Annotated in this window: 212 protein-coding genes, 2 pseudogenes, 3 riboswitches and 1 other annotated feature (1 of these 218 cut by a window edge); of the genes and pseudogenes, 33 read left to right on the forward strand and 181 right to left on the reverse strand. The window is 54.8% G+C overall.

Going from position 1 to position 230686, the window contains the following annotated elements:
• Window positions 1-170: 170 nt before the first annotated feature.
• Both NI000_RS00005 and NI000_RS00010 read right to left on the reverse strand, forming a co-directional pair.
• Window positions 171-1178 carry an AraC family transcriptional regulator gene (locus tag NI000_RS00005; RefSeq protein WP_253406692.1) on the reverse strand — a complete coding sequence of 336 codons (1008 nt, stop codon included), beginning with the start codon at window positions 1176-1178 and terminating at the stop codon, window positions 171-173.
• Window positions 1179-1258: 80 nt separating this feature from the next.
• Window positions 1259-1603 (reverse strand): winged helix-turn-helix transcriptional regulator, encoded by a 345-nt coding sequence (locus NI000_RS00010; RefSeq protein ID WP_253406693.1) that lies wholly within the window; start codon window positions 1601-1603, stop codon window positions 1259-1261.
• A 171-nt stretch (window positions 1604-1774) separates the two neighbouring features.
• Between NI000_RS00010 and NI000_RS00015 the strand changes: the two genes are divergently transcribed.
• Window positions 1775-2443, forward strand: coding sequence for a flavin reductase family protein (locus NI000_RS00015; protein WP_253406694.1), 669 nt, complete (start codon window positions 1775-1777; stop codon window positions 2441-2443).
• Here NI000_RS00015 and NI000_RS00020 read toward each other — a convergent pair.
• From NI000_RS00020 to NI000_RS00035, 4 genes are all read right to left on the reverse strand, one after another.
• Entirely contained in the window at window positions 2434-3081 is a 648-nt protein-coding gene (locus tag NI000_RS00020; RefSeq protein ID WP_253406695.1) for an SIMPL domain-containing protein, read from the reverse strand. The genes NI000_RS00015 and NI000_RS00020 overlap by 10 nt on opposite strands.
• Before the next feature lie 305 nt (window positions 3082-3386).
• The gene (locus tag NI000_RS00025) at window positions 3387-3785 is read right to left on the reverse strand and encodes a cupredoxin domain-containing protein (RefSeq protein ID WP_253406696.1); all 399 of its coding nucleotides are present in this window, start codon (window positions 3783-3785) and stop codon (window positions 3387-3389) included.
• A 628-nt stretch (window positions 3786-4413) separates the two neighbouring features.
• Window positions 4414-5574, reverse strand: a complete 1161-nt coding sequence (locus NI000_RS00030) for an MFS transporter (RefSeq protein WP_253407389.1) — start codon at window positions 5572-5574, stop codon at window positions 4414-4416.
• A 695-nt stretch (window positions 5575-6269) separates the two neighbouring features.
• Complete coding sequence (locus NI000_RS00035) at window positions 6270-7127, reverse strand: AraC family transcriptional regulator (protein ID WP_253406697.1); 858 nt, start codon at window positions 7125-7127, stop codon at window positions 6270-6272.
• Between the two features lie 187 nt (window positions 7128-7314).
• Here NI000_RS00035 and NI000_RS00040 point away from each other — a divergent pair, with 187 nt between their 5' ends.
• From NI000_RS00040 to NI000_RS00050, 3 genes are all read left to right on the forward strand, one after another.
• Window positions 7315-7665 (forward strand): phasin family protein, encoded by a 351-nt coding sequence (locus tag NI000_RS00040; protein WP_253406698.1) that lies wholly within the window; start codon window positions 7315-7317, stop codon window positions 7663-7665.
• The gene (locus tag NI000_RS00045; RefSeq protein WP_253406699.1) at window positions 7662-9341 is read left to right on the forward strand and encodes an ABC1 kinase family protein; all 1680 of its coding nucleotides are present in this window, start codon (window positions 7662-7664) and stop codon (window positions 9339-9341) included. Before NI000_RS00040 ends, NI000_RS00045 begins: the two co-directional genes overlap by 4 nt.
• A gap of 128 nt (window positions 9342-9469) precedes the next feature.
• Window positions 9470-10627, forward strand: a complete 1158-nt coding sequence (locus NI000_RS00050; RefSeq protein WP_253406700.1) for a winged helix DNA-binding domain-containing protein — start codon at window positions 9470-9472, stop codon at window positions 10625-10627.
• A 231-nt stretch (window positions 10628-10858) separates the two neighbouring features.
• Here NI000_RS00050 and NI000_RS00055 read toward each other — a convergent pair whose 3' ends face one another.
• The 4 genes from NI000_RS00055 to NI000_RS00070 all read right to left on the reverse strand — a co-directional run bounded on the left by NI000_RS00055 (window position 10859) and on the right by NI000_RS00070 (window position 15210).
• Window positions 10859-11461, reverse strand: coding sequence for a TetR/AcrR family transcriptional regulator (locus NI000_RS00055; RefSeq protein WP_253406701.1), 603 nt, complete (start codon window positions 11459-11461; stop codon window positions 10859-10861).
• 179 nt (window positions 11462-11640) lie between these two features.
• Window positions 11641-13023: an MFS transporter gene (locus NI000_RS00060; RefSeq protein ID WP_253406702.1), complete on the reverse strand. Its 1383-nt coding sequence runs from the start codon at window positions 13021-13023 to the stop codon at window positions 11641-11643.
• Between the two features lie 246 nt (window positions 13024-13269).
• Window positions 13270-14637 (reverse strand): peptidoglycan DD-metalloendopeptidase family protein, encoded by a 1368-nt coding sequence (locus tag NI000_RS36645; protein ID WP_301292171.1) that lies wholly within the window; start codon window positions 14635-14637, stop codon window positions 13270-13272.
• 132 nt (window positions 14638-14769) lie between these two features.
• Complete coding sequence (locus tag NI000_RS00070; protein WP_253406703.1) at window positions 14770-15210, reverse strand: Dps family protein; 441 nt, start codon at window positions 15208-15210, stop codon at window positions 14770-14772.
• Window positions 15211-15568: 358 nt separating this feature from the next.
• Between NI000_RS00070 and NI000_RS00075 the strand changes: the two genes are divergently transcribed.
• The gene (locus NI000_RS00075) at window positions 15569-16540 is read left to right on the forward strand and encodes an acyltransferase family protein (RefSeq protein WP_253406704.1); all 972 of its coding nucleotides are present in this window, start codon (window positions 15569-15571) and stop codon (window positions 16538-16540) included.
• A gap of 16 nt (window positions 16541-16556) precedes the next feature.
• On the opposite strand, the gene NI000_RS00080 is transcribed toward NI000_RS00075, so the two are convergent.
• From NI000_RS00080 to NI000_RS00150, 15 genes are all read right to left on the reverse strand, one after another.
• Complete coding sequence (locus tag NI000_RS00080; protein ID WP_253406705.1) at window positions 16557-17339, reverse strand: ABC transporter ATP-binding protein; 783 nt, start codon at window positions 17337-17339, stop codon at window positions 16557-16559.
• A gap of 20 nt (window positions 17340-17359) precedes the next feature.
• A complete protein-coding gene (locus NI000_RS00085) occupies window positions 17360-18283 on the reverse strand; it encodes an ABC transporter ATP-binding protein (RefSeq protein WP_253406706.1) in 924 nt (307 codons plus the stop codon).
• Window positions 18284-18306: 23 nt separating this feature from the next.
• On the reverse strand, window positions 18307-19179 hold the full coding sequence (gene nikC / locus NI000_RS00090; RefSeq protein WP_253406707.1) for a nickel transporter permease: 873 nt from the start codon (window positions 19177-19179) through the stop codon (window positions 18307-18309).
• Window positions 19176-20126 (reverse strand): nickel ABC transporter permease, encoded by a 951-nt coding sequence (gene nikB, locus NI000_RS00095; protein WP_253406708.1) that lies wholly within the window; start codon window positions 20124-20126, stop codon window positions 19176-19178. Before nikB ends, nikC begins: the two co-directional genes overlap by 4 nt.
• Window positions 20127-20128: 2 nt before the next feature.
• On the reverse strand, window positions 20129-21748 hold the full coding sequence (gene nikA / locus NI000_RS00100; RefSeq protein ID WP_253406709.1) for a nickel ABC transporter substrate-binding protein: 1620 nt from the start codon (window positions 21746-21748) through the stop codon (window positions 20129-20131).
• Window positions 21749-21845: 97 nt separating this feature from the next.
• Window positions 21846-22688 carry a DMT family transporter gene (locus tag NI000_RS00105; protein ID WP_253406710.1) on the reverse strand — a complete coding sequence of 281 codons (843 nt, stop codon included), beginning with the start codon at window positions 22686-22688 and terminating at the stop codon, window positions 21846-21848.
• A complete protein-coding gene (locus tag NI000_RS00110) occupies window positions 22685-24004 on the reverse strand; it encodes an opine metallophore biosynthesis dehydrogenase (protein ID WP_253406711.1) in 1320 nt (439 codons plus the stop codon). The genes NI000_RS00105 and NI000_RS00110 overlap by 4 nt, the downstream gene beginning before the upstream one ends.
• Window positions 23998-24804 (reverse strand): SAM-dependent methyltransferase, encoded by an 807-nt coding sequence (locus tag NI000_RS00115; protein ID WP_253406712.1) that lies wholly within the window; start codon window positions 24802-24804, stop codon window positions 23998-24000. Before NI000_RS00115 ends, NI000_RS00110 begins: the two co-directional genes overlap by 7 nt.
• A gap of 635 nt (window positions 24805-25439) precedes the next feature.
• The gene (locus NI000_RS00120; protein ID WP_253406713.1) at window positions 25440-26393 is read right to left on the reverse strand and encodes an ABC transporter substrate-binding protein; all 954 of its coding nucleotides are present in this window, start codon (window positions 26391-26393) and stop codon (window positions 25440-25442) included.
• Window positions 26394-26618: 225 nt separating this feature from the next.
• A complete protein-coding gene (locus NI000_RS00125; RefSeq protein WP_253406714.1) occupies window positions 26619-27593 on the reverse strand; it encodes a helix-turn-helix transcriptional regulator in 975 nt (324 codons plus the stop codon).
• Window positions 27594-27667: 74 nt separating this feature from the next.
• Window positions 27668-28852 (reverse strand): MFS transporter, encoded by a 1185-nt coding sequence (locus tag NI000_RS00130; protein WP_253406715.1) that lies wholly within the window; start codon window positions 28850-28852, stop codon window positions 27668-27670.
• A gap of 218 nt (window positions 28853-29070) precedes the next feature.
• Window positions 29071-30033: a class 1b ribonucleoside-diphosphate reductase subunit beta gene (gene nrdF / locus NI000_RS00135; RefSeq protein WP_253406716.1), complete on the reverse strand. Its 963-nt coding sequence runs from the start codon at window positions 30031-30033 to the stop codon at window positions 29071-29073.
• 43 nt (window positions 30034-30076) lie between these two features.
• A complete protein-coding gene (gene nrdE / locus NI000_RS00140; protein WP_253406717.1) occupies window positions 30077-32161 on the reverse strand; it encodes a class 1b ribonucleoside-diphosphate reductase subunit alpha in 2085 nt (694 codons plus the stop codon).
• Complete coding sequence (gene nrdI / locus NI000_RS00145; protein ID WP_253406718.1) at window positions 32148-32507, reverse strand: class Ib ribonucleoside-diphosphate reductase assembly flavoprotein NrdI; 360 nt, start codon at window positions 32505-32507, stop codon at window positions 32148-32150. The genes nrdE and nrdI overlap by 14 nt, the downstream gene beginning before the upstream one ends.
• Window positions 32501-32707 carry a hypothetical protein gene (locus tag NI000_RS00150; protein WP_253406719.1) on the reverse strand — a complete coding sequence of 69 codons (207 nt, stop codon included), beginning with the start codon at window positions 32705-32707 and terminating at the stop codon, window positions 32501-32503. The genes nrdI and NI000_RS00150 overlap by 7 nt, the downstream gene beginning before the upstream one ends.
• Window positions 32666-32870: riboswitch (cobalamin riboswitch) on the reverse strand. Its footprint overlaps the gene before it by 42 nt.
• A 251-nt stretch (window positions 32871-33121) precedes the next feature.
• On the opposite strand from NI000_RS00150, the gene NI000_RS00155 reads away from it, so the two are divergent.
• Together NI000_RS00155 and NI000_RS00160 are read left to right on the forward strand one after the other, a co-directional pair.
• The gene (locus NI000_RS00155; protein ID WP_253406720.1) at window positions 33122-34291 is read left to right on the forward strand and encodes an SCP2 sterol-binding domain-containing protein; all 1170 of its coding nucleotides are present in this window, start codon (window positions 33122-33124) and stop codon (window positions 34289-34291) included.
• A gap of 49 nt (window positions 34292-34340) precedes the next feature.
• Complete coding sequence (locus NI000_RS00160; protein ID WP_253406721.1) at window positions 34341-34916, forward strand: TetR/AcrR family transcriptional regulator; 576 nt, start codon at window positions 34341-34343, stop codon at window positions 34914-34916.
• A 119-nt stretch (window positions 34917-35035) separates the two neighbouring features.
• Here NI000_RS00160 and NI000_RS00165 read toward each other — a convergent pair whose 3' ends face one another.
• The 6 genes from NI000_RS00165 to NI000_RS00190 all read right to left on the reverse strand — a co-directional run bounded on the left by NI000_RS00165 (window position 35036) and on the right by NI000_RS00190 (window position 41718).
• Complete coding sequence (locus NI000_RS00165; RefSeq protein ID WP_253406722.1) at window positions 35036-35839, reverse strand: arylamine N-acetyltransferase family protein; 804 nt, start codon at window positions 35837-35839, stop codon at window positions 35036-35038.
• Window positions 35840-35955: 116 nt separating this feature from the next.
• Window positions 35956-36897 carry a formylglycine-generating enzyme family protein gene (locus NI000_RS00170; RefSeq protein ID WP_375540930.1) on the reverse strand — a complete coding sequence of 314 codons (942 nt, stop codon included), beginning with the start codon at window positions 36895-36897 and terminating at the stop codon, window positions 35956-35958.
• A 16-nt stretch (window positions 36898-36913) separates the two neighbouring features.
• Window positions 36914-38416, reverse strand: a complete 1503-nt coding sequence (locus NI000_RS00175; protein ID WP_253406724.1) for a sulfatase — start codon at window positions 38414-38416, stop codon at window positions 36914-36916.
• A 78-nt stretch (window positions 38417-38494) separates the two neighbouring features.
• A complete protein-coding gene (locus NI000_RS00180; RefSeq protein WP_253406725.1) occupies window positions 38495-39949 on the reverse strand; it encodes an ABC transporter substrate-binding protein in 1455 nt (484 codons plus the stop codon).
• Window positions 39950-39985: 36 nt separating this feature from the next.
• Entirely contained in the window at window positions 39986-40804 is an 819-nt protein-coding gene (locus NI000_RS00185; protein ID WP_088830731.1) for a carbohydrate ABC transporter permease, read from the reverse strand.
• 14 nt (window positions 40805-40818) lie between these two features.
• On the reverse strand, window positions 40819-41718 hold the full coding sequence (locus tag NI000_RS00190) for a carbohydrate ABC transporter permease (protein WP_051775053.1): 900 nt from the start codon (window positions 41716-41718) through the stop codon (window positions 40819-40821).
• 241 nt (window positions 41719-41959) lie between these two features.
• On the opposite strand from NI000_RS00190, the gene NI000_RS00195 reads away from it, so the two are divergent.
• The 3 genes from NI000_RS00195 (at window position 41960) to NI000_RS00205 (ending at window position 46933) form a co-directional block, all read left to right on the forward strand.
• The gene (locus NI000_RS00195; protein WP_253406726.1) at window positions 41960-43489 is read left to right on the forward strand and encodes a response regulator; all 1530 of its coding nucleotides are present in this window, start codon (window positions 41960-41962) and stop codon (window positions 43487-43489) included.
• Window positions 43479-45248, forward strand: coding sequence for a cache domain-containing sensor histidine kinase (locus NI000_RS00200; protein WP_253406727.1), 1770 nt, complete (start codon window positions 43479-43481; stop codon window positions 45246-45248). The genes NI000_RS00195 and NI000_RS00200 overlap by 11 nt, the downstream gene beginning before the upstream one ends.
• A gap of 464 nt (window positions 45249-45712) precedes the next feature.
• The gene (locus NI000_RS00205; protein ID WP_253406728.1) at window positions 45713-46933 is read left to right on the forward strand and encodes an IS110 family transposase; all 1221 of its coding nucleotides are present in this window, start codon (window positions 45713-45715) and stop codon (window positions 46931-46933) included.
• A 159-nt stretch (window positions 46934-47092) separates the two neighbouring features.
• Here NI000_RS00205 and NI000_RS00210 read toward each other — a convergent pair whose 3' ends face one another.
• The 34 genes and pseudogenes from NI000_RS00210 to NI000_RS00375 all read right to left on the reverse strand — a co-directional run bounded on the left by NI000_RS00210 (window position 47093) and on the right by NI000_RS00375 (window position 92848).
• Window positions 47093-47536, reverse strand: a complete 444-nt coding sequence (locus NI000_RS00210; RefSeq protein WP_253406729.1) for a GNAT family N-acetyltransferase — start codon at window positions 47534-47536, stop codon at window positions 47093-47095.
• Window positions 47537-47720: 184 nt separating this feature from the next.
• Window positions 47721-48632, reverse strand: coding sequence for an SDR family oxidoreductase (locus NI000_RS00215; RefSeq protein ID WP_253406730.1), 912 nt, complete (start codon window positions 48630-48632; stop codon window positions 47721-47723).
• Between the two features lie 170 nt (window positions 48633-48802).
• Window positions 48803-51883 (reverse strand): isoleucine--tRNA ligase, encoded by a 3081-nt coding sequence (ileS, locus tag NI000_RS00220; RefSeq protein WP_253406731.1) that lies wholly within the window; start codon window positions 51881-51883, stop codon window positions 48803-48805.
• A gap of 43 nt (window positions 51884-51926) precedes the next feature.
• Window positions 51927-52181, reverse strand: a binding site (T-box leader).
• Between the two features lie 89 nt (window positions 52182-52270).
• Complete coding sequence (locus NI000_RS00225) at window positions 52271-53578, reverse strand: SMI1/KNR4 family protein (protein ID WP_253406732.1); 1308 nt, start codon at window positions 53576-53578, stop codon at window positions 52271-52273.
• A gap of 16 nt (window positions 53579-53594) precedes the next feature.
• On the reverse strand, window positions 53595-54290 hold the full coding sequence (locus NI000_RS00230) for a DUF4274 domain-containing protein (protein WP_253406733.1): 696 nt from the start codon (window positions 54288-54290) through the stop codon (window positions 53595-53597).
• Window positions 54291-54320: 30 nt separating this feature from the next.
• Window positions 54321-55304, reverse strand: a complete 984-nt coding sequence (locus NI000_RS00235; protein WP_253406734.1) for a phosphotransferase enzyme family protein — start codon at window positions 55302-55304, stop codon at window positions 54321-54323.
• A 100-nt stretch (window positions 55305-55404) separates the two neighbouring features.
• On the reverse strand, window positions 55405-55959 hold the full coding sequence (locus tag NI000_RS00240) for a hypothetical protein (RefSeq protein ID WP_253406735.1): 555 nt from the start codon (window positions 55957-55959) through the stop codon (window positions 55405-55407).
• Between the two features lie 171 nt (window positions 55960-56130).
• Window positions 56131-56466: an antibiotic biosynthesis monooxygenase family protein gene (locus NI000_RS00245; RefSeq protein WP_253406736.1), complete on the reverse strand. Its 336-nt coding sequence runs from the start codon at window positions 56464-56466 to the stop codon at window positions 56131-56133.
• A 62-nt stretch (window positions 56467-56528) separates the two neighbouring features.
• On the reverse strand, window positions 56529-57626 hold the full coding sequence (locus NI000_RS00250) for a GerAB/ArcD/ProY family transporter (protein WP_253406737.1): 1098 nt from the start codon (window positions 57624-57626) through the stop codon (window positions 56529-56531).
• 215 nt (window positions 57627-57841) lie between these two features.
• Complete coding sequence (locus tag NI000_RS00255) at window positions 57842-58957, reverse strand: GerAB/ArcD/ProY family transporter (protein ID WP_253406738.1); 1116 nt, start codon at window positions 58955-58957, stop codon at window positions 57842-57844.
• Window positions 58958-58966: 9 nt separating this feature from the next.
• A complete protein-coding gene (locus tag NI000_RS00260; RefSeq protein WP_253406739.1) occupies window positions 58967-60061 on the reverse strand; it encodes a GerAB/ArcD/ProY family transporter in 1095 nt (364 codons plus the stop codon).
• A 39-nt stretch (window positions 60062-60100) separates the two neighbouring features.
• On the reverse strand, window positions 60101-60331 hold the full coding sequence (locus NI000_RS00265) for a hypothetical protein (protein WP_216789813.1): 231 nt from the start codon (window positions 60329-60331) through the stop codon (window positions 60101-60103).
• Between the two features lie 15 nt (window positions 60332-60346).
• Window positions 60347-61552 (reverse strand): Ger(x)C family spore germination protein, encoded by a 1206-nt coding sequence (locus NI000_RS00270; RefSeq protein WP_253406740.1) that lies wholly within the window; start codon window positions 61550-61552, stop codon window positions 60347-60349.
• The gene (locus tag NI000_RS00275; protein WP_253406741.1) at window positions 61549-63186 is read right to left on the reverse strand and encodes a spore germination protein; all 1638 of its coding nucleotides are present in this window, start codon (window positions 63184-63186) and stop codon (window positions 61549-61551) included. Before NI000_RS00275 ends, NI000_RS00270 begins: the two co-directional genes overlap by 4 nt.
• 236 nt (window positions 63187-63422) lie before the next feature.
• A complete protein-coding gene (locus tag NI000_RS00280) occupies window positions 63423-63797 on the reverse strand; it encodes a hypothetical protein (protein ID WP_253406742.1) in 375 nt (124 codons plus the stop codon).
• A gap of 53 nt (window positions 63798-63850) precedes the next feature.
• A complete protein-coding gene (gene bioC / locus NI000_RS00285; RefSeq protein ID WP_253406743.1) occupies window positions 63851-64711 on the reverse strand; it encodes a malonyl-ACP O-methyltransferase BioC in 861 nt (286 codons plus the stop codon).
• Entirely contained in the window at window positions 64674-65537 is an 864-nt protein-coding gene (locus NI000_RS00290; RefSeq protein WP_253406744.1) for an alpha/beta hydrolase, read from the reverse strand. Before NI000_RS00290 ends, bioC begins: the two co-directional genes overlap by 38 nt.
• The gene (bioF, locus tag NI000_RS00295) at window positions 65534-66712 is read right to left on the reverse strand and encodes an 8-amino-7-oxononanoate synthase (RefSeq protein WP_253406745.1); all 1179 of its coding nucleotides are present in this window, start codon (window positions 66710-66712) and stop codon (window positions 65534-65536) included. The genes NI000_RS00290 and bioF overlap by 4 nt, the downstream gene beginning before the upstream one ends.
• A gap of 12 nt (window positions 66713-66724) precedes the next feature.
• On the reverse strand, window positions 66725-67750 hold the full coding sequence (bioB, locus tag NI000_RS00300) for a biotin synthase BioB (protein WP_375540931.1): 1026 nt from the start codon (window positions 67748-67750) through the stop codon (window positions 66725-66727).
• 18 nt (window positions 67751-67768) lie between these two features.
• Window positions 67769-68548 (reverse strand): dethiobiotin synthase, encoded by a 780-nt coding sequence (bioD, locus tag NI000_RS00305; protein ID WP_253406746.1) that lies wholly within the window; start codon window positions 68546-68548, stop codon window positions 67769-67771.
• A complete protein-coding gene (gene bioA / locus NI000_RS00310) occupies window positions 68545-69912 on the reverse strand; it encodes an adenosylmethionine--8-amino-7-oxononanoate transaminase (protein WP_253406747.1) in 1368 nt (455 codons plus the stop codon). Before bioA ends, bioD begins: the two co-directional genes overlap by 4 nt.
• Window positions 69913-70104: 192 nt before the next feature.
• Window positions 70105-71520 carry an amino acid permease gene (locus NI000_RS00315; RefSeq protein ID WP_253406748.1) on the reverse strand — a complete coding sequence of 472 codons (1416 nt, stop codon included), beginning with the start codon at window positions 71518-71520 and terminating at the stop codon, window positions 70105-70107.
• A 438-nt stretch (window positions 71521-71958) separates the two neighbouring features.
• Window positions 71959-72780: a GNAT family N-acetyltransferase gene (locus NI000_RS00320; RefSeq protein WP_253406749.1), complete on the reverse strand. Its 822-nt coding sequence runs from the start codon at window positions 72778-72780 to the stop codon at window positions 71959-71961.
• A gap of 102 nt (window positions 72781-72882) precedes the next feature.
• Window positions 72883-73242, reverse strand: a complete 360-nt coding sequence (locus tag NI000_RS00325) for a VOC family protein (protein ID WP_253406750.1) — start codon at window positions 73240-73242, stop codon at window positions 72883-72885.
• A gap of 119 nt (window positions 73243-73361) precedes the next feature.
• The gene (locus NI000_RS00330; RefSeq protein ID WP_253406751.1) at window positions 73362-74351 is read right to left on the reverse strand and encodes an ABC transporter substrate-binding protein; all 990 of its coding nucleotides are present in this window, start codon (window positions 74349-74351) and stop codon (window positions 73362-73364) included.
• 159 nt (window positions 74352-74510) lie between these two features.
• Window positions 74511-75497 (reverse strand): AraC family transcriptional regulator, encoded by a 987-nt coding sequence (locus tag NI000_RS00335; protein ID WP_253406752.1) that lies wholly within the window; start codon window positions 75495-75497, stop codon window positions 74511-74513.
• 186 nt (window positions 75498-75683) lie between these two features.
• Window positions 75684-81203, reverse strand: a complete 5520-nt coding sequence (locus NI000_RS00340) for a glycerophosphodiester phosphodiesterase family protein (protein WP_253406753.1) — start codon at window positions 81201-81203, stop codon at window positions 75684-75686.
• A 304-nt stretch (window positions 81204-81507) separates the two neighbouring features.
• On the reverse strand, window positions 81508-82500 hold the full coding sequence (locus NI000_RS00345; protein WP_253406754.1) for an iron-hydroxamate ABC transporter substrate-binding protein: 993 nt from the start codon (window positions 82498-82500) through the stop codon (window positions 81508-81510).
• 113 nt (window positions 82501-82613) lie between these two features.
• A complete protein-coding gene (locus NI000_RS00350) occupies window positions 82614-84209 on the reverse strand; it encodes an AraC family transcriptional regulator (RefSeq protein WP_253406755.1) in 1596 nt (531 codons plus the stop codon).
• 215 nt (window positions 84210-84424) lie between these two features.
• Window positions 84425-87871 carry an S-layer homology domain-containing protein gene (locus NI000_RS00355; RefSeq protein WP_253406756.1) on the reverse strand — a complete coding sequence of 1149 codons (3447 nt, stop codon included), beginning with the start codon at window positions 87869-87871 and terminating at the stop codon, window positions 84425-84427.
• Window positions 87872-88234: 363 nt separating this feature from the next.
• Complete coding sequence (locus NI000_RS37050) at window positions 88235-88636, reverse strand: discoidin domain-containing protein (protein WP_375540934.1); 402 nt, start codon at window positions 88634-88636, stop codon at window positions 88235-88237.
• Window positions 88637-88693: 57 nt separating this feature from the next.
• Window positions 88694-90232, reverse strand: a pseudogene (locus tag NI000_RS00365) (glycosyl hydrolase family 8); the annotation flags it as partial.
• A gap of 289 nt (window positions 90233-90521) precedes the next feature.
• Window positions 90522-91739, reverse strand: a complete 1218-nt coding sequence (locus NI000_RS00370) for a Ger(x)C family spore germination protein (protein WP_253406757.1) — start codon at window positions 91737-91739, stop codon at window positions 90522-90524.
• A 14-nt stretch (window positions 91740-91753) separates the two neighbouring features.
• Window positions 91754-92848, reverse strand: a complete 1095-nt coding sequence (locus NI000_RS00375) for a spore germination protein (RefSeq protein ID WP_253406758.1) — start codon at window positions 92846-92848, stop codon at window positions 91754-91756.
• 264 nt (window positions 92849-93112) lie between these two features.
• Between NI000_RS00375 and NI000_RS00380 the strand changes: the two genes are divergently transcribed.
• Window positions 93113-93637, forward strand: a complete 525-nt coding sequence (locus NI000_RS00380; protein ID WP_253406759.1) for a DUF420 domain-containing protein — start codon at window positions 93113-93115, stop codon at window positions 93635-93637.
• A gap of 57 nt (window positions 93638-93694) precedes the next feature.
• On the opposite strand, the gene NI000_RS00385 is transcribed toward NI000_RS00380, so the two are convergent.
• The 6 genes from NI000_RS00385 to NI000_RS00410 form a co-directional block, all read right to left on the reverse strand.
• Window positions 93695-95290, reverse strand: a complete 1596-nt coding sequence (locus NI000_RS00385) for a SagB family peptide dehydrogenase (protein ID WP_253406760.1) — start codon at window positions 95288-95290, stop codon at window positions 93695-93697.
• 24 nt (window positions 95291-95314) lie between these two features.
• Window positions 95315-97258 carry a TOMM precursor leader peptide-binding protein gene (locus NI000_RS00390; RefSeq protein ID WP_253406761.1) on the reverse strand — a complete coding sequence of 648 codons (1944 nt, stop codon included), beginning with the start codon at window positions 97256-97258 and terminating at the stop codon, window positions 95315-95317.
• Window positions 97255-99228, reverse strand: a complete 1974-nt coding sequence (locus NI000_RS00395; protein WP_253406762.1) for a putative thiazole-containing bacteriocin maturation protein — start codon at window positions 99226-99228, stop codon at window positions 97255-97257. The genes NI000_RS00390 and NI000_RS00395 overlap by 4 nt, the downstream gene beginning before the upstream one ends.
• A gap of 151 nt (window positions 99229-99379) precedes the next feature.
• Window positions 99380-99583: a hypothetical protein gene (locus NI000_RS00400; RefSeq protein WP_253406763.1), complete on the reverse strand. Its 204-nt coding sequence runs from the start codon at window positions 99581-99583 to the stop codon at window positions 99380-99382.
• Between the two features lie 409 nt (window positions 99584-99992).
• Entirely contained in the window at window positions 99993-101612 is a 1620-nt protein-coding gene (locus tag NI000_RS00405; RefSeq protein WP_253406764.1) for a spore germination protein, read from the reverse strand.
• Window positions 101613-101735: 123 nt separating this feature from the next.
• The gene (locus NI000_RS00410) at window positions 101736-102920 is read right to left on the reverse strand and encodes a Glu/Leu/Phe/Val family dehydrogenase (RefSeq protein WP_253407397.1); all 1185 of its coding nucleotides are present in this window, start codon (window positions 102918-102920) and stop codon (window positions 101736-101738) included.
• A 562-nt stretch (window positions 102921-103482) separates the two neighbouring features.
• Between NI000_RS00410 and maa the strand changes: the two genes are divergently transcribed.
• Window positions 103483-104037 carry a maltose O-acetyltransferase gene (gene maa / locus NI000_RS00415; protein ID WP_253406765.1) on the forward strand — a complete coding sequence of 185 codons (555 nt, stop codon included), beginning with the start codon at window positions 103483-103485 and terminating at the stop codon, window positions 104035-104037.
• A 127-nt stretch (window positions 104038-104164) separates the two neighbouring features.
• Here maa and NI000_RS00420 read toward each other — a convergent pair whose 3' ends face one another.
• From NI000_RS00420 to NI000_RS00455, 8 genes are all read right to left on the reverse strand, one after another.
• Window positions 104165-104875 carry an alpha/beta hydrolase gene (locus NI000_RS00420; protein ID WP_253406766.1) on the reverse strand — a complete coding sequence of 237 codons (711 nt, stop codon included), beginning with the start codon at window positions 104873-104875 and terminating at the stop codon, window positions 104165-104167.
• A gap of 395 nt (window positions 104876-105270) precedes the next feature.
• Window positions 105271-105801, reverse strand: a complete 531-nt coding sequence (locus tag NI000_RS00425) for a GNAT family N-acetyltransferase (protein WP_253406767.1) — start codon at window positions 105799-105801, stop codon at window positions 105271-105273.
• Window positions 105802-105974: 173 nt separating this feature from the next.
• Window positions 105975-106625, reverse strand: a complete 651-nt coding sequence (gene bluB, locus NI000_RS00430; protein ID WP_253406768.1) for a 5,6-dimethylbenzimidazole synthase — start codon at window positions 106623-106625, stop codon at window positions 105975-105977.
• A gap of 19 nt (window positions 106626-106644) precedes the next feature.
• Entirely contained in the window at window positions 106645-108432 is a 1788-nt protein-coding gene (gene thiC, locus NI000_RS00435) for a phosphomethylpyrimidine synthase ThiC (RefSeq protein WP_253406769.1), read from the reverse strand.
• Between the two features lie 88 nt (window positions 108433-108520).
• A riboswitch (TPP riboswitch) is annotated at window positions 108521-108631 on the reverse strand.
• A gap of 52 nt (window positions 108632-108683) precedes the next feature.
• Window positions 108684-109553, reverse strand: a complete 870-nt coding sequence (locus tag NI000_RS00440; protein WP_253406770.1) for a MetQ/NlpA family ABC transporter substrate-binding protein — start codon at window positions 109551-109553, stop codon at window positions 108684-108686.
• Between the two features lie 53 nt (window positions 109554-109606).
• On the reverse strand, window positions 109607-110275 hold the full coding sequence (locus NI000_RS00445) for a methionine ABC transporter permease (RefSeq protein WP_253406771.1): 669 nt from the start codon (window positions 110273-110275) through the stop codon (window positions 109607-109609).
• Window positions 110272-111057, reverse strand: a complete 786-nt coding sequence (locus NI000_RS00450; protein ID WP_253406772.1) for a methionine ABC transporter ATP-binding protein — start codon at window positions 111055-111057, stop codon at window positions 110272-110274. The genes NI000_RS00445 and NI000_RS00450 overlap by 4 nt, the downstream gene beginning before the upstream one ends.
• A gap of 307 nt (window positions 111058-111364) precedes the next feature.
• A complete protein-coding gene (locus tag NI000_RS00455) occupies window positions 111365-113374 on the reverse strand; it encodes a serine hydrolase (protein WP_253406773.1) in 2010 nt (669 codons plus the stop codon).
• Between the two features lie 192 nt (window positions 113375-113566).
• Here NI000_RS00455 and NI000_RS00460 point away from each other — a divergent pair, with 192 nt between their 5' ends.
• The gene (locus tag NI000_RS00460; protein ID WP_253406774.1) at window positions 113567-114919 is read left to right on the forward strand and encodes an LLM class flavin-dependent oxidoreductase; all 1353 of its coding nucleotides are present in this window, start codon (window positions 113567-113569) and stop codon (window positions 114917-114919) included.
• 105 nt (window positions 114920-115024) lie between these two features.
• Here the strand turns inward: NI000_RS00460 and NI000_RS00465 are convergent, their stop codons facing one another.
• Both NI000_RS00465 and NI000_RS00470 read right to left on the reverse strand, forming a co-directional pair.
• Window positions 115025-115678: a deoxynucleoside kinase gene (locus NI000_RS00465; protein WP_253406775.1), complete on the reverse strand. Its 654-nt coding sequence runs from the start codon at window positions 115676-115678 to the stop codon at window positions 115025-115027.
• Window positions 115679-115854: 176 nt separating this feature from the next.
• Complete coding sequence (locus NI000_RS00470) at window positions 115855-117651, reverse strand: M3 family oligoendopeptidase (protein WP_253406776.1); 1797 nt, start codon at window positions 117649-117651, stop codon at window positions 115855-115857.
• Window positions 117652-117865: 214 nt separating this feature from the next.
• On the opposite strand from NI000_RS00470, the gene NI000_RS00475 reads away from it, so the two are divergent.
• On the forward strand, window positions 117866-118039 hold the full coding sequence (locus NI000_RS00475) for a hypothetical protein (RefSeq protein WP_253406777.1): 174 nt from the start codon (window positions 117866-117868) through the stop codon (window positions 118037-118039).
• On the opposite strand, the gene cysC is transcribed toward NI000_RS00475, so the two are convergent.
• The 6 genes from cysC to NI000_RS00505 are packed head-to-tail and all read right to left on the reverse strand — an operon-like array spanning window position 118033 to window position 123653.
• Entirely contained in the window at window positions 118033-118572 is a 540-nt protein-coding gene (cysC, locus tag NI000_RS00480; protein ID WP_253406778.1) for an adenylyl-sulfate kinase, read from the reverse strand. The genes NI000_RS00475 and cysC overlap by 7 nt on opposite strands.
• Complete coding sequence (locus tag NI000_RS00485; RefSeq protein WP_253406779.1) at window positions 118560-119462, reverse strand: STM4011 family radical SAM protein; 903 nt, start codon at window positions 119460-119462, stop codon at window positions 118560-118562. The genes cysC and NI000_RS00485 overlap by 13 nt, the downstream gene beginning before the upstream one ends.
• Window positions 119453-120799: an STM4012 family radical SAM protein gene (locus NI000_RS00490; RefSeq protein ID WP_253406780.1), complete on the reverse strand. Its 1347-nt coding sequence runs from the start codon at window positions 120797-120799 to the stop codon at window positions 119453-119455. The genes NI000_RS00485 and NI000_RS00490 overlap by 10 nt, the downstream gene beginning before the upstream one ends.
• A 31-nt stretch (window positions 120800-120830) precedes the next feature.
• Window positions 120831-121616, reverse strand: coding sequence for an STM4013/SEN3800 family hydrolase (locus tag NI000_RS00495; RefSeq protein WP_253406781.1), 786 nt, complete (start codon window positions 121614-121616; stop codon window positions 120831-120833).
• A 3-nt stretch (window positions 121617-121619) separates the two neighbouring features.
• Window positions 121620-122807, reverse strand: coding sequence for an STM4014 family protein (locus NI000_RS00500; RefSeq protein ID WP_301292176.1), 1188 nt, complete (start codon window positions 122805-122807; stop codon window positions 121620-121622).
• On the reverse strand, window positions 122808-123653 hold the full coding sequence (locus tag NI000_RS00505; RefSeq protein ID WP_253406783.1) for an STM4015 family protein: 846 nt from the start codon (window positions 123651-123653) through the stop codon (window positions 122808-122810). It abuts the gene before it with no gap.
• 222 nt (window positions 123654-123875) lie between these two features.
• Between NI000_RS00505 and NI000_RS00510 the strand changes: the two genes are divergently transcribed.
• A complete protein-coding gene (locus NI000_RS00510; protein WP_216794110.1) occupies window positions 123876-124172 on the forward strand; it encodes a hypothetical protein in 297 nt (98 codons plus the stop codon).
• A gap of 105 nt (window positions 124173-124277) precedes the next feature.
• Here NI000_RS00510 and fabF read toward each other — a convergent pair whose 3' ends face one another.
• A complete protein-coding gene (gene fabF, locus NI000_RS00515) occupies window positions 124278-125516 on the reverse strand; it encodes a beta-ketoacyl-ACP synthase II (protein ID WP_253406784.1) in 1239 nt (412 codons plus the stop codon).
• A 123-nt stretch (window positions 125517-125639) separates the two neighbouring features.
• On the opposite strand from fabF, the gene NI000_RS00520 reads away from it, so the two are divergent.
• The gene (locus NI000_RS00520) at window positions 125640-126503 is read left to right on the forward strand and encodes a helix-turn-helix transcriptional regulator (protein ID WP_253406785.1); all 864 of its coding nucleotides are present in this window, start codon (window positions 125640-125642) and stop codon (window positions 126501-126503) included.
• Window positions 126504-126557: 54 nt separating this feature from the next.
• On the opposite strand, the gene NI000_RS00525 is transcribed toward NI000_RS00520, so the two are convergent.
• Together NI000_RS00525 and NI000_RS00530 are read right to left on the reverse strand one after the other, a co-directional pair.
• The gene (locus NI000_RS00525; RefSeq protein WP_253406786.1) at window positions 126558-127337 is read right to left on the reverse strand and encodes an FkbM family methyltransferase; all 780 of its coding nucleotides are present in this window, start codon (window positions 127335-127337) and stop codon (window positions 126558-126560) included.
• A 141-nt stretch (window positions 127338-127478) separates the two neighbouring features.
• Complete coding sequence (locus tag NI000_RS00530) at window positions 127479-127994, reverse strand: DUF6385 domain-containing protein (protein WP_253406787.1); 516 nt, start codon at window positions 127992-127994, stop codon at window positions 127479-127481.
• A 162-nt stretch (window positions 127995-128156) separates the two neighbouring features.
• Here NI000_RS00530 and NI000_RS00535 point away from each other — a divergent pair, with 162 nt between their 5' ends.
• The 4 genes from NI000_RS00535 to NI000_RS00550 all read left to right on the forward strand — a co-directional run bounded on the left by NI000_RS00535 (window position 128157) and on the right by NI000_RS00550 (window position 138889).
• The gene (locus NI000_RS00535) at window positions 128157-133223 is read left to right on the forward strand and encodes a beta strand repeat-containing protein (protein WP_253406788.1); all 5067 of its coding nucleotides are present in this window, start codon (window positions 128157-128159) and stop codon (window positions 133221-133223) included.
• A 66-nt stretch (window positions 133224-133289) separates the two neighbouring features.
• The gene (locus NI000_RS00540) at window positions 133290-135353 is read left to right on the forward strand and encodes a TPR domain-containing glycosyltransferase (RefSeq protein ID WP_253406789.1); all 2064 of its coding nucleotides are present in this window, start codon (window positions 133290-133292) and stop codon (window positions 135351-135353) included.
• Window positions 135310-137010 (forward strand): glycosyltransferase, encoded by a 1701-nt coding sequence (locus tag NI000_RS00545; RefSeq protein WP_253406790.1) that lies wholly within the window; start codon window positions 135310-135312, stop codon window positions 137008-137010. The genes NI000_RS00540 and NI000_RS00545 overlap by 44 nt, the downstream gene beginning before the upstream one ends.
• Window positions 137011-137029: 19 nt before the next feature.
• A complete protein-coding gene (locus NI000_RS00550; protein ID WP_253406791.1) occupies window positions 137030-138889 on the forward strand; it encodes a tetratricopeptide repeat-containing glycosyltransferase family 2 protein in 1860 nt (619 codons plus the stop codon).
• A 68-nt stretch (window positions 138890-138957) separates the two neighbouring features.
• Here NI000_RS00550 and NI000_RS00555 read toward each other — a convergent pair whose 3' ends face one another.
• The 4 genes from NI000_RS00555 to NI000_RS00570 are packed head-to-tail and all read right to left on the reverse strand — an operon-like array spanning window position 138958 to window position 142879.
• The gene (locus tag NI000_RS00555; RefSeq protein ID WP_253406792.1) at window positions 138958-140106 is read right to left on the reverse strand and encodes a glycosyltransferase family 4 protein; all 1149 of its coding nucleotides are present in this window, start codon (window positions 140104-140106) and stop codon (window positions 138958-138960) included.
• Complete coding sequence (locus NI000_RS00560) at window positions 140103-140789, reverse strand: glycosyltransferase (RefSeq protein ID WP_253406793.1); 687 nt, start codon at window positions 140787-140789, stop codon at window positions 140103-140105. Before NI000_RS00560 ends, NI000_RS00555 begins: the two co-directional genes overlap by 4 nt.
• A 57-nt stretch (window positions 140790-140846) precedes the next feature.
• Window positions 140847-142046, reverse strand: a complete 1200-nt coding sequence (locus NI000_RS00565) for a tetratricopeptide repeat protein (protein ID WP_253406794.1) — start codon at window positions 142044-142046, stop codon at window positions 140847-140849.
• The gene (locus tag NI000_RS00570) at window positions 142043-142879 is read right to left on the reverse strand and encodes a hypothetical protein (protein ID WP_253406795.1); all 837 of its coding nucleotides are present in this window, start codon (window positions 142877-142879) and stop codon (window positions 142043-142045) included. The genes NI000_RS00565 and NI000_RS00570 overlap by 4 nt, the downstream gene beginning before the upstream one ends.
• 186 nt (window positions 142880-143065) lie before the next feature.
• On the opposite strand from NI000_RS00570, the gene NI000_RS00575 reads away from it, so the two are divergent.
• Window positions 143066-143281 (forward strand): hypothetical protein, encoded by a 216-nt coding sequence (locus NI000_RS00575; protein WP_253406796.1) that lies wholly within the window; start codon window positions 143066-143068, stop codon window positions 143279-143281.
• A gap of 66 nt (window positions 143282-143347) precedes the next feature.
• On the opposite strand, the gene def is transcribed toward NI000_RS00575, so the two are convergent.
• From def to NI000_RS00595, 4 genes are all read right to left on the reverse strand, one after another.
• Window positions 143348-143866: a peptide deformylase gene (gene def / locus NI000_RS00580; RefSeq protein WP_253406797.1), complete on the reverse strand. Its 519-nt coding sequence runs from the start codon at window positions 143864-143866 to the stop codon at window positions 143348-143350.
• Window positions 143867-143888: 22 nt separating this feature from the next.
• Window positions 143889-144134 carry a helix-turn-helix domain-containing protein gene (locus tag NI000_RS00585; RefSeq protein ID WP_253406798.1) on the reverse strand — a complete coding sequence of 82 codons (246 nt, stop codon included), beginning with the start codon at window positions 144132-144134 and terminating at the stop codon, window positions 143889-143891.
• Window positions 144135-144307: 173 nt separating this feature from the next.
• On the reverse strand, window positions 144308-144658 hold the full coding sequence (locus tag NI000_RS00590) for a GIY-YIG nuclease family protein (protein WP_253406799.1): 351 nt from the start codon (window positions 144656-144658) through the stop codon (window positions 144308-144310).
• Window positions 144659-144685: 27 nt separating this feature from the next.
• The gene (locus tag NI000_RS00595; protein ID WP_253406800.1) at window positions 144686-145438 is read right to left on the reverse strand and encodes a DUF2087 domain-containing protein; all 753 of its coding nucleotides are present in this window, start codon (window positions 145436-145438) and stop codon (window positions 144686-144688) included.
• Between the two features lie 209 nt (window positions 145439-145647).
• On the opposite strand from NI000_RS00595, the gene NI000_RS00600 reads away from it, so the two are divergent.
• Window positions 145648-146436: a copper amine oxidase N-terminal domain-containing protein gene (locus NI000_RS00600; protein WP_253406801.1), complete on the forward strand. Its 789-nt coding sequence runs from the start codon at window positions 145648-145650 to the stop codon at window positions 146434-146436.
• Window positions 146437-146497: 61 nt separating this feature from the next.
• Here the strand turns inward: NI000_RS00600 and NI000_RS00605 are convergent, their stop codons facing one another.
• From NI000_RS00605 to NI000_RS00670, 14 genes are all read right to left on the reverse strand, one after another.
• Complete coding sequence (locus tag NI000_RS00605; RefSeq protein ID WP_253406802.1) at window positions 146498-147073, reverse strand: putative glycolipid-binding domain-containing protein; 576 nt, start codon at window positions 147071-147073, stop codon at window positions 146498-146500.
• A gap of 71 nt (window positions 147074-147144) precedes the next feature.
• Window positions 147145-148101: an NAD-dependent epimerase/dehydratase family protein gene (locus tag NI000_RS00610; RefSeq protein WP_253406803.1), complete on the reverse strand. Its 957-nt coding sequence runs from the start codon at window positions 148099-148101 to the stop codon at window positions 147145-147147.
• A gap of 59 nt (window positions 148102-148160) precedes the next feature.
• On the reverse strand, window positions 148161-148487 hold the full coding sequence (locus tag NI000_RS00615) for an ArsR/SmtB family transcription factor (RefSeq protein ID WP_253407404.1): 327 nt from the start codon (window positions 148485-148487) through the stop codon (window positions 148161-148163).
• Between the two features lie 94 nt (window positions 148488-148581).
• The gene (locus tag NI000_RS00620) at window positions 148582-148869 is read right to left on the reverse strand and encodes a hypothetical protein (protein ID WP_253406804.1); all 288 of its coding nucleotides are present in this window, start codon (window positions 148867-148869) and stop codon (window positions 148582-148584) included.
• Between the two features lie 48 nt (window positions 148870-148917).
• Window positions 148918-149463 (reverse strand): GNAT family N-acetyltransferase, encoded by a 546-nt coding sequence (locus NI000_RS00625; protein ID WP_253406805.1) that lies wholly within the window; start codon window positions 149461-149463, stop codon window positions 148918-148920.
• A 124-nt stretch (window positions 149464-149587) separates the two neighbouring features.
• On the reverse strand, window positions 149588-149803 hold the full coding sequence (locus NI000_RS00630; protein WP_253406806.1) for a hypothetical protein: 216 nt from the start codon (window positions 149801-149803) through the stop codon (window positions 149588-149590).
• Window positions 149804-149917: 114 nt separating this feature from the next.
• Complete coding sequence (locus tag NI000_RS00635; RefSeq protein ID WP_253406807.1) at window positions 149918-150382, reverse strand: hypothetical protein; 465 nt, start codon at window positions 150380-150382, stop codon at window positions 149918-149920.
• A 109-nt stretch (window positions 150383-150491) separates the two neighbouring features.
• Window positions 150492-151085, reverse strand: a complete 594-nt coding sequence (locus tag NI000_RS00640) for an NAD(P)H-dependent oxidoreductase (protein WP_253406808.1) — start codon at window positions 151083-151085, stop codon at window positions 150492-150494.
• A gap of 24 nt (window positions 151086-151109) precedes the next feature.
• Window positions 151110-151526, reverse strand: a complete 417-nt coding sequence (locus tag NI000_RS00645; RefSeq protein WP_253406809.1) for an SRPBCC family protein — start codon at window positions 151524-151526, stop codon at window positions 151110-151112.
• Between the two features lie 71 nt (window positions 151527-151597).
• Entirely contained in the window at window positions 151598-152251 is a 654-nt protein-coding gene (locus tag NI000_RS00650) for a TetR/AcrR family transcriptional regulator (RefSeq protein WP_253406810.1), read from the reverse strand.
• A gap of 138 nt (window positions 152252-152389) precedes the next feature.
• Complete coding sequence (locus NI000_RS00655; protein ID WP_253406811.1) at window positions 152390-152779, reverse strand: MmcQ/YjbR family DNA-binding protein; 390 nt, start codon at window positions 152777-152779, stop codon at window positions 152390-152392.
• Window positions 152780-152822: 43 nt separating this feature from the next.
• Window positions 152823-153938, reverse strand: a complete 1116-nt coding sequence (locus NI000_RS00660) for an NADH-dependent flavin oxidoreductase (RefSeq protein WP_253406812.1) — start codon at window positions 153936-153938, stop codon at window positions 152823-152825.
• Window positions 153939-154224: 286 nt separating this feature from the next.
• Entirely contained in the window at window positions 154225-154662 is a 438-nt protein-coding gene (locus NI000_RS00665; protein ID WP_253406813.1) for a GNAT family N-acetyltransferase, read from the reverse strand.
• A gap of 100 nt (window positions 154663-154762) precedes the next feature.
• The gene (locus tag NI000_RS00670) at window positions 154763-155539 is read right to left on the reverse strand and encodes a DUF1836 domain-containing protein (RefSeq protein WP_253406814.1); all 777 of its coding nucleotides are present in this window, start codon (window positions 155537-155539) and stop codon (window positions 154763-154765) included.
• A gap of 319 nt (window positions 155540-155858) precedes the next feature.
• Here NI000_RS00670 and NI000_RS00675 point away from each other — a divergent pair, with 319 nt between their 5' ends.
• Window positions 155859-156824, forward strand: coding sequence for a cation diffusion facilitator family transporter (locus NI000_RS00675; RefSeq protein WP_253406815.1), 966 nt, complete (start codon window positions 155859-155861; stop codon window positions 156822-156824).
• Here NI000_RS00675 and clpP read toward each other — a convergent pair.
• From clpP to NI000_RS00690, 3 genes are read right to left on the reverse strand one after another with little or no spacing between them, the layout of a single operon-like run.
• Window positions 156821-157405 (reverse strand): ATP-dependent Clp endopeptidase proteolytic subunit ClpP, encoded by a 585-nt coding sequence (clpP, locus tag NI000_RS00680; protein WP_253406816.1) that lies wholly within the window; start codon window positions 157403-157405, stop codon window positions 156821-156823. The two genes, NI000_RS00675 and clpP, sit on opposite strands and share 4 nt — an antisense overlap.
• A gap of 18 nt (window positions 157406-157423) precedes the next feature.
• Window positions 157424-157966, reverse strand: coding sequence for a hypothetical protein (locus NI000_RS00685; protein WP_253406817.1), 543 nt, complete (start codon window positions 157964-157966; stop codon window positions 157424-157426).
• Window positions 157963-158382: a MerR family transcriptional regulator gene (locus NI000_RS00690; protein WP_253406818.1), complete on the reverse strand. Its 420-nt coding sequence runs from the start codon at window positions 158380-158382 to the stop codon at window positions 157963-157965. The genes NI000_RS00685 and NI000_RS00690 overlap by 4 nt, the downstream gene beginning before the upstream one ends.
• Before the next feature lie 275 nt (window positions 158383-158657).
• Here NI000_RS00690 and NI000_RS00695 point away from each other — a divergent pair, with 275 nt between their 5' ends.
• Window positions 158658-159806, forward strand: a complete 1149-nt coding sequence (locus NI000_RS00695) for an MFS transporter (protein WP_253406819.1) — start codon at window positions 158658-158660, stop codon at window positions 159804-159806.
• A gap of 4 nt (window positions 159807-159810) precedes the next feature.
• On the opposite strand, the gene NI000_RS00700 is transcribed toward NI000_RS00695, so the two are convergent.
• The 9 genes from NI000_RS00700 to infC form a co-directional block, all read right to left on the reverse strand.
• A complete protein-coding gene (locus tag NI000_RS00700) occupies window positions 159811-160710 on the reverse strand; it encodes an aldo/keto reductase (protein ID WP_253406820.1) in 900 nt (299 codons plus the stop codon).
• Between the two features lie 125 nt (window positions 160711-160835).
• Window positions 160836-161735: an EamA family transporter RarD gene (rarD, locus tag NI000_RS00705; RefSeq protein WP_253406821.1), complete on the reverse strand. Its 900-nt coding sequence runs from the start codon at window positions 161733-161735 to the stop codon at window positions 160836-160838.
• Between the two features lie 105 nt (window positions 161736-161840).
• On the reverse strand, window positions 161841-161984 hold the full coding sequence (locus tag NI000_RS00710) for a hypothetical protein (RefSeq protein WP_253406822.1): 144 nt from the start codon (window positions 161982-161984) through the stop codon (window positions 161841-161843).
• A 232-nt stretch (window positions 161985-162216) separates the two neighbouring features.
• A complete protein-coding gene (locus NI000_RS00715) occupies window positions 162217-162783 on the reverse strand; it encodes a metal-dependent hydrolase (protein ID WP_253406823.1) in 567 nt (188 codons plus the stop codon).
• Between the two features lie 121 nt (window positions 162784-162904).
• Window positions 162905-163501 carry a TetR/AcrR family transcriptional regulator gene (locus NI000_RS00720; protein WP_253406824.1) on the reverse strand — a complete coding sequence of 199 codons (597 nt, stop codon included), beginning with the start codon at window positions 163499-163501 and terminating at the stop codon, window positions 162905-162907.
• A gap of 3 nt (window positions 163502-163504) precedes the next feature.
• A complete protein-coding gene (locus NI000_RS00725; protein WP_253406825.1) occupies window positions 163505-164233 on the reverse strand; it encodes an MBL fold metallo-hydrolase in 729 nt (242 codons plus the stop codon).
• 180 nt (window positions 164234-164413) lie between these two features.
• Window positions 164414-165295, reverse strand: a complete 882-nt coding sequence (locus NI000_RS00730; protein WP_253406826.1) for a phosphotransferase family protein — start codon at window positions 165293-165295, stop codon at window positions 164414-164416.
• A 37-nt stretch (window positions 165296-165332) separates the two neighbouring features.
• Window positions 165333-166133: a class I SAM-dependent methyltransferase gene (locus NI000_RS00735; protein ID WP_253406827.1), complete on the reverse strand. Its 801-nt coding sequence runs from the start codon at window positions 166131-166133 to the stop codon at window positions 165333-165335.
• A gap of 133 nt (window positions 166134-166266) precedes the next feature.
• A complete protein-coding gene (infC, locus tag NI000_RS00740; protein ID WP_253406828.1) occupies window positions 166267-166746 on the reverse strand; it encodes a translation initiation factor IF-3 in 480 nt (159 codons plus the stop codon).
• A 63-nt stretch (window positions 166747-166809) separates the two neighbouring features.
• Between infC and NI000_RS00745 the strand changes: the two genes are divergently transcribed.
• Window positions 166810-167118, forward strand: coding sequence for a hypothetical protein (locus NI000_RS00745; RefSeq protein WP_253406829.1), 309 nt, complete (start codon window positions 166810-166812; stop codon window positions 167116-167118).
• A gap of 132 nt (window positions 167119-167250) precedes the next feature.
• Here the strand turns inward: NI000_RS00745 and NI000_RS00750 are convergent, their stop codons facing one another.
• The 8 genes from NI000_RS00750 to NI000_RS00785 all read right to left on the reverse strand — a co-directional run bounded on the left by NI000_RS00750 (window position 167251) and on the right by NI000_RS00785 (window position 175158).
• Window positions 167251-169209, reverse strand: coding sequence for an electron transport protein (locus NI000_RS00750; protein WP_253406830.1), 1959 nt, complete (start codon window positions 169207-169209; stop codon window positions 167251-167253).
• Window positions 169210-169312: 103 nt separating this feature from the next.
• Window positions 169313-170128 carry a DUF2935 domain-containing protein gene (locus tag NI000_RS00755; RefSeq protein ID WP_253406831.1) on the reverse strand — a complete coding sequence of 272 codons (816 nt, stop codon included), beginning with the start codon at window positions 170126-170128 and terminating at the stop codon, window positions 169313-169315.
• Window positions 170125-171261, reverse strand: a complete 1137-nt coding sequence (locus tag NI000_RS00760) for an alpha-hydroxy-acid oxidizing protein (RefSeq protein ID WP_253406832.1) — start codon at window positions 171259-171261, stop codon at window positions 170125-170127. Before NI000_RS00760 ends, NI000_RS00755 begins: the two co-directional genes overlap by 4 nt.
• A 182-nt stretch (window positions 171262-171443) precedes the next feature.
• Window positions 171444-171683 (reverse strand): YkuS family protein, encoded by a 240-nt coding sequence (locus NI000_RS00765; protein ID WP_253406833.1) that lies wholly within the window; start codon window positions 171681-171683, stop codon window positions 171444-171446.
• Window positions 171684-171731: 48 nt separating this feature from the next.
• Window positions 171732-172289 (reverse strand): hypothetical protein, encoded by a 558-nt coding sequence (locus NI000_RS00770; protein WP_253406834.1) that lies wholly within the window; start codon window positions 172287-172289, stop codon window positions 171732-171734.
• A gap of 27 nt (window positions 172290-172316) precedes the next feature.
• Window positions 172317-173096, reverse strand: a complete 780-nt coding sequence (locus tag NI000_RS00775; RefSeq protein WP_253406835.1) for an SDR family NAD(P)-dependent oxidoreductase — start codon at window positions 173094-173096, stop codon at window positions 172317-172319.
• A gap of 123 nt (window positions 173097-173219) precedes the next feature.
• A complete protein-coding gene (locus NI000_RS00780; RefSeq protein WP_253406836.1) occupies window positions 173220-174449 on the reverse strand; it encodes an NAD(P)/FAD-dependent oxidoreductase in 1230 nt (409 codons plus the stop codon).
• A gap of 184 nt (window positions 174450-174633) precedes the next feature.
• Complete coding sequence (locus NI000_RS00785) at window positions 174634-175158, reverse strand: ADP-heptose synthase (protein WP_253406837.1); 525 nt, start codon at window positions 175156-175158, stop codon at window positions 174634-174636.
• 208 nt (window positions 175159-175366) lie between these two features.
• Here NI000_RS00785 and NI000_RS00790 point away from each other — a divergent pair, with 208 nt between their 5' ends.
• Window positions 175367-176284 (forward strand): DMT family transporter, encoded by a 918-nt coding sequence (locus NI000_RS00790; protein ID WP_253406838.1) that lies wholly within the window; start codon window positions 175367-175369, stop codon window positions 176282-176284.
• Window positions 176285-176351: 67 nt separating this feature from the next.
• Here the strand turns inward: NI000_RS00790 and NI000_RS00795 are convergent, their stop codons facing one another.
• The 3 genes from NI000_RS00795 to NI000_RS00805 all read right to left on the reverse strand — a co-directional run bounded on the left by NI000_RS00795 (window position 176352) and on the right by NI000_RS00805 (window position 179050).
• Window positions 176352-176834, reverse strand: a complete 483-nt coding sequence (locus NI000_RS00795) for a C40 family peptidase (protein WP_375540927.1) — start codon at window positions 176832-176834, stop codon at window positions 176352-176354.
• A 162-nt stretch (window positions 176835-176996) separates the two neighbouring features.
• Window positions 176997-178364 (reverse strand): sensor histidine kinase, encoded by a 1368-nt coding sequence (locus NI000_RS00800; protein ID WP_253406839.1) that lies wholly within the window; start codon window positions 178362-178364, stop codon window positions 176997-176999.
• Window positions 178361-179050 carry a response regulator transcription factor gene (locus NI000_RS00805; RefSeq protein ID WP_253406840.1) on the reverse strand — a complete coding sequence of 230 codons (690 nt, stop codon included), beginning with the start codon at window positions 179048-179050 and terminating at the stop codon, window positions 178361-178363. Before NI000_RS00805 ends, NI000_RS00800 begins: the two co-directional genes overlap by 4 nt.
• 160 nt (window positions 179051-179210) lie before the next feature.
• Here NI000_RS00805 and NI000_RS00810 point away from each other — a divergent pair, with 160 nt between their 5' ends.
• The gene (locus NI000_RS00810; RefSeq protein ID WP_127486465.1) at window positions 179211-179690 is read left to right on the forward strand and encodes a GAF domain-containing protein; all 480 of its coding nucleotides are present in this window, start codon (window positions 179211-179213) and stop codon (window positions 179688-179690) included.
• A gap of 96 nt (window positions 179691-179786) precedes the next feature.
• Here NI000_RS00810 and NI000_RS00815 read toward each other — a convergent pair whose 3' ends face one another.
• The 4 genes from NI000_RS00815 to NI000_RS00830 all read right to left on the reverse strand — a co-directional run bounded on the left by NI000_RS00815 (window position 179787) and on the right by NI000_RS00830 (window position 184064).
• Complete coding sequence (locus tag NI000_RS00815) at window positions 179787-180308, reverse strand: hypothetical protein (RefSeq protein WP_253407409.1); 522 nt, start codon at window positions 180306-180308, stop codon at window positions 179787-179789.
• Window positions 180309-180328: 20 nt separating this feature from the next.
• On the reverse strand, window positions 180329-180628 hold the full coding sequence (locus tag NI000_RS00820; RefSeq protein WP_253406841.1) for a hypothetical protein: 300 nt from the start codon (window positions 180626-180628) through the stop codon (window positions 180329-180331).
• An 89-nt stretch (window positions 180629-180717) separates the two neighbouring features.
• The gene (locus NI000_RS00825; RefSeq protein WP_253406842.1) at window positions 180718-183021 is read right to left on the reverse strand and encodes a thiamine pyrophosphate-dependent enzyme; all 2304 of its coding nucleotides are present in this window, start codon (window positions 183019-183021) and stop codon (window positions 180718-180720) included.
• Between the two features lie 38 nt (window positions 183022-183059).
• On the reverse strand, window positions 183060-184064 hold the full coding sequence (locus NI000_RS00830; protein ID WP_253406843.1) for a 2-oxoacid:acceptor oxidoreductase family protein: 1005 nt from the start codon (window positions 184062-184064) through the stop codon (window positions 183060-183062).
• 277 nt (window positions 184065-184341) lie between these two features.
• Here NI000_RS00830 and NI000_RS00835 point away from each other — a divergent pair, with 277 nt between their 5' ends.
• Window positions 184342-185151, forward strand: a complete 810-nt coding sequence (locus NI000_RS00835) for an inositol monophosphatase family protein (RefSeq protein ID WP_253406844.1) — start codon at window positions 184342-184344, stop codon at window positions 185149-185151.
• A 72-nt stretch (window positions 185152-185223) separates the two neighbouring features.
• Here NI000_RS00835 and NI000_RS00840 read toward each other — a convergent pair whose 3' ends face one another.
• The 7 genes from NI000_RS00840 to NI000_RS00870 all read right to left on the reverse strand — a co-directional run bounded on the left by NI000_RS00840 (window position 185224) and on the right by NI000_RS00870 (window position 191269).
• Window positions 185224-186108, reverse strand: coding sequence for a transporter substrate-binding domain-containing protein (locus NI000_RS00840; protein ID WP_253406845.1), 885 nt, complete (start codon window positions 186106-186108; stop codon window positions 185224-185226).
• Window positions 186105-186872, reverse strand: a complete 768-nt coding sequence (locus NI000_RS00845; protein ID WP_309247862.1) for an amino acid ABC transporter ATP-binding protein — start codon at window positions 186870-186872, stop codon at window positions 186105-186107. The genes NI000_RS00840 and NI000_RS00845 overlap by 4 nt, the downstream gene beginning before the upstream one ends.
• The gene (locus NI000_RS00850) at window positions 186853-187539 is read right to left on the reverse strand and encodes an amino acid ABC transporter permease (RefSeq protein WP_253406846.1); all 687 of its coding nucleotides are present in this window, start codon (window positions 187537-187539) and stop codon (window positions 186853-186855) included. The genes NI000_RS00845 and NI000_RS00850 overlap by 20 nt, the downstream gene beginning before the upstream one ends.
• On the reverse strand, window positions 187520-188185 hold the full coding sequence (locus NI000_RS00855) for an amino acid ABC transporter permease (protein ID WP_253406848.1): 666 nt from the start codon (window positions 188183-188185) through the stop codon (window positions 187520-187522). The genes NI000_RS00850 and NI000_RS00855 overlap by 20 nt, the downstream gene beginning before the upstream one ends.
• The gene (locus NI000_RS00860) at window positions 188182-189438 is read right to left on the reverse strand and encodes a threonine synthase (RefSeq protein WP_253406849.1); all 1257 of its coding nucleotides are present in this window, start codon (window positions 189436-189438) and stop codon (window positions 188182-188184) included. The genes NI000_RS00855 and NI000_RS00860 overlap by 4 nt, the downstream gene beginning before the upstream one ends.
• 236 nt (window positions 189439-189674) lie before the next feature.
• Complete coding sequence (locus NI000_RS00865) at window positions 189675-190538, reverse strand: GNAT family N-acetyltransferase (RefSeq protein ID WP_253406851.1); 864 nt, start codon at window positions 190536-190538, stop codon at window positions 189675-189677.
• Window positions 190535-191269 carry a metallophosphoesterase family protein gene (locus tag NI000_RS00870; RefSeq protein WP_253406853.1) on the reverse strand — a complete coding sequence of 245 codons (735 nt, stop codon included), beginning with the start codon at window positions 191267-191269 and terminating at the stop codon, window positions 190535-190537. The genes NI000_RS00865 and NI000_RS00870 overlap by 4 nt, the downstream gene beginning before the upstream one ends.
• A gap of 139 nt (window positions 191270-191408) precedes the next feature.
• Between NI000_RS00870 and NI000_RS36650 the strand changes: the two are divergent.
• Together NI000_RS36650 and NI000_RS00875 are read left to right on the forward strand one after the other, a co-directional pair.
• Window positions 191409-191513, forward strand: a pseudogene (locus tag NI000_RS36650) (TetR/AcrR family transcriptional regulator); the annotation flags it as partial.
• Window positions 191514-191522: 9 nt separating this feature from the next.
• Window positions 191523-191945: a TetR/AcrR family transcriptional regulator gene (locus NI000_RS00875; RefSeq protein ID WP_253406856.1), complete on the forward strand. Its 423-nt coding sequence runs from the start codon at window positions 191523-191525 to the stop codon at window positions 191943-191945.
• A gap of 97 nt (window positions 191946-192042) precedes the next feature.
• Here the strand turns inward: NI000_RS00875 and NI000_RS00880 are convergent, their stop codons facing one another.
• Entirely contained in the window at window positions 192043-193134 is a 1092-nt protein-coding gene (locus tag NI000_RS00880; protein ID WP_253406858.1) for a saccharopine dehydrogenase family protein, read from the reverse strand.
• 23 nt (window positions 193135-193157) lie between these two features.
• Complete coding sequence (locus tag NI000_RS00885; RefSeq protein ID WP_253406860.1) at window positions 193158-193889, reverse strand: class I SAM-dependent methyltransferase; 732 nt, start codon at window positions 193887-193889, stop codon at window positions 193158-193160.
• Window positions 193890-194276: 387 nt separating this feature from the next.
• Here NI000_RS00885 and NI000_RS00890 point away from each other — a divergent pair, with 387 nt between their 5' ends.
• Window positions 194277-195353 carry a response regulator transcription factor gene (locus tag NI000_RS00890; RefSeq protein ID WP_253406862.1) on the forward strand — a complete coding sequence of 359 codons (1077 nt, stop codon included), beginning with the start codon at window positions 194277-194279 and terminating at the stop codon, window positions 195351-195353.
• A 146-nt stretch (window positions 195354-195499) separates the two neighbouring features.
• On the opposite strand, the gene NI000_RS00895 is transcribed toward NI000_RS00890, so the two are convergent.
• The 9 genes from NI000_RS00895 to NI000_RS00935 all read right to left on the reverse strand — a co-directional run bounded on the left by NI000_RS00895 (window position 195500) and on the right by NI000_RS00935 (window position 205014).
• On the reverse strand, window positions 195500-196174 hold the full coding sequence (locus tag NI000_RS00895; protein WP_253406864.1) for a response regulator transcription factor: 675 nt from the start codon (window positions 196172-196174) through the stop codon (window positions 195500-195502).
• 133 nt (window positions 196175-196307) lie between these two features.
• The gene (locus NI000_RS00900) at window positions 196308-196775 is read right to left on the reverse strand and encodes an MEKHLA domain-containing protein (RefSeq protein ID WP_253406866.1); all 468 of its coding nucleotides are present in this window, start codon (window positions 196773-196775) and stop codon (window positions 196308-196310) included.
• Window positions 196772-197038 (reverse strand): HPr family phosphocarrier protein, encoded by a 267-nt coding sequence (locus NI000_RS00905; protein WP_253406868.1) that lies wholly within the window; start codon window positions 197036-197038, stop codon window positions 196772-196774. The genes NI000_RS00900 and NI000_RS00905 overlap by 4 nt, the downstream gene beginning before the upstream one ends.
• 203 nt (window positions 197039-197241) lie before the next feature.
• A riboswitch (cyclic di-GMP riboswitch) is annotated at window positions 197242-197329 on the reverse strand.
• Between the two features lie 204 nt (window positions 197330-197533).
• Window positions 197534-199120 carry a PucR family transcriptional regulator gene (locus NI000_RS00910; protein WP_253406870.1) on the reverse strand — a complete coding sequence of 529 codons (1587 nt, stop codon included), beginning with the start codon at window positions 199118-199120 and terminating at the stop codon, window positions 197534-197536.
• A 299-nt stretch (window positions 199121-199419) separates the two neighbouring features.
• On the reverse strand, window positions 199420-200841 hold the full coding sequence (locus NI000_RS00915; RefSeq protein ID WP_253406872.1) for a hypothetical protein: 1422 nt from the start codon (window positions 200839-200841) through the stop codon (window positions 199420-199422).
• Window positions 200842-201022: 181 nt separating this feature from the next.
• A complete protein-coding gene (locus NI000_RS00920; protein ID WP_253406874.1) occupies window positions 201023-202465 on the reverse strand; it encodes a nicotinate phosphoribosyltransferase in 1443 nt (480 codons plus the stop codon).
• 22 nt (window positions 202466-202487) lie between these two features.
• The gene (locus tag NI000_RS00925) at window positions 202488-203042 is read right to left on the reverse strand and encodes a cysteine hydrolase family protein (RefSeq protein WP_253406876.1); all 555 of its coding nucleotides are present in this window, start codon (window positions 203040-203042) and stop codon (window positions 202488-202490) included.
• A gap of 92 nt (window positions 203043-203134) precedes the next feature.
• Window positions 203135-203851 carry a hypothetical protein gene (locus tag NI000_RS00930; RefSeq protein ID WP_253406878.1) on the reverse strand — a complete coding sequence of 239 codons (717 nt, stop codon included), beginning with the start codon at window positions 203849-203851 and terminating at the stop codon, window positions 203135-203137.
• An 11-nt stretch (window positions 203852-203862) separates the two neighbouring features.
• Window positions 203863-205014 (reverse strand): nitric oxide synthase oxygenase, encoded by a 1152-nt coding sequence (locus NI000_RS00935; protein ID WP_253406880.1) that lies wholly within the window; start codon window positions 205012-205014, stop codon window positions 203863-203865.
• A gap of 262 nt (window positions 205015-205276) precedes the next feature.
• Here NI000_RS00935 and NI000_RS00940 point away from each other — a divergent pair, with 262 nt between their 5' ends.
• Window positions 205277-205603, forward strand: a complete 327-nt coding sequence (locus NI000_RS00940) for a hypothetical protein (RefSeq protein WP_253406882.1) — start codon at window positions 205277-205279, stop codon at window positions 205601-205603.
• Between the two features lie 106 nt (window positions 205604-205709).
• On the opposite strand, the gene hrpB is transcribed toward NI000_RS00940, so the two are convergent.
• The 7 genes from hrpB to NI000_RS00975 all read right to left on the reverse strand — a co-directional run bounded on the left by hrpB (window position 205710) and on the right by NI000_RS00975 (window position 211416).
• Entirely contained in the window at window positions 205710-208196 is a 2487-nt protein-coding gene (gene hrpB, locus NI000_RS00945; protein WP_253406884.1) for an ATP-dependent helicase HrpB, read from the reverse strand.
• Window positions 208197-208527: 331 nt separating this feature from the next.
• Complete coding sequence (locus tag NI000_RS00950) at window positions 208528-209064, reverse strand: chromate transporter (protein ID WP_253406886.1); 537 nt, start codon at window positions 209062-209064, stop codon at window positions 208528-208530.
• 15 nt (window positions 209065-209079) lie between these two features.
• Entirely contained in the window at window positions 209080-209730 is a 651-nt protein-coding gene (locus NI000_RS00955; protein WP_253406889.1) for a chromate transporter, read from the reverse strand.
• Between the two features lie 264 nt (window positions 209731-209994).
• Window positions 209995-210393, reverse strand: coding sequence for a YmaF family protein (locus tag NI000_RS00960; protein WP_253406891.1), 399 nt, complete (start codon window positions 210391-210393; stop codon window positions 209995-209997).
• A gap of 63 nt (window positions 210394-210456) precedes the next feature.
• Window positions 210457-210681: a YwbE family protein gene (locus NI000_RS00965; RefSeq protein ID WP_253406893.1), complete on the reverse strand. Its 225-nt coding sequence runs from the start codon at window positions 210679-210681 to the stop codon at window positions 210457-210459.
• Entirely contained in the window at window positions 210678-210866 is a 189-nt protein-coding gene (locus NI000_RS00970) for a hypothetical protein (RefSeq protein WP_036676228.1), read from the reverse strand. Before NI000_RS00970 ends, NI000_RS00965 begins: the two co-directional genes overlap by 4 nt.
• 202 nt (window positions 210867-211068) lie before the next feature.
• Window positions 211069-211416: a c-type cytochrome gene (locus NI000_RS00975; RefSeq protein ID WP_253406894.1), complete on the reverse strand. Its 348-nt coding sequence runs from the start codon at window positions 211414-211416 to the stop codon at window positions 211069-211071.
• Window positions 211417-211509: 93 nt separating this feature from the next.
• Between NI000_RS00975 and NI000_RS00980 the strand changes: the two genes are divergently transcribed.
• Window positions 211510-211938 carry a FixH family protein gene (locus NI000_RS00980; RefSeq protein ID WP_253406895.1) on the forward strand — a complete coding sequence of 143 codons (429 nt, stop codon included), beginning with the start codon at window positions 211510-211512 and terminating at the stop codon, window positions 211936-211938.
• 120 nt (window positions 211939-212058) lie between these two features.
• Here the strand turns inward: NI000_RS00980 and NI000_RS00985 are convergent, their stop codons facing one another.
• The 17 genes from NI000_RS00985 to rny all read right to left on the reverse strand — a co-directional run.
• On the reverse strand, window positions 212059-212745 hold the full coding sequence (locus NI000_RS00985; protein WP_253406896.1) for a sulfite exporter TauE/SafE family protein: 687 nt from the start codon (window positions 212743-212745) through the stop codon (window positions 212059-212061).
• Window positions 212746-212782: 37 nt separating this feature from the next.
• Window positions 212783-215005 carry a heavy metal translocating P-type ATPase gene (locus tag NI000_RS00990; RefSeq protein WP_253406897.1) on the reverse strand — a complete coding sequence of 741 codons (2223 nt, stop codon included), beginning with the start codon at window positions 215003-215005 and terminating at the stop codon, window positions 212783-212785.
• A 144-nt stretch (window positions 215006-215149) separates the two neighbouring features.
• Complete coding sequence (locus NI000_RS00995; RefSeq protein WP_253406898.1) at window positions 215150-215797, reverse strand: DUF1266 domain-containing protein; 648 nt, start codon at window positions 215795-215797, stop codon at window positions 215150-215152.
• Window positions 215798-215843: 46 nt separating this feature from the next.
• On the reverse strand, window positions 215844-217220 hold the full coding sequence (locus tag NI000_RS01000; RefSeq protein WP_253406899.1) for a J domain-containing protein: 1377 nt from the start codon (window positions 217218-217220) through the stop codon (window positions 215844-215846).
• 32 nt (window positions 217221-217252) lie between these two features.
• Window positions 217253-217897, reverse strand: coding sequence for a DUF1266 domain-containing protein (locus NI000_RS01005; RefSeq protein ID WP_253406901.1), 645 nt, complete (start codon window positions 217895-217897; stop codon window positions 217253-217255).
• A 22-nt stretch (window positions 217898-217919) separates the two neighbouring features.
• A complete protein-coding gene (locus NI000_RS01010) occupies window positions 217920-219878 on the reverse strand; it encodes a J domain-containing protein (RefSeq protein WP_253406903.1) in 1959 nt (652 codons plus the stop codon).
• A complete protein-coding gene (locus tag NI000_RS01015; RefSeq protein WP_253406905.1) occupies window positions 219878-221578 on the reverse strand; it encodes a molecular chaperone HscC in 1701 nt (566 codons plus the stop codon). Before NI000_RS01015 ends, NI000_RS01010 begins: the two co-directional genes overlap by 1 nt.
• A gap of 166 nt (window positions 221579-221744) precedes the next feature.
• Window positions 221745-222212, reverse strand: coding sequence for a nickel-responsive transcriptional regulator NikR (gene nikR, locus NI000_RS01020; protein WP_253406907.1), 468 nt, complete (start codon window positions 222210-222212; stop codon window positions 221745-221747).
• A gap of 197 nt (window positions 222213-222409) precedes the next feature.
• Window positions 222410-222853 carry a RicAFT regulatory complex protein RicA family protein gene (locus NI000_RS01025; RefSeq protein WP_253406909.1) on the reverse strand — a complete coding sequence of 148 codons (444 nt, stop codon included), beginning with the start codon at window positions 222851-222853 and terminating at the stop codon, window positions 222410-222412.
• A gap of 28 nt (window positions 222854-222881) precedes the next feature.
• On the reverse strand, window positions 222882-224357 hold the full coding sequence (gene miaB, locus NI000_RS01030; protein ID WP_253406911.1) for a tRNA (N6-isopentenyl adenosine(37)-C2)-methylthiotransferase MiaB: 1476 nt from the start codon (window positions 224355-224357) through the stop codon (window positions 222882-222884).
• A 273-nt stretch (window positions 224358-224630) separates the two neighbouring features.
• Window positions 224631-225200, reverse strand: a complete 570-nt coding sequence (pduL, locus tag NI000_RS01035; protein ID WP_253406913.1) for a phosphate propanoyltransferase — start codon at window positions 225198-225200, stop codon at window positions 224631-224633.
• A 114-nt stretch (window positions 225201-225314) separates the two neighbouring features.
• Window positions 225315-226181, reverse strand: coding sequence for a 2-oxoacid:ferredoxin oxidoreductase subunit beta (locus tag NI000_RS01040; RefSeq protein WP_010491176.1), 867 nt, complete (start codon window positions 226179-226181; stop codon window positions 225315-225317).
• Complete coding sequence (locus NI000_RS01045; protein WP_253406915.1) at window positions 226169-227920, reverse strand: 2-oxoacid:acceptor oxidoreductase subunit alpha; 1752 nt, start codon at window positions 227918-227920, stop codon at window positions 226169-226171. The genes NI000_RS01040 and NI000_RS01045 overlap by 13 nt, the downstream gene beginning before the upstream one ends.
• Before the next feature lie 224 nt (window positions 227921-228144).
• Window positions 228145-229089 carry a dipeptidase gene (locus NI000_RS01050; RefSeq protein ID WP_253406916.1) on the reverse strand — a complete coding sequence of 315 codons (945 nt, stop codon included), beginning with the start codon at window positions 229087-229089 and terminating at the stop codon, window positions 228145-228147.
• A gap of 119 nt (window positions 229090-229208) precedes the next feature.
• Window positions 229209-229469, reverse strand: coding sequence for a stage V sporulation protein S (locus NI000_RS01055; RefSeq protein ID WP_006286829.1), 261 nt, complete (start codon window positions 229467-229469; stop codon window positions 229209-229211).
• Between the two features lie 119 nt (window positions 229470-229588).
• Window positions 229589-230383, reverse strand: a complete 795-nt coding sequence (locus NI000_RS01060) for a TIGR00282 family metallophosphoesterase (protein WP_253406919.1) — start codon at window positions 230381-230383, stop codon at window positions 229589-229591.
• Window positions 230384-230481: 98 nt separating this feature from the next.
• On the reverse strand, window positions 230482-230686 hold the 3' portion of the coding sequence (gene rny / locus NI000_RS01065; RefSeq protein ID WP_108534252.1) for a ribonuclease Y. 1340 nt of this gene lie beyond the right edge of the window; only the last 205 of its 1545 coding nucleotides appear in the window; its start codon lies beyond the right edge, outside the window; its stop codon occupies window positions 230482-230484.

Raw genomic sequence — 230686 nt, forward strand, 5'->3', positions numbered from 1 at the left:
GGATTCACCTCCTTTGGTAATTTTATGATAATTATAGCACATATGTTCTCATTGATATACAAGGGGTGCTGATTCATCTCCCCCTTATTGAAGAGGGAGTCTTCTCAGCCTTAACGATAAAATAAAAACCCCTCAATCCTTTGGAGATCCAAGGGTTTGAAGGGCCCGCTTCAACGGTTATTGTTCTCCTGCTCCATGCTTTGCCGCAGGTCCAAATGGTGAAGCTGCTTTACATATTCGCCGGGATTTAAGCCGTAGTGCTTCCGAAACGCCGTTGTAAAATTGCTGACATTGCTGTAACCGACAGCAACGGCAGTTTCGCCCACATTCATCCGTTCGATTTCCATGAAACGAAGCGCCTTCTCCATCCGCTCATGCCTTACAAGCTCGAAGATCGTCATGCCGAATAGCTCGCGAAAGCCCTTCTTCAGCTTAAACTCGTTAATACCGGCGAGTCTTGCCAGTTCCCGGATGGACAGGGGATGCTCTACGCGGCTGATCACCCACCGCCTGACCTCCTTCAGCTTCTCGATGTCGTCGCGGCGCAGCACAAGCTTACGATCGGCAGGAGCACGTCCGCCCGCCTCGGCAAACAAAGCAAGAAGCTCCATCGCTTTGCCTTCCATGTACAATCGCTTCATCGAGCCTTTATAGGTGCACTGCATGAGATCGGATACGCATTTTCGGATGGCCGGAGAATCCGCGTACGGGTCGATGCTCCCTTTATGCCGCTGGATCCACGCTTCCATCCCCTGTTTCTCGGACGCATCGTCGGCATAACGGAGCAGCTCCTCGGGAGCAAAACGCACCTCCAGCAATTGCTGCCGGAGACCCGCTTTCATTTCCTCGTAGACTTGAATATTTTCCAGGAACAGAACGTTGCCCGTCCGGCTCCCCGTCAAATTTTCTTTGCCGTTCCATTCGCAATAAATTTCACCGCTTACGCAGTAGCTCAGCTCGAACAGCCGGCATGCTTCCATAATGTGAAGCCTCATATTGCGCTCGTACGTCATATCCGAAACCACGATCTCCATTCCCGGACGAATCCGCATCCGGGTGATCTTCCCCTTTCCGATATGAGGCGGCGGAGAAAGCTGCTGCTCCCAGCTTCGGGTACGAACCGTTCCATGAACCAATTCGGCGATCCGGTCAAAATAATCGTGTATGTTGGCTACCACGACATTCGGCGTCAAACAACGCACCTTCTTCCAGTTATACAATGAGAATGATTATCATCCATTGTACTTGGTCGATGCAGTCATTTCAACGGCAATTGATTGTGCACTCCCCATTTGCACATCTCCTCCAGAATGGGCATCAAAGTTCTTCCTCTTGGAGTTAGCGAATATTCCACCTTCGGAGGCGTTTGCCGGTACTCTTCCCTGTTAACGATACCGCTGTTTTCCAACTCGTTCAACTGGGAGCTTAACACCTTATGAGTAATTTCCGGAATTCGCCTCTTGAGCTCTCCGTAGCGCGTAACCTTTTGACAGGCTAATTGATACATGATTTTCATTTTCCACTTCCCGCCAATAATGGACAAGGTATAGTCAAACGGGGTTTGGTTGTTATGTATTTCCGCGGTTTCCGTCCGTTCAGGCATCGGCGTCCCTCTCCTTAAGGTAAGTACTAACTTTAAAGTGCGTACTATTTTTTATCCGGTACGCGATTATACTTAAGAGTACCGCGTCCGGCGGCCGCCATAGAATTCGGGTTACACGGGTGCACGGGGGCCGAACTAAATTGTAACTCTCCGGTTGGACGGTGTAAACCGATGCGGACGATGCCGGACAACAAGGAAAGGATGATGACGATGCCGGGGGATGATGCGCTCGCGTTTCATAGGAGCGATTTAACGGAGCAGGAAATGTACAAGCTGATGATCGGTTCGGTTGTACCGAGACCCATTGCGTGGGTTTCGTCCAAAAGCAAGGACGGCGTTCTTAATTTGGCGCCTTTTAGTTTTTTTACAGTCGCTTCCCGCAATCCGCCCACGCTGCTGATTTCCATCGGACCGGGCGTAGGCGAACGGGAAGGCACGATCAAGGATACACTGACCAATATTCGCGAGGTCGGCGAGTACGTCATTAATATGGTTTCCGAGCCATTAGGCGAGGCGATGCAGCGTTCGTCCGCTAATGTCGAGCCGCAGCGTAACGAGTTCGAGCTTGCGGGAGTCACGCCACAGTTTTGCAAAAGTGTCGATGTGCCGGCCGTGCTTGAAGCGCCGATTGCGTTCGAGCTGAAGCTGGATCGAATCATTCCCGTAGGCGGGGATCATCTCGTTCTTGGAATCGTGGAGCGCGTGCAAGTGGATTCCGCCGTCTATGCGGGAAATTATAAAACGGCAACGGAGAACTGGAAGCCGCTGGCAAGCATGGCCGGAGACTATGCTGGACTGACGTCTACTTTTTCATTCGATCCAGGGAATCGTCAAGAATAAGAATAAAAAGCTTTGACAGCGGCGGAAATGTTCAGCTCTCCCGGCTGGATGGGAGTAGCGCCCGCAGCGGCAAAAGACGCCATCTGATACGGGCGCGGTTCGATGGCCTGTGACGTTTCTTGAATCCGAACCGGGGTAGGATGAAGCGCTACGCCCATCGCTTTCGCGAGGGTCGCCGCCTTCTGGCGGCTGCTGTGGACTGCCATCGTCAATGCCTGATGGTAATAAGCCTCTGGATGAGCCGAAGTAAACTGGATGCCGGATACGGTGTTTGCTCCATGACGAACCGCCGTGTCCACGATAACTCCCGTCTGCTCGATCTTGTCCGCCGTGACTCGCAGAAGATGGGTGACTTTGTAGCCGCGGAACGTTTGCACCCCATCCTTGTAATTGTATTGGATCTCGATGCCGTACTGGACCGTCTGCACCTTTTCCTTCGGAATTCCCAGCTGGTACAGCGACTGGAGGATGTTTGCCACCGCTCCGGCATTTTCGGTCTGCGCTTCGCTCAGATTCGCCTTTTCCGTCACTACCCCCAGCGTAATCAGCGCCCGGTCCGGAGCCGCGGCAACCGTTCCTTCGCCGGAGACCTCGATGATGTTCCTGGAGCTGTCGATTGAAGCCGTCGTCGTATTCATTTCGGATCACCTTCCTTAAAAGGATCTACTATCCAATGTATTTCCATCCAACCCTCGTATGAACCGTGCGGAACTGAAATAACCGAACCAAAGCACCGGCAGCATCCTCTCGCAGCAGACAGTGAAAAAACAATTCTTGAGAGCGTGAATTCGGCAATACCGCAAACTTGAGCACTTCCAAACATAAAAAAATAGGCGGTGGCCCTCCCCCGACAAAATATCGGGAGACGACCACCGCTTCGCTCGGCGGTTCAATCATTGCCGCCTGGACGGGATAACGTTCCCGCTTCCCGCGTCGTTCTTATTTATTTCACCGTAATGACTCCGTCAAACATATACATTCCGCAATGATAGCGATACGTGCCAGGCTTCAATTCGGGTAAGGCGATGATATTGTTTCCAGTTGCCAATGGAGCGTCAATAATTCCTAGATCTTTGGAAACCATGCTTTTGATGCAAGTAAATCGCGTCGATTTCTTGAAGTTGATTTTGGCCGGCACACCCGCTTGAAGCTCGATTTGTTTGGGCTCAAAGCCGTCTTCCTTTACCTGGACGGTCGCGACCTGGTAACCCGCCGCTTTTTCAGCGATCAAAGGATCGACCGAACTCGAATCGTCTTGAATGAAAGCAACGAGAATGGCCCCGATGCACAATATACCGAAGGCTGCCGCCAAGAACACGAGCTTATTTTTGCTGATTTTCATTCCATTCCACCCTCTCCGTTGGTTTCTTATCTGCCGTTGTGGAACACATCAAGTATAACGGAACGAGCATTGTGCGGACATGGGACATTATGTCATTTTGCGAGCCAGCCGGTACATAGAGCTTGAAGGTTATTTTACGAAAATGGCGGACTGCCGCGCGTCGATTTTCCCTGGAAACGCAATCGTTTGACCCGCCGGGGACTCCCCCTTCATCCTTTCCACGTCTGCCGTGCCAAGCTCCTTGATTAACTATAACCAAGTTTCATCGTCCTAAAATGACTCGCAAGAGCTATCTTTATGTCCAAATGAAGGCAAATTGCTTCAGATCGCGCATGCATGCAAAAAAAAGAGCCGCAATTGTGCGGCCTAGGCTGTTCAGAAAGTGGGTTTTCACAAAAATAGAGATGCAAACGGAGGTGGGGTATCCACTGGAGAAGCGATAGCGGCCGCCTTTGTCTTCGGGAAATGTCCGCTAATAAGCGGTTTACAATCAAATTTCCCGATGACAACAGTGGTCGGAAGTGGATACCCCACCCCATCGTAACCTCTATCATCTCAATTGACCACTTCTCAACAAGCTCAGCCGCTTTGTGCGGCCCTCCTTTATTGCCTCCTTGGCTCAGGGAGCCTACGAAGCCTTCGGCCGGAACCAGAGTCCGAGCAGCGCGAATAAGACGTACGCGCCGCCAAGCCAGTAAAACATGCTGTGGACGGAGAAGTACTGCATGCTGAAGCCGCCGATGTTCGGCCCGGCGATGCTTCCGATGCTGAACAACACGGAGGCGATGACGTTCGTGCGGGGCAGCACGGCTTTCGGCACCACATCCGCCGCATAAGCTAGTCCCAGCGTAAAGAATGAGCCGACGAGCCCGCCGGCCAGACCGAACAAAATCAGCACCAGCAGCAGATTCCCCTGCGCGGCGAACGGGACGGCTGCAAAGGCGGCCCCGCCGATCAGGCCTGCCGTCATGAGGATCGGCTTGCGGCCCCACCGGTCGCTCCATATGCCAAGCGGCAGTTGGAGGATCAGAGAGCCGACCCCGATGACCGGCAGCAGCAGCGAAATCCAGGCGTCGGAGATGCCGATGCGCAGACCGTAAGCGGGAAAATTGCTGTTCATGGACGATTCCATGTATCCGTACAGGAACGAGGTAAGCAAAGCGTACCAGGCGAGCCGAAACACGGCGGGATAGGTGGCGACGGCTTGCGCCCCCACCTCCCTCCTCGCCGTTTCCGGATGCGCATTGGGCAGCCGGCTCACGAACAGCAGCGAAACGATCGTACACAGCATCGTCGCCAGAAAAGGCGCCCACATCCCGTAGGGTAGCAGGTTGATGCCAAGCGGTCCCAGGCTGAATCCCGCCCCGTAAGCCATCCCGTAAAGCGAGATGTACCGGCCGCGTTTATCTGCCGGTGAGCGGGATACGATCCACAACTGGGTCGCATAATGCAGACCGCTGTCCCCCACGCCTACCATAAACCGCAGCACAAGCCAAACCCAAAAATTAGGAAATGATGGAAATAAGATCAGCGTGACAAGCACGATCAGGATGCCGCCGACGATCACCGGCTTGTAACCGAAACGGCGCACGGGCTTCTCAATCCAAAACATCGTGGCAAAGGTTCCGATGTACAGAGCGGCCGCGTTCAAGCCGTTCACCCCGGTCGAGACCCCCGTCTTGTCAAGCAATAGAGTAAGCAGCGGCAGCAGAAGCCCTTGGTTCATCCCGGCGATGATGACTACAGTAATCAGCGTAAGATAATGCCGGAGCTGGAACGGGGCTTCCATGCCGCGTTCATGAGATAACGTCAACGGTAACTCTCCTTCAGACTTCAATTCGGGATGCCTTGACTATTGTAGCTGATCTTTGGTCAAAAATCGACCGTTGGCGTTAAGCAATCGTGTCGCCGGCCATAAAAAAGAAGCTGCCGGGATTGCAGCTTCTAGAGTCTATTCTATTAAGATCCCCGCAACAGACTATTTATTGTACCGTACCCTATTGTCTTGCGACAGGGACGGACAGGGATTGAACTGTGACTCTTTTTTTAGCTCGACAATCGCCTAATTATTCATAGACAATCATCCAAAAAATATCCAGCCACATAAGTATAAGCAAAAATAAGATTACAATAAGGAGTGATTGTTTTGAATTATCGTCAATTTCAGTCTGGTGGTTCGCCAATATCTAGCTACCGCTATCCCTACTATTACAATCCCTACTACGGGTACAACCCTTATTCAATGCCAATGAGCAGCACTTGCCAACCCCCTTTTGAAATAGATGGGGAGTGCGAAGATGATTGCCTTAGGTATGGAGGAAGACCAGAATTCTGTCGAAGAGCTTGTTGTCGGCCACCCCAATAATATTCCCTCAAGGTTCAGTTATAGCTCTGCCTCAAAACAACCTCAATAAACAAAAGAGAAACCCGGCAGATGTGGGTTTCTCTACAATCCGAAAAAGCCGAAGCAGCTTCCTATCCTAACTATTCAATAGGAATATAGATGACCATGCTTATGGCATCCGGAGACGACTTGAGCACATCGGTCACTTCAAAATCCGGCCCCTCCCGCCGCTCGTAATTCGAATTCGGCAGCCATGTGCCGTAGATGTATTTTCTCGTATTCTGCGGCGGTCCGTCGACCCGAAATGCCGCATATTTCCCCTTCGGAATCTCGTAACAGATGAACCCCGGCTCCAAACCTTCCGTAAACTCGTGCACTTCTTCTCCGATCACGAACGAAAATCGGCCGTCATCCTGAAAATTGCAGGCAATCCCATAAGCCATCTCCGGGGCCGCTCTGCCCGGAATCTTCAGAAATAATCCGTTGCTCCCGAACTCACCGTAAAAGCGCGGAATTTCTTCGAAATATTGCTCCTCTTGCAGAGTTGTCCGGTACTCGTAGCCGATGATCCGGATCGCTTCCAGATCGAGAATCTCAGGTCGATTCATGTTCAATTCCCCTTCCGCATGTTGTTGATAATCGAGAAAATTCACCTTGTCCTGCAAACGAAGCGGGACGGGCTCCTTCCGGTATTTCGCCGGAGTGATGCCGAATTGACTCTCGAACGCCCTTGTGAACGCTTCTTGCGAGCCATATTGAAACGCAACGGCGATGTCAAGAACGCTTCTGCCCGTTTCCTTCAATAAAACCGCGGCTTCGGACAGTCTCCGTCTCCGAATGTATTGGTGCACGGAAAATCCCGAGATGGCTTGAAACAGCCGTTGAAAATGAAAAGCCGAAAAACAAGCCGCCGATGCTATGGCCGTAATTTCCAGCTCCTCCTGAAGGCGGTCTTCGATAAACTGTATTGCCCCTTGAATCCTTTTGAAATAATCCATTCACTCACCAAGCCTCCAGCCATCGTGTCATGGAATTTATTGTACAACAAAATCCCCTGCTTTTTTTGATAATCCGTGCTCATCGGCGCATTTTATTCGGACGGGGAGCGTGCCGGGCTTCCGTTTTGGTGTTTGCGGCCCGCTATGGTAAAATCACCCTATACGGATACGAACAGGAGGGACAGAGATGATTAGAGATTTGTTGGGAAAAGCGGTTTCGATGGGGTTGGGCTTTGCCGTGGTCAGCAAAGAGCAGGCGGAAAAATTCGTCGACGAGCTGGTCAAAAAAGGAGAACTGAACAAAGCCGAGTCGCAGCAGGTCGTAGACGACTTGGTGCGCAAAGGACAGGAAGCCCAATCCACGCTGGAGGAGAAGGTGCGCGGTTACATGCGTCAGGCGCTTCATGAGATGAACTTGACGACCAAAGACGATTACGTCCGGTTGACCCAGCGCATCGGAGAGCTTGAGCGCCGCGTGGCCGAGCTGGAAGGCAAGCAGCCCGAAACCGACCAAACCTTACCTCCCGCAAGCTCATGAGTCTCGGACGGAAAATCCGGCACCTGCAAAGGTACCGCGACATTGCCAAAGCGTTCGCCCGAAACGGGCTCGGCTTCCTCGTCAAAGAGCTTGGACTGCCCGATCTGCTTGCGGGGACGCGCATCGGCTTGAATGAACGGCGGGAGGCCCGGTCGCGCACGATCGGCGAGCGCATCCGGACGTTTCTGGAGGAGCTTGGCCCGACCTTCGTCAAAATCGGCCAAATCGCCAGCACGCGTCCCGACCTGCTGCCTGCTCATATTATCGACGAGCTGGTCAAGCTGCAGGACCGAGTGCCGCCCTTCCCTTTCGAGCAAGTGCGCGAAGTTCTGGAAAGCGAGTTCGGCGAGCCCTTCGAGAAGCTGTTCGCGGAATTTCAAGAAACGCCGATCGCCGCGGCTTCCATCGGGCAGGTCCATCTTGCCCGCCTGCATACGGGCGAGCCGGTCGCCGTCAAAATCCAGCGCCCGAACATTCGTTCCATTGTTGAAACGGATCTTGAAATTTTGGACGATTTGGCCCGCCTCGCCGAGCACCGGCTCGACTGGGCGGCCAAATATCAGGTGCGCGACATGGTGTACGAGCTGTCCCAGTCGCTGCGCGCCGAGCTGGATTATACGAATGAAGGCCGCAGCGCGCAGCGGATGGCGAAGCCGTTCGAGCGCGACTCGGATGTATGTATACCGGCGATCTATTGGGATTATTCGAGCCGCAACGTGTTGACCATGGAATATTTGGAAGGCGTAAAGCCTACCGAAACGGAGCGTCTGCAAGAGCTGGGGTACGAACCGAAAAAACTGGCCGAAACGATTGCCCGGATCGTTTTTCAGCAAATTTTTGTGGAAGGCTTCTTTCATGCCGATCCGCACCCGGGCAACATTATCGTCCTCCCGGGCGGGGTGATCGGACTGATCGACTTCGGCATGGTCGGACGGCTTACCCCGATGATGAAATATCATTTCGGTTCGCTTGTCATTGCCCTGCGGCGCAACAGCACCGACGGCGTCATCAAGGCGATTGAAGGCATCGGCATCATTCCCGACGATGTCGATATGGACTCCCTGCGCGCGGATGTGGACGAGCTGCGGGAAAAATACTACGACGTGCCGCTCAGCCGCGTCAAGCTCGGCGAATCGGTCAACGACCTGCTCGCCGTCGCTTACGAACACCGCGTACGCATTCCCGCCGACCTGACGCTGCTCGGCAAAGCGCTTCTGACGCTCGAAGGCGTCGTCACATCGCTGGACCCGACGTTTAGCGTCATCAGCATCGCCGAACCTTTCGGACGAAAGCTGTTCGCCGAAAGGTTCAGCCCCCGCAATGTGGCCGACAGCGTGTGGCATCAGATAAGCGAGGCCGCCTCCCTGCTGACGGAAACGCCGATGAAGCTGCGCGAGCTGCTCGGGATGGTGAAGAAAGGCAGGCTTCGCTTTGAAATATCGATCGCCGAGCTGGATGCCTTGATGCGAAAAATGGACCGAATCAGCAACCAGCTATCTTTCAGTATCGTCCTGCTCGCATTCAGCATTATTATGGTCGGTCTTATTATCGGCTCGTCGCTTGGCAGGCAATCGACCTTGCTGTGGAATTTTCCCGTCATTGAAATCGGCTTCTGCGTCGCCGCGCTGATGTTTCTATGGCTGCTGCTGTCGATTTTCAGGTCGGGACGGTTTTGAAAATCGGATCGGCATCCGACGATGCTTTGTCTTTAGGCGCTCCTTGGGGTTGTTCGAGCTGCTCGGACGATGTCCAGAGGAGGCGTTCTTTACAGCTTAACGGCGCTATTAAGGAGGTCTTTCATCTCGTGCAAATACAACCCCAGCCAAGCGCTGCAAACGGCCCTCTCGGGGAACCCTCGCATCCCGTTGTGCTTGGAGCCCGTGCCTTAAACCGCGCCCTGCTTGCGCGCCAGCTGCTGCTGCAACGCGCGGACATGCCGGTTGCCGATGCCCTTGAGCATTTGGTCGGCATGCAGGCTCAAGCGCCCAACCCGCCCTATTTCGGGCTGTGGACGCGGCTGCGCGGGTTCCGTCAGGACGATCTGTCCCGCTTACTTCTGGACCGGCGTGCGGTTCGCATCGCACTGATGCGGTCCACCATTCATCTGGTTACCGCGCGCGACAGCCTGATCTTGCGTCCTTTGATGCAGTCCGTCTACGAACGCGGTCTCAGCGGCAGCTACGGACGGCGTCTTACGGGGCTTGATCTTGAAGCGGTCGCGGCAGCCGGCCGGATATTGGTCGAGGAACAGCCCCGGACACTCGGCGAGCTTGGCAAGCTGCTGCGCGAGCAGTGGTCGGACCGCGAACCCGCCGCGCTCGCCAACGTCGTACGCGCCCTGGTGCCGCTCGTTCAAGTCCCCCCGCGAGGCATCTGGGGGGACGGCGGTCAAGCCGTCCACACCACTGCAGAAGCTTGGCTGGGGCAATCGTTAGCCTCGGCTCCATCGCTGGAGGAAACGATTCTCCGGTACCTCGCCGCATTCGGACCGGCCACGGTCAAGGATATGCAGGTTTGGTCGGGACTAACCCGGCTGCGCGAAACGATCGACCGACTCCGGCCGCGTCTATCCGTCTATAAGGGCGAAGACGGCAGCGAGCTATTCGATGTGCCGGGCGCGCCGCTCCCCGGTCCGGATACCCCGGCGCCGCCCCGTTATTTGGGCGAGTTCGATAACATGCTTTTGTCCTATGCCGATCGAACGCGCATTCTGGCCGACGAGTACCGCCCCCTTGTTTTCACCGAGAACGGCATCATTCGGGCCACCATCCTCGTCGACGGCTTCGTCCGGGGGATATGGAGAATCGTGCGACAGCGCCGTACCGCCACGCTGGTCATCGAGCCCTTCGAGCCATTATCCGGGGAAGACTGCGAAGCCTTGGCCGAGGAAGGCCGCGGACTGCTCGACTTCGCCGCGTCGGACGCCGATGTCCGCGATATTCAATTCGTCTCGGCGGAGTGACGAAACTAACCTTGAACATCGCTTACTTCGAGATAAAAAAACGGCTGCCGAAGCAACCGTTTTTTTCATGCGGTCAGTCTCTCTATCGAAGCACTTTGATAAGTGCACCGAGCTCTTCATTTCCTCGTGTCAACATGTTTTTTTTCGGCAATTAAAAATCCCCCTGTTGATCTCAGCGAACCATTCGGATGATGATCAACAGGGGGATTTGGCCTATATGGCTGCTTTTCACTAAGCTTTTTCTTTTTCAAGATAGGAATCAATCACATGTGCAGCGATTGTTTTAAGCTGGGCCGCAGGACCGGCAAAGCCGTATATCGGGACTGACGACAAGGCACCGTTAATCACCAGCATCAGCTGATCGGTCAGGTTCTCGTCGCTCACGCCTGCTTGCTGGCACAGACGGGACAAGCGCATGCGTATTGCTCGATTGTACTCGACCGCCAGCAGATGTACGGGATGATCTTCTTCGGAAAATTCGGCGAGTGCATTCAAGAAATGACAGCCACGGTGATATCCTGGCTCCAATAATTCCACTGTAGCATCAATCAACGCCAGCATCTGCTCTTTTGGCGATCCTGCATGCTCGGCGATCGCTTCGTCAAAGTGCTGCCAGTTGATATGATCCTGTGCCTCAAGATAGGCAACAACCAACCCATCTTTGGTTGTGAAATGACGGTATAGAGTTGCTTTACTAATACCGGCTTTCTCAACAATCGTATCTACACCGATGGAACGGATCCCTTCACGATAAAATAATTCGGAAGCGACATCCAAAATATGTTGGCGTACGGAAGCGCGTGCAGCCATGTCTTTCACCTGTCCAATGCTCATTGTTTAGGCTTCCCCGCTGGAGCCATCGAACTTGTTTCATTTTAGAAATCAGACGAAACTGTTCTGTATTTAGAAGTATATCATGTTCGCTCGCAGCAAGGAAGGGCCGCTAGACAGCCAGCTTCTAAAAGTAACCCATGGCCTTTCCGCAACCCCGCACTCAACGATATCGTATTCGTTCAGCCTTCTACGATACTGCTTTTCCGCACGACCTTGCCGAACTGAAAAAAGTAGAAGACCAGCGTCGCAAGATGCAAAATCGCGAGCACCGTATAAATATTGCTGAATACGAACGCGTCATGATTCAGGGATACGTTCGCCGGATTCCACTGAAACGCGGAACCGTGATCGACCACATTGCTGTACAGGCCGGCGGCGAGAGCGCCAGAGATAAAGTTTAGCAGCGAGAGCAGCCCCATCCCTACGCCGGTCTGGTCCTTAGGCAGCGTCCGGGAAATCGTATTCGACAAAGCCACGACCATGAACGTCTGCCCGACGTTGCCTAAGATCAGGAAAATAGCAATGGCGATCGGCGAAATTCCCGCAAAGGTCGACAGCAGGACAAAGCACGCGATCAGCAGCGCCGAGGCCGTGAAATACAGAAACGGATTGCCTTTGTCGTCTGCCAGCTTGCCGCCTGTTCTGCCCAGAAGCGCCGACGCGATGGCAGCCGGAACCATGCTGAAGCCAACCAAGCCCGGAGCCAGACCATTGACGAGGGATAAAAGCTGCGGGCTTAAAAAGGCAAGCGAGTACCCGACCCCGTTCACTACAAAAGCGATCACAAGCCCGTATGAGTAGCTTTTATTGCGGAACAGCAGGGGCTGAACGAACGGTTCGGCCGCGGAGCGAATGCGTGCAATAAACAAACCTAGCGTAACCAGTGCGCAGCCTGCAAGAAGCCAAGCCTCATTCGTCACGGTGAGGAGTACCAGCGCTACCGTTATAGCCAGCAGGCCTCCACCCAGCCAATCGATTTTCCCCGCCTTGCCCGGTTCGTCGTCAAGATACTTGCGATAGAACGGGAGCGTAAGCAGCGCCAAGACCGGCAGCAGGAACAGCCAGCGCCAATGAACGACACTGACGATCAAAGCAGAGGTTGTCGGCCCGAGCGCTCCGCCGAGCGCTAGTCCGGCGGCCGCAATGCCCATCGCGCGGCCGCGCGTCTCCGGCGGGAAGTAGCGAATCGGGATGATCATGGCCGTTGCAGGCACGACCGAAGCCCCGGCGGCCTGCAAAATCCGGCCGAGGAGCACCATCCAATACGTTTGCGCAGTTAACCCGATCAGGGAACCTATCGCGAAGAAGATTAACCCGAATGTCAGCAAATTTTTGAGCTTATACTTATCGGCCAGCTTTCCATAGGTGACCGAGCCTATCGCATAAATCAGCATATAGACCGATGAGACCCAACTGACTTGCGCAAGCGTGAGCCGGAACTCTGCCCCAATCTGCGGAAGCACGATGTTGAACATCGTCGCGCTCATGACAGAGATAACCAGTGTGAAAACGAGGATACGAATCAGTTTTTCTCCTGTTTGTTGTTTATATGCTGTTTCCACTCTGACTCCCCCTTTCCACTTGTCTTTATTTTGATAAGGCTTATTTTACAATGGTTGATGGATAAATAATAATATATGTTAATCTATGTATTGCATAACACGTGGTATATAAGAGGGGCGACAGAAGTCTTGGCCTCCGGCATCTTGCGGAAGTCATGCGACCTTATGCAACAACTGCTTTACGAGTCCGGCGTATAGCTTCGGTGCCATTCACCGGACTTTTTCGGAAAGCAGTTGGCTTGCACCTTAACGCGATTGGGGCTCCTGCTTCAGCCATTGAAACGGAGTCGCATTAAAGAACAGATTCGGATTGACCGGAACGTTGTGCGCCCAGAACGTAAAGTGGAGGTGCGGTCCCGTCGAGAATCCGGTCGAGCCCACCAGCCCGATAATATCGCCCCGTTTCACCCGGTCCCCCGTCTTCACCTGAAGCTTCGACAAATGCGCGTACTGGGAAAACAGATTCATTCCATGATCGATATAGATCGTATTGCCCGTCAAATAGAAATTGTCCGCCAGCGCTACGATGCCGTCATTCGCCGCTTTAATCGGGGTGCCTTCTTTGGCCGCCAAATCGATGGCCGTATGGGAGCTGGCAAACTTGCCGTTCACATAGCGGGTATGACCGTACGGGGTCGTCAGTATCCCCTCGATCGGCTGAATAAAGGGGGCCGAAAAAAGAAAGGCGGGTTCCGACTTGCTTCGCGCGGCATCGATTTTTTTCTGGTCGGCTTCGATTCGCTTCGTATCCTGACGCATGCTCTCCATCTGCTTCGATACCTTGAGGTGCTGCGTCTCGAACTTTTTATCCTTGATCTTCAGCGTCTGATCGCCGATCGGATACGAGCCGGGTTTGGTCTTCATCGGCACCGGAAGATAAGCGAAATACCCGGCCTCGAACGGCTGCAGCTCATACGTCTTCCCCTGCCAAGCGACTTCGCCGGGCTGATCGTGCCGTACCAGCACGACGTCGCCGGGACTCGCCGTATCCGGCAAGAGCGTCCAGGCGGTATCCATCGCCTTCTTGGCTTGCTCGGGAGAAGCGTACAAAGCCGCTTCCCGGCTAATCCGCTGCTGACGCTGCTTTTCTTCCTGCAGCACATCCTTCACCGCAGGCGTCACCTCGGCATGCCAGGTTTGTCCCCCGTCCGTCGTTACCAGCAGCGGATTGGCCAGCTCCGTTCCGGCCGTGACAAGCGCCCAGCCGACCCGGTCGGTGACAAACTGCGACTGCTTCACCGGGTAGTCTTTAGTCTGGTAAGCAATCGTCGTGAGCTTTTTGCCATCGGTTAGCGAAGCGCTTGGTCCGTTCGTACCGGATGCCGCTGCATCCGGAAGGCCCGGGGCCGGCTCCGTCCAATGAGCGCCTCCGTCTTCCGTCACGCTGCTTGTGCCGTCCGTATAGCGAATCCGGCCTTTATCCAGATCGGACATATGAAAATCGAGAATTTCGCGGCGGGCCGGGGCTTGTTTTTCGGCAGCCGGCGCAGCACCCTTCCCGGACGCAAGCAGCCATGCAGGGGGCTCGCCGCCGTACGCGACCAGTACCACACAAACGGCGGCAAGAGCCGTTCCGGCGAGCAAGTACCCTATCTTTTTGGAACGCGGCTTCATCGTTCTAATCTCCTCCAATACAGCTTCTTCCATATCTATGATTTCATCATACGATAGAAGCAAGCCGATTGTCCAAGCCGCGCACCGGAAGATAGAGCCGCAGCACTGCGAGATTGGATCTTATCAATTGAATTAGTTGCCCAAAAATGCATTCAGCATCCAGACGTGCTTTTCCAGACTCGAATGAATGGCCAGCAGCAGATCTCCCGTCGTGTCGTCCTGTACGGACTCGGCGAATTTCATGCCTGTTTTAAGCTCTCCGATGATCAGATTAAAATCGTTCACCAGCGCCGCCACCATCTGCTCCGCCGTCTCCTCGCCTTCCGCCTCGCGAACCGAGGCGAGCCGAAGGCTTCCGCTCATCGTCGCAACCGGTTTGCCGCCCACCGCCAGCAGCCGTTCGGCCAGCGTATCTACATGCAGCGCCGCTTCCGTATACAGCTCCTCGAATTTCGTATGCAGCGTGAAAAATTGAGGGCCTTTGACGTACCAGTGGTAATTATGCAGCTTGACGTACAGGACCGACCAGTTGGCGATTTGGTTGTTCAACAGTACCGTTAATTGTTCATTCATGGATAATTCCTCCTCATGATTTATATTTAGATTAGGTCTAAATTCATAATCTGATTGTAGCATCGCCCCAGCTTTCTTTCATGAAGACAAGATGAGGATCGGATGAAGATTTGGTGAAGTTTGGCATCGTCACTCGGATTAATTTCTTGCGACTGTGAAATGTCTGTGATTTTGATCACCAATGAGCCGTGATCCTTCTCACTGCTCCGGCGCATCGAAAGAGGTATGCTCAAGACGAGGAGACGGTAGCAGCCGCTCCAATGCGGCGAGAGAGCCGACAGACAGCACAGTATACATATAGAGGTGACTTCCCGTGGGAAAGGCTTCCGCACCATCGCTTAACACTTATGCGCTTAATTTGAAATTTTTGCTTATTGCTTGCGTCGTCACAGCCAACATCATCGAGCCGATGATCGATCGGAGCTCGCCGTTGTTCGCCCTTTACGAGACGATCTACTCGTTCCATATTCCGATGTTCGCTCTGGCGATGGGCTATTTTGCCAAAAGCTTCCGTCTCGACCGGCCCGGAATCGACGGGCTTTGCACGATTGCGTATCAATATGTGTTGTTCCAGACACTGTACAGCTTGGCGGATATCGTCTTCTTTCAAGCCAAAGGCGTGATTCATTCGTTCTTCATGCCCTACTCGCTGCTCTGGTTCCTGCTCAGCCACTTTTGCTGGAGGCTGCTGCTGCGCGCGTTCGTTCATATGCGCCATCCACTGATTGTCTCGCTGCTGCTCGGCATCGCCGTCGGTTACCTCCCTTGGGCCGGGGCTTGGCTCAGCGTATCGCGGACATTGGTGTACTTTCCGTTCTTCCTGGCAGGATACTTCCTGCCGCTGCATTGGGAAACCATAGTCAAACGGCTGCGTATGCCTGCTGTCCTTCTCGGCATTGCCGTCATTCTCTTCTTCTGGTTAGGCGGACGAATCGATCCGCGCTGGCTGTACGGCAGCTTCACCTACGCGGAGACCGGTCATCCGGAGTGGTATGCCGGAATATATCGCTTGGGGATGTACGGGGTGCAGGCGGCCGCTTCGATCGCTTTTTTGAGCTTGGTGCCCTGGGCGGCCGGCCGGATCACGGATTGGGGAAAACGGACGGGGTACGTCTTTCTGCTTCATGCCTTCATTCTAAAATCGCTGCTTGCGGCAGGGGTTTATGTCTATCTGCAAACCCCTTGGAGCCAAGGGCTGACGATTATCGCCGGGTTCGGCATCGTCTGGCTGCTGTCGCAGCCATGGGTCGAAACCCACGCCAAACGTTGGTTCGAGCCGGATATTACTTTTGTGAAGCGGCTTGTCCTTAAATCGCACGGAACCCCGTGATCACGGGGTTCTTTTCTTATTCGCTCACCGCTTCGACCAGACGCCTAGTATATTCGTCGCGGTCCGCATCCATGAGCTGACCGCTTGCGAACCGGTCCACGATCCGGCCGCCCTTCATGACGATGATGCGGTCGCTGACGGACTGAACGGCGGCGATGTCATGGGAGATGAACAAGCAGGCCATGCCGAGCTGCGCTTGCATCGTTTTCAGCAGCTGCAAAATTTGCGCCTGTACCGACACATCCAGACTGGAGGTCGGCTCGTCGCAAATCAGCAGCTTCGGGCCGAGGCTGATTCCTCTGGAGATGGCTGCACGCTGCCGCTGTCCCCCGCTCATCTCGTGCGGATAACGGTCCAGAAAATCCGCGGGCAAGCCTACCATCTCAAGTAAGCGGGCTGCTGCCGCCCGGCGGGAGTGCCGCACCTCCGTAAGAAAAGACGGCGTAACCTGGGGGAAATTATCCAACGGCTCGATGACCGACCGCCAAATGGGCAAGCGCTGATTGAGCGACGCCGTCGGATCTTGAAAGACGACCTGCATATGCTGACGGACTTCGCGCAGTGCGCTGCCCTTTAGAGTGAGCAGGGAGCGTCCGGCCAAGGTAATTTCTCCGCGGTCAGGCCGCTCCAGCGCGAGCAGGATGCGGGCCAGCGTGCTTTTGCCGCTGCCGCTTTCTCCGACCAGACCGAGGCATTCGCCCTCATCGATGTTGAACGAAACGTCCTGTACGGCCGGTACGGCGCTCCCGTTTTGAATAAAAGTTTTGCTAAGCTGACGAACGTCCAACAGACGGCTCATCCGAATCCACTCCTGTTCCTTCAAGGTACGAGCTGCAATGGCTTATCCGGCTCTGCGGCCCGGTCAGTGCCGGGATTCCTTAACAGAAGGGGACGCGACTCAAGCAGCAGCCGCGTATAAGGATGCGCCGCCCGGCGGCGTATCGTGTCGGCCCGGTCGAACTCGACGATCCGTCCCCCTTGCATAACGGCGATGGTGTCGGCCCGCTTCAGCACAAGCCTCAGATCGTGCGAGATAAACAAAATCGCGCAGCCCGTCTGCCGCCGCAGCTTCGTCATCAGATCAAGCACCCGCTCCCCGGTCAGTACGTCCAGCGCCGTCGTCGGCTCGTCGGCAATCAGCAGCTTCGGCTTCAGCAGCATCGCCGCCGCAAGCGCCGCACGCTGGCGCTGTCCGCCGCTGAGCTGGAACGGATAGCTGTCGAAGACGCGCTCCGCAGGCAGATCGACCTCATTCAGCCAATGCAGTGCAAGCTCCTTCGCTTCACCGTTAGTTATCCGGACGTGGCTTCGCACCGCCTCGACGAGCTGCTTTCCCACCTTCAGGAACGGCGTGAAGCTCCCTTGATAATCCTGGAACACGAGAGCCATTTCTTTGCCGCGAAGCTGCCGCTTTCGCTTGTTCGGCCACGCCGAAATCTCTTCGCCCCGAAACCGGATTTGGCCCTCGCCGATGCGAAGAGAGCTCGGCAGAAGGCCCAGCACGGCGCCAGCCGTTACACTTTTGCCGCTGCCGCTTTCCCCGACCAGCGCCAGCATCTCCCCCGGCCCGATGGCGAGGTTCAGATCGCGAACCAGCGGCTGCTGCGCTTTTCCCTGCACGGCATAGACGGTCAAGTGCTCCAGCTCCAACACCGGCTCAGAAGGCTCTCCGGCGCCGTCCGCCCATTCATTCTGCGCAGCAAGGGTACATTCCCCCGCCTCGTTCGCAGCCCATCCCTTCATGTTTTCCTCTCCCCTTTCGCTTCTTATTGGCTCCGAATGTCCAGCAGATCCCGAAGCCCTTCGCCGATCAGGTTGCACGCAACGACCACCAGCAAAATCGCCATGCCCGGATAGATCATCAGCTCCGGGGCCGTCTGGAAATACGCCCGTCCGTCGTTCAGCATCGCCCCCCATTCGGGCGCGGGAGGCTGGGCGCCAAGCCCTAGATAGGACAACGAAGAAATGGTCAAAATGATTTTGCCCACATCCAGCGCAGCCAGCACGAGAACCGGCGAAACCGCGTGCGGCAGCAAATGTAGCCCGATCACCTTCCACGTGCCGCTTCCGCCGACACGCGCCGCGAGCACATACTCTTTCTCCCGTTCGGACAGCACGATGCTGCGGACCACACGGGCATAGCCCATCCATTTGACCAGCACGACGGACAGCATCAGATTGCTCAAGCTCGGGCCGAGAAAGCCGGTCAGGGCAATCGCCAAAATAAACTCGGGTAAGGCGCCCATCCCGTCCACCAGCCGCATCAGCAGCGCATCGACGCGCCCTCCGACATACCCGGACCACAGCCCCAGCGGCAGTCCGATCAACGCAACCGTCAGGACGACGAGTCCCGTAAAGCCAAGCGTTGTCCGGGCTCCGGCGACGAGCCTCGAAAAAATGCAGCGCCCCAAATGGTCCGTGCCCAGCGGATACTGCAGGCTGGCCGGCTTCAGCCGCTCCGCCATCTTCACGGTCAGCGGATCGTTCGGCACGATATAGGGGCCTAGCAGGATAATCAAAAGAAGGACGCCCAGCAGTCCGATGCCCACAGCAGTCATCGGATCGCGCAGCATACGCTGCCATGCGCTTCTCCGGGCCGGAAAACGGCGGGAAGCCAAGGTTGTTGGTGCCGCGTTCATGTCAACCCAGCCTTTCCGTAGCGAATTCGCGGGTCAAGGAAGGTGTAGGTCAGATCGACCAGCAAGTTCACCAGAACGACAAAAGCTCCCGTCAGCAAGACATACCCTTGAATAACCGGATAATCGCGCTGAAAAATAGCCTCCACCGCCATGCTTCCGAGCCCGGGCCAGGAGAACAGCATTTCGATGACGACCGACCCGGTCAGCAGGTTGCCGATGCTCATGCCGAATACGGTGACGATCGGCATGAGCGCTGCGCGCATCGCATGGTTGCCCATAATCCTCCACTCCGCAATTCCTCTGGCCCGCGCTGCCCGGATGTATTCCTGCGACAAGCTTTCGAGCAGCCCTGCGCGAAGCAGCCGGGCATACACCGCGGCCATGGAAAAACCGAGCGTGATTGAAGGCAGAATCTGATACGCGAAGCCCCCCTTGCCCATCGACGGCAGCCATTGCAGCTTGAACGAAAAAGCATAAATCAGCAGCAGCCCCATCCAGAAGCTGGGGACGGAAGCGCCGATGAGCGCAAGAATCCGCCCGGCCTGATCCGGCCAGCGGCCGGGGTAGCGGGCTGCAAGCAAGCCAAGCGGCGCGGCGATCAGCACCATGACGGCGAGACCGCCCGCGGTCAATTGAATGGTCGTCGGCAGCCGCTGCACGATTTCGTCGAGCACCGGCTTTCCTTTGATATAGGAATGGCCGAGATCAAGCTGCAGCAGATTCAGCATCCACCGGCCATACTGCTCATAGAGCGGCCGGTCGAAACCGAGCTCCTCGCGCAGCCGGGCTTCGTCGGCTTTCGTCACGGACAATTCATCCGAGTTCAGAATGGACAGCACCGGATCACCCGGCGCCAGCTTCATCAAGGCAAACGTCACGAAGGACAACAGGAGCAGCACGAATATCAGCTGCAGCAGGCGCGTCCTGACCAGCTTCCATGGGAGCATTTCTACTTCACATCCATTAGATTCGTCACGATATAGTACTCCTCGGCGCCAGGCTTCCAATTGGACACCCGTTTTTTGACGCCCACGACAATATTCGGGTAAACGGCATAGGACTGCGGAAGCTCCCGCTTAATGACGTTCACCGCCTCCTGTGTAAGCTGAACCCGCTTCCCGATGTCGCCTGCGGCATTCAACCGGCCGATGACCTCCTTCAGGTCGGGTGAGTCCAGACTGGCCGCATTAAGCGCCCCGCCGGGCATGAAGGCCGAATTCAAGAAGAAGCCCCCGTCCCCGCGGGGAGCCGTGGAATTGCTGTACGTCGCCAAGTCCCAGTCCTTGTTCTCGCGCAAATACGTATCGACGTTCTCGACCGTCTTGATGTTCATCGTCACGCCGGCCGTCGCCGCGTCCGATTGCAGCAGTTGGGCGATCAGCGGCAGTTCCGGTCGGCCTTTATATGTAATAAGCTCCAACGTAAGCGGCTGGCCGTCCTTCGCTAGCTTCCCGTCCGCTCCCGCCTTGAAGCCCGCTTCTTCCAGCAGCTTTTTGGCCTCGTTCGGGTTCGGCTTTTGCACCGGGTCCTTGCTGCCGAAGGGCAGGCTCGAATTAAACGGCCCGTTGGCCGGGACAGCATGTCCGAGCATGACGTCCTTGGCTATACTCTCGCGGTTAAGCAGCAGATCGATCGCTTGTCTTGCTTTCAGATCCTGCATCAGCGGTTTCTTCTGGTTATACAGCAGGAAGTGAACGCGCAGACCCGCTACGGACTCCACACGAAGCCGGGCGTCCTTTTCGAGCGAGGCGACGGATTCCGCCGGAATATGGTAAGCGATATCCGCTTCCCCGGACTGGAGCGCAAGCACCCTGACGTTGGCGTCCTCGTTGAATTTCACGGTCACCTCGTTTAGCTTGGCCTTGCCGTCCCAATAGCCGTCATAGCGCTCCAGCGCAATCTCGATATTCGGCTTGAACTGCTTCACTCGAAACGGCCCCGTTCCTACGGGAGCCAGGTTGAACGCCTCCTTGCCCATCTTCTTCTCCGCTTCCACGCTGATGACGGCAGCAGACGGGTTGACCAATTCCGACGGGAAGGACGGCGAAGGCTCGGTCGTCACGACCGTCAGCTCCTGACCGCTTGCTTCCATCGAAGCGATCTTCAGCGTTGAGGCCAAGGACTTGCTGGCGGCGATGCCGCGCTCGAACGATGCTTTTACCGCCGCCGCATCCAGCTTGGTCCCGTCCTGAAACGTAACGCCGTCGCGGATCGTAAACACCCAAGTGCGCTCATCCTTCGCCGTCCACTTCGTCGCGAGCCACGGCTTCACCTCCAGCTTGTCATCCATGCGCACGAGCGTTTCCGCGACGCCCATCCGCAGCGACGCAGCTCCGTTATGCGGGTCCAGGCTGCCGCTCTTGAAATTATAGAGAAGCGTCAGCTTCTTGGCTTCGCCTGCTGCGCCTGCTTTCTCCGAACCGTCGGCTGCCTTCGTTCCGTTTGCCCCTGCCCCGCTATCCGGGCCGCTCCCTCCCGGGCTGCAAGCCGCCGCAGCCAGCGCCAAGCAGAGCAGTACTATGTATAAGTATGGTTTCGTACGGATAAAGCTCCAAACCTGCGACTGCATAAACTCTAAACATCCTCTCGACTAATTATTTGTAATAATTACTATAGTAATATTTACTGTTAATAAGTACCATATGTCCACTCCTACGTCAATATGCTTAGGATTGCGGCCGCTTCTGCCTCGACAGAGCAATGCAGGCGGTGACGATCAGAACGCCGCCCGCAACCGTGAGCAGGTCCGGCACTTCCACCCAGAACAAAAACCCCCACATGGCGTTAAACACGATGCCGATATAGCGGGTGACTTCGACAACGGCGGCATTTTCGTGCGTAAAAGCTTTCGTCAAAAACAGTTGTCCGAGCAAAGAAACGACTCCGATGCTGATCAGGTACAGCCAATCGAGCGCGGAAGGCACGACAAAATCGTTCCACATGAGCGGCACCGACACCAGCGTAGCCGTCGCCAAAAAATAAAAAACGATTTCGTACGTATGATGCTTTTGGCTGAGCATCCGAATGCTGACGGCGGCCCCCGCCGCAAAGAAAGCACTGAGCAGGCCGACAAGTGCGTCCGCAGAATACGACGTGAACTGAAACGGCTTGATCAATAGCATCGCACCGAGAATCGCAACCGGAAGGACGGTCAATACTCTTCGGGATAATTTTTCTTTCAGAACCAACACGGCAAGCGCCAGCACGAAAAACGGAGACAAATGCGCCAGAATGCTCGCATCCGTCAGCGGAATTTTCGAAATCGTGTAAAAATACGCAAGCAAATAAAGCGCACCGAGCACGCCTCGCGTCACCAGCAGCGGAATGCCTTCCCGGGAAAACGGCACCTTGCCGTATCGCATCATGCCATATATGATTGCCGTACCGATGATGCTGCGGAAAAATGCCACCTCCGCAGAAGGGATCGATACGCTGGCCGCCTTCACAAGAGCATTCATGACGCTGAATACAAGAGATGAGAAAATCGCCAGCAGAACGCCGTTTTTCATAGGCCTCTCCTCATTTCGCGCCATACCGCTTCCACGTCCGCAGAGGTTGTATCCACGAACAGCTCCGGATGCACGCGGTCCGCTCCTTTGTCCCGAATGAACTCGCTTAATCTCTTCTCAAAGCTTTCGATCAATGCCGAAGCTTGCGGCATGGCGATGTTCGCTTTTTGGGCCAGCCCGCAGATCAGCTTCAACTTCTTGTAATCCTCCAGCGGAATTCTCGGAATCATCCACTTCCCGTTCCCGTCTTGATAAGCTTGCTTATACGGAACGGCGGAGAAATCGAAATAACGGCCGTTCTCGTCCGGAACGGAAAACGGATCGATCAGGATGGACGCGTATCGGACATAGAGCAGATATTCCTGCTTCAAAGGCTCCCATTCCGTGAACCGGTCGATCTCGTCCCGGGAAAGCGTCGCTTCATGCACCGGATAATTATCGTCATTGAGAAACCGGAGCAGGTTCACCGGCTCTGCCCCCAGCGAGCGGAGCCATTCGGAAATATCTCTCCACAGCCGCACCATCGCCCGGATCGCATCCGGCGTAATCGGTCCTTCCGGATATAACTTGTACATGCTCTTCTTCGAGGTCCCGCTTCCCAAAATTTCATCGAGCGAAAAATCGATCATGAACAACGGAGGATGCACATACGTCGTGACGCTTCGGCTTTCCGCCTCAATCGAACGGCACGCCACGGTGCATTGCACGCCGAGGCTTTCGACAAAACGTTTCACGTTCCGGACGGCCGTACTGCCCGGCTTGTCGGATGCGATGAAGATTCGTTTCTTGTAGGCTTTGGTCCGGGCGGCTATGAAGCTGCCGGGCTCGAACTTCGTCGCAGCGTAATACGTCGATAGGCTGATCACGTCGATCCGATCACTTGATGCGCCAAGCAGACTTTGCACCAGCAGGTTCGAGCCCAAGCCCGGTGAGAGCAGAACAATCGTTTTAAGCCGGGTTAACGAGTCCGGCTGCAGAGCGCGAAGGACATCGTTGTAGGCGTCGCTTGGTGTGCAAAGGAACAGGGTGTCCCATCGATCGTCGAGCCGGTCGCAGCCTTCGTACCAGTCCGTGATGCTTGCCTGTATGCGGTATGTATCGGTTGATGCGGTCTGCATGCTAGAGACGAGCGTAAACCGGCTGCGTTCCAGCTCCTTCGCAAGCTGCGTCGAATGCGGGCCCAACCGGTTCATCAGCCCCAGCAGACCGCACCATCCGCCATGGGCAAGATGAACCGCGGTATGAATGGCGGCCGGGCCCGCTCCGACGATTAACGTATGGCCGAACGGCGTCGGCGTATCGGCACCGTTCAGCATGGCATCCGCTTCCTTTCGCATTTTTCCAAGACCGCATAGTCGTAGATGGCATTGCTCTGGCTCCGGTAGACCGGCTTCCATCCTTCCGCTGCGCCTGTGTCGAACGGGTAATTAAAAATCGACTTCAACCCGTTCCCGTATCGGACGATGACCTTTGCCCGGCTATGTATCGTTTCTTGCAGCTCGGTAAGTACCTCCTGCTTGTTCTTGACCAAGGAAGCGACGATAATATGGGTCGCCTCTTTCGTAAAACCCAGCTCCCGCGAGCTTTGATTCGAGAACCGCACCTTGGACGCTAGCCCGGACGCCTTGGCCGCATGCTTCGCGAGATGGACCGCATGCGGATCGATATCCAGGCCCATGACTTCCGCTCCGACGCTCTTCGCAATCGTAAGCGCCGACACGGGCAGCGCCCCCGCTCCGATGAAAAGCACCTTCGACGACGGGCTGATATGCAACCGCTCCAGCTCGCTTGCGACGCTGCGGGACAGAAGGCCGGTATATTCGCTACTATCCGCTTGCCTGTGCAGCAAGCACTCCGACTGATATTTCTCTATATCGCAGAGCGCCTTGACCGAGCTTTCCCTTAATTTCTCGGCATATTCCTTGATCTCGCCATGGTGCTCCCATTCGCTCCACCGGACCTCATTCTCTTCGTGGGCGATAAACCGGCAGAGCTCGTCCAGCTTCGTCTGAAGCTGCTCGAAGCATTCCAGGCACGTCTTGGAATATTCGGTCAACTCGCGGATTTCGTATTCGAGCAGCTTCAAGGCAAGCAAAAACATGTATTTCTCCTTCATCTCACCACTCCATTTAATTGTAATTTTTACGATTTAAAGCCATTCTACAAGGAGCAGGCTCCCCTGTCAAGCGGTTGCTTTGTACGAAAACCAAAAAAAAGAGCCACAATTGTGGCCCGAGCTTGTTGAAAAAGTGGTCAATTGGGTACTAAAGGTTTACGAGGGGGGTGGGGTATCTACTTCCGGTCGCTGTTGTCTGCAGGAAATTTTTATTAGAAGCCGCTTAGCAGCGGGTATTTCCCGCAGACAAAGGCGAACGCTATCGCTCCTCCAGTAGATACCCCACCTCCGTATGTTTCTCTATTTTTATAAAAGCCCACTTTCTCAACACTCTGGAGCCACAATTGTGGCTCCAGAGTGTTGAGAAACCCTAGAAGTAGAAAATCTCAAACAAATAGAGGTGGGGTATATCCCGTAAGAGTTTACGTCCGCCTGAAACCTGTGAAAATACCTCTAATTCTAATCAAGTTCACGGGTAGATAGGGGGTCCCCGGAAAGTAATCGGAATAAGCTTCCAAGTGTTACTTCACTTTCTGGGGGAGGGCAGCGGCTGGAAGGATATACCCCACCGGCATATGCAGAGAATTTCTAGGCGAAGCGGGCTTCTCAACAAGCTCGGCCACAACTATGGCTCCTTACCGATTCCCCATCGCCTTCATCACTTCTTCGATCGCGATCATTTTACCAAGCGGCATCGGTCCAAGGATGGACGTATCCTCGATATAGTAGACTTGATTGCTTTTGGGAGCTTTCATTCCGTTCCAGATCTCGTTGTCCTTCAGCGTTTCCTTGACGCCCTTTTTAATCGGCGTAGCGTAGTTGTTGACGATAAAAATATGATCCGGATTCATCGTCGCCAGCGTTTCGAGGGACAAGGACCCGCCCTTTTCGTTGCCGGGTACCGGCTTCAGTCCAAGCTCCTTGTAAAAATCGGCGACGCGCTGCTCATTGAAAGTGATGAATTCCTTTCCGCCATACATCGCGAACAAGACCGTCTCTCCGCTGCGGCTCGCCAGCTTCGCTTTGTATTCCTTCGCCTTGCGGTCGAAGTCGGCCAAGAAGGCCGCCGCCTTCTCTTCCTTCCCGATGGCCCCGGCAATCAGCTGCAGCGTCCCCTTCCAATCCTCGGTGTACGGAAAAATAACCGTCGGCGCAATTTGGCTGAGCTGGTCGTATTTATCGGCCATATCGTCGGAGGCGATAATCAAATCCGGCTGCGACGCGAGCAGCCTCTCCATGCTCACTTCTTTGCCCAGATCGATCACGGGCTTTCCATCGAGCTTTTTCTGCAAATTCGGGAAGCTGCTCATCATTGCCAGCCCCTGGGCAGCAACGGGAATTTCGTCCAAGACGACCAAGTCGTCGACAAAAGTGAGATAAGGCGACGCGATTTTTACCGGCCGCTCCTTGATCACCGTTTCTCCTTTCATATGCTTGATGGTCCTCGGAAAAGAAGCTTGCGCCGCCGTCCCCTCGGGCTTATTCCGATCCCCTGAAGCGCCGGTTCCCGGGTCGCTTGCCGTGCATCCGGCAATCACCCCCGCCATCGCAAGCAGAAGCAGAAGCGATAACCAAGTTCGTCTGTGCATGTTTTTTGGCCCTCCTTTGTTTTTGCCGCCGCTCCTTGCGGTCTTGTGCTCTTGATTAATTGATAACGATTTTCATTATCAACAAATGGTATGCTATCGTATCAGCGTCCGCTCTTCCACCCCTGCACGGATTTTTTCTGCGGTTGCCGGGATTTTTATGCGCAGCAAAAAACCGCCAAAGGAATTTCCTTCGGCGGTTTAGCGGTCAGACGCGGGAGCACAACGCTATTTGCGGACGAGCTCGCCGGGATTAAACCCGTACTTCTCACGGAACACTTCGGCAAAATGGCTCGGATTCGAATAACCGACGACGCAGGCGGCCTGATTCACGTTGACCTGCCCCTTCTGCAGCAGCAGCAGCGCTTTCTCCAGCCTCTTCTCCCGCAAATAGCCGAAGACCGTGTGCCCGTACACTTCCTTGAACCCGATCTTCAGCTTGAAGTCGTTGAGACCAACCGTTCGGGACAGCTCCAGCAGCGAAGGCGGGCTATCCATGCTGTGCAGCAGCACCTCCTGCGCCTGACGTATTTTCTCCAGATCGCTCTTGCTCAGCTTGGACCGGATATGCTTATCGTCGGGCTCACGATCCCACAGCAGCGTATGAAACGAAAGGGACAGCAGCTCCAGCGCCTTGCTTTCCATATAAATTTTGCGCGTCTCGTTCGAATAAGAGGCATCCAGTATCTGCTGCAGGATGACGGAAGCCGCAGGCTCGATTGTCTGCTCGAACAGGCGAAACGAACGGCGGTCGACCAGTTTGGCAAAATCGACGGCGCGCTTCCCTTCAAAATCTTCCATAAAACGATCAAACGTTGCGACTGGAATCCCGATACCAACCGCAAGCATCGGCTGGTTCCCGTCGAAGTCAAAATGCGCGTGAAACCGGTCCACCAGCTGCAGCGTGCAGCGGTTCGCACGAAATTCATGCTTCATTCCGGAAATATGAAGCTCCCGCTTTCCTTGCAGGCAAAAGCTAAGCTCGACCATCGCCGAATCCGTGCGCAGCTGAAATTGACGATTCCGCGTAAGCGTGTAATCCGAAATGACGATCTCCAAATCCGGTCGCGGCACGAACCGGCGCAGCGCACCTTCTCCGGCCTGACGCGGAACGGGCAGCTGCTCGGTCCGGTCGGCATAATGGCGCGACAATTGAAAACCGTCGAAAAACGCATTATATATTTGATGAAAATCCTCAGCCATCATCGTTAGCACCTGAATCCTCTCACTCCGTAGTCGTTCATCCCTCCTCTTAAATGATAATAATTCTCAATTGTTTAGTCAACCACGGCCTGCCGCTTGCTCCGCATTCCCCGGCTGCTCCACACATAGCCCGTGAGCAGCACAAGCAGCAGGATTAAGAGCCAGAACGGCGTTTCCGGGCTAATCCGGTACAGGAACGTGCCGGTCAACGGACCGAGAAGCGATCCGATCCCGATCGCTGCGGCGATCATCCCGGCGGCCGCACCCTGTTCATGCTTGGCTACGGCCAAGGAAGCCCCTGAGGTGAAGCCGGGAATCGCCAGCCCTACCCCAATCCCCATTAGGGCGAAAGCGGCAAAGAACGGCGCGATATGGCTGAAGCTTACGAGCAGCACAAGACCGACGGCGAAGACCGGGACTCCCAACTGCAGCAATTTCAAGGGGGTCAGCCGGTTTTTGCGGACGACCGTGAACTGAACCAGCGCCATCATGAGGCCGATGCAGAACAGAGCTGCACCTACCGCTTGCGCCGTTTCGGTCGCCGACAAGCCGAGCTTATCCTGAAAATAAAATCCGGCGGTCACCTGCGTCTGGATCAACGCCATCATGACGATCATGGCAACCGCAAGGTAAGGAAGTATTTCTTTGCGCAGCGTTTTCTTCTTCTGACCGTGCGCCTGCGGCTTGGAATTCACCATGCCGAAGGCGACCCAGAGCATGACGAGCAAAGGCAGAGCAACTGCGAGATAGATCGGGGCCAGCAGGCTCAGGGCAGTCAGCAGCGCGCCGACCGCAGGACCGACGACAAGCCCGAGACCGTTGGCTGCGCCGATTAACGACATCCCGGCGGCGCGGTCCTTCTCGGTCGTAATATCCGCCATGTACGCCTGACTGGACGATAAGACAGCCGGGAACGCGGCTCCCAGCAGCAGGCGCGAGATCAGCAGCAGTGTAAACAATACGGCAGGCTGGAACTTGCCGGCCAAGCCTTGCTCGGTCACCGCAACGAACATGCCGAAGCTGGCGGCCATGCCCGTCAGCCCGATCAACAGCACCGGCTTGCGCCCGATGCGGTCGCTCCAGCTTCCCCAGAACGCCGAAGTGAGCAGCACCATGAACGAGGAAGCCGCTACAATCCAGCCGGCATCCGTTTCCGATAGTCCGAGCTCGCGGATCAGCGGGGCGACAAGCGGATTGAGAATGCCGAGACCGACATAGCCGATCAGGACCGAAGTAAAAATAATGTATTTTGCACGCATTTAACGATTCCTCCCTCCGTTTCGTTTCTTAATTGTAGAGGGAACGGAACCCGGTGTCCGCCGTCCTGCGGAGCGTGCCGAACACTGGAGGGATTTTTTCTTAGAGCGCAACAAGCAAAAGCACGATCCGCCACCCTATCCGCTTCAAGCGAATGCCTGGATGGCAAACCGTGCTCTCTCCTTAAAGCAGACTGCCTGCACTCTGGGCAGCAGCTGATTTATTCAAACCGGAAGTCGTCGTCGGTCAGCGGCTCGACGTGAATCGTGCGCACATAGCCGTTTCCTTTTTTGGAAAAGAAGTCGTGCTGCTTCGTCCGCGTGCTGATGCCGTTCAAGACGATCGGGTTGATCTCTTCCTCTTCGAACAGCGGGTCTTGGCCTAAATTCATCAGCGCTTTGTTCGCGTTGTAGCGCAGAAACGCCTTCACCTCGTCGACCAAGCCGACGGAAGCGTACAACTGCTCCGTGTACCGCTCCTCGTTGCCGTGCAAATAGCGCAGCAGTCCGAGCAGCGTCTCGGTAGCGTCCTCCTGATCCTCTTGGCTCAGTCCGGCGAACACCTCCTGCGCCAGCACCCCGACATACAGACCGTGGATGCTCTCGTCGCGCAGAATAAGATCGATAATTTCGCCGCTGCTCGTCATTTTCCCCTGCCCAGCCAAATAGAGCGGGTAGAAAAAGCCGCTGTAGAACAAGTAGCTTTCCAGCAAGACGGACGCGCACATCGCCAAGTACAGCTCCTTCGGCGTCCGGATGTGGTTGTAATACTGGGAAATCGTCTCCGCTTTCGTCTGCAAAAACACATTTTGCTCTACCCAGCGGAACACGCCGTCGATCTCTTCGGTTGTCGCCAGCGTCGTAAAGATGCTGCTGTACGATTTGGCGTGAATCTGCTCCATCATGCCCATGAAGCCGAGCACCGCCTTGCGCTGCAGCCCTTCGACGTGCTCCAGCAGCTTCGGCATGCCGACGCCGCCCTGAACCGTATCGAGCAGCGTCAATCCGCCAAGCACCTTCATATATAGATCGCGTTCGTCGTCATTGAGCGTCAACCAGCTCATTTTGTCGTCGGACAGCGGAATTTCGTCGTCGGTCCAGAACTGCATGATGTTCTGGTTCCAGAAGGTTATCGTAAAATCGTCGTCCGGACGGTTCCAGTTGACCGCCTTCAATACGCTCATACCATCGGCTCCTCTCACTTGCCTTGCTCGAATGCTGTCGTCGTTACACGGAGCAGCTTATGCATTCTTCCATCGTCAACCGGTTCGTCCGGGTATAGTACAGCGACTTCAAGCCTTTGCGGGCGGCATAAATGTAATACCTTGCCAGCTGTCTCGTCGTCACGTCGCTGTTGACGTGCAGCACGGTCGAGATGCCTTGGTCGACGTGCGCCTGAATCTCCGCGATCAGATCCAGCACCTTGAACTGGTCCATCTGGTAAGCAGACTTGTAATAGAAGAAGTTGTCCCGGTTCATATACGGCATCGGGTAATACGTCGTCGAATTCGCGTACGTCCGCGTCTCGATCGGCTCCACGATCGGCATGATGCTGGAGGTCGCGTTTTGGATATACGAGATGCTTTGCGTCGGGGCAATCGCCAGCCGGTAAGCATGATACAGCCCATGCGTGCATACGGCCTCCTGCAGCGCCCGCCAATCCTCGGGAGAAGGAAGCGCCATTTCCCCGAACAGCGCCTTGACCTTCTCCGTCACCGGCCGGTAATCCGTATCGGTGTAACGGGTGAAATAACTGCCGTCGGCGTAATCCGACCGTTCGAAGCCCGCGAACGTAACGCCCGTCTTCTTCGCCGTCTCCATGCTGGCTTCCAGCGAGTAAAAATTCATCATCATGAAGAAGGTGCGGACGAAATCTTTCGCTTCTTCGCTTTCGTACGCGATCTTGTTCTTCGCCAGGAAGCCGTGCAAATTCATCGCGCCGAGCCCGACCGAGTGCATTTCGCGGTTCGCTTTCGCCACGCCCGGCGCATTGGCGACATGGGTCATATCGCTGACCGCCGTTAACGCCATGATTCCTTCGCGGACCGATTCGCGTATTTTGCCCTGCTCCATCACGTTGACGATGTTAAGCGAAGCCAGATTGCAGCTGATATCGCGCCGGATGATGTCCGGCTGCCCGTAGTCGGCGATCTCCGACGTTTCCTGAAGCTGGAAAATTTCCGTGCACAGATTGGACATTTTGATCGAACCGATATTTTTAAGCGCATGCGCCCGGTTGGCGTTGCTTTTGTTCATCATGTACGGATACCCGGATTCGAGCTGCACCGTCGCTATTTTTACGAGCATATCGCGCGCGCTCATGACCGCTTTCTTGCGCACCCGCTCGTCGGCCAGCAGCCGGTCGTACATCTCGTCCATATCCATGTCGTCGAGATGCGTCCCGTAGGCCTTCCAGACGGAGTACGGCGCGAACACGTGAAGCGGCTCGTTGTCCTCGGCCAGCCGGTAGAACCGGTTCGGAACGATCAGACCGATCGAGAGCGTCTTCAGCCGGCTTTTCTCGTCCGCGTTAATCTTCTTGCTGTCCAGAAACTCCATCACGTCCCAGCCGAAGATGTTGTAATAGGCCGCCCCGGAACCTTTGCGCTGTCCCATTTGGTCGGCATACGAGAACGCGTCCTCCATCAGCTTCAGCACCGGCATGATGCCTTTGGCGGCGCCTTCGACGCCTTTGATCGGCTCTCCGCGTCCGCGCAGCTTGGACAGGTTCACCGCTACGCCGCCGCCGATCTTGGACAGCTGCATGCACGTGGCGAGCACATAGTTGATCGAATTGAGCGAATCGTCCATCTCCAGCAAAAAGCAAGACACCATCTCGCCGCGCCGGCTTTTTCCGGCATTGAGGAACGTCGGAGTCGCCGGTTGCAGCCGCTGCTCCATCATCGAAGCCGCCAAGGCCCGCGCGGTATCCGCATCGCCGCGTCCGAGATGCAGCGCGACGATCGCCACGCGATCGGGATAATGCTCCAGATAGAGCGAGCGGTCATTGCTTTTCATCGCATAATCCGTATAAAACTTCGAAGCCGCCATGTACGACTGAAACTGAAAGCCGTAGCTATGCGTAATCCGGTAGACGTCCTCGACCTCTTCCGGCGAATAACGGTCGTACACGTTCTCGTAGTAGTCGTTGTCGATCATATAACGGACCTTTTCAGCCGTATCGGCGAAACGGATGCTGCTGTGTTCCACCTCTTCCATAAACGCTCGGACCGCCTCCCGGTCCTTCTCCAGTTGAAAAAATCCATCCGCTTCCCGCCGCATCAGTTGGTTGTTCAATTCAATATGCCGCAACGGTGCCCACCTCGCTTCTAAACGTTTCTATATCTCGTTTCGTTCCCGCAAGCTCGAATTTGCTCAAGACCGGTACGCCATACATGGATGCAATCCGATCGGCGCTCTTGGCGAATCCGTCGCCCCAATTGCGGTTGCCGCTGGCGGCGACCCCAAGCAGTCGGCTGTGATTGCGCTGAAGAAAAGCGGCCGTTTTCTCCGGAACCTGCCCGAAGCCGGTCGTATAAGTAACAAGGACGAAAGGCTCGTCCATCTGCATGTTCTCCTCGATTTGAACCGATCGCATGTTCAGCTTACCGATAAATCTCCGCACATTCCCCGTTCTGGAATCGTACGCAATCAGCATGGGTCTTCGTCTCCTTTTTTCTCTCCCGCCAACGCCCCGGACACGGCAAAAAAAAGACGCCGCCGGCCCGCGGAACGGACCGAATGCGTCTCAAAAACAGCATGAAAATAAACATGCTGTCTAAGCACGATGCCGGACACGTTCCTATCTCCGTAGGACGGGTGTCGAATGAACAGGCAGGTCTCCTGGCTCGGAGTCATCGCGCCCTCCCCCTTCCCGGCCACACATGCGACAAGGCCAGTGGGCGAACTCGGAGGGACACTCTTCCTTACAGTGGCGGGACCGCGCCGGCTTTGCACCGGACTTCCCTATTAAGCCTGTCCGCGTCTTTAGCGGAAAGGCGCCTGTCCAATCACGATATGTAGATGATAGATTCAAATTTATATCAAGATGTTGTGTTTGTCAAGACTAATGCTCATGGCTTGAACGGGGTTCTGCGGTTGATTTTTGAGGCGCATCCGCTCCCGCCTGCGTCTGGTGCGGGTTCTGCAAATGTGGATATTTATTGACCGACTTAAATATGATGACTATAATATTTATGATGATCATCATATTTTGATCGTCGATCCGGTTTCTCCATTTTCGTTTTTTGATCGAAAGGAGCTATAATAGTCATGAAAAAGCTCGATGACCATCCTACCGTCCGACAGCACCTTGCCAAACAGCCCCCTTCCGGCACGTCCCGGGAAACGGCTCTGGACGCAGCCTGGCTGCGCAATCTTTGCCTGGAAGCGGGAGCGGACGACGTCGGCTTCGTTGCCGTCGACCGGCCCGAGCTGAGCGGGCAGCGGCATGAAATACGCGAGCTGCTGCCGGATGCCGGTCTGCTGATCAGCTTCGTGTGCCGAATGAACCGCGAGCCGGTCCGGGCAGCGGCACGCTCTGTAGCCAACGCGGAATTTTATCACGTTCACGACCGCATCACGCATGTCGGACATGAGATTGTAGCCTGCCTGGAGGAGATGGGCATCAAAGCGGTGAATCCTCCGCTGGGCTTCCCCATGGAGGTAGCCAGGGACGGCAAGCAGTGGGTCATTTCCCACAAGCCGATCGCCGTGGCCGCCGGTATCGAACCAGACGGACACTTTAATTTTTCGGCCTGCTACACGCACAATTACCGGGAATTTTCGGGCGGGTTCACCAACTGGATCGAGACGATTGCGGACAGCAAAAACGCCAAAGCGTACCGTGCCAAAGTCGAAGACGGAGAAACGGCCTCCATGTGGCAGAGCTTATCGTTCGGCGCCAATTACAAAGCGGCCTACTGTATGGCCGTCTGTCCCGCAGGAGAAGACGTCATCGGCGCGTTCTGGAACAACCGCAAGCAATTTTTGGAGGACATCGTCAAGCCGCTGCAGAACAAAAAAGAAACGATTTATGTCGTTCCCGGCTCCGACGCAGAGCAGCACGTCGTCCGCCGCTTTCCGCACAAGCGGGTGAAACGGGTAAGCAACGGGCTGCGCGCGAAGTCCGTCCAATCTTTTTTGAGGATGCTCCCGCTCTTCTTTCAGCGCCATCAGGCCAAGGAATTGAACGCGACGTATCATTTTCTCTTTACTGGTCAAGAAGAAGCGAAAGCAACGGTCGTGATCAAGCAGCAGACGATCGCCGTAACGGAGGGGCATACCGGGGAAGCGGATTTCGAGCTGACCGCAGACAGCGAAACCTGGATTCGCGTCCTGGGGAAAACGGAGCACCCGCTTCCGGCCATGCTGCTCCGCAAAATCCGGACGAAAGGCCCGCTCAAGCTGCTTACCGCGTTCCGCAGATGCTTTCCTTCGTAACATCATGGAGAATACACATAAATTATCGTTAGGCGTGGTGAAACGTAAGATGCCTTATACCAAAAAACATAAAATGAACATTCGTCATAAAATTTTGCAAAGCGCTTCGCAGTCATTTCGGGCAAGCGGGATCAAAGCGGTCAGCGTGCCGCAAATCATGAGCGGGGCCGGACTGACGCACGGCGGCTTCTACGCCCATTTCGACAGCAAGGAGCAGTTGGTCGCCGAAGCTTGCAAAAGCGCGATGGAAGGCACCGTCGAGCGGCTCGGCTCCATCGCAGAACAGGCGGCAGATGAGCAGAAGCTCAACGCGGTGATCGAGTCATACTTGAGCGCGGCCCACCGCGACTCGTCGGAGCAAGGCTGCATCATGCCTGCCCTGGCGGGCGATATCGCCCGCTCTTCCGAGGACATTCGCGAAGTGTTCACCGAAGAGGTCTCCCGCTTTCTCTCCTTCGTCTCGGGACTTGCCGGTCAAGACGAGAACAAAAGCATCACGCTGACCGCGACCATGGTCGGCTCCATCCTGCTGGCCCGTTCCGTCAACGATCCGGAGCTGAGCGACAAAATTTTGAGCGCGTGTCGAGCCGACTTAAAGCAAAGAACTGCCGGCCCCGTTTCTTAGCGGTGCGGCAGTTCTTTTTTATCATTAATCATTAGTATCATTAATTATATGTAGCATTAACTACATTTTTGTCATGATCACGAAGTATTTAAACCATCTTTGGATTTTTTGTCGAAGGCTCATGACTCCCCCTCCTTTTTATCCATGACAATGCCAAAATGAGTGCGCAGCGCTTCGTCGTATTCTTCTTTTGTCTGCGGGGTAAAGGTTTCAACGCCGTCGGCGGTGAAAATCCGGAACTCCTCCCCGGCCAACGTCTTGCGCCCGTCCCGGGTACGAATCGCCGCCCTGGCATGGTTGATAAAGACCGAGTCGGGAGCGGTCTCGCACCAATGGCTCGCCATGATGAAGTCTTTAGGCAGCTGCGGTTCTTCGGTAAAGGAATACAACCAGCACCATTGCCCGTGCTTCAGCTCGCTGAGCACCCAGCCGTAATAGGGATCTCGCTCCATCCGGTAGCATTCGTCTCCCTGCTGATGCTCCAGTCCTTCGATGAGCTGGACGGGCCGGCGTGGAACAATCCCGCCTACTCCCACATCGCATAGATACGTCGCACCTTCCGCCTCGACCTTCAGGACCTGATGGCGGCGCTTGGGGGGCGGGGCCGGCTCGTCCCGCCAGAATCGGGCTACGAAATCCGTGACCGGGTACCCCAGCTCCCGCAGCAGCCAGCCGAAGAGCGCGTTCAGCTCGAAGCAGTAACCGCCGCGGCCTCGAACGACAATTTTGTCGATCAGATCCTCGACTTCCAACGACAGCGGAATACGGCGCACAATATCCAGATTTTCGTACGGCACCGAATGAATATGGCATTCCTGCAATTCGGCCAGCACGGCCGCGCTTCCGTCCAGCGGACCGTCGTAGCCGATTCGCTCCAGATAAGCGCTTACTTCGGGTCTTACATCATGGCGGCGGTCGATCATGGTCTAAACTTCACTCCTTGTCGGCATGAAATAGCGTATGGCAGTGAAGAAATGTATTCGAGGTGCATCCTCAAATATCCTTTTTTTCCGTATGATGCCGCTCAAGAAAGAAGCTCCTAAGCATCCGCCGCGCAGCGAAAGCCCATATTGCCGGTGGAGCTGTCCGGCGTGTTGGCGGTTCTTGCCGCTACCCGGTACCGGTTGCAGTACGATTTGTGGCACAGATACGATCCGCCGCGCATGACGCGCGCTTCTCCGGCGGAAGCGCTCCGCGGGCTAAACCTGTCCGAACACCATTCCCAGACGTTTCCGGAAACATTGTAGAGGCCGTATCCGTTCGGCTCGAACGAACGGGCCGGCGCCGTTCCGGCATAACCGTCGCCCGCATTATTTTTATCCGGAAATTTGCCTTGCCAAATGTTGCACATGTGCCGTCCGTCCGGTTTCAGGATATCCCCCCAAGGATACCTCTTCTGGACAAGTCCGCCCCGGGCCGCATACTCCCATTCCGCTTCAGCAGGCAGGCGTTTGCCCGACCACTGGCAATAAGCTGTCGCATCGTTCCACGAAACATGAACGACCGGATGGTCCATCCGATCCTCGATCGAGGAATCCGGGCCTTCGGGGCGCTTCCAACAGGCGCCTTCCACTACCCACCACCATGGGGTATGTCGTACGATCCGGCTTACCTTTTTGGAGGTTGCCGCCGAAACAAACAAATGAAAAACGTAAGACCAGCCGAACCGTTCGGCTTCCGTCCGGTAGCTGGTATCGGCGACGAACGCTTCAAACTCCGCATTCGTCACCGTGCAAGGATCGATATAAAAGGGGCTTACCGTAACGTTGCGTACAGGTCCTTCCCCATCCGCAGGAAAGCCTTCCTTATCATCGGTTCCCATCAGAAACGTTCCTCCCGGCAAATAGATCATTCCGCTTTTGGGATCGTTCCGCGGCGGTGCTGCACGAACAACCTCTTCGATCGGCGTCACAGCGGAAACTTCGGAGCCTCTTGTTGCGGCACAGCAGCAGGAACGACGGCTTTGATCCGCATCATCCATCTTGCACACCCCGATCTCAACCGGATTGACCGGATATGCCCAGCCGTTCAAGCTGCTCGGCCGGAGCCTTCAGCTCTGCCAGCTTGGCCGCCAAAGCCCGCTGCATGTCGGCGAGCTTGTCCGGCCGCGTCTGAAGCAGATTGATCCGTTCGCTCGGATCGTGCCGCTTATCGCTCAGCCATGTCGGAATCGGCCAAGAAGGGCAGTCGACTGCCCGACGTCCGTTTTCGAACGGACCCAGACCGTAAGGAATGAATTTGGCCGTGCTGTGACCGTACCAATACAGCGGCTGGTTCGATGCGACCGGCGACTGATGAAGAGTCCATTCCCCGTCCGTGATCGATACGCTTTTGCCGAACATGCCCAGAATTGCATAGTCCCGGGTAGGCGCCTGCGCGTTCCGCAGCACGGGAAGCAGGTCGACGCCGTGACGGTCCGGCGGACAAGGGCGGCCGACGGCGCTCAGCACTGTAGGATAAATGTCCACAAGCTGGACGAGCTGGCTGCGCCGTTCCCCGCGGCCGTGATGCGGATGCGCGATAATAAACGGAATATGGCCGCACGCATCGTGCTGATGCGTCTGCAGCTTGCCGAGCCGGCCATGGTCGCCGTTGTACGTTCCGTGATCGCTCGTAAAAATGATCATCGTGTTGTCCCAGAGTCCCAACTCGTCCATTTTGTCGAGCAGCGTGCCGAGCCAATGATCGGTGAGCGCCACCATGGCCGCATACCGCGCCTGTACATGCCGCATCTCGTCGGGGGTATAATGGTTCTCCCAACGGTCATAGGGCACCATCGACGTCCATTTCCCGACCGCATAGCCGCGGGGATCGAACTTTTTCAGCCACTCTTCGGGCGGGTCCCAAGGCTCGTGCGGGTCGAAGCAATCGATATGCAAGTAAAAGTTCTCGTGAGCTTGGTTCACTTTGAGCCACTCCGCAGCATGCGTAAACACTTGGGCGCAAAAGTAATCGCTTTCCGATTTGCGCGTCAGGTGGACGTTGCGGAAATGCCGCTCGACCTTATGATCTCTCTCATCGGGGCAAGGAAAGTCGACGGGATCGGTTTTCCAGGCGTCGGCCTCGTGGCCGCGGATGAACTCGAAGCCGGTATAGCCCATATGGTAATTGCCGGCCCCCTGCTCCCACAAATGAAAATGATCCGTCACCATATAGCTGACCGGATAGCCTTGAGCCAGCTGGCGGGTCAACGATCCGTTCGGGCTGCCCGATATTTGCCGGGGCAGGTCGTAATCGTCATCCTCCAGCGGTCCCCACCCCCGCTCCAAAAATTCGTACCGGCCCGTATAAATGTCCCGCCGGGCCGGCATGCAAGGCGTCGAGCCGGCCCAAGCCTGCTCGAAGACGGTTCCCCGGGCCGCCAACCGGTCCATATTGGGGGTCGGCACGACCCAGTCCGGCTGCTCCGGGCTCATCACCCGGTTGACGGGACGGCCTTGATGGTACGGCCCGCAATGATCGACACGCAGCGTATCGCACACGATAACGATGCAGTTCATCGTTCTCCCTCCCTGTAAATCAGCCCCCTGAGGCTGCCGAAGCTATGCACGTACAGGGGGCATTCCGGCCGAAGCCGCTTATTTTTTTGAGCCGTACTGGTTATCTTTACTCCAATTGTTCGCTTTCATCGCTTCGTCCATGCCGCTCTGCAGCGTCTTTTGCATCTCCATTACATATTTATCCAACGTAACGGAGTTCTCGAGATAAAGCTGGCCGATTCGCGCCAAATCCTCATTCAGCTTTTTGTTGATATGCGCGGCGTAGAAGTTGACAAGAATGCGGTCGCCGACAAATTGGAAGCCTTGAAGGTTGTCCGGAAGCTTGACGTTGACAAGCGTCGTTGCCGTATACATCTTGTTGCCCATGATGGCGGCAACCTCCGGCGAAGACAAATATTTCAGGAAGTCCGTCGCCGCCTCCAACTTGTCCCCGGTCACCTTCTTCGGAATAGCGAACACCATATCCGGATAGCCTCCCAGCTCGTAATATTTCTCAGCTGCATTCGGATTTTCCGCTTTGGTCAAGTACGGGAGCGCGAACGTGCCGTATTCGAACTTTCTCGCCTTGGAATCTTGAATCGTCTTGAGCTCGAAGTTGCCCGCCATCACCATCGCCACGTCGCCGCGCAGGAACATTTCCTTGGCCGTATCTCCGTTGGTGCCGTTAAACCCTTTGGCCCAATACTGCGACCAATCCTTCACGATCGGCAGGACGGCGTTCCAATCCTTCGATTCGAGGTTGATGACGCCTTGGTCGACGGCCCCTGCGATTTCATTGAGCTCCAACTGCCGGTTATTGTTCCAGTCGAAGGAGCGGACCTTCTCCGCCGCGATTTGGTTCGTCATCAGGTTCACGACCCACAGCAGATGGTTGTCGCCCGGCTTCGAGTTGGCGAAGGCGAATGGCGTCACGTTGTTTTCTTTCAGCTTTTTCTGAACTTCGATAAATTCCGGCCACGTCTTCGGCACCTGCAAACCGTGCTTTTTGAACAAGTCCTGATTATAAAAGACGCGGATCGCAAGCGTCTGGAGAGCGACGCCGGACAGCTTGCCGGAAATCGGATTTTTCATTTCGCTTAGGATGGTCGGCGTAAACGTATCCTTCCATATTTTGTTATCCGTGTACGGATTGGGCTTGTCGTATTCCGCCGTCAAATCGGTGAGCAGATCTTTGTTCAAGTCTTCGTGCGTCCACGTGTAGCGGCTCGGAACAATTTCCGGGGCCGTTCCGCCGATCAGGCCGGTTGTCAGCCACGTGCGAAACGCGTCGCCGTCGCTGGGCGTGTAGTCGAGCTTGATTTTGACGTTCGGTTTTTTCTGCTCGTAGCCATTGACGATTTCCTGCCATACGGCTTTCGTTTCTTCCTGCTTCGGCGTCTCTACGGCGAACGTCAGATTGACTGTTTTGGGCGCATCCCCGCCGGTCCCCTTCGGTTGGTCCGCATTCGAAGGACCGCAGGCCGCAAGCGCGACAGACAGCCCCACCGTTAAGGACAACCCTTTGGATAGCCGTCTCTTTTTCCCGATAAACATGCACAACACCCCTTAGCTATATGATATTATTCTATCCTAACCTTTCACTGCGCCGGAAGTGATGCCGGAGATGAAAGGTTTGGTAGCGACGATGAACAGCGCCAGCAAAGGCAGCGAAGAAATGACATAGCCTGCCAGCTTGACGCTAACGCCTTGATCCATGCTGCCGGTAACGGTGCCGAGCGCGAGAATGACCGGCTTCACCTTCTCGCCCGTCGTGGACACGAGCGGCCAAATGTAGTTGTTCCATCCAGCCAAAAAGTTGATGATCGCCACCGCCGATAGGACAGGGAGCGAAAGCGGCATGACGATCCGCCCGAAAATTTGCAGCTCGCCGGCCCCTTCCGTTTCGGCCGCTTCCAGCAGGCTGCGCGGGATGCCTTCGAAGAACGTCCGCATCAAATACGTGGCCATCGAAGCGCCGAACGCCATCGGCGGAAAAATTTGCCCTTGATACGTATTGAGCATGCCGAGCTTCTGTATGAGCAAAAACTGCGGGATGAGGATTAAAAAGCCGGGTACCATCATCAGCGATAAAATGAGCAGGAACAGCACGTTTTTGCCGGGATATCGAAAGCGCATGAACGAATAGCCGGCAAGAGCCGAGATGAAGATGACCCCGGCTGCGATGCATACGGAAATGAAGACCGTATTGGCGATAAAAGGACCGATCTGACGGAATGCTGATGCGTAGTTATCGATGTGCAACGGCAACGTAACCCCCCAGAAATCATGGATCATCTGGTCCGTATATTTGAACGAGCTGACAAGAAGCATGTAAAAAGGAAACAGTGTCAGGCCGAGCAGCAGCGCAAGCACCGCATAATGCGGTACGGCAGTTCTCAGGTTTCTCATCAATATCCCCCTTTCTAATCGATCGTCTCGGTGTTTTTGACAAATTTATTGTTCGCCCAGGTGATGAGCAGCAGGATGAGGAAGAGCACGAATCCGATGGCGGACGCATAGCCCATCCGGCTGTACGAGAAGCCCTGCAAATACAAGTAGAGCGCGGGTGTCATCGTCGATTGTCCGGGCCCCCCGTTGGTCAGCACCAGAATGTTCTCGAAGCTCTGGATTTGCTGGATGATCGTCAGCGTCGCGACAAGCTTGAGCTGGCTTCGCACAAGCGGAAGCTCCAGGCGGACGAACCGCTGCCACACGTTCATGCCGTCCAGCCGGGCGACTTCGAACAGCTCGCTGGAAATCGACATCAGCCCGGCCAAATACAGGAGAAACGTTATGCCGCCGATCCACGGGAAATTGACGAAGATCACCGACCAAAGCGCGGTCTTGCTTTCGCCGAGCCAGGCGTGCGTCCACGATTCGAGGCCGAGCCGCTCCAGCAATTCGTTCAGCACCCCATAGTCCCCGGCAAAAATCCACTGCCAGGTTAAATAAATGACGATGGAGGGAATGACGAGCGGTATGACGAACCACAGTTTAAAAATGTTCTGCAGCCGCTTTCCCCGCACATGAAACACGAGCACCGCCGCGATCAGCGGCACCGTCAGTTGAATGAGGACGCCCGCTCCCGTAAAGATCAGCATATTTTTCAAAGAAACATAAAAAGCTTGATCCTGAAGCATTTCCTTAAAGTTGCGCAGCCCGACAAACGTCTTGACGTTGGCTCCATTCCAATCGTAGAACGACATGAACAGCGCGTTGAAGAAAGGAACATACTTAAAGGTGGCAAGCACGGCAAACACCGGAAGCAAAAAAGCGTATCCCTTCCAATGCTTGCTCCAAAATCGCGTTGCAGCCGCAACCATGTTGTTGACCTCCTGTCGTCGAAGCGAAACGTGTTTCTGTAGCGCTAACTTTACGTGAAAACGCTTCATATTTCGAGGTGTCATTCTTCTTTCATGACGGGGGTCAGTTTTTCGCGATGAATCCCAGGTTCCTTCAGCCCGTCTACGGAAGGAATTCCTATGGTATACTAAGAAATACATGGGACGGAACGATGTTGCGTCATGTCTAGACACAAACGACACCAAGAGGGGGAACCGGAGGATGAACTTGCTTGTCGTGGACGACCAGCGGCTTTCCCGCGCCGGCTTGATCAAGATGATCGAATGGGAACGGCTCGGCCTGAAGCTTGTCGGGGAATGCTCCGACGGCCGGCAGGCGCTGGAACAGATCAGGGATAAAGAGGCGGATATTATCATAACCGACGTCCGCATGCCCGTCATGGATGGGCTCGAGCTGATCGAGAAAGCGAAGGAGCAGTACGAAGGGCTTGCTTTCATCGTCATCAGCGGCTATGACGATTACGACTACGTGCGCAGGTCGATCCATCTGACCGTGGACGATTATTTGCTGAAGCCGGTCGATCCTCAGGAGCTGAACGCCCTGCTGGCCAAAGTCGCACGTCGTCACTTGGAACGAAAACGCCGGACGGAAGCCGAACTGACGAAATGGCGGGAGCAATTTTTTTACTTTGTTTTGGAAGGCGCTTACATGCAGGACGAGACACAGCTTCTGGCCGAGTTCGCCGATCTCCGGTTCGCGGATGCGCACGATAGATTCACCACGGCCGTCTTCGAGAGCGAATGGGATAAGCCGAGCGTCTGCGAGCTGCTCCGACCGCTTGCGGACCGGTACGGCATTTGTGTGCTTCGCACCCGGGGCGTTTACTTGCTGATCGCGGCGGGTGCCAGAGCGACGGCGGAACGGCTAGCGGAGGATCTCGCGCAGGTTCGTCGGCAGGACGGGCACGAGCTGCGGCTGACCGGCATCGGCTCAACCGTGCAAGGCATTGTAAGGCTGCGTGATTCGATCGAACAAGCGTTCGATGCGTTTGCGATCAAAACCAGCTTGCCGGAGCCGGAAAGAGACGAGCCGCTCACCTACGAACAGCTTCAAGCGTCCGGCCCGTTGCTTGTTCCGTTCGACTCCGCCGCCGAGCAGGAATGGACGTTCCACCTGCGCCAAGGAAACCGCGAGGCGGCGCTGCGCAAGCTGGACGAGCTGCTGAGCGTGCCGGCCTTCGCCCATCCCGACATCGTCGACGGCTCGTATCATTATGCGCTGCTGCGCGGCACCCGCGAGCTGTATGAGGCAGGCCGTCTTCACGAGACCGATTTCGTCGAAGCTTGCCGTGTCGCCAAATCGCTCCCGAACCTGATCGGGCAAGAAACGAAGCGGCGGGCCGTGCACGACTTTTTCGGCGCCCGTCTGATGGCCGACTCCGAGACTCAAGCGGTCGAGACGCGGCAAGCGGTCGAGAAGGCGAAGGCTTATATCGACGCCCACTATTGCGAAACGATCGTCTTGTCCGAGCTTGCGCAAAGCAGCTACATGAGTCCGGGCTACTTCAGCGCCCTGTTTCGCCAGCATACGGGGAAAAATTTTCTCGAATACGTCTCCCATCTGCGCATCGAACGCGCCAAAGCGCTTATCGCCGCGGACCCGGAGCAAAAAATAAGCGATGTTGCGCTGAAGTGCGGGTATCAGGATTTGAAATATTTTCGTAAGCTGTTTAAACGGCATACGGGCATGACTCCGCTCAGCTTCAAGGAGGACGCCGCCGGTGCTCGGTAAAATGATCCGAAATGTGCGCGCAAGCATACGCAAGAAGCTGTTCTTCTCTTACTTCGTCGTCGTATCCATCCCGCTCCTCCTGATCGGAAGCATTCTTTACGTCTCGATGCTGTCGATTACCGAGCAGCAGACCTTGGACAACCGCGCAACCCAAATGAAGCTTGTCTCGCAGCAGTTGCAGGCCTACGTCGATCAGTTGGAGCTGTACTCGCGGGTCATTTATACGGGCGAGGTACAACAGTTGTTAAACGAAGGACCGCCGGAGGAGCCGATCGCCTTGACCCGCTGGAAAAGCGCATTGTTCGAGCAGTTCGAGCAGTGGTATGGCTATATGAACATCAAGGCCACTATCCAGAACGTGACGATCGTTTTCCCGGACGGGACGATGATTTCCAAAGAGCCCTTATACGGGGCAGGCTTATCGTTCCGCAATGCAGCATGGTACCGGGAAGCGGTCGCGCGTCAAGGCGAGGTCGTGATCGCCGGTCCGTTCCTCCGCCCGTTCGCCGACCCCGGAACCGCCCAATCGCCGCATACGTTCTCGCTGGTGCGAAAAATCAACAACACGTTAAGCCCGGCAGACCTCGGCGGCATCGTCATCGATATAAACGTGATGGACATCGCACGCCTGCTGTCGACACTTCAACTGAACCAAATTTCGATCCTGAACGCCGAGGGGAAGCTTGTCTACAGCCAGCGGGCGGAAGAGATCGGAGAAGTGTGGCCCTACGACGCTCAAATGCCGAACGGAATGTCCGGTTGGCTGCAGATCGACGGCGAGCGGATGCTCGTCAATGCGGGAGAACTGCCCGCTACCGGCTGGAGATTCGTCAGTCTCGACCCTCTCGGCAGCCTCTCCGCTTACGCGGTTACGGTCCGCAATATAACGCTGGGGGTCGGTTTGTTTGCCCTCCTGATCGCGCTCGTGATTTCGACGTTTATTGCCGGACGGATCACGAAGCCGCTGCGCACCCTGCAAGCGAATATGAAGCAGGTGCAGACCGGCCGCTTCGACACCCGGCTTCAGGTCAACCGGTCGGACGAAGTCGGCCAACTGACGCAAAGCTTCAATCAGATGACCGACCGTATCGAGTCGCTTGTCAACGATGTCTACAAATCGGAAATTATCCGCAAGGAGGCGCAGCTGAAGGCGCTCCATTCGCAGATCAATCCGCATTTTCTATACAATACGCTCGATTCGATGAATGCGCTCGCGATCCTCGAAAACGTGCCCCTGCTCGCCCGTATGTCCAAAATGCTGGCAGATATGTTTCGCTACAGCATTTCCCAGGGAGAACACGTCGTCGCACTCCGCGACGAGCTGAATCAGGTGAAGCGCTACATCGAAATCCAGCAAATCCGCTACGACCACAAATTCCGCTTGTTCCTGTCGATTCCGGAGAAGCTGCTGGACTATCCCATTCCGAAGCTAGCGCTCCAGCCGATCGTCGAGAACGCGGTTTACCACGGGCTGGAAATGATTCCGGACGAAGGTATCATCGCGATCACTGCTTACGAGACAGCGGATCTTACGATGATCGAAGTATTCGACAACGGCAAAGGCATGACGGAAGCTCAGTTGAACGAGATTTCCGCCCACCTGTCGGCCCCAATCGACTACACCGAGCATCTCGGGCTTGCCAATGTACAGGAGCGGCTGCAGCTCTATTTCGGCGGGGAATACGGCATTTCGATCCACAGCATACCCGAAAAAGGGACCAACGTCGTCTACCGGCTCCCTGCGCACACGATCAACTAATTTTAGGAAAATAAATGGCAGTTCAGAGTTACTGACGTTGTACGGCTTATGTATCGAAGGATCATGATCATAATGCCTAGTACATTATATTGCTTGATTTAAGAACTACATGCTGCTCGCGTAGGTGCTTTGCTCTTGAAGTCGAATAGGCAGGAAGACTTAGATTAGCTTGGAATAATTAAGACCGGCAGCCTTGGATGAGAGAATCTAAGTCCTAGACGCCCATGCCGCTAACGCAGCACCATCAGATGATGAAAATGGTAGGTATGCGGTATAATTTACTTACGGCTGGCGAAGGCAGGTCGGCAGTCAATGGTGCTTCGAGCCCGAGTCTTAGACTGACCCTAACGACCAGGTGCACCACAGATTGTTGCTCCGAATTTGGAAGCACGCAGGATAGAATAACCATATGTGGTTGTTGCACCAGCCCCTTCAATCTTGCTGCCGTAAGGAGAAGGTTACGAATGGACGTCGTTTACAGTCATGTGTGCGGACTTGACGTTCATAAAAAGAACATCGTTGCCTGCACCATTACACCTGAAGGTAAAGAAATCCGTACGTTTGGCACCATGACCGACGATTTGATCTTGCTCATGGATTGGCTCAAGACCAAGAAATGCACTCATGCTGCTATGGAAAGCACAGGACCATACTGGAAACCAATATACAATTTGTTGGAGCTTGAGGAGATTGAAGCACTTGTTGTGAACACCCAGCACATCAAGAATGTTCCGGGCCGTAAAACCGACGTCAAAGATGCGGAATGGATTGCCGGACTTCTCCGTCACGGACTATTGAAAGGTAGTTTTATCCCAAACCGCGAGCAACGCGAGCTGAGAGAATTGATCCGGTATCGTCGTAGTCTCATTGAAGAACGCGCCCGAGAAGTCAGCCGCATTCAAAAAGTACTGGAAGGTGCAAACATAAAACTTTCCTCGGTTGCCAGCAATGTGCTTGGGAAATCAGGACGCGCAATGATTGAAGCGATGATCGCCGGCGAAACTGATCCTGAGGCCTTATCTGATCTGGCAAAACGGAAGTTGAGAAGCAAAAAAGCGGATTTGAAGCGAGCATTGAATGGCTTAATGGGACCTCATCAAAAACTAATGCTGGGAGCTCAGCTCCGTCATGTCGATTATTTGGACGAGGAGATTGGTAGGTTGGATGAGGAAATTAAAAAGCGCATGCTCCCTCTTGAGGAAGACCTGGAACTGCTCGACACAATCCCAGGTGTGGCACGAAGAACAGCAGAGACCATTCTAGCCGAAATTGGCTCCAATATGGATCAGTATCCTTCCGCCGCTCATTTATGTTCTTGGGCAGGGCTGTGTCCGGGTCAGAACGAAAGCGCCGGAAAACGATTGTCCGGCAAGACTCGAAAAGGTAACAAGAAGCTCCGAAGTACGCTTGTAGAAGCCGCGAAGGCTGCAGCTAGGACAAAAGAGACGTATTTATCCAGCCAGTATCATCGGATTGCCGCACGCCGAGGAGCTAATCGAGCGACGGTCGCAGTAGCACACAGTATATTATCTATGGTTTACTATATTCTTAAGCGAAAACAACCCTACATCGAACTCGGTCCAACCTACTACGAGGAACGAAAACGGGACGCGATCATCAAGCATTCCATAAAGAAACTGGAGTCATTGGGTGTATCAATTACTGTGAATACGGCAGCTTCCTGATCGTGAATCAGACAATATATTGCTGATGCCCCTGGCCATTTTTTGTTTGCCGGAGGGTCACTTTCTTGCTGCCTTTTTCAGGTGTTCTACAGAGCGATATTTTCAGGATAGACTGCCGCTGTTTTAATGTTTGCACATTTATCAAATGATGAGCATTACTTAAACATTTTTTATAAAATTTTTTTGGTCCTTTGTAAAAATATAGCCTCTTCGTTCGTAGAACCGATGTGCATGAATTCGACTCGGGTGGGATAGCAATTTAATTCCGGAAAACCCGTTGGTCTCCGCCCAATCTTCAAGACTCTGTATCAACATACTACCGATACCATTATTTCTATACTTTTCTTTGACAACAAACCCTAAAATATTTACTAAAGATTCAGAAAAAAGTAAATAGTACGGGCTTCCATGAATGTAGCCAATGACCTCGTTGTTTTGTTCACTAACGAGAATGATATCTTTTGTATGGTTCGTGATGAATTCGATCCGTTCTTTTACTTGCTCCTCCGAAAAAGCATAAAAACTGGGATTAAAATCCAGATTCAGCGAATAAATATCGCGATAATCCGTTACACTAACGCTCCTGATGTTTATTCCGTCCATCTTCAGTCTCCTCGTTTCACATGAGTACAGCAAAACTGAAATCCTGAACTTCATTATAAAATATATTCCCCGGAAAAAACACTAAGCCGCGTAACGACCGCTCGCATACACAAGCGGCAGTCGTGGACAAGTAACGTCCGCAACTGCCGCACGTTCATTCAGGTGTCTTTTCCTCGTCCGCCGATTAACGGTACCCGCTGACATCCGCCGCTTTGCCCGCATCCTGCACCTCGACGATATACCGCCAGCAATCCGGCCGCGAGCCGTCAAGATCATGGAACCCGTATACTTGCGCAAGTTGGCCGCTCGATAAGGACTGCCCGTTCCACCGGAAAACCTTCGGGTCGGCAGCCAGCGTGGCAATGGCCCGGCCTACAAATCGCGGTGTTTCCGAGATCATGAAATGAGGTTCTTTTGAAGCGGCGTCGCGCCAGTTTTCTTCCTTCACCCCGTAATGCTCCAGCATGATTTCGGAGCGCATCCAACCGGGAGTCACTGACACCGCCGTACATTGATGTGGCGCAAGTTCGTGGGCCAAAGACCGGGCCATGCGAATGGCGGAAGTTTTGGCCAAATCGTAAAACAGCGATTGCCGGTAATTTTGATGGTTGTATTCCTCTGTACCGTCGGTCATTTCAACGACCAGCCCGTTTCCGCTGCGGATTAATAAGGGAAGCGCAAAATGGCTCGTAATGATATGCGTATCGACCGCCAGCCGCAGCATGCGAAGCCCGCCTTCGAGAGAATGCTCCCATACGGGCACGTTCCATTGCGTCAAGTACTCGGAGCCCCAAATGTCGTTGACAAGGATGTCCAGTCGCCCCTGTTCTTGTTCTATGCATGAGACGAGCTTCCGTACCTGCTCCGGATCGAGATGATCCGTTTGTACCGCGATCCCTTTGCCGCCCGCGCGATTGACAAGCTCGGCCGTCTCTTCGATCGTCTCGGGCCGGTTATACTCGGAGCGTGCCGTCCGGGTCGTACGGCCGGTGACATAAACCGTGGCTCCGGCCGCTCCCAATTCAATCGCAATGCCTCGACCCGCGCCACGCGTAGCGCCGGCAACCAAAGCCACCTTTCCATGCAAAGACTTCATTGAATATTCCTCCTTGTTCGTTGATTCTCTTTCATTTTAAACAACCTATCCTGCCAACCTATGTCATATATAAATCTTTCCCTGCTAAAAAAAGAAACGGTACAAAGCGTCAAGACTTTCGCCTCTTGATGCTTTGTGCCGTATATGTCTCCTCCGCTCAACCCGCGGGATTATTCAATACGCAGACCGATCGTCCGCTCTCCTAACGAAACAGATTCCATTCCCGTTTCCTTGGTATACCGGACGCCGGACAGCAGCACGTTGTCCCGCAGCACATGATCGAACCGCTCCAGCGCTTCCTTCAACTGCGGATCGACGTCGAGTACGAGCGCGACGCGCTTTTCGATCGGCAGTTCCAGCTTTTTGCGGTAATCCTGCACGGCGCGGACAACCTCCCGGACAAACCCTTCTTGCTCCAATTCCTCGGTGATCGCCGTATTTAAAGCAACGGTAATTCCGTAGCCGGAAGCGGACGCGAAGCCGGCTTTGGCTTGTTTGTCCACGAGCAGCTCGTCGAGCGTAAGATGAAGCGTTTCTCCGTCGACCGCCACATCCAGGAAGCCCGCAGCGACGGCTTGCTTCGCTTCCGCGGCAGACAACTGCTTCAGACGGCTCTGCACCGGTCCGACGAATTTGCCGTATTTTTTGCCCGCCACTTTCAAGTTCAGCTTCAAGCTGAAGTCTACAAACCCGCTGTCGCTTTGCTCGATGCGGATGTCTTTGACGTTGATCTCCTCTTTGACGATATCCGCGTACCGGCTCAACTGGAACTCCCGGTCCAGCGAAACGATCAGTTCGGCTAACGGCTGGCGGGTTTTGATCCCGGTTTCGTTCCGGACGCTGCGCGCCAGTTCGACAATTTCCCGTGCGGTTTCCATGTCCCTCTCAAGCGTCGGGTCTACTGCGGAATCGCTCGCCTTTGGGTAATCCGCGAGATGAATGCTTCCCTCGCCGCCCAGATTGCCGTAGATGTCTTCGGCAATAAGAGGCGCATACGGCGCGATCATGGCGGCAAGCGTCAAGAGCGCATCGCGGAGCGTCTGGTACGCGGACACTTTATCCTCGGTCATGCCGCTGGCCCAGAAGCGGTCGCGGGAGCGGCGGATATACCAGTTGCTCAATTCGTCGACAAACGCCTCGATCTGCTTCGCCGGATTCAGGAAGTCGTTATCGTCCAACCCTTTCACAACCTGACGCAAGGTGCTGTTCAGCCTCGACAAAATCCAGCGGTCCAGCTCGTTTGCGGAAGTCCGCAGCGGGTGCTCCTCCGGCTTATAGCCGTCGATCGCCGCATACAGCGCATAAAACGCATGCGCGTTATGGAGCGTGTCGATCACCTTCGATTTCGCCTCGGCGACGATTTGCTTGGAGAACCGCTTGCTGTTCCACGGCGCGCTGTCGGCCAGCAGCGCCCAACGGAACGCGTCGGTGCCGAACTCTTCGATGATTTCCCAAGGATCGATGCCGTTGCCCTTGCTCTTGGACATCTTCTGTCCGTTCTCGTCCAGCACGTGTCCGGTCGAAATGACGGCTTTATAAGGCGACTGCCCGTTGTACAGCGTCGAGACGGCCAGCAGGCTGAAGAACCAGCCCCGCGTCTGATCGATCCCTTCGCAGATCATATCCGCCGGGTACTGCTCGCGGAACAGCTGCTCGTCGCCGAACGGGTGATGGTACTGCGCGAACGGCATCGAGCCGCTGTCGAACCAGACGTCGATCACCTCCGGGGTTCTCTCCATCGTGCCGCCGCAGGCACAGCGCAGCTTCACTTCGTCGACGTACGGCTTGTGCAGCTCCAAGCTCTCGTCAAGCGGCTGAATCGCCCACTCCCGCAGCTCCTTCCGGCTCTCCGGCGCGTGCTCTTTTCCGCAATCGCCACATACCCAGACGTTCAATGGCGTCCCCCAGTAGCGGTTGCGGCTGATGTTCCAATCGACGAGCTCTTCCAGAAACTTGCCGAAGCGCCCTTCGCGCAGGTGGGAAGGATACCAGTTGATATTTCGATTGTTCTCGATCAATTGGTCCTTGACCGCCGTCGTCCGGATGAACCAGCTTTCCATCGCATAATACAGCAGCGGCGATTTGCAGCGCCAACAGAACGGGTAGCTGTGCTCGTAACGCTCTTTGGAAAACAGCAGACCGCGCTCGGACAAGCTTTTCACGATATCGACGTCGCAATCTTTGACGAAGCGTCCGGCGAATTCCGTCACCTGTTCGGTGTAGCGGCCCGCCAGGTTCACAACGTTGACGAAATCTAGCTCGTGCTTGCGGGTCGTCCGGTAGTCATCCTCCCCATGCGCAGGAGCCGTATGAACGATACCGGTCCCGCTTGTATCGCTCACGTAGTCTGCATCGACGACGATATGCCCTTTGACCGGACGAACATAGCCGAAAGGCGGCTCGTAAGGGGTGCCGACGAACTCCGATCCCTTATGCACAGACACGATTTCGTAGTCCGCCTTGAACACGTTCCCGGCGAGCTTCTCCGCGACGACATACACTTCGCCGTTATACTTTACTTTCACGTAGTCGATATCTTTATTCACGGCAAGTGCCACGTTGGACGGCAGCGTCCACGGAGTGGTCGTCCAGGCGAGGAAGATTTCGTCCCCGCGCTTGCTTTTGAATTTTACGGTAGCGCTCAAGTCCTTGACATCCTCATAGCCTTGCGCCACTTCGTGCGAGCTGAGCGTCGTCTGGCAGTCCGGACAGTACGGGCTGACCCGGTGGCCTTTATACAGCAAGCCCTTGCCATGGATTACGGACAAAAGGTGCCAGACGCTCTCGATATATTCGTTGGTCAGCGTCACATACGGATGGTCCATATCCGTCCAATACGCGATCGCCTCGGTCAGCTCCCGCCACTGCTTCTCGTATTCGAATACGCTGCTTTTGCATTTTTCCACAAACTCGGCCACGCCGTACTTCTCGATCTCCTGCTTGCCCGAGATGCCGAGCTGCTTCTCGACGCCCAGCTCGACCGGGAGACCGTGCGTGTCCCAGCCGGCTTTGCGGACGACGCGGTAGCCGGACATTGTCTTATAGCGGCAGATAAAATCTTTCACGACGCGCCCTAGCACATGCCCGATATGCGGCGAGCCGTTAGCGGTCGGCGGCCCTTCGTAGAACACGAAATTCGGCCGTCCAGCCCGGTTCTCGATCGATTTGCGGTGCGTTTCGTCCCGCTTCCACTGCTCCAGCACGCGAAGCTCGCGGACTCTCGCTTTTTCTTTCACGTCGACTTTTCTCACAGGTCTCATCCTTTCTTCTTAAAAAACAAAAAAATCCCGCCCCGTAAGGGACGAGATTGTTCTCGCGCTACCACCCTTGTTCCGCAGCGATCATCATGAAACATGATCCCGCGGCACCTCTACGACGTACCATCATACGCGTCCCTTGTAACGGCAGGATCCCGGGTCTGCTTACTGAACCTTCAGCATTCCTTCTCGGAGAGGATGTTCGGCTAATTCTTGAACGTTGGCTTTCAGCACAAGGCCAACTCTCTGGGGAACAAGGGATTAGCGTACTCGTTCTCGTCAATGAATTTAACAGGCAATTCAATTATTACAGTTGTACACTAGTTTCAACCAAATGTCAACAGTGCGAACAAATAGGACAGTACATTCGTCCTGCCTCAGTTACCGCCAATCGGCTAAATGCGCCGTTACCCGCCGAACCGCTTCCTTTTCCTTCTTCAGCACGGCTTCCTGTTCGGCCTTCTCCAGCAGCCGGATAATTTCACCGCGATCCGGCTCGCCCTCCGGAACTTCCCCTCTCGCGAACAGCTTCCCGAGTGCGGACAGCGCCGACTGCCGCATGGCCTCGTGCCCGTCCAGCCAGCGGCAGACGTCCTCCCAGTGCGGCGCGGAGGCCGCGAACAGCTCGTCCCAGCCTCCGAACGGAAACGAAACATGGGACTCCGCCCACCGGATGACGTCCCGGCTGTGGAAATACCGCAGCAAGCCGTTGGCGCTGTAGCCGTCGATTTTGCTGTCCTGCGCCTCCTGTTCCAGCCGGGCCAATACTCGTTCCAGCCCTTCGCTTCCCGGGAGGCAGCATGCCGACAAATACGCTCTGCTGTGGTTCGACACTTCAACCGGAGGCCGGTCCGCCCAGAGCGAACGCACCCAATCCGCCGCCGCTTCGCCGACGGTTTCCCCTATGTATCCAAACAGCCGATCCCGGTTACCCCGGTACGTCTCCCGCTCAAGTCTGGCCAGCCATGCCTCCAGCACGGCGGCAGGCTCATAGCGCGCAAGAGCTTCGCGCACCCCCGCATCCTCCGCTTCATGGAACGTAATATAGTCGATAAGCAGCGGCAGCTCCTTCGCCGCGTCTTCCAGCGTAAGCGTCAAATAGCGGTCCAGCCAAGCTTTCCATGCCTTCGCATTCGTCCCGTCGATATCCAGACCGTCCGGACCGCAGAACGGCTCGTACGCGCTATCCTCGGCGCCGACCAATGCCAGCTCCGTTACCCGCTCCACAAATTCGGTGAACGAAGGGGCCAGCGGCAGAAACTCGCCTGTCTCATGTCCCCAGCTGACAACCGGCGGATCGTCCGGATCGCCTTCAAGATCGAGCAGCACATAGTCCCCATTGCCAGCTACGTGAAAAGCAAGATACCGCTTCTCCTCCTCCAGCTCGTCATCACCGAAATACGGCCATTCGAACGCATCAACACTCCACGCCAGCTCCCCGGACGACTCAAAAGGGGATAGCGTCTCTTCGGCAAAATACCAGTAGATTGTGACTTTTCCCGCTCCTTCGGCAAGGATTCGGCGCACGGTCGGCGGCAGCCCGATTCCGAGGCGCGTCTCCGCTTCCCTTACGCGTTCCTCATCCGCTTCCGGCTCGACGACCCATTCGCGCACCGTTGCGCCCTGCGCTTCGAGGCGTTTCAGCAGCGTGTCCCATCGATCGATCCATGTCTTTATTCTCTCCCTCATGCTTCTGCTTCTCCTTTTATGTATCCTTCAAGTGCGGAAATCTCTCCAGCAAATGACGAATCAGCGCGATGTACTGCTGCTCGTCATCATACTCGGTCCTCCCCCGCTCCAGCCAATAGTCTCCGTCTGCGAGGTCGTATATTTCGTAAGCCGTCGCTTCCCGGCACTCCGGGTGCCGCACAATCGCCACGATCGGCTCCAAGTCGTCATCCCAGTTAAATCCCAATACAAAAGCGTGCCGCAGCTCCGGCGTGTTCAACAGATGCAACCGGGCCATGCGTTCCTCGTTCTCCGAATAGAGCAAAGAATCGACGAGCTCGCGTTCCGCCTCCGTCAACGTTAACCGGAAGGCTCCTTTCGCGCCAAGCAGCAAATCGGCAATTTCCGGCTGATGTCTCGCCTTAAACCAAGGCGTATGCGCAATGCCCTTCGGATGGTCCAGTTCGATGCCATGCGCGATCAGCAGCTCCACCGCCTGTTTATTGCCGAATTTGATCGCTTTTTCAAGCACGGTTAAGCCCAGTTTGTCTTCCAGATTCGGATCGGCTCCCTTGGCGAGCAAAAACGCAAACATCTCCATCGGCGCTTTTTGCGTAATAACGTAGTGCAGCGGAGTGCGGCCGAACTTGTCCTGCCCGTTTACATCGTCTGCTGACGCTGCGGCTTCGAGCGCTGCCATCGACCGGTTTTTGATCGCTTCAAAAAGTAGCATGTTATACCCCTCGTTGATCCTCGTTATGTTCTAACTGTCCCCGATTCCCAGAACCGGTTCGTCTTTCAGATAGTATTCAAAGTAGCTTTTCGCCACCCTGGGGATAAGCTCGGATAGCGACGCATGCTCCGCAGGGTTATTGGCAAGAAAAGCGAAGTTTCGGAGAATCGCCCAGACGAAAAACAGGTCCAGGCTCTTCGCATCGATCTCCCGCAGCTGACGTTCCTCCCGGTAGGCGGACAAAAATTCGCGCCGGTTCTCCAGCGAAAGATGCAACAACGTTTCGGCCACGTCAAACAGATAAAAGCCGTAGCCGCACGCGGAAAAGTCGATGGGTCTCGGACTGCCCTGATCGAAGACGTAATTGCTTTCGTGCAGATCCGAATGAATCAGTCCCCAGGTAGGCTTGGCCACCGTTTGCAGCTGCAGCCCGGCGGCGATTTTATGCGCGGTCCGTTCGAGGCAAGCATACGCCTCGCCCGAAATGACGTTCATCTCCGGCAGCCGCTTTAACGGACAGGGCAGCGACAACACGTTGTCCGTATCATACACCGGCCGGGTGAACCCTGCGGGAGCATTCCACTCCATCGCATGCCGATGCAGCGCAGCCATGAGCTGCGCCAGGCTTCGAGTTTCCCCGGGTGTCGGCTCCCTGTCCAGTAGCTCGCCATTCACCCACTGATGCAGCGTGACGACGACGCGTTCCCCGGAGGTGTTGACGTCTACCTCTGTGGTCAGCCCGTTGTCCCGGGTTCTTACCGGAGAAGGAACTGTCAAGGTCGTATCCGCGGCTAACGCTTCGAGCCAAAGCAGCTCCGATTCGACAGCCTTTTTGGAATGGCTTCCCTTTGTAGCATAATGCAGCTTCATCAGATAGTTCAAGCTTTCCTGCTTCGTCTTCACCTGAAAGGTCACATTATCGCTCTTCCCCAAGTAAACAAGCCGCTCCCCTTGAACCGGGAATTGCTTTAAAGCTTCCTTCGCGATGCTCTCGTCATCCCAACGGACACCCATAACGATCCCTCCCAAAAGCTTCCATCGATTTATCCTGCAAAAAAGAGGAGCCAGGCTCCTGAACGAAACCGACGCTCCTCGATGGACTGTCTTGATTGACTTACTCTGCTTTGGTCGCTGCCGCTTCGGCTGCCGTTGGCACAGCGGCCAGCTCGAACGTCTGATTGCCGTTCACTTCGACGTTTTGAACCGCTCCGTTCGTATTCACCCAGCCTCTCGCAAGCAGCGAGGCTTTGCCCGAGTTGACGAAGATTCTCCCCAGATACACGCGCTCGCTGCACTTGAGATGGTTGCCGAAGTTGATATGGTACAGCCCCGTGGCATAGCCTTTCAGCGTAAAAGGCTTGCCGGGGATGATCGTGGAGCCGATCTCCTGGTAGGACGTGCCTTCCGTTGTAAGCTTGGTGCCATCCTGTTGGTAAAAGGACACCGTAATATCTGCAGGCGTGCTGCCGGCATTGGATAATTGGAACGAAAAATCCAGAGACTTATCCGCGCTGCAATAATTGTTCGTCGGAATCGGGAAGGCAATTTCTTCAGGCAACGGCTGCTGCTGTCCCGTCGCTCGGGACGGTCCTTCCGCAATAGCAGGTGCCATGATCATCAGACTTAGCGCCATCGTAGGCAGTAATACTTTTTTGAGCTTGCTTTTCATTTCACGTACCCCTTTTGTCAAGTCATTCCTCTCTACTGTAATGGAGCCCGCCCCGATTGTCCAGAGGGATTCCTTCCAGCATATGGGCAGCAAAAAAGCCTCCGGCAACCCGCGAGGAGCTTATACCGAAGGCTTCGTTTTCGAATCGAAAAAAGGACGGGAGCGGGCCCGTTACGCTTGCGCTTGCTGCCGATACGGCCCTTTGGCCGTTTTCACTTCATAGTTTCCGTGGCTCGAGCTGAGGATATGCTCCGGCTTCGGCTTGCCTCTTGCCTGTCTGTGACCTTCGAGATGAACCTCGCTGGTCTCCCATTTCTTCCACGCTTCCTCGGACTCCCAGCGAATCATCACAATGACCTCTTCGTCGCCTTTTCTCGCCTTCTTGACAAGTACGCTCAAATCGATAAAGCCTTCGGATTTTTCAATCGCGCCCTCTCCGCTGAAGCGCTGAACGACCAGATCCGAGGTTCCTTCTTTGACGATAATCGTTTTCATTTCAATAAACATGGAATCACTCCCCTAGATAAACTTACCATATTTATAATATTGATAAAGATTATCATTGTCAATTAACCGTCCGTCCTCCGGTACCGATCGGCAGCCGCAACAAGCATCCATAGCAAAAACGGAAATACTACGGCAAAGCCTGCTCCGAGTTTGCCCATCCACTCGATCATTTTGTCATTGTCGCGGAACGTCGGCTGATAAAAGATGTAAGATACGATGAGCAGCAGCAAAAACACGAACAGATGCGGCCGATGGTCCGGCTTGCCCAGCATCCAGCTCGTGGAGTATACGCTGCAGTACGTAAAAGGAATCCACGTCAGAGCGATAAGTAAAAGATACAACGCGAGAAAAACGATTTCAAAGCGCTCGATAAAAGGAAATTCAACCACTTTCAGCAAGCTGATTACCGGTTCGTTGTATTGCGAGATCTCGTCCGGGCTGAAGAACACCAGGCAAGTAAAGTCCAACAGCAAGTAGACAACTAAGGCCAGCGTATTGCCGGCAATCACCCCGATGGCCGCCCGGTTTTTCTTTTGCAGAAACGGATACAGCACAAACGTCATTTCAAAGCCTAAAAAAGTGAACACCATCTCCGGCGTACCCTCCAGCACCGGTCCCCACCCTTCCTTAAGCACGGGAAGCAGATGAAGCCACTCGGCGTCACCAAGCACGTAAATAAAAATCAAAGGCATCCAGCAGCATATCATGACAACGAACTCCGCAAATCTGCCATGGACCCGGACTCCGCTGCGGGCAATGAACCAGAATGGAACGATCAGCAGTGCGACGAGCATCAGCTCCGACGTTTGCGGCAGCAGCCATGCTTTGACGTAGATCACCGTCCGGGAGAAAACGACGTACGAGAAAAAAGCAAAATAGAGAGCGACGACGATCGCGCCGGCCCCCCCCGCCCATTTGCCCCAATAGTTCGTCAACAGATCAAGCAGCGTCCCGTCCGGGCAGCGTTTCATGGCCTGGATGATAAATAAGCTGGCGGCCGTAATCAGAAACCAGCCCAAGATGACCGATATCCAGTTGTCCGTCCCCGCATACCGGGTCACATTCGCAGGAAACGGGAGGACGCCGATGCCAATTTCCGAGGTGAAAATGAGAAAAATATATTGCCAAATCGTAATTTCGTTATAAGCGTACTTTTTCATCCGCGAAGCCTCCGGGTTGGACGATCCTGAATGATTAATATGTCCAATTTAAGGAAGGATATACAGTAAATAGATCGTCACTCCAACCCAAAAAAGCCTGATTGCATCACCCGGCGCCGTGCTCTTCATACTCCCGCTCCAGCATGGACATGACGATCAGCGATTCGTACCGGCCCCTTGGTATCCTGCTCCCATTATAACGAATCGTCTGCGCTTCAATTACCATTTTTTGTATAACGTTTCGTCTTTTTGCCCCGAACTGCCGCCACCAGCAGCAAAACCGCCGGCCACAAGGCAAACGTCAGCGAAAATACCGGCCACACCTTATAATCCCACGCCTGCTCGTAGCCGACATTCGGATAAATGAGCAGCGCAAAAGGCACAAGGCACAGGCCTATCGGCAAATTGAGCGAGCGGTATTCGTCCACCCGAATCATCTGGGCCAAGCCCGTTACGGCAGCGTAGTAAATGAACACCACTTGATAAAATATAGCGAGCAGCCATAACAAGACAAGCAGCGCTTCGATGCGTTCAAAAAAATGACCGATGCTGATTTTCATCGTCAGGTTGTAGGTCGGATACAGCTCGATGGACGTCCGGTCGGGACCTAGCACCATGACCGTCAATGCGGTTACAGCCGTCAAAATCGCGCCGGAGCTTAGTACGGAGGTGTATAGCGCTTTACCGCACGCTTCGGGACGGCTCACGTGCTTCGGATAAATCATCAGCAATGAAACCCACGGAAAGTAAGCGAAGCTTAAGAATGTGAACGAAGCCCGCGATAGCGGTCCGGGCCCCGCTTCCATTACCGGCAGCAGATTCCCGGTCTGGGCTTCCGGCAGCAGCGATAACATGACGATGACAAGCGCGAACATAAAGATCAGAACAGACGTCTCCGCAGACCGCGCCAAAGCCCCTAGCCCCAGATGCGTCCCGTACAGCATGACGGCAGCATAGAGGATCATCAATACCGGCCTCGGAGTTTCGATGAACAGATTGGTCGTCAGGAAGTTGCCGACGTACCAGATTAAAGCAGCCGCGGAGTAAAAGTTGAAAAAGAGGTAGGCGAGCATAAAGATGCGGCCTGCCGTTTTTCCTAGCAGATGCGTGCTAAGCTCCGTCAACGTCTTGTCCGGGAACCGTCCCGCCAAGGCATTATACAGCGCGACGAGCGCCAGCCCTCCCAAGGTGCCCAAAGCGGCGCCCAGCCAGGCATCCTGCTTCAGCTCGTCGGCCAGTCCCGATGAAATGACGAGCAGCGTAGAGCCTAACGAGAACAAGATCGTCAGGACCGTAAATTGATATACCGAGATTTGCCGTTGACCGTCCATACCTTCACCTCATCTCTTCCCGGGCGACCTGCGCAGCCAAGCCGCTCCGAGCATTAGCAAAGGGAGAAACAATCCGAAGGTGAGCGTGTAAGGCGTCCAGATCTTCGTCGCAAAAAGGTCAAAGTACGGCCGATTCGGAACGAACACCAGAGCCAGCACCATTAAAATCATGGCGAGCGGCAGCGTAACCGACCGGTATCTCGGCAGCTTCACGATCTGTGCTATCCCATAGGAGGCGGCATAGTAGCAGACGGATATTTTGACAAAAACCGTGATAAACCAAAGAAACGCCATAATGGCTTCGATCCGCTCAAAAAACTTGCCGACGGCAACCTTCTGCGCCAGCACATAGCTCGGATAGGCCAACAAAGCGGTCATATCGCTGCCCATCACCAGAATGGAAACCGTGGAGAACACGGTAAGAACGATCGTGCCGACAGCCAGACCCGTTGCAAAAGCTTTCGCCCCCTTGTCCGGGTTGCGGACCAAAGGAAACAGCATGAGCAGGATGACGCTTTCCTCCAAATTTCCCAAAAATCTTAAATTCCCTTCCATAATCGGTTTCAGACCCTCGCTCAACACCGGCTGGGCGTGCTCCAGCTTGATCTGCGGAGAAATAAACAAGACCAACATCAGGTAAAGCAGCACAAACGAAGGAAACACCAATTCGGACGAGCGAACCAGCGTAACCGCCCCCTGCCGCACACCGAGTACGATGACGCCGGTGAACAGCAGAATGACGACCTCGATCGGGGTCTCCGGCATCATCTGCGTCGTGATGAAGTCCCCGATTTCATAAAGCATGAGAGAAATATCAACCAGAATAAAACTGACGAAAGAGCAGGCTGCCGCCGTTCCCGCCCATCGGCCCAGGACGGAGCGGCATAGATCGATCAGCGTCGCCGGAAAGTGGCGTTTGGCCAGCGTCGTGTACAGCCAAGCGATCGCCAAGCCCTCGATGCATCCGACAGCGGCTGCCAGCCAGGCATCCTGCTTGGCGGAAGAAGCCAGCCACGAAGGCACGTACAACAGCGCATCCCCGACAACAAATAAAATCACAAGCAGCGTAAATTGATGGGTATCGATCTTGTCGTTATCGAACATACGGTTCCACCTGCCATTTCTTCGACAGACGATATGGGCTTAAGCCGAACTTCCGTAGATGAGATTGCTCAGCGGCTTATACAGCGCGGAAATCCAATCCAGCGGATTGGGGATGTTGAGCCGCAGCACTTCCGCTATCCCCAGACTTGTTCCGACGAGACACAGCAGGAAAAACGTCCACAGCTCTCTTTTCAGCTTTCGCTCCATCAAGGAACGCCATTCGATAGCAACAATCGCGGCAGCGGCCAATAAGACGAGCAGCACCTTCATGACGAACGCTCCTCCTTATTTCATTTTGTCGATGAACGATTGTCCCACCTTGCCCGTTCTGCGCAGTTTGACGTCGATCCGGGTCTCTACTTTGGCGCTCATGAAATATCGGTCCCAATCGTCCTTTAACCGATTCCAATTCCGTGGATCGTACCGGTGAATGGCCTCGCCGAATCCGAAGATGTCGGAGCGGCTGCTCTGCCGGGCTTTGCGGACCGCCTGTTGGATGAAACCTTCAATTTTCCGCTCCGCCTTGCGCTCCAACGCATAGATCGTCTCCGGCTTGGACAAATCTTCCTTGCACGACACTTCTCCCACATTGCCCTCGGACTCGACTTCGACAGTTATCACCGGTTCACCGCGGGGCGCGCTGCCTTTTAAGTTTGTATGGCTTCGAAGAATTTCAATCGTCGCCCTTCCCCCCGAATCGCACGGAACATCCGTCACCGTAGCGTCGACACGGTTGGTAATATAACTGAAGCCTCGGCTTTCATCCTCATTCAACCAGCCGACCAGCTTGTCGTTCTTGAACACCCCAATGCTGGAAAACCGGAAATTGCTGCGGGGGTTGACGGTTTTCAAATTCGCATCCGTCTGGCCTTGGCGAGGATCCCCGCTCAATTGCAGGCCAGTCATCACTCCTTCCTTGCCTACTTTCATCAGATCCGTAATAAACTCGTCCAACGTTATGGCAATGGTGGGAGACCAGTTTTTTTCGGAGATTTCCAAACTTTTCAGCAAGGCGGTGGCAGGCGACTGCTCGATCGGTACGATCTGGCTCATCACTTCCCTAGCTTCGACGCCTTTGGTCACGATAAGGTAAAAATCCGGCCGAATTTCATGATCGCGCAAAAACAGATCAAGGACGTCCCGGAGTCCTTCGCGCGCAAGAGCCTCGCTAAATACAAGGACCCGGATATGAGCAAAATACAGCTTGCGGGGAAGCTTGGTCGTCAAACGGCGAAAGCCTTCAAAGACCGAATCCGCCTTTATATACTGCGTCGTCACCGGTAGACTTGAGCCGCCCCCGCCTCCCGGAGCTTCACTCCCCGCTTGCCCCATGTTGAGCACTTGGAGCGACAACAAGTATTGGTTATCGACCCTATCGATGCCTACGCCTGTAACGATCGCCAGCTCGTTCAGCTCGCGGCGGCTCCAGCAGCCCGTGGTCAAAACGAGCAGCAGGCATAGAACGCAAAACACCGACACGTTACGCCTCATGGGTTACCTCTCCCGCCCTCCCGCTGAAGATGCACTTCCTGGTCAGACGGGACCGTATTTTGCCGTACCGGGTCCGGACTCTGCATCAGGACCGGGCGTCTTCGCATCGCGGACAACGGGAACCGGAGTATGGCGTCTTTTTGGTCGCTTGGAATATATGGGGCAAAAGGCGCCATATAAGGAACTCCGAACGAACGCAGACTGCACAAATGCAGGTTAAGCGCAATCAGCCCGATAAACACGCCGAAAAGGCCGAAGAACGCGGACAATCCCATCAGGGCGAAGCGTAAAATCCGGATCGGGATGGACATCGCGAACGATGGAAAGGCAAAGCTGGCAATGGCCGTAATCGATACGACGATGACCATAGCCGGGGATACAAGACCGGCCCTGACCGATGCCTCCCCCAGTACAAGCGCCCCTACGATGGAAATCGCGGGGCCGATCGCTCTGGGCATACGTATGCCCGCCTCACGGAGAAGCTCGAACGTAAACTCCATCAGGAAGGCTTCGACAGCCGCCGGAAACGGCACCCTTTCCCGCTGTGTCGCGATGCTGGTCATCAGCGTGGTCGGCAGCATCTCTTGATGAAAGGTGGTGACGGAAATAAATAAAGCGGGAGCGAGCAGCGCAAGCATCAGGGAAATGTATCGGAGAATGCGAATAATCCCGTAATCCGACCGGTGATAGTAATCTTCGGGAGACTGAAAAAATTGGGCGAATACGACGGGCACGACCAGAACAAACGGCGTCCCGTCCACAACGATCGCCACCCGGCCCTCCAAAAGATTCGCCGCGACCGAGTCGGGGCGTTCCGTATCATACAGCGTCGGAAACGGGGTAATCGTTTTCTCTTGAATCAGTTCCTCGATATTCCCGCTCTCAAAAATACCGTCGATATCGATGCGGTCCAGCCGACTGCGTACTTCCTCAACCGTGCTGTCGTTGGCAATGCCTTTGATGTACATCAAAGCGACGTTCGTCTTCGTCAACCGGCCGATCGACCGGGATTCGATCCACAGCTTCGGATCTTTGATTTTGCGCCGGATTAAGGCAATGTTGGTCCCCAGACATTCCGAGAACGATTCCCGGGGCCCGCGTACAACGGATTGTACGGAAGCCTCCTGGACGCCGCGGTCTTCCCAGCCCTTCGTATCTGCGGACAGTCCTGTGCCGTACCCGTCGATCAGAATGATCATATTGCCGGAAAGCAGATTGTCGAACAGCGCGTGAAAATGTTCGATTTCGGTTACCGAACTGAGCGTTAAGGTAAAATCTTCAAGCATTTGCAGCGGAGTCCATGGACTCTCTGCCCCGTTCAAATCACGGAATAGCGCCGGATCGCGGGCATGCAGCATGAACGACTCCAGAAACCGGTTAATGATTTCTTTGTCCGTCAGCCCGTCGGTATGAATGACCGCCGCCTTCGTCGTTCCCGAAGCTCCGATTCGAATCGTCCGTATGATCAGATCCGGGCTGTTTCCCGTCGTCGTCCGAATATGCTCTAGATTATGCTCCAAGTCCGGGCTTAACGGCACGGCTTCCTGCGGGGGCGAGCCGACCCGATTGGCCTCCCGTTTTCCCGCAGCGCTGCGTCGGGACCCTCCGGCTCTGGTTGATTTGAAGAAACGCATTCTCCGTCACCTGCATCTTGTATGTCGCTCTAGTTCTACTGATACATTGCTCAAATTTGGTAAAATCTATTCATTTGCCCGATGAAACCAAACAAACGTTCTCTTGCCGTAAACTTCCAAAATACGGTACACTAAATCCTAGTGGTTCGAATGGCCGAAAGGTCCGTCAAGCCATCAAAAAAAGGCCTGTGGGAAAGCATCCCCGGCCTTTTTTTCGTTCATTAAGATTTCCAATCCTACGCCTTGACCGACAGCTTTTGCAGCAGAACCTCTCCTTCGGTCTTGAACGTTCGTTTCGCCTCCACAAACGATTCGACTTCGCTCAGCTTCGCCGGCCGGTACCCCGGTCCGTCGCAGCCGCAAGAATGATAGCTGAAGCCGTGAGCGTACAAGATCTCGACTTTTTTCCACTGCTTGATATCCTTCTGCTTGGGCGCTTGAAAATCGTGTCCCATATCGTTCATGACTTCGCCGCATTGCGGACATTTGTACTCTCTGTTCGCCACTTCGATTTTGCTCAGCTCATAATCGGACGTTTGCTTGAACACTTTGCGGCACGAAAAGCAAGCGTAAATATTTTTGTACGGGCCATACATTGCATAGCGGCACATCGCCATCCACCTCCGTAACTTCCTTTCCATTTTACCGTTTTCAGGAAGCTTTGTCATGAGGGGACTTCCGCTTGGAGCAAAAGAAGCTGGTACGTGGCTGTAATCCCTTCCGGGGCCGGGAACCGTTCTTCGTACTCCCGAAACATACCTTCGAATAAAGAACGCCAGCCAAGGGCGCGCGAACTGTCCGCCGACGATGCGCTGGCTCCCGTCGCTTTGACCGAGTGCAGAAATTCGCTGACGGAGGCATAGCCTTCGGTCCGGATGGCGCTCTCAGCCCGAACCTCCGCAAAGCCCGCATGTTGAAGCAGGGTACGCCACTCGCCGGCAGAGAGAAACGTAAGGCCGTGCCGCTGCGGCTCCAGACCGCGGGAGCGGTAAACGGCGGCAAACGATTCGTGCAGCTCGCGGAGCGTCTCCGGACCGAAGGTCGTGAACGCCAATAAACCGCCGGGACGCAGCAGCCGCCGCAAATGCCGCAGTGTTTCCTGCGGGCTTGCGAGCCATTGAAAGCAAGCGTTCGAAACGATGAGATCGAACGACATCGGCTCCGCTTGGGCGGCCCACGCTTCGGCATCCGCCAGACGGAAGTTTACGGGGAGCCGTTGGTTTGCGGCAGCCGATGGCGCCTTGGACCGGATGCGCCGTTCCGCCGCTTCCAGCATGGCCGGAGCGATATCCAGCGCGGTGATGACCGCATCGGGCCAGTCGCGCTGCAGCATCTCGGTCAATAGGCCGGTGCCGCAGCCGATTTCCAGCAGATGCGGCCGTGTTGCACGGGCTCCCTGCTTCCAGCGGGCCAGCGACCTGCCAAGCTTATCCGCCATGACGCGTTGAACGCATGCGTGCGCGTCGTAGGATGCCTTAGCGGAACGGTCAAACCGACGGCGAATCGAATGCAGCCTGTGTTCCATGCCACCACCTCCTTATCGCATCGGCGATATGTGCTTCCCGCCCAAGAAACGGGATATGCCCGCCGCCTTCGACCGGCAGGATTTCCGCCTGCGACAGACGTTCGTACAGTTCCTCTGCCGCACCGTACGGGCATACCTTGTCCTCTTTGCCGTGGACAAGAAGCGCTGGACAAGCGATCTCCGGCAGATCCGGCACATGATTCGCAGTTCGCAGAAGCTGAATGCCGGCGAGCAGCGCTGCGGTCGGCCAGTCTCCTGTCCGGGGCAGCTGCGGGAGGAAGCCCGCTTTCTTTTCCCCATCCGAAAGCAGCCGCTCGCGGAACTGGGTTTCTACCGCCAGACGGTCCTTGGCGATTGCCGCCGCCATGTGCCGGAGAACCGCGTCCGGCCAGCCGCGGTCCGCTTCTTCCTTGGAGCGGACAAACTGTGCGGTTGCGCCGAAAAGCACCAGACCGTCCGCGAATCCCCGTGCGGCGAGACGCAGGGCAAGCAATCCGCCGAGCGACCAGCCGGCGATCAGGACTTTTCTGCTTCTGCGGGAGGTCGTCGGAAGCCACGGGTGGGTACTGTCCCACTCGGTGAACCAAGCGACGGAAGCCGCTTCAGTCAGGGCCATCATCTGCTCCGGCGTTTCGGCGCAGATGAACTGTACCGGGACATGAACGAATTCCGGGAGATGCGATTGAATCTCGGCGAATACCGTTTCCGGCATGCTCCATCCGGTCAACCATAAGATGACGGCGCCGCGCGGCTTTGCCGATTTTGGCGTTCCGGCCGATGCGGCGAGCGCCGTTCTGTTGGCGAAAATGCGAATCGGGTCCGTCATCGCGCCAGCACCCCCAGCCGAAGGGCGACCCATTCGATGCGGCTGGCGGCATCGGCCAAGTCGTCTGGAGTATGGGCAGCGGATAAGGAAAAGCGGATGCGCGCCGTTCCGTCAGGGACCGTCGGGGGACGGACGGCAATGGCGGCAATGCCTTCCGCTTCCAGCGCAGAGCTGAAGCGCAGGGCAGTCGCGTTGTCTCCAACGATAACCGGGACGATCGGCGAATCTCCGGGCCCGACTTGGAAGCCTGCCTTGCGTAGCGAGGAACGGAACTGCCGACTGGACGCGGCAAGCCGTTCGCGCCGCCATCGTTCCTTTTGCACCAGATTCAGAGCTTCCGTAACCCCGGCGATCACGAACGGAGGCAGCGCCGTCGAGTAGATGACCGGCCTCGCCTTATTGACCAGCCAACGGATGAGCGTACGGCTGCCGGAAACGTAGGCGCCGTAGACGCCGAATGCTTTGCTGAAGGTTCCCACGTGCACGTCCACGCCGCTCCGCAGCCCCAGCGCATGACACAGCCCTTCGCCGCGCTCTCCATAAACGCCTCCGCTGTGAGCTTCATCGACCATGAGAATGGCTCCGTACTCCCGCTTCAGCGCTACTAGCTCGGTGAGCGGCGCCGGATCGCCGTCCATCGAGAAGACCGCGTCCGTGACGATCAGCTTGCGTCTTGCATCGCGGTGCTTATGCAATAACCGGCGCAAATGCTCCATGTCGTTGTGACGGTACCGGGCTTGGTCGGCGCGGCTTAACCCAATGCCGTCCACGATGCTCGCGTGATTCAGCCGGTCGCTGAACACGACGTCTCCGCGGCCTGCGAGCGCCTGAATGACGCCGAGATTCGTCATATAGCCGTTGGCAAAAACCAGCGCGGCCTCGCTCTGCTGCCAAGCGGCGAGAGCTTCTTCCAGAGGGTCATAGGGAGGCCGGTTGCCGGTGACAAGACGCGATGCGCCGGAACCGGCTCCTTCGGCGAGAAGCGCTTGTGTCATGGCGTCAACAATAGCCGGATGGCGAGCCAAACCGAGGTAATCGTTGGAGGACAGGTCAAGCAGCGTTTTTTGTCCGCGCAGCACGTAACCTTGACGGCCGGATTCCGTGGCGCTGATCTGCAGCGAACGGTTCAGCGACTGATCTTCCAGCTTCTGAAGCTCGTCTTCGATCCATTTCATACCGTCACCGCCTTAAAGAGCGCAGGCTTCAATCTCAAAGCCCAAATCTTCGATCATTTGATAGTCAACCGCTGCCTCCTGCCCTTTCGTCGTCAAATAATCGCCGACGAACAGCGAATTGGCGGCGTACAAGCCAAGCGGCTGCAGCGTCCGGAGATTGACCTCGCGGCCGCCCGCCACGCGGATTTCCTTGGACGGGCAGATCAACCGGAACAACGCTAGCACCCTGAGCGCCTTCATCGCGGGAGTACGGTCCACTTTTTCCAGCGGAGTTCCCGGAATGGCGTTCAAGAAGTTGACCGGAATCGAGTCGGCTTCAAGCTCCCGAAGCGCGTAAGCCATTTCCACGATTTCGCGGTTCGTCTCGCCCATGCCGATAATAACGCCGGAGCAAGGGGACAAGCCGTAGCGTTTCACCTTTTCCACGCTCTCGACCCGTTGATCGTAGGTATGGGTTGTCGTGATGGAAGGGTAGTTCGCTCTGCTCGTGTTCAAGTTATGATTGTAGCGGTGTACGCCCGCTTCCGCGAGGCGTTCGGCTTGATCGTCCCTCAGAAGGCCGAGACATGCGCAAATTTTGAGCGGCATCGTGGCGCGGATTTCCTTCACCGCTTCGATGACCTGCTCCAGCTCTTTGTCCGTCGGGCCTTTGCCGGACGCGACAATGCAGTAGGTTCCCGCTTGACGGGCCATCGCTTCGCGTGCGCCGGCCAGCAGCGTGGCTTTTTCCAGCAGCGGGTACTTGGCGATTGGCGCGGAGGATACGACGGATTGGGCGCAGTAGCCGCAGTCCTCGGGGCAAAGGCCGCTTTTGGCGTTAATAATCATGTTCAGCTTGACTTTCTTGCCGTAAAAATGTTTGCGTACCCGAAAAACGGCCTGCAGCAGCGGCAGCACTTCGTCGTCATCGGCCTCAAGCACGGCGAGCCCTTCTTCGACGGACAAACATTCTCCATCCAGCGCTTTTTGCGCCAACGTCTGCCAATCCGCGGCCGTTTCGGGCATTTCGGGTATTTCAGGTATTCCGGTTGCCTTCATCCTCATCTCCCTCTCCTCCTATTGACTTCTTGCGTCCTCTAACCTTTGTCGGACCGGCGAAATGTCTATATGCTGGTTCACGGCTCGCACAAGCCTCTCCATCTTGGCTTCGCCGCTTATCCACGGGAACCGTCCCAGCACGCGAAGACCGCCGTAGCGCTCAATCAGCTCCGCATTCGCAGCGGTGCTCGGATCGTTGCGCGATGTCGCGTGATCGACCTCGTTCATCACAACGCCTGCGACCGGAATTCCCCGCTGCCGCAGCAGCGCTGCGGTTAACAGCGTATGGTTGACCGTGCCCAGGCCGCAGCGGGCGATGATCAGCGCCGGAACGCCGAGCTCGGCGATGAGGTCCACCACGAGGGCATCGGAGGTTAACGGCACGGCAGCGCCCCCTGCCCCTTCGATCAGCAGCGCGTCGTACCGTTCGGCCAACGGTTCCCCTGCCGCCAGCAGCCCGGCCAGCGTCAAGCTTACACCGGCTTGCTCGGCGGCAAGTGCCGGAGTCAGCGGCGCTGCGAACGAAAACGGCGCGACTTGTTCCGGATGGTCGGCGATATCCGTCCCGCGCAGCAGCCGTTCGGCGTCGGTGACTCCCTTACCGATAAGCCCCCCGCTCTGGACCGGCTTCCAGACGCCGACGTTCCGCCCTTCGCTGCGAAGTGTGGCGGCGATGGCCGCCGTAATCACCGTCTTACCGACGCCGGTATCCGTGCCCGTGACGAATATTCCGCGCCACCGTTTCCGGCCTTCCAGCTTCTCGCTGCCGTACGCAGATGCTATGCGCGCCCCGGTCACGCTCCCCAGCCTTCCTCGGTGACATCGTAGATCGCGGCCGCCAAAATATCCGTCATCGCATCCAGCTCCGCTTCCGTACTGGCAAGAGGCGGGATCAAAACAATCACGTTGCCGAGCGGGCGGGTCAGCATACCGAGCTCTCGCGCCCGCATGCAGACACGGACGCCGATACGGTCCGTCCAGGCATAAAGCTCGCGGGACTTTTTTTCCCGGACAAGTTCGATCCCGATCATCAGACCTTGCTGCCGGATCTCGCCGACATGCGGCCAATCGGCAAGCGGAGCCAATTTCTTCGCCGCAAATGCGGCCTTTGCATTGACCGTATGTATCATCTTTCGTTCTTCGAGAAGTCGGAGGCTAGCTAGCGCGACGGTGCAGCCAAGCGGATTGCCCGTATACGAATGACCGTGAAAAAACGTTTTTTGCTCCGAGTAATCGGCGTAAAACGCAGAGTAGATCTCGTCGGTCGCCAGCGTCGCCGCAAGCGGCAGATAGCCGCCTGTCAATCCTTTGCCAACAACCATCAAGTCGGGCGATACGCCCTCCAAATCGCAGGCGAACATCGCTCCGGTGCGGCCGAAGCCCGTCGCCACCTCGTCGGCGATCAGCAGCACGTCGTGCTTACGGCACAGCGCGGCAATCTCGCGCAAGCATCCTTGCGGCATGACGATGATGCCGCTCGCTCCCTGCACGACAGGCTCCACGAGGAGAGCCGCCATCTCGTCCGCCCGCGACTCCAGAAGCTCCCGCAGCGCGGACAGCGTTGCTTCCATCGCGGCGGAAGCCCCGCCTTCGGTACGGTAAGCGTAAGGATACGGAATGACGCAGGAGGAGAACAGCAGCGGGCGGAAGATGTTGTGGTAAAGCGGAATCGCACCGACGCTAACAGCACCGAGCGTGTCCCCGTGGTAAGCCTGGTTCATCGTAATAAATTTCGTTTTCCGGCCGATGCCCCGGTTGTGCCAATACTGGAACGCCATCTTGAGCGCAATCTCCACGCCGGTTGCACCGGCATCGGAATAGAACACCTTCGTCAGCCGTTCCGGAGCGATGCGCACCAGGTTCGCGGCCAGCTTGATCGCCGGCACATTGGCCATGCCGAGCAGAGTCGAGTGAGCGACTTTCGCCAGTTGGGACGCTACCGCTTCGTTCAACTCTGGAACGTTGTGTCCGTGCACGTTGAGCCAGACCGACGAAAACCCGTCATAGTAAGCGCGTCCCCGAACATCATAAAGCAAGATGCCTTCGCCCCGTTCGATAATGAGAGGCTCGCCTTTAACATAGTCCTTCATCTGTGTAAACGGATGCCATAAGTACGCCTTATTCCAGGCCGCCAGCTCTTCGCAGGTTGTGGCCGTTTCCATGACCGTCACCGCCTCTATCGTTTTAATTGTTAACCTAAAATAATATATATTGGTTAACAATCGATCTTATTCTAGCAAACCGATGACCTCGTGTAAAGCAAGAGACTATCCCCGGCTTAAGTCCCGACAAAACGAAAAGACCCATGGAAGACATTCTTCCATAGGCCTTTGGGGGCTTCGAGCCAAGCGCTATTATAAACTTTTCCCCGTCTGCTCTTGCTTCGGGTGCTTGTGCCGGTAAAACAGATAGTGAACCAAATAGCAAACGATCGTAAACGGGATTCCATAGTAAAGGACGATTTTCTGCTCTTGGTCAAAGGCTAGCCCGACCAGCGCAACGATGCACAGGATGATCGCGAGAATCGGCACAAAAGGAAATAGCTTGACCCTGTATTTCAGATCGTGAACGCTGTTCCCTTCGGCAATAAAACGGCGGCGGAACACATATTGCGATAAGGCGACCCCCATCCAAACCATAATTCCTGCGAATCCGGAAATCCCGGTCAGCCACAGAAATACGGTATCCGGAGCCACAACGCTTGAAATTAAAGCTAACGATGCAATAACGGCGCTGACGATAAGTGCCCGAAAAGGTACGCCTTGTGGAGTCAGCTTGCTTAAGTAAGGACTGGCCATATTGCTTTTGGAGAGCGCCCACAGCATACGCGAGGAAGCGTACAGTCCGGAGTTGCTCGCCGAGAGCAGAGCCGTCAAAATAACAAAGTTCATAATATCGGCGGCAAAAGGAATGCCCATTTTATCGAAAACAAGCACAAACGGACTGTCCGTCAAACCGGCCTCCTGCCACGGAATTAACGAACCGAGAACAAAGACCGACGCCACGAATAAAAATAATATTCTCCAAATCGTATTTCTCGTCGCCCTCGGAACCGATTCTTCGGGATTTTCGCTCTCACCCGCAGCAATGCCGATAAGCTCCGTCCCCTGATAGCTGAAATTGACGGCGACCATCGTCATGAATACGGGAATAAATCCGTTGGGAAACAGCCCTCCGTCATGGGCGAAGCCCGAGCGGATCGGAGCCGAATTCAGCCCCTCGAATGGCATCAGTCCCACAATAGCGGCCAGCCCTAACAAGATGAACAGCAGGATCGTGATCACTTTAATGCTGGAGAACCAGAACTCGGATTCGGCAAAAAGACTCGCGGAAAAGGCGTTAAGCAGGAACATCAGCACAATGAACAGCGCGATCCATACCCACGAGGGCACATCGGGGAACCATCGGGTCATCAGAATCCCGGCGCCGACCCATTCGGAGCCGACGGCGACAATCCAGTTGATCCAGTACAACCAGCCGATCGTAAACCCGGTAGCCGGACCTATAAACTTGGTGGTATAGGCCTGAAATGAACCCGTCACCGGCATCACAACCGCCAGCTCGGCCAAACACAGCATGACCAAATACATAAGAAGTCCGCCGGCCAAATAGGCCAGGACAACACCGCCCGGCCCGGCTTGATTGATCAAATACCCCGTACTGACAAACAAGCCCGTACCGATGGCCCCGCCCAGCGAAATCATAAACATATGCCGGCTTTTCATGGAACGCTTCAGACGGTTGTCCTTTTCCTCGATTGCATTAGCCATATAACAATACCCCACTTCCAATAATGTCATTTTCTAGTAAACGCTTACAATTATTTTGTTAAAATGGCCGTTTCCTCAGACTCCCCTCCGCAATCATCTTTTGCTAAAAATAAAAAACTTAGCATGTCCGGACATTTCTCCTTCACGCCAAGCTCTTTTCTATAGACTATAAGCTAAACAGAGCTATGAAAATGAAATTTGTAATTTTTTCCTAATTATACTATAATTCATCATTAAGTCAATAATTTGTATATCCTAAACACCGCTTCGGCTTGTTTTTAGTCGTTAAGTCATGCCTCACTGTAAATTCGACAACATTCGCGCTTTTCCTTTTTCCAATGTATGGACCTCGGGAATTTTTGTAGGCCGATCGAAGACATGAAAAAAGAGGAAGCCTTTCGGGTTTACCGATACTCCCTCTTACGAGCCCTACATAAGCTAAAATTCGAATTCGTACACCTTCGACTTCTCCTTCAGCACGAAACCGCACTTGTTGGCCAGCGCAATAGACGCCTCATTCTCCTCATCCGTCGTCCAATGAGGCACTAAGCCATTGCGTACGCAATGATCGAGATAAGCGAAGGTGACCGCCGCTCCGAGCCCCTTCTGCCGCTCCTCTTCCTCATAGGTGCGAACGACAAGGTCATGTCCGTTCCCGTAGACATAGCCGGAGAAGCAGACGCTTTGCACGGTCTTGTCCTTCAACACGCAATAGCCGAACCCTTTGTCCATAAAGTCACCGGTCGAATTCCAGAATTCGCTCAAGTCTTCAAGAACGAAGTTGTTCGCCGGATCGTTTAAGAGATCGGCATCGAGCGGCGTAATCTGAATGCGGCTTTCCGCCTGCGCCAGTCTGAGCTTTGAATATCGATCCGTCGTAAATTCAAACTCCAAATCTTCGCCCTCAACCAATTCATAGTCCGTTAACGCTTCATTTAACGTCTCATCCCAAGCTTCGTCCGCAACCGCGACGGTAAACCAGGTACCCCCGATCATATCCAAGGAATCCTGCTTTATTTTCTGGTCCATGTACGAATTCAGGTGTGTTATAAATTCGGAATTGCGGCAATCCCCAACGAAAAAAGCGATGCTCGCGATCGCCCAGATCATAGCCGTTCTCGGGCGCTCGGGATCGTCCACGAAAATTTTGCCCTTGTTGCTGCCTGCCACAATGCTCATCAGCGCGACATTCGCCTTGTCCTCCTCCGATAACAGAGGCGTTATTTTCGAATATTCGTTTACATCCAGTTCCACAATCACGTTTGGTTCCTCCCCTTGATTTCCAGTCATGTCCTACATTCCCTATACGATCTCAGCGAGAATAGGTTGCCGGAATGGGAAGGAAAAAATCGTTATAACGATTTAGTCGGCTTGAGCATGAGCAAGAATGTTGACAAGCTTGCCGAACGGGTCCCGGACAAAGAAGCGCCGAACGCCCCACGGCTCGTTCATCGGGCCGTATTCGACCACAAACCCGGCTTTCTTCACGCGTTCGAGCGCAGCCTCGACATTGTCGACTTCAATGGACAGATCGGGCGTAGGCGTGCCGGCACCTCCTTCCGAGGCGAAGCTGATTTGAACGCTCATCTCCTCGTTCGAGCCATAAGTGGCGATCCAGCCATGGTCCATCAATAGATCAAGACCGAGCACGTCGTGATAAAAGCTTTTGGCCTCCTCGATCTTCCGGGTGTCAATATTGGCAACGATTCGTCTGACCTTCATTTCCCAACCTCCGTCCCGTCCTGCCGGGTAACTATTTTCGTTCCAAACTCTATTATACGATAAACAACAATAGATCGCTCCCTCCTTAGGGTTAGGAAAGGCCAAGCCATCGCTCGGATCTAATGGGCTTTTTGCACAATATCGCTGCCCAGCTGCTCCAGAAGCGCTTTCTTCCCCAGGGCATAAAATGCCTCGTTATAGTTCTGCTTGCTTGTCATGCGGTAGACGCGCCCGTTCTTGACCGCTTTCAGACCGCTCCACAACTTGCTTTCCTGCAGCACGTTGTTATCGCTGTCGGCCATCAGAATCAGATGATCGGGGTTCAGATTCGACAGCCCTTCCAGGCTGGTCACCTTTCCTCCCCATGGGTCCGGTTCCGGTGTCCCCGGAGCTTGGGGAAGCTGCATATCCCGGAAAATCATATCCGCTACGCCCGTTTTCGAATAAATCCGAATTTCTTTGGCCGTTGCCTCGATCACCGCGAAGGTCTCGTCCTTCGTAATCGCCGTAATTTTCTCGTGCAACTGCTTGGCCTGCTCGTCGTACGCTTTCATCCAGACCTCCATTTCTTTCGTTTTATCCAACGCCCCGGCGACGAAGGCGAAGCGCTCCCGGAACGCGTTGAAGCCGTACGGGACCCGGACGGTCGGCGCGATTTTGCTTAACTGGTCGTAAATTTTATCCTGCGTCGAGCCGGCAAGAATGAGATCGGGATTGGCCGAAGCGATCGCTTCGACGCTCACCTCGGTTTGAAACCAGCCGGTCTTGATCGTATCGGCATTCAGCTGTTGCTTCAATATCGGCGTAAGCTCCTTCGGATTGCCCATCTCGGTATTTCCGGTTGCGATCGGCTGATAGCCCAGAACCAGCAGTTCTTCGGTCGAACCGGATATATCCACGATCCGCAGCGGGCGGCCCGGGATTTCGACCTCCCCTTTGGCGTCCTTGATTTTGCGGGTTTGCGCTTCCGGAGCCTTTCCGGCTTGGCCGGATTGGGCCGCAGGCACACCGCTATTCGTCCCGTTCCCCGTGCTGCCGCTGCAACCGAACAAGGCGAGTGCCATCGCGATCAGCGTAAAACCGGCGATCCCTCTTTTGAAAGCATTCATTTGTTGTCTCCCTCTCTGTATTGATAATGATTATCATTTAGTCATCATACTCGTCATTGAAAACGAGCACTACCGAAGGAGGGATAGGATTGCGGTGTGGCGGATTTTTTTGCGATGGAACAACGAATTACAAAGGCGGGTGAACGGCCCACGGCAAGGCTAATCAAGCTCAGCCCGTCTGCGGATGAGCTCGGAAGGATTGATCCCGTACTTGCCCCGGAACGATTCGGAAAAATGGCTCACATTCGCATATCCGACGATGCTGGCCGCGCGGCTTACGTTGGCGGCGCCGTTCTGCAGCAGTGCCATCGCTTGTTCCAGCCGCTTGTCGCGCAAATAACCGAAGACGGTTGTGCCGTACAGCTCCTTGAACCCGATCTTGAGCTTGAAATCGTTCAAGCGGACCATCCGCGACAGCTCAAGAAGCGAAGGAGGACAATCCATGCGCCTAAGCAAGATTTCTCCGGCTTGCCGGACTTTGTCTAAGTCGCTCTTGGACAGCCGAGCCTTCCTCGTCTGCGGCTCCCGTTCGAACAGAAACGTCTCGAAGTAAAGGGAAAGCAGCTCCAGCGCCTTGCTTTCCATATACAGCTTTCGGGCCGGCGTGCGGTCCGTGCATTCGAGCATTTGAGATATGATATAGGAAGCTCTCGCATCGATCGGCTTCTGGAACTTGCGATAAGGTCTCCTGCCGATCAGTCCGCCGAAATCGACGCTTCGCTCTTCGGATTCGTCTTCCATGATGTCGTCGAACAGCGAGACCGGGATGCCGATAGCTAGCGATCGGACCGGGTCGTGCTTGTCGTATTCAAACGAAGCCCGGAAGTCTTGCATGAATTGCAAAGTGCAGCTTCCAGCAGCAAGCTCGTGCCGCTCATCCGACACGTTGACCTCTCCCTTGCCCTGCAAACAAAAGCTGAGCTCGACCATGGCTCCGCCGGAAGCGACTTGGATGGTCCGGTCCTTAAGCAGTTGGAAATCCGATAACACGATTTCCATGCCGGAGCGGGTGACCAGGCGCCGGATTATACCGTCGCCCACAGGTTCGGACAGCGGCATCCGTTCCTTCCTGTCCGGAAGGGCACAGGATAGCTGCATCCCATGAAAGTATTGATCAAATATGTCGTGAAAACGGGTCGATTCCATAATGCATACTCCTGCCGATCTCTAACTGTGATAGACGTCATTTTAAATGAGAATGATTCTCATAGTTTTCATTATAGAGGAAACCCGAATGGCGGGCAATCTACGCTAGAACAGCTTATGAAAAAAGTCTACCCAGGCTTGGTGGCCCGGGCAGACTCGCTTCCAACAAAGTTTCATCTCTAAGCGTTAATTGATATAGTTCGCTTTGCTCAAGAAACGCTTCAGCATTACCGCGGACTGAGCCCGCGTTGCGATTCCGCCAGCTTCGAGCGTCTCCGCCGTCATTCCGTTCATCAGACCGGCATGAATCGCAGCCGTTACTTCAGCCTTCGACCAGCCCAAACTGCTGGCGTCCTTAAACGGCGCCAAAACCTCGCTCTGCTTCGCCTGCGATATTTGCGTCTCCAATCCTGCATAAGACATGGCGCGGATCAGCATGGCCGCCTGTTCTTCTCGCTTAATTTGCCGGTCCGGATGGAACGTTCCGTCCTCATACCCGCTGATGAGCCCTGCTGCCGCCGCAGTTGCTACATCCCCTGCATACCAGGCCCCGGGAGGCACATCGTTAAACCCGCCTTGTGCTGTCGCAGGACTGAGACCCAATGCGCGAACAAGCAGCGCTGCGAATTCCGAGCGTGTGATCGGGCGATCGCCTTCGAACCGGTTGTCGCTGACCCCTTCAACAACGAGCTTATTAGCGAGCAGCTCGACATCCGCTTGCGCCCAATGGTTAGTCATATCCGCAAAGCTTTTGTTCATTTCGATAATGGCATACGTGCCGTTCCCGCTCCGCTTCAGTGTCGCAACCGTTTGTCCGTTCCTCGTATCGAAGAGGGTCGGAACGAAGCGCACCCGTTTCGTTACCGGGTCATAGAGGACTCCGGTCGCTTTGGACCGGTCCACGGCTTTGCCAAGAAGCAGCTGGTATGTGACCGGTGCGGACCCGAACGGTACCGGCACCGTGCGGCCTTCTTTGTTCGCCGCCTCCACCGAGAGATGGACGCCGTCTGCGACCGACACGCCGTTTGCAGCCATCTTGATCTCGTCGCGTTCGCTGCCGCTTAGCTTCTTGAACGCAAAACGGATCGACATATCGCTTACCGCCGAACCGAGCTGCTGAGCCAGAGCTTCCAGCTTCAGTGCGTCCAATGGCAGCGTATAGCGGCCGCTATCCCCGGTTACCGCAAGCGTCGCGCCGTTTTTGCGGCTCGCATCGTTGGATAGCCCTGCCGCCGCCAGCTCCAGCTTATCGCCGGTAAATTTCACTTCGACGCCGGAGTTGGCACGGAATGCCTCCTTCAGCGTGTCGGCGTCTACTTTACCGCCGCTTGCTTCAAGCACCGCTCCCGGCTTGACCGCAGGGACATCGGGCTTGCCTGCGCCTTCCGTCGGCTTCCCGCCGGTGCTGCCGCTATCGTCGTCGCTGTCGCTGCTACCGGTGTTGCCTCCGCCGTTGTCGCCTCCGCCGTTGTTTCCTCCGCCGTTGTTTCCTCCGCCGTTGTTCCCTCCGCCATTGTTCCCTCCGCCGTTACTGCCATCGCCCTTCACTTCAAAAGTAACAGGCTGCGTATACAGATCGTACTTGCTGCTTGCGTCCATCGACGCCGTATACCGTAGCAAGGCGTGCGCCGTTCCCGGCTTTTTGGCCGTAACCTTGCCGCCGTTCACGTCTACGACATCATGTCCGTCCAGCAGGACGATGTCCGGAGTGACGCTCGTTTTCACGCGAGCGTAGGAATACACTTGCGCCGAGACGGTTACATTTTCATTCTGAGCCAGGAGGTAGTTGTCCTTCTCCGGGAGAACCGAAGCGGCCCAGTTTTTAGAGTAGCTTGCATAATCGGTGGTCAAGCCGTAAGCGCCCATCGCAAACATGCTCTTGTAATCTTTCTCGATATTGATCGTCCACGGGGAAATAAAGATGCCCCGGTGCTTGGCCGCTTCCATATAGTCCTTCTTCAGTCCGGTATACCCTACGTTATACGTGACGTTCTGCTTCTGAACGATCTTCAACGTTTCGCGCAGCGATTTGTTGACATTCGAGGTATCGAAGCCGCTGTGCAGCAGTCCTAGCGGCATCCCCGGCATTTGCTCGGCGAGCCGCTTCAACTGGTTCGGGTCGAACGACATGACGTTGAGCAAGTGCTCCGCGTTCTTCTCCTTGATCAGCTTCACCAGCACGTCAACTGCTCGCGGATTGCTCGTTTTAATTTCAGCATAAACCATAATGCCGCGTCTTTTGGCCAGATCGATCTGCTCGTCCAGCGTCGGAACTTTCGTTTCCTTATAGCCAGGCTTCGGCTTGCTCGCGTTGAGCGCCTTGATCTGTTCCAGCGTATGCTCCTCGACCTTGCCGGACCCGTTCGTCGTATTTTGCAGAACAGCATCGTGAATAATGACGAGGTGATCGTCCGTCGTTACATACATGTCGTTCTCGATAAAGTCGGACCCGTAATCGACGGCAAGCTCATTGCTCTCGATCGTATTCTCGGGAGCCTCCGACGGAATGCCCCGATGACCGATCACATAAGGCTTACGGACCAGCGTCGTCTGGTTGGAGTACACTTTCAGTGCATCGAAGGCCGCCGCCGGGGAATCCGTCACGATGCCGTTCGTTCCTGCCGTGATCAGCTGGTGGATCGACACGCTTTTGTCCGCTGCGCTTGCCGTTTCCTTGGCCCATACCGCGATCAGCCGCTGCTGCAAATAAGCGACATTGTCGATCGAAGCCGCGCTTTGAGGCAGAATGGCAATTTTTGCTTGATTGACCGTTGTTTTTCTGCGGATATCGAGCAGGCTTTCCGGTGTCAAGTTATTCAATCCGCTGTAATCGACAATGCCCCGGATCATCGGGTACGCCGTTCTTACCCGCTTGACCAGTTCGCCGCGGTCCGAGACGACGAACGCATCTTCCAGCTCGGTCCGCTGCACATAGTCGGCCAGCTTATCGGCGGCTTGCTCGCCCTTCACATAGAACGCCGGAATCATCCGGGTGCCGAGCGAAGCCAGCACCTCGTCCAAGCTTCCGAGCACGTTCGCGCTTGACGGGTCAGTCACCTTCAACTCAGGGTTCACATGCAAAATCACCGTCGCCGGCAGGGTGGGCCCGTTCAAGCTTGCCAGATCCGCTGCGCTGCGAACCTCCTTGACAACGGACGGTGCTAGCGAAATTTTCGTCTCCGGCTCGGTGACGTTCACGAAGCGGTCCGTCGGCATCGGCGGCAGCGCCTCCTGCTGCAGTGTAATGCGGATGTTGTCCACTTTCATCCTGCTGCCGTTCGCCTGCAAGCCGATTCCGCCCTTGGCGTAAGCGGAGGCCGCGTCGGTGTTGATCATCACGCGATTGTCGATCAGTTCCTGCACCCGGTTGCCGTAGGCTTTGACCGTGTAACGGTACATTTTTGCCGGGTCGATCACTTCGCTATTCGAGCCGCGGTCCGTCACGTTCCAGCCGTTCGCCGGGGTCCGCTCGGCGAATTCGACGCCGTTGGACGCCGTCGCGTCTTGGCGGACCGCCATTTGGTAATAAGGGTGATCGTTATTTTGGATACGAAACATGATCGAATGCCATCTCGCCGCATCGTTGGCCGACAGATGGGTGACGTCCGCTTCGATTTTATAATTGCCGAACAGCTTCAAATAGTCCGGAAGCAGCACGCGCGACGGGTTGTCCGGGGCCGAGCTCGCATTCAGCTCGAATGCGCCGGCTTTCACAACGGACGCACCGGACGTCGTGCCTTCGATTCTCGTCCAGCCCGGCGGCAGCGCGCCGTCCGGCAAAGCGTCGAAGTTCTCCTCGTACAGTACGTACTCGGCGTCGCCGGCTTCTTTGGCCACGACGAGGAACGAAATCGCAGCGCTATCGATGGAAGCGGTCAGCGTGTGGACGCCTTTTTGCTTGACATTGATCTTGCCGTTTTCTATCGTGATCCCGCCGCTGCCCGAGCTCCAAATTAAACGGTCGCCGGTTATCGTGCCTGAGGTAAAATCACTAAGCTCCGATTGAAATACAATGGATTGAAGATCGATCGCTCCGCCTGCCGTGCCCAGCATGTAGCCTTCGTTATGCTTGAGCGAAACGACTTTTGCCCCGATCGCCGACGGCGTAACCGTAATCTCCTGCACAGCTTCGGCATTAGCGAAAACCGTTTGAATCGTCGCTTTCCCCGCTTTGACCGGATACAGCTTGCCGTCCACAATTTTGATCGTACTCTCGTCGGAGGAATACAGCTTCAGCCGGTCGCTATAGACCGCTTCCGTGACGCCGTCCGAGAAGTAGACGCTGCCGGTCACGCTCAGCGGTCCGGTCAACGCTTCCATCGTCGACGGGATCGCCAGATCAAGCCAGTCGGCAGTGATCCGCGTGACCTTCACATTATCGAACGACACTTTGCTCTGGTCGGCCTGCAAGCCGATTTTGCCGCGTTCCAGCAGCACATTCGGACTCAGGGTCTTGTCGGTCAACAGCGTAAAGTCCGCATCGCTCTTCGCTTTGATATATTCTTTGACATTGTTGTCAAAGACACGGACTTTCATCGTGTAATCGTTATTCAAGGCAAGCGGCTTCCACATCCCGCTCACAGGCGTAGGACTGAACCATCCGTTATCCGGCTTCCGGTAGGCGATTTCGTAGGTGCCGTTTTGCCGGACGGCCATCTGATTATACGGGGCCTTGCCGCTCGCGGCTCCGCGGAACATGATCGAAGCCCAGCGTCCCGCATCCAGCACGTTCTCGAACCGGACATCCGCTTCAACGACGTAGTTGTCCCACTGCACCGGCGCAATCGCCCGGGCTTGTTTGCCCGACGCGCTCCCGTCAAATACCATTCGCCCGTTGCCGTATGTATCCTGCACGACCGTAAACGGATTGCTTCCCGCATTCACATCGGAAATCCAGCCGAAGGGAAGCTGGCCTGACGGATATCCGTCAAACGTCTCGTGCAAAAGCACCGGATTCACCGCTCCGGTCACCGGATGGCCGTCGTCCAGCGTTACGGTGCCGTACCCGGACGTGTCGTTCCAGAACGATGTGGTGTTGTAAGCGCTCCAATAACTCGACCTTTGCTTCGCTGGGTCTGCGGCATCGTACCGGTCGGTCGTGCCGACTTCCAATCCGAACTGTTTGTTCCGCCTCGGGTCAAGCTGGAGCATATCCCACGGCACGGCCACTTCGAGCGTCCAGCCGCTGCCGGTCGTGCGGATGGCACGCAGTATTTTTTTCTCGTCCTTCCCGCTATGATTATTCAGCGCTGCGCCGAAGTGAAACTCCGGCGTCGTCGAGCCCGGCTGATATACGAATCCGAGCTGCATGTCCTCGCTTGCAAACGGAGCCGAGCGGTGATTCGTCGGATCGAAGAACAGATTGATATTATCCTGCTCGAACCAATAGCCCGGTCCGTTATGGATCAACATATCGTCGTCGGCCTTCACGCCGATATAGAGATATTGATTGTCCCATAGGAGACCGAATTTGGACTCCTTGAAGACGCTATCCCCTGTGCGGACGCTTAGCGGCTGATCGATGCTCCAGACGGAATCGTCGAGCTGACCGTCAATCGCGGGGGCGTTCTTCGTCTTTTTGGCGACCATCGACTTTCGTCCCGTGTCGGCGGCTTCGGCTTGTCCCGGAACAAGGCCGACCGGAATCGTCCCGCTAAGCAATGCGATAATGAGAAATACGTAGAACGATTTGGCATGACGTATCATGGTAGGTTCTGTCCTTTCCTATCGTCTTGGTAGGTCATTTTGGTCCCGTTTCTGCTTTCAGAGCGTTAATCCTAGCAACATCCGGTTCGGTATGCACGGCTCCCTTCTTGTGAACATGACAAAAAACCCTTCTATCCATCAAACAGAGGGGGTGCGCCGAATCGGCGTCTCCGTTTGCTGTATAAAAGGGTTTTCTCCTCGTCTCGTACCCTGCTTATTCGGCTGTCCTTACACTTCTTAATTGTACTGCGGTTTGTTATCGGAGCATCAAGCGCAATTAAATAAATTGTAAATGAACCGGCGTTTACTTTTGGTTCCGGGACAAGATCGTTTCCGTCAAAATGTCCAGCTGCTTCTCCAGCGACAGTCCGTCCGAAAACCAGAATTGCTTCAAATTAAGCAAATACACCCGATTGCTTTTAACCGCAGGAAGGTTTTTCCACAGTGGGTTGTCCATCAGCTCCTTGGCCCGTTCCGCTCCGCCGTCCTCCTGATACACTGTAATGAACATATGGTCCGCGGCATATTCCGGAAGCACCTCTTGCGAGATGTCCCGGCTCTTGCCCGGCTCGAAAACGTCCTTCTTCACTTTGTCCGGCGGCGTTAACCCGAGCGTGGCGAACAAATTGTACCCGGCCCGCTGATTTTTGTCCCAGATCCATAAATTTTTGGCCCAGATTTCGTAGGAAGCCGCCGTCTCTCCCTGACCGATGACTCCGGCCAGCTTCTGCTTCGCCTGCGCGGCCTTCTCCTTGTAGCGCGCGATCCAGGCTTCCGCTTCCTTCTCCTTGCCGAGCATGCGGCCGAACGTGCGCACTTCTTCGAGCGGGTCTGAACCGGCGAAGCCTCCCCACGGAAGAGTCACCGTAGGCGCGATTTTGCCAAGCTTCTCGGTTACTTCAGGCGGCAAATAGCTCGGCGCAACGATGAGATCCGGCGACAGCTCCAGCACCTTCTCGACGGAAACGTCCCCGACGTCCGCCACTCCGGCCAGCTCGTCCTTCAATTGCTCGGAATTGTTCAATACGATCGATCCCACGCCAACCGGCTTGATGCCAAGCGCCAGCAGGTCCCCTGCAAACTGAATCGCGACGATCCGCTGAGGGTTCGTCGGAATTTCGATTTCCCCGTTTTCCGCCTTGAATATTTTCGTCTCCGGCTTGTCCCCGGAGGCTGCGCGATTTCCTGCCGTACTCGACGGATTCTCCGCCCCGCCGCTGCAAGCTGTGATAACGGCCGCCATCACGACGAAAAGCAGCCCTAGCCATACCATCTGTTTGATGCTGATGTGACGCATAGTCCCCCTCCGATGTCAATGATAATGATTATCATTTTAAATCCCATCTCGTATTGTATCAGTCCAAGGCGGAATGACCATATCCTATGATCATCATTTTCATGGACAAAAGGTCACCGGAGGGCGGACTTCAGCAATTGCGTCTGGATATCAAGCTGCTTTTCCAGCGACAGCACGTCAACGGAATGAATCACGTCCAGTTCAATCGAATATACCCGGTTGCGCCGTACGGCAGGGAGCTGCTTCCAGATGTCGCTCTCCATTACTTTTCTCGCACTTTCGGCCCCGCCGTTCTCCGGGTATACGCTGATGAACATATGATCGGCCGCATAGTTCGGCAGCTCTTCGAGCGTAATTTTTTTCGGCTGGCCGATGTCCAGCACGTCCCGTTTCACCTTCGGCGGAGGAGTGAATCCGAGCGGCTTGTACAAATTGTAGACGCCCCTTCCGAACGATTCGCACATGACCCAGAGGCAGTCGGCCCAAATCTCGTAGACGGCCGCCGTCTCGTCTGGTGCGATAAGACCGTGCAGCTCCGCCCGCGCCCGCTTCCCTTTCTCCTCATACCGGGCAATGAACGCTTCCGCTTCCCGTCTCCGGTTCAGGATGTCCGCCAGCGACTTGAATCTCTCGAACGGGTCTCCGCTATGAAATACAAGCGTCGGCGCGATTTTGTGCAACTGCTCGATCATGCCGCGGTCCAGCCAGTCCGTCGCGATGATCAGCTCCGGCTCGAGCTCCAGCATCGGCTCCACGGACGTATAGCCGACATCCGGCGTGCCCGCCAACTCCTCCTTCAGCAGCGCCAGACTGCTCAGTCCTTGATTGTACGAAGCGCCGAGCGGCTTGATGCCCAGAGCGAGCAGATGTCCGACCAGATCGTAGACGACGATTTTTTTCGGTTCGCGCACATAGCCTGTCGGTGATACGCCGACGACCTGCTTGAATTTGCGGCTCAGATAAAATCCGTCCGCATAGCCGACATTGCGGGCAATGTCGTTCAGGCTCCCGCCCGTCAGCAGCAGCTGCTCCTTCGCCCGGTCGATCCGGATGCGGGCCAAGTAGTCGGAGAAGCTGTGTCCGGTTTCCCGCTTGAACAGCATCGAAAAAAAGCGCGGGTGAAAGCCGGTCATATGCGCGAGCATGTCCCGGCTGATTTCTTCCCGGTAATGCTTATGCATATAGTCGATGGCTAGCTCGATCCCCTTGCGCGACGGCCGGACTTCCGGCTCCGAGTCGGTACGGCGGCCCGGCACCAGTAGGTGAAGCAGCTCGTAAAGCAGCATCTCCTGCCGAAACGGCTCGGCCCCCGCATCATTGCTGCGGAGCGCTCTCAGCTCCTTGACGAGCATCCCGATCCGGTAAGGGGACTCCGGGGACAGCTTGCCGTCGGGGAGCCACGGGCTCCGCCTTTCGCTATACGCCGCTTGTCCCGCGGGCCGTTCTTCTTGACCTAGTGAAGTGAACATGCGAAACGTAACCAAGTCCAGCAGCAAGCCGCTCCCGGGGGCAGCGCGGTATTCGATCATTCTTCCGGGGTTGCAGAACAACACGGTGTCGGAATCCACCAGCATTCGCGAGCCGTCGATGCTCAGCTCGCCCTTCCCCTCCTCAGCAACAATAAAGGTATAGGAATCTATCCAACGTCTGTGCGAATCATTCCCCGCCGACAGCCGCTCGATATCGTTCATTTGATAAAGATCGCGCATCCTTATTTCGCTCCAATGTTTTTATTGATAACGATTATTATTATCATTAAAGCTCATTATAAAGGATGGTTCCGAAGCTCTTCAACACACTGCCGGAAAACGTGCAAAAGACGCAATCGCGGATTCCCCCATATAACCCGACAAAAGCAAAAAGCCCGACAGGATTCCCTGTCAGGCTTTCTACGTTTATGAAAGAGATGGTACGAATGGGTCGGCTACAGCTTCAAAGCTTCCAAGAGCTTGTAAATCATCGTTGCCGCCTCTGCTCTCGTAGCCGTTTGACCGGCGCGGAACGTTTCATCCTCATACCCGCTCACGATCCCGGCCGATACCGAGGCGTTCACAGATGCTTCTGCCCAAGTCGGAATGCCCGCGGCATCCCGGAATGCCTTGGTTTGGTTCACCGGTTTGATTCCGCCGGAGTTCAACGCATTCGCGATCATCACGGACATTTCCGCCCGGGTGATCGTTTGGTCCGCTTTGAACCACGTGCGGCCGTTTTCCTCATATCCGTGGATCAGGCCCCCTTTGACCGCTGCGGCTACGCCGGATTTCGCCCATCCCGGAATTTGCGGGTCATCGGCAAACCCGGAGGCGTCCGCGGAGGCTTGAAGACCGAGCGCTTCCGCCATCATTTTCGCGAATTGCCCGCGCGTTACTTGCGTTTCCGGGCGGAACATCCGGTCTTCAAACCCTTGGATGACGTTCATCCCAATCAAACGGTCGGCATACGGCGCCGCCCAATGTCCGGCCAAATCCGGGAAAGCGGCCGGCTGATAATCGAATACGGCGAACTTCGTAAAATGGTTAACGTTCACGGTGACGGTTCCGTCCGCACGGTTGGTCCCGCCGATATAAATCCAGCGCTTTTGCTGCTCGTGATAATAATACACCGCTGGCTGGTGCCCCTGAAGCAATTGACTCGCGTTATAATGGAACGTCAGGGCGATCGGTTGATTAAAGGTATGACCGGTCGTGCTTGTGAATTCGATCGCCGGACTCACCGCCCGCAGATTCCCGGCGGAAGGAGCCTCCTTCGCGGACAGAATGCTGGCCCGAATGGTGCCGTTCGATGGCAAGGCGCCTGCCGGAACTTCGATAGTCACTACGTCCTTGATGCTGCCTTTGGACGATTGCTTCGCGTTAACCTCAAGCTCCAAAGAGACAGGACGTTCCGGTTTATCGCCAGCCGGCGGTTGGGTTGTCGTGCTGCCCGAATTGCCGTTCGTCGAGCTCGAACTGCCGCTGCCGGAGCCGGAGCTTCCAGAATCATCGCTTGAATCGCTGCTGTCCGCTGCTTTCGCTACGATGACCGTACGCCGTACCTCGGCGGAACGATTCCCCGCCAGATCCCGGGCATTGTAATGCACCGTGTAGGTTCCCGCCGTATGCGTATCGACGGCTCCGGTGATGACGACATCGCCGTCCACCCCGAAGTTATCGGCAGCGGAAGCGCCCTGCTCGACGTAGGCCGCACCGACGGTCAGATTCACGGTCGGATCTCCCTTGAGCGTGATAACCGGAGGCGTACGGTCGATTTTTACGGTCAACGGAAGCAACGCTTTGTTTCCAAAAGCATCGATGGCCCGGAATAGCCGCGAATGCACGCCTTCTTGAGAAATCTCAATGTTGCTGTTGCTCTGATAGGATTTATAATTCTGTCCGTTGTCGGTAGATAGCTCCAGGTCGGGACCCGCCCCATACACGCTTCCGTATACGCTGGCATAGACGCTGCCCGTAACGCTTTGATTCGTCCAGGCGCCGCTGGAATACGGCTGTCCGTCCGCTGTCTTCCACGTACCGTGAAGCTCCAGGGAAGTTCCTTTCAAATTCACCGCAAAAGCTTGGCTCGCTGCGGCATTTCCGCGCTGGATCGTAGCGGTCAACGTGAGTGCCGTATCCTGCAAGGGACGCGATACGATTTTGCCGTCATCGGTCATGTGCTTAGGATTGGAGCTTTTCCACGAGATGGTTGCCCCATGCTTGCCTGTCGTCGGCAGCTGGAGATCGGAAGCGACTTGGCTAATATCGCCCAAGGACAACGATTGCTTCGTATCGTCGACAGCCTGCTGATCGCTGTAGGCCGCCACGTTTACGAAGATCGGGTTGGAATAAAACCATAGGTCCCGGTAATTCCGCTTGTTAATTTCGGTGAAACGGGTTTCGTTATCGGCGATATCCGTTTTCGGATCGATCAGCGGCTCCCCGTTGCTTGTTTCTCCCTCGACATTGAGTCCCAGATTCGTTCCTCTGAGCCTAAAGTACTGATTCTTGCTTGCCGTTCCCAAATTGTAGCTGATAACATGGTACCCTTCCGCATCCGTCGTCCAGTCTGCGCTCGTGAAGCGCTTCAACACCTTGGTCGAATCGTTCGTGTCCTTGTTATACTCGGAGGTGCCCGGTTGGGCCAGGCCCGTCACGTCGCCGGAAATCAGATCGACATGATCAACTTGAACGGGATCGCCGTTATTGTTTTGTTTCGGAGTTTTGAACCGGATCGTAAGCTGGAGGTTATCCCCCTCCTTCACCTGAAGCTCTCCGCCCATTTCTTCCTTGCGTCCGTCACCGGCAATCGTGAAATCAAGCGCGTCAATCAGGTCGCCGTATACGGAGAACGATTTTCCCGACCGCATGCCGGCCACAACCGCCTTCATATCGGAACCGTTCACCCACGTATAGTTCTTGGAGTATTCGCCCGGCCAATATCCGCTGGAGTACAAGCGGTTACCGCTGATTTTGAAATGAAAATCCGAATTGGAAAAGTTCCAGAATCTTCTTCCTTCCCCTAACAGCGAATCCCATACGCCTCCAAGCTTGGCGACCATGTAATCCGTTCCGCCATAGGACCGGTTCGCCGGAGTGGTCAGGTTGAAGCCGCCCCGGTCGGGTTCCATCTGTCCGCCGATCATGCCCTCGAATCCGAAAACGATATTCGGTGCCGCACTGTTAAAATCCCGGATATCGGCAATCGTATAAACGCCTTTTCTCGAAGGGTGATTCAAGATCGCGTAGCTGGTCTCGGGATATTTTTCACGCAGCCACCGCAGCGCGGTCAGCGCGTCGTCGCGCGTGGAGTAGGCGCGGTTGTGCTGCGCTTTCCAGGCGGCAACGTCCGCCGGATCGAACAGGCTTTCGTCCCGGTCGGTGAATAAATATTCGAACTGGCTTACGGCTTTCAGCGCCTCGGGCGAACCCGGATTGTCGGTGACGATGCCGATGCCCACGTGCTCGTATTTTGGCATGTCCCATTCGAAGCCCGAAAAAATAATTTTATCCTTGTACTTGCCCGACTCCTGCAATTGTTTGATTTTAGGGGCCTGATACTGGGCAAGACCTTTGGAGAAAGGAACCGGTCCTCCGGGAATGTCGTTTCCGTTGTCGTCCCGATTGGACATTCTCAAATGATCGGCAAGGGCTAGCCAATCGAAACCATGTTGATCGAATGCGGAATCCAGCACGTGTTCCAGAGATTCCTGCGCATCGTTGGACTGAAAGGTGTGCGCGTGGTATTCGCCCGTCATCCATTTTCCGGCAGACGGACTTGCTTGACTTCCTAAGTCGGCCGGCGCTCCATACACAGTTGCGTCAGGCAGGCCTTGACCAAGGATACAAATGGACAAGGGAACAAGGGACAAGGTACGTTTCCACTTTTTGGATATCATGATGACTGCTCCTCTAATCAATGTTGTTTCGCACAGCTGAAGTCCGAACATTCATCAGTCTAATCCCGTCAAACGCCCGTTGTCCACGAATTACCAAAAACAAAATAAAACCTTAACAATAGAACGCTTACAATCGAAAAAAAGATACATTAGGAACGAAAAGGCTATTGTGGCGGACGAATTCGACACCTTATGAGGAGGAGTTAAAAAGAGGCAGATAGAGGAACTTCCGTACTCGGAGTGGCGGCGGAATCCCATCCCGCGAATCCCGCCACTCCAGATTTTTACGATGCTACTTTATAGCGTATACACACGCCAAAATCTTCAATCAATCAATCGGACGGAAGGATGCTGCGTATTCCCTCAATTTCCGCTCGAGCCGTACACTTCGAATTCGTAGAGCGAATACCCGTAGGACGTGCCTCTTGCCGTGCCGTACATCCGGACATAACGGGCATCCTGCGCGGCAAAGGTGATCTCTTCGACTCCGCCCTTCCCGTTCGTCTTCGTATATACGTCCGTCCAATTCGCCGGCGAGCCGCTATCGTTCGATACTTGAATTTTGTAGTTTTTGCCGTAGGCGGCTTCCCAGTTCAGCTTCACTTTATTGACGCTGTACGTCTTCCCGAGATCGACATAAATCCATTGCGGGTCGCTTCCTTCCTTGCTCGCCCAGCGGGTGGAGACGTTGCCGTCGAACGCTTTGGACGCTTCGTAGCCGCTTCCTTCCAGAGTGCTGGCCTTGGCTGCTTTCCCTTTTGCAATGTTGGTATCCGTAGAAGGACCGTCGGTCGTCGTGGCGCTGGCGGTATTGCTGTTCGCCGACGCATTGCCTGCCGCGTCATAAGCCTTGATCGTGTAGCTGTACGTCGTCGACGGATTCAAGCCCGTATCGTTGTACGAAGTGCCTGTCGCCGTGCCGACCTCCGTACCGCCGCGATAAATTTTGTACTCTTTGACCCCGACGTTATCCGTGGAAGCCGTCCAGCTCAGATTCACTTGACTGCTAGATACGGCCGTTGCGGTCAAGTTCGCCGGAGCGGTAGGCGGCTGCGTATCCGGCGTCCCTCCGGCCGTCGGAATCCACCAGTTGCCGGAAATGAAGAGCATCGATAACAGATTAAAGGAATCGCTATAATAGCCTTCTTTCTTGTTCTTCATCCAATCCCAGCCCGCATTGATCCATGCCTGATGGCTGCTGTTCGTCGTGGACGCGGCGATGAACGGCGAGACGAACACGGCCGTCGCATAGCTTGCGTTTTCGTTTACGGTGCCGTCAAGCTTGTAGCCGTCTTTGATATTGTTCGGGTTGCCGCCGGTCTTTCCTTTGATCCATGTCGCCATTTTGTCGGCGATCGCTTTGCCTCTCGCATCCCCGTAGAACGCGTAGTCCATCACAATGCGCAGCGGAACGCGGCTGGCGTTGTAATTGTATTCGTCAGGGAATTCTTCCCCTTCCATGTGATCGCGCGGAGCCGGCTTCGGCGGGTTGTCGATAACGAAGTCGGAGATCAGACCGGTGACCGGCGTGTATTTGCTGCTGAACTGGCCGTACACGTTGTACAGATTGTTGATGACGTCAAGCCAGGTTTGATCTCCCGTCACTTCGTAGAAGGCCCGCAAATGGCTGAGCATCCAATCCGACGGACGCGTATCCCAGGTGCTTTTGGAATCCCAATCTCCCTGATTCAGCCGGTTGCCGGACGTCACGTTGCTGGCCTTGATGCCGTTCGTAATCATTTTTTTCGCTTCCGCCAAATAATTGACGGAACCGCCGGACCCCCATTGACGATCGGCCAAAATGAGCGCATAGGCGATATCAAGGTCTCCGTCTGTGGCCGAGGAGAAATGCCCTTGAGCTCTCTTGTCGTCCGCTACGATCCAGCCCATCAGATTCGAATTTTCGGAGCTTTTATAAGCTCTTGCCGTTTTGAACAGCCCGTCGAAAATCGTTCTCGCATCCGGGTCATGACCGGCCATCAGCGCCGTAATCACCATGCCGTAGCCTTGTCCCTCCGAAGAGCCCAGCGCCTTGAAGCCGTCCGGGTTGCCCGCAACGTTCCCTTTGACGTAATAGCCGCCCGGCAAGGAAGATAAGTTGTTCTTCAGATGAGCCCCCTTCCAGTAGTCGTAGTAAGCAGCGACGGACGCATTCATGGAAGCTTGCGAAACATGATTCGGCTTGAGGATACCGGGGTAGCTCAGCTGCTGTGGGAACGGTTTCATTTCTCCGGCGGCATGGGCCTTCGGCTGAAATGGAGTGGGCAAGCCGAAGGCCGCCAGAAGCAGCGCGGCGGAAAGCAAAATCAGTGAAGCGGTCCTCATCTTGTCGCGGATCGATTGAACCTTGGTTGCGTACATTGTTATTTCCTCCTTTGTTCGGGTAGGATTCGATGCTGCGGTAAACCGTTTCCTCCTTTCTCCTTAGTATGATTAGTAGGATCGTTCAGCCATGTTCCAGCGGAGAAGCATGAGCAAAAAGAACCTGAAACAAACTTACAGGTTCTGCGCCGGTCCACGGAATAAACATGCTTTCATATGGCATTTTATTAATCTATTTACAATCTATAACATTCGTCCGCAAAAGTCTTTTGTTTTTTTTAGGTCCGTTTATGTTTTTTTATGGTTTTCCGCATTAGGGGGTTACCCTTCATGGTCCGGGCGGATTGCGATCCTCAATGACCTTCGAACCGCTCGCTCCGTACTCGGCCACGATCGTTTTGGCGTGCACGCGTACCTCGGCTTGACTGAACTTTTGGTCCCATTGGGATTTGACTTTATCCCATGTTTTCGGCTTATGAATACGCAGTTCTTTGCCAAATCCGATCACGTCGGCTTTGTACTGCTTCTGAATTTTTTCCAGCGTCTGGCGGATGTTCCGTTCCAATTGCTTCGCCGCATACTGCCCCTGTCGCTTCAGGAAACGGTCGTCGAAGCTTTTCTCGTTCATGACCCAGCTTTCGCTTAACCGGCCCCGGGATTCGATCCGAACCTCGAACGAGAGCTTGTCCCCTTCCACGTGCGGCACAATGTTGCTCTTGTATGATAAGATTTCATACAGGTTTTTTTGCCCGGTTTCCTCGTCGGTAAATTTGACGACGCCTCCCCGCACTTGTCCCGTGATCAGCGTGATACTGCCCAGTTCGTCTTCGTCGAGAAAGCCGACCAGCTTTCCGCTCTGTCCGTGAATGATTCCCGCCCCGGCAAATTTAATTTCCCCTCCCCCTTTGACGATCGCTTGCAGCAAAAAGCTCGACTTGCTTTGCAGGTACGTCAGCAGCTTGGCCAAAGTTACCGACGGAAGGATACGGGTCGATTTGTATTGATTGTCGACCATTTTCAGGATGCGAAATGCCGGGATTTCCTTCGTCCCTTTCAGCTCGAACGTTTCCCTTGCCAATCCGCGGGCTACGAACACCAGGGCACTCGGTCTGAATTCCGACTCGCGGTACATCAGATCCATAAAATTCCGGATCGGAGTCGTACGGAGCAGCTCGTCGCCGATCACCAGCGTCTTGAAGTGCTGGGCAAATATCGGCCGTTCCGTCCGGAGCGAGATTTCCCGGGTCGACTCCAACAACAAATCGCCGGTTTCCGTAAAATTTTCGTATCTCTTTTGCCCGGACGAACCACCGCCCCCGCGTCCCTTTTCGCCGCCGGAGCTGGAAGTGAAAATCTGATACGTAATCGAGATCAAATCTTCTTTTTTGCGCGCCGCCCCATTTTTGTTCAGAGCCGTCTCGGCCTTCGTTTCATGAGCTTTATCCAGCGCGATTCCGGCCACGAGGCTAAGGTCGTCGATCTCCCGTTGACTCCAGCAGCCCGCCAGCAGCGGCATCATCGGCAGCAGAGCCAGGATCGCGAACATCCTATTTCGGGGTTTCAAGACCGGGCCCCTTTCCTGCCCGGGAGAATGTACAGAACCGCGGGCACCAGGATAAACAGAACCAACGACGACAAGCCTAGCATTTCCCCCAGCTTAAACAATTCGTTCGTATCCGCAGGAGCGAAGGAGATCATATAAATGACCGCCAGCAAAACAAAAATGACCGTCCGCCGATTCACCTTCCAGCTTTGTGCGATGCCAAGCGCTCCGAGATAATAAGACAACGTAAAGGTGGTAAAAATCTGCATAAGCCAGATGACGAGCAGCAGCGTCTCGAAGCGCTCGAAGAAGATTCCCCTGAACTCGAAGCTCCGGAAAAGCGAGATGGTCGGCCAGGTCCGGGTAATCACACCGTCCACCGATAACGTTCCGATGACAATGACGCAGGTGACGACGTAGAAGAACGACGGAATGAGCACCCCGATCAGCACCGCTTTGACCGCCTTTTCCGGATGCTTCATGAATGCGGGAACGACGAGCATGATCTCGACGGACGTGTAGGCCAGTATCGTTGTTTTCAGCCCGCGCAGCACCGGCATGAGGCCGTGACCCAGTACGGGCCGCATGTTGTCGGGCTCGAATACGCTGAGCCCCATGAAGGCGATCAAGATCAGAATGACGGTCGTGATCGGAAAGATCACTTCGAAGAGGCGGGCGACGGGATTGATTCCGCCCATCATCAAATAAACCCCCACCCACATAAATGCGAACGTAATCGCCCAGTAAGGCGTGCCCTCCAGCAGGAACAGCCGGGTCACCTCCAGCACCGCCCGAACTTGAAAGGAGGCCATAACTATGAAATATAAAGCCGTAAAAAAACTGAGTGCGGTCCCAAGCCACTTGCCGACGAGCTGCCGGTTATATTGATAGTAGGTTTGGCCCGGAAAGCGTTGGGACAATTTCACAATCAAAATCCCGACCGCTACCGTGATCAGTCCGCTTAAGATGAGCGAAATCCAGACATCGGGCGTTTCCGCCGCCTCTACCGAGGTACGGGGCAGCGTCAGAATGCTCACGCCCAGCATATAATTGGAGATCAGTACGGCTGCTTGCATGGTTGTGATGCGGTCTTCGGGCGGCAAATAACCCATGGCAAGCCCACCTTCCTAAGTATTGGTGCCTCAGTTGCCTCCGAAGCGGCGTTTTGAACACACGGTTCCACATTCTGCTCCGAAGTCCATATTATGGTGGACATTCCGTTCTAATGTTATGCAAGAACGGCAGGCCGGACCTCGCGGTTCCCAGCTTTCGATAAAATGTAACAAAACGCGGGAAAACCCCGTTGTTTTTGAAGAACAGGATGTCTATCCTTAAATGGATGATAGTTGCAGAATGCCAGGAAACGGGGGAATAACATGAACAAAACACGCAATTTTACCGCATGGATCACGGTTTTTTCCATTATCCTTATCGGAGTAATCGCCGCTTTGTTTTTTATGCCGAAATATGAAGGGACGGTCGGCTTCGACGTGACGCTGCTCCCTCTGCTGAACGCCGTCTTTAACTGCTTTACCTTTGCGTTCTTGCTGCTTTCGCTTTATTTCGTGAAGAAGAAAAACATCGCGGCGCACCGGAACTTTGTGCTTCTCGCTTTTGTGACCACGGCTCTCTTCCTCGTTTCGTACGTCATGTACCATTTTCTGACCGAGCCGACGAAATTCGGAGGAAGCCTGTGGCTGAAATACGTTTACTTGTTTGTCCTGATCACCCACGTGCTGCTGGCGATTGTGAACGTCCCGATGGCCTTAATCACCGTAACCCGGGGCTTCAATATGAAAATCGAGTCGCACCGGAAAATCGCCCGTTGGACGATGCCCATCTGGCTATATGTAAGCTCCACCGGAGTTCTTGTGTATCTGTTGATTTCGCCTTACTATTAACGAAAAAAAGACAGCACGCCCGAATGTTACTTCGAGCTGCTGTCTTTTGCCGTTCTCTCAGGAGTATAATCCGCCTTCCAGCCTGGAGCTGGGTCTGCAGGCTCCTAGCGGCACTTGGATGAGACTGGCGACGCCCTCCCCTTCCATCTTGTATATTTTGTCGCAATCGGCCGGGTTAAAGCTGAGAAGCGGATGACCGTTAAGCCCAAGAGCCACCCCCGCGATCAACAGTCGCTGAACAAGCATTCCCGCTTCCATCTGCTGAATGCGGTACCCCCGGAAACCGAGCGCATCCGCATAGTGATTCCTGTCCGCGGCCACATGCAAGCAAAGCGGGACCTGAAACAGATTCACATTGCCCATGGCTATTCCCTGCTGCAGCAGCATCCTGTAATCTCCCGGACGGATCAACCGCAGCTCGTGAGTTAGATCATCGTAACGGTAAGCGCCGTCGGGAATGCCTTCAATGCCGTACAAACAGCCGTAAATGGACACCCGCTTCCTGGGCTCCTGACCGGCCGTATCCAGATCGTTCGTATAAGGGAACGAGGCCGTTGCCTCGTGCAGTAAAGCCGCAGCCCGATGAGCATCAACCGTATGAAAAACAAAATCCAAGTGCGGCGAATACCGTTTGCGGACGACCGAAGCCAGATCAAATGAAAGTCTCGGCGTTCGGGGCAGCGCGACCGTCCCCACTCCGCCGGTCATCGTTCCTCCAATATCCGCAGCATCGAGCGGACCGAACGAGGCCGTTGTTTCCATCAACGAAGCTTCGTTCATTCGAAGCAGCATCGGGTACTCTGCGGTGCGAAGCGAGCGGACGTAATGCTCGTGCCGGATCGCAGGAAGCGCTGCGCACAGTTGGCGGGAAGTCAAGACTCCTGCTTCAGCTCTGCTGCCATAGAACCAGCCGCCGGAAGGCTGCAGCGATAAGGGGATGACCGCATACACGCTCTCTTCCTGCTCGTCAAGACCAAGCAAATGGTTAACGGCCCGATCGAGGAAACGGAAATACACCCCGGTATGATATCCGAAGCGCTTGGACGTTTCCAGCAGCTGTCCGATGAGCGCGCCGGCGTCAAGTCCTTGCAGACGATAGCCGAAGTTATTGTATTTATAGAAGTTTTTCCAAAATACGGTGGACACGAATACAGCGCCGAAGCAAGCCGAAAGGTCGCAGCGGTCCCCCAGCCCCCGGGCCAGATAAGCATCAAAATCGCCAAGGCGCAGCAGCACGAGACGATGATGCGCCGTATCGTAATGATAGATCCCGACAGGCAAATCGTCCGTTTTCAAGTACACATACAATTCGCTCGGATACAGGGAGCCGCCGGAAGGTGCGAACCTTCGGAGCGAGTGGAATACGTTCGCTCCTCCCTCCATCCCGCCGTAATCCATGGAAAAGACGGACTGGCACAGCTGTGCAAGCCCGTAAACATACCAGAGAAAATGACCGATATCGCGAATTTCCGGCTTATCCGGCACGGTTCTTCCTTCTAGGGTCAGCGGCACTTCCGAAGAGAGCGCAAAGGTCGGTAAGCCGCGGTACAGCTTATAAGCGAGCGGAGCATTGTACCAATCGGGTTCGAAGTCCGGCGGCCTGGAATGATCGGGATCGTAATGCAGCTTATGCAAAAAAGACTTAAGGCTCACGGTACTCTCCCCTCTCGTCGTGCCTTACGGAAACGGATGGGGATGCGGATTGAGCTGTTCCACCGTGAGCGGCTGCTTCGTATAGCCGAGCAGCGCCGGAACCTTCAGTACCCGCTCCAGCCCTGTAACACGCGTCAAATGATAACCGAACGTCATCGGCAGCATCCCCGGAATCAGCACTTTGACGCAGGCTAACCCATTACGTTTCAGCTCGGGCGAAGTCTGATCGACTACGATCACATCCAGATTCAAGGAGCGGAATTTCTCCAAGATCATCTTCAAGTCGTCGGCCAGATCCGCATGCAGAACTTGCGGCGGGAACGCCTCTCGAAACGTCAGCGGAGGTCCGGGCTTCTTCCACAAGAAATCCAGACGCTTCTCCATCTGCGGCAAGCCGTACAGTATGGAGTGATGCTCCATCTCCCTCACTTGGAAAGGATCCTCTGCCATCCGTTCGCTTTCCTGCCGGTTGGCTTCGAATCGGTCATCCTGCGAGAGCATCATGCCCGCCAGTTCGAAGATCGCGCTTTTCAGCGCACGCATCGGGTCGAGATGGGCTCCGGCCGCACAGATGAGATTCATCCCGCGCGGTTTAAGATTTTTCGCATAGGTCCAGATGCACGGAATGCCATGCTCCATCGTCGCATCGAACACGTGCAGCTCATAGCCCGCCACCGCCCTCATCCGGTCGATCATCATATTCAGTTCGCGGTCGCCGGCCGAGTAAGGGTCGACGCGGGAAAGCGGAAGCTGCGCATACCAGGTCAACAAGAACGAGTCGCGTTCCAGCACTTCCATGATACCGTGGAAAATGGCCTCCTCCATGCTGCCGCCCAAGGCGCATCCGTTGGACGTTTCATAGACAACGCCGTTTCCGCAGCCGAGGCTGTAATAAGCCAGCAGCTCGGGTACTAGTATGGGACGATTGTGTATGATGGAGCGGCCCCAAACCCAGTCGATCTCGCGGTCGGGATCAAAACGCCGGAATGGAAAATCAGGCCGCGCATACTGCTCTTCCGCGTGGACTCCTACCTCGAGCGGATTTAACGCATGATCGGCGATCTCGCGGTAGCTTTTGCGAATCTTTGTCCATTTGCCACGCGGGACCACGCCGCAATGACGCTCCAAGCCTTCCAGTATCGCCGTCAGCTCACTGTCCGCATAGGAGAGCGTCCGCCCCGAGCTCGGTTCATCGCCGGCGAAAAACGGAAGATTTACGGTAATGTCGGCGAATGGCGACAGACCGTCTTTCATTTTGCCGTTCATGAGCCCGGTTCGGAAATCCAAATAATCGCGGGCAAGTACCTGCTTCAGTTCATCGATCGAACGGCAGCGGAAGCTGTTCGGATGAATCTTCGGACTTGATCCGAGCGAGAAATTGGCCAGTTCCTCCGAATCTTCCGGCAAATCGCCGCAAATCGGGCACATCGGATCGTGTAAAAAAAGGTGGCGCGAAGTCTTCAAGGTTTTCAGATTCACCAGCAGGATTCGTTCCTCCAATTGAGGCTGTCCGCCGAGAAGCACGCGCCGGGCTTCCGCGGCCAAGAGCGTCGCCGCCTGCGTCAGTCCCGTGCGGGAAGCCCAGGCGTCCTGCGGGATTCCGCCGCGTTCGGCAAGCTGCTGCTGCAGCAGACGAAGCTCCTTGCGGTCGCTGGTAGCCATAAGCCGACGCGTGTCCGCGCATCTGGAGCATCCCTGAACGCCTGGCCGGACCAACGGCCCGATTAACGCCTCTCCAAAAGACACGAAGCCCCGCAGCCACGGCACCTTGGCAGACTGAAGAACCTCCTCCGCCCTGTCCTGCACGGCAGGAAGCCAGCCATCCTGCGCAAGGATAACCAGATCGGCCGATCGGAACTCCTCCTCCTCAAGTTCGACTGTACGGATTACCCAAAAGGCTGAATTCAGCTCGGCACATATCAAATCCGCCAGCACGCCTTTGCCGATTACGGCAACAACACTGCTCATGGCGAAACCTCCTCTCCCAGCGCAACGCCCAGGACGTGAACGGGCCCTTTATTCAAGAAAGGATCGAGCCTGTAATCAAATACATGCGGCCGTCTGCCGTGCTGCTTCAGCTGTTGTATGGCGGAGGCCAGTACGTCCGCTTGCGGCGTTTCTTCGCAGGTTGGAATAGCCAAGCTGCGCGGCCTTACCTTTTTCGGTGCCCGGCTTGGAACCGAAGCGATCCGGACTTGAAGCCGGGGCGCTTGACTTTGAACCTCCGTCAGCGCCCGGAGCAGAGCCCTTCGAAGCGCAAGGGTGATATTCAAATCGACGCCCGTGTACCATCTTCCGCCGATATCCGCACGAACCACCGGGAAGCCGAACAGCTCATCCTCCAGAACGAGGGACGGCTCCCCCTGCAGCGTAGACAAGGATTTCAAATAATAACGGACCCGATCGTCATCCACCATAGTTAACTGCACCGGAGTGATAAGCGGCTTTCGACCGGTCTGCCGAATGTCCAGCTCTTCCGTCAGACACTTTCGCAAGCCCCGGCATACGGCTTCCGCCAGCGTCTCTCCCGCTCCGATGCCGACATACTCGGATACGCGCAAACCCGTTGCGTCCGTTTCCGTCGGAAAAGAGGCCTGCCCCGTACGTTCGGCCAACCGGGACGTATAAGCTTCCAATCCGGCAAGCGCCGACTCCCGTCTTGCTTCCTCATGCGTCAATCCTGTACAGACAATGGAAGGAAGCAGCTCAACCGGCCCGTCCGAGAGCGGATCCGCCACCTGAACCCGGCATTGCGCAAGCGGCAGCTGCTTTAAGTCGCCTTCGTCCCACTCATAAAAAATGCCCGTATCCGGCGAGGTTAACCGTTCGCAATAATCCAGCAGCGGGCTGTGCCTTCCGCTCTGCGGCGCCGGGCCCGGATCCTGCATCAGCCGCGGTTCAATATCCGGAATGCGTTCAATCCGGTTGCAGCCGATCACCATCGGGTGAGCCACGAACGAATACCAGTCCCCTTCCAGCGTCTCCAGGTTCAGCAAATATACTGCCTGATTTCGCAGCGGATCGGCAGCTCCCGTCACCGTTTTGAACAGCTCGAACACGATCACATTCGACAGTAAAGCCCCGGCATGGACAGAAAACCCATGCTGCTGCGGATCTTGGCGCAGAACGGGCTGATGAATGCGCCGCAGCGCCGACTCCCAGCCATTCTCGTCTTCCGGCCGCTCAAGAGGCCCGGCCAAACCGGCTTGCTGCAAGCAAATCGCGGGAAGGAAGAGCTTTCTCTCCGCTTTGCAGGCCGCTTGGACGATCCGAAGCTCTTCGATATCTCCCTCCTGCGATACGTACATGATCGAATCGAACGGTTTCAGGACCTGCTGCCAAGCGGAAATGTCCCGTCCGGGGTAAGTCACTTCCTGAATATGTATCTCCGGATCGGATTTCCGGGCATGCTCCCCCAGTTCCTTCAGCCGCTCACGGTTGGTCGGCAATGAATCGCCAATGGCCACTCCGATTCGGGGCAAGCCCGATTCAAGCAATGCCGCTACTAATGAAACCAGAAATGGGCCGGAACCAACCGCCAATACTTTCCCTTGGCGATATTGCTCGAAGCGGTTCGCGCCGGAGCCTCCAAAATTGCTCAGAAATTCAATTTGCGAGCTGAACTTCTCAAGAATCCTTTCCGATAGCCGGTGGGGAAGGTCTCCGCCGACATCCCGCGCGAAGCCGTTTTGGATCAATAAAGCAGCGATATCGAACACGCGGTCCTTATGCGGTCCCGGCAAGCCGTCCGTCAATTCCATAAGCGTGTACTTCCCGTTAAATACCGGAATCAGCTTTTCGATCCATCGATCAATCGACTCGCCTTCCAGTTTGAACGAGCCCATGTTGTTTCTAAAATAGACGGAACCGTTCGGATCGGGGATAAAAAAGGTGTCCCCGTTCATTTTCGGACGCACGGAAGCATCTAATGTGGTCATCTCACTCCTCCTTATCCGTACTTTTGGTCAATCCGGCCGGATGTTCACTGCTATCTTATGTATTGTCGTTTGTCCTTCTTGTCAATTATTTTCAAGGGGCCGTTCCAGCCCCTGCGGTTTGGATCAAAAGCCGCATGTGCAGGGGCTGATACTACCGGGGGAGTCCCGTTAATGACTTAACCGCAACGTCCTCCGCAACGATGTCCGCAACCGCAACGATGTCCGCAACCGCAACGTCCTCCGCAACCTCCGCAGCCGCAACCGCCTCCGCAACCGCAACCTCCCCCGCAGAAGCAGCTGCAGAAGCAGCGGAAACAACCGCAGCCGCACGGACAACGGAAACAACCGCAGCCACCGCCACATAGACGAGAATCCGCTTCGTATTGGCCCTGGTGTTCGAAAGGCGTTACTTGACCCGCATTGTATGCCGCGACTTGCAGTTGCTGAAGCTCATTCTGAAATTCACTCATGTTGAACATTCCCTCCGTCAAAATAAAGTAGTGCCGGCTCCAGCCGGAGACTGGCGAGAGATAGAAATGAAAGGCCCCGGGCAAGAAGTACCCGGCCGGGTGATCGCGCTTTCTCTGCTCTCGACAGAACATACAACATTTTTATGAATTTCGCTCCGCATGTGTTACGGGGTGGCAAGCTTAATTCCCAATCATTTTTCAATAATGGTTAAAAGTAGGTTTTCATATCGGATAACGTCGAATAACCCGGACGACTTGTGTCACCCGGGTGATTGCAATTACGAATCTATGCTTTTATCCGCGGCGCTTCGGCTGTTTGACCTGCATAGCCTTCGGGCGGCGCGTCATGATAGAAAGCGGCGCGCGCAGGACGAAGTCCTTCCAATCTCCGAACCGGTAAGGAGCCGCGGGGCTCAAGTAAGGAATGCCGAAGCTCTTCAGCTTGGCCAAATGGCTGCATACCAGCAGGAAGAACAGAATAACCCCGTACAGTCCGAAAATGGCCGCCGAAAACATCGTACCGAAGCGGATAATCCGCAGAGCAATTCCTGCGCTGTATTGAGGGATCGCAAACGAAGAAATCGCCGTAATAGCCACGACGATGACCATGATGGGGCTGACGATGCCTGCTTGTACCGCCGCTTCCCCGATGACGAGGCCGCCGACGATGCCGATGGTTTGACCGATCGGCTTCGGCAAGCGTAAACCGGCCTCCCGCAAAATTTCGATCGACACTTCCATGATCAACGCTTCGATTAACGAAGGAAAGGGCACGCCTTCCCTTGACCCGGCGATGGATACCGCCAACTTGGTAGGAATCAGCCCTTGATGGAACGAGATGAACGAAATGTAGAGCGCGGGCCCGAGCGTGGAAATCAGCGCTGCGATATAACGAAGCACGCGCACGAGCGTACCCGGAATCCAGCGTTCGTAATAATCCTCCGGGGATTGCATCAGCATGCTGATGCTTACCGGGACTATCAACGCAAGCGGGGAGCCGTCCAACAGGATCGCCACCCTGCCTTCCATCAGCGCGCTGTTTACCCGATCCGGCCGTTCCGTATTCTGTACTTGGGGAAACAGCGTAAGATGGTTATCCTCGATAAACTGCTCAATATACCCGGAATCGGGAACGTCGTCCATATCGATCCGGGCGATGCGCTGCCGGACCTCCTGCACCAAAGCGTCATTGGCAATATCGCTGTTGTAAGCGATCGCTACCGTTCTGGGAGCTTTACGCCCCACCAGCGTGTAAACGATGCATAGCGTGTGACTCCCGCCAAGCTGACGCAGCAGCGCTGTATTATCCGCCAAGCTTTCATTGAAGCTGACGCGCGGCCCCCGGACCAAAGCTTCCGAGGCCGGTTCGCCGAGACTGCGTTTTTTCTCGTTGCAGGTGGCCAGGACGAAGACGTTCGGACAGCCGTCGATCAAGAGACCCGCATTGCCTTTCCATAAGCCGGGCAGCAAATCGCGCAGGTTCCCGGCTTCGCCTAGCTCGCTCACGGGCAAGATCCGATTTTTGATGTGAGGCGGCAGCTCATCCGCGGAGCTTGGCATGGCGAAGTCGGACATCAGAGAAGGTAAAACATGCGTATCGATGTAGTTTTTGTCCGCAAGCTCCTTTACCAGGATCAAGGCAGCTTTCGTCCGCGCCCCGCCTATTTCAAACGTGCGGATCAATATATCGTCATTGCGCCCTAATCTTTCTTGAAGCTCCGGCAAGTCCTTCTCGAACGTTCCGGTAAAGACGTACAACCGCTCTTCCTCGGCAGGCTTGCTGCTGCTGCGGATCGTCAAAACCGATTTCAACCAAGCTCCCAGCTTGTACACACCATAGGGCACCACACTGCACAGGACGGCTTGCAAAATAACTTCCCAATTTATCAGATGAGTCGAAATAAATTTCCACATGCATGTCGCCCCCCATATTATGGTGAGCCAACCGTAATTTTGTTATGCGGGGTCGACGGCTGCAAAACAAAAATCCACCTATGTTTCCATAGATGGATTTCTGCCGGTTGCTTCGATATAAGCTTATACCCAGCCTCTCCACTTGATGGCCTCGGCCACTCGCTTCAGCCCTACGATGTAAGCTGCCAGTCGCATGTCTACTTTTTTGTCCGTCGAGGTCCGGTATACATTATGGAAGGAAGTCGTCAATATTTTTTCCAGCTTGTCTTGAACTTCCTCCTCCGACCAGTAGTAGCCTTGGTTGTTTTGTACCCATTCGAAATAGGAGACCACCACCCCGCCGGCGCTGGCAAGCACGTCGGGAACAAGCAGAATGCCGCGGTCCGTCAAAATTTCGGTCGCCTTGAGCGTCGTCGGTCCGTTCGCCGCTTCGACTACGATGCGAGCCTTGATATCCGGCGCATTCTCCTCCGTAAGCTGGTTCTCGATGGCTGCCGGAACGAGAATGTCGCATTCTTGGACGAGCAGCTCTTTATTTGTAATTTGCTGACTTTTAAAATAAGGCGTGACCGTGCCGAACGAATCGCGCTTGTCCAGCAGCGACGGGATATCGAGGCCCTCCGGATCGTACAAAGCCCCGTAAGCATCGGAGATGCCCACGACCTTCGCTCCCGCTTCATGCAGGAATTGAGCGAGGAAACTGCCTGCGTTTCCGAAGCCTTGAATGATAATGCGGGAGCCCGGAATTTCGATGCCTGCGATTTTGGCAGCCTCTTTCATGACGATCGTAACCCCAAGCGCAGTCGAGGACTCTCTGCCTGCGGAGCCTCCCAGTACAAGCGGCTTGCCGGTAATAAAGCCCGGCGAATCGAATTCGCGGATGCGGCTGTATTCGTCCATCATCCAAGCCATAACTTGCGAGTTCGTGAACACGTCCGGCGCCGGAATGTCTTTGGTCGGGCCGACTAATTGGCTGATGGCGCGGACATAGCCGCGGCTTAAGCGCTCCAGCTCGCGGAAGGACATCGACCGCGGGTCACACTGGATACCGCCTTTACCGCCTCCGTACGGCAGCCCCGTAATGCCGCATTTGATGCTCATCCACATGGACAACGCTTTGACTTCCTCTTCCGTCACGTCAGGATGGAAGCGAACGCCGCCTTTGGTCGGGCCGACCGCATCGTTATGCTGAGCACGGTAGCCTGTAAATACTTTAATCGAGTCATCGTCCATGCGAACCGGAATGCGCACCGTCAGCAGTCGAAGCGGCTCTTTCAACAAGTCGTATACATCGTCCTTATACCCCATTCGATCAAGAGCGGTACGGATGACTTCCTGCGTTCTTTCGAACAAATTGAGCTTCTCTTGCGCTTGCGTAGGTTCATTCTTATCGTTCTGTTCGTTTTTTACGATCAAGGACACGTGGACTTCCCCCATGTTGTTATATTGGTTAAGCGTAGGCACGGCAATCCAATATCTCTCCTGGCCTTGCCTTTGCCCTCAATAAGGTATAACACAAAAAGAATTAATGTACAATATATAAATATTTATAGCCTTATATTTAGTGAATAGTTTCCTTTATTGTGCTATTTTATCACCTCATTAGGCCTTATCTTGTGGAAAAATGGGATGAAGCCAGGCTTATTGCAGCGGGGTTATGGAGTAGCCCGCGGCTTGCCCACTGACCACTGAACCGCGCCGCTTCCGGCGCCCATGAACACGCTGTCATCAGCGACGTTGAAGTGGCGATACTTCCGGTATCATAGGCATGCCCTCCTCAGTTCATTTTAAAATTATATGATCCATATGATATGATTCTAGTGAATTCTACATTATAGAATTCATTTATTTCGGTTAAGGAGAGAGAGAAATGAAAACAGAAAAAGAAAAAATGCTGAATGGCGAACTCTATCTTGCGGCTGACCCGGAATTGCTGCAAGAACGGGCAAATGCGCGAAGACTAACCAGATTGTACAATCAAACCTTAGAAACGGAAGAAAGCACACGGACGGAACTATTAAAAGAATTGTTCGGTTCAACTGGAGAAATTATATACATAGAACCGAATTTGCGCTGTGATTATGGTTACAACATTCATGTCGGCGAAAATTTTTATGCAAATTTCGATTGCGTCTTCTTGGATGTATGCGAAATTCGGATAGGTGACAACTGCTTCATTGCCCCAGGTGTACACATTTATACCGCTACTCATCCGTTAGATCCGAACGAAAGAAATTCGGGGATTGAATACGGGAAACCCGTAACGATCGGCAACAATGTATGGATTGGCGGGAGAGCCGTCATCAACCCTGGAGTGACCATTGGCGATAACGTGGTTATTGCTTCCGGTGCAGTGGTAACAAAAGATGTGCCTGATAACGTGGTTGTAGGCGGAAATCCCGCAAAAATCATTAAACCAATATAAATTATTATTACGAAATAATAGGCTATGTTTTAAAATAATGTTGAAATTATATAACTTTTAAGGGAAGCCATTTTGACTTCCCTTAATTCGCTTTTAAAGAAGGTTATACATCAACCATTTTCTAGTATCATTTAACGTATATATGGTTTTTTAGCCATTGTCTGAAATACTGCAACTGTTCCTGAGTATGGAAATAGTGTTCTCCATTCTCCATTACTTGCAAATTACAGTTAAAGCGTTTAGCAAATTCAGATACAATGTCAAACTCACATAAGTTATCTCCTGAACCATAGAGAATTGAAGTCGGATTATTCCAAGCAACAATAGGATGTTCTTTCACATAACAGTAGTAATCCCAATAGAGAGTTTGTCCAATAGGTGTAGAAATTTCTTTCTCTATTTTTAGTCTACTCTCACTTACGTTAAACCATGTCATCATATTATTTATTATACGTTCCATATTTACCACGGGAGAGAGAAACAAACACTGATTCAATGGCTCATGGCAATATTCTAATAGGCTGAAATATGCTCCCATGCTACAAGCAAAAATGCTTATATTATTTGATAACGATTTTGCATATGTCATAATTTTATTAAGGTCTTGAACACAGTTTTGAACTGTACAAAGATAAGTATCATCTTTACGTTCACCATGTTGAGGCAAATCAAAACTAAGAACTTGATAACCTACTGCTGTTGCTTCTTCTGCAAATACAATAATCGAGTCATCTGCCTTATTTGACATGTTACCATGCACAACTATAAATAACTTATCTGATTTGTCCCCCCACAAAATTGCTGGAATATTTTCTATCTTTAAATTATGTCTTATCATTACATCTATCCTCCATGAAATATAAATAATTCATGATTCCTAAAATTCAAGTGTGTACTAAATTAGAGAGGGTAGGCTACATTCCATTGAACCATAAAGTTCTTGATTTTAACAACTTCTTTGTCAGTTTCAAATAATTATAGCCATTTATCTGTATACCCTAATACAAGCAGTTCTTCTAAACCTCCAAACCTGTATACATGGCATATCTTCAATAGTGTATCAGTTTTCAACATCTATTTAAAACATAGCCAAATAATAAAAGGAGATATCCAAAAGACACATGTCTCAGCGATATCTCCTTTAGGCGTTTCAAAAATCTGCGCTTTCCCGGCCGAGCCGTTCCGTCTCCGCTGCCACGCGTCCGCACGGCTGCCATGATCCGATTCGTACAGCTACAATAGAGCAGCTTCTTTCAGATGAATCCGGTAACTCTTCACAAGCGTATCGCCATTGCGCATATCCTTGTCGAAGGCGCGCTCGAAGCCTAAACGCTCATACAATCGGACCGCGGACTCCATCATATCCGACGTATGTAAATGCAGCGTAGCCGCCCCGAAGGCGAGGGAGCGCCTGGCACTTTCTTTAATTAGCAGCGTCGCAATTCCCCGGCCTCGCACGGCTGGCGAAACGGACAGAAAGCGGATAATCGGCGATTGAATCCCAAGCTCCGGCATGCCGTAAGCGGCTTCGGAGGACAAGAACAGCTGCACGCTCCCGACCACCTTCCCCGCAAGCTCGGCAACAAGCCGGGCTGCAGGACCTTCTCCGTCCACGGAGGTCCGGATCGACTCCCGGTACGGCTCCCACCGGGCAGAAGGCAGCACCGGCCGGTACTGCTCATAAGCCTCCAGCATGACCGCGAGAATCGCTTCCCGGTCAAGCTCCGTCGCATCGCGAATCCGAATTTCATCCGATTTCCCCATAGCACCCCACCCGTTTTCCTCAAGCTCTATATCCGATTCGCCGGTTGTAGCGGAGCAATCTCCACTAAACGCATCGGATATAATGTATTTGATTTTCACTGTATCATCGGGTGGTGATTGCCGTCAAGATGCCGGTTCATTGACATTTTCAATCGAAATATAGAAAAGTTTGATCATTCCGACTGCCGATTTCCCCATGTCTCGTGATAGATGAGGTCCCTCAAGGAGCGGCGCTTCTCCCATTGAGCCGTCTCCAGGATCGGCTTCTCCGGGTAGTTCTCCGTATACCCGACCGACAGCAGGGCGATCGGCTCGATATGCGGCGGAATGCCCAGAATTTCGCGCACGTCGTTTTTCTTATAAAAGCTTACCCATCCCATAGCAAGCCCTTCCACACAGGCGGCCAGCCACATATTCTGGATCGCGCAGGCGACGGAGAGCATGTCGGTCTCGGGAATGGAGTTGCGGCCGAGCACATGGGCGCCTCCCCGGGTAGGATCGCATGTAATGCAGATCGTCAGCGGCGCTTGCTTCAGCCCTTCCACCTTGAGGCTCAAGAACTGGTCCTGACGCTGGCCTTCGTAATGGATCGCCAGCGCCCTTCTTTCCTTGTCCGCGGCCCAGGCCAGCCGCTCTTTCAGCGGCTCCGAAGTCACCAATATAAAGTTCCAAGGCTGCATGAAGCCGACGGACGGCGCGTGGTGGCCGGCGTGAAGCACGTTCGTCACCGCTTCCTCCGGAATCGGGTCCGGCAGGAAGGAACGGACATCCCTTCTCGTATAGATGACCTTGTATAACGCTTCCTTTTCCTGCTCCGTAAACATACGATCCCTCCCAGGTCGTTTAATTGTAAATCATACCACCCGCTTTCTTGAACTCCTTGGACTTATCCTCCAAGCCTTTCTCGATCGCGTCGCGGTCTTCCAAACCGTGTTGTTTAGCATATTCCCGTATATCCTGCGTAATACGCATGCTGCAAAACTTGGGGCCGCACATCGAGCAAAAATGGGCCGTCTTCGCGCCTTCCGCCGGAAGCGTCTCATCGTGGTACTCCAGCGCTCTTTCAGGATCGAGCGACAAATGAAACTGATCCCGCCAGCGGAATTCGAACCGCGCCTTCGACAGCGCGTCGTCCCGCTCCTGCGCACCCGGATGGCCTTTGGCCAAGTCGGCCGCGTGCGCCGCGATTTTGTAGGCGATGACACCTTCCCGCACGTCGTTCTTGTTGGGAAGCCCCAAATGCTCCTTCGGGGTGACGTAGCACAGCATCGCCGTCCCGAACCAGCCGATCATCGCGGCGCCGATGGCCGACGTAATGTGATCGTAGCCGGGAGCAATATCGGTCGTGAGCGGTCCGAGCGTATAGAACGGCGCCTCCTGGCACACCTCAAGCTGCCGGTCCACGTTCTCCTTGATCAAATGCATCGGCACGTGACCCGGTCCTTCGATCATCACCTGTACGTCGTGCTTCCAGGCGATTTGCGTCAGCTCGCCCAGCGTATCCAGCTCCGCGAACTGCGCCTCGTCGTTCGCATCGGCGATGGAACCGGGACGCAGGCCGTCCCCAAGCGAAAAAGCGACGTCGTACGTTTTCATAATTTCGCAGATTTCATCAAAGTGCGTGTACAAGAAATTTTCCTGATGATGCGCCAGACACCACGAAGCCATGATCGATCCGCCCCGGGATACGATCCCGGTCACGCGATTCGCGGTCAGCGGAATGTATCGCAGCAGCACCCCGGCATGGATCGTAAAATAATCGACGCCTTGCTCCGCCTGCTCGATCAGCGTATCCCGGTATATTTCCCAGGACAGCTCCTCCGCTTTCCCTCCGACCTTCTCAAGCGCCTGATACAGCGGCACCGTCCCGATCGGCACCGGAGAGTTGCGGACGATCCATTCGCGCGTCGTATGAATGTGCTTGCCGGTCGACAAGTCCATGACCGTATCCGCTCCCCAGCGCGTCGCCCACCGCATCTTCTCCACTTCCTCGTCGATCGACGAAGCGACAGCCGAATTCCCGATGTTCGCATTGATCTTCACGAGGAAGTTCCGGCCGATAATCATCGGCTCGCTTTCCGGGTGGTTAATGTTCGACGGAATGATCGCCCGGCCGCGCGCCACCTCGCTGCGCACGAACTCGGGAGTCACATTTTCGCGGATAGCTATATATTCCATCTCGGGGGTGATAATTCCTTTTTTCGCGTAGTGCATCTGGGTAACATTCGCTCCCGGCTTGGCCCGCAGCGGACGGCACCCCGTTCCGGGAAACCATTCCTGCCGCCGGGCCCCTTCTTCTTCCCTGAAGCCGTTGTCTTCCGGCCTTACCACTCTTCCGTCATACTCCTCCACGTCGCCCCGTTCCATAATCCATCCCCGCCGATTGGCCGGAAGCCCTTGCCGGATATCGGTCTGGACATCGCCGTCCGTGTACGGACCGCTGCTGTCGTAGACGCGAACGGGCGGATTGGCCGTTTCCCCTTCCGAGCCCACCGTCGGACTCAAAGCAATTTCCCGCATCGGGACCTGAATGTCGCTGCGGGAGCCTTGAATATACACTTTTCGGCTCCCGGGAAATCCCGATACGTCTGGCACGGCCTGTTGTTGGTTTGGTTTGTTTTCGCTTGTCATGTTCAATTCCTCCTCGAATGAATGTGAGCAAGCGGGGAACGTAATGCATACAAAAAAGACCGCAACGGCAAAGAAGCGGTCTTTGTGCATACAAAGGCTACGTGTTTCCTCCGCTGGCATTACCCAGATCAGGTTTAACGGTCGATAACATCCGGTTATCCTCTCAGCCTGGCTTCACCAAGCTCCCGCGCATATGAAGTTGTCAGTACAAGAATAACCTCTGAACCGATAGAAATCAACAGCTAAATTTTCTAAAATGCCGGAACGACCGCAACGCCGTACTTGTCTTCGATAAACTTCTTCACTTCCGGCGTCGTCAAAGCGGCGTCCAGCTTCTTCACTTCGTCCCGCGTCTCGTCTCCCTTGCGCACGACGATGACATTGGCGTAAGGCGATTTCGAATCTTCCCGGAACAAGGCCGATTTCGGATCGATTTTGGCTTCCAGCACGAGGTTCGTATTAATAATCGCGCCTTCCAGATCGGGAAGCGACCGGGGCAAGGTTGCGGAATCGGCCTCGACGAATTTCAGCTTTTTCGGGTTGTCCGCGATGTCCTTGGGGGTCGCTTCATACGTCGTCAGACCGTCCTTGAGCTTGATCAGCCCCTGCTGCTGCAGCAGCACCAGTGCGCGGTATTCGTTGGACGGGTTGTTCGGAATGCCGATCCGTGCCCCTTCCTTGATCTCGTCCTTCGATTTCAGCTTGCTCGAATAGAAGCCGATCGGCTCCACGTGTACCTTGGTCGTGACGGCAAAATCATAGCCCTTCTCACCTTTGACCGAATCCAGATACGGAACGTGCTGGAAGTAGTTCGCGTCGATCTGCTTGTCTTTCAGCGCAGGGTTCAGCTGCCCTTCGTCGTCATAGACGACCACTTCAAGGTTGACCCCTTGCTCCTTCAGCTTCGGCTTGACGAAATTCAAAATTTCCGCATGCGGCACGGCGGCCGCCCCGATTTTCAGCGTCGTTTCTTTCGCCGGTTTGGCCGTACCGGCTGCATTGCCTTGTGCAGCAGCCTTCGTGTCCGGGGCCTGCGCGGTGCCGCCCGAGGCGCAGCCCGAAACGATAGCACCGAAAATAACAAAGATGGATGCGAGTGAGAATAGACCTTTTTTACCCATATCTACGCCTACTTTCTATAGTTAAAATGACTTCACAAACGCGATGTTTGCGCTCAATCCGGCTTGAAACGCTTCTTGTCGATCGATTTGGCGATGTAGTCGCCCGACCATTGGATGAGCTGAACCAATACGATGATGAGCAGGACGGTCGCGATCAGAACGTCCTCGCGAAACCGTTGGTAGCCGAAGCGTATGGCCAGGCTGCCCAGACCGCCCGCCCCTATCGCGCCGGCCACGGCGGTAAATTCTGTAATCGCAATGACCGCGATCGTCATCGCGCGGACAAGGGCCGGCAGCGCTTCGGGAATGAGCACCCTGAAAATGATCGTGAGAGGCGAGGCGCCGACCGCTTTAGCGGCCTCGATCTTGCCCGCGCTCACTTCCTTGAGCGAATTCTCAATCACCCGTCCCAGGAAAGGCGCGGCGCCGATCGAGAGCGACACGATGGCAGCCGTCGGACCGAGCGAGGTGCCGACGATCAGCCTGGAGAGCGGCAGCAGCAGAATGATCAGAATAATGAAGGGCAGCGAACGGACGCTGTTGATGACCGTCCCGATGATTTTGTGCAGCAGCGGCGCTTCCAGGATGCCGCCCTTCTCCGTCACGACGAGCGTAATGCCGAGCGCAATGCCAAGCACGAGCGCGAAGACGGAAGACCAGAGCACCATGTAGACCGTCTCGCCAAGTCCCTGCAGCAGCAGCTCGATCAGATCGTCTCTCATATTCCCGCTCCCACTCCTTCCATCACATACCGGCTGTCGCGGTAATGCTCCAGAATGCGGACGAATCTGCGCGCCGTATCGCTCTCGGGATTCAGGAACAGCTTGTCGACCGGCCCGGTCTCGACGATTGTGCCGTTCTCGATCACCGCCATGCTGCGGCAAATATGCTGCAGCACGTCGAGCTCATGCGTAATCAGAACGACGGTCAGCTTAAGCTGACGGTTAATGTCCCTGAGCAGCTCCAAAATGGAGTAAGTCGTCTGCGGATCGAGCGCCGACGTCGCTTCGTCGCTGAGCAGCACGTCGGGCTCGTTCACGAGCGCTCTCGCGATGCCGACCCGCTGCTTCTGACCGCCGCTGAGCTGCGACGGATAGGCGTTCTCTTTATCGCCCAGGCCGACAAGGTCGAGAATTTCACGGACACGCCCGCGGATGTGCGCTTTCGGATGCCCGGCGACCTGCAGAGGAAACGCGACGTTCTGGTACACCGTCTTCGCATCCAGCAAATTAAATTGCTGAAAAATCATGCCGATTTTTTGCCGGGCCAGCCGCAGCTCCTTCCCGTTCAAATCCGTAATGACCGTGCCCTCGATCTCGATGCTCCCGGAATCCGGCTCCTCCAGCCGGTTGAGGCAGCGGATCAATGTCGACTTGCCCGCGCCGCTGAAGCCGATAATGCCGAAGATATCCCCCTTTTCGATCTGCAAGCTGACGTTCTGAAGTGCAGGAAATGCGCCTGACGACGTTTTGTACGATTTGCTAAGATTGCGAATGACGATCATTCCTTCACCTGCTTTTCGGGATAAAAATAAAAAAACCAAGCGTCGCCCCGCAGCCATAGCTCGGGGAAAGCTTAGTTTCCAGTGGACTGGTCAACTAATTGTGCAAGTCGTCTTTTTTAATTCCGACTATACCGATTATATTTATTTAATTTAAAGGATGGACCGGGCGCTGTCAAGAACTTTTATCAAGGTATTTACCGTAGGGACCGAACGCCAAAAAGCAGCCGGAGTGCCGGGAATCCGGGGGATCACACCGATGCTGGCGCGATCCGTGGATGCCCTGCTTCCCTCCGGCTGCCTGTTTAACTTAACTGGACAACGCTTTTGCAAACAACGCCGCTGCCTCCTGACGAAGCATCGGCTGCTGCGCTTTGTAGTCGACGGAGCCGTCGGCCGCCTCTTTCACTTCCGGCCCGTACAGGCCAAGCGCGACGATCTGTTTGACGCCGTCGAGCGCCCAAGGATCGGTATGGCCGCTCAGCTTCGCATCCATCGGCGAAGCGCCGCCGAGCTGGATCGTCCGCGCCACGATGACTGCCGCCTCCTGGCGGGTGATCGGCTTATCCGGCTCGAAAGCCGACTGGGATGAGCCTTGGATCACCCCAAGCTCGTGCAGCGTTTGAATCGCGGCCGCCGCCGGGTGATTTTGCGTATCCGCAAAGACCGCCGGCTTCTTGGACAACGTCATAAACAGCAGGCCTGCCGTCTGCGCCGCAAATTCCCCGCGCGTGATCGGCTCCGACGGGCCGAACGTGCCGTCCGCCTTGCCTTTGACGAGATTAAGCAGCTGCAGGGTTGCGATGTAAGGGGCGTAACCGTCCTCTTTGCGCACGTCGGAGAAAGGCTTCGGCACATTCAGCTTTTTCGAGGTACTGACCTCGTAGCGGTATTGCAAATACCCGATCGACTTGTCGGCGTTCTCTTGGAACACCAAAAGATTGCCGTCCGCATCCTTGAACAGGCGGTCGTCGATCTGCCTCAGCTCCTGCTTTCCGGCACCCGGCGCTTCCACGATCAGCTTGCCGTCGGGCGCCGCCGTGACTTGTGTGAGGGATGTTTTGGTCCGAAGCTCGCTGTACAGCCCCTCGAACCTTGCAAGCTCCGCCTGCGTCGGCTGCAGGTAAACGTCCGGCTCCGCCGGTTTCGGATAGTAATGGTTCATGAACGCGTTGAACCACTGAACATGCAGTTCGGTGCGTTTATTGCTCACGATGAATCCACCCACGTTTTGTTCCGGCATCAGCCACATCCACGACGAGAAACCGCCGATGTTGCCGCCTTTTCCGATGACCTTCCGGCCGTTGTAGCTTTTCTTGTTCGACGTTTCGAAGCCGTAAGCCATCTGCGGCACTTTCGGGTGAATTGCGAGATGAATGCTGTGCATATCGGCCGCGGTCGCCTCCTGTAAAATCCGGTTGCCGCCATAAGCGCCGTTATTCAAGTGGGTAATCATAAACTTGGCGACATCGGATACCGTCGCAAACATGCCGCCCTGCGGCAGTTCCGTAGGCGACACCGCGTACAGCGGAAGCGGCTTGCCGTCCGGCCCATAGTCCGTTGCAAGCTTTGAGCGGATGTCCGGCGTCAGGAGGAAGCCGCTATCCTTCATGCCAAGAGGCTTGAACAGCTGTTCGTCCATATATTGATGGAACGGTATGCCGGACACGTTTTGTACGATGTACCCCTGCAGCATGGAAGCGAAATTATCGTAATTGTACGATTCTCCGGGCTTCCGCACGACGGTCGGCATGTTCTCGGCGATGTAATCCTTGAGCGGCACATATCTGTCGAGGTCCGGGCTGATGTCCCCCGGCTTCGGTTCGGTGAAATCGAACCCGGTCGTATGCGTCAGCAGATGCTTCATCGTGACCGGCTCTTGAAAACGGCTGTCGATGCGAAGGCCGTCCATATAGGTTTGCACGTCCCGATCCAAATCGATTTCCCCCTGCTCGACGAGCTGCATGACAGCGGTAGCGGTAAAAGCCTTGGACACGGACCCGATGCGGAACACCGTCCGGTCGGGATCGACGGTCTGCTTTTTCTCGACATCGACGAAGCCGTAGCCTTTTTGCAGCAGCACTTTGCCGTCCTTGACAATGACGATGGCGGCGCCGGGGACGCCGAGGTCCGCACGGTTAAAGAACGAGTCGGCGAACGCTTCGACTTCCTTCGCATCGGATGGTCCTTGTGCGGGGGCATCGTCCGGCGAAACGGAGACGGCAGAGGCGGCGGAAGCGGTGAAGCTGACAAGCAAGGCCGCAGACAGTACGGCGGGCAGCTTGGTTGTGCGGAGCAGTGCTTTCACGGTAAACGTCATTTCTCTCGCATGTAAATTATTTCCTTTCACTTGATCATATACCATCGGGCGGGAAATGAATTCTGACAAACGGCCAGGGAATTGCTGGACTTTAGACCGGGATACAAGGAGGAATTGACGGGGTTGCAAGATCATGCTAAATTATAACAAATTAAATCCATTGATTAACTCGGATATATGGAGGTATGGCTTGTGACCCGAAAAAGACAAATCAAACTGTCCGCCTATTTGGTAGGCACCGGCATGCATGTCGCTTCGTGGCGGCATCCCGATGTCCAACCGGATGCGAGTATCGACATCGATTATTACAAGCGTCTCGCGCAGCTTGCCGAACGCGGAAAATTCGACATCGCCTTTATCGCCGACAGTCTCGCGATCAACGAAGCGTCCCATCCGAATATTTTGAACCGCTACGAACCGATCACGCTCATTACCGCGCTGGCGGGCGCTACTTCGAAAATCGGCGTCGTCGCTACCGCTTCCACCTCGTACATCGAGCCGTTCAATCTGGCCCGCCTCTTCATGTCGGCCGATCATATCAGCAAAGGCCGGGTCGGCTGGAATATCGTCACGACCCGGGACTTGTCCGGAAATACGGCGCTCAACTTCGGAGGCAAGGAGCATTACGAGCACTCGCTGCGCTATAAGCGCGCGGAGGAGTTTCTCGAAGTCGTCAAGGGACTGTGGGATTCGTGGGAGGACGACGCTTTTGTCCGCGACAAGGAAAGCGGGCAATTTTTCGACCGGAGCAAGCTGCACCGCCTCAACCACCAAAGCGAGTTTTTCAACGTACAAGGTCCGCTCAACATCGGCCGGTCCCCGCAGGGTCACCCCGTTCTCGTGCAGGCCGGCAATTCCGAATCCGGGCAAAGCTTTGCCGCAGGCACGGCGGAGGTCGTGTTTTCCATCAAATACGATATCGACGATGCGAAGCAGTTTTACCGTTCCTTCAAGAGCAAGGTCGCCGCTGCAGGAAGGTCGGCCGACGAGGTGTACATTTTGCAGGGTATTTCTCCGGTCATCGCTGAAACGGAGGAAGCGGCGAAGCGTAAGCTGAAGCAGTTGGAGTCCTACATTACCGAGGAGACGGGCATCGGCTTCTTGTCTGACTATTTCAAAAGCGTCGATTTCACGGGAGCCACTCTCGATTCGAGAGCGGCGGACTTCGGGCTGGACCGGCTGCCGGAGACGAAATCCGATTACATCAAGCACCGGCCCGTCATTGCGCGGGAAAACCCGACGCTGCGGGAGGTTTATTCCCTGCTGACCGGTTCGTTCAGCAGCGAGCACTTCGTCGGTACGCCGGAGAAAATTGCCGATACGCTGGAAACCTGGTTTACGGAAAGAGCCGCCGACGGCTTTATGCTGATGGCACCCCTGCTTCCGCAAGGCTTGGAAGATTTCGTGGAGCGCGTCGTGCCCCTGCTGCAGCAAAGAGGGCTGTTCCGTACAGAGTACGAGGGCAGTACGCTGAGAGACCATTTTCACCTGCCGAAGCCGCAGAACCGGTTCGCCGCCTCCAGAGCGGAGCAGCCGCAACATTAAGCTTGCAGGAATGCAAAAGACCGGGCCCCTTCACCTGCGAAGGAGTTCCGGTCTTTCGTTTGATGGACGGCAGCCGTCGTCTTGTCGGACGACGAGATCATCCGTTTACATTTGCAACACGCTGAGCTTGTCCTTCACCTGCTCGACCAGCTTCCGGGCGTCTTCTTGATTGTTCACCACGTCGGTCAGGTCCATATCGACGATTAACACATCGGACTGGTTATAATATTTCATCAGCCACTCGTCGTAACCTTTCCACAAATACCGGTAATACTCGACAAGCGATTCGTCCTGCTCGAAATCGCGCCCGCGCAGCGAAATGCGCCGCAGCACCGTCTCGAACGAGCCTTTCAAATAAACCATCAGATCGGGAGCTTTCTTCGGCAGCTCCTCCAGCTCTTCGAGCATATTGTTCGCAAGATTCTCGTACACCTGGAATTCCAGATTGTTGATGCGTCCGAGCTCACGGTTTACTTTTGCAAAATACCAGTCTTCGTAGATGCTCCGGTCCAAGACGTTGCGGTTGCTCCGCAGCGCCTTCTTGATCGACTTAAACCGGCTGTCCAAAAAGTACAGCTGGAGTAAAAACGGGTACCGGTGCTTCTCGATCTCTTCCTTCGATGCCGTATAGAAAAGCGGCAAAATCGGATTATCGTCCACGCTCTCGTAAAATACTTCCGATCCGAGCTCCCGTCCAAGCAATTCGGCTACGGACGTTTTCCCCAGACCGATCATCCCCCCGACAACAATCACTGACATTGTCCCCTTTCTCCTTATGCCGCTTCTGTGAAGCTTATCATTTTAACAAAGCTCATTCATGGCTTAAAACAACTGCTCTATTATAGCAGGAAAGCCCGGTTTTGTCTCAACTTACGATAAACGGCTGCACGTTCGCATCCAAAGAAAAAAGCGGTCATGGCGACCGCTTTCGTAGCTTAGCCTTCTTCCGTTAAAGCGAGGAACTGCTTCACGTCTTCGATGGAAAGATCGACCGCCTGCTGCCAAAACTCCGGCTGCTCCAAGTCCACTCCCAAGTGCTTGCTCGCCAGCTGCTCGACCGTCAGGCGGCCGGTGTCCTGCAGCAAAGCAATGTACTTCGCTTCGAACGATTCGCCTTCCCGACGCGCAAGCGAGTAGATGCCCGAGGAAAACAGGAAGCCGAACGTGTACGGGAAGTTGTAGAACGGCACGCCGGTTTTGTAGAAATGCAGCTTTGCCGCCCAGAAATGCGGGTGGTACTCGCTCAAGGCGCCGCAGAACGCGTCCTTTTGAGCCTCGATCATTAGCTCGTTCAACCGATCCGGGCCGACGAGTCCGGCCTTGCGCTCTTCGTAGAACCGCGTCTCGAACAGGAACCGCGCATGAATGTCCATGAAAAAGGCGACGGCCCGCTGGATTTTATCCTTCAGCAGGAACAGCTTTCGCTCCCGTGTCTCCGCCTGTTTCAGCGCGGCGTCGCTGACGATCAATTCGGCAAAGGTCGAAGCCGTCTCCGCCACGTTCATCGCATAGCGCTGAGTCATAGGCGGAAGCTCGTTCATCACATGCTGGTGAAACGCATGGCCAAGCTCGTGCGCCAGCGTCGACAAGTTCCCCGCCCCGGAGTAAGTCATGAAGATCCGGCTCTGCTTGCTGACGGGGAACGAGGTGCAGAAGCCTCCCGGCCGTTTACCCGGGCGGTCCTCCGCCTCCACCCAACGCTCCTCGAACGCGCGCACGGTAAAGTCGGCGAGCTGCGGCGAGAAGCGGCGGAACTGCTCCTCGATCATCACGGCAGCCTCATCGTAGGAGACGTTCGTGTCCTTGCCCTCAAGCGGCGCATTCAGATCGGACCAGGCTAGGCGCTCCACGCCCATCAGCTTGGCGACCCGCTCCAGATAAGCGATAAATACCGGCTTGTTCTTCTCGATCACTTCCCACATCGTTTGCAGCGTTTTGTCGGTCATCCGGTTGATTTGGAGCGGCTCGCGGATCACCGAATCCCAGCCCCGGTGCTTGTATAGCTGGAGACGGAAGCCCGCAATACGGTTCAGCGCATCGGCGCAAAAATCTTCCTGGGCCGTCCACATCTCTTCCCATTGCCGGAACAAGCGCTCCCGCTTCTCCCGATCCGGCTCTTTGATCAGTTGGTTGAAAAACTGCCCGGCCGAGAGCATGACCGTGTTTCCGTCTTTCTCGTACGGAAGCCGGATCTGCTTCACGATCGTATCGTACAAGGCGCTCCAGCCGTGATAGCCGTCTACGACAAGGTCGTTTACCAATGTTTCCTGCTCCAGCGGCAGCTTGTCTTTCACCTGCGTCCGGCGTTCCTCCAGATTGAAGGCGAGGGCGGCCATCGCTCCGCTGCCGACCCACTGGGCGAATACGGAGTACGGCATCTCGGCAAGCAGCACATCGAAGCGCGTCATGGCGGACTGGTAGTTCGCCTGAATGCCGTCCAGCCGGCCGCCAAGCCGAACCGCGCCCCGGTCCGCCTGATTTTGCGCGGACAGGCAGCCGATGAAGGCCGCTGCTTGACGCAGCCGTTTTTGCAAGTCCTGCAGCAGCTCCACAAAGCTCTGCAATGCGGCGGCAGCTTCTGCGGTCTGCGGCGACGGCATAGCGTCCAACTCGCTGCGGAAGCGGTTCGTGTCGGCTTCAAGCGCGTTCAAATATTGCGCAAATTCGGGAGAGTCGCTGCCTCCCGGGAAAAAAACGTCCAGATCCCAAGTTTGCTGCAAAGGTCGGTTCATCCAAGGGAACCCCTTTCGGATAAAGTATATGTAAACGAATAGTAACGCGAAAAACTGCGCACCTCATGTTATTCTACAAACGGTCAATTAACCCTTCCGGAAACCCTCCATTCCGCTGTGCGCCGCGTTGCCCGGCCGACCCGGCCTGAAAGCGGAGAACGTCTGCGAATCATTTTAGAAAACAACGGCTTGAGGCAGATCGCGAGGACATACCATGAGATTCGTAACGAAAACGAGATTGGACCGTCTTCAGACGCTCCTCCGGTCCATCGCTGACGAGCAGCAGCAAAAAGAAGCCCTGCATCTTCTGGAATCGCTCAAACGGGATATCGATGAAAACTACGCGGAAATCCGCAGACCAATCCGCCTTTATGAGAAAAATCAATGACCGCCCAACACTTGTAGTGCTAGCATGATTTGTTCCACATTATGTGTCAGGGAATGCTCATTCGTATGAATCGTGAGCTCCGCATGCTCCGGGGGCTCGTAGACGTCAGATAGTCCGGTAAAATTCGGAATAAGCCCGAGCCGCGCCTTAGCATACAGCCCTTTGACGTCCCGCCGCTCGCATACCTCCAGCGGGCATTCTACATAAATTTCCATGAACCGCGGCAGCACCGACCTCGCGTAATCTCTCATGCTGCGGTACGGCGTGATGGCCGACACGAGCACGATTGCGCCGCTATCGGCGTGCGTTTTCGCAAGCTCGACAATCCGGCGGATATGCTCAAGCCGGTCGGCGGGTGTGAAGCCCAGATCGCTGGATAGCGTCTTGCGCAGTTCGTCTCCATCCAGCCATTCGATCCGGCGTCCCTGTTCGCGCAGAACGGATGCCGCCTCCCGCGCCGTCGTCGTCTTCCCCGAGCCGGACAGCCCGGTAAACCAGAGGACCGAGCCTTTCCTTTCGTTCAAAGGCCGCATGGTGACGCCTCCTTCCCGGCATATCGCGCATCCACGCTGGGAACTCGTTCCAATATTCCTTTTCCGTAAATCGACGCCATCGACAGCTCCGGCATATGCACGTAGCCGATGTAACAGCCGCACGTTTTCATCCGGCACGGTCTCTCCGCGGACAACCGTTCCAAGCCGTCGCGGTACAAATGCCCGATCACTCCCCGGTCCTTATAGCAGCGCTTGACCAGCCCCGAGCCTGTAACGAAAAACACGCGGCTTCCCGTGGCACAAGGTTTCCCCATGCTGTCATAGTCCCGTGCATTCCACTCGAAATAAGGGTCGATTTCGCGAAAGGCCGCCATCTCCTCGGCCGAATAGTACGCCGGCTGGTCCTTGTACGCGTTCACCCACAAGTAAACATCCTGAGGCAGCGCGCGTCGCAGCGAACGGATCGGCTCAAGATAGCTTTTGATCCCGACGGAGCCGATGCTGAAAGAAATCCCTTTGTCGTAAAGCTGCGTGCACTGGGCCAGAAACGACGCTTCGCTCGTTTGACCGGGATGGTACGTGACCCAGAACGCCGCCTTGTCCTTGTTCAGCCCGTTCGTCCAATCCAGCTTGACGGACAAGTTCGTCTGGATCGCCACTTTGTCTACGTGCTCCAGATGAGACAGCTCCGTCAACGCCTCGCGGTACCACCGGTGGACGAGCGCCTCGCCGTACGGATTGAAGAAGAGGGACAGACGCCTGCCGTCCGTCCCCTGCTCCCGAACCCATGCTACAAACCGCTCCAGTTGCGCCTTGTCCTTCGCCAGCGTCTCTCGGCTGTCCGTCGTTTTGCTGAAAGGGCAATACGGACAATCGTAGTTGCAGGAGGATAACGCGCCGCGGTAATACAACGTCGTGCTTACACGCATACGTATTCCTCCATCCGCTCCCTGACCTCCGGTGAGATCAGCCAGTCGCCGATCGCATCGGAATAGGCCATGCCTTCGTCCGTTAGGCGCATCGCACCGTCTTCCAGTACAGCGAACCCGGCAGCCAGCAGCCGACTCAGTTCGGGACGGTCGGCGAACGGATCGCTGCCGAACCTTGCTTCATAAGCACGCCGCTCCAGCCCTTCGCGGTGCAGCAGCGCCTTGATAACGAAACGGCGCTGCTGCTCGGCCAGGTTTAAGACGAAGCCGTAATCGGCCGTATCGTAGCTTGACGCAGAGACGTAGTCGGCGATAATGCTTTGCGTCGCCTTGTAGCTTACGCCGTAGCGGGAAGCGTAATGCACCTCCCTCGTGTATGAACGCGCGCCGCAGCCGAGACCGACCATCCCTTCCTCCTGACAGCCGTAAGGCAGCAGGTTCTTCCCGGACTTCGCGTCCGGCTTGGCGAACCGCCGCATCGAGAACGCCTCGTAGCCCTTCTCCTTCAAGCGTTCGCAAGCGGCTCGATACATATCCAGCCGGTGATCCGACCCTCTGCGGCGCAGCTCCTCCGGCTTCAAGATCGTATTCTCGCGCGTATATAGCGGGTAAATGAAAATTTCCTCAGGCTCATATTCCATTGCCCGATCCAGCGAATACAGCCACGTTTCCACCGTCTGGCCGGGCAGCCCGTAGATCAGATCGAGATTAAGCACGGCAAAGTCGTGCCGTTTCAGCACTTCGAGCGCGCGCATCACTTCGCCCGGCTTTTGCGGGCGGTAGATCGCAGCGGCTTCCGCTTCAATGAAGCTTTGAATCCCCATGCTCACCCGGTCGACCTTCCGCTCCTTCAGCAGCTTCATTCGCGCATCGGTCACGGTATCCGGGGACGTCTCGACGGAGATCGAGGCGCGGTCCGGATCGAGCCCCATCACCTGCTCTGCGATATCGAACAAACGTTCGAGAAGCCGCTCGTTCAGCAGCGTCGGCGTCCCGCCGCCGATCGCAAAGCGGGAGAACGGACGGTGAGAAACCATGGGCGCCCACTGCCTCGCCTGACGCTCCAATGCAGCGACATACTGCTCGTGCGCGTCGGCGCTCCGGTCGGGCAGCGTAAACAGGTTGCAGAACCCGCACCGGGCCGCACAGAACGGAATGTGCATATATAAAAAGAACGACTCCCCGCTCTCGCTCTTCCACAGCTCGTGCAGCGGCAGCGGCGGATTCAGTTCGCGATAGGCTGTTTTATGCGGATAGGAGTACAAGTAAGACCGGTATGGCGATGTGGCGATTTGCTCCGACCAGCGCCGGATGTCTTCTGATTCCCGGAATTCCACTTGATGTCCCTCCTTTGATAGCTGTTATGGCTTATAGAATAAATTCCCGGTACGGCACGTTCCATACGACCTCGTGCGCCAGCCGGTGGCCGTGATACCCGTCCTCGCCGTAAGCGGTTCCGTGGTCGGAGCAGACGATGCAGAACGTCTTGCCCCGCGCGCGCATTGCCTCGAACAGCCTTCCAAGCTGTCCGTCCACATAGCGCAGCGCTGCCCGCTGGGTTTCCACCGAGTCGCGTTTTGCTCCGGGTACGAAATAATGGTTCGGACCGTGTATGGCGCTCACGTTCATGAAGAGAAACAGCTTCTGGTCCGGGTCGGCAGAGCCGATCAGCTTCAGCGCATGGTTCACCTGATGCTCCGTGGAGCGCGGATTCGTTACACCGAACGTCTGGCGCCAGTAGCTCTCTTGAAAATACGACGGTAACACTTTCGCCAGCGGCACTTTTTTCGTAAAAAAAATGACACCGCCGATGCAGATCGTCCGGTACCCTTCCCCGGCAAGGCCGGAGACGATGTCGGGCGTATCGAACAGCCATGTGTTCGGATTGGTCGGCAGTCCCGTATTTTTCGAGTGGAACAGCCGGACATGGCTCGCCTTGTCCGTATTCGCAGGCGTCGGCAAAAAACCGCCGAAGAACGCGTGATGCGCGGCATACGTAAAACTGCCCGGCGTATGACGCTTTTCCCAGCCGCCCGTGCCACACAGATGGGGACAGTTCTCTTCCTCCAGCTTCGCCACGTCATAGCGCAACGTATCAAGCGTCACAAACAAAATGTCGTGGGTGCCGACAATGTCGTTCATATTGATGCTCATGCTTCATTCATCCTTTAACATGCGGGTCATTTGCCATTCGTAGGTATCCATTCCTTCGTAACGAACGTTCAGCAGCAGATCGCCGAACGGATTAATATCGACGATATAAGGACGCAAGGCGCCTTTGGCGAGAAGCACGTCGATCCCTGCCACAGCGGAACGCGGAAACATCGAAGCAACCTGCTCCCCGGCCTCGGCCACCGCCTGAACGGTGGCTGCGGACAGCCCAAGCTCCTCCAGCCCGGCCCGCTCGTTGCGCAGGTGTAGGTTCGTGATCGGCGTGCGGCTGAGTCGGGCAACCCGGTGGCATGCTTCGCCATCGACGACGAGTTGGCGGATATCGAATGCACGGCCGTCGTGCGATGCTTTCTGCACCCACTGCTCGACATGCATGCCTTGAGCGCCCAGCCAATTGATGATTTCGCGGATGATCGGGCGTTCCCGGTATCTGCGAATACGGCGCGAATTGTAATATACTCGCTCATACCCAAGACGCTCGAAGCCGATCGTCGTGTCGGCCAACTCCGCACCGGTAGACGGGTTAATCTGGTAAGCCAGCACCCCGGAGGCCGAGGAGCCGAACGCCAGCTTGACGAAAACGCGCCGCATGCCGGTCCGCTCCATCGCTTCGCGGAGTTGGTCGTAGCTCCGGATAGAACCAGCCTCCCCCGGAGCCAGGGGAACCCGTACACCCCGGGAGCTGAGCAGCCTATGGCAGCGGCGCTTGTCAAACATGACCGCGATTTCCTGCGGATCGTTCGTCCAGCGCGCTTCCGGCGCCGTTTCGGCCAAGTCGGCGCGAAGCCCGGACAGCATCCGGCAAAATCCGCGAAACCATTGCGATGGATAGTAGATGCGTCCCGGTTGCTCGGGCAAGTTCCGGGCCGCTTGCGCCGAAATGACCGGCATCGGGAGAAACTTCGGCAATGGGAAAAGCTCGTCCGCTTGCCCGCCGTCGGCTGCACCGAGCGCAATCAGCTCGCGCTCCACCGGGAAATGCTCGCCGGGCGAGTCCAGCCGGACAAGGACAGGCTCTCCGCCCGTGATTTCACGCCATCGAATGCGTCCCTGCAGCAGATCGAGATACGGCACAATCGTCGCCGGAGGCATCCCGAGCCTCCGGCGTGCTTCCTGCAGCATCGTTGTCCTCCGGTTACCGGGATTGCCAACAACAATCAGCGGACGGGGCATCTACTCCGTGACCGCCGGATAGCGCCAATCATCGTCATCGTCGCTCTGCTGCTGGTCGCTGACATCGACGGACATGCCCGACGTTTGCCAGCGCCTTACCATCTTGTCCGACATGTAGTGATAGTTCAGGTCGAGGAACGAAAGCTTCCGGACGCGTTCGCTCGCCAGCAGCGCTTCCGCACCTTGGTCGCTAAGGGTTCCCAGCGATAAATCGAGCGTATGCAATTGATCGAGGATCGGCGAATTCGCAATTTCAATCGCAATTTCGTCTTGAATCTCGCTGTCTTTCAGACCGAGGTAAGTCAATTTGGGAAAGCGCCCTGGTTCCATGAGCGGTTTAACATCCTCCAGACCGCCGTCAAAACCGTAATTGTCTACGCCGAGATAAAGCTCCAGCTTTCTCAGCTCCGGCAGCTCGGCGTCGCGAATATCGGCGAGCACTTCCTTGCTCAGGCCGCCGCAGATAATTACCAATTCTTCCAACCGTCCGTGCTTCAACGGCTTCAAGAACAACCCGGTGCTGCCTTGAATGCAGAACGAAGTAAGCTGCGGAAACGCCTCTAACAGCGGAGCCAGATTCGTCTGCATAATCCACGAAATTTCGCATTCCTCCGAATCCATGTCGCCGATAAACAGCTTGCGCAACGCCGGGAAAGCGTCCTTATGCCCGATCAATACATCCATGAACGTATCGGGACCTTCTTCATAAGCCTGTCCCCACGAGCCGATCGTCAGCTCTACGACCTCCCGACTCTCGGGCTTCGCGGCCAATTGCTCGATCAACTGCTCCATGCGCATTCCATCTTCGTATTCGTCGTAGCCGATTTCCAAACGGACTTCTGTCATCGATAACCCTCCCACTATCTGCCATACTCTTTTCTAAACTATCATCCGGTTTTGGTTTCGTCAATCCGAACAAGCTATGCGTCATGCCTGAGATACAGGGTCAAGAGACTTTTTTCTTAACTTAAGAGAATTTTCTGTAAATTGTATTGACTACGAACAAATGTTTGGTATAATAGACAACAAGAACGCATGTTCCTATTTCCTGAGAGGAGTGTAGATACGATGGTGACAAATGTTAGATTTATCGAACGGGACTACTATAAGAATGTCATGGCCGAAAATGGCGAACAGCTCACGGAGCAGCAGATCGAAAAAATTTTGGATGCGTCGGAGCCGTTCTGGGCAGATCTTACTTTTAAATTTTTCGAAAACGGATCGATGATCATTATCGACAACCATACCGAGCTACAAGTTCCTCTCAGCAGCCTGAGTGGAGCGGCATGCGAGTTTTACGCCCAGCAGCGGATCAAAATGATCAAAGCCAAGCTTAGAAATCAGAAAATTACGGAAGCTTCCTAAACAAAGATTAAAATACAAAAGTCCGCGCAGTCTCCGGGGTTGTCCCTTCGTTCCGCAACGGACCTTTACGCTAATTATTTTGTAACGTATTATGCTTGTACTAAGTTATTCTGCAAAGGCTTTTAGCACGATGACCGCATTGTGTCCGCCGAATCCGAAGGAATTCGATATGCCAATCTTCAGTTTGGCTTGACGCGCTTCATTCGGTACGTAGTCCAAATCGCAATCCGGGTCCGGCTGCTCCAGATTAATCGTCGGAGGAATGATTCCCTGCTCCAGGCTCTTGGCCAGAGCAATAGCTTCTACCCCGCCGCACGCTCCCAGCATGTGACCGGTCATGGACTTATTGGCGGTTACCGGAATCCGGTAGGCATGCTCGCCGAACAACTTCTTGATCGCCATCGTTTCGGACTTGTCCCCCAGTTCCGTACTCGTCGCGTGAGCGCTGATAACATCCACTTCCTCCGGGTTCACAGCGGCTTCACGAAGCGCCGATTTCATGGCCTGGTAAGCCCCGATCCCCTCCGGATGGGTGGCGACGATGTGATAAGCATCGGAACTGGCTCCGTAACCGATCACCTCAGCGTAAATTCGAGCGTTCCGACGCTGTGCATGGGAGAGCGATTCCAGTACCACAATGCCCGCCCCCTCGGACATAACGAATCCGTCCCGTCCTGCATCGAACGGACGGCTTGCTCTGGCAGGCTCGTCGTTTCGGCCGGACAAAGCGGTCGCGTTACCGAAGCTGGCAAGCGATATTTCCGTCACGGCGGCTTCCGCACCGCCGGCAATGATCGCGTCCGCGCCGCCCCCCCGAATTAACCGGAATGCTTCGCCGATGGCCGTATTTCCTATGGAGCATGCGGTTACCGGAGACAGAGTTGGGCCCAGAGCTCCGTATTTTATGCTGATCATCGCTGCAGCCATGTTCGATATCATCATCGGTACCAGCGTCGGACTGACCCGCTCCGGTCCCCGATCACGGAGAATACCGTCCTGTTCGAGCAGCGTTTGAATGCCTCCGATGCCCGATCCTACATATACGCCTAGTCTTTCCCGATCGATTTCGTCAAGCGATAACCCTGAATCCTCCAACGCCTGCTCCGCGGCAGCCAAAGCAAACTGACAAAACCGATCCATCCGCCGCGCTTCTTTGCGGCCGAACCGGGCATCCGCGTCAAATTCCCGGACAACCCCCGCGATTTTCGTTTTAAAGCGGGACGTGTCAAAAGTATTGATCCGGCTTATCCCCGATTCCCCCCGGCACAAACGATTCCAAAAAGTTTCCACTTCATGCCCAAGCGGCGAGATAATGCCCGTCCCCGTTAACACGACTCGTTCCATCGAATTTCCTCCCTTTCGTTCATCGGTTAAGTCCTATGTTGTCACAGTTGTTATCCTATTACAAGTTGCAGTTTATTATAGTATAATAACTACTATGTTAACGAAATTAAAGGCGGAATCGAAATGAATCATCAAACGAGGCTTCAAGCGTTATCGGCTTTTTTGAAGGCACAGCGGGCCAAAGTGCTCCCGCAAACGGTCGGACTTCCGGTGGGAACCCGCAGGCGCACCCCGGGTTTGAGACGTGAGGAAGTCGCCCAACTTGCCGGGGTCAGCCCCACGTGGTACACATGGCTTGAGCAAGGACGGGATATCAAAGTATCCAAATCGGTACTGGACTGCGTCGCCGCCGCCCTGCAATTAACGGTAGACGAGCGGAAATATTTGTTTTCGCTTGCTCTGGAAACCGGGGCAGGCACCCATACACTAATAGAAGATCTGCCTGAGATCAGCCCTTCGCTGCGAAGAATTTTGCAGGAGCTGCGCTTTTGTCCGACCATTATCTCTGACCGCCGCTGCCATATTGTCGGCTGGAACGAAGCGGCTTCCCATGTGTTTCTCGACTTCCAACATATTCCAGTAGAACAGCGGAATATGATCCGGCTGCTGTTTACACAAAAAGAATTCCAACGGCTCGCCGTCAACTGGGAACATTTTGTCCGTGGTTTTCTCGCTATTTTCCGGGCGTATTACGGGCAATATGTTGAGGACGAATGGTACGAGCGATTTCTTGCGGAGATGAAGGAGGTTCACCCGGATTTCGACCGGCTGTGGGAGCAAAGCGAGGTCAGCTCAGCCCCGGAGGTGTTAATCGAATTCAGACATGCCAAAGCGGGCAAGATGCTGTTTCACCTCACCTCGCTGCAGGTTCAAGGGAGCTCCGACCTGCGATGCAGCATATATACTCCTGCGCCCGACTCCTCAACGGAATCGAAGCTGAAGCAGTTGATGGAACGCAGCTTAAGCACCTCTGATCGTTCGGATTGAGCCGATCCGGGGGGCGTGAGCATGGTTTCCCACTCGCCGCCCCCCTTCCAAGCCTTACTCCTGACATTCCACGGACATCAGGATCGTTTCCGTTTCCCCGTGGGCGAAAAGCTCGTCGAGGCTCGCTTCTACAGCCAAGCCTTCGTTGGTGATTTTATAGAACCGGGCTGCGAAGCGCTCTTGATAAGTCCCGAGCAAGCGGCGAAATTCATCCCAATGCCCGCTCAGCATCAGCGGGTTCAGTTCGAAAGCCACTTTGCCGACGGCTTGTCGTCCAAGCAGCGCCTCCATCCCAAGAAAGGCGTGATACTCCCCTCCTTCAATGTCCATTTTAATAAAATCGATATAATCGAAATTCCCCTCGTTCGCATCCAGCGTCCCCGTCATGACCTCTTCTTCCTGCATGACATCATTGGCAAAGTAATCAAAATATTGTTCGCCGGGTTTCACCAAAGAGCTTGACCCCGTATACAGCTCGCTGTAGTAAAACGTCTTGGAGCCAGGTGTATCGGAGATGGCCTTTTGGATCGCTGTTACCCGCTTCTTGGCAAACAGCATATTCATCGCGACGTTGTCCCGCAGCAGTCCATAGTTTTTCCTGCCCGCTTCGTAAGCTAGAACCTTCCCCTGCTCGCCGACGAGCAGCCCCATCAGAACAGTAAAATAACCGATATTTGCCCCGACATCGATCACCTTGTGACCCGGTTTCACATTCAGAAGTATGTAGTTGGTCAAAGCAACGTCGAACACCCCGCTGGCTACAAGCTGCGGAGTCAAGCTCACATCGTCGGCAAAGGAGTAAAGGAGTCCTCCCCACACCGGATAGATCAACATTCGGTTTTTTCCTACAAATATCCCTTTCATTCTTCACCCGCCTTTATGCGGCTGGAAAGCACGCAATCTCGATTCAATCATTATTTATGTTGGGGCCCCCTTAAACAGAACCTTGAACAGGCTCTTTCAAGGGGGTTTCCCTTATTCGCCCGGATTGGCGCAGCGGTAGGTTTGAGCTTGAAAAAACAGTCTGACATGTGCCTCAACATCAGGCGATGGATTGACAAAGGCAAGCCTCGTATACTTTGCAAATCGTTTAGGAACGATAATTTGAGTTTCAAAAGGTTTGATGGTTTGAGTGAAATCTTCGAACGTATGCACCCGGTCCGGACTTTCTTCAATTACAAGGTTCAGAGCGGTCTCGCTCTGGTTCACGACGATAAACGAATACGTCACAAAGATGGATGTATCGAAAAAGGGAGAGCGGACAACGGAATCCGTTATGACCAGGTCAAGTCTGATATTTTCGAAGGCAACGCAGGATTCTTCCCGATCGAGTATTTCAAAAAGCTCCTCGAACTCACCGTGATTAAATAAAGGCGTTTCCTCTGGCTGGGGAATCGGTTCCTTTATGATACGGACCGCTTTTTCGGATACGGATCGCTTTTTGATTCGCTTTACTGCAAGTTTGGGCGAATGGATTCGCTTTTGTCTCATCGGCCATCTTCCTTTCGTTGGGTACAACCGCCCTACTTCTTTCTAGTGGAAAAGCACTTTTTCGATTTGTTTCGGCATACACTATTTGTATTCATTTGGGAAAAGCGGTGCTCTAAGGCAGTCATCTAAATATGTGTTTCGAGACAAAATTGCGGGCTAAGGGTGATTTTATTGCCAAACTTTAATGTATTTAACCTCAACCCCAACGACTTGCGCTCGCTGATCTTCGGACAGGATTCGACGGGAACCCCTCGTCCCATCCAAACCGACCCTAGTGGGGCAATTCTCAACATTCCGATTGGCGGAACGATCGACGTCATTCAACACGTTACAGCAGCAACGATCGTGGCCGGAACGATTAATGCCATTATCGGGACAATAACCGCAGTCGTCCCGTCTGCAACTGTAACCGGCGGAACTCTAACGACGATTCAATCCGTACTGGGGGCCACGGTTACCGCGGGCACATTAACCACCGTCGAGTCTGTGCTTGGGGCGACGATTACAGCAGGAACATTGACTACTATTGAATCCATACTTGGGGCTACCATTACCGGTGGTACCATTAATGCCATTACCGGGACAATTACAGCAGTCGTACCTTCTGTTACGATATCGGGCGGAACGATTTCGGTGGTGGAATCCGTTCTTGGCGCGACCATCACAGGCGGGACGGTCAGTACTACCATTCTCGGCGGTACCGTCGGTGCTACGCTGCTGGGCGGGACTATCGATAATTTGCTCAACGGCACCATCACCAGCGTGCTCGGCGCTACCATCACTGCGGGGACTCTGACCACCGTCAGCTCTGTGCTTGGAGCTACTATCACCGGCGGGACGCTCAATGCGATTCTGGGAACTCTTACTGCGGTTGTGCCCTCCGTTACCATTTCCGGCGGGACACTGACGGCAGTCGAATCTGTGCTTGGAGCTACTATCACTGCCGGAACCCTTAGTGCGACGATCGTAGGGGGCACCGTCAGCGCGACAATCTTAGGCGGTACCGTCGGTGTTACCCTGCTGGGCGGAACTATCGACAATTTGCTTAACGGCACCATTACCAGTGTACTCGGCGCCACCATCACTGCAGGGACTTTGACTACCGTTGGCTCTGTGCTGGGAGCGACCATTACGGGTGGTACGCTTAGTGCGATTTTGGGCACCCTTACTGCAATTGTGCCATCTGTCACCATTACCGGTGGGACACTGACGGTAGTCCAATCTGTACTTGGGGCTACTATCACCGCAGGAACAATTAGTGCAACGATCGTAGGGGGCACCGTCAGCGCGACAATCTTAGGCGGGACTGTCGGTGCTACCCTGCTGGGTGGGACTATCGACAATCTGCTCAACGGCACCATCAGCAGCGTGCTCGGCGCTACCATCACCGCAGGGACCTTGACTACTGTTGGTTTTGTCTTGGGAGCTACCATTACAGCAGGCACTATTAGCGCGACGATTCTCGGCGGCGCTGTCGGTGCTACACTTCTTGGTGGGACTATCGACAACCTGCTTAACGGCACCATCACTAGCGTACTTGGTGCTACCATCACGGCGGGGACCTTGACTACTGTCGGTTCTGTGCTGGGAGCTACCATTACGTCGGGGACGATCAGCGCGACGATTCTCGGCGGCGCTGTCAGCGCGACGATCCTCGGGGGAGCGGTCAGTGCTACACTGCTGGGCGGGACTATCGACAACCTGCTTAACGGCACTATTACTAGCGTGCTTGGCGCTACCATCACTGCTGGGACCTTGACTGCCGTCGGTTCCGTACTAGGCGCTACCGTTACAGCAGGAACTATTAGCGCGACGATTCTCGGCGGCGCGGTCAGTGCTACACTGCTGGGTGGGACTATCGACAACCTGCTTAGCGGTACCATCACCAACGTGCTTGGTGCTACCATCACTGCTGGGACCTTGACGACCGTCGGTTCCGTCTTGGGCGCAACCATTACTGCGGGCACGATCAGTGCTACCATTCTCGGGGGGATCGTCAGCGCGACGATTCTGGGCGGGACTATCGATAACCTGCTCAACGGCACCATTACCAGTGTGCTCGGCGCTACTATCACTGCAGGGACCTTGACGACCGTCGGTTCCGTGCTGGGAGTAACCATCACAACAGGCACGATCAGTGCTACCATTCTCGGGGGGACTGTCAGTGCGACGATCATCGGGGGAGCGGTCGGTGCTACCATCCTTGGCGGGACTATAGACAACCTGCTTAATGGCACTATCACCAGCGTGCTTGGCGCTACCGTCACTGCGGGTACCTTGACTGCCGTCGGTTCCGTGCTGGGAGCCACCATTACAGCAGGAACTATTAGCGCGACGATTCTCGGCGGTACCGTAAGTGCTACACTTCTTGGTGGGACTATCGACAATCTGCTTAACGGCACTATCACCAGTGTGCTCGGGGCTACCATCACTGCAGGTACCTTAACTACCGTCGGATCCGTGTTGGGAGTCACCATTACAGCAGGAACCATTAGCGCGACGATTCTCGGCGGCACCGTCAGTGCCACGATCCTCGGCGGGACTATCGACAATCTGCTTAATGGCACCATTACCAGCGTGCTCGGGGCTACCATCACTGCGGGCACCTTGACTACTGTAGGCTCTGTACTGGGAGCTACCATTACAGCTGGAACTATTAGCGCCACTATTCTCGGCGGCGCAGTCAGTGCTACACTACTGGGCGGGACTATCGACAATCTACTTAACGGCACTATCACTAGCGTGCTTGGGGCTACCATCACTGCGGGGACCTTGACTACTGTAGGCACCGTACTGGGGGCTACCATTACAGCTGGAACTATTAGCGCCACTATTCTCGGCGGAACCGTCAGCGCTACGATTCTTGACGGCACCGTCAGTGCAACGCTACTGGGCGGAACTATCGATAACCTGCTTAACGGTACCATCACCAGCGTGCTCGGAGCCACCATCACCGCAGGGACCTTAACTACCGTAGGATCTGTGTTGGGCGCAACCATTACTGCTGGCACGATCAGCGCCACCATTCTCGGGGGGACTGTCAGCGCTACGATTCTTGGTGGTACCGTCAGTACCACGATCCTTGGCGGGACTATCGATAACCTGCTTAACGGTACCATCACCAGCGTACTTGGAGCCACCATCACTGCAGGGACCTTGACTACTGTAGGCTCCGTACTGGGGGTTACAATTACCGAAGGCACGATCAGTGCTACCATTCTCGGCGGCGTAGTCAGTGCCACACTGCTTGGCGGGACTATCGACAACCTGCTTAACGGCACCATTACCAGCGTGCTCGGAGCCACCATCACCGCAGGGACCTTGACTACCGTCGGATCTGTCTTGGGAGCAACCATTACAGCTGGAACTATCAGCGCGACGATTCTCGACGGTACCATAAGTGCTACACTGCTTGGCGGAACGATCGACAATCTGCTCAACGGGACCATCACCAGCGTACTTGGCGCTACAATTACCGCAGGGACCTTGACTACCGTCGGTTCTGTACTAGGAGCTACCATTACAGCTGGTACCATTAGCGCGACGATTCTCGGCGGCGCGGTCAGTGCTACACTGCTGGGTGGGATTATCGACAACCTGCTTAATGGCACTATCACCAGCGTGCTTGGCGCTACCATCACTGCTGGGACCTTGACTGCCGTCGGCTCTGTACTGGGAGCCACCATAACAGCAGGGACTATTAGCGCAACGATCCTCGGCGGAACGATCAACAACCTGCTCAACGGCACCATTACCAGCGTGCTCGGGGCCACCATCACTGCGGGTACATTGAATACTGTAGGCTCTGTTCTGGGAGCCACTATTACTGCAGGCACGATCAGCGCAACGATCCTCGGCGGAATCGTCAGTGCCACACTACTGGGCGGGACGATCACCAACCTACTCAACGGCACCATTACCAGCGTGCTCGGAGCCACGATCACCGCAGGGACTTTGACTACCGTCGGTTCCGTGTTGGGAGCCACCATTACAGCAGGCACACTCAGCGCCACCATTCTCGGCGGAATCGTCAGTGCCACACTGCTTGGCGGGACTATCAATAACTTGCTTAACGGCACCATCACCAGTGTGCTCGGCGCTACCATCACCGCGGGGACCTTAACTACCGTCGGCTCTATACTCGGAGCCACCATTACTGCTGGCACGATCAGCGCAACACTGCTCGGCGGAACGATCACCAACCTGCTCAACGGCACCATCACCAGTGTACTCGGCACTACCATCACCGCGGGGACCTTAACCACCGTCGGCTCCGTGCTAGGAGCCACCATTACAGCAGGCACGATCAGCGCAACACTGCTCGGCGGAACGATCACCAACCTGCTTAATGGCACCATCACCAACGTGCTCGGCGCTACCATCACCGCGGGAACCTTAACTACCGTCGGCTCCGTACTCGGAGCCACCATTACAGCAGGCACGATCAGTGCCACACTGCTCGGTGGAACGATCACCAACCTGCTCAATGGCACCATCACCAGCGTACTCGGCGCTACCATCACCGCAGGGACTTTGACTACCGTCGGCTCCGTGCTAGGAGCCACCATTACAGCAGGCACCATCAGTGCCACGCTACTGGGCGGAACGATCACCAACCTGCTCAACGGCACCATTACCAGCGTGCTCGGCGCCACCATCACCGCAGGGACCTTGACTACCGTCGGTTCCGTGCTGGGAGCCACCATTACTGCAGGCACCATCAGCGCCACATTGTTGGGCGGAACGATCACCAATCTGCTCAACGGCACCATTACCAGTGTTCTCGGCGCTACCATCACCGCAGGGACCTTGACTACCCTCGGCTCCGTGCTTGGAGCGACCATCACGGCGGGTACAATTACCGCCATCCTGGGCGGAACGTTAACCGCAATCTCGCAAAACACCTTTGTAGAGCAGAGCTTCTTGTCCGTCCCCGTGGGCACGGCCACGACGTTCGCGCCGCTGGCGGCTATAACGACCGCCGTTTTGGAAACTTATTCGTTCTTTGTCTACAACTCCAGTCCCGTGGGAACCGTCGATACGATACTGGAAATTAGCGCGAACGGAACCAACTGGTTTACCGACGTAAGCAGCACGAACCTGGCTCCGGGGTCTGTCGACGTACTTGTGCCTCAACGCTTTTTGAAATATACTCGCCTCTCGCATCGGGCTTCAACGACGTTGGTAACCGGAACGATTGACGTCATATTCAACGCTCAGGGTTCATAAAATGAAAACATATCCCTCTGCATAGCAGAGGGGTTGTTTTTTTCCTGGGAGGGAGGAAACCGATTCATGCTGCTGAGTTTGAACCTGATTGTGCGTAATGAAGAGCACTTTTTACCGTCATGCCTGGAGAGCGTCAAATCCTGGGTGGATGAAATTATCGTTGTAGATACCGGTTCTACCGATCGAACCATCCCGATAGCCGAGTCTTACGGGGCCAAGGTGTTCCGTATAAATTGGGAAAACGATTTTTCCAAAGCTCGCAATGCGGCTGTGGTGCGAACCCGGGCAGACTGGATTCTCGTTCTTGACGCTGACGAACAAATGACAGGCGATCTGCAAACATTCAGGAAAACCTTGAGAAACACGGAGCTGGAAGCCTTCTGGCTGGACGTGGAAAATGTAACCGGTTCGCTCCCTCATGAACGGGTCTATCACCGGTCGCTGCGCCTTTTCCGGAATCGGCCGCAATACCGGTACCAAGGCCCGATTCACGAAGACATCCTCCCTTCCATCGAGAAGCGTCACGGTTCGATCGCTTGCATCGGTACAAGCGGTCTGAGTCTGCTGCATTTCGGTTACTTGCCCGAGGTGCAAGAACAAAAAGCAAAAGCCAAGAGAAATTTGACCATTCTGCAGCAAGCTGTTAAGGATCATCCCAAATCCCCATATTACCGTTACCATTTGGGAGTTTGTTGCGAACAGCTGGGGATGGATCGCGATGCCGTCAAGCTGTTGGAGCAAGCCCTGAAAAGCGCTCCGCCCGAAGTTTCCTACCGGCCGACCATCGTGAAGGATTTGTCCAAATTGTTGATCAAAACCGCTGCCTTTCCGCAAGCGGTGAAGCTGCTTGAAAAGGAAAAGCAGAGATATGAGGAATACCCCGACCTGCATTATTATTTAGGAGTAGCCTACACGGCGGTACATCAGGAAGATATGGCGCTTCGATCGTTTCAAGCCGCCGTCGGCGCCTCCCCTTCCCGCTCCTATCTAACGGAGTCCGGCACTCATACCTTCCGGTCCTATTTGGCTATGGGGAACATTGCCGCAAAATGGTCCGCATACGGGGACGCACTAAAATTTTATCTGGACGCGCTCAAGCATTGTTTTTATTCCAAAGAAGCGTTTGTGGGCATTGCAGATGTTCTGGGCGCTTTAAACAAAACCGAAGAGGAGATCGTCAAAGAGCTCCTTCATATCGTTAGCCCGAATTTCCAGCCAGACTCGCCTACTTATCCGCTTCGCGAGCTGTGCGAAATCAGCATTGGCGAAGCTCTGTTCGACGTCGGCTGCTACTGCGCCAGCCGCGAGGTGCTGAGTTCTTACCTCGCCCGATCGCCGCGCATCAGGGAATTGATCGTTCTGTCCCTGGTCCGCGAAGGGGAAGCCCAGGAAGCGCATCGGCTTGTCGAACCGATAGCGGCCTCGGAAGCGCCGGACACCCCGCTCCTCTTTCATACGCTGCTGCTGCACAGCTTGGAGAAAACCATTCCCATCCCAGCTTACTTGTCGGATTGGATGACCCGCCAGCCGGAAGCAGCGTTTTACGCCCGTTTGTTCGAGCAGCTTCGAACGCATGCCGAGCTATCCGAAGAGGATGCGGATTACTCGTACTTGCTGTTTGTCAAGCCACTGCTCCATCTGGCTATCCAAATGCAGTATCCGGCTGTAATCGGCAGGCTTACAGGACTTTCTCCGGCATTTCGCCCGTTTACGGCCAAAATGCTGTTCTACGAAGGGTTTGTGGATCAAGCGGCCGATCGCCTGCTCACGATCATGGAGACGGAACCACTGGATGGCGAGAGCTTTTACATTCTGGGGATCGTTTTGTATGACCGGGGCCGATGGCAGGAAGCTTCCGTGCTGTTCGAGCAAGCCTTGAGCCTTGACCCGGAAGATCGTAAAGCCAGAATAGCCGCCGCCTTATGTTATTTGCAGCAAGCGAGGAGTATTGTGCAAGAAGCCCTGGAAAGAATACCGGAAGCCTCTTTGCTGAATGCCAATTTGCAAAAACTCAATCTTTCCATCGAGCTGGTCTCCAGGTCGAATTGGCGTCCTTACTGGCGCGGCGTACAAAGGAGGAATTACGATGAAGCCTGCCAGCATTTCGCTGTGCATGATCGTAAAGAATGAAGAGCAAAATCTGGCACGCTGCTTGGAAAGCGTCAAAGACGTCGTCTCGGAAATGATCGTGGTCGATACCGGTTCGCAGGATGAGACGGTATCGATCGCCAAGTCGTTTCAGGCCCGCGTTATCGAAATGCAGTGGCAGGACGATTTTGCCGGGGCGCGGAACCTTGGAGTGGATCACGCATCGGGCGAATGGATCTTATTTTTGGATGCGGACGAGGAGCTTGATGATGACAGCAAAGTAGATCTGCTGACTTGGGCCGACTGCGCCGAGGCGGATGCTTATTTTGTGCGAATCATCAATCATTTTGGCGACCGGGAGCTGAACGCCAGCATCAATCCGACGATCCGTATGTTTCGGAATTTGCCGGGGTACCGTTTCACCGGAAGAATCCATGAGCAGATCGCCGAAAACATTCAACAGGTAAATCCGGGTGCACGCTTTGTCATGACCCATATCCGGGTGCACCACTACGGATACCAAGCCCACATCAGAGCGAGCAAGAACAAGACGGAGCGAAATCTGGCTTTGCTGAAAAAAGAGCTGGAAGAGCATCCCCAGCATTCGTTCCATCTGTATAACATCGGAATCGAATATTTGCAGAATAATCAGGTGGAAGAAGCATTGGATGCGTTTCAGCAATCGATCCGGTATGCGCATCCGATGGCCAACTACGCCCACCTGCTGTATAAGTGCGAAGCCCGTTGTTACGCGGCAATGAACCGGCTGAAGGAAGCGATCGACAGCTGTAACCGCGGGATTACCCTTTATCCGGACTATACCGACTTGTATCATTACAAAGGCTGCTACCAGATGACGCTTGGGGATTTTCAATCCGCCAAGCTGTCTTTCCGAAAAGCCGTGCATTACTCGGAACCCAAAGGCTACCACACGGAAGCGGGTGTCGGCTCCCATACCACCTACTACTTGCTGGGTCTCGTATGCGAGTCTATGGCCCAGGACAACGAAGCTGCGCAAGCCTACCTTACCTCCTTTCAACAGCAGCCGGGTGCACTCCGTTCCCTCTATCGCTTGTTCCGTCTGTATCGGACGGCAGAGAAGCAGCATGAACTGATGGCGTTAATCCAGAAATCATTCAAGCTGCGCCTCCGGGAGCATCGAGCCGATATTGCCAAGGTTCTTTACCGGACCCATTGTTACCAAGCGCTGGAAAGTTTGACACAGTTGTGGACCTTGACGGATGGAGTGGACGAGGACGAAAAAGAGGCACTGCTGAACCTCGCCGCGGAATGCCGTCTTTTAGCCGGGCCGTCAACAGGGGATCGTGAGTCCGGGGAGCTATGGAGCGAAGACTTTTTCAAAAACGGACTGCCGAACGACTGGCTTCCTCCTTTGCAGCCGGGCTCGGCGAAATCGTTAAGTGAGACGGCAAAGAAGGCGCGTATGCTTCATGCTCAAAAAAAATATCCCGTTTACCACCAATTTGTGTCCCTATGGGAGGAGAAGCAGCGAACATTGGAAAAAGACTTCCAATGCGATTCGGTGCTCCAGATGGTTTACGACTTATCCCACAATGCCGAACTTCACTTGAACCGTCTGCTACGGCGGGAGCCGAAGCTGGAATTGATCAAGAACGCTATACTGTCGCTTCCCTTCGACGAGGGATTGCCGGAGCGGGAGGGAGCGCCCTCTGTCTAGCCCTCGCCTGTCGGTATGCATGATCGTGAAAGACGAAGAAGAGCTCTTGCCCCGCAGCCTGACTTCAGTTGCCGGAATCGCGTCGGAGATCGTCGTCGTCGACACCGGCTCGACGGACCGCAGCGCGGCCATCGCCCGGGAATTTGGAGCAAGCGTCTACGCCCACGAGTGGGAGGACGATTTCTCAAAAGCGCGGAACCAGGCGCTGGACGTGGCGTCGGGTGACTGGATTCTGGTGCTGGATGCCGATGAGGAGTTAGCGCCCGAATGCCTGCCGCTGCTGTCCGAGTCGTTGTGCCGATCCGATGCCTTCGCTTATGCCTTGCATTTTGTTAATTATTACGGACAATTTACGGAATATCTCAGCTTTACCGACTCGTGCTGCCGATTGTTTCGGAATTTGCCCGATTTGCGCTACAGTGGGAAAATCCACGAAGATATCGTACCTGCCTTGTTGAAAAGGAATCTGACCCCGATTCCAAGTCGCATTACGATTCGTCACTACGGATATTTGGAGGACAGAGTGCGGCAAAAACGAAAACCGCAGCGCAACGCGTCCCTTCTCGCCAAAGCGATCGCGGCAACCCCGGGGGATTCGAGACTGCAGTATGCGCTGGGAACGGAATATCTGCATATGGAACGATACAGCGAGGCTATGGGAGTGTTCCTCCCGCTGCTGGAATCGCTTGAGCCCTCCTGCGGGTTTTATCCCGATCTGCTGCTCAAGACCGCTCTCCTGCTCCGGCTGCAGAGATCCCATGACGAAACGCTTCGGCTTGTGGAGGAAGGGCTTCGCTTATTTCCCGATTTTACTGATCTTTGGGATCTCCTGGGGGACCTTTGCGCGGAGCGAAACGAATACGGCCTCGCCCGCAAGGCTTACGAACGCTCCCTAATGCTGACGCCTCGCTCCGGGCTTTACGCAAGCCAGACGGGTTCCGGAAGCTTTGCAACGGCATACCGGCTTGGCCAACTACAAGAAAAGCTGCTGAATCGGGCCGAAGCTCTTCGCTCATACCGTCAAGCACTAAGTAAATTCCCCCGGTATGAACCCGCTTGGCGGCGCTGGCTTGAGCTGACCGCCACGGAAGGCCGCTGGGCCGAATTGCTGTACTGCCTCCGAAGCTGGCAGGTGGAACTGACGCCGCAGCAATGGATGGAAGTGGTGCGCAGCCTGCTTCGGTACAACGAGCTGTCGCTTGCACAGCGAATCCGGGAGTGGGTACCTGAACCGGCCCTCGTAAGCTTGCATCCATTGTCCCTTCGCCTTAGTCAGTGGCTGATACGTTCCAAGCAAGGAGACAAAACCGGTGTTTTGGCAGAATTGCAAGGTTTGAACGAACCGAAAGAGAGGGCGCTCGATATCGAGCTGCTCCGCTGGGCTATCCGACTCGACTTGTCCGCCGTTAAGGAGGATGATAGACAACAGCTTGTCCAGGACGAATCCGCCGCTGCTGCGGATGAGCGCACCTTCCTTACCGCCTGCACCGTCTTTCTGGAGGCGGCCTGCTGGGACGGGCTCGTTTGTTACCTGCGCCAATCCGAGGGAGCGCTCCGGCATCTTCCCGGTTTGCTTCGTACGCCTTTGCTTCAGCTTGTTCTGCAGGCTCCAGACTTCGTGATTCAAGCCATTCTTGCCCGGTGTGACCGAGATCGGCTGTCTCCGCAGGAGTTGTGCGCCTACGGATTGCTTTGCGGCGCGCTGCTGCGCTGGATGGAGGCTACTGGCGCGCTGCGCCAAGTTCAAGACCGGCTTCCCGATTGGTCGCTGCCCCGGCTTGCGTTAGCCCAAGTGTACCGGTCGCTCGCATTCGAGCGGCTTGGTCAACCGCCAGAAAAAGCCGAGTGGCTGAAGCTATCCTTGTGGCTATCCGCTTGAAAAGGCGACCCTCTGTCGAACGGGCGGGAGGCGTCGCCTTTTGTGTCAACTGTATTCCTCCAGCTTTTCTAGGATATGACCTCTCCCTTCCGCAAATATTCCTTCAACACCCGCTCCCATCGGCCTGCCCATATGTTCTTGTCGAAGCAGCGCGCAGTTTCCCGGGCCCGAATCCCCAAAGCCTTCCGCATCTCCCGATCCTCGATCAGCTCCGCAAGCGCCGCCGTGATCCGCTCAGCCGAAGGCGGCACCAGCCTGCCGTTGTAGCCGTCCAGAATAAGATCGTTGAGCCCTCCGACGTTGGTCGCAACCACCGGCAGTCCGGAGCTCATCGCTTCGAGACAGGACAACGACGTTCCTTCGGAATACACGGTCGGAATGACGGCGATATCCGCGTCAGCGTAGACGAGCCTCATCTCGTCGAACGATTTGACTTCATGCGTGATTCTTGCCCGATGCGGGTGGCAGGATAACCAGAACATAAATGCCCGGCATATGTCCGCGTCCTCGATCGTTTCTCCGACGAACTGCACTTGAAGGTCCGGAAACCGCTCCAACAACGCATCGGCTGCAACCATCATCGGAAGAATGCCTCTTTCGTGGCTGATTCGGCGGGGAAACAGCACCTTCAAGCCTGTGCGGCCCTGTTCTTTGCGCTCCCCCGGGTAAAAGCGGCTCGTATCGACGGAATTGGGGATCAGCTCCACCTTGAGCGGATCGAAATAATGACAGACAGACCGGCAGTAGGTCAAAAAATGCGAATCGACCGACACGATGCGCCACAGTTCGTTCAAAGCGCGCTGGACGTTATCCGCCACTTGTGTCTTGGCGCTGGTGACCAGGTCCGTCCGGTCCCAATTGATGCCGTGACAGATGCCGAGGGACCCCGGCACATAGCGGATCGGATGCCAGATGCAGCTCGCGTAAATGATCGGAGCGTCTGCTTTGCGGGACATCTCCTCGAAGAGCTGCGCCACCTTCTCGATCTGTCCGCAAAACAATCCGTGCACTTTCATCCCGGCCAGCTCGGTCGTCCTAAGCCGTGTCTCGAACGGCTCGCGGAACGCCAACTGGTACACTTCCGGTTCCGCGCCCAGCTTCCGTATGAGCATACACAGCTCGTAAAGGTACCTCTCGAGCCCGCCTCCGTAAATTTTATCGATACGACCGTTATACGCGTCCAAAAAGCTGTGCGTCAAAATGGCGACGCTGCTCAAGACTCCTCCTCCTTCCATTCGACCAGATGGGGAGACGCATCCAAAATCGATTCATACTGGGCCTGGCTTCCCCAGACGCCCTCCGGGTCCATCTGCTTATACCGTTCGTATTTCCTGCGACGCTCCTCCTCGCTTCCCGCCCAACCGAGATGCTTCACCCGGATATCCGATAGCAGGCCCGGAAGCGCTCCGTACGACAGAGGCACCCGGTGAACGTGATGGTCGTGCTGCAAGTAGTAATAAGGAAAGCCCGGCAAATTGCGAAGCAGCATGATTGTATGCCGCTTATGCAGCTGCCAGTGCTCGTCTTCGCGGTAATGCGTTCGTCCGCCCCAGAAATCGTACATCCGAAATGCGACCCAGTCGTAGCTGTCCTGATTCATAAGCTGCCGGACCGTCCGTTTGAATTTCGATTCGAACACCTCGTCGGCATCGATAGCCAGCACCCAGTCGGGTCCGTACTTGCAGGTTTCTCTCCAGAGCAGGGAGCGAAGTTCCCATTCCCGGGAAAAATGCCGCTCCGTCAGGCGCACCACCTCCTTCACCTTGGGGAACGACAGACAGACGTCCACCGTCCGGTCCGTGCTCGCATCGTCCACAATGACGATGTCGTCCGCATATTCGCTCAGGTCTTGGAGCACTTCCTCCAGAAAACGATTCTCTTCGTTCCGCACTTGCATCATCGCCGTCAAGCGATTATTTTCGATTTTGCGAACGGGCCGCATGAAGCCTCACCTCGTTTAAGAATGGGCAGCCAGAAAACGTTCCACCTTCTCCAAGCGCAAGATGTTCGAGATCACCTCCTGATCGATGCAAGCCGCTTTCAAATAAAAGGAAACGGCCTGCGGCACGCAGCCTCTCTGTTCTTCCTGCTCTCCGAGCAGCAGCCATTTCTCCCGTTGCACGGCCGGCTCCTGCGGACGGTCTTGAACAAGCAGATCCAAGGCTTTCGGATAATGGCCTGTTTCTTTGTAAAGCTGATAACGGATGGAACGGTCAAATGGCGTAGGGTCCCGTTCGAGCAGCTCCAAAGCATACGCGATATCCCCGTTCTCCCGGCAAATGTCCGCGCAAACCAGAGCATGCAGCTGCTGGTCGTAAGCGGCAAGCAGCCGCTGGTAGCGGGCTTTGTCTTCGGCTTGAATTGCCGTAACGCCGAAGCTGTTCAAAGCGTCCTCGGTCTTGCCTTGCCGGGCCTGGGCCATCGCAATCCACCGGTAAAGAGAGAGGCAGCGGCTTCCATTCGCAACGACACAGCGGCCAAAGGCATGAAAGCCGTAGTGCTCCGCTTCGCTGTACCGTCCATCCGCGTACAAATAACGAGCGGCAAGCGTGAGGAGAGCTTCGTTGTGAGGCTCGCATTCGATGGCTTCAAGCAGTCCGTTCGTCCGTTCCGTTCTTTTCTGCGACGCCAGCTCCTGCAAAGACCGCCTCAAATCGTGAGCATTCGTACTCGCTCTGCACAAGCCCACAAGCTCAACGCAGCGTTCGTCAAGCGCCGTACCCAAGCTCAGCCCATTCCCCCCGGCCTCCTGCGAGACATGACTTGGCGGTCCGGGCGCGTAAAAGGCCGGAATGCCCCGCAGGTTCAGGTTCAGCATGGCTTCCTCCGAATCAGTCAAGACCGCAGCACAGAGCCTGTTTAGTGCCTTCTGGTAATCATGGAAGAAAGCATCCGAAGAAGCTTCCGTACCGTAAGCGAGCCCGATCACGGCATAAGGCTTCCACTGCCGAAGGAAAGGCGTCCAATACCGATGGGACACCACGGCCACCCCATGCGACGGTTCGAGGTCTCTAACCGCCGAAAGCGGAATATAGGAGATGCCGTTTTTCTTCCCTGACTTCTTCCCTGCGGAAACGGCAAACACCTGGCAGTCCGGCAGCAGCGGAAACCCTGCCTCCTCTTCCCCGCCGGGTTCCCCGAAAAACACCACGTTCATACAGATCCTCCTATCGGAAAACTGGACAAGGCATGGATGTTTTTCAGGTCGTGAAGCCCTTGGGTTCCAAACCGCCGCAGCAGCCCTTGCAGATTCAACCCGGCTTGTTCGTTCAAATCGCGATAATCCATGCGCTGTGCCATCGTATAATGAAAGACGCGGGAACGAAGATCCGCCTTCGGCCTCCAGCCTTTGGGCAGTCTCAGCTCGTGATAGTAAGCGAGCAGCAAATAATCGTCTTCATAGCCCTGCTTTCCGGGCAGATCCTCCAAGCGATACCCGCCGACCGCCCGCAAAGCCTCGGACCGGTGCATAACCGGATGGACGAATCCCTCGGTCACCTCATCCCTTCTTGACTCGTTCAGCAGATCGAGCAGCGCCGGGATCGAACCCGGAACGGCTGCACTTCGCACACCCTTCCCTTCGGGGTGCCATTCCCCGGCGGCCGTTAATATCCCCGGACAAACGCACGGCTCCTGCGGTCGCGCCTGCAGGAACGCTAGCAGCGGCACCGTCCAGCCGGCGGAAAACAGCATATCCGGATGAATTTCGGTTAGGTATGCGCAATCCGTGATGTGCTGCCAAACATACTCGAAGCAAGCCTGTCTGGCCGCGGGAATGCCGACGTTCTCCCCGCCGCCGATCACATGCGCATCCAACTCAAACGAGCTTACCGTTTCCAACAAGCGGTCGTTCGTAAGCATGCCTTGATTATGCAGCACAAGGACGGCTCTCCGTTCGGCCTGCTCCAGGCTCGACAAGCATTGGCGGAACATTTGCATATCCGCTTCGTGCCGGATTAACGCAGGCATCGTATGCACCACCGTTGACATCGGCCATCCGCTCCTCGATAGATGGATTCGGAGTCTTTCTAAACTTTATGCTTCCGGGTAAGACAGCATGCCACTCCCGATGCCCTTTTCACCGTCAAGGCCGGATAAGCGCTCACCATGGCCTATTCTGATGTTTTTTCGCAAATATGATACAATGGATACAGCTTAACGACGAAGGAGATCAAGATGGCACGCAATCATAGATTGGTAACCGATGCGGATTTCCAGGAAGCGATGGAACGCGAAGCATCGATCCGGGTTTTTCAAGACGACCATGTGGTCGGTTCCGGCGGGGTCATCACCCGCTTCGACAACGACACGGTCGTGATTCAGTCCGGGGTCAGCGATGTCGCTTATCACCGCAGAGACTTGTGCGAGTTTTTCGAGATGGGGAAAAGGTAGAACACGCGAAACAGCCCGGGCTTGACCTCAAGTCCGGGCTGTTTCTTTTTGGGTGCTTCCGCTTTTTTAATGCTCAGCCTTGGACAGACGAATAATATCGAACACATTGACCTTGCGTCCCGTCACGTCGTGAATGAGCGCATTCCCTTCGATCCGGTCGATGTAAAGCACCCCGTCCAGATGGTCCATTTCATGTTGAATGCAGCACGCAAGGTACCCTTCCGCTTCGAGAACGAACGTCTCGCCTTGCCGGCTCAAGCTGCTGATCTTGACTTGATTGGCCCGCTTCACGATACCAGAATGCCCGGGAAACGACAGACAGCCTTCCGGCCCGATCTGCTCTCCGGACATTTCCAGCATGACCGGATTGATGAGCTCAATGAGTCCGTCGCCGCAGTCCATCACAACCACCCTGCGCAAAAATCCGATCTGCGGCGCCGCAAGCCCCGCCCTGCCCTCTGCGGCATACAGCGTATCGACCATATCGTCAAGCAGCTTAACGATTCTCGGATTCACCTCTTCCACCGGCTTGGCCTTTTTGCGAAGAACCGGGTCGCCAAACGGCAGGATTGTTTTTTCAGCCATAACGTTAACGCCTCTTTTCATTTTATAAGGATGCGCTTCTGACTTGCGACGGCGTATGCACCCACAAGTCGTTCGGAGTACAGTCCAGAGCCGTGCATAGAGCGTCCAGCGTCTCGGCCTTCATCTGCTTCGGCTGGCCGGTCAGCAGGGCGCTGATCGAGGGGGCGGACAGTTCGTAGCCCGCTTTTTCCTTTAACAGCCGGGCCAGTGCGGCCCCCGTTCGGATGCCCCGCTCCATCATCATCTTTCTTAACATCCACACCAGCATGAGCCTTCCCCTTTCCGAACCCAAAGATTAAGCAGCACCTAATTTTATTAGGCAATACCTAATATATCACATCGGCTGCTAACCATAAACGGCATGGCTATGTCACCATTGAAAAAAGAGGAGTCGGCGTCAAAGCTGACGCAGATCCCTCTTCCTTGTGTTGCGCGCGATCCTTACTTTTCCCGGTTATATCCCCGTTCGCCGTACGGCTGAAGCTGCTCTAGCCATTTCTCCTCCAGCTTGTGCAGAGCTTCCTTCGCGTCGAAGAAGCCGGTCTTCTTCTTCTCTAGAACCTCCAGTACTTCGATTTCAAACGCCTGCTCGCCGTACTCGTTCCACTCGTGCTGAAGCGCTTTGTTCATCATGGTGCCGAGCTGCAGTTCCATCCTTTTTCCGTTCAGCGATTTCAGATTCATGGTGCTGCCGACCAGAACCTTTCCATTGACGGTGTTCTTGATCTGGAAAACACCCGCCTGGGGCTTCACTTCTTTGTACATCTGTTTCAGTTCTTCCCGCCGATTCATGGTCAATTCCCCTTTTCTCCCCAACCGTTACTTCAGCCAGTACTGGCTTCCATCCGGTTTTCTGTCTAAAAATCCGTATTCGATCAAATAGCGCCGTAAGGTAACGAAATCGTCGTATGCGGCCTTCAACATTTCATTGACTTCCTTCTCGCTGTAGAGATGCCCGCTTTTGAACCGTTTCGCGATTTCTCTCAGCACGACCAGTTTGTGCTTTTCCTGCAGATAGAACGTTTTTAAAGGCCCGTCCGTGCCCTCGGGAAAATATTTCTGCACAATCTCTTCGATTTCTTCCGCAGTCACGTTGTATCGCTCATCCACCATTTTGGCGGTTCTGTGAGGCTCGACAAAGGCCGGCGCATGCTTGTCCTTTTCCTTGAGCAGCTCCATCATCGCCAAATACACCTTGGACTGGCGCTCTTTTTCCTTCAAAGCAAAGCGGTGATTGCGGATGGTGGACGCGCTGCCGATGCCCATTTCCTTCTGAATGTCCGCATCGCTCATCCCTTGGTAAAAATGCCGGAGCAGACTATTTTGATGATCGGTCAGCCCGGTCAGCTTTTTATCGAGCCCGATCAAATATTCGAACACCGAGCCATGGGTATTTTCGATATGAACCCGCGTATAGCGTTCCGCCTCATAGAGCGTGCCTTCGTCCGGATAAATAATGCCCTTCTCCACCGTTTTGCCGCAGAGCAAGCAAATATAACAGTCCGTCTCCTCGACGTAACCCCGCTTCATCTCTTCGAGCGATGCATTCCAAAACTGTTCAGACAGCTGCATAAAACAAACACACCCTTATCTCGTTTACCTTATGATAGACATATTACATTAACGTTTATATATATGTCAACTATTGTAGAATGTATCTACTCTACCGCGTCAGTTAGCGGCCCGGCATTGGACAAACCCGCTGAAAATATAGATAATTAGTATTGTTATCCAGTTATTAGCCAATCCCCCAGCCGATGGGGAATCAGAGAGGGAAATCCATGAAGAAAAAAATTGCGGTATTGTCCGCCACCCTAATCCTGATGGCCGGAGCCGTAAACGCCTCCGGATTGAACGCGGATTACAAAGGAAATCCGATCGTAAAAGTAACGTCGAACGGGAAGCCGCTCGAAGCGGGCGAAGTGCCTGCCATGATCTATGACGGCAACACGCTCGTGCCGATTTCTTTGCTACGGCAGCTTGGGGCTTCCGTGACATGGGACGGCGACGCTTATCAGGTGGATGTCAAGCTCCCCGAGCCTCCTGCAGCACCTCCTGCATCAACGGACAAATCCGAGGAAACGAAGCAGCAAAACGATATCAAGAAGCTTAAGAAATATGCCGCTGTTGCCGAGCTGTACTTGAAATTGCAGACGCTCGGCGAATCGTTGGATTCCGCCCGCACTTCCATCCGGTTGACTGCCGATGCCATGAATGCAGCGAAAGCGGAAGCTTCCTCCTTGATTTCCATTGCCAAGACAAGCTACTACAAAGCCAATGAAACGCTAACAAACCTAACGAAGGAAACAACGGAAAGCGTCTATGAGGATTTCAATAAGTATGGCATCGATTCGAGCCAGATTAGGTTCATCCTGGCCGAATATCAGGGTAGCGCCCGGCATTATCAGCTCGCATTGGATTATCTCGATAAATATGTCCGGGACAAAAAAGCAAGCGATTATAACGAATATTTAATTAACATTGGAAAAGCCGACGATTCCGCCAAAATCGCAAAAGAGAAATCCTCCAAAGGATACGCCGAGTGGTCCAAGAATGTACTGAATTTTTAATCTTCCGTTGTCGAATAAAACATACAAAGCCCCTTTCTGGGGCTTTTTGTTATGGACCCTATTATCGTGCATCTGGCCCCGTCTCGCGATAAAATAGATTCGGATAGACCACTACGATACCGTTTGAATCGACCGTAATGTTCTCCATAAAATTCCCGCTTTGATATCGAAAGACGGACGAATCCTTCCTACTTTCCAGCAAGGTATAGTTCTGCTTAACCGGTTTATAGTTCAATTCAGCGGCAGAAATGTAGACCACTTGGATCTCCTGCTGCTGCGAAGGCTCGTACGACAATCGGTTGATCGGAAGTGTATTCGTAAAGGGAGTGCAGGAAATATCAATATCGATACAGCCTGATAATTCGGGAATGATTTGTCCCTGTTCATCTTTCCAGATCCCCTTGCCGTCAGATGAGAGACTCAACCCTTGATCTTCACCCAAGTAACGTATTGTGACTGCTCTGGTGACCCAACTTTGATCGAGCACGATATCATATCTAATCCTGAAGATTTCATTGTTATGTTGACTTCCGATAACAATACTATCTATGAAAATTTGATTGTTATCCTCTCTGACTTTAAGGTGTTCATAACCGATCCCCGTGCTCGGTCTCCAAACAATATCTGCAGGCAACATAGGTAAATCCTCCCATCATTTGTTCACAAAGGAAGTTTATCATGTTCTTTGGACCTTGTTAAGAGCGATATTCAAAAGCGGTTCCCGTTCCGGCGGATCAAGTCCCGGACGGCGGCATCCACGGCATCGGTCAGAGAATAGCGGGGCGCAAAGCCTTGCCGGCGAATTTTACTATCGTTCCATAACCGGTTGACGGTGAAGCTTTTTATCGCAAAAGGGGTCAAATGAAGCTGAGCCAGCTGCTCCTCCGTCGGGTTTTCCGGAATCCGTATCGTTGCGGCAGCTTTTCCGGCGGCGCGATCGATCTCGGCTTTCAATCCGCCCCAAGTCGTGTCGAAACCTTTCAATAGGTAAGTATCGTCCGCTTGACCGTTCATATCCAAAGTCCCAAGCCATGCCATCGCCCGTCCGATGTCGCGCGTATCGATCAGCGAAACCCGGCCGGAGCCGTCTCCGATGACAGGGTATTGATCGTGTATGTGCGCCCGGTACAGCCGCGAGAAGAACGACGAAAGGTCACGCACCCCAATCGTACTGGCCGGACGCAGCAGAATCGTCCTGATCCCGGCTTTTCGCCCGGCTTGCCGGACCACTTCCTCCCTCTTCACGGCCAACGCCTGGATCGGATATTCCGGCACGGTCACGTAAGATTCGTCGATCGGGTCTCCTGTCCGAAAATCGTACATGACAATCGTGCTTAACTGGACAAAACGTTCGGCCCCTTGGGCAGCAGCCGCTTCGATTAGCCTTCGTGTCAACTTGACCTCCACCTCGGCTTCCGTGTCGATGATCGTGTGCAACTTTGCATCCGCCGTACAATTATAGACAAGCTCATGTCCGCGAATGGCGGCAGCAATGGACGACGGATCGGAAAAATCAACCCGGACAACGTTCACCCCCAGACTATCCAAAAAAGTCGAATCGCTCTGCTCGCGAACGGCCGCGGTCACCCGATACCCGGCCAGCACCAATTGCTCCACCGTATGACTCCCGATAAATCCGCTGCCTCCAAACACGACTGCATTCATTCATGCCACCCTCTTCATTTTATTAAGTTTAAACTTATAAACTTGTTAGTCAAAAAAATTTAGTTGCTTTCCTCCACCGCGACGATCAAGTCTTTAATTAGCTGCAGCGAACCGCGCAAATTTTTGCTTAAACGATAATATTTCTCTTTGCCGCTGCGGTCGAAGTCGATCAGATCGGCCTGTCTCAAAATTTTCAAATGATGGGAAATCGCAGGCCTGGAAATATCCATGCGCTCCGTAATTTGATTGACATTCAAGCTGTTCAGCTCCAGCAGAAGCGCAATGATCTGCTGCCGGTTGACATCGCCTAAAGCTTGGAAGATCGGTGTGCTTAATTTGAATTTTTCAAGAATAACCTCTTTGTTCGTACACTCGTGCTTTTCGATTGCCATCACCTTATAAGTTTAAACTTTTAAACACGTTTATTGTACTGCATCATTTTCATTCGTGCAACCCATTCGTTCTTTTGCTGGCTTTTGCTCATCTTCTCGATTCGAAAAACCGCAAAACGATCAGCAAAATCTCGCAAAAAATCTTCCATATCACAACGGCTACCACAAAAGCGACAACGCCATACACAATTCCTTTCGGAAGATCGTTTACCGCCTTGGCCGTGTCAAAATATCCTTCTTTAACCGTGGTCATATAGGTACTCGTGCTATAGATTTCTTCTCCGAACAGGGCGGCTTTATAGGCTATCGGAATCCATCCCGTATAAAACAGAACCTTGATTAACCGGATCGGCGGCGTCTCCCCAAACTTGAACAATTGCAGATCCCCTCCCCATCGCCGTGAACATCGCAAGTTATTGCTTTTTCAACTTAATTCTTCCTTGCCAGACGCTTCATTTCTGCTTATCCGGTATACATAAGTCAGCAGATTCCGGTTCCGCGGATTCGTAAACTGCGCTTCCCGTTTCATCTCCAGTTTTTCGGCCACCTTCCGCGAGGCGAGATGGTCGTGCGCCATATTGGCACATATGCTGTCGAATTGCAATGTACCGAAACCGTATTCCAAGCAAGCCTTAGCCGCTTCGTACCCATAGCCTTGATGCCAGTAATGATGGTGAATGATATAGCCCAGATCGTTTTCGAAGCGATCTATAATTTTGTACCTCAAGAAGCCGCAGTCACCGACGAACTTCCGATTCGCCTTCAGAAAGACACCCCATCTGCCATACCCCAAATCCCGATAGTTCCGAATGCTTCTTTCCAGCCAACTATGGACTTGGTCATCGTCAAAAGGCTGGGGCCAAAAACGCATCGTCTCAGGGTCGGAAAGCAGCGCCTTGAGTTCATCGAAATCGCTTTCCTTATACTCCCGAATGAGAAGTCTTTCCGTCGTCATCGTTAACATAAGCATCCAGACTCTCCTATCATTAGATTCCCGTTCGCAGCTGGGCCGCGGCTATGTTCCAACCGTGTCCATATACCAAACGCAATAGCCAAGGAAAAAGTTACAGAACTTAGTAAGATATGCAGTTTCTTCATCGTCTACTGAGATCGGAAAGCTTGTTGACCGTTTCCCAGTTCCTTGTCGTCGCGGCTACCTTCAGCTTCTTTTCCACAAAATTATTCGAAAATAAAGATTTCCCGTACCCCTTCCAGGATAAAATATATACCTCCCGGTTCAATACCCGGAAATCGTCCACATCGTTGTTGTACGACTCGAAATGTGCTATCGCTTCGGCGGTCGGCAGCACGTCGTCACCTCCTGCAGCTGCAGCGATTCGAAAATGCTTTTCAAACGATCCATTCTAATAATTTTTTTCCGCTCACATTAATCCCGCGCAGCATCGCAACGTATGTATTCATTGTTAGGACCCTGCTTTCTGCAATTGTATCTCGATATATTCGATTGCCTCGTCTTTATTTTTGAACACCCATTCGATCGTTTCCAGCCCTTCATCGCTGTCGATTCCAAGCAGCAGCGTCCTGACGGCCTCCTCGCAAGGCGGACCCACAATAACAGCCATGGGCAGGGCCGGCTCGCAGCAGCCGGTATCGATATCCAGCGCCATCTCCAGCATATCTCCCCATTCGTACTTCAGATCGGACCAGTCCAGAATAATAGCATCCGGCTTCCAGGCTTCCAGCGCCGCCCGGCCCATCGCTTTCATATATACCGCATCGCTGTTCCCCGCCGAGCCGAAGCCGTACTCGCCCGAGTATTTAATAATCATCATATCGCAATATTCCACGGTCTTTGACGGCCCGATAAAATAATCAACTTGAATATCACTTAATTCGGATAATTTTACTTCCCGAAAATCGGATTTCATCGCGTCCACCTTCTACATTTATTAATATTGTACATGCAAATTCTGCGGTGTAGCTGGGAATCCCATTATATCAAATACACCACGAACATGGGAGTCCGTGGTGTATGGATTATTGAGCCGCCTTCATTTTTTGCCTCATCTCATCCAGCATTCGTTGTCTGGCTATTCGGGGATCGAGTTCAGGGTTCAAGATATGTTGGAGGTACTGTTTGGTGCTGCTTTCGATCTGTTCGTCCGTTGCTTGTACCGCGCCGTGCAATTTGAAATGCGGGAGCATCGTCATGCCGATTTGGTTAGCGAGGGCTTGCAATGGCCGGGTCAGTTCGCTGATGGTGTAGCCGATCAAGCCTCCTGCCTGGTAATTTGCTTCTACACCTCCGATGGAGATGGCAAGCAAAAGTTCTTTACCTGCCACTGCCCTGCCGCCGGGTCCGAACAGCCAGGCCGTTGTGATGACTTCATCCAGCCATTGCTTTAGCAGCGATGGCGTGCTGTACCATTGAAGAGGGAATTGCAGAACAAGGCGATCATGCTCGGCTATGAGAGCTTGCTCGCGTTCGATGTCGATTGTTTTTTCCGGATACGCTGCGTACAATTCATGCACCGTCACTTGATCGGGATGCCGGCGCAATTCCGTTATCCAGCATTTGTTGACGCGCGACTGCTGCAAATTCGGATGGGCTGCAATCACTAATATTTTCATATTTTTCATCTCCTTTTTATGACATCAGCTATCCGCTTTAACTTCCGCCTCAATCGTTTGTTTCATCACTTCAGCTCCCCGTTCTACGCGCATTCGAATTTCCGTTGCGAGCTCATGAGGCAGAAAGTCTGTGATCCAAACAAGCCGGCTGCGGCTATCCTTCTCGGCAAAGACTTGGAACGACGCATGGTGATGCACAAGCGGCATGCTTCCTTCCACTACTGCATACGCCAGCCGACGCGCCTCATCATCCACGGCAACGATATGCTCACGCACGACCGCTCCGTTCGCAAAGGTGAGAATTCTGAAATCGCCATCCAGACGTGTATCCACGGTATAGCCAGGTACGAAGCGCCGATGCACCGCGCCGACATCACGCACCGCATCCCACACTTGCTCGGGCTTGGCGTCAATGATGATTTCCTTGCGTATCGTAGCCATATTCTAATCACTCTCCTTAATGCCATCTTATTTTTGATTGACATATAAGTCAATATTAAAAGTAAAAAAATTTATTGAGACTTAAACAAAGAAACGGACGATTCGACCACCTGATCCAAAATCTTCTTCAACTGCTCTTTCCGTGCCGTTTCCGGAATCCCCTGCGCTATAAGTTCCTGCTGCACCTGATCCAGATAATTCATCCCCTGAGACACGGAACCCCAGAACTGCATAGCCATCAGATTAGCGTCACCTGGTTGAATCATGCCTTGCCCGATCCCCTTTTCAATCGCTTGAGTCATCGGATACATGAAATTTTTCACCCACTCGAATGGAGAAAACTCTTCCGGCGTATACAAGTGCTGTAAATCCAAGCTAATCCGCATGTAAAATCGCGGTATTACGGGATCCTCCATAACACGTTCACACACGATGTGAGCATAACTCTTGAACAACTCTAACACAGACCCCTCTTGTTCGAAGAAGGTCTTCGTAAACTGTTTGGATTCTTCCATCATAACTTCATAAAGCTCGCGGAACAACGCCTTCTTACTCTTAAAATAATAGTAAACCAGCCCATGCGCAAGCCCAGCCTGACTCGCGATGTCCCCCATCTCGGATGCCGAGTAACCTTTATCGACATACACGCGAATCGCCGCTTGCAAAATTTCTTGTTTACGCTGCTTCCGAATTTCTTCGTTTTGTTCTCTGGTACGAGGAGACATGTCGCTTTTCACCTTTTAATTTGACTTTGATATTAGTCGAAATTATAGAGAAAAACAATCCCGATTGTCAATCAAAAAGCAAGTAAAATTAAAAAACTCCCCGTTCCAAAAGGATGGAGAGTTTCATGCTTGCTGCATTTACCGTTCCAGCAGTCGGATTAGACGCTTCGGAGCCGTCCGGAGATAAGCTTCCTGGACCAGCTCTTCAATCTCTTGCCAATTCACCCGGTTCGCAAAGCGGATCGAGACCCAGCCGTGCTGTCCGATGTAGGGCGTCTTGAAATATTCCGTTCGATCCTGCTGCAAAAGAATCTCTTGGGTCGCCGGGGACGTCTTGATAGCCAGCGAACCCTCCTCCCTATGCTCCCCCATCATGACAAAAGGCTTGTCGTTCACCCGAAACGAAGTATGACCGAAGGAGTCCACCTGCTCCGCCACTTCGGGCAGCCCCATACAATACGTTCGGACCTTGTCCAGCAGTTTTAAGCCGCTATCGGATTTGACGGTCTTGGTATGATCTTGCTCCACTGTTCGACACTCCTCCGGCTTTGATTGGATGAAAGCTTGCCTTCTACGCTTCGGCTTCCACCGGGAACCAGCCCGGAACGGCCAAAATCATTTTCCAAAGAGAATCCGGGATGGCAAGGCTTTCCTGATCGTTCTTGGACAGCGTCATGCGAAGTTCCTGCTCGCGTCCTTGCGCCACTTTGGCGACCCAATCCGGCTCGATGATAAGCGCGCGGCCGATCGCGATGAGCGGAATTCCCGACTCCAGCACCTGCGCGGCGTCTTGAGCGGTGCGGATCGCCCCCACACCGATCACCGGGACCCGGGTGCCGACCAGTTCCTGAATAAGCTCCAGGCGGGTTCGGGAATCGTCCGCCCCGCGGCGGGGAACGGACCGGAAATCATTGAGCGAGATATGGAGATAATCGAGCCCTCGGCCCGCAAGCACCTCGACAAAGGCCAACGTATCCGCCATCGTAATCCCCGGCGTTTCCGGTTCCTCCGGGGAAAGCCTGTACCCGACGATGAACGGCTCCTTCGCATGCTCGCGTACGACCCGCTGCACTTCGCCGATCAGCTCTAGCGGGAACGTCGTGCGCTTCTCCAGCGTTCCGCCCCAGCGGTCGGTACGGCGGTTGGAGTGCGGGGAGAAAAACTGGTGAATGAGAAATCCGTTGGCCCCGTGAAGCTCCACCCCGTCGAAGCCTGCTTCGATTGCCCGCCGGGTCGCTTCGCCGAAATCCCGGATGATCCGGGTAATCTCGGAATCGGTCAGTTCGCGGGGCACCGCAGCCCCTTCCTTTTCTTCCGGGATCGCGCTTGCGCTCACAAGATCTCCGCCCGGAAAGCACTTGCGTCCGCCGTGAACGATTTGCAGCACCGCCTTGGCTCCTTCGCTCTTGATGGCGGAAGCCAGACGGCTCAGCCCGGGAATCAGCTCGTCGCGGTCGGCAAGCGCCGTCCCCGGGAAGCTTCCGCTGGCAGTGACTCCGGCCGCAGCCGTGATCAGCATGCCGACCCCGTGGGCACGTCTCGCATAGTACTTGATTTCCACATCCGAAACGGCTCCGTCCGGATGCGAAGCCGAATGCGTCATCGGCGCCATGACGATGCGGTTTTTCAGTGCGATCCCATTCGGTAACGTGAACGGCTCGAGCATTGGTTGAACGGATTTCGTCATTGCTGCATCTCCCTTACTGTTGATTGTGCTTAGTATAACAAACAATCACTGACAAATACTGTCAGGGAGCTTGGTGAGAAAGTGGTCAATTGAGGTAATAGAATTTACGAGGAGGTGGGGTATCTACTTCCGGTCGCTGTTGTCTGCAGGAAATCTTAATTGGAAGCCGCTTAGCAGCGGATATTTCCCGCAGACAAAGGCGAACGCTATCGCTCCTCCAGTAGATACCCCACCTACGTATGCATCTCTATTTTTGTAGTAGCCCACTTTCTCAACACTCTGACTGTCAGGGAATCAGCTTCATCAAGATCGTCTCCTGCGGATACTCGGTACGGCACCATCTATACTTCTTCAATACGCCGGGATGTACGGCAGACTCGTCCTCCACCCGTTTGTAGCCAAACCGGCTATAAAAGGACTCCAAATGCGCGAACGGAATGCAGTAGACGTGCGGAATCTCCCGCCGCCCAGCTTCCTCCACCAGGAAACCGACGATGGCGCCTGCCGCCTGCTTCCCGCGGAAGCGCTCCTGCACATAAATCCCGCCCATCTCGTATGTATCTTGCCCCATATTGACCAAACGGCCGACGCCGGCCTTTTCTCCGTTCCATTCGGCGATCACGATGATTTCGTTCCCGTAATCGGATGCGGCGAAGCCTATTTCCCGGTACTGCTCGTTCACGCACGGCATGTCGTCTTCCCGTGCGGCTCTCAAGGTTAGCATGATCGAATTCTCTCCCTTCACGGTAACATTATAGCACGAGCTTGCAGGGCGGGGCCTGTCCGAGAACGAGTTGCAGCTAAAGTCGCCGCGGCAAAAAACGCTACACCAAATCCTGCAAAAACAGCGTTGCATTCAAATAACGTTTGGCCAGGGATTGAAAATACGAGGTCTGTACCGACACCATAGCGATAAATATCGTATGGCTCAGCAGTTCCTTCTGCCCGTCGCTCAATCCCTCCACCGCCCCGGCATATTCATCGGCCTTTTGCTTGATTAAATGCTCCAGCATATGGTCATGGTTGCGCAGGCCGCTGTCGTGCCCGGACAGGTCCAGCACTTGGTCGTTGTTTTGGTCCAGCTCTTCAAAGATCGAAGAGTACGCGGCGTACAGCCGTAGCGGGGAAACGACATCGTCGGCATCGTCATCCGGGCGGTTGAAGACGAGCGTCAGCAGCTTGCGGATCGACTCGAAATCGAGCGTCGCCTTCAAATCGTCGATAATGAACAAGATGGCGGTTTGGTCGAGCGAATATTTTTTCCCCAGCCTCGGCGAAGGAATCAACGACTTGAAATCCCGCTTCACCCAATTCTGCACCGAAGTGACGGAATACTGCGCGTACTCGATCTGATTGCCGAGCGCAACGATATCGGTCAATGAGAAGCCTTCGCTCGTCTGCTTCATCTTGATCAGCTTCTCGAAGATCGGCGGCAGCGATGTGGATACGAACGCCCCCAGCGTCTTGCCGTGCTCCATGTCCAACCGATGCGATTTGGCCCAGGCCTCCTGCAGCGTAGCCAGTGGCGTCCGGTCCGTCTTCCCCGCAAGAGACATCAGCAAGCCGGCCATTTGTTTTCTCGTCAAATAAAAGGTTTCCATAGGCGAGCCCCTTTGTAGCAATGAGTTCATTTGAACTAATCATAAGACTTTGTAGTGAGAATGTCAAAAAGCTCATCCCGCTAAGATTGAGCTTCCTACGGCATTCTCTTTCTCGTTTCTGACGTTATTTCGCCGGGAATACTTTAAAATGGACTTTGTTATTTTATTCAAAAGGTCGTAATATAGGTTCATAAGAACTTGTAATATGAAAGTTCATCATGACGCTTCTGCCGCTGAGACAAACGGGTTACACTAGGAACGACTAGGCCGCAGCCGGCAGAAAGCGCATCAAACTCGAAAACGATGAGGAGAGCAAACGATGGGATTATGGGCTTTACTTAAAAAAGGAAACACTTCTTCCTTAATGGCGGCGCTCGGAAATACAGCGGTCGCGGCAGCCAAGGGAGTCGCAGCAGCGCTTAGCGGAAGCGGCGCCATGTTCGCGTCAGCCATGCACTCGGTAGCGGATGCGATCAATCAGGGGTTTGTTTTTGCGGGAAGCGTGCTCGCGGAAAAACAGCCGACCCGGCGGTTTCCCACCGGCTTCGGCCGTGTAATCAATCTGTTCTGTATGGTCGCGGTGATGGTCGTTTCCTTCATGGCTTACGAAACGATTCTGGAAGGCTTTCATCTGCTGGCCCACCCCGCGCAAGCTTCGAATTTCTGGCTGAACTTTGCCATCCTGCTGATCGCCATCCTGATCGACGGTGCCATCCTGTGGAAGGCGATGAAAGAAATCGCCCGCGAAGCGCGGGTGGAAGTCAAGGGACTTGCGATCATCCCGGCCGCATTTCGGAATGTCGGTCGATCCGCCCCTCCTACCCGGCTGGTCTTCTACGAAGATATCGTTGCGACACTGGGGGCGGCTCTTGCCTTGATCGCGGTCATCGTCACACAGCTGTCGGATTTCAAAATGCTGGACGGAATCGCCACGATCCTGATCGGATTTCTCATGGTCGGCGTGGCGTTCAAGGTCGGCTACGACAATATGGTAGGTCTGATCGGCGTAGCCGCGCCGAAGGATGTGGAGGACCGGGTCGCCGGCCTGCTGCTGGCCGATCCGGATGTCCGGGACATTAACCAGCTCCGCATCCTGCAGGAAGGCCGGACGTATCACGTTGACGGCTATGTAGAGCTCCGCGTCGGCTTGACGCTGGCGGACGCCGACGATATTAAGTTCCGCTTGAAATCAATGCTGCTGAGCGATCCGGACATTACCGACGTTACGCTTGGCATTCTCGAAGACAACGGTATCCGGGACTGGAGGCCAGAGCCTAGTCTTTAAACGTCCCGGTACAAAATTTCATCGATGATGCCGTAAGCCAGAGCTTCCTGCGCATTCATAAAATAATCCCGGTCGGTATCACGTTCGACCGTATCCAAGGGCTGCCCGGTATGTGCCGCGAGCAGCCCGTTCAGTTTGTCGCGAAGCTTCAGTATTCTTCGGGCACCGATCTCGATGTCCGAAGCTTGGCCTTGAGCCCCGCCGAGGGGCTGGTGAATCATGACTTCGCTGTTCGGCAGCGCGTATCGCTTCCCCTTCGTGCCGCCGGACAGAAGAAACGCCCCCATCGACGCGGCAAGTCCGATGCACAACGTGCTCACATCAGGCTTGACAAGCCGCATGGCATCGTAGATGGCGAGACCTGCCGCAATCGAACCGCCAGGACTGTTGATGTACAACTTGATATCTTTGTCGGGATCAGCCGCGTCCAGAAACAAAAGCTGCGCGATGATCGCATTCGCCGCTTCGTCCGTGACCGGTCCGGTCAGAAACACGATCCGGTCCTGAAGCAGCCTGGAATAAATATCGTAGGCCCGTTCTCCGCGGCCGGTTTGTTCGACCACATAAGGAATCAGATGCATAAAACGTTCCTCCTTCGATTATTTTTGGCTAAAGCTGTAATCGATACGGTACTTTTTCTCCCAATCCGCGAAATCTCCGCTTCGCTGTCTAACGATCGGTGGGAGAATAACGAATTCGCGTTCTCTTTCGGCGGCTCTGTCTTGAAGCCTGCATTGCAGCGCCTTGATCCGTTCGATTACCTCCTCGTCAACCGGCCAATCCTCCGCATCGTCCTCCGCTTTTAACTCCAGGGAGATGCTTTGAACCGCGCGTACTTCCGTTTCTCCGTCCTTGTATTCCACAGCGATCCCAAGTTCCTTCCTGCCGCAAGCTGCCGCCTCCTCGGTATACAGTTCGAGAAATACGTCATGATCCTCCGGTGAATCGCCAAGCAGAATGACACCGCAGTCGGTTTCCGGGCAGCCGTTCAAATTCGTAGAGCGATGCACGCCTTGAGGCAGGTCAAGCGTCAACCGAATATCTGTGATGCTCCCGGCTTGCGGCAGCTCGAAACGAACCCACAGATGATTCATGCCTTCCTCATGCTCCATGGCTTGCTTTGCGAGTCTTGCGGTGATCATAGCCGGTTCTCCCCTTTCATAACGTCCGTAACGGCAGCGATAATTTTTCGTTTCAGCTCGCCGGAAGCGTGCGGTCCCATGGTAATGTACACATCGTCGCTGATCCGGAAGGTCTCGTTCTCCAGCACGCGCTCCGGACGGTACATGTCCATGCTCTCTCCGATCCGCCTGATTTCGTCCAACGGCAAATCCTTCAGCCTCTCCTGAATGGCGGCAAGCGTCTCTCCAGTCTTCGAAAGCGTCAAAACCGCGCGGAAATAATGCAGGTGCTTATCCGTATAGACGCGCTTGTTGCCCGCCAGTTCAAGCGGAGGAACGATCCCGATCTGCGTGTAATAGCGCACGGTCCGAAGGTTGATCCCCGGCTCGTCTTGCTGAAGCAGCTCCGTGATTTGTTTGGCCGTATACCCGTTCATCCGATCACCCCATAACACTTCAGTGTATTCGTTACAGTCGACTGTAACATATGCAGTTGACTGTAATTATATCCTTCGGCATGGAAAATAGCAACAGTCAAATTCCCGACAACCGGACCGCAACAAAAAAAAGCGTACGAGCTCGTGTGGTGAGTTCATACGCTTGGCTGCGCATCGTTGGCAGGCCCGATTTTCATTGTCAATCCGCCGGAGGAGTGAGATAATTATGGTCGTTCCTCATTTTGCTGACGAAAGCGCGGGATCGCATAATGGCCATGTCGTATTTTCTATTGTTCTACTTCGTCATTTATATGGGCAATGCCATTTACGGGACGTACATTCCCGTTTACTTTCAGTCAATCGGCGCGACGCCGACCCAGATCGGGGCACTGCTGAGCGTCGGTCCGTTCGTCGCTGTACTCGCTCAGCCGCTGTGGGGCGCCGTCGGGGACCGGGCCAAAACAAAAAATGCCGTCCTCGGCTGGCTGATCGCAGGCAGCGGGGCGATGATTCTGCTGTTCCCCTTCTCCGAAGCGTTCTTGTATTTGCTTGTCGTCGTATGCTTGTTTACGTTTTTCCAAACGTCCATCTTCGCCTTGAGCGACGCCATCACACTGGAAGAATTGGAAAAGCACAAGCGCTGGTCCTTCGGCCCGATCCGGCTCGGCGGCACGCTCGGCTTCGCGGTCATGTCCATCACTTTCGGCTGGATCGCCAAGGATCATATCGGGTACTTGTTTTACGCGTATGCCTTGGTCATGCTGGTGTCGCTGCTGCTGCTGGCGAAGTTCCCCAAGGTATCGGGATACCAGTCGGCCGGCAACAAAATGCAGGTGTGGGTGCTGTTCAAAAACCGTAAGCTCGTCACCTATCTGGCGATTAATCTGGTGCTGCAAATTACAATGGGGTATTATTACACGTTTTTCCCGGTGTACTACAAAGAAATGGGCGGCGACAGCGTGCTGCTCGGCTGGTCGATGGTCGTTTCGTCCCTGAGCGAAATCCCGTTTCTACTGTTCGCCTCCAAGATCATGAAGCGCGTTCGCATGACGCATATTTTGCTTTTGTCGAGTCTGGCGGCCATGGCCCGCTGGTTCATCTTCTCGTTCACGGACAACCCGTATTGGGTGCTCCCCACGCAGCTGCTGCACGGGCTTATCTTTATCGTGCTAACCGTCACGATGGCGATGTATATTAACCAGGAAGTGCCGAAGGAACTTAAGGCGAGCGGCCAGACGCTGAACGGGCTGCTGAATCTGGGCCTTGCCCGGATCATCGGCAGCTTCTTGGGCGGCTACGCAAGCGAGGCGTACGGCATGCGAAACGTCTTTATGTTCAACGGCTGGGTCGCCGCCGCCTGCGCCGCAGCGATCGTCATCATCGGCTTCAGACAAGCCCGCTCGGAGCGGGCGCTCGACGTCTGACGTATTACCTTTGCCCTCTCCAGTCCTGTCCGGACGCCGATTCGCACCAACGGCTGCGAATTGCTTGCAGCTGCGCTTCCGGCAGGACGCCTTTCCCCACCAACTCTGCATTCTGCACCCAGCGGTTCGGGTTCGCCGTGCCGACAATGGCCGTGCTCACGCCCGGAATGCTCAGCGTGAACCGCAGAGCGATTTCGACCGAATGCTCCAAGTCCTGTTGCAGAAAATCGTAACGAAGCTGTTGTAACCGCTCCCAATACGGCTCATGGTAAGCCGAAACGGGCTTCTCGCCGGTCCGCCAAGCCACATTCGCGAGCGGCCTCTTGGCAATGACCCCCATCCCCCGCTGGGCAGCTTCCGGTATCGTAAGCTCTACCGCTTCCTGATCCGCAATGTTGACCGACGTCTGCAGCGTATCGAACGCCCCGCATCGGATCGCATAGAGCGCCGCCTCGCGGTCGCCGCTGTAGCCGATGTAGCGCGCTTTCCCTGCTTCGCGCGCCCTCTGAAGCACCTCAATGACGTCCCCTTGCTTCAATAACTCTTCCGAACAGCTGTGAAGCTGAATCAAGTCGATATAATCCGTCTTCAGCCGCTTCAAGCTGCGGTCGATGCTGTGGGCGAGCAGATCCGGGTCCCAATCCGGAATGGCAAAGCCGGAGGCATGTCCGCATTTCGTGAACAAATAGTAGTCCTTCCGGCGGTGACGGACCGCTTGCCCGATCAGTTCCTCGCTGCCTTTATAGCATTCCGCCGTATCGATAATATTCAATCCCGCATCCAGCGCCGAATCGAGCAATCGCTCCACGGTCGAAACGGAAGCGCCTTCAAACCCGATCTCCGCTCCGCCGAATCCAAGCATACTGACCTGCATATCCGTATTTCCTAACTGACGTCTTTCCATGACTTGCCACTCCTTCGCTTCGGATTAACATTATCTTAACAAATATTTACTCCTTTGTAAGCCGCAAGCGGTCAGGATAACAAAAAGCCGGCCGACCCAAGCGGTCGAACCGGCTTCCATGAAGCTCATCCCTTCTGCACTCCGGTACCTGCCGCACGCATCGCGAGCCTGCCTTTCAGCGAGCTCAGCGTGAATAGCAGCAGCGCGCTCCAGATCAGGCAGAAGCTGATCAGGTGCACGGTCGTGAACGGCTCATCGTATAAAGTGACGCCCAGAATGAGGCTAATGGTCGGAGCCAAATATTGCAAAAACCCGATGGTCGTCAGCGACAGCCTTTGAGCCGCCTTGGCAAACCAAAGCAGCGGCATCGCCGTGGCCACTCCTGACGTTGCCAGCAGCAGCTGGTAGCCCGCGCTTAACGACGATGTCGTCGATTGGCCTGTCATCCCAACGACGAGCAAATAAACGGCGGCCACAGGCAGCACGACGATCGTTTCTCCGGCGAGGCTAACCATCGGCTCGAGTCGCATTTTCTTTTTGACGAGCCCGTACACTCCGAAGCTCATCGCCAGAGCCAGCGATACCCAAGGAACCGACCCGTAGCTAAAGGTCAGAACGGTTACTCCGACCGTAGCAAGCGCCATGGCCGTCCATTGTACCGCACGAAGCCTTTCGCCCAAGAAACAGACCCCAAGCAGCACGCTGATCAGCGGGTTGATGTAATAGCCCAGGCTCGTTTCAACAACGCGGTCGTGGTTGACAGCCCAGATGTAGATAAGCCAGTTGAGACTGATCAGCAGGGAGCACCCCACCATCGGCAAAACATTTTTGCGCTCGGAAAAAGCGCTTTTCAAAGCCTTCCAACGGCCGCCGATCATCAGCAGCAGCGCAACGAATACAAAGGACCACACGACGCGGTGACCTAATATTTCTCCCGACGATACGGAAATAAAGGTTTTCCAAAACAGCGGCAAAAGGCCCCAGGCAAGGTAAGCCAGCAGCCCGTAACCGATCCCAGCGTTCACGTTTCTCTCTCCCTCTCTATTTCTATATAAATCGGAATGACTAAAGAAACCATTATACTCCCGATCCGGATATCCGGCAAGCACGACTTGATGAATGATGCGCTTTTATCGGGACTGTCTGCGGATACCTTTATCGATCAAATAACATACGGCAATGAAGACGAAAGCGACCGCCAACAAGGGAAAAACCGCCCCGTATAAATCCATGGAAAGAAATCCGGTTATCGTGTGAATGAAAGTTGCAATCATCCGATCAGCTCCTTTTTCTGTTTAGGTTCCGGTATCGGCATTACCGCTTGCTCATGATATACCAGCGGTCCGTATCTCCGGGGTAGGCTTGTTCTTCGGTCACCTGGTAATCCCTTAACTTTTGAGGTGCCTATGGATGTGATTATAACGAAAATTCAAGTTATTGGAAACAAGTAAAAAGGAGACTTCCCATCTCCTGCCAACATGAGATGCAAGCCTCCTCTTCCTTTCTTTAACCAAACACGTCTGTTACAAGCGAAAGGGTTAACAACAAGCCCATGATACCGCCCGCCGCAATGGCCCATCCTCGACGGGGTCGTTCCGCCACCGCCGTAACCGACCGAAAATACAGCACGGCACCGAGCAAGACCAAGACGGATTCCAGCACGATGCTTACCGGCGGGACCTGCCACAAGCCGAGCCCGAGCAGCGGAAAGCCGCCTGCATTCCCCGGAAAAAGAGGCATATCGGGCCGGTGTACGAACAGATCGAGCAGCCAGTGGCTGAATACGACCGAACCGATCGCCACCCCTCCCCGTCTCCCCCACAGCTTTCCGGCTCCCCAACCGGCAAGAAACGCAAGCAGCAAGGCTCCGGCCAGGGAATGCGTGTAATCCGCGTGAATCAGGCTACCTCCGTAGCCTTCGCCTGCAACAGGCTCCAACGTCTCCACCCCAGACAGCAGTAAGGGCACGAAAACAACGTCCAACAGCTGCGTACTCAGCATAAGCGCCCACAGCGGAACGTTCGGGATTTTGGCCTTGACTGCCGCGGCTAGTCCGAAATGTCCTGCGAACATGACCTAGCCCTCCTTTTTTGGGTACGAGCTTGCTTTAGCTTTAGCTTTGGCGTCCAGCCACCCGCACCCAACCGTGAATAAAAGCACGAAGACGATAAAGCTCATGCCGGTTTCCTCCCTCTTAATTGGGCTTTGCCTCCGCCTTCGCCCTTCGCTTCATCTCGTGCAGACCCGCAAGAAAGGTGTCGAGCAGCAGCCGGAAGCTGACGTCGAGATCGAGCGGCAGCCCGAATCCGCCGCGCTGCTCAAGCGATGAGAAGCCGTGCAGGAGGCTGCGCAATCCGCGTACGGCATGAAGCGCCGCATCGTCCTTCAGCTCGTACGCCTGCAGCGCACGGACCACGAGATCGACCGTTTCGCCGGCCAAGCGCCGCACCTCCTCGTCCTGCGGGTCGGGAGCGCGGAGTGTCGCATCGTATAAGCCCGGATGCGCGCGGGCAAAAGCCACGTAAGCTTTGCCCAACTCGCGTACCGCATCGTCACCCGAGCGGCCGACAACGGCCTGCGTCATGACGTGCAGCAGTTGCTCCAAGCCGTGAACGGCCAGCTTGCTGCGCAGCCCGCTTAATCCGTTCACGTGATTATAGAGAGAGGGGGACCGAACATCCAGCTTCTGAGCGAGCGAAGCCAGCGTGACTTCCTCCAGGCCGCGGATATCGGCGATTTCAACCGCGGCTTGCAGGATCGTAGGCAGATCGAGACCGATTCTTGGCGACATCGTTTACACGCTCCTTTTCGCAACGACGGGCAGTCTGCGATCGGCCTCGGCAATGGCGCGGCCGATCGCTTCTTCAGGACGGCTGAGCATGCTCCCGTGCCCTACGGCGAGCAGCAAAGGCCGATGCTCCTGAAGCTTGCGGGCGCTCTCCAGCGCAAGCTCCTTGCTCCAGGTAGCCATCGCCGGGAACGGAAACCAAGGCCGAACTTGACCCGATACGGCGATGCCGCCTCTTGTCTGGAACGCGTCGCCTGCAATCAAAGCCCGGTTACGGGTGTCCAGGAAAGCCATCGAGCCCGGCGTATGTCCGGGGGCCGCTACAGCCAGCAGCGATCCGATCCGGTCGCCGTCCTGAAGCAGCACGTCGGCGCGCGTCTGCACGTTCTTCGGCACTCCGCCGCGGATTGGAGTATCCGGCTCGCCCGGCTCCAGCGTGACATCGCCCGTCAGCAACCGCGCATCCCGGGCGGAAATATGCACCGGAACGTCGGGCAGCGCTCGCTTCAACGGATCGAGTGCGCCGACATGATCGTCGTGTGCGTGGGTCAAGACAATCCGCGTAATCGGCTTCCCGATGGTTTGTGCCGCTTGAAGAATTCCTTTGGCACTATACGGGAGAGCCGCATCGATCAATGTCAAGCCGTCGTCCTCTTCGACAAAGTAACAATTTACCGGAAAAATACGCGGCATAAACGTCAGTTGGTAGACGGTCAATTCTTGTTTGATTTGCATCGTTATATCTCCCCTTAGTTAAATAACTAATATCATTAGCTTTATAATAACTAATGATATTAGTTTTTGCAAGCCTATTTTTTACTAGCGGATGAAAAAACAAAAAAACAGTTACCTTGGAAGATAACTGTTTGACCCCACCTCATGAAACCATGTGCCGCTTCTCCGCCTCTGTACTGCTTATCTATAAGCTTCGATCCCGTCGCGAAACGCTTCGGGGTCGTCGTTCTCCAAGCCGAACAGCGCTTCCTGCAGCGCGAACGTCCCTTGATAAAATTTCACCCGATCCAGCAGCCCTTCTATATCCGGGTCAAGCTCGATCATATGCTGCAAAAACGGCTCCCCATAAGAAGCGAGCAGCCCCGCATAATCCACCGCCGGGTCCCCCGGGCCGGACGAACCGAAATCGAGAATGCCGCTAATTTCGCACCGCTTCGGATCGTAAAGGATGTTCGAGCCCCCGAAGTCGCCGTGAACGAGCACCGGCACTATTCGAAAGTTGGACCCGTTGCCGAGAAAGCTCGCAAAGTGCCGCTCCGTCCACCGCTGCGCCTCCCGGTTCATATGAGGATACAGCTTGTCCCGAATGCGTTCGAACAGGTCCGACCATTCGCGGTAACCGTCATACTCCGGCCCGGACTCTCCCCATGCATCGGCATGTACGCTGTGCAATTCGTTCAAAAAGGCGGCAAACTGCCGGGCAATCCCGCGAACCATGGGAACACCCGCGCTCACCAGCTCATTCCATTGCCCGTCCAATAACGGTTCCCCGGGAATTCTCGGGTAGCCGACAAACACGCTGCCGATCCGCTCGGATTGGAGATTCCACTTCGCCGGGGCAGGGACCGAGATCGACACCCGCTCTTTCACGGTGTTCAGAAGCCCGACTTCGTAGCGAAGCCGCTCGATCCCTTCCGCATATTTGGGAAATCGGAAAATCCACTCGCCATTGACCAGCAGCACATCGTTGTTTTGACCGGACTCGATGGCCTCGACCTCACGCAGCGGCAGCTCGGGCCAATAGTGCCTGAGCGTTTCCATATACAAAGCTTTATTTTCCATACGCATCAACTCCCCCGCACCATGACGATGCAGCCGTTCAAGCTTCTGCCGGTTTGGTCGCCCGGATCGAGAACAGCATCGGGATAAACTCCTTCCCTTTCATTCTCCACCAGCCGTCCTCGCCTTTCTCCATCAGCCCCGGAAACTTCTCATACATGCAGAAGGGAAACTCATGAACGAATTCGATGCGCAGCCCGGCTTGAATCAGCGCGGTCACGATGGAGCCCAGCGAATGCGCCCATTCGTAGGTGACGGAATTGTTGATCTTGGCGTTCCGGTCGGCATACGTACCCTCAATATCGATCACGATCGCTTCGCCTTCGAAATACGAATAAACCATACGCAGCTCTCCGTCGACCATTTCGAAAATATCGGCAATCGGATGACCTTCGGCAATATAAAAAGTGCCGCCGGGCTTCAGCTTCTCGTAGATGATTTCCGCCCACCGCGTCAAGTCCGGCAGCCAGCACAGAACGCCGTAAGACGTGAACACGATGTCGAACGTTTCCTCCGGCAGCGCCTGAGGCACATCGTACACATTCGCGCATACGAACCGGGCGTCCAGCCCCAGTTTGTCGTTCAGCGAGCGGGCCAGCTTAACCGCTTCTTCGGCAAAATCGACCCCGGTCACCCGCGCTCCGAACCTGGCCCAGGATAAGCTGTCCTGTCCGAAATGGCACTGCAGATGCAGCATCGACTTCCCCGCCACGTCGCCCAATTCGTCCAGCTCGACCGACAAGAGAGACGAACGGCCGGCCAGAAACGACGCCACGTCGTAAAACTCGGATTGCTCATGCACCGGTGCCCGGTCGTTCCAGTTGTCCCGATTTTTGTTCATTCCGTATTCCATATGGAAAACTCCTTCCAGATTACGATCCCTTCCATCCTACCGCAATCCCAAAAGAGGTGTAAATATCCAAATTTAGTTGAAGCTAAAAAATCCGTCCCTGCGGCAAACGATCCCGGCAGCTTTAGTCGGTCAACGGATCGACTTGAACGGCCGCTTGCTTCCCGCTAACCTGGATGCCCGTTTTCTTGCGCCCGCTCGCGGCCAAATCGTTCAGCAGCGATTCGAGCAGCGCTTTGGCTTGGGCCCCTTCCTTGCCTTGAATCCGCACGACGAATTGGACGGCGTCCCCGGATTTCAAAATCCGGTCGGCCTGCTGTTTCTTCGTCTCATAATCGTGCTCCTCGATCTGCGCCGTCAGCCGAATTTCCTTCAGCTTCGGCGCCCGCTCGCGCTTTCGGTCTTGCTGCGCCTCCTCTTTGGCCGCCCCGGCGCGGATCAGCTTGCACGGCGGCGGACTGCTCATGAGCGACGTGCACACCAAGTCGACCTTGAGCTTCCGGGCCATCGCCAACGCTTCGGCAGTAGGGACGATGCCGAAATCTTCGCCGTCGACTCCGGTCAAATGAACTTCGGACGCTTTAATTTTTTCGTTAAGAATCATTGTGAACCCACCTGAACTTTCGATATAATGAACCCATCTTACCGCTTAGAAGGAGATTTTTCAATGAACCGCAAAGAAATCGAAGAGCAAGTCATCCGCAATTATCAGCGGGACGAAAATATTATGATTCTCGCGTTCGCCCAGTGGTGCATCAACCACGGCCTCGATCCCGCCCTGCTGTATGAGCGCGCCTACCCGCAGCAGGAAGCGAACACCGCGCTGCAGCAAGCGCTGGAGCTGACCGTGCCGAAGGAGGAAGCCGGGGAAGTGCCGGACGAAACGCTGCTTGGCGTCCTATCCATGTTCGGCAACGAAGATCTGGCTTTCGTCGTTACGCAAGAAATCGCGAAGCGCCAAAAGTCACCGCGATAAGGCTGCCTACGATTCCAGCGCTCGCCATCGAAGCTTCTCCCGGCGGCTCTTGCAATTCCACGGCAAAAACCCGCCTCCGTTACAGGCGGGTTGGACAGACAGGAATATTTCTGTCTGTCGTTTTCTTTCCGGTCAATGGTTGATCGACAGCAAATACTCGATCAGAGCTTCCTGCTGCTGCTTCGTAAAGCCTGTGGAGGAATCCACCCAATATTCGTGACCGATTCCCTGCACGTGAACTTGTTCGAGCCCGGCCGACCGGTTAGCGGCAATGACTTTCTCTCTTAATTTCCGATCGACTAAAGCCCTCAAGCTATTGTAAGGATGGGCTGGTATGCCCTGCATCAGGGTTCCGGGCAAGCCTAATTGCTTGTCCGCATCCGCCCCCGCGGCAACCCCGCCGTCATGAAGGTAAGGAGCGGTCCAGTAGAGCCCGTTTAACGAGACCGTCTTATAACCGCCCTTCGAATCCCCGCGGGCAAACCCCAGCTTGATTTGTTCCGGATCCAAATGGGCCGTGGGAACTTTTAAAATCCGCGCGCCCTTCGGAACGGGAACCGGCGTATCCGGCGAATAGAGCGTGGCTTCCCCCCAAATTTTTTCCGTTTTCTTTAACGCGAGCGCCCGCGACAGGTCCGTCCCGATCATTCCGGAAGGAACAATCCGGTTATTGGTCAGATACTCCCCGGCATGGCATGATATGCACTGGGCTTTTTTAAATACCGTTTTTCCCAGCTCAACCTTGTCGGCTCCCAGCTTCATGGGCGGTTTTGGCGGGACAAGGGCGTTTTGCCACGCGGACATGGCATTATTTTGCTCGTTGACCTTCGATCCCGGCGAACTGACGATCAGACCGTCGGGAGCTACCAAAGTGGCTTTAGGGAACGACGGAGGCAAAATCACTTCATTGACGCCCGGCGTACCCGGAGTCGGGTCTACTGTAGCAAAAAACGCCGACGGCTTCGTTCCTTTTCCCGGATCATAGCGGAATTGCGGATCGGCCGCGTTCTGCAGGATAGTTGCGATGTACACTTCCTTGTCGATTCCGAAAAGCTCGCGGCTTACTTCCGACTGGGTAAGAGAGTCCGAATTTTGCGCATGCACGTTATTGTTAAAGGTGCTTAGACCTTTAAACGGCCCGGCCATGGCATGTCCGCTCCAACCATAAGGAAAATCTCCCTTGGTAAAAGAATCCGGAATTTGCGCGGGATTGCTTGCCATATCGATCGTCGAATCGAAATTGCCCAAGGGCCATTTTAACGCATTCGAATCGACGGCTTCTTCCAACGCTTGAATATCGGGCAGCGCTTCCCTTTTCCCGTCGCTCGTTACAACCGTTCGGCCCGGGTCCTTGATATATTTCTGAACGGACGTGATATCCGTATGCGTAAAATACGCTGCCGAATTGGTTGCAAACGCGATGAACATTCCTGCATTCAGATCGGCGTTGGGCACGCCGTCAATGATCCGCTTGGTTGTGCGATCCACCGTGGAATGACAAGCGAGACAAGTAATACCGGCTCTTGCTTTGCCTTTCGAATATTTAATCGGCATACCCAAAACTTCGTTCGTTCCTTTGGCAACATCCAGACCCGTATTGATTTTCGCCCCTTTGTAAAAGGTTTTCCCGCCAATCGTCACGGTTTTGGCCAACTCAACCTGTAAATTATCCGTCCCTTGCCCCATGAGCTCTTCCACCGCTTTTTTCACATTGGCCAGCGTAATCGGGCCGTCAAAAGCGCCCATAATGTCCGTTATAAAAACTTCATTGCCGAACGTTTCGTTATAAAACGCTTTTTTTCCTAACTGCAGCAAAGCATCGTCTATTTTAACCGCACCATTTTGCGGCGATAACAAGGCGCGTCCTTCCTCCGTTTTCATCAGCTGCTCCGCTTCTTTTGAAGTGAAGCTCCGTCCCCAAAGATCATAGGCCGGTTCATTTCCCGTATGCTCCTGATGGGGCGGGAATAACTCTTCTCCGGCCGCGCTGCGGACGGCCAGCTTTCCTTCTTTCCATAAAGTAAGCGATACGTTCAACAAAATGAAAACGGCGGCTATGCCCAGAATAAGGCCCCATTTTCTCCAGTTCATCAATCCCAAGCCCTTCCTCGCTGCATTTTTTAACAAAATTAATGTGCGCCCGACAAATCAGATCTATGCAAAAAATCCCCTTCAACCGGAAGGGGGAGTCGGGTTAACGGATTGATCCAGGGCGGGGATGGGCAGGATTGCAGTCCGGCGCTTTCCCCCCGGACCCTTCGGCCAGCTTGATTAAGTAATAACATTCTTCCCTGGCCATATGATCCGTGAGCAAAGGAGATAAAGTACCCAGCAATTGCTCGCTTAAATCCAGCTCTTCCAGTTCCTGCAGAAATCGTTTAAACAAGAAGATCTCAAGCGCCACCTGATGATTGAACCGGGACAAAGCCGGAAAATGCGATACGTTGGAGCGCAAATACCCTGCGAGTTCAATCGCTTTTAAATAAAATGAATGAAAGTGTCTGGTGAATTGCTCGCTTTTTGCAATAATATCTTGTTCTACCAAGTCAAGGGAACGCGAAATACCTTCGGCATGGACGGCCGCATCGGATAGCCATAAAAGGTGGTGATGAATCGGGGGAAGCAGAGGAGGAGCTGTACCGGACAACAGAAATTGAAGCAGCCGCAAATATTCTTCCGCTTCGTTCACCATGTGGTTTAAAAAGGTGGGTGGCACTTCAAGGGTACCGGTTAAATGACGCTTGATCAGATGAAGCTTGAATGCCCTAAGCTCTTGAGCATACACGTTTGCCTGCCGGTTTAAGACCATCAGCTCGTTCCCCGATAAATCTTTGCGGGCTTCCTCCAACAGCAGGTCGAATACATGAATAAATTGGCCGGCTTTGCCCGCTTCCGACTCCTCCTTGCGGGGTAACGACCCGAATATAAAACGGGCATGATCTCCCAATATTTGCAGCCAAAAACGATGCTCAAACCACGCTGACTGCTCGTAGGAGGCATTAGCATTCAATACGCATCACCCTTTTCATATCGTAAAAGAGACCGGTCCATTTCAGAAACGGACGTTCTTCCCGACAGAGCCATGGTCACTTCAAAGTCGTTTAACAGATTCTCGATTACTTGTCTAACCCCTTCCTCGCCCGCAACGGCCAATCCATATATATAAGGGCGGCCCAGCAGCACCGCTTTTGCTCCAAGCGCCAGCGCTTTCGCGACATCGGCGCCGCGGCGAATGCCGCTATCCATCAGCACGGGAATGCGCCCTTGCACGATATCGCAAACCTTCGGCAATACGTCGATCGCCGCCATGGCTCCGTCAAGCTGTCTGCCTCCATGATTGGATACGATGATGCCGTCGACGCCATGACGCAGAGCCAGCCCCGCATCGGCGGGATGCATGATGCCTTTGAGTAAAATGGGAAGCTTCGTATGTTTGCGGAGAAAAGGAAGATCGTTCCAGGTTAAGCCCGGGTTAAAGAAGATGCTTGCAAAATAACGGATGGCATCCTGCATTTTGTTCTTGGACGAACTCGGAAGTTTAGCCCGAAATACGGGATCGGAAAGATAATTGGCTATTCCTTCGCCCTGCAGAAACGGAAAATATCCATTGCGCCGATCTTTTTCCCGCCAACCCAGCATAGGCAGATCCACGGTTACTACAATCGCCGAATAGCCTGCCGCTTCGGCCCGGCGAACCATGCTTGCCGTGACATCGGGGTCGCTTGCCCAGAACAATTGGAACCATCTGGGGGACTTTCCCATAACGGCCGCCACATCTTCCATGGTACGGGATGAGACAGTACTGAGAATGAAGGGAACCCCCAACGCTGCCGCCGCCTTGGCTGTTGACAGTTCTGCCTCTCGATGGGCGGCGGACTGCACGCTGATCGGCGCGAGGAGAATCGGGCTCGATAAAGTCCGGCCCAACAAAGATACGGTCAAGTCCCGTTTGGATACGTCAATAAGAACTCGCGGTTCGATTTGCCAGCGTTCGAATGCTTTGCGGTTGGCGCGCAGCGTGTATTCCGCACCCGACCCTCCCGCTATGTAATCAAACGGACCGTTCGCCAAAAGCTGACGCGCCCTGTACTCCCATTCTTCATAAGAAACAGGCAGCCCGGCTTGTTGGTTTCGATAGATCATATTTCCGTCCCACCCTGGAAAAATGAATTAATCTATTTTATGATCGACTGCGTTGATAAATGAGTACTCTGGATGGCGCAGAGCTTCGAAGATGACCTTTGGGAGCAATGTAAAAAAAGACCGGTTTCGATAGAATCCGGTCCTTTCGGTATGTCCGCCAATGGCTGGCGAAGCGGGGCGAATCAGCTTAAGCTTTGGTTCACTCGTTCGACAATCTGGTCGGATGTCATGCCTTGAGCATTGATAACGGAAGCTTTCGTTGCGATTTCCGCGATGCCCAGTACGTCCTTGTCCTGTCCGGAAATAACGCAGCAGTCGCAATTTTGCAAATTCGCGTTATCGACGGATACGACTTCATGCCCGCTCTGCTGCAGCGCGTCCTTTACATCCTGCAAGCTGTTTTCCACTGCAATTCTCGCCATGATCTTCCCTCCTTATCCAGATCGTAGTATACCGAGCTCCGGCTGTTTTTATTCGCTGTCGCGGGCCCTCCTCTTCCGCTCGCCAATCTCGTCCGCATCGACTAAGCTGTCGACCAGATGGGTAAGCAGGCTTTCCATATCGCCGATATGGCTTTCATCGATTTTACGGATAAACTCGATATGTATGCGGTAAGTGCCTTTTTCATCCGAAAGCCCGTCGTCCGGAACGAATTCCGCCGACCTTTCGTGGCGGACCCGGGCTTCCTCCGCCCACCGGTCCGTCATGGACCGGTGGAGCTCAGCCGCGTGCTCGCAGTGGCTGAGCGGCATGTCCAGTCGGAGCACCAGCTTGGCGCCGGGCCGCTCGCCGGGTTCGACGAGCCGGAACCGTTCCCCCGCAAAATCGGACAACACGCTGGTCATGCTGATTTCCGCTTGGCAGCAGCCTTCGTCGCGTCGGATGCGCATGCTGAATATCCGTTTCATGCTGGCCAGATCGATGAAATCCTCGCGGCCGATGACCCGGATCGTTTGTTCCGCATCCAAATCGTACAAGTGTCCTTCGAGCACTACTTTTAAATTATCGAATATCGTCGGGTCAAACAAGGTAACTTCCCCTTTCGCAGCATGGCTTTACGCCTGCGGCAAATGGCGGATATCCAGCACGTCTCCCTGAGCGAACCGTCCGCCCTCCACCACGTTTATGATTCGCTCGGCCGCCTCATCCGGCGTATACAGTCCGCCCGTTTGCTTCAGCCCTACAAAGCGCTCCACCTCCGGGAACCGGTCAGGCTCCGTCCCGCGGATCAACTCCTGCATGCCCGTATCCACGACGCCGGGCGCGATCGAGACGACCTTCACCGCCTGCGGACCGTCGCCTTGCTCCAGCCCGACGCAGCGCGTCAGCATATCCAGCCCGGCCTTGGTGACGCAGTAGCCGCTCCAGCCGGAATACGGCTTTTTCCCCGCGCCGGAAGAAATATTGACGATCGTTCTGGCCGTCGAGGCGGGGCAATCCTTCGTCGCCCGGATAAAAGCGGACATCAGCAGCATCGGGGCCAGAAGATTGACGTTCATCTGCTCCGTCAGCGTGAAGCTATCCGCCTGATCCAGCGGCATGATCGGCTCCAGCATGCCCGCGTTATTGATCAGCGTGAGGGCGTCGAGCGGCTCCTTTTCAAGCGATCGAACGATAGTCGCGATCAGTGCCTCTATTCCGTCCACGCGTTTCAAATCGTATGCATAATGCTCGGCCTTCCTCCGGATTACTGCTCCGTCCGTACGGTCGCCGGAATCCGCCGTATCCGCAGCGGTCCGTGAAATTCCGATGACGCGGTGCCCGGCAGCGAGCAAGCGGCGGGTCAGCGCCAGTCCTAACCCTTTGGAAGCGCCGGTCACAACATAACCTTTCATCCAGGTTCTCCTTCCACAAAAAACTCCCCTTCCAGCCCGACGTGATGCCGCATCGCAGCAAGAGCACGTTAACCTGAAGGGGAACCTCGCTATAGTCCTATTTCTATTGTACCATCGATTGGATTAAATTTCAGCTTTTGCTGCATGCCGCTCTGCCAGCTTGTGCCGGAGATCCCCGCCGATCAAGCTTGCCGAATCCCATGTCGCATTCCGGACGAACAATCCCGCCTTTCCAGTCAAAATCAGGTTCATCCCCCATTGGCGCATCCAGAACAATCCGTCCTCGGGACCGAGTCCGATGCAGTACAGCGTCATGAACGCCCGATGCTTCGGTCCTTCCTTTCCTTCCATATCGGCCGCAATAATCTTGGCCAGCCGCTGCGCCTGCGGAATCGCCTCTTTGCACGTCATGGCGTCCTCTTGGCCTGTACGGGGGTCAATAATTCGCGCCCCGTCGCCAATCGCATAAATGTCTCTTGTACCCTTAACGCGGTAATGGGCATCTACGGTCAATCTGCCGTCGGCTTCCGTCGGCAGCCCGAGCTGCTTCAGCACCGGATTCGGCTTGAGTCCCAACGTCCAGACGCATACGCCCGCAGACAGCTTGGAGCCGTCGCTCAAATGCAGCACGCCGTCTGCATGCTTCGTGCCCCGGACGCCGTACAGCACGTTCACCCCGACGCGGCCGAGCCTGCTCTCGGCCTTGCGTCCGACAACGGCGGGGGCATTGTCCATCAGCCGTTTCCCCGAATGGACGAGATGCACCTCGGCCAAGCGAGGATCGAGCCCGGCCTGTTCCGCCTCCCGCTTCAACCAATAAGCGATTTCCGCCGAAGCCTCCATCCCCGTGATGCCGCCACCGACGACCGCGACGGACAGCAGGCTTTTTTGCCGCGCGGGCTCCCGCTCCAACCGCGCCTGTTCCACTTTTCGCTTCAGCTCATTTCGGATTTGTTCGGCGGCCGCGACGCTCGTCAGCGGGATGCCTCCCTGCTCGGGCGGAGGCGAGACGACGATGCTGCCCAGCGCAAGGACCAGCCGGTCGTAGGGCAGTGCGCCCGTCGTGCCGTCCGGATAAGTGACTTGAATCGTACGGTGGCTCGCCTTCACGGAGGTTAGCGCAGCGGTAATGCAGGTCACCTCATCGCCAAAATAGCAGGAGAACGGTACCCGAAGCTCCGGCTCCCCGACGGCTGCCTTAAACAACAGCACCTTTCTCAAGTGGTACGGCTCCTTATCAATCAGGATCAACCGAACCTTTTGTTTTGCATGGGCATATTGCTTTTGCAGCGCCCGGACCGCATTCAGACCGGCGTAGCCTCCGCCGACAACAACGATTGTTTTGCTTTCCATGATGATCCACCCTCTCGCTCTTTTTCGCATTCTACCCTTATGGCGAACGGAGGGGCCGGTTTGTGACAGCCTGCGCGAAAAAAGCAAAAAAGCCAACCGGGCAAATCCGGTTGACCTGTCGGCGGCGGCATCCCTCGATCGGGATTCCGGCATGCACTTTTGGTCGCTGAGCGCGACGCGGCGGTTACGGCTTCATCAAATCGTCTGCGGTAATTCCGTCTTCGACGGCGAATTCAAAATCGTACACGTCATACACTTGAACGGGAACCTCGGCCTGAATGATTTTCTCCATCAATTCAAGCTGGTCCGTCAAAATAGGCGCTTTCTCCCGCAGGGAGGTCAGCACGACTTCGGTTTCGATCGGATCGAACGATTCCCCGTATTGGGCATTATCCACGGCATTGATGACCGTGAACGTCACATTCTCGTTGATCGGCAGCGGCGGACTTGGGCGCCATGGGGCGGCAAGCGCACGCTCCAGCTTCTTCTTATTGAACGAGTCGTCGAAAAAGGCGATGAGCTCCCCGATTTTCCCTTTGACATGAGCGTCGTCATCCGTGTCCGGCATGACCGGCTCGGGGCTGTCTTTCATCTCGTATAATTCCAATATCGTCGAATACGGAATCAAATATTCCACCGGGCGGCTTGGCGCCATGAGTTCACCATATACGGCTACTAGCACCGCCTCGATAACAAAACGCCGGGACATATTTCCAATTCCCCCCTATTGTGATGCGTCCGTTCCTAAGTCCGGCCTACATTCTTTCATATCACAATTGGGAATAAAAGTCCAACTTTGCAGACGTTCTCATGCTTTGCCCGATTTTTCAATTCTGACCCTGTAAGAGTCGCGAATCCGGTGCTATAATAGAGCAATGTGCCTGTCACCGACCGTTATGAAATGGAGAGTTAGCCTGATGAATGCTGCGAAACGTTTTCCCGTTCCTTTGCCGTTTCTGCTTATGATCGGCATCGTTGCGATTTCTTTTTCAGCGATTTTTGTCCGCTGGTCCCATGCTTCGGCTTCTGTCATTGCGATGTACCGGCTGTTGCTGACCGCGGCGATCTTGCTGCCTTTGCTGCTGCGTTACCGCCGCGAGGTGGCACAGCTGCGTCTAAGCGACTGGGCGGGCCTGTTCTGGTCCGGCGTTGCGCTCGGCCTCCATTTCTTGTTTTGGATGGAATCGCTCAACCTGACGACGGTCGCAAGCTCGACCGCAATCCTCTCACTGGAGCCTGTCTTCGTCCTGATCGGCGCGTGCCTGTTCCTCGGCCAACGGACGAATCTGCTAGCCGTGCTCAGCATGGCGGTTGCGATTCTGGGCGCGGCCATGATCGGATGGGGCGACTGGGGGCTAACCGGAGAAGCGCTGCTCGGCGACCTGCTGTCCCTGCTCGGAACGGCGGCGATGGCCGTGCAAATTCTGCTGGCCAAAAGCATGCTGAAGCGCATTCCCGCCTTTGTCTTCAGTTTCTTCGTCTTTGTGCTTGCCGCGCTGGTACTCGCCGTGTACAATTTGGCTGCAGGATTGCCTTTTACCGGCTACGATTCTAGAGAATGGGGCATTTTCCTGCTTCTGGCCGTCGTTCCGACGCTGTTCGGCCACTATCTGTTCAACTGGCTGCTGAAGTATATGCGTCCCGAATCCGTATCGATGAGCGTCCTCGGGGAGCCACTGGGCGCAACGATTTTGGCCTACCTGCTGCTTGGCGAGAGCATCACGTGGATGCAAGCCGCCGCCGGCTTCGTCCTGTTGTCCGGGGTATGGATGTTCCTCCGCTCGAACGAACGGGAAGCCGTCGCCGCCCAGACCGGCAGGACAGAGATGACCTAAAGCGTAAAAAGCCGCTGCTTCCCGGAAACCCGGGGACGGCGGCTTTTGTTCATACGATTGTTGGAGATTAGAGTACGCGGCGTGCCGTCTTATAATGCTTGCTCCACCAGCCGCTGTTCAGATCGGAGATCGTGACGCCCGGTTTGCCGTACGTGTGCATAATTTTCCCGTTGCCTATATAAACCGCAACATGATGAATCGGGGAGTAGAAGAAGACCAGGTCTCCCGGCTTCAATTGGCTTTTTGGCACATAGGTGCCGACTTTGGATTGAGCTTTAGACGTACGCGGCAGCTTCACACCGTATTTGCCGTAGATCGTCGCCGTGAAAGAAGAGCAGTCGAATGCTTTGGTGTTACCGACGCGCGCACCGAACTTGTAAGGGGTGTGCAGGTAGCTTTTCCCTGTGGAAATAATGCTTTGCGCTTTGGATGCGGAATACGCGTAAGCACTATTGGCCGGAGCCGCGAGCGTGCTGCCGAACAGAAAAGCCGTGCACAGGCCGATCGACAGTACCATGTTCCCCCAGCGTTTTCCAAACAGTTGTTTCATCTGTAACGTCCTCCTTGAAGTAAGGTTTGGCTGATTGCCTGTACCCCACTATAGCACAGATGAAAACGCAGCTTTTTCCGCCAAACTCCGCTTAAGGCCTGCCGCCCGGCGCTTCAGAGCCGTTTATTAAAAGTTCATGAGAAAACTCTCATTTTGTTCTTATTAAAACGCTGTCAAGGATGATTTTGGAAGTTTGACCGTCGCCGTCGTCCCCTTCCCTTCCTCGCTGTCCAAGCGGATCGAGCCTTGATGCAGCTCGACAATTTGCTTCGCTATCGCAAGGCCCAGACCCGATCCTCCGGTGCCGCGGCTTCTCGCTTTATCCACGCGATAGAACCGTTCGAACAGCAGAGGAAGCTCCCCGGACGGGATTCCCATTCCTTGATCCATCACCCGGATAACAACGTAGCGCTCCTCCTCATCGCATTCGACGAATACGTTCTTCCGGCTGTACTTGATCGCATTGTCCAGCAGGATGATCAGCAGCTGCTTCAGCCTCGCCTCATCGCCGCTGCATTGTATCTCCTCCGAACCGATGCGGACGACGATATCTCTTCCGAACGCCTGGCGCATTTGCTCGGCAGTCGAGCGGATCAGTTCCGCGATGCGGACGGGGTGCAGCTCCGTTTGCGCGTGACGCTCCACCTCCGCCAGCCGCAGCAGAGCGTCGATGAGCCCTTTGAGGCGCACGGTTTCCGAATGAATCGCATTCAGCGCTTCCTGCCGGATGGCAGGGTCCTGACCTCCCCATCGGCGAAGCAGCGACGTATAGCTCTCGATGACGGTCAGCGGTGTCTTCAGCTCGTGCGAGGCGTCCGCAACAAAATGCTTCTGTCTTCGGTCGTTCTCCTGCAAACGCATGATCATCTCGTTAAACGTTCGGCCGAGCTCGCCCAGCTCGTCCTTTTTTGTCGTGAACTGAGGGCTGAGCAGAATAAAATTTCCTTTGCTTCGGATCGTTCGCATCGTCTCCAGCAATTGACGGATCGGATGGACGAGTACCTTCGTATAGAAAAAACCGACGAGCGGCGAAAAGAGCAGCACGCTGCCCGTCGTCACCGTTAGTCCCGCAACCAGAAGCTCCATAAAGGCGGCGACGACGTTTAGCCCCTTTCCAAGCTCCAGCAGCCCGATCTGCACGTTGTTTTTAGCGACAATCGGCACTTGAATGAACAAAATAAGCAGGCCCAGCTCGTTCTGCACGACAGTGTGATACTGCGTCCGGTATGTCGCCGGGTGGGCTGGCAGTTCCTCGCTTGCCGACACTTGTGCGCGCACGGCACCGTCCGGCGCAATAATTCGAATGAGCGAGTCGGGCTCCAAATATTGTTGCAGCAGCCCGGAACTCCAATTGGCCGGATGATGGATCTCCGTATCGCGCAAAATGATTTTCGCTTTATTCCACAGCTGCCGCACTTCGTTATCCGTCGTCTTCTTCAAAATATAGTAATAGATGAACCAGTTGAAAAAGATGACAATCAGCAAAATCCATAAGCCCGACAGCAGCATCAATCGCGTCCGCAGGCTCATGGCTCGGGGTCCGTCAGCTCGTAGCCGACGCCTCGCGCGGTCTTGATCAGCTTGGGCTGATAGCCTTTGTCGATCTTCTGGCGCAAATAGCGGATATAGACGTCTACTATGTTGGTGTCGCCTACGAAATCGTAGCCCCACACGTCGGAAATAATTTGCTCTCTCGTCAGGACGTGCCCTTTGTGCTGAATCAAATATTGCAGCAAGTCGAACTCCTTCGGCGTCAGCTCAATCGGGTTGTCTCCGCGCGTCACTTTTCGCGCTTTAAGATCGACGGTCAAGTCTGCCGCGCACAGCGTGTCGGTATCCGGCTTCTGACGGTTCGTCAGCCCGATCAGATTGCGGACGCGCGCCAGCAGCTCTTCGATGACGAACGGCTTCGTAATGTAGTCGTTCGCTCCTTGGTCGAACCCGCTGACAATATCCGGTGTCGCATCGCGGGCCGTCAGCAAAATGACAGGCACCTCCGCATTGGCTTGACGGATGCGCCGCAGCACTTCCAGTCCGTTCCATTCCGGAAGCATAACATCGAGCAAAATAAGGCTCCAAGGCTTGGAAGTAGCCAGTCTGGCCCCTTCCCGGCCGTCATGCGCCGTCTCGACCTCGTAGCCCTCGTGTTCGAGCTCAAGCGTCAACACCCGGGCGATATGTTCTTCGTCTTCAATGACCAGAATAGATTGCGTCATACGTTCTCCTGCAGCCGTTTGTATACAGGGTAACCATTCCAGCCCGACCGTATTCCGTATGCAAAGATCACCGTCGAGTCATGATCCGGCGCCTTGACGTCCCATAGAAAATATGCTAATTTCAGCGTAATCTGCCGCCAAAAAAAAGGAGTCGTCGTTTATGTTTCATGCCTCTGCCTATACGGGAACGCGCGAGGAAAATTACACCCTGCTCATTTCCCAATTGTCCGCGCTTATCGAAGATGAGCCGAATCGGATCGCCAACCTGGCCAACGCTGCCGCGCTGCTGAACCAGTTTCTGGAGCGGATCAACTGGGTCGGGTTTTATTTATTCGAGGACGGGGAACTGGTGCTCGGGCCTTTTCAAGGCTTGCCCGCCTGCGTGCGCATTCCGCTCGACAAGGGCGTCTGCGGCCGCGCAGCCAGCCTCCGGGAAACGGTTCGCGTCGCAGACGTTCATCAATTTCCCGGCCACATCGCCTGTGACGCGGCCTCGCAGTCGGAAATCGTCGTTCCGATTCTTCATGGCGAGCGCCTGATCGGTGTGCTGGACATCGATAGCCCGGAGAAAAATCGTTTCGACGAGACGGATCAGCATTATTTGGAGCTGTTCGCGTTGAAGCTCGCAGAACGGATGTAACGATAAGGCGCATTTTTCTCCACACGAAAAACCGGAATTCGAAACGGTTTCCCGCTCAAATTCCGGTTTTCCTCTATACTCCTAAATCGCCCAAATTTAACCTTCTTTATTTTGGTTCGCGGCTTCCTGCCGCTCGCTGCCGAAAGCCATCACGAGATTTTGAATTTTTTGCAGCCGGATATATTCGTTCTGCTTCAGGTCGCTGCGGAAGTACGCGTATAAATACGCCCCCTCCAAAAAGCTAAGTCCAGGATAGCATACAAGATCCGAATTCGTGTACGGGTTATCAAGCAGCACCTGCCACTCCCCTTCGCGCTCTTCGGCCGGAATGGTCTCCAGCACCGTTTGCTTGTATGCGGCCATCCGCTCGAATTCATCCCATATGTTGACCCAGGACGGGCTGAACGTCTCCGGCTTGGGAAACAACTGCCGGGCCCGCTCTAATAATTCGTTCACGGACTCCATGTCACCGTCCGTAAATTGCTTCAGACGATCCCGGAAGCCTTCAAGCAGCAGCCGGAAAGCGGTAAAGCCCTGTCTTTGAATCGATTCCCGAAAGGCGGCCAGCTCCTGCTCGGTACCCGCCGCTTCGAAATCGGCAAAAGGGTTTGTTTTCATCAAAACTACCATTCCCCGTTTTATATTCGTTCGGAGGCGGAATGAACGGTCAGCTGGCCGTCCCCGCTCAGACGCACCCGACGCGACGGATCGTTCTTCAGCTTCACGTTGCAGAGCTTGACACGATCCTCTTTGATTAGAAGGATATGCCAATCCTGGGGGTGATCATACCCGATGCTCTCCAGAAACGAATGCTTGTCCGCCTCGGCCTGCCCTTCGGCCTCCCACTGTTTGACGCCGAAATAATCGAAATCGTATATGTTTTTTTGAATGCATGCGGCGATTTCGCCGGAATCGGCATGTCTCAGTACATAAGGCATCGAATATCCTCCGCATCGGTTCTGAAAATGAAAAGGCGCAAGCTCAACAGTACGAGTTTGCGCCTGAGGTTCGTGCCGGCCTTACCTTTTTACAGGTAAGGATTTTCGTGCTTCGCCTTGAGACGGCTCCAGCGGCGTTCGACTTCGTTCTCGAACGATTGCAGCGCCTCCGCGTATTCGGGCTTCGTCAGGTGCTTCGTCTTGCCCATATTTTTCAACCAGTCGCCGACCGGAATCCGCTTGTTCTTCTCTTCCGGATTGAACGTGATCGTCGTTACGCCGTTCTCCACTTCGTACAGCGGGAAGAAGCAGGAGTTGACGGCTTGATCGATCAGCGATTGCCCGATTTGTTCCTCGGACAGCCAGTTGAGCGGACAGGTGATGAGGATTTTGCCGTAAACCAGACCCTCGTTCTGCGCATAGTACTGCGCTTTGGCGGCTTTTTTCAGCAAATCCTGCGGGTTCGCTTCGGACCCGGTGAACACGTAAGGAATGTTCGTCGCAGCCATAATCTGCGGCGTATCTTTATGATGGAACAGCTTGCCGCCCTGATGCTTCCCGACGTTGGACGTGGAGGTCCGGTGGCCGAGCGGCGTCGAATAGGACAGCTGCGCGCCGGTATTCATGTAGCCTTCGTTATCGTATTCGAGAATGATCATTTTATGATTGCGCAGCGCAGCGCCGATGGCCGGGCCCATCCCGATATCCATCCCGCCGTCGCCGGTGATCATGACGAACGTGAAGTCGTCCGGCAGGTTCAGATGCTCCAGCTCGCCGCGGCGTTTGCGCTCCCAGAACATTTCCACGGCGCCGGAGAGCGTTGCCGCGCCGCTTTGGAACAAGTTGTGAATGTAAGTCGCTTTATGCGAAGAATACGGATACCCCGTCGTTACAACCATCGCGCAGCCGGTATGGAACAGCGCCACGATATCTCCTTCGATCCCTTTGAAGAACAGCTCCAGACCGGAGAAAATACCGCAGCCCGGACAGGCCCCGTGCCCCGGCGCAAGCCGCTTCGGCTTCTTGGTCAGCTGGCGGATCGGCGGAACCTTCACTTTCAATTGGCCCGTCGTCTCGTCTTTGTCGACCGTAATCAATCCGGTCTTCAAATCCTCGTATTTCATCGGCTCAATGACACGCTGCGGCTTCTTGTCGGGATCGCCCGGCGTATGTCCGTAATAATCGAACGGAACGTCGACCCGGCCTTTTTGAACCGCTTCGATCGCCAATTCGAACAGGTGATGACCGTCCTCGGCGTAGAAGTCTTTGCCGCCCAGCCCGTAAATCCGGCTGATGACCATCGTATCGCGGTTGCCTTCCGTGAACAGAGCCGCTTTGATTTCCATCGTCATGTTTCCGCCGTAAGCCCCGTACGAATCCGCGCGGTCGCCGATGGTGACGGCTTTGACGTTTTTAAGCGCTTCGGCAATCTGCTTCTGCGGGAACGGGCGAATCATATTCGGTGCGATCGAGCCGGCTTTGATGCCTTTGGCCCGCAGTTGGTCAACGACATCTTTAATGATCTCGGACGACGAGTTCATCAGGAATACCGCCACTTCGGCATCTTCCATCCGGTACAGGTCGAGAATCGGATAATCGCGGCCCGTCAGCACCCGGTATTCTTGACGGATGCGGTCGAACACTTCCCCGGCATTGTACATCGCAACGGACTGCTGATAGCAGTTGTTGATGTAATCCGGCTCGTTCATGTAAGGTCCTACCGTAATCGGATTATTACGGTCAAGCACGTGCGGGAACTGCTTCGGCTGCTCGCCGATAAAGGCATGCACGTCCGATTTGTGGGCGAACGTTTGCACGCGGCGTTTTTGGTGGGAAGTGAAATAACCGTCGGAAGCGACGATGACCGGCAGGCGAACCTCCGGATCTTCGGCCAGCTTGATGGCCATAATGTTCATATCGTAAACGGCTTGCGGATCGCGGCACATCAGGATCGGCCAGCCCGTATTGAGCGCGTAGTACAAATCCGAGTGGTCGCCGTGGATGTTCAGGGGTCCGGATACCGAACGGCAGACGAGGTTCAAAACCATCGGGAACCGGGTCCCGGATTGTACCGGCATCTGCTCCAGCATGTACAAGTAACCGTTCGCGCTGGTCGCGTTGAACACGCGTCCACCCGCGGTGGAAGCACCGTAGCAAATCCCTGCCGAGCCGTGCTCGCCGTCCGCCGGAATCAGCTTGATGTCGTGCTGGCCGTTCGCCTTCATCAGATCGAGGAACTGCGCGACCTCCGTCGACGGCGAAATCGGGAAATAACCCATAATATGGTAGTTGATTTGGTGAGCCGCATAAGCCGCCATCTCGTTGCCGGATTCGTAAACCATCCGCTGCTCGACCGTACCTTCGCTGACCTCTTTGTTAATCTCAATAGCCATTAGTTTGGTTCACCTCTCCCTGCTAACAGTGATTTGTCTTACTGGGCCAAGCTGAAACGATGCGGCACGCGATGCTCTTCCCCGTAGCCTTCCGTCTCGCGGTTGGAGGACAGCGCCTCGGTCGGACAGGCGACGACGCATTTCAGGCAGCCTTTGCAGTACTGATAGTCGATGCCTTGGAGGAACATTTGCGGACGTCCTTTCTTGTCCGGCTGTTCGTCCCACACGAAGCAAAAGTCGGGACAGGCGGTGTCACAGGCCGCGCAGTGAATGCATTTCTCGTCGTCAAAATGCGGCATCATCCCGCTGCGCGATATGCTGAGGTCCTTCAGAATGCTGTTCCCCGGATTCACCACCATCCCGCCGATCGGCTGGGTCTCGTAACCGTACACCGGAATATCCCACCGTTTCGGCAGCGGCATCTCCACACCCTCCGGCAGCGCGTACGTCTGGAACTGCACTTCGTCATAGCCACGCTGGAACGTTCGCAGGGCAGGCTCGACCGCGCCGGGGTATTTTTTCTCCAGCGACTTGCGGATGATGCCTTTCATGTGTTCGAAATCGAGGAAGTCGCACAGCCGGAACAGACTGCCCAACATCGCCATGTTGACGCGGTTTTTCTCCTCAAGCGCAATGCCGGTTGCATCGACCACCGCAATGGTGCCGCCGATCAGTTTCATTTTCTCTTTAAGGGCTTCCGGACTTTTGGCCGAATTGACCAGAACCAGGCTGTCCTCGTAAATGCCGCTGATCACGTTGACCGTTTTCGACAAGTTCTCATGAAAAATGCCTACGACATGCGGACGTTCCACTGGAGTCGTATCGCGAATATTCGTATTTATGTCGCAAAAACGGATATGCGCCTTAACCGGCGAGCCTTTTTTCTCCGAACCGTAAGAAGAAAAGCTCACGCCGTTGAACCCGCTGCCAACGACGCCAGCCTCCGCAAGCATTTTCCCCGCCAGGTTGGCTCCCAAACCGCCGATGGATTCGAGCCGAATTTCAAAGAAGCCGAGGTCGTTCATTTTCGGTAGAACTCTCATCTGTTCAACTCCCCTCATGATTGAAAAGTTATACTATTTCCACAATTCAGTATACCAGTTTATACCTGACTCGCATAGGGCTTTGGGCTTGAAAGTTTCGTGTCGCAAGCGCTTTCGTCAACTAAGCTTCCATTGCACGAGCACTTGACCTGACATGATTTTTTAAAGTAGTATTTATTAATACCACTTTAAAAGGTTGGCGGTGGCTGCGACGTACAGTGAAAACTATGAAAAGCCGCTTGCCTATTATTATGAAAAACAAAGGATGGGATAATTGATGACTGGGATCGATATTGCTTTTTGCATAGGACTTATGAAAGAGGTCGGAGACGACCTGTATGCGAAATTTGCGGAGATGCAAGGAACCCCGCCGCACGATTTCGAGGAGCTTGCACAGCGGTTTCGGCAGCTTAACGGCCAAGCCGAGGAAACCATTCGCTCCGCGCTGCAAGCGAACTACCCGACCATCCGCTGGTCCGACGGCGAGTTCGATCTGGAAGAGCAGCGGCACGCCATACGTTCAGGGGATTGCTGGATCTGCGATCCGATGGATGGGGCGTTTCACTTTTTCCAAGGCTTCACGTTCTGGTCTACGGCGCTCTGCCTGATCCGGGACGGCGTTCTGGTCTTTTCCGCCGTATACGACCCGTGCCAGCGCGAGCTGTTTCATGCAGTGCGGGGCGAAGGCGCTTATTTAAACGGGGTGCGGATTGGCGCCGGCAAAAAGCAGGAGCTGAAGCATGCCATCGTCGCCACCTCCCACCCTACCCTGGTTTCCAAAGACGGCACACTGGCGCAGACGGTTCAGGGGATTTCCCGGGTCATGTCCCGTTCGATGATCACCCGGATGATGGGCTCCGTGTCGCTTCAGCTCGCTTATGTCGCAAGCGGGAGGCTGGACGCCTACTGGGAGCACGGCAATGATACCTTCGATTGGCTGCCCGGCGCGTTGCTGGTACAGGAAGCCGGAGGCACGGTCACGAATACGGAAGGCCGTCCGTTCGGGCAAGGTCCCGGCGGAATTGCAGCCGCCAGCCGTACGCTTCACCCGCAGTTGGTCGCCGCCTTGCAGGAGGAAGCCGTTTGACAAGCCCCGCAGAGGGGACTAAATCAAAAACCAAGCCCTAATATACCTGGGCTTGGTTACCTTTGCTGTCTGCTATTGCCACTTGCCGCCTTCGACGATAATTTCGTTCGGATTTACGTCCGGACCGAGCTCCGCCCTGACGTATTTGTCGTAGAGCTGCAGCAGAAATTTTTCCTTCCCCAGCGCCTCCAGCTCCTGATTGACCCATTCCCGCAGCTCGTTGTTTCCTTTTTTCACCGCCGGAGCGATCGGGGCTTCTTTCTCCAGCTTCTCGGGAAGTACCGTGAAGCCGGGATTTTTGCGCACCCAGCTCAACAAGATCAGGCTGTCTTGGGCGTAAGCGGGGCTCCGTCCGTCCTTGAGCGCTTGAAGCGACTCGGTGTTTTTCTCAAATTTGATCAATTCGACGTCCGGCCGGTTTTTGGTCAGGAAAATATCGGCGGTCGTTCCTTTCGTGACGATCGCCTTTTTCCCTTTCAAATCGGCCAGCGACTTGATGCCGCTATCGTCGCGGACGATGACCTGCGTCGCCGCCTTCAAATTCGGGTTGGTGAAATCGACCGCCTGCTTCCGCTCCTCGGTCACCGTCATGTTGGCGACGATGAGGTCGACCTTGTCGCTTTGCAGGAACGGGATGCGGCTTGCCGGTTCGACGACGACGAACTCGATTTTGCTTTCATCGCCGAGGAGATCTTTGGCGAACCGTCTCGCCAAATCGTTATCGAAGCCGACAAGCTTGCCCTTCTCGTCCGTAAAGCCGAACGGAGGCTTATCCGAAAAGACGCCGACGATCAGCTTGCCGCGGTCTTTGATTTTTTGCAGCGCGCCTGCCTGCTTCGGCTCCGAAGCGGCTCCCGGCTTCGGATCGTTCGTCGCCTTTCCGCCCGTACCGCAGGCGGCAAGCAATCCGAAAACCAAGCTTAAAACCAATAAGGATATGTTTCTCTTTTTTATCATCCGCTCTCTCTCCCTTTCCATGTCTCCACAAGCAAAAATTTGTCCAAAAAGCGCCGGGCCCGCTCCGTTTTCGGTTTCGAAAAAAACGTATCCGGCGAGCCCGTCTCGCAGATTCTCCCTTCGTCCATGAAGACGATCCGGTCGGCTACGGCCCGGGCAAAGCCCATTTCATGGGTAACGATCACCATCGTCATGCCCTGCTCGGCCAGACCGAGCATAACCTCCAGCACCTCCTTGACCATCTCGGGGTCCAGCGCCGCCGTGACCTCGTCGAAGAGAATGACCTCCGGGTTCATGCACAGCGCCCGCACAATGGCAATTCTCTGCTGCTGACCGCCCGAAAGCTGCCTCGGGTAGGCGTGCTTCTTATCGAGCAGCCCCACTCGCTCAAGCAGCTTCTCCGCCTGAGCCTCGGCTTCCCGCTTGGACCGGCGCTGGGCCTTGACCGGACCGAGCACGATATTTTCAAGAACGGTCAAGTGCGGGAACAGATGGTAGCTCTGAAATACCATGCCGATCTGCTGCCTGATGTGCTGCCAGCGGACATTCCCCGAAGTCAGCCCCTGTCCGCAAAACCGGATGCTGCCGGTTTGAGCCGTTTCCAGCCCGTTCAGGCACCGCAGCAAGGTGCTCTTGCCGCAGCCGCTCGGCCCGAGGATGACGACCACCTCGCCTTTGGCAATCTGAAGGTCGATGTCTCGCAGCACCCAATTCCGGTCGAACGCTTTGCTTACCTTCGTCAGTTCAAACAAAATCCCGGACACCCGCCTCTCCTCCTCTCCGCAATTTGTTTTCCAGTTTTCTGGATAAGACGGACAACGGATAGCAAAGCGCAAAATAAAGCAGGAACAACGTGCCGTAGATCAGCACGGACTCTCCCGTCCGTTCGATAATTTGCTGCCCCGTCTTGATGATTTCCGTAACGCCGATCAGGACGGCGAGCGACGTCGTTTTGACGATGCGGGTATACACGTTGATGACGGGCGGAATCATGCGGCGCAGAGCCTGCGGAAGCAGGACGTAGACATAAAGCTGCACCGGACTCAGACCGATCGATTGCCCCGCTTCCTTCTGCCCCTTGGGCAGCGAGATCAAGGCGCCGCGGACCACCTCACCGACCTCCGTCATCCCCCACAGCGACAGCACCAGAACGGCGCAGGCGAAGCCGGGCAGGTCGATGCCGAAGAAGATCGGCAGACCGAAGAAAAAGAAAAACAGCCAGACCAAAATCGGAATCGACCGGAACAGCTCCAGATACGTCCGGGTAAGCACACCCAGCCAGCGGCTACGGGAAGCCCGAAGAACACCGAACACAAGGCCGCCGAACGTGCTGCACACGATGCAGTACAGCGCTAGGGTTAACGTCTGAAGCAAGCCCTTGCCGAGTTGGGGAAGCGATACGAGCAAGAGATCAAATCCCGAACTGGCCATGCCGGAACCTCCTTTCCACCCATGTAAGCAAGAAAGACAGCGGTAGGAAAAGCAGCGCATACAGGAAAGTCATCAACAGAAGCATTTCGTAGGTTTTGTAATAGAGCGCGATGTAGTTCGTGGTGGTGTACAAAATTTCAGGGATGGCTACCGCGGAAACGACCGTCGTTTCTTTCAGCAGAAAAATAAAATTCGCAAACAAGGACGGCGTCGCAATCCGCAGCGCTTGGGGCAGAACGATCATGCGAAACAGCTGCCAGCGGGACAGGCCGAGCGCCAGCCCCGATTCCGTCTGGCTTCGGGATACGGCCTCGACCCCGGCGCGGAACACTTCCGTGAAATACCCGCCGCCGAGGAACATCAGCGCGAGTACCGCCGTGACGTAATTGGACAGATGGATGCCCAGAGACGGCAGCGCAAAATAAACGAAAAACAGCTGAATCAGCAGCGGCGTATTCCTTGCAAGCTCGACGTAGGTGCGCACAACCCGGGTCAGCCCGCGTACCCGGAAAAAGATAACGGCCGAGTTCAGCGCAGCCACGAGCAGCGAAGCGACGATGGCGATTCCGGCGACGGCAAGCGTCACGAGTGCCGCATGGCCAAAGTCCGGCAGATGGTCGAGCATGAATGCGGTATCGAGTGTCATGTCAACGGTAATCGCTCCTGTCCGCCCTCGTGGTCAGTCCGGCCAGTCAGCCGTTCGCCCGGCTGCAGTACAGGCGGGGCTGCCTGAACCGTATTCGGGTATTTCACCCCGGAGCCGGTGTTCAATACGACGACGGTCTCTTCCTCCCGAATCCAACCGCTGCTCCGCAGCAAACGGGCGGCCGCGAACGCCGCTGCGCCCTCCGGGCATATAAAGGCCCCCTCCTCCCCGGCAATCCGGAGCTGCTCGCGCAGCAAGGTCCTGTCATCGACCGCCACCGCGCAGCCGTCCGTCCGGTAGATCGCGTCCAGCACGAGAAAATCGCCGAGCGCTTTGGGGACATTAATGCCAAAGGCAACCGTGGAGGAAGCAGGCCAGAACGCCGATTCGGCTTTCTTCTCCTTCCACGCTTGAACAATCGGAGCACAACCCTCCGCTTGGACGGCGACCAGTTTCGGCAGCTTGCCTTGGACCCAACCCAGCGCCTGAAGCTCCCGGAACGCTTTAAAGATACCGATCAAGCCGACACCGCCGCCTGTCGGATACAGAATGACGTCAGGCAGCCGCCAGTTTAATTGCTCCGCGATTTCGAGGCCCATCGTTTTTTTGCCCTCGATCCGGTACGGCTCCTTTAACGTCGACGCATCGTACAGGCCTTCTTCCGCGATCGCCTGGGCAACGATTTTACCCGCATTGCTAATCAAGCCGTCGACCAAGTAAAGACGCGCCCCGGCGGCGGCACATTCTTTGCGTGTAATCTCCGGAGCGTCCGCCGGCATCACGATCGTTGCCCGGATGCCGGCTCTGGCCGCATACAGCGCCCAAGCCGCTCCGGCGTTGCCGTTCGTCGGCATCGCCAGCTCGCGCACGCCAAGCTCCTTTGCTTTGGAGACGCCAACGGCTGCGCCCCGGGCCTTGAACGAGCCGGTCGGAGTAATCCCCTCGTCTTTCATAAGCAGGTGAGGAATGCCCATTCCGCTGCCGAGCTTCGGCATCCGCAGGAGCGGGGTGAATCCCTCGCCTAACGTCACTACGTGGTCCGCACGCTCTACCGGGAGCAATTCGTGGTAACGCCAAAGACTCCGTTCGGTTCTTCCCGCCAGCTCGGAGCGGTCCAGCGACGATTTCAATTCCTCCAGATCGTAGCTGGCGAGCAGCGGCGAACCGCAGGAGCATAATTGAACCGCCGCTTGGGAGGAATACTTCGCTTTGCATTTCGGACAATCCAAATGCGAGACATAGCTGAAGGACACGACTGGTTTCCTGCCTTTCTACGGGATGCCATCACGGTCGCAACAAAGGAAAAGCCCTTGCTTCGTTCCGCTTGCGCAGAATGAAACAAGGGCCTCCGTTCGTACGGTCAGCAACCTGGCACGATTCGTTCATTTGATGTTTTTATACTATACAGAGTATTCCAATTTGTCAACTATGATTTTGAACTCCGGTCAAATGGACTCCGATTTCACCGGAAAAAGCCATGTCCGAGCTTCTATCCGAATGCAGGGTCGGCAAGCACGAACAGCAGCCCCCGCCGTCCGGGCAAAGACGAAGCCCCGAGCAGCATTTGCGGCGAAACGGAAACCTCCCGAAAATCCAGCCCGCGGAGCCGCTCTTGAAAAGAGGCTTGAATGCCCGGAACATCCAGCTGAATCTGCCCCCGCCATCCCGCTATAAGCGCCTTCAGCAGCCGGATAGCCATATCCTCGTCTGCCGAAACAAGAGGACCCACGACCAAGATGTCATCCTTCGCCCGGGCGAAGCCATAGCCCTGGATTGCGCCTGATGAATCGCGTACAGCCCATCCGCCGATTTTATGATGATCGATGGAATGAAGCACGCGCTCGCGTCGGACGCCCGTGGCCGCCCGATCCAGCTCGATCGCCTCGGGCAGCACGGCTTCATTCAGCGGCACCATATCTCCGTCGCCAGGAGTTTGTTCCTGCTGTGGGCTTTCCAAAGGAACGTCGTACTGAAATCTGTGGGCGTACCCAACCGTTTGAAAGCCGAGCGAAGTATACAGCGGAAACCCGGACTTTGTCGAAACGAGCGTAACCGCCAAGTCCCTCTTTTCCGCTTCCGACAGGTAATGGAGCATCAGACGTTTTCCCAGCCCTTTTCCTTGATATGCCGGATCGACGATAAGATGGCCGATGGAGACCAGTTCCTGGCCGTACACATAAAATCCCGCGCACGAAATCCACTTTCCCCTGTCCCGATGCCCAAATACCGGACCCGTTCGCAAATACAAATCGGGCTGCGCCTCAGAAAAGTTCCAACCGACGCTGCGAGCCAAGGTGAGCAGATGCTCGCCGTCGCCGGCGTTCATCGATTCCAGAGCATAAGTTTCGTTCATCTTTCCCAATTCGTCCCTTCCACGTGATACGTCGTGAAGCCTCCGTTCTCGTCGATGACCAGACAGTTCAACTGCTGTCCGTAGACGCAGCCGCCGTCGATACCGATTTTGTCGCCGCCGAACCATACGCCGGGAGAATCGTGCAGAGACGAGGTTCTCGTATGCCCGAAAATGACTGTTTTCTCGACCACGGTCGGATGGCTGTAAAACGGTTCGCGTATCCAGATCATATCCCGGGCAGGCTGTTCCTTCCAGTTGGGATACGCCGGGTTCAAGCCCGCATGGACATAAATGAACCGCTCGTCCTCGTAAAACAAAGGCAGGCTGCCCAAAAAAGCCAAGTGATGCCCATACTCCGACCGAACCCATTCTTTGGCGCACTCGGTACGTTCCCGGCCGGCCCCTTCGTTCGATTCAAAAGGGGCATAATAGCTAGCAAGCGTCTGCACTCCGCCGTATTTTAAAAATTTCATCTCTTCGTTCTCTTCGCACGGGCCTGTTACGACGTCGACAAAGCGTTGATCGTGATTGCCCCGCAGCGCGATGACCCCGTCTTCCCGAACCATGGTCATCACCCGTTCGACGACGTCCTTGCTTCTGGGCCCGCGATCCACATAATCTCCAAGCAGAATGAGCCGATCCTGGCGGGCGTTATACTCCGCAGCGCGCAACAGCGCGTCGAAGCTCTCGTAGCTCCCGTGAATGTCGCTGATGACTAACGTTCTGTTCAATGCCAATCTGTCCTTCCGCTCTGGTATCCGATTCCGAAGCCGTTCTGACAATAGGTAATTTTATCACAGCCGTTTGTCTCTGGATAGTGTTCCTTTGTCAGGTGCGCGGAGCTTGCGTTAAGTTATTGTTGAATGCACCATCGATGTCATCACCGAAATCGGGTATGCGAATACATCGATCGGAAAGATCGCACAAAAGGCAACCGTCAGTAAAGGGGTCATCACGTATCACTTCTCGGACAAAGAGGAATTGATGACGGGAGTCGTTGTCGATTTATATCAGAAAGCCGCCTTATTCATGGAAAAGCATATGCAAAATCCCGACAATGCCATCGACATGTTGCGAGCCTATATTGTATCGAATTTACTTTTTATCAAAGAGAACCGGAAACATGTGGCGGCAGTTATAGAAATCGTGACGAACGATCGCAATGAACGAGGCGAATTGCGCTTTGCCGAGCAGGATGAGGCGATTTATGGACCGCTTGAAGAAATCTTTCAATATGGACAAGAAGTGGAGGGTACCTTCAGAAGCTTTTCAAAAAGGTTTATGGCGGTAACGCTGCGAAGTGCGATTGACGCAGCCGGATATCAACTGGCCAAGAACGATCACTTCGAAATCGACCGCTACGCGGAAGAACTGGTTACGATGTACGATCGGGCAACGCGCAAATGAAGAGATGGGGGCATTAGCTTGAGGCAGAACTCAAGCATGCCCCCCTTCTTTACACAACAATCGTAACCTTCCCCGTGTAGCCGTAGCACATTTCAACTCATACCGTCGAATGCAGATTTCCGTCCAAGCGGATCTCGACAGCCGCTTCCTTCGTCAGCCAATCGCGCATATCGCCCAGCTCGAACAATTGCTCGATGTGAAATACGCCATACGGGAAATCCTTGCGGCAAAGGGCATCGGCTATCGACACAGCCACCTTCGCTGTCATGTCCGACTGACGGATTCCTTGCAGGAAGCACTCCACATAGGCGTCTTTATTCCCTTTGCTGCCTCGCGCATCCACCTTGACGGCAAAACGTTCTTCTCCGAAATGCAGCTTTCCGATACCTGAAATCGCCGCCTGACGGACCCAACCCACCTTCAAAAAGCCGGCTGCTCCCGTCGCCCGCAATCCAGCCGCCAGAGCGGTCACCATAGCCGAGTCAAAGCAGAGGCGCGTGGAAACGGTCGGTACATTAAGCGTACGGGCTATCGTTTGCTGGTCGGAAAAAGGAAACCGGTACGCTTTTTTGCGCCCAAAATCCGTTCCGAAATCTGCAACCCGCCCGTCCGTGAAGCTTTTTACCGCGACGCTGCGGTTGTTCCGGATCACTTCAAAGCGGGCATTCAGATTATCGACGGTCCATGCGATCGCAGCTTCGCCGTGCCGATCCCCTAACCCAAGCATGATCGTAATATCGATCTCGTGGACTTGCTCCAACAGCTTGCTTGCCTCAAGCGCAAGCAAATTCGTTAAGCCCGGTGCAAGGCCGATGCTCAGTACGGCCGTTACGCCGTGCGCTGCAGCCTCCGGTCCGCACCGTTCCACTTGGGTCAAAAAAGCGCCGTTCGCGGATACATCGATATAATGCGTCCCGTTTCGGAAGCAGGACCGGACGAAAGCCGTATCCGTCTGATCCAGACACATGATCACCAGCTTGGCGTCGTTCAGAACGTCCGAATCGGCTGGATTGCGGATATCCAGCGCCAGAGGCTTCACCTTCCCGCCGGTTTCCCGGCTGAGCCGTTCCGCTCGCTCCGCGCTTCTCCCTGCGGCAAACACCTGGCCGGGGTATCGCTCGCCCAATTGCTTGCAAATGGTTGTCCCCACATGGCCATATCCGCCCACTACCACGATCTTATTCTTCATGCGGTTCCCGCCTTTCCTTTGTTTTATTGTTTGACCGCGCACCAAGCTTCCACAAAATAAGACCCAAAATAACGGACCGGCTGGATAAATCCCGCCTCGCCCAAAAGCTCCAGCACGCTGGAAGAGGAAACCGGATCGGATTCCCGGCCGATGGAGGCCGCGAACCGTTCCCATTCCTGCTCGGAAATGCCGTTATCCAGCATGTGGCTCCTCCAAGCCTGCATTTGCATCTCAAATGCAGCCGTACCCGGTTCCCCGTTGATCGAAGCGAGACATAACGGCGCACCAGGCTTGAGGCGCTCCGCGATCTGGCAGAGCAGCTCCTTCTTCTGCGATCGCCCGCTTACAAAATGCAGCACCAGCATGCAAGCAGCGGCATCGTAAGTGAATGCGTGTCCTTCGGGAAGCTGCTGTATTGTGCCCTGAACGAACGATACCCGATCCGAGAGCCCGGCCCGCTCTACCCGTGCCTTCGCGATTTCCAGCATGCGGGCGGAAGGATCGATCCCTGTAAACGACCAGTCCTGGTGCCGGCTTCCGAACGTCACAAGCTCTTGACCGCCTCCGGCGCCAACAATCAGCAGCTTCGCAGCGCGGTCCCCCTCGTTCGGTTGAGTCGTATTCATGTATGCCGCGATCAGGCGGTCCGTCATCTCATACATATGAGCGTAGCCCGGAATTTTCAAGGCAATGGTCTCTTCATACCGTTCTACCTGCGGGTGATCCCAGCTCATCGGGATATGCTTATCGTTCATTCTCATCCCTCCTCATGTTCTTTCCAACTCCTTCTGTGTCCTGTAAACTAAGAGTAAGAATTATTCTCAATTATATGGACACACAGCGAAAGCGCCATCCCACAAATATGGGATTGAGCTTGTTGAGAAACCAGCTTTTACAAAAATAGAGATGCATACGGAGGCGGGGTATCCACTGGAGAAGCGATAGCGGCCGCCTTTGTCTTCGGGAAATGTCCTCTAACCAACGGCTTCCAATCAAATTTCCCGATGACAACAGCGGTCGGAAGTGGATACCCTGCCCCCTCGTAACCTCTATTATCTCAATTGACACTTTCTCAACACTCTGCATCCCACAAATATGGGATTGTTCGCTTGTTATTTATACAATAAAATCGGGAGACGTTTATGAATACACGGGTGGAAGGCTTTAAGCAAACGATAACAAAACTTGGTCAGACCGCCTCTTCGTCGCAAGAGTACAGGACCGCGCTGATTGAACAATTGCGTGCAGTCGTGCCGTTCGATGCCGCTTGCTGCACCGCTGTCGATCCGCAGACCTTGCTATCCACAGGCGCGGTTACCGAGGCGGGCGTCGAGGCGATCCATCATCGACTGTTCGAATTTGAATATTCGCGCGGAGATGTTAACACGTACGACCGCCTGGTTCATGCGGCCGATCCCGTCGCTACCTTGAGCGGAGCGACGGAGGGCCAGTTGGAGAGAAGCTCGCGCTACCGGGAAGTGCTGCTTCCTGCGGGGTTCCATGACGAACTGCGTGCCGCGCTTGTATACGAAGGAGCATGTTGGGGGTATTTGACGCTGTTCCGCCGTTCGGACCGTCCGGTTTTCCAAGAGGAGGAGCGCAAATTCATTTCTTCGCTTGTCCCCTCGATTGCCTTTCAATTGCGAAAAACAAGCCTCGCCCTGCCCCCCGAGGAGATCGCTTGGATGGAAGAAGGCCCGGGCATTTTAGTGCTATCCGACCGGTTCGCCACCGTCTCCTCCAACATGGCTGCGGATCGCTGGCTGGCGGAGCTGCGGCAATGGGAACGCATTGACGACGGGACGTTGCCAAGACCGATCCGGGCAGTCTGCTCCCGCGCCCTATGGGAACCCGCTGCCGCCGGAGAGAGCACATCGCCGGCAAAAGTGTGCATCCGCCTGCCTCAAGGCCCCTACCTGACGATCCGGGCAAGCCGGCTAAGCGGTTCTTCAACTGCGGCGCAGCTGGCCGTCTTGTTCGAACCGGCCAAACCGTCCGACATGCTCCCTCTTATTGCGGAAGCATACGGCTTGTCGGAACGGGAAAAGCACATTCTCGACCGGCTCGTCAGAGGCTTATCTACGAAAGAACTAGCCCGCTCGCTTCACATTTCCCCTTACACGGTTCAGGATCATCTGAAGTCGATTTTCGAGAAAACCGGTGTCAAAAGCCGACGCGAGCTAATCTGGCAGCTGTTTTCCCGGTTCGGCGTACATTAACTTTCACAAAAGTAAAGAGCAGAACTTCGGAGCGGCGCTCCTCCATTCTGCTCTCTTCGCTTGTTTCATCCGGCTTGACCAGCCGTGTAGGACATGTACTTCTGCCGATCTGTCAATTCGAAGCCGTTCTCAGCCGGTCCTCTGCTCTATGCCCGCAACTCCAACCGGTAGCCGAGCCCCCGGACCGTGCTGATCTTGAACGAATGCCGTTCCTCGGGAAACCGTTCGCGCAGACGGTTCACATGGACGTCGACGGTCCGCTCGCCTCCGTCATAGTCGTAGCCCCAGATATCTTCGATCAACTGATCGCGCGAGAACGTTTTGCCGGGATAGCTGGCCAGCTTGAACAGCAGCTCAAATTCCTTGAGCGGAAGCGTAATGTTCCCCTGACCTACGGAAAGCTCATATGTAAGACGGTTCATCGCCAGTTCGCCGACCTGCAGCGTCTGCGACGAAGCGATCCGGTACCGCTTCAACAGCGCCTTCACACGGACGATCAGCTCTGCCGGTTCAAACGGCTTCACAAGATAATCGTCGGTGCCTAGCTCGAAGCCCTTGACCTTCTGCTTCGTCTCGCCGATCGCCGTCAGCATGAGCAGCGGCAAATCGTAAAGCCGCCGAAGCTGACGGCACAGCTCCCAGCCGTCCATATGCGGCATCATAATATCGAGAATGACCAAATCCGCCTTGAACGTTTCCAGCTTGTCGAGCGCCTCCTGCCCGTGGGCGGCTTCATGCACCGTAAAGCCTTCCTGACGCAAGCATACTTTAACCAGTTCGCGGATATGCGGATCGTCGTCGACAACCATGATTCTGCTCATCTGCTTCGTCAACCGCCTTTCTGATGTTCAACTTCCTTCTGCTAGGACTTATCATACAACAGAAATATAAACTGGATATGAACGACAACGGGTTCCATACACAAGAAATCCCCGCCGGACGGACGGGGATGTGTCAACAATATTCGAATTCGGAGAAGCAGGCGGCTTGCCCTGCATAGCGGCCATCCTCATCCGTGATATTCCAAACCGTAGCCTTCTTAATATAAAATCTTCGTCCGCTGCGGGAGATGCGGATTCCGGTGTAATCGTCGGCATATCCTTGCTCCTGCACCTTCTTCAACAACTGCTCGCGCTGCGTGCGCTCCATCTCTTCCGCCGTATACCTCGACGGGGTACGGGTGAACGTCTCCCAATCCATCTCCCACAAAGACAGCGCCGCTTGGTTGCCGTAGTTCAACACCGGATCGTCCTCGATCCCATGGGACAGCACGACAATCGGCGACAGGAACAACCGCTCGGCCCAGCTGCCGGAGCTTTCCGGTCCCGGAAGCAGCTCGTTTCCCGTCAACCGGCGGTAGCTGCGGACAAGCCGCTCCGCATGGTCGGAGCCGGCCCCGACGCCTCCATTCGGCAAGATCATACTTGACGCTCCTTGTTCTCCAGCATAGAGCTCATCATCTCGATCGCTTCCTCTTCGTCGGCGCCTTTCGTCTGGATCGTCAATCTCGTCCCGCGCCGGATCGGAATGAACATCATCCCGAGGATGCTCTTGGCATCGAGCTGCATACACTCCGCCTCGAAACGGATTTTAATGTCGGAACGGTATTGGTTGGCATACTGCACGATTTGCTGCAAATATTCGGGCCGCAGATCATCGGAAATAACAATTTCGTGAACTCGCATGACACGCCTCCGTTACTTAGTAGTGGAAAGAGTATATAAAGTTGACTGTATTATACTGCAATTCCAAGGAGGGGAAAACGTTTGCATGCCCATTTTTTCCTTAAGCGGGAAAATACGCAGGTTTCTCGTTTGTTCATGCGGTGCATGACAAATAGCCCCGCAATCTTAAACGGAACGGTGCGTACGTTTAAGATGCATCCCTCTTTGGCGGCTCGGCCGTCATCGCATAACTTATGCCTTAGACCCGGAGCTTTGCGTCCCCGCTTTTCAACAGGTTTGCCTTTATCAGTAAAGATGTCTTCTGCGTCCTTGCCCTGCAAGCGGCGCTTGTTAAAATTGTAAGCCTTCTCGCTAAAATATGTCAAGTAATTCCTTCACACTCTGGAAGTCCGTTCCTGCATCTGCAGCGGCCGCCAGCCGGATTCGGAATCCGGCCGGGGCGCTTGATTGAGCCGGTCGGACAGCAGCTTCCTTACAACGCAATAGCGGGACGGTTTACATCGGCTTCAGCATTTGTCTAAAAGTAAAAGCCAGCTTCAAGCGAAGCAGATCATTAATTTTTTTGTAATCGACTTCCAGCAGCTCGCCAACCTTCTCCAGCCGGTAAGCTGCCGTATTGCGGTGAATCAGCAGCTGTTTGGCCGTCTCGTTAACTTGCCCGTCGTTCTCGATGAACGTTTCCAGCGTACGCAGCATTTCCTGCGAGTATTCCGGGTCCTTCTTCAAGAGCATCTCCAGCACCTCGTTGACGTATATCTGCATGTGCTCCCTGGGGACATGCTGGAACAAGTACGCGAGCTCGACCGACCCGAACTGTACCACGGCATCCCGAATGCCGAGCCGGTCAGCCAGCCGGGACGTCTCCAAGCATTCTTTGTAAGCATCCCGCAGTTGGCCCGGCCTGTTCTTCTTATTGCTGACGCAGATCCGAAGCGGAGCGCCGCAGTCCTCCTGCAGCACCCCGCGCAGACACGAACGCAGCAAGTCGGTCAACTTCCCGTCCGCCCCGGGGGCATCGACCAGAAAGATGGAGAACAAGCCCTCTTGGATGTAAAAATGAATAACGGCCATCTCCTTGAGCTCCGGGTGATACTGCATTTCCTCGCGGATATTCCGCAGCAGCCTCTCCTTCTCCCCGCAGCCCGCTTCCGGCGATACGAGGGTAAGCAGTCCGCGATACGCGCCTTGAAACAGCGGAATCCCCTGCCGGGCCGCTTCTTCCGTCAGCGCTTCAATCGTGCCGCTCCCCCGCAAATACCGGCCCAACAGCGCCCCCAGATCGTTTTGCGCCGCATGGTTGCGGTATTCATTGAAGATCACTCCCATATGATACGAAATGATCTCCGCCGTTTGCAGAAACAACTCTTCCTCCACCTGTACCGGAAGGGGATTCTCCGGAAAAATGACCATATAGCCGATACACTCCTCGTGCTCCGTAAGCGGGACACGAAAACATCGGCTCTCTTCCACAAACGCCCACTGCGCTTCTTTCTTCCACGGCCAGCCGTGCAGCAGCTGCGAAGCTCCGAAAGAAGTCGCATTGAATACAAGTTGACCGCGGGAACCGACAACGGCGATCGGATACCCTAAGATCCCCAGAAGCTTCTGAAAAAAATGGTTTATCCGATCCGGCCTAAGTGCGAATTGCATCAGTCTCTTTTGTTTGTCGAGCACGGTGTGAAGAATTTGTGTATGATATTGCATTTCGACATGAAACAGTCCGTGCAAATGGTCGGAAAAAGAACATTCGTAAGGTAATTTGATCAGAGGGAAATCGAGGCGGTTGGCTTCTTCAAGGATCGGTTCGGGTACATCGTCCCAAAAGCGGCCGATCTTAATTCCGAGTCCGGCCGAGCGGCGCTGGTTCAACTTGCGAAGCAGAGGAATAGCGTCATCCGGGACGTCTTTCATCAAATTAGCGGTCGTGAATACCATCTCGCCTTCCTTGATCCAATCGGCAATATCCGGCGTATCCATGACTTTAACCGACTTCACGAGGCGCGACGCACCGCTTTGTCCGGCAACAAGCTTTCCTTCGGACAACGGATAAATGGACAGCACTTGTTCGACGGTGATGTTCATTTCGTTTCTTCACCTCCTGGAATGGTCTTTTGGCGGGTCTGATTTGATTCCGACGTAATCCCATGCAACAAGCTGTATCAAGTTTATGTTACATAATCAATGTGTTTTTTAAGTGTATGTATTTAACGAATCGTAGCATCCGGTCGAAACAGCCGGAACGTGAAAAGGCGAGCATTAAAAAAGGAGCCTGACATGTTGCAGGCTCCAATCTCGCAAGTTTATCAGTTTTAAAACGCACCCGTCACAAAAGGGTACTGGCATTCCATCCAAACACTCGTTATCTAGACTGATCCGTTGATTTACGGCGCCGGCTGAACGATAAGAGGAACCTCATCGCTGATCCCTTTCCCAACCGTTTCCGCCGTGACCGTTAACTGCTCGCCGACGCGGAGCTCATACCAATGCAGATCTATGGAAAAGGAACCGTCCGTATTGGAGGGCTGGCTATGAAGCTTATCGTTCGGCCGTCTTATTGTTATTTCCGATTCGGGTTCGGCTTTCCCGGTGAGAATCCCGTTTACTGCGTCTACATGACCGATTACTGTTGGCGCCTCCGTTTTCCCCACGGTCGGGATGGCGGTTACTGGAACCGGGTCGCTCTCCTTTTTCCCGTCGGCCATGGCCGTTACATACAGCTTTTCCATAGGGACGGTCCGCAGACTTTTCATAGAATACGATCCGTTAGTTGTCCAATCCCCTAGGACAAGAGTTCCGTCTGCTTTTTTCAATTGCACGAAAACGCGCGTATTCGGTTCCGTACTGCCGCTAATCCATGGGCCATTCGAATAAACATTTCCCGATACGGTCGGGACTGAGCTTTTGGGGGAGGGCTGAACAATGGCATATACCGGATCGCTAACCGTTTTACCATAAGCTGTTGCCGTTAATTTCAGCTTTTCTCCCAATATGTACGAATCACTGCCCAAGTTTACGGAGAACGCTCCGTCTTCCCTTGATGCCGTTACTTGAGACTCCAAGCCGTTGGCTCGCTGGATCGTTACGACGGACCCAGGCTCGGTGAGCCCCTTCAACGAGCGTTCATAGACGCCCCCCGCTATAGTAGGAGCCGCCGTTTTTCCTTTTAGCGGCAAGACCGTAACCGTGACCGGGTCGCTTTCCCTTATCCCGGCGCCCACTGCTTTAGCTACCAATTGTAGCTTTTCCCTGGCGGTTATAGGGTAAGACGGCTTGACTTGCATCGTATAAAAGCCGGATTCCGTTGAAGCGTTCCCTACCACGTCTCCGGAATTATTTTTCAGTGTAATATATACGAGCTTACCCGGTTCCGTTGTGCCGCTAAGCCACCCGCCATTTGCATAGACATTCCCTGTGACGGTCGGCTTAGACGTCTGCACCGATGGCAGCACGGGGATATACACGGTATCGCTAACCGTTTTTCCCGGAGCCTGTGCCGAAAGGGCCAACTGCTCCCCGCCTTTGAGTATCCATGGCCACCTATAGGAGGCGTGATAGATCATGTACTCGCCATCCCATTTGGCCGTCCCCACCTTGTAGGTCCCATCCGACCGCTGGAAAATCACTGTAGCATCCGGTTCGGACCAGCCTCTTAAATAGGGGTCGTTATCATAGAGATCACCGTCCATGGTCGGTGTTTTTGTTTTTTCAACACCGGCTGAAACCGAAAAGGGAAAAATCGTACTGATTAGCAAGCCTAACACGATCATGACGGTGATTTGCCGATTTTGTGTTTCGAACAGCATTTCCGCTTCCTCCCGAAAATTTTAGTAAATACATGAGTAAAACAATACAAATAATACACAATAAAACTTATATGGATAATAATACTATAACATTTCGAAACGAACCATCTTTTTTTACCGGAACGCAAAAAGGAGCCTGACTTTTTCAGGCTCCGATGAGAGTAAGGCTGCATACGCCGTCCTATTCTTTATGTTTGCGAATCAGCTCCATCTTCTGATCCCAAGCTTTGGGACTCAGGTCGACGGGATACACTTCCGGATTCAGCTTGCGCAAATATTCCGGCCAGAATAAGGTCAGCTGATTCCGGTGATGCTCGCGGATGGTCTCCAGCGTGGGAAGTTCGTACACCTGCTTGCCATTCGTAAAAATCGGACGAAGCATCGGCTGCGCTTCGTATTGCTTGACCGTTTTCGAAATATAAGGGTGCACCGGGTCGAACAGCTTCAGCGGCTTGCCTTGCTGTACATCCTCTTCGTCCGTCAGCGCGATATAGTCCGCCATCGCCTTGTTGGTCTCGCGATTGACGATGCGGTAAACGTCCTTAATGCCCGGTGTCGTTACTTTTTCCGGATTGCCCGAAATTTTGATGACCGGTACGAAACCATCCTCCCGCTCGCGGGCCACCAGCTTGTACACACCGCCCAGCGCGGGCTGATCGGCCGCCGTAATCAGCTTCGTGCCGACTCCCCAGCTGTCGATTCTCGCCCCTTGGGCTTTCAGGTTGAAAATAATGTTCTCGTCCAAATCATTGGAAGCGACGATTTTGACATCCTGCAGCCCCGCTTCGTCCAGCATCGCGCGCGCCGTTTTCGACAGATAAGCCAAGTCCCCGCTGTCGAGCCGGATCGCGCTCATCCGTTTGCCCTGGCTTTGCAGCCATTTGGCCGTTTCAATCGCATGCGGCACGCCGCTTTTGATCGTATCGTACGTGTCGACCAGCAGCGTGACCTGATCAGGCAGCGCGGCCGAGAATTTTCGGAACGCCTCTTCCTCCGAATCGTGGTCCTGCACCCAAGCGTGCGCGTGCGTACCCTTCGTCGGAATGCCGAACATCATACCCGCTCTCATGTTCGAAGTGGCATCGAAGCCGGCGATATAAGTCGCCCGCGCACCCCATACCGCGGCATCCGCCTCCTGGGCCCGCCGCGTGCCGAATTCCATCAGCACATCGTCCGGGGCGACCTGCCGGATGCGCGACGCCTTGGTTGCGATCAGCGTCTGGTAGTTCATGAAGTTCAAGATTGCCGTCTCCAGCAGCTGCGCTTCAAATACGCTCGCTTCGACCCGGATCAGCGGCTCGTTCGGAAACACCAGCGATCCTTCCTCCACCGACCATAACGAACCGGTAAACCGGAACTGGCGCAGCTTTTCCAGAAAGGCCGGGTCGTAATTCTCCTCCTGTTCCGCCAAGTATTGGATCGACGCTTCGTCGAATTGCAGGTGCTGTATATACTCGACGATGCGCTGCAGGCCGGCAAACACGGCATATCCGTTGCCGAACGGCAGCTTGCGGAAGTAAGCCTCGAACACCGCCTTACGGTCCATCGAGCCGTTGAACCAGTGGGCGTACATCATGTTGATTTGATATTTATCCGTATGAAGCGTCAAATTGTCGCAGCTCATCGTTAGTTCCCCTCTCGCTTCATTAGACGTTTTTATCCGCAGCGCGGACGACTTCGGCGCCCAGCACGTTCTTAAAATGAGTCAGTGCCCATTCGTGTCCGGCCGGATTGAAGCTCGCGACCGCGTCCTCATGAACAACGATTTTATACCCTTTATTATAGGCATCCACGGCGGTATGCAGCACGCAAATGTCCGTACAGACCCCGATCAGGTGCACCTCGTCGATGCCGCGGGCCCGCAGCCGCAGCTCCAGATCCGTCCCGCAGAAGGCGCTGTACCTCGTTTTGTCCATCCAATAAATGAGGTCCTGACGCGACGAATAGACGTCGTGAAGGCGGCCGTACAGCTTGCGGCCCTCCGTATCGCGGATGTTATGCCGCGGAAACAGCTTGTGTTCCGGATGGTACGCGTCATTTTCCTCATGAAGGTCGACGGCCATGACGATCAGATCGCCCCCTTCGACAAACCGTTCCGTCAATTCGGCGATTCTCTGCTCCAAATCGATCGCCGGCTGCCCGCACGGCAGCTTGCCGGTAACGAAATCGACCGTATAATCGATCACAACGAGAGCTTTCATAAGGGCACCTTCCCTTTCCATGCGTATGTATTAAGATAGACTAGCAACTCTATCCTTTCGATAATGTCATTATGACATATTTAAAAAAAATGTCAAGCCCCCTTTTCTGATCCCCATCGCTCTAGCAGCCAAGCCGTCGTATAATCGGCGACAATCTGCAGATTGGTGCGTCCGTCCGGATTGACGAACGGCTCGTGGCCGCGAAAATAATCCGGATGCCCGCCCGTCAATGCCAGGTTGATCCGATACGCCGGCGCATGCTTGAAGCGGTCGTACCGGAACCGGTGACGAAGCCCGGAGTCTCCCGTTACCCAGCCGCCCCACGAACCGAGTCGGGCAATCGGGTCGCCCCCCTTCGCGCCGATGCCGCGTATGTAAAGCGCCCGTTCCCGGCCTGCGGGGCTTACCGGACATTTCGGCGAACCGATCTGCACCGTCAGGATACCCGGCAGGGAAAGCGCCGGGCGCAGCAATTCGGCCGCATGCACACCGGCCACTCCGCCTCCGCTGTGGCCGATCAGGACGGGAAGGTCGCCGCTGAATACGCTGCGGATCGCCTCCGCCGCCCTGCGGCCTCCGATCGAGCGCGCGGCCGCCTGCGGTCGCAACCGCAGATCCCGGTAGATTTCCAACATCTGAGCTGCAGTTCCTCGGCTCCAGTCGCCGTAAGGGAACAGCAGCCGGTACTCCGGCTGGAAACCATTCGCCTCCAGCCTGCGGCACAGCTGCTCTCCGAATGTTTCCATAAAATTCGGCGCCGTCGCCATGCCGGACAATAAGAAAAGCCGCGGTCTGTAAGAAATGGACATGTGACCGCTCCTCAGCCTCTGGTCGGCACATCGGCCGACGGGTCCGATTGTGCCCCGGCTTCGCCGACGTCCGTATTATTGTACGGGCAAGCTTGGCGGAAATAATTCGGCTTGACGATGCGATCGTCGTAGGACCGGTGAAAAATATGCGTCGCCGCCGGCGAAACCGGAGGAATCAGCCACGTCCAATCCCCGGTTAACGGGCGGCCGCTCCGCTCTTCCTGCTGCTCGAACCGCCGGAACTGCTCCGCCGCCGTATGATGATCTATGATGCTGACTCCCGCCGACTTAAAGGAATGAAGAACCGCTGCATTCAGCTCGACCAGCGCTCTGTCCTTCCACAAGGATACGTTGGTCGACGTATCCAGCTTCAGCAGCTCGGCCACCTTCGGCAGCATATGGTAACGGTCCGGATCAGCCAGATTGCGCGCGCCGATCTCCGTTCCCATGTACCAGCCGTTGAACGGCGCCGCCGTAAACCGGATGCCGCCAATATCCAACATCATGTCGGAAATAAACGGAACGGCGTACCATTTAAGTCCCAGCCCGGCGAACGAATCGTATTCCGGGTGTTGAATGGGCACCTCAAGCACCAAATTGTCGGGAATCGGATACCACCGGGGCTGCCGCCCGTTCACTTGGACGACCAGCGGCAGCACGTCGAACGGCGTGCCCGCTCCTCTCCAGCCCAGGCTCATGCAAGCCTTCGTGAACCGGACGGAGGCCGGATCGCCCACGATCCCGTTCCCGGTTTCATACCCGGCATAGCGGATCAGCTGATGGTTCCAGATGCGGATATGCCGCTCGTCCGTTTCTGACGCAAACACCGTGATCGACGGCCTGATCATGCCGCCGTTGGTCCCATAGGCGATATGGCGGAATATCGCTTCCGCAATGTCGTCTTCCTGCTCCAGACCTCTCTCGTCAAACACGTTTAACGACGGCCAGAATAACCTGCCGATGCAGCGGTTGCTGTTTCGCCAAGCCATTCTCGCACCATGTGCAAGCTCCTCGTAGGTAAGCTCGTAAGTTCCGCGCCGGGAGAGCTCTTCCCGAACCTCCGCGAGCCGCCGACGCGTTTGCTCCCCGCTTTTGCCCAACTCTTCATAGCACGACGTTACAAACGTCGCCGCTTCTTCTTGTATCGCTTGATTCGTCGTCATGTCGTCCTCTTCCGCTGCATTTTTTCCTCCATTATAACCCAGCCCTATAAAAAAAGCTCGCCGCTCGCCTATCCAAGCCGCCATTTTCCCAGTTTCGTATGTCATTCCGTGTCGAATCTGTGGCAAAAGCCGGATTGCTCCCATTCGCCCGGTCTCCCCGACTAAAGTCCAGCTTCCGTACCGCCTTCGGACGGTTTTACCGGACATGCAATTCGTATACAATAGAGACAAGATCTAAACGAACGAAAGTCAGGTGACGACGATGAAGTTGAAATGGAACATACAGACGATAGGCGGCTTCGTCCTGATGGGGATTGGCATCATCGGATTGATCGGTTGGGGCGGCATCAGCGGATTATTCGGGTATATTTTTGCTCTAGCTATGATCGCCTTCGGCTACTGGCTGTGGAGAACGGCAGATACGACGCTCAAGCGCGTGTGCAGCGGCTTGGTCATGCTCGCGGGCGCATCGCTCATCATCTTCTGGCTGCCGAAGTTCATCAGCCTGATCTTGGCCGGAGCCATCATTTACTTCGGCTGGATCCTTGTGAGAATCGGCCAGTCCCAAGGGTATCGGAATTGGAAATAAAACGGCGAAAGAGGCGGCCCATGTCTCCCTTCCCGCCCGGCAGGATAGCCGGATGGAACGGACATGGTACCGCCTCTTTTGTTTGTCCTTCTAAAGCTAAAGCGAGTTATATGCGCGGCTTGGCACGGTTGGTTGGCAAAGCCGTGAGCGGATCGTCCGGCCATACGTGCTTCGGATAGCGGCCCTTCAAATCCTTCTTCACTTCAAAATAGGCGTCCTGCCAAAAGCTCGCCAAATCGCGCGTGACCTGTACCGGCCGATGTGCCGGGGAAAGCAGATGCAGCAGCAGCGGCACCTTGCCACCCCCGATGCGCGGCGTTTCCCGCAGGCCGAACAACTCCTGGAGCCTCACGGCCAGCACCGGCGACGCCGGATCGCTGTAATCGACCGGGATCCGCGAGCCGCTCGGCACCGTTATGTGCGTCGGCACGAAGTCGTCGAGCTGTTGCCGCTGCGGCCACGGGAGCATGCCGTCCAGAATCGCGGCCATCGAGAGCCGCTGCAAGTCATCCCGGCTTTTGAGCCCGTACAGATGCGGGCCGAGCCACTCCTTCAGCCCCGCGAGCAGCGCCTCGTCGGAAACATCAGGCCAAGCCGGGTCCACCCTGTGCATGAAGCCGATGCGTTCGCGCAGCTGCTTCGCCGCTTTGGTCCACGGCAGAATGGACAAGCCTTCAGCCGTAATACCCTCAAGCAGCGCGTTCAGCACCTGCTCCGGGTCCGGGGCTTCCACAGGCACCTCCCGCAAGATAAGCGCGCCGAGCTTCTCCCGTTTGCGGGCACGGACCGCTTGAGCCGCCCGGTCCCACGCGACTGCGATCTCCGTTTCGATATCGCCCGCGAACACCCGGTGCAGCTGCTCCTCCGAGATCGGAGCCGCCTGATCGATGCGGCCGTCCGCCCCTTGATCATCCAGCTCCGCAACGACCAAATATTTCTCGCCATAGAGCGGCTGAGGACCCGAAAACGAACCTCCCCTGCCTCCACTCAGCAGGAAGCGCCCGCTTCCTTTATTTTGCGCGATCCGGTCGGGATAGGCGAAAGCAAGCAGCATTCCGCAGGCGTTCACTTCGTCTCTTTGCTCAAGCGGCAGGCCTAGCGCACGCTTCCCCTGCTCGGCCTCCGCCGCGATTCGGCGGCGGGCCGCCGGATCTGCCGCCTGTACGGCGCCGCCCGCTCCGCGAAGCGCCTCCACGCGCAGCCGCAGGTCCGCATTGGGCGAGTCCGGCTGGGAACGCAGCAGGTCGCGGTCGCTTAGTAGCGCAGCCAGCTCACAGGCTAGCCCGCCAAGCCCGAGCGGCACCGCCCGCAGCATCATGTGCGCGAGCCTGGGCGATACGCCAAGCTCGGCCATGCGGCGGCCGTGCACAGTAATCGCTCCGTCGTCCCCCAGCGCGCCGAGCTGCTTCAGAAGCGCAACCGCCTGACCAAAAGCGGCTGCAGGCGGTTGCGTCAGCCAAGCGAGCTGCGCCGGATCGGCGACGCCCCAAGCGGCAAGCTCAAGCGCAAGAGCGGCCAGATCCGCTTCCATGATCTCGGGCGCCCGTTGAGGCGCCAGCCGGCGGTCCTCCTGCTCCGTCCAGAGCCGGTAACACACGCCGGGAGACGTACGTCCTGCGCGCCCGCGGCGCTGATCCGCCGAATCCCGTGAGACGATGACCGTCTCCAGCCGCGTCATGCCCGTCCGGGGCGAGAACCGCGGCACGCGCATCCGGCCGCCGTCGACGACGATGCGCACCCCTTCTACGGTTAAGCTCGATTCGGCAATGGAGGTAGCGAGCACGACCTTGCGCTGCCCCGGCACGCTCGGCGCGATAGCTGCGTCCTGCTCCCCTTGAGCAAGCTGCCCAAACAGCGGAGCGATCCGCACCTGCGGACCGAGTCCCGCTTCAAGCAGCTGCCGTTCCACGCGCCGAATTTCCCCCGCTCCAGGCAAAAATGCCAACAAATCCCCTTCTTCGGCAGCCAGCGCCTGACGGATGCACGCTGTTACCGCCAGCTCCAGCTTTCCTTCCACAGGCTTGCTTAAATACCGCGTCTCTACGGGATAACTGCGGCCCTCGCTGACCACAACCGGCGCATCGCGCATCAGCGTGGCGACCGGAGCCGCATCCAGCGTAGCCGACATGACCAGGATGCGCAGGTCGTCCCGCAGCACCGCTTGCGACTCCAAAGCAAACGCCAAGCCCAGATCCGCATGCAAGCTTCGTTCATGGAATTCGTCAAAAATAACGACGGCCACATCCTCAAGCGCGGGATCGGCCTGCAGCAGACGCGTAAGCACGCCTTCCGTGATGACTTCGATGCGTGTTTTCGGTCCGACCTTCGTATCCAGCCGGACCCGGTAGCCTACCGTTTCGCCGACTTGCTCTCCGAGCCGGGACGCCATGTACCGGGCAGCGGCTCTCGCAGCCAGCCGGCGCGGCTCCAGCATCACAATTTTGCGTCCGGCCACCCATGGCTCTTCCAGCAGCGCAAGCGGCACGCGGGTCGTCTTGCCTGCGCCGGGCGGCGCTACCAGTACGGCATTCGTGTGCTTGTCCAGCTCCTCCTTCAACTGCGTTAAAACGCGATCTATCGGCAGTTCTCCCATATTTGTTCACTCCAACGTACGGCAAATTCGGTTTTTATTGTACCACAACCGCACAAAGAAAGCCCCATAACGGGGCTGAGCTTGTTGGGAAAGTGGTCAATAAGGGGATAGCGGTTTACGAGGGGGTGAGGTATCTACTTCCGGTCGCTGTTGTCTGCAGGAAATTTTCATTAGGAGCCGCTTAACAGCGGGTATTTCCCGCAGACAAAGGCGAACGCTATCGCTCCTCCAGTAGATACCCCACCTTCGTATGCATCTCTATTTTGGTAAAAGCCCACTTTCTCAACACTCTGAGCCCCATAACGGGGTACATCCTTGTACTATTCTGGATTTATTGAAAAAAGGCGATTCCGAGCACGCCCGAGAGAACGATCACCGCGAGCGGATGCAAGCGGTATTTGATCAAAGCGCCGAGACATACCGCCAAAATAATCAACATCCCGACCGTATGCCAGCTCATCCAATCGCCTCCGTTTCCCGGCAAGCTGAAGTGAATCGCCGCGTAAACGATCATCCCGGTCACTACCGGCTTCAGCCCGTAGAACGTCGCTTTGACCCACTGCCGCTGCTGCATGCGGAAAAAGAACGCGGCGATGAGCACGATAATGGCCAGCGACGGCAGCACCATGCCAAGCGTCGACAGGATCGCTCCGGGAACGCCGGCGGCTTCGTAGCCGATTAAGGTGGCGCTGTTCGTCGCAATCGGTCCGGGAGCCATCCCCGCCAACGCGACGGTATCCGTAAACTGCCGCTCCTCCATCCAGCCGTGGAGCAGCACCTCATGCCGAATCAGCGGAATCATCGCATACCCTCCGCCGAACGAGACAAGACCGATTTTAAGAAATACTGCAAACAGACTCCATAGCATAACCGTCACCCCGTTTTAAATCCCGTCCGCAATAAAGTAATCCGCATATTTATAGCCATTTCCGGCCGCCGGAGGTTCCTCTTTCTTAGGTTCGAACGCGCGATAGCCGAGCTTTCGTTTCATGCGGACAAGCAGATGCCCGATCACGAGTCCGATCAAAATAACCAGCATCGGATGCACATGAAAAACAAGCAGCAGCACGACCGTGAAAGCCGCCGTAGCCAATGTCGTACGGTCCACAACGGAGCTTTTCCCCATGTTATACGCCGAAATGATGATCAAGGCGGCAATCGCCGCTTGAATGCCTTGAAAGGCCGCAGCCACTTTCGGCAGGTCATAGAGCTCTCGAAACACAAGACTCAGTAAAAATACGATCAAAAAAGCCGGCAGCGTCATTCCGCCGACCGCCACCGCGGCTCCCGGCACCCCGGCCAGCCGGTAACCGATGAACGCCGCCGCATTGACGCCCACACCGCCCGGAGCGGATCCGGCTATCGATAAGACGCCGCTGATCTCGTCGGGTTCAATCCAGCGCCGTTTGCCGACGACCTCCCGTTCCATGACAGGGATCATCGCGTAACCGCCGCCGAATGTGACCGGACTGATTTTGCAAAAGGTCCAAAAGATCGACCCCAGCGGCTTCAGTTTCCTCAGCCATGATTTCATCCTGCTCCCCCCGTTCCCTGTTGTCCATTTAAGTATACCTCACTTTAATTCATTTTGGAATAATGTTTTTCATCCCTTTTTCTAAATGACCGTAAATACAACTAAATCAGCCCTATGGAATAAGCTGAGATTTATCTTAATTTTCTTAGTTTCAATCATAATGGATTTATGTTTATAATATCGATCCGAATACATTGAATTTCAGAGCAAACAAGGCCAACAAAAAAAGACCCGGATCATCCAAATCCGCGTCAGAAAAATAACTCACCAGCCCGGAGGCTCATAGCCGATCCCCGTTCCCGTTCGTCCGGCAAACTTGTGCGCGTGCCTTTTGACCGATAGCACGGTCTTGTAATAATTTTCCTTAAACTCGAACGGCTCGTCGTCCGTCAGCGCGTCGATCTCATGATAATGGGAGCCGTCCGGCAGCATAATCGGCGGTCCCGTCATCCCGATGAAACGGTGAAAGTGGCCGGAAACGGTACTTGTATACCCTTGATACCTATGAACATGCCCGTCCGTTCCGTCTCCGTTCGTTGCATAGACGAACATCTCGATTCGATGGATATGCCCCCATGCCGCAGAGGTCAAGCCTATGAACGCGTGGGCATGAGCCGGCGGCTGCGGAACATACGGCACCGGCGGAAGCGGACAAACTGACATAAAAGCGCTCTCCCCTTCGCTTTATTATCGCAGATGCTACAGGATACGCGGGGAGAGGCACGATTATTTCTGTTCCGGCTTCGGGGTTGCCGAATTGACGATTTCCTTGACCCGGCCGACTTGTCCGTCCGTCAAACGCACCTTGATGCCGTGCGGATGCGTCGCCGAATTCGTCAGCAGATCCTTCACGATGCCGCGCGTCAGCTTTCCCGTCCGCTGATCCTGCTTCAGGACGATGAGCACCTCGGCGCCCGGAAGAACGTCAGCACGCTTGCGTCCGTCGCTCATCCGTACTGCTCCGGCAGCTCAAGCCAGCCCTGAAAAATGGCGTAATAGAACACGAATGCGCTTACGAGGCCCAGAATCGTAAAGCTGATGGCAAGTCCCTTTTTTTTCTGAAACAGCCACACGAAAGCCAAGCTGAAAAACGTGCCCATAACAAGCAAGCAAACGATCAAAATGATAGTTGCCATAGCTTCTGTTCAAACCCCTTTCGAATCAACAGTATAGTTTAACCGTTTGCTTACCAAAATACCACAATTTCCAACGGAAAAACACTCCGCTGCTGCAATAACCTTGACAATTTCATGAAACGGCCGCCGCTATACCGCCTTCTCTCCTCCAGGTTAGCCAAAAAAAGAGAGCCGCCCGCTCGGCGGGACGCGCTCCCTTCGTTTACTTCTTGGCGGACAACCACTCCGTCAATGCCTGAATTTCCGGCTCCTTCAACGTACTTTTGTAGGAGGGCATTCCTCCGCCCCCGTTCTGAATCTTGGCCGTGATTTGTTCTTGGCTCAGCTTGGCCCCCGTCTTCTGAAGATTGGGCCCGACTTTACCCGAGAGATCGGCCCCGTGACAGGAGACGCAATTCGCCTTGTAAATCGCCTCCGCGCTAGTCGCTTCGCCCGCTGCCGATTTGGAGGGGGTACCCGCCGGCGCAACGCTTTTGTCCCCGCCGCAAGCCGTTGCAAGTCCGGCTAATAATAGCAAACCGGCTGCCAATGGGATCCAGGCTCGCTTCATGACCATTACCACCTTTGTTTTGAGGAATATTGGAGCTTGACCCGGGATACATATGAAACGATACTACCCCGGAAAGGCAGGGATACGGCCGCTATGCCCAACATCGCTTGGCTTCGCCTCTTCGGCCTCGGCGCCATGATCGTCGCGGGGACTTGGTTCGGTTTCCGGCAATTCGCCGCCACCCCTCCGAAGTTCCCTCCGGCCTCGGATTTTATGGTAGAAGGTTACCACATTCAAGTGTCGCTTCACCCGAGTCCGGCCACAGCGCTGAAACCCGGCACGTTTACCGTCACGCTTCGCGACTCGGCGGGCCGGCCGGTGAGCGGCGCTATCGGGACTGCCACCATCTCGATGCCGCAAATGCTGTGCGGAGTGAGCCCCTTTATCCTGACAGAAACGGAGGCCGGCCGGTACGTCGGCGAAGGCATTCCGCTTATGGCGGGCTCGTCCGTTGCCGACGTGTCGATGACCGTCGGAGACAAATCGCTCCGGGTCCGGTTTCCTTTTGCCGCCGTCCGATAATATCCGTTTTTTCCCTAGCCTGCTTCCACTGTATCGAATCGTCCGGCGTGTGCCTATGACTCCCCGGGGCTATTTTTCACTTCATTTATGGCGGTTTTGCGGACAATCCCTTACAATTTATCACCAAAGCCAGGGATGAACACTGGGAATCCATCCGGCCGCAGCCAAGCCCCGCAGTACGGACAGCACTCCGATCCAGACGGCTACGAATTGGCCGGCCATTGCGGCCTTGCTCCGCAGCCGCTTGTTTAATTTGCCCGCAAACAGTCCTACGGAGACCAGCGCAGGCACGGTGCCCAAACCGAACAACAGCATAAGCAGCAAGCCATGCAGCGGACTTGCGCTTGCCGCCGCATTCATTTCCATGGCATAGGTCAACCCGCAGGGAAGGAATCCGAGCAGCAGACCGCTAACGACGGCGGCTCCGGCCTCCTCAGCCGTCCGGTACCGCGCCGTAAGCCGCCGGACAAGCGGCAGCCGATGCGGGTCCAATCTATGTAGCGGGAGGGCGATACGCCGCAAAGCCCACAGCAAAATAAGACAGCCGCCCAATAAGCTCGCTGTCCCCTGCACATTCGCCAGCTTCCCCGCACCATCGACGAACGAGCCGACCGCGCCCATAAACGCCCCGAGCGCGGCGTAGGTAACAATTCGGCCGGCATTGTAAGCCAATACGGATCGCAGCGGACTCGTCTTCGCTTGCAGCGCAAAGCCGGAGACGGTCGCGCCGCACATCCCGATACAGTGCGGCGCGCCGAGCAATCCAGCAAGCCAAGCCAGCGTCAGATCGTGAACGCCGATCGCCATCTTTTCTTCCCCGCCTTCTTCGCTTGGAATAAGGGAATTACACCCGTTTCAGTCGAAGTGCGTTAATAATTACCGTCAAAGAGCTTAAAGCCATTGCCGTACAGGCCATCCACGGCGCCAAATGGCCGCTTAAGGCAGCAGGAATCGCCAAAGCGTTATAGCAGAAAGATAACACCATATTCTGGTAAATATTTATCATCGTCTTTCGGCTGATCCTCACGGCGTCGGCCATCGCTTTCAAGTCGCTTTTTAACAAGTGCACATCAGCCGCTGCCTTGGCCACATCCGTTCCGTTGCCGACGGCTACGCCAATATCCGCTGCCGCGAGCGCCGGCGCGTCGTTTACGCCGTCACCGACCATGGTCACCCGCTTCCCTTTGCTCTGCAACCGGCGGATGAGCCCGAGCTTCTGGTCCGGAAGCATATCCGCGTAATACGGCACATTCCCAAGCCGTTCCGCAACCGCTTTGGCCGCCGCAGCATGATCTCCGGTTACCAGCCGGATGTCCATTCCCTGCTGTTTGAGCTGCCGCAGCGCCGATGCCGCCGTCGGCCGAAGCGTATCGGCGAGAGCGACGACCCCGGCCGGACGGCCGTCCACCGCCACATAGATCAACTGCTTCCCTTGGCTGCGCAGCAGACCGGTAACCTTTTCCGTTTCCGCAAAAGGGATGCCCTGCTCCTCCAGCCAACGCCGAGTTCCCGCGACGATCCCGCGTCCGTGCACCTCCGCCCGAACCCCGCAGCCGGGAACGGCCAAGAAACTGCCGCAGTCAGGCACCCGCAATCCCCGCCTCTCGGCCTCTTCAACAACCGCACGCGAGAGCGGATGCTCGGAGAGCTGTTCCGCGCCCGCGAGCTTGCTCAACAGCGTAGCCTGCGTTTCGCCTTCTGCGGCAATCACATCGGTCACCTTGGGTGCCCCGAACGTCACGGTCCCCGTTTTATCGAACAGAAGAATGTCCGTTTGATGAAGCCGCTCCAGTGCGGCCCCTTCCTTGTAAACGATCCCCTTCTGAGCCGCCCGGCCCGATGCGACCAGAATGGATACCGGCGTCGCCAGTCCCAAAGCGCATGGACAAGCAATCAGCAGCACGGCAATGGCCTTCTCCAAAGCCCCGCCCGCAGCACCCGGCTCGCCTAATCCGTACCAGTACAAAAAGGTGCACACGGCCGTCACGGCAATGACCGGAACAAACACCGCAGCAATTTTGTCGGCAACGCGTTGAATCGGCGCTTTCCCATTCTGCGCTTCTTCCACCATCCGAATCATCCGGGCTACCGTGCTTTGACCGCCGGTTCGCAGGACGCGGATTTCCAGCACGCCGGAACCGTTCAAGGTTCCGCCGATGACGCGGTCTCCTTTTCGTTTGATCACAGGCATGCTTTCCCCGGTTATTAGCGATTCGTCCACCGCGGATGTCCCCTGCACGACGATGCCGTCGAGAGGCACCCGCTCACCGGGACGGACGCGGAGCAGGTCGCCCTCTTTCAACGTACTTACCGGGACCCGGCGTTCGCCGTCCGGGATCAGCATGCAAGCCGTGTCCGTCTGCATCGCATGAAGCTGCGAGAGGCTATCCGCCGTACGCTTCCGGGCGGACGCTTCGATCCATCGGCCAAGCCATACGATCGTAATAATCATGGTGCTCGTATCGAAATAGTATGGGCTATGGTGCCCGCTACCCGTCATGACCTGCCCGGGATGAAACAACAAATAATGACTATACAAAAAGGCCGTTGACGTGCCCAGTACAATCAGCACATCCATATTCGCGCTTCCGTTTTTCAAAGCTTCGTAGGCCCGGATGTAAAAAGGGAGACCGAAACCGAACTGCACCGGAACGGCAAGCGCAAGCTGAAACCATGGGTTCGCCAGCAGCTCGGGCACCCAGGGCGAGGAAGAACCAACATGATGCGGGACCATCGCCCAGAAGAAAGGCAGCGTAAAAGCAAGCGAAAGCAGGAACATCGCCCGGCTGCGACGAATTTCCTCGTTGCTATGGCCGTTGATTTTCCCATCGGCCGGATGCAGCGGACGGACGCTATATCCGAGTTGTTCGATCCGGGCTGCGACTTCCTCTGCCCGGACCCGCTTCGTATCCAGCAGGACGACCGCCCGCTCTAAAGCAATATTGACGCCGACCTCCGCCACGCCTTCCATTTTGCCGACCGCCTTCTCGATGCGCGCGGCGCAAGCCGCACACGTCATACCGGTAACATGCAGCGTAATCCGGCTCAAATCCGCTTGTCCGCTCATTCGCGTCTCACTCCATTCCGATTGAGGCCCCAGCAGCCGGTCATTGTTAAACTATATGGACGAGCGGCGATTTTCATGACAAAGAAACGCGGCCACTCCGTGATGAATAGAAACGGAGAGCAGCCGCGCTGATCGTTTTTGAACCTACCTCAAGTTAACCTGACCCAAAGGACTCTCTGGTACCGTAAGCAGCTTCACGAAAAAATCCTTGTATTTTTTCACATGGTCTAAGGAAGGGGAAGCTTGATGGAAGTCGGCGCCCGCCGCAAAACCAATGATATAGTCCTTCCAGCTTGCATAAGCGATTCGGGCATGTCTGACGCACATAGCGACGATTCTCCATTGGTCCTCTTCGGGCAAATAGCCAAGACGATAGCCGGCGCAGCATAAATAGACACACCAAGAATAGTCGAATGCCGCAATCCCCTTCGCGGGCAGACGCGTTAAATAATAGGCCGCGACGTGCTGCTTGCCCGTATGGGCTCCACCCGAAGGGAGCGATTTCAAATAGCCGCGTCGTTCCGTGTCGCCAAGCCCCGATAACAGCATTTGGAAATCTTCGAATTCTTTCCGCACTCCGGTTTCGAGCAGCCACTGAAGCTCAGATTTCAATGCGGCAGAATTTTCAATTTCCCACAGCTCTAACGCACTTTGAAGACGCCGCTTGTTTTCGAACACCGCCTGCATGTTTTTAGCCAGCGCGAAAGCCATCTGCCCTTTCATGCACAAGGAAGACATGGCGTGACCATACAGCGCCAATTGAGCGCGAACCTCGGGATCGTAATAATCCATGACGAAGCGGACGGGCCTCCTTTCTTTGCTCATAACAGGGAAAATTCTAACGAAACAACATCCGAATTAAGAATAAGAAGAACCAGCCCAATACCAATATTAAAGGCAAGTTTTTTATAGAAAAAAACGACGATTTATTAACCCCAGCTTGTTGTTCCGGAAGGCGTGAAGCCGCATGTTCCGCAGGTGACGCTGGCAAGCTCGTCGGTCCGGTCTCCGGATGAGCGCCTTCGGCGAGACATACAAGCGCTTCGATGTCGTCAGGCTGCAGTTCCAGCAGACGAAGGTACATATCGCGTGCGGATGCCGGATCTCCCAGCTTTGTATAGCATTTTGCCGCAAGAGACAACGCGCCGAGATGACCCGGATTGAGAGAAAGAAAGTATTTCACATCGTGAATCGCCTCGGTCAGCCGGTTGCTTTTAACATAAATTCGGGCACGATACCAACACAGCTCTGGATCGTCGGGAGTCAAAGCCATACTGCGGTCAATGGCTGTCAGCGCACGGCTCAAGCTGCCAAGCCGGAGAAAATATTCTGCTTGCAGCCGCAGCAGGTCCGGATCGTCGGGAAACAACTCATATGCCCGGTTTAGCATCTCTTCCGCTTGTTCCATGTGATTATGTTTCAAAGCCAGCAGCGCGCCCAGCCGATACCTCAGAAAAGCCTCGCAATCGATGCCGCCCGCCTTGGTAAGGAAAGAGAAGCGCAGGCTCGTGGCGTAGTACGGATCGGCAAACACATGAAGAAACACGTTGGGAAACTGCCTGGAAAACGATTCGCGGTCGTCCCGCACCCTTTCTTTCAAGCAAAAGCTGCTTTCGAGCAGCTGCCAGATGTCCCTCGGCAAATGGGGATTCCGATTCAAAAACACGGTCATTTGTTGACGCACCTCACGTTGAAGCTTGACATCCCACATGATATCGTCATTGAGCAGCTTCAGCCACGAGTCGATTTCGATCCTTTGCGCGATGTCGCGGTACATGAGGGTCACTTTCTCCATGAACTCGTTTAACCGCTGTTCGGCGGTGCGTACGATAGGAGTAGGCTCCGCGAACAACATCCGGGAAGGGACGACAACCGGCTGGCCTGCCTCTTCCCGTTCCTCGTAACCGGACTCCGCAAACAGCATCCGGGAGGGAATAACAACCGGCTTGTCTTCCTCTTTTTGTTCGTCTTGTCCGGGATCGCTTTGCCCGCTTTCTTCTCGCTCGGCGGCAGCCTCCTCCGTAAAATCACGAAATGAATCGAGCTTAATATTTCTTTTGGCCGCACGAACCGCTTGATCGTAGGCTTCCCGAAGCCGCTGGTAGCCTTCCGGATCGTCCTCGGGATGGTGCTGCTTTAATTTCCGCGCATAAGCCTTTTTGATGACGGATAGATCATTCGTCGGTTGGATATCTAGTATGTTCCATATTTGCATAGGACAGCATGCTTCCTTTCCGCTCCAAGGGACTAGCCCAAGCTGGCCCTCCAAAAGGAATCGTTGCGCGAAAATAGCAGCTTCGTCAGCAATACGCTGTTTTGGCTTACATAATCTCCATTCAAGAGATGGGATGTAAAGACGGCGCCCACGTGAAAGCTATACAGGTAATCCTTCCAACTGGAAAAATCACCCTTCACCATTGGGATGACCTTTTCGATATAAGCCCACTTCTCCTGTTCCGTTAAATAACCCAGCTTCCGTCCGGCACAGGCTCTGTATACCGCCATGGAATAATCGTGCGCCGCTATGCCGGCGGTTGGCATGCGCCACAAATATTGCGTGACAACGGACAGCCTATGTTTGCGTGTAGGATCGTCGGTATTCTGTCCGATCGAAGCTCGTTCGGCCTCCGAAACGGATGATAGCCTACTGTACAGCTCCGCAAATTCCTTTCTGGATCCTTCCGCTATCGTCCACTCTATATTTTGTTTAAGGTCCGCTGCATTTTCGATGTTCCAAAACCTGAACAGCCCCCGTAAAATGCTTCGCCGCTCGAAGATCATCTCGGGATTGTGCAAAAAATAGTCACCGAATTTCCCGACGATACATAACGAAGTCATCGCCTCAACGTAATCGTTCATGGCCTTCTGAGCTACCGTATCAGTCATATACATGTTCTCTCCCTCCGTTTCTCCATCAGGTATAGTTGAAAAGGAACTTGCTAACCCTCCGCAGCTCCCGCAGCACCGAAACATAAAACAACCCTAAGATGAACAAATAAAAATAAATCCGCAATGGCAGGCTTGGGAGAGCCTTCTTGCTCGGCTTCGTTGTGGCGTCGATATATTTGTCCGGTGTCGGGAACGGCTTCGAAATCCCGCTCTTCGAGCTCCGGGTTTGCCAATTCTCGATTTCTGTCTTCAGCTCATCAGGCATGGAACGAACGGTTCCTTCCAGTTCTATCCTTTGAAAATCATATATTTCTTTGGCCTGCTTGTAATTGCCGACTACAAGGATTGCTTTTCCATCGAGATAGCCCATGCTGAGATGGCCCGTAATGTTCGATTGAAGTCCCTGCTTCTTAGCCTCGTCCAAAGAAAGGTACTTCGTCTTCTCCTGACCGCTGTCGTCTTTAGCCTTTACTTCTTGAATAGCCATATAAGACGCATCGGTAAGCTTTATCCGCACGGCGGCCGCTTCCGGAGGCAGAAGCTCCCATTTGGACGCGGAAGATACGTTCGTGATTTTGAGCGGCCTCACCATTTCGCTCAAATAAGCTAAGGGCGTTTCCCCCGTATGCTTCACAAACGAACTCGCTATCCAAAAATGCAGCGCCACAATGCAAATCAAGCTGAACCATTTATAGGAAACAAAAAAATAAGCCGCTTTCTTCAATTGCTTAAGCAAAGGCGTTTTTCCCAATTCCCGGTAAAGCTGCCTGATGACGCGTCCGCTGCCTTTTACACGCCGTGCTCTTAGGTCTTTTATGGTCAGTGCATTAATTTCCGCCAAAGCCAAAACCGCTTCGATATCGTTCGCATCCAATGCAAGGATTCGTTGAAACCTCTCCTTGGCCTTTTCCAGATCACCCAGTCTTTTATAGCAGGTCCCAGCCAGCGATAGCGCAAGCATGTGATCCGGAAATTGCTCAAGAATGCGCTGCAGGTCTTGAACCGCCTCAGGCAGCTTTCCATACTGCATCCAAATGCGCGAACGGTATAAATAGCCGTCTATCTGGTCGGGACACAACCGGATCAGACGATTGCTCACGGCAAGCATCCTCTCCGACTCTCCGCTGCGCCAGCCGTATTCGGCCTCCAAACGGATCACGTCCGGGTCCGCATCGAAAAGCTCCCCCGCTTTCAGCAACGACTGATTGGCAGCCGCCAAATCATTATTCATCAAAGCCAACCAGGCTTCCTCACGATAATGAAGATAGGCTTCATGATCGATCTCCCCCGCACCCAGCAGAAGGGAATACCCCATGTTTGCCGCTTCGTACGATTCCGAAAAAGCGTAATTGTATACTTGGGGGTATTGTTCCAAGAAGCTTTCCTTGTCTTCCGCAATTAGTCCATTCCAATGAAACGCGCTGTCCAGAAGCTTCCAAACCTCTTTAGGCAAAAAATAATGTTCTTCCAAAAAATCAAGCAGCCTGCCGGAAATGCCGTTTTGCTGGTTGATGTTCCATACGGCGTCGGAATTCAACAGCTCCGCCCATTGTTTCGGATCGATTCGCGACGGAAATTTGCCGTAAAGCTTCTTTACCCGCTCCATAAAATGCTCTACTTGGCTTCCGGGGTCGTCTATTCCCTTCCCCGGATCTTGCCAAATGACCATACGGGGAATACGCTGCGGTCCGTCGTCTTCATCATACAGTTCGTCTTCCTTATGCTCTGCGATATCTTCCAATTCGGTTCCGGTTTCCTGTCCAACATCTAAGGTTTCGAAAGCTTCCGTCTCTTCGTTCGATCGACTCGTCTGTTTCTGCTGCCGCTTCGCCAGCTTGATCGCCTGATCGTACGCTTCCCTTAGCTGCTGATAACCGGTCGGATCATCCTCAGGATGATGGACTTTCAGCTTAGCGGCATAAGCTTTCTTAATCGCCGATACCTCATGCGTCGGCTCGATACCCAGTATTTCCCATACCGACATTAGTAGTCACGCCACCTCTCGAAATGCTCCAGCTTCTTTCTCAGTGCGGAGGAAGCTTTTTTGATCTCCTGTTCGTTTTGAGAGGCAAGAACCCGTTCAAACTCTACCAGCAGAGACGAGATTTCCGACCGCTTCTCCCCCAGCGCTTCCTCGTACAGCCGTTCTCCCTTGGCCAGCAGCAGCCGGTTCTCCGTTCTTTCGCGGGGATGGATTTTAATATCTTTCAACTGGTTCAATCTTTCCTGAATTTCCAATTCCGACAGCTTGCCCGGATTTTTCTCGATGATCATCATCTTCTTCGCACCAGTGCTGACCGTAGTGACTTCGACCTCCAGAATACCGTTAATATCATACGTAAACCGGACGTCTATGGATTGCTCGCCGGCCTTATCCGGAGGCACCTCGGCCATCAGCTCGCCCAGCTTCAAGTTATTTTCCACCCGCCGGCCTTCCCCTTGATACACATCCACACTAATCTCTTTCTGGTTATCGTTAAGCGTACAATACGTCCTCACTTTACTGACAGGGATCGGGGTGTTCCGTTCAATAATCGGAGAGAAGTGGCCGTGGTCGTACTTCCCTTCCCCCATCCATTTCGAGGTTTCGATACCGAGGGTATAAGGACATACGTCCGTCAGAACGACCTCTTTCAAAGCCTCTTTTCTTTCCATCAGCGCGACTTGAACGGCCGCCCCCAAGGCAACGGCCTCATCGGGATTGATCTGAGTGAAAGGCAGCCGGCCGAACATTTTGCCTACCACCGACTTGATGATTGGCATTCGGGTCGCCCCTCCGATCAAAATGACGGCATCCAGATCGTCCGGGGACAAGGAAGCGTCCCGCAGCGCGCGCTCAATCGGATGACGCAGACGCAAAATCAGCTGCCCGGCAATTTTCTCAAAATCGTTGCGGTTCAAAGTCGTCTCGTATGTACGATCTTCCAGCGTGAAGCTCATCTTCCCTTCGTTGTCCGTACCTAAGAACCTTTTGCATAGTTCAGCCTGCTTGAACAGTGCGGAATGGGCTTTAAAATCCAGCTCTTGAAAATCAATCCCATGGGTTTCGATAAAGTAAGATACAAGCAGTTGGGTAAAATCTTCTCCGCCCAAATAATTGTCACCGGCTATCGACTGCACTTCCATCACGCCCTCGAAAAATTCCAGGATGGAGACATCGAACGTGCCGCCGCCCAAGTCAAAGACGAGAAACTTGGTATTATCCTGCTGCTGATGAAGACCGTAGGAGATCGCCGCAGCCGTCGGCTCGCTGATGAGCCGCTCCACCTTTAAGCCCGCAATTTCAGCCGCACGCTTCGTCGCCTTGCGCTGGGTATCATTGAAATAAGCCGGAACACTGATTACTGCCTCCGTCACGGGATGGCCGAAAAAAGCCTCCGCATCCGCCTTAAGCGATCTGATGACGAACGAAGACAGCTCTTCCGGAGAAAAAGTATACGGGCCCAGACGATACGTCTTCTCCGTTCCCATATAGCGCTTGAAGGTGGCCGCGGTAAGATCCGGATGCGTTATTAATCGTTCTTTTGCGATTTGACCGACCAGAATCTCGCCGTTTTCGTCCACACTGACTATGGAAGGGGTCAAACGCTCCCCGAGCACATTCGGAATCATAGCGGGACCGTCTTCCGTCCAATAAGCAACCAGACTGTTCGTCGTCCCCAGATCAATACCAATCTTCGTCATTCCCGGTTACCTCTTTTCCATTGTTAATGGCCTATGAAAAACGCCTTTCTTTTCCATACCCTAAGTTTATCGGTCGTTCCTTCACTTTTTTTAAATCGATATTGTGAAAATAAAATCGGCCGCCGCTTCTTTGCGTACAAAGAAACGACCGCCGGTTTAAAGGAGGCTAGCTATGATGATGCTCCGCGGCATCGGCGTGATCCTGTCCGGTCCCCCGCTCGTCCAAATACGTGACGGAAAGCTCGGCGTAAAGCACGCCCTTCTGTACTTGAATCTTGTGCTGCAGTTCCCGAAGCCTAGACAGTAAGCCGCGAACGACAATGATTTCGAGACATTGATCGTGATTCAGATGGACATGCATCGTCGAAATAATGTCGTGATGGTAATTATGCTGTAGCTCGATAAGCTGCAAAGGAAGATCGGCCGCATGGTGATCGTACACCATGACGATCGTACCCGCTACGAGCTGATCGGCCTTCAAGCCGCCCGGCTCCAGTAGCACTTTACGCACAAGATCCCGGATCGCTTCCGATCGGTTCGTGTACCCCTGCTCCGCGATATATTGATCAAACTGCTTGATCAGTTCCTCCGGCATGGATACGCCAAACCGGGTCAATACGTCTTTCTCCAACAATCGTTCACCTCAATCCGCACACTCTCCCGATTATTGTAGCACACCCGACGCCCAAACTGAATTCGGAGGCAAACGAAATAGCCCCTCCGCCGGACGGCACATTATACCAGCCGAAACCGACAAAAAACCGGCCTGCCTCCCCCCTCCAGGGCTGCAAGCCGGTTCTCAAAACTAACTGCGCATCGGTATAATGTTGTTTACTCGCTGCATCCTGAACGGGCTACGGTTCCTTGTTCTACCGTAATCGTATCGGAGATGGTATCGCGAATGACGCTCATGACAAGCTGAAGCAAGTAATTGATATCTTCCTGCGACTGCTTGAATTGGCTCACAATCGGGATCGAGTCGAGCTGATCCTGCAGCTCGTCGATTTCCTTCTCGATTTTTTCAACCATCTTCTTATTCTCGAACGACTCGAAAGCGACGATTTCCTTCTGCTTCTTTTTGATCGCGCTAATCAACGTCTGGATGTGATCGTTACCGGCAATTTGCTGCTCCGCCTGCTGGAAAAACTGAACCTCGCTCGAGGTAGCCAGCAGACCTGCCAGCTCCTTCGCTTTACCCAAAATGTCTTCACGCACGATCATTTCCGTATTCGTATACAGCTCCATGCCGCAATTCGTATATTTTTGCTCTGCCATTAGGATTCGTCACGCCCCTGCATTCGATTTATTGAGCCACGGCTTCTCCGACCAATTCGCCTTTGATGTAGAATGTCGGGGTTTCCGTTATTTTCACTTGGACAAACCGCCCTACCAATTCCTTCGGCCCTTCGAAATGAACGAGCTTGTTCGTGCGAGTCCGACCGGCCAATACGGCGGCATTGTTCTTGCTTTCGCCCTCAACCAGCACTTCCAGCGTCTGTCCTTTCAGCCGCTCATTGCTCTGCTTGGCGTAGACGTTGAGCACGTCGTTCAAACGAATGAGACGGTCCCGCTTCACCTCATAAGGCACGTTATCCTCCATGCCCGCCGCCGGCGTACCTTCCCGCGGGGAATAGATGAACGTATAAGCGCTGTCGTAGCCAACTTCCTGCACGAGCGAGATTGTTTCCTCGAACTGCTCGTCGGTTTCGCCCGGAAAACCTACGATAATATCCGTCGTCAGAACGACATCCGGAATCGCCTTTTTGATTTTGGCGACCAGCTCCAGGTAATGCTCGCGCGTATATTTGCGGCTCATCCGCTTCAAAATCTCGTTGCTGCCCGACTGCACCGGTAGATGGATATGCTCCATCAGGTTGCCTTTTTGGGCCAGCACCTCGATCAAACGGTCGTCAAAATCACGCGGGTGTGACGTCGTGAAGCGGACACGTGGAATGTCGATCTTGCGGACTTCGTCCATCAAATCGCCGAGCCCGTATTTCATATCGTCGAAATCTTTGCCGTAGGCGTTTACGTTCTGACCGAGCAGCATGATTTCCTTGAAACCCTGACGCGCCAAGTCGCGTACTTCGGCAATCACGTCCTGCGGAAGGCGGCTGCGCTCCTTGCCCCGCGTATACGGCACGATACAGTACGTACAGAACTTGTCGCAGCCGTACATGATGTTGACCCACGCTTTGATGCCTTCGCGCTTCTTCGGCAGGTTTTCGATGATGTCGCCTTCTTTGGACCATACCTCGATCACCATTTCCTTGCTGAACATCGCTTCCTTCAACAGGAACGGCAAACGATGGATGTTATGCGTGCCGAAGATCAGATCGACGAATGGATGCTTCTTCAAAATCCGGTTCACGACCGATTCTTCCTGCGACATACAGCCGCATACGCCCAGGATGAGCGACGGCTTCTCGATCTTCAGATGCTTGAGATGGCCTAGCTCGCCAAACACTTTATCTTCCGCATTTTCCCGTACGGCACAGGTGTTGAGCAGAATGATGTCCGCCTGCTTGCGGTCATCGGTGGACCGGTAGCCCATCTGCTCCAGCAACCCTTTGATCGTCTCGGTGTCGTGTTCGTTCATTTGACAGCCGTACGTTTGAATCAAGTAATACTTGTCCTTGCCGATCTCGCGCATCTCTTCCGGGATGTCGAAATCGTAATGCACTTGAATGTCTTCTTTCCCCCGCTTCTTCGCATCGCTGAGAGACGGCGGCTGGAAATATATCGAGTAATCTTTCTCGGATTTATTTTTTGTCGTCATGAAATGAATTCCTCCTGAAGCTTGCAGTATGCTGCAAAGATCATACCTTTCATTATATCATGCTTGCAGCCTGCATTTCAAAGAAATTCATGGGTGGGTAGTAGTCCGGTGAATAAAAGCCCGCTACGTGAGCGGCATCATTCTTCCGATCGCTCTTGTCCCCGTATTCTTTAATCTAATAACCCACTTAGTGGTTAGAATCCGGAGACAAAGGCGAACGCTACCGCTTCTCCAGAACGATTCCGCTCCTCCGCTTTTTATTCACCGGACTTTTTAGGCTAAAATAACGCCGATATCGCCGGTTTTAATTCCGGCCGCGTTCGCTTCGTCGGTATCGATATGCATGTCCAACGCGAATTGATCGGATACCCGGGCAATCACATGCTCAAACGTTACGCCGCGCTCTCCTTCGACGCGCACGGTAAGCTCCTGTTTATCCGCAATGCCCCACTTAGCCGCATCGTCCGTATGAAAATGAATATGGCGTGCCGCTACGATGACGCCTTCCTGCAGTTCCACTTCGCCGGCCGGGCCGATGACCTTAATCCCGGGCGTACCATCGATATGGCCGGACTCGCGTACGGGCGGATTCACCCCGAGAGCGAACGCATCGGTACGGGATACTTCAAGCTGGGATTTGCTGCGAGCCGGTCCTAAAATGCGAACCTTGTCGAAACGGCCTTTAGGTCCGACGACCGCGACCGTTTCCTCGGCAGCGTACTGCCCCGGCTGCGATAGTGCCTTCATCTCCTTTAATTCATACCCTGCGCCAAAAAGCAAAGCAATATGTTCTTTCGACAAATGAATATGTCTGGCGGAAACGCCGATCGGTACTTGTTTCATTTCCATGTGCCCCTCTCTTATGCAAAAGATTCCATGAAGCTCAAGTCTATTATACCCGCACGACATAAAAAAAGCATACGGCTCTAGGCCGTATGCTTAAGAAATTTCGAAAAATTATTTGAATTCCGCCACCAATTTTTCAAACTCTTGCTCGGTGATTTGAATATTTTGCTTCGCAAGACCTTCCGGCTTGAAGCCTGCAACCATATCCTCGTAGCTTTTTCTGCTCTTGTCTTGGTAGATAAGTCCTGTCACGAGGCTGTTCGTTTCCATGATTTTCGTCATGGCTGCAACACGGTTGGAAGCATCGTAGTCCGGCGTTTCTTCCAGATCGACGATATGCTCTTTGAACCACTCGTACGTGTTCACTTTGTTGAAGGTTACACACGGGCTGAACACGTTGATGAAGGAGAAGCCTTCATGCTTCATGCCTTCTTCGATCAAGGAAGTCAGCTGTTTCAAGTTGCTGGAGAACGATTGACCGATAAACGTAGCTCCTGCAGCCAGCGCTACTTCAAGCGGCGACAATGCGGACTCGATGGAGCCGGAGGGCGTCGATTTCGTCTTGAAGCCCTCGGCGCTGCGGGGCGACGTTTGACCTTTGGTCAAGCCGTAAATTTGGTTATCCATAACGATATAAGTGATGTTGATGTTCCGGCGGATCGCATGAACCGTATGACCCATCCCGATTGCGAAGCCGTCACCGTCGCCGCCTGCGGCGATGACAGTCAGCTCGCGGTTAGCCATTTTGAGACCTTGCGCGATTGGCAACGAACGTCCGTGAACACCGTGGAATCCGTAAGCGTTGATGTATCCGGAAATCCGGCCGGAACAGCCGATCCCTGAGACAACCGCAAGCTGTTCCGGTTCCAGACCGACATTGGCAGCCGCTCTTTGGATAGCCGCTTGCACGGAGAAGTCGCCGCAACCTGGGCACCAGTTCGGTTTGATATTGTTACGGAAATCTTTTAACGTTGCCATACAAGGTTCAACTCCTGACAGTATTTAGTGATTTCGGCAGGCAAGAACGGATTACCGTCATATTTCAACATGCTTTTAATTTTATCGGCGTAGCCAACGTTCAGCTTAATCAAGGAAGCGAGCTGAGCGGTAGCATTGTTTTCAACAACAACGACCGTTTTCGCTTTTTCCAGGTACGGCTTGATCTCTTCAACTGGGAACGGATGCAGCAAACGAACGGTGATGTGGTTCGTTTTCAACCCTTTGTCATCCAGACGACGTCTTGCTTCGTCAATCGTGCCGCCCGTGGAGCCCATACCGATGATGAGCAGATCCGGCTCTTCATGAGGAGCATCAACCAGAATCGGATTGGTTACTTTCAAGTGCTTCATTTTTCCCAAACGTTTGTCCATCATTTTCTTACGGTTAACCGGGCTTTCCGACGGACGTCCGTCTTCGGCGTGCTCAACCCCGGTTACATGGTGGATGCCGTATTTTTGACCCGGCACCGAACGTTTGGAAACACCGTTCTCGGTGAATTCGTAGCGTTTAAACATTTGGTTCTCAGCCAGAGCAGGCAGTTCGCCCGTTTGCAGCTCGCCGCGTTTGATCTGGATTTTATTGTAATCGAGCAATTCGCTTGTTTGTTTACCCAAGGAAAGCTGCAGGTCCGTCAGCAAAATAACCGGAACCTGATATTCTTCCGCCAAGTTGAACGCTTCGATCGCATCGTAGAAGCACTCTTCGATGGTCGAAGGCGACAGAACGATTTTCGGAATTTCGCCGTGCGTCCCGTGAATCATGGCAAGCACGTCGGATTGCTCCTGCTTCGTCGGAAGTCCCGTACTTGGACCGCCGCGCTGCGTATCGACGATAACGATAGGCGTTTCCGTCATACCGGCCAAGCCGATCGCTTCCATCATCAAGGAAAGACCAGGGCCTGCGGAAGCCGTCAGGGCGCGAACGCCGCCGTAGTTGGCCCCAATGGCCATCGTACATGCTGCGATCTCGTCTTCGGTTTGGATAACCGTTCCGCCGAATTTCGGCAGCGTCTTGATCAGGTATTCCATAATTTCGGAAGCCGGCGTGATCGGGTAGGCAGGCATGAAGCGGCAACCTGCGGCGACTGCGCCAAGAGCGATAGCGTCGTTACCGATCATGAACAGCTTTTGCTTGCCGTCGGCAGGCTCCAACTGGAACTCCGGCAGCGGACCGCCCGTCAATTCGAGAACGAACTCGGCAGCTTTGCGAACCGCTTCCACGTTCTTCTCCACCACGGCAGCGCCTTTGCGGCCGAACTCTTCTTCTACTGCTTTATTAAACACTTCAAGCGGCAAACCAAGCAAAGCCCAAGATGCGCCGGAAGCAGCCATATTCTTAAACAAGGAAGTGCCAAGCTCTTCCGCAATCGCCGTAATCGGCACCGGGAACAGTCTTGCTTTAACGCCTTCCGGAACGACCGGATTAACCTTTGCGTCGGCGATGATTACGCCGTTCTCGCGCAGCTCGTGCGCATTCACATCAATCGTTTCTTGGTCAAAGGCCACGAGAATGTCCAAATCGTCGGAAATGGAGCGAATCGGTTTCGTACTGATTCTGATTTTATTGTTTGTGTGGCCGCCTTTGATCCGCGAGGAAAAATGACGGTACCCGTACAAGTAGTACCCCAGTCTGGTCAATGCCGTGGAAAAGATTTTGTCGGTACTTTCCACGCCTTCCCCCTGTTGTCCTCCGACCTTCCAAGATAATTGGCTAATCAACGTTGTCCACTCCTTTTAAATTCGCTGACATGCAGCTAAACCATGAACTGTAAAGATTGATTTCATATAAAAAAAATCTTTCAGTTGTCTCATCAAATTCTATGACTAATACACGTAAAAAGCAAGGGTTTTCGACAAAATGCATAGATAGCTTTTTTAGATCAAATCCATATCGATTAGAGAATAATTTAGTTGTCTTATATCTACAAATCAGATGTTAATTTTTAATGAATGGGCAAATGACGATGCAGGAACGTAAACCAGTTGCGGTACATGATCCCTCTCACCAGCTCTTCTGGAAAACGTCTAAGCAAAGCTTCCGTCAGGTACGGGATCTTCCCCGCATGCTCCAGTCCCGGAATCCATTGATCGATGCCGTCAAAATCCGAACCGAGCACAAGCTGGCCGCTGCCCTCCAGCGAGCAAATATGCTCGACATGCTGCAGGACACCGTCAATGGATGCTTGACGGCCTTGCTGCACGAACCAGGGAACGAACGTTACGCCGATGCGTCCGTCCCTCCGGACAATTTCCCGGATTTGCCCGTTGTTCAAGTTTCTCGGATGTCCGCACACGGCTCTTGCATTGGAATGCGTCGCCACGAACGGCTTGGCCGAAGCCGCCGTCAAATCCCAGAACGCCGCCTCGGACAAATAGGACGCATCCAATAGCATACCCAAATCGTTGCAGTCTTTAATAAACGTTTTGCCGCGCCGCGTAAATCCGCCCTGCCTAGGCTCTAGCACCCCATCGGCAGCCCAATTGGCGTAATTCCATGTCGTTCCGATCATTCGGACGCCCAGATGATATAACGTCCGAAGATATAAGGGATTCCCCTGTAGCGCATCCGCGCCTTCGAGCGTGAGCATCGCTCCGGTCTGATTGCCCGTCAGCACCGCTTCCAAATCGGCACGGTTTTTAACCTGCCGCATGCGCGGATCCCGCACCACTTTCTGATAAAAAATATTTATATATTCCAAGTAATGGTCAAATTGCGGCTGAGTTATACGTTCAGGCAAGTAAATCGCAAAAAATTGCAGTTTTACGCCCCCTTGCGTCATTTTCGCATAAGATACGTCCAATGCGCTCGCATGAGGTCCGAAAAAATCAATGCCAGGGTCCTCAACCATTTTGAGCAAAGCATCACAGTGCCCGTCGATAACATGCATCGGCTATCCCCTCCTTGGGAGCAGACTTCACACTGGGCCAAAATGAAATGAAACCAAAAAAAACCTGTCTACATAAGTAAACAGGTGCTTTGGTCATTCGGTTATAAGCTGCAAAGCCATTATCTAGGTTCTACAATCAGCTTAATGGCTGTCCGGTCTTCGCCGTCGATCACAATATCGGTAAACGCTGGTATGCAGATCAAATCAACCCCGCTGGGAGCCACAAATCCTCGCGCGATGGCTACGGCCTTGATCGCTTGGTTGAGGGCCCCTGCCCCGATGGCCTGGAGCTCAGCAGCCCCGCGTTCACGCAATACTCCAGCCAACGCGCCTGCGACGGAATTTGGGTTGGATTTTGCTGACACTTTTAATACTTCCATGAAAAGTACCTCCTCGGGAATGATGATTGCTTCCAGTACTAATCATATTCTAGGAATTTGCGGTTAATTCCTTCTACCCGAAGATGGTATTTTCGAAAATATTTGAATTGTCCGTCAATTCAATCGAACAAGATCGTGTCTTCATCCATGCGAATCAATTGGATCTTTTTTCCGAGCCCTGTAGCCGGGTCCAACTCAATGCTGACGGCATGAAAATGCCATTTGCCTTCGTCCACGACAAAGCGTACGGGAAGCTGGGTTTTAAATTTTTGCAGCACGGCGTTTCGCTCCATCCCGAGAATACCGTCCCGCGGGCCGACCATCCCTACATCCGTCACATAAGCCGTGCCTTGAGACAGCAGCCGTTCGTCGTTCGTCTGCACGTGCGTGTGCGTCCCGACGACGGCGGATACTTTACCGTCCAAATGCCAGCCCATCGCCAGCTTCTCCGAAGTCGCCTCGGCATGAAAATCCACAAAGACGTACTTCGTTCTCTTTTTGGCCTGCTCTACCAGCTCAGTCGCTTTCTCAAACGGACAATCGAGCGGCGGCAAAAAGGTGCGTCCCTGCAAATTGATGAGGGCCAGCTCGATGTCCTTTACTTTAATAAACGTCATCCCTTTGCCGGGCGTTCCCTGCGGGAAATTGGCCGGCCGGACCATTCGGTCTTCCTTGTCGATAAAATCGAAAATTTCCTTCTGGTCCCACGTATGATTGCCCATCGTGATCCCATGCACGCCAAGCTCGAAGAAGTCTTTGGCGATAGCGGCCGTGATGCCCCGCCCTGCCGCCGCGTTCTCTCCGTTCGCGATAATCCAGTGCGGGTTATATTTATTTTTGAGGGTCGGCAAGCACGTTTTCAACGCTTTTCGGCCGACCGAACCGACAATATCTCCAATGAACAGTATTTTCATCGGACTCTCCCCCTACCTCACTTTAAATTTACTGCAACTTTCCGCTGAATTAGAGAGGGAAGTGGCAAAATCGCCACTTCCCTCTGTAGTGTATGCAATTATTTGGCGTATTCTACAGCGCGCGTTTCCCGAATGACCGTGACCTTGATGTGACCCGGATAATCGAGCTCGCTTTCGATTTTCTTCGTAATGTCTCTTGCCAGTCGGAATGCCTCGGTATCGTCCACCTTTTCAGGTTGAACCATTACGCGCACTTCGCGTCCGGCTTGGATCGCATACGATTTCTCGACGCCTTCGAACGAT

This window comes from Paenibacillus tyrphae (genome assembly GCF_024158745.1).
GTDB lineage: Bacteria > Bacillota > Bacilli > Paenibacillales > NBRC-103111 > Paenibacillus_G > Paenibacillus_G tyrfis_A.

What these genes read in the sequence shown, in the direction of transcription:
- NI000_RS00850 (WP_253406846.1), bottom strand. Translation starts at nt 187,539, where the DNA reads ATGGCCAGTTCGGGATTTGATCTCTTGCTCGTATCGCTTCCCCAACTC.
- NI000_RS00665 (WP_253406813.1), bottom strand. Translation starts at nt 154,662, where the DNA reads ATGCTAACCTTGAGAGCCGCACGGGAAGACGACATGCCGTGCGTGAAC.
- NI000_RS00160 (WP_253406721.1), top strand. Translation starts at nt 34,341, where the DNA reads ATGCCTTATACCAAAAAACATAAAATGAACATTCGTCATAAAATTTTG.
- NI000_RS01005 (WP_253406901.1), bottom strand. Translation starts at nt 217,897, where the DNA reads ATGTATATGACTGATACGGTAGCTCAGAAGGCCATGAACGATTACGTT.
- nikA (WP_253406709.1), bottom strand. Translation starts at nt 21,748, where the DNA reads ATGCAGTCGCAGGTTTGGAGCTTTATCCGTACGAAACCATACTTATAC.
- NI000_RS00725 (WP_253406825.1), bottom strand. Translation starts at nt 164,233, where the DNA reads ATGCAAATCAAACAAGAATTGACCGTCTACCAACTGACGTTTATGCCG.
- bioB (WP_375540931.1), bottom strand. Translation starts at nt 67,750, where the DNA reads ATGAAGGCAACCGGAATACCTGAAATACCCGAAATGCCCGAAACGGCC.
- NI000_RS00115 (WP_253406712.1), bottom strand. Translation starts at nt 24,804, where the DNA reads ATGAAGGAGAAATACATGTTTTTGCTTGCCTTGAAGCTGCTCGAATAC.
- NI000_RS00995 (WP_253406898.1), bottom strand. Translation starts at nt 215,797, where the DNA reads ATGGATTATTACGATCCCGAGGTTCGCGCTCAATTGGCGCTGTATGGT.
- NI000_RS01000 (WP_253406899.1), bottom strand. Translation starts at nt 217,220, where the DNA reads ATGCAAATATGGAACATACTAGATATCCAACCGACGAATGATCTATCC.
- NI000_RS00390 (WP_253406761.1), bottom strand. Translation starts at nt 97,258, where the DNA reads ATGAGCAGTGTTGTTGCCGTAATCGGCAAAGGCGTGCTGGCGGATTTG.
- NI000_RS00530 (WP_253406787.1), bottom strand. Translation starts at nt 127,994, where the DNA reads ATGAGACAAAAGCGAATCCATTCGCCCAAACTTGCAGTAAAGCGAATC.
- NI000_RS00475 (WP_253406777.1), top strand. Translation starts at nt 117,866, where the DNA reads ATGAGATTCGTAACGAAAACGAGATTGGACCGTCTTCAGACGCTCCTC.
- NI000_RS00670 (WP_253406814.1), bottom strand. Translation starts at nt 155,539, where the DNA reads ATGGAAACCTTTTATTTGACGAGAAAACAAATGGCCGGCTTGCTGATG.
- NI000_RS00185 (WP_088830731.1), bottom strand. Translation starts at nt 40,804, where the DNA reads ATGAGAAACCTGAGAACTGCCGTACCGCATTATGCGGTGCTTGCGCTG.
- NI000_RS00375 (WP_253406758.1), bottom strand. Translation starts at nt 92,848, where the DNA reads ATGGGTTATTTGCCGCCCGAAGACCGCATCACAACCATGCAAGCAGCC.
- NI000_RS00560 (WP_253406793.1), bottom strand. Translation starts at nt 140,789, where the DNA reads ATGATGCAAGTGCGGAACGAAGAGAATCGTTTTCTGGAGGAAGTGCTC.
- NI000_RS00785 (WP_253406837.1), bottom strand. Translation starts at nt 175,158, where the DNA reads ATGTCCCGGCGTTTTGTTATCGAGGCGGTGCTAGTAGCCGTATATGGT.
- NI000_RS00635 (WP_253406807.1), bottom strand. Translation starts at nt 150,382, where the DNA reads ATGAAATCCGATTTTCGGGAAGTAAAATTATCCGAATTAAGTGATATT.
- NI000_RS00810 (WP_127486465.1), top strand. Translation starts at nt 179,211, where the DNA reads ATGTTTCATGCCTCTGCCTATACGGGAACGCGCGAGGAAAATTACACC.
- fabF (WP_253406784.1), bottom strand. Translation starts at nt 125,516, where the DNA reads ATGGAACGAGTCGTGTTAACGGGGACGGGCATTATCTCGCCGCTTGGG.
- NI000_RS00920 (WP_253406874.1), bottom strand. Translation starts at nt 202,465, where the DNA reads ATGAGCTGCGACAATTTGACGCTTCATACGGATAAATATCAAATCAAC.
- NI000_RS00280 (WP_253406742.1), bottom strand. Translation starts at nt 63,797, where the DNA reads ATGTGCCGCTATGCAATGTATGGCCCGTACAAAAATATTTACGCTTGC.
- NI000_RS00225 (WP_253406732.1), bottom strand. Translation starts at nt 53,578, where the DNA reads ATGAGGGAGAGAATAAAGACATGGATCGATCGATGGGACACGCTGCTG.
- NI000_RS00645 (WP_253406809.1), bottom strand. Translation starts at nt 151,526, where the DNA reads ATGGCTACGATACGCAAGGAAATCATCATTGACGCCAAGCCCGAGCAA.
- NI000_RS00595 (WP_253406800.1), bottom strand. Translation starts at nt 145,438, where the DNA reads ATGCAGCTGTCTGAACAGTTTTGGAATGCATCGCTCGAAGAGATGAAG.
- NI000_RS00485 (WP_253406779.1), bottom strand. Translation starts at nt 119,462, where the DNA reads ATGCGTGTAAGCACGACGTTGTATTACCGCGGCGCGTTATCCTCCTGC.
- NI000_RS00685 (WP_253406817.1), bottom strand. Translation starts at nt 157,966, where the DNA reads ATGATCACCGCAAGACTCGCAAAGCAAGCCATGGAGCATGAGGAAGGC.
- NI000_RS00445 (WP_253406771.1), bottom strand. Translation starts at nt 110,275, where the DNA reads ATGAGAGACGATCTGATCGAGCTGCTGCTGCAGGGACTTGGCGAGACG.
- NI000_RS00690 (WP_253406818.1), bottom strand. Translation starts at nt 158,382, where the DNA reads ATGAACGGGTATACGGCCAAACAAATCACGGAGCTGCTTCAGCAAGAC.
- NI000_RS00970 (WP_036676228.1), bottom strand. Translation starts at nt 210,866, where the DNA reads ATGGCAACTATCATTTTGATCGTTTGCTTGCTTGTTATGGGCACGTTT.
- NI000_RS00695 (WP_253406819.1), top strand. Translation starts at nt 158,658, where the DNA reads ATGTCGTATTTTCTATTGTTCTACTTCGTCATTTATATGGGCAATGCC.
- NI000_RS00165 (WP_253406722.1), bottom strand. Translation starts at nt 35,839, where the DNA reads ATGATCGACCGCCGCCATGATGTAAGACCCGAAGTAAGCGCTTATCTG.
- NI000_RS00190 (WP_051775053.1), bottom strand. Translation starts at nt 41,718, where the DNA reads ATGGTTGCGGCTGCAACGCGATTTTGGAGCAAGCATTGGAAGGGATAC.
- pduL (WP_253406913.1), bottom strand. Translation starts at nt 225,200, where the DNA reads ATGAAACAAGTACCGATCGGCGTTTCCGCCAGACATATTCATTTGTCG.
- NI000_RS00405 (WP_253406764.1), bottom strand. Translation starts at nt 101,612, where the DNA reads ATGTGGAAATTTATTTCGACTCATCTGATAAATTGGGAAGTTATTTTG.
- NI000_RS00640 (WP_253406808.1), bottom strand. Translation starts at nt 151,085, where the DNA reads ATGAAAATATTAGTGATTGCAGCCCATCCGAATTTGCAGCAGTCGCGC.
- NI000_RS00030 (WP_253407389.1), bottom strand. Translation starts at nt 5,574, where the DNA reads ATGGAAGCCCCGTTCCAGCTCCGGCATTATCTTACGCTGATTACTGTA.
- NI000_RS00925 (WP_253406876.1), bottom strand. Translation starts at nt 203,042, where the DNA reads ATGAAAGCTCTCGTTGTGATCGATTATACGGTCGATTTCGTTACCGGC.
- NI000_RS00035 (WP_253406697.1), bottom strand. Translation starts at nt 7,127, where the DNA reads ATGGATTATTTCAAAAGGATTCAAGGGGCAATACAGTTTATCGAAGAC.
- NI000_RS00545 (WP_253406790.1), top strand. Translation starts at nt 135,310, where the DNA reads ATGAAGCCTGCCAGCATTTCGCTGTGCATGATCGTAAAGAATGAAGAG.
- NI000_RS00610 (WP_253406803.1), bottom strand. Translation starts at nt 148,101, where the DNA reads ATGAATGCAGTCGTGTTTGGAGGCAGCGGATTTATCGGGAGTCATACG.
- NI000_RS00340 (WP_253406753.1), bottom strand. Translation starts at nt 81,203, where the DNA reads ATGATACGTCATGCCAAATCGTTCTACGTATTTCTCATTATCGCATTG.
- NI000_RS00900 (WP_253406866.1), bottom strand. Translation starts at nt 196,775, where the DNA reads ATGATCTTGCCGAATGGAGGCGTCGGGGCCGGCTCCGACCATGCGGAG.
- NI000_RS00085 (WP_253406706.1), bottom strand. Translation starts at nt 18,283, where the DNA reads ATGAAGGGATGGGCTGCGAACGAGGCGGGGGAATGTACCCTTGCTGCG.
- NI000_RS00590 (WP_253406799.1), bottom strand. Translation starts at nt 144,658, where the DNA reads ATGAATCGGCGGGAAGAACTGAAACAGATGTACAAAGAAGTGAAGCCC.
- cysC (WP_253406778.1), bottom strand. Translation starts at nt 118,572, where the DNA reads ATGCGGCCTTTGAACGAAAGGAAAGGCTCGGTCCTCTGGTTTACCGGG.
- NI000_RS00865 (WP_253406851.1), bottom strand. Translation starts at nt 190,538, where the DNA reads ATGAACGAAACTTATGCTCTGGAATCGATGAACGCCGGCGACGGCGAG.
- NI000_RS00940 (WP_253406882.1), top strand. Translation starts at nt 205,277, where the DNA reads ATGAAGTTGAAATGGAACATACAGACGATAGGCGGCTTCGTCCTGATG.
- NI000_RS00270 (WP_253406740.1), bottom strand. Translation starts at nt 61,552, where the DNA reads ATGAGGCGTAACGTGTCGGTGTTTTGCGTTCTATGCCTGCTGCTCGTT.
- NI000_RS00180 (WP_253406725.1), bottom strand. Translation starts at nt 39,949, where the DNA reads ATGTTTATCGGGAAAAAGAGACGGCTATCCAAAGGGTTGTCCTTAACG.
- NI000_RS00465 (WP_253406775.1), bottom strand. Translation starts at nt 115,678, where the DNA reads ATGTCAGTGATTGTTGTCGGGGGGATGATCGGTCTGGGGAAAACGTCC.
- NI000_RS00605 (WP_253406802.1), bottom strand. Translation starts at nt 147,073, where the DNA reads ATGTTGCCTGCAGATATTGTTTGGAGACCGAGCACGGGGATCGGTTAT.
- bioA (WP_253406747.1), bottom strand. Translation starts at nt 69,912, where the DNA reads ATGGAAACGGCCACAACCTGCGAAGAGCTGGCGGCCTGGAATAAGGCG.
- NI000_RS01040 (WP_010491176.1), bottom strand. Translation starts at nt 226,181, where the DNA reads ATGGCAACGTTAAAAGATTTCCGTAACAATATCAAACCGAACTGGTGC.
- NI000_RS00600 (WP_253406801.1), top strand. Translation starts at nt 145,648, where the DNA reads ATGAAGAAAAAAATTGCGGTATTGTCCGCCACCCTAATCCTGATGGCC.
- nrdF (WP_253406716.1), bottom strand. Translation starts at nt 30,033, where the DNA reads ATGAGCGTATTGAAGGCGGTCAACTGGAACCGTCCGGACGACGATTTT.
- NI000_RS00440 (WP_253406770.1), bottom strand. Translation starts at nt 109,553, where the DNA reads ATGGGTAAAAAAGGTCTATTCTCACTCGCATCCATCTTTGTTATTTTC.
- nikB (WP_253406708.1), bottom strand. Translation starts at nt 20,126, where the DNA reads ATGCTCCCATGGAAGCTGGTCAGGACGCGCCTGCTGCAGCTGATATTC.
- NI000_RS01010 (WP_253406903.1), bottom strand. Translation starts at nt 219,878, where the DNA reads ATGTCGGTATGGGAAATACTGGGTATCGAGCCGACGCATGAGGTATCG.
- NI000_RS00965 (WP_253406893.1), bottom strand. Translation starts at nt 210,681, where the DNA reads ATGAGCGACGGACGCAAGCGTGCTGACGTTCTTCCGGGCGCCGAGGTG.
- NI000_RS01050 (WP_253406916.1), bottom strand. Translation starts at nt 229,089, where the DNA reads ATGCATGTTATCGACGGGCACTGTGATGCTTTGCTCAAAATGGTTGAG.
- NI000_RS00215 (WP_253406730.1), bottom strand. Translation starts at nt 48,632, where the DNA reads ATGAAGTCTTTGCATGGAAAGGTGGCTTTGGTTGCCGGCGCTACGCGT.
- NI000_RS00960 (WP_253406891.1), bottom strand. Translation starts at nt 210,393, where the DNA reads ATGTCAGTTTGTCCGCTTCCGCCGGTGCCGTATGTTCCGCAGCCGCCG.
- clpP (WP_253406816.1), bottom strand. Translation starts at nt 157,405, where the DNA reads ATGCATCTGATTCCTTATGTGGTCGAACAAACCGGCCGCGGAGAACGG.
- NI000_RS00235 (WP_253406734.1), bottom strand. Translation starts at nt 55,304, where the DNA reads ATGGGTGTCCGTTGGGATGACGAGAGCATCGCGAAGGAAGCTTTAAAG.
- NI000_RS00055 (WP_253406701.1), bottom strand. Translation starts at nt 11,461, where the DNA reads ATGAGCATTGGACAGGTGAAAGACATGGCTGCACGCGCTTCCGTACGC.
- infC (WP_253406828.1), bottom strand. Translation starts at nt 166,746, where the DNA reads ATGATTCTTAACGAAAAAATTAAAGCGTCCGAAGTTCATTTGACCGGA.
- NI000_RS00930 (WP_253406878.1), bottom strand. Translation starts at nt 203,851, where the DNA reads ATGTCCATTTCTTACAGACCGCGGCTTTTCTTATTGTCCGGCATGGCG.
- NI000_RS00330 (WP_253406751.1), bottom strand. Translation starts at nt 74,351, where the DNA reads ATGAATGCTTTCAAAAGAGGGATCGCCGGTTTTACGCTGATCGCGATG.
- NI000_RS00550 (WP_253406791.1), top strand. Translation starts at nt 137,030, where the DNA reads ATGATCGTGAAAGACGAAGAAGAGCTCTTGCCCCGCAGCCTGACTTCA.
- NI000_RS00495 (WP_253406781.1), bottom strand. Translation starts at nt 121,616, where the DNA reads ATGAGCATCAATATGAACGACATTGTCGGCACCCACGACATTTTGTTT.
- NI000_RS00885 (WP_253406860.1), bottom strand. Translation starts at nt 193,889, where the DNA reads ATGAACGATAAGCATATCCCGATGAGCTGGGATCACCCGCAGGTAGAA.
- NI000_RS00875 (WP_253406856.1), top strand. Translation starts at nt 191,523, where the DNA reads ATGACGGGAGTCGTTGTCGATTTATATCAGAAAGCCGCCTTATTCATG.
- NI000_RS00500 (WP_301292176.1), bottom strand. Translation starts at nt 122,807, where the DNA reads ATGCCCCGTCCGCTGATTGTTGTTGGCAATCCCGGTAACCGGAGGACA.
- NI000_RS00905 (WP_253406868.1), bottom strand. Translation starts at nt 197,038, where the DNA reads ATGCGAGTTCACGAAATTGTTATTTCCGATGATCTGCGGCCCGAATAT.
- NI000_RS00110 (WP_253406711.1), bottom strand. Translation starts at nt 24,004, where the DNA reads ATGCTGAACGGTGCCGATACGCCGACGCCGTTCGGCCATACGTTAATC.
- NI000_RS00745 (WP_253406829.1), top strand. Translation starts at nt 166,810, where the DNA reads ATGAACCGCAAAGAAATCGAAGAGCAAGTCATCCGCAATTATCAGCGG.
- NI000_RS00935 (WP_253406880.1), bottom strand. Translation starts at nt 205,014, where the DNA reads ATGACGACGAATCAAGCGATACAAGAAGAAGCGGCGACGTTTGTAACG.
- NI000_RS00570 (WP_253406795.1), bottom strand. Translation starts at nt 142,879, where the DNA reads ATGTCAACGGTGGTGCATACGATGCCTGCGTTAATCCGGCACGAAGCG.
- NI000_RS00520 (WP_253406785.1), top strand. Translation starts at nt 125,640, where the DNA reads ATGAATCATCAAACGAGGCTTCAAGCGTTATCGGCTTTTTTGAAGGCA.
- NI000_RS00795 (WP_375540927.1), bottom strand. Translation starts at nt 176,834, where the DNA reads ATGAAACAACTGTTTGGAAAACGCTGGGGGAACATGGTACTGTCGATC.
- NI000_RS00910 (WP_253406870.1), bottom strand. Translation starts at nt 199,120, where the DNA reads ATGAACATCACCGTCGAACAAGTGCTGTCCATTTATCCGTTGTCCGAA.
- NI000_RS00420 (WP_253406766.1), bottom strand. Translation starts at nt 104,875, where the DNA reads ATGATAAGACATAATTTAAAGATAGAAAATATTCCAGCAATTTTGTGG.
- NI000_RS00395 (WP_253406762.1), bottom strand. Translation starts at nt 99,228, where the DNA reads ATGACCACATTAGATGCTTCCGTGCGTCCGAAAATGAACGGGGACACC.
- NI000_RS00950 (WP_253406886.1), bottom strand. Translation starts at nt 209,064, where the DNA reads ATGCTATGGAGTCTGTTTGCAGTATTTCTTAAAATCGGTCTTGTCTCG.
- NI000_RS00800 (WP_253406839.1), bottom strand. Translation starts at nt 178,364, where the DNA reads ATGAGCCTGCGGACGCGATTGATGCTGCTGTCGGGCTTATGGATTTTG.
- NI000_RS00985 (WP_253406896.1), bottom strand. Translation starts at nt 212,745, where the DNA reads ATGGCGATCGGCGTTCACGATCTGACGCTGGCTTGGCTTGCTGGATTG.
- NI000_RS00155 (WP_253406720.1), top strand. Translation starts at nt 33,122, where the DNA reads ATGAAAAAGCTCGATGACCATCCTACCGTCCGACAGCACCTTGCCAAA.
- NI000_RS00840 (WP_253406845.1), bottom strand. Translation starts at nt 186,108, where the DNA reads ATGATAAAAAAGAGAAACATATCCTTATTGGTTTTAAGCTTGGTTTTC.
- NI000_RS00370 (WP_253406757.1), bottom strand. Translation starts at nt 91,739, where the DNA reads ATGTTCGCGATCCTGGCTCTGCTGCCGATGATGCCGCTGCTGGCGGGC.
- NI000_RS00820 (WP_253406841.1), bottom strand. Translation starts at nt 180,628, where the DNA reads ATGCCTTATGTACTGAGACATGCCGATTCCGGCGAAATCGCCGCATGC.
- NI000_RS00835 (WP_253406844.1), top strand. Translation starts at nt 184,342, where the DNA reads ATGACTGGGATCGATATTGCTTTTTGCATAGGACTTATGAAAGAGGTC.
- NI000_RS00575 (WP_253406796.1), top strand. Translation starts at nt 143,066, where the DNA reads ATGGCACGCAATCATAGATTGGTAACCGATGCGGATTTCCAGGAAGCG.
- bioF (WP_253406745.1), bottom strand. Translation starts at nt 66,712, where the DNA reads ATGAAATGGATCGAAGACGAGCTTCAGAAGCTGGAAGATCAGTCGCTG.
- NI000_RS00455 (WP_253406773.1), bottom strand. Translation starts at nt 113,374, where the DNA reads ATGACGTTTACCGTGAAAGCACTGCTCCGCACAACCAAGCTGCCCGCC.
- NI000_RS00650 (WP_253406810.1), bottom strand. Translation starts at nt 152,251, where the DNA reads ATGTCTCCTCGTACCAGAGAACAAAACGAAGAAATTCGGAAGCAGCGT.
- NI000_RS00245 (WP_253406736.1), bottom strand. Translation starts at nt 56,466, where the DNA reads ATGTTTATTGAAATGAAAACGATTATCGTCAAAGAAGGAACCTCGGAT.
- maa (WP_253406765.1), top strand. Translation starts at nt 103,483, where the DNA reads ATGAAAACAGAAAAAGAAAAAATGCTGAATGGCGAACTCTATCTTGCG.
- NI000_RS00830 (WP_253406843.1), bottom strand. Translation starts at nt 184,064, where the DNA reads ATGAGAGTTCTACCGAAAATGAACGACCTCGGCTTCTTTGAAATTCGG.
- NI000_RS00025 (WP_253406696.1), bottom strand. Translation starts at nt 3,785, where the DNA reads ATGAAAATCAGCAAAAATAAGCTCGTGTTCTTGGCGGCAGCCTTCGGT.
- NI000_RS00735 (WP_253406827.1), bottom strand. Translation starts at nt 166,133, where the DNA reads ATGAACAAAAATCGGGACAACTGGAACGACCGGGCACCGGTGCATGAG.
- NI000_RS00125 (WP_253406714.1), bottom strand. Translation starts at nt 27,593, where the DNA reads ATGGCTGAGGATTTTCATCAAATATATAATGCGTTTTTCGACGGTTTT.
- NI000_RS00895 (WP_253406864.1), bottom strand. Translation starts at nt 196,174, where the DNA reads ATGAGCAGAATCATGGTTGTCGACGACGATCCGCATATCCGCGAACTG.
- NI000_RS00275 (WP_253406741.1), bottom strand. Translation starts at nt 63,186, where the DNA reads ATGCGTTTCTTCAAATCAACCAGAGCCGGAGGGTCCCGACGCAGCGCT.
- def (WP_253406797.1), bottom strand. Translation starts at nt 143,866, where the DNA reads ATGGCTGAAAAAACAATCCTGCCGTTTGGCGACCCGGTTCTTCGCAAA.
- NI000_RS00565 (WP_253406794.1), bottom strand. Translation starts at nt 142,046, where the DNA reads ATGAACGTGGTGTTTTTCGGGGAACCCGGCGGGGAAGAGGAGGCAGGG.
- NI000_RS00045 (WP_253406699.1), top strand. Translation starts at nt 7,662, where the DNA reads ATGAGTCTCGGACGGAAAATCCGGCACCTGCAAAGGTACCGCGACATT.
- NI000_RS00015 (WP_253406694.1), top strand. Translation starts at nt 1,775, where the DNA reads ATGCGGACGATGCCGGACAACAAGGAAAGGATGATGACGATGCCGGGG.
- NI000_RS00805 (WP_253406840.1), bottom strand. Translation starts at nt 179,050, where the DNA reads ATGACGCAATCTATTCTGGTCATTGAAGACGAAGAACATATCGCCCGG.
- NI000_RS00710 (WP_253406822.1), bottom strand. Translation starts at nt 161,984, where the DNA reads ATGATTGCAACTTTCATTCACACGATAACCGGATTTCTTTCCATGGAT.
- nikC (WP_253406707.1), bottom strand. Translation starts at nt 19,179, where the DNA reads ATGAACGCGGCACCAACAACCTTGGCTTCCCGCCGTTTTCCGGCCCGG.
- NI000_RS00915 (WP_253406872.1), bottom strand. Translation starts at nt 200,841, where the DNA reads ATGCTGTTCGAAACACAAAATCGGCAAATCACCGTCATGATCGTGTTA.
- NI000_RS00250 (WP_253406737.1), bottom strand. Translation starts at nt 57,626, where the DNA reads ATGAAAAAGTACGCTTATAACGAAATTACGATTTGGCAATATATTTTT.
- NI000_RS01025 (WP_253406909.1), bottom strand. Translation starts at nt 222,853, where the DNA reads ATGGCAGAGCAAAAATATACGAATTGCGGCATGGAGCTGTATACGAAT.
- NI000_RS01015 (WP_253406905.1), bottom strand. Translation starts at nt 221,578, where the DNA reads ATGACGAAGATTGGTATTGATCTGGGGACGACGAACAGTCTGGTTGCT.
- NI000_RS00230 (WP_253406733.1), bottom strand. Translation starts at nt 54,290, where the DNA reads ATGCTACTTTTTGAAGCGATCAAAAACCGGTCGATGGCAGCGCTCGAA.
- NI000_RS00355 (WP_253406756.1), bottom strand. Translation starts at nt 87,871, where the DNA reads ATGATATCCAAAAAGTGGAAACGTACCTTGTCCCTTGTTCCCTTGTCC.
- NI000_RS00240 (WP_253406735.1), bottom strand. Translation starts at nt 55,959, where the DNA reads ATGAAAAGCAAGCTCAAAAAAGTATTACTGCCTACGATGGCGCTAAGT.
- NI000_RS00765 (WP_253406833.1), bottom strand. Translation starts at nt 171,683, where the DNA reads ATGGCGAGAATTGCAGTGGAAAACAGCTTGCAGGATGTAAAGGACGCG.
- NI000_RS00505 (WP_253406783.1), bottom strand. Translation starts at nt 123,653, where the DNA reads ATGACAGAAGTCCGTTTGGAAATCGGCTACGACGAATACGAAGATGGA.
- NI000_RS00410 (WP_253407397.1), bottom strand. Translation starts at nt 102,920, where the DNA reads ATGGGGTATAAGGACGATGTATACGACTTGTTGAAAGAGCCGCTTCGA.
- NI000_RS00010 (WP_253406693.1), bottom strand. Translation starts at nt 1,603, where the DNA reads ATGCCTGAACGGACGGAAACCGCGGAAATACATAACAACCAAACCCCG.
- NI000_RS00540 (WP_253406789.1), top strand. Translation starts at nt 133,290, where the DNA reads ATGCTGCTGAGTTTGAACCTGATTGTGCGTAATGAAGAGCACTTTTTA.
- NI000_RS00890 (WP_253406862.1), top strand. Translation starts at nt 194,277, where the DNA reads ATGAATACACGGGTGGAAGGCTTTAAGCAAACGATAACAAAACTTGGT.
- NI000_RS00470 (WP_253406776.1), bottom strand. Translation starts at nt 117,651, where the DNA reads ATGAACCGACCTTTGCAGCAAACTTGGGATCTGGACGTTTTTTTCCCG.
- NI000_RS00975 (WP_253406894.1), bottom strand. Translation starts at nt 211,416, where the DNA reads ATGAAGCGAGCCTGGATCCCATTGGCAGCCGGTTTGCTATTATTAGCC.
- NI000_RS01060 (WP_253406919.1), bottom strand. Translation starts at nt 230,383, where the DNA reads ATGAAAATACTGTTCATTGGAGATATTGTCGGTTCGGTCGGCCGAAAA.
- NI000_RS00585 (WP_253406798.1), bottom strand. Translation starts at nt 144,134, where the DNA reads ATGCTGGTGTGGATGTTAAGAAAGATGATGATGGAGCGGGGCATCCGA.
- NI000_RS00510 (WP_216794110.1), top strand. Translation starts at nt 123,876, where the DNA reads ATGGTGACAAATGTTAGATTTATCGAACGGGACTACTATAAGAATGTC.
- NI000_RS00260 (WP_253406739.1), bottom strand. Translation starts at nt 60,061, where the DNA reads ATGTTCGATAACGACAAGATCGATACCCATCAATTTACGCTGCTTGTG.
- NI000_RS00175 (WP_253406724.1), bottom strand. Translation starts at nt 38,416, where the DNA reads ATGAACTGCATCGTTATCGTGTGCGATACGCTGCGTGTCGATCATTGC.
- NI000_RS00265 (WP_216789813.1), bottom strand. Translation starts at nt 60,331, where the DNA reads ATGAAGGTGCTGCTCGTCTTATTGGCCGCTGCCGCGATTGTTGCTATC.
- NI000_RS00170 (WP_375540930.1), bottom strand. Translation starts at nt 36,897, where the DNA reads ATGGATGATGCGGATCAAAGCCGTCGTTCCTGCTGCTGTGCCGCAACA.
- NI000_RS00070 (WP_253406703.1), bottom strand. Translation starts at nt 15,210, where the DNA reads ATGAATGAACAATTAACGGTACTGTTGAACAACCAAATCGCCAACTGG.
- NI000_RS00150 (WP_253406719.1), bottom strand. Translation starts at nt 32,707, where the DNA reads ATGACTCCGAGCCAGGAGACCTGCCTGTTCATTCGACACCCGTCCTAC.
- NI000_RS00990 (WP_253406897.1), bottom strand. Translation starts at nt 215,005, where the DNA reads ATGAGCGGACAAGCGGATTTGAGCCGGATTACGCTGCATGTTACCGGT.
- thiC (WP_253406769.1), bottom strand. Translation starts at nt 108,432, where the DNA reads ATGACAAGCGAAAACAAACCAAACCAACAACAGGCCGTGCCAGACGTA.
- bioC (WP_253406743.1), bottom strand. Translation starts at nt 64,711, where the DNA reads ATGGAACACAGGCTGCATTCGATTCGCCGTCGGTTTGACCGTTCCGCT.
- NI000_RS00255 (WP_253406738.1), bottom strand. Translation starts at nt 58,957, where the DNA reads ATGGACGGTCAACGGCAAATCTCGGTATATCAATTTACGGTCCTGACG.
- NI000_RS00855 (WP_253406848.1), bottom strand. Translation starts at nt 188,185, where the DNA reads ATGACACTCGATACCGCATTCATGCTCGACCATCTGCCGGACTTTGGC.
- NI000_RS00120 (WP_253406713.1), bottom strand. Translation starts at nt 26,393, where the DNA reads ATGCACAGACGAACTTGGTTATCGCTTCTGCTTCTGCTTGCGATGGCG.
- NI000_RS00980 (WP_253406895.1), top strand. Translation starts at nt 211,510, where the DNA reads ATGCCCAACATCGCTTGGCTTCGCCTCTTCGGCCTCGGCGCCATGATC.
- NI000_RS00825 (WP_253406842.1), bottom strand. Translation starts at nt 183,021, where the DNA reads ATGGCTATTGAGATTAACAAAGAGGTCAGCGAAGGTACGGTCGAGCAG.
- NI000_RS00080 (WP_253406705.1), bottom strand. Translation starts at nt 17,339, where the DNA reads ATGAGCCGTCTGTTGGACGTTCGTCAGCTTAGCAAAACTTTTATTCAA.
- NI000_RS00525 (WP_253406786.1), bottom strand. Translation starts at nt 127,337, where the DNA reads ATGTTGATCTATCCGGTGTGGGGAGGACTCCTTTACTCCTTTGCCGAC.
- NI000_RS00315 (WP_253406748.1), bottom strand. Translation starts at nt 71,520, where the DNA reads ATGGCTAATGCAATCGAGGAAAAGGACAACCGTCTGAAGCGTTCCATG.
- NI000_RS00040 (WP_253406698.1), top strand. Translation starts at nt 7,315, where the DNA reads ATGATTAGAGATTTGTTGGGAAAAGCGGTTTCGATGGGGTTGGGCTTT.
- bluB (WP_253406768.1), bottom strand. Translation starts at nt 106,625, where the DNA reads ATGTTTACGGAGCAGGAAAAGGAAGCGTTATACAAGGTCATCTATACG.
- NI000_RS36645 (WP_301292171.1), bottom strand. Translation starts at nt 14,637, where the DNA reads ATGAAGCCGCGTTCCAAAAAGATAGGGTACTTGCTCGCCGGAACGGCT.
- NI000_RS00205 (WP_253406728.1), top strand. Translation starts at nt 45,713, where the DNA reads ATGGACGTCGTTTACAGTCATGTGTGCGGACTTGACGTTCATAAAAAG.
- NI000_RS00325 (WP_253406750.1), bottom strand. Translation starts at nt 73,242, where the DNA reads ATGAAGGTCAGACGAATCGTTGCCAATATTGACACCCGGAAGATCGAG.
- NI000_RS00880 (WP_253406858.1), bottom strand. Translation starts at nt 193,134, where the DNA reads ATGAAGAATAAGATCGTGGTAGTGGGCGGATATGGCCATGTGGGGACA.
- NI000_RS00380 (WP_253406759.1), top strand. Translation starts at nt 93,113, where the DNA reads ATGAACAAAACACGCAATTTTACCGCATGGATCACGGTTTTTTCCATT.
- NI000_RS00760 (WP_253406832.1), bottom strand. Translation starts at nt 171,261, where the DNA reads ATGATCTATCGAAACCAACAAGCCGGGCTGCCTGTTTCTTATGAAGAA.
- NI000_RS00715 (WP_253406823.1), bottom strand. Translation starts at nt 162,783, where the DNA reads ATGTTCGCAGGACATTTCGGACTAGCCGCGGCAGTCAAGGCCAAAATC.
- hrpB (WP_253406884.1), bottom strand. Translation starts at nt 208,196, where the DNA reads ATGGGAGAACTGCCGATAGATCGCGTTTTAACGCAGTTGAAGGAGGAG.
- NI000_RS00195 (WP_253406726.1), top strand. Translation starts at nt 41,960, where the DNA reads ATGAACTTGCTTGTCGTGGACGACCAGCGGCTTTCCCGCGCCGGCTTG.
- NI000_RS00720 (WP_253406824.1), bottom strand. Translation starts at nt 163,501, where the DNA reads ATGTCGCCAAGAATCGGTCTCGATCTGCCTACGATCCTGCAAGCCGCG.
- NI000_RS00210 (WP_253406729.1), bottom strand. Translation starts at nt 47,536, where the DNA reads ATGGACGGAATAAACATCAGGAGCGTTAGTGTAACGGATTATCGCGAT.
- NI000_RS00450 (WP_253406772.1), bottom strand. Translation starts at nt 111,057, where the DNA reads ATGATCGTCATTCGCAATCTTAGCAAATCGTACAAAACGTCGTCAGGC.
- NI000_RS00660 (WP_253406812.1), bottom strand. Translation starts at nt 153,938, where the DNA reads ATGACGAAATCCGTTCAACCAATGCTCGAGCCGTTCACGTTACCGAAT.
- NI000_RS01055 (WP_006286829.1), bottom strand. Translation starts at nt 229,469, where the DNA reads ATGGAAGTATTAAAAGTGTCAGCAAAATCCAACCCAAATTCCGTCGCA.
- NI000_RS00020 (WP_253406695.1), bottom strand. Translation starts at nt 3,081, where the DNA reads ATGAATACGACGACGGCTTCAATCGACAGCTCCAGGAACATCATCGAG.
- NI000_RS00775 (WP_253406835.1), bottom strand. Translation starts at nt 173,096, where the DNA reads ATGAAAGGTTATGTTGTGACCGGCGCTTCCAAAGGGTTAGGACTGGCG.
- NI000_RS00350 (WP_253406755.1), bottom strand. Translation starts at nt 84,209, where the DNA reads ATGCGCGATCTTTATCAAATGAACGATATCGAGCGGCTGTCGGCGGGG.
- NI000_RS00780 (WP_253406836.1), bottom strand. Translation starts at nt 174,449, where the DNA reads ATGGAAAGCAAAACAATCGTTGTTGTCGGCGGAGGCTACGCCGGTCTG.
- NI000_RS00955 (WP_253406889.1), bottom strand. Translation starts at nt 209,730, where the DNA reads ATGAAATCATGGCTGAGGAAACTGAAGCCGCTGGGGTCGATCTTTTGG.
- NI000_RS00815 (WP_253407409.1), bottom strand. Translation starts at nt 180,308, where the DNA reads ATGAAAACAAACCCTTTTGCCGATTTCGAAGCGGCGGGTACCGAGCAG.
- nrdI (WP_253406718.1), bottom strand. Translation starts at nt 32,507, where the DNA reads ATGCTGATTGCGTACGATTCCAGAACGGGGAATGTGCGGAGATTTATC.
- NI000_RS00290 (WP_253406744.1), bottom strand. Translation starts at nt 65,537, where the DNA reads ATGACGGACCCGATTCGCATTTTCGCCAACAGAACGGCGCTCGCCGCA.
- NI000_RS00730 (WP_253406826.1), bottom strand. Translation starts at nt 165,295, where the DNA reads ATGGAAAATAAAGCTTTGTATATGGAAACGCTCAGGCACTATTGGCCC.
- NI000_RS00750 (WP_253406830.1), bottom strand. Translation starts at nt 169,209, where the DNA reads ATGAACTGGAGAAAATGGGGCCTTATTCTGGGCATAGCCGCCGTTTTC.
- NI000_RS00425 (WP_253406767.1), bottom strand. Translation starts at nt 105,801, where the DNA reads ATGGGGAAATCGGATGAAATTCGGATTCGCGATGCGACGGAGCTTGAC.
- NI000_RS00345 (WP_253406754.1), bottom strand. Translation starts at nt 82,500, where the DNA reads ATGCGTCACATCAGCATCAAACAGATGGTATGGCTAGGGCTGCTTTTC.
- NI000_RS00700 (WP_253406820.1), bottom strand. Translation starts at nt 160,710, where the DNA reads ATGGAAAGACGTCAGTTAGGAAATACGGATATGCAGGTCAGTATGCTT.
- miaB (WP_253406911.1), bottom strand. Translation starts at nt 224,357, where the DNA reads ATGACGACAAAAAATAAATCCGAGAAAGATTACTCGATATATTTCCAG.
- NI000_RS00625 (WP_253406805.1), bottom strand. Translation starts at nt 149,463, where the DNA reads ATGCTTATGTTAACGATGACGACGGAAAGACTTCTCATTCGGGAGTAT.
- NI000_RS00105 (WP_253406710.1), bottom strand. Translation starts at nt 22,688, where the DNA reads ATGAAAAACGGCGTTCTGCTGGCGATTTTCTCATCTCTTGTATTCAGC.
- NI000_RS00335 (WP_253406752.1), bottom strand. Translation starts at nt 75,497, where the DNA reads ATGGAATCGACCCGTTTTCACGACATATTTGATCAATACTTTCATGGG.
- NI000_RS00790 (WP_253406838.1), top strand. Translation starts at nt 175,367, where the DNA reads ATGAATGCTGCGAAACGTTTTCCCGTTCCTTTGCCGTTTCTGCTTATG.
- NI000_RS00675 (WP_253406815.1), top strand. Translation starts at nt 155,859, where the DNA reads ATGGGATTATGGGCTTTACTTAAAAAAGGAAACACTTCTTCCTTAATG.
- NI000_RS00130 (WP_253406715.1), bottom strand. Translation starts at nt 28,852, where the DNA reads ATGCGTGCAAAATACATTATTTTTACTTCGGTCCTGATCGGCTATGTC.